This is a genomic window from Streptomyces sp. iso_384 (genome assembly GCF_056172905.1).
This window is the reverse complement of the sequence record NZ_JBWBTT010000001.1, coordinates 6,412,305-6,640,388: the sequence shown is the minus strand read 5'-3', so window position 1 is coordinate 6,640,388 and position 228,084 is coordinate 6,412,305. Positions and strand designations below refer to the sequence as shown.

199 protein-coding genes and 4 pseudogenes (2 of these 203 running past the window's edge) are annotated in these 228,084 nt (G+C 71.5%); 118 read left to right on the top strand and 85 right to left on the bottom strand.

Going from position 1 to position 228,084, the window contains the following annotated elements:
• Window positions 1–299, bottom strand: partial view of a TetR/AcrR family transcriptional regulator gene (locus AC0VY3_RS29660; protein ID WP_475550998.1) — the start only. The gene continues 511 nt to the left of window position 1, outside the view; only the first 299 of its 810 coding nucleotides appear in the window; the start codon lies at window positions 297–299; its stop codon lies off the left edge, out of view.
• Between the two features lie 81 nt (window positions 300–380).
• Between AC0VY3_RS29660 and AC0VY3_RS29655 the strand changes: the two genes are divergently transcribed.
• The gene (locus AC0VY3_RS29655; RefSeq protein ID WP_242741351.1) at window positions 381–1,238 is read left to right on the top strand and encodes a siderophore-interacting protein; all 858 of its coding nucleotides are present in this window, start codon (window positions 381–383) and stop codon (window positions 1,236–1,238) included.
• A gap of 4 nt (window positions 1,239–1,242) precedes the next feature.
• Here AC0VY3_RS29655 and AC0VY3_RS29650 read toward each other — a convergent pair whose 3' ends face one another.
• On the bottom strand, window positions 1,243–2,862 hold the full coding sequence (locus AC0VY3_RS29650) for an N-acyl-D-amino-acid deacylase family protein (protein WP_475550997.1): 1,620 nt from the start codon (window positions 2,860–2,862) through the stop codon (window positions 1,243–1,245).
• Between the two features lie 42 nt (window positions 2,863–2,904).
• On the bottom strand, window positions 2,905–4,227 hold the full coding sequence (locus tag AC0VY3_RS29645) for a type III PLP-dependent enzyme domain-containing protein (RefSeq protein ID WP_475550996.1): 1,323 nt from the start codon (window positions 4,225–4,227) through the stop codon (window positions 2,905–2,907).
• 133 nt (window positions 4,228–4,360) lie between these two features.
• On the opposite strand from AC0VY3_RS29645, the gene AC0VY3_RS29640 reads away from it, so the two are divergent.
• The 4 genes from AC0VY3_RS29640 (at window position 4,361) to AC0VY3_RS29625 (ending at window position 8,322) form a co-directional block, all read left to right on the top strand.
• Complete coding sequence (locus AC0VY3_RS29640) at window positions 4,361–5,518, top strand: sugar kinase (protein ID WP_475550995.1); 1,158 nt, start codon at window positions 4,361–4,363, stop codon at window positions 5,516–5,518.
• On the top strand, window positions 5,515–6,273 hold the full coding sequence (locus tag AC0VY3_RS29635; protein WP_007460289.1) for an IclR family transcriptional regulator: 759 nt from the start codon (window positions 5,515–5,517) through the stop codon (window positions 6,271–6,273). The genes AC0VY3_RS29640 and AC0VY3_RS29635 overlap by 4 nt, the downstream gene beginning before the upstream one ends.
• Window positions 6,274–6,279: 6 nt before the next feature.
• Window positions 6,280–6,690 carry a RidA family protein gene (locus AC0VY3_RS29630; protein ID WP_103509953.1) on the top strand — a complete coding sequence of 137 codons (411 nt, stop codon included), beginning with the start codon at window positions 6,280–6,282 and terminating at the stop codon, window positions 6,688–6,690.
• Window positions 6,691–6,846: 156 nt separating this feature from the next.
• Window positions 6,847–8,322 carry a GntP family permease gene (locus tag AC0VY3_RS29625; protein WP_103509954.1) on the top strand — a complete coding sequence of 492 codons (1,476 nt, stop codon included), beginning with the start codon at window positions 6,847–6,849 and terminating at the stop codon, window positions 8,320–8,322.
• 94 nt (window positions 8,323–8,416) lie between these two features.
• On the opposite strand, the gene AC0VY3_RS29620 is transcribed toward AC0VY3_RS29625, so the two are convergent.
• Together AC0VY3_RS29620 and AC0VY3_RS29615 are read right to left on the bottom strand one after the other, a co-directional pair.
• On the bottom strand, window positions 8,417–9,502 hold the full coding sequence (locus AC0VY3_RS29620; protein WP_103509955.1) for a class I SAM-dependent methyltransferase: 1,086 nt from the start codon (window positions 9,500–9,502) through the stop codon (window positions 8,417–8,419).
• A gap of 169 nt (window positions 9,503–9,671) precedes the next feature.
• Window positions 9,672–10,052, bottom strand: coding sequence for a type II toxin-antitoxin system VapC family toxin (locus AC0VY3_RS29615; RefSeq protein ID WP_475550994.1), 381 nt, complete (start codon window positions 10,050–10,052; stop codon window positions 9,672–9,674).
• A gap of 138 nt (window positions 10,053–10,190) precedes the next feature.
• On the opposite strand from AC0VY3_RS29615, the gene AC0VY3_RS29610 reads away from it, so the two are divergent.
• Window positions 10,191–11,492 carry an Nramp family divalent metal transporter gene (locus tag AC0VY3_RS29610; protein WP_242741347.1) on the top strand — a complete coding sequence of 434 codons (1,302 nt, stop codon included), beginning with the start codon at window positions 10,191–10,193 and terminating at the stop codon, window positions 11,490–11,492.
• 88 nt (window positions 11,493–11,580) lie between these two features.
• Here AC0VY3_RS29610 and AC0VY3_RS29605 read toward each other — a convergent pair whose 3' ends face one another.
• Window positions 11,581–13,311: a chitinase gene (locus AC0VY3_RS29605; RefSeq protein ID WP_475550993.1), complete on the bottom strand. Its 1,731-nt coding sequence runs from the start codon at window positions 13,309–13,311 to the stop codon at window positions 11,581–11,583.
• A gap of 701 nt (window positions 13,312–14,012) precedes the next feature.
• Between AC0VY3_RS29605 and AC0VY3_RS29600 the strand changes: the two genes are divergently transcribed.
• The 18 genes from AC0VY3_RS29600 (at window position 14,013) to AC0VY3_RS29515 (ending at window position 32,381) form a co-directional block, all read left to right on the top strand.
• A complete protein-coding gene (locus AC0VY3_RS29600; protein WP_181010923.1) occupies window positions 14,013–14,879 on the top strand; it encodes a hypothetical protein in 867 nt (288 codons plus the stop codon).
• A gap of 266 nt (window positions 14,880–15,145) precedes the next feature.
• Window positions 15,146–15,853, top strand: coding sequence for a Flp pilus assembly protein CpaB (gene cpaB / locus AC0VY3_RS29595; protein WP_103509959.1), 708 nt, complete (start codon window positions 15,146–15,148; stop codon window positions 15,851–15,853).
• A 7-nt stretch (window positions 15,854–15,860) separates the two neighbouring features.
• The gene (locus tag AC0VY3_RS29590; protein ID WP_103509960.1) at window positions 15,861–17,174 is read left to right on the top strand and encodes a CpaE/TadZ family protein; all 1,314 of its coding nucleotides are present in this window, start codon (window positions 15,861–15,863) and stop codon (window positions 17,172–17,174) included.
• A gap of 3 nt (window positions 17,175–17,177) precedes the next feature.
• Window positions 17,178–17,612 carry a TadE family protein gene (locus tag AC0VY3_RS29585; protein ID WP_103509961.1) on the top strand — a complete coding sequence of 145 codons (435 nt, stop codon included), beginning with the start codon at window positions 17,178–17,180 and terminating at the stop codon, window positions 17,610–17,612.
• Window positions 17,606–18,016, top strand: a complete 411-nt coding sequence (locus tag AC0VY3_RS29580; RefSeq protein ID WP_181010924.1) for a TadE/TadG family type IV pilus assembly protein — start codon at window positions 17,606–17,608, stop codon at window positions 18,014–18,016. Before AC0VY3_RS29585 ends, AC0VY3_RS29580 begins: the two co-directional genes overlap by 7 nt.
• A 58-nt stretch (window positions 18,017–18,074) precedes the next feature.
• A complete protein-coding gene (locus tag AC0VY3_RS29575) occupies window positions 18,075–19,412 on the top strand; it encodes a TadA family conjugal transfer-associated ATPase (RefSeq protein WP_103509962.1) in 1,338 nt (445 codons plus the stop codon).
• Between the two features lie 10 nt (window positions 19,413–19,422).
• Window positions 19,423–20,367, top strand: a complete 945-nt coding sequence (locus AC0VY3_RS29570; RefSeq protein WP_103509963.1) for a type II secretion system F family protein — start codon at window positions 19,423–19,425, stop codon at window positions 20,365–20,367.
• Window positions 20,368–20,388: 21 nt separating this feature from the next.
• A complete protein-coding gene (locus AC0VY3_RS29565) occupies window positions 20,389–21,276 on the top strand; it encodes a DUF5936 domain-containing protein (protein ID WP_103509964.1) in 888 nt (295 codons plus the stop codon).
• A gap of 83 nt (window positions 21,277–21,359) precedes the next feature.
• A complete protein-coding gene (locus AC0VY3_RS29560; protein ID WP_475550992.1) occupies window positions 21,360–22,799 on the top strand; it encodes a sensor histidine kinase in 1,440 nt (479 codons plus the stop codon).
• 26 nt (window positions 22,800–22,825) lie between these two features.
• Window positions 22,826–23,860, top strand: coding sequence for a response regulator (locus AC0VY3_RS29555; protein ID WP_475550991.1), 1,035 nt, complete (start codon window positions 22,826–22,828; stop codon window positions 23,858–23,860).
• 204 nt (window positions 23,861–24,064) lie between these two features.
• A complete protein-coding gene (locus tag AC0VY3_RS29550; protein ID WP_103509967.1) occupies window positions 24,065–24,295 on the top strand; it encodes a hypothetical protein in 231 nt (76 codons plus the stop codon).
• Window positions 24,295–24,903, top strand: coding sequence for a pilus assembly protein TadG-related protein (locus AC0VY3_RS29545; RefSeq protein ID WP_103509968.1), 609 nt, complete (start codon window positions 24,295–24,297; stop codon window positions 24,901–24,903). The genes AC0VY3_RS29550 and AC0VY3_RS29545 overlap by 1 nt, the downstream gene beginning before the upstream one ends.
• Before the next feature lie 29 nt (window positions 24,904–24,932).
• Complete coding sequence (locus AC0VY3_RS29540; RefSeq protein WP_475550990.1) at window positions 24,933–25,553, top strand: hypothetical protein; 621 nt, start codon at window positions 24,933–24,935, stop codon at window positions 25,551–25,553.
• Window positions 25,554–25,582: 29 nt separating this feature from the next.
• Window positions 25,583–26,203, top strand: a complete 621-nt coding sequence (locus tag AC0VY3_RS29535; RefSeq protein ID WP_475550989.1) for an OmpA family protein — start codon at window positions 25,583–25,585, stop codon at window positions 26,201–26,203.
• Window positions 26,204–26,353: 150 nt separating this feature from the next.
• Window positions 26,354–27,865 carry a DUF4246 domain-containing protein gene (locus tag AC0VY3_RS29530; RefSeq protein WP_475550988.1) on the top strand — a complete coding sequence of 504 codons (1,512 nt, stop codon included), beginning with the start codon at window positions 26,354–26,356 and terminating at the stop codon, window positions 27,863–27,865.
• A 191-nt stretch (window positions 27,866–28,056) separates the two neighbouring features.
• Entirely contained in the window at window positions 28,057–29,658 is a 1,602-nt protein-coding gene (locus AC0VY3_RS29525; RefSeq protein WP_475550987.1) for a hypothetical protein, read from the top strand.
• Window positions 29,659–29,893: 235 nt separating this feature from the next.
• Window positions 29,894–31,351, top strand: coding sequence for an amidase (locus AC0VY3_RS29520; RefSeq protein ID WP_475550986.1), 1,458 nt, complete (start codon window positions 29,894–29,896; stop codon window positions 31,349–31,351).
• Between the two features lie 97 nt (window positions 31,352–31,448).
• Window positions 31,449–32,381 (top strand): aldo/keto reductase, encoded by a 933-nt coding sequence (locus AC0VY3_RS29515; protein WP_103509974.1) that lies wholly within the window; start codon window positions 31,449–31,451, stop codon window positions 32,379–32,381.
• A 32-nt stretch (window positions 32,382–32,413) separates the two neighbouring features.
• On the opposite strand, the gene AC0VY3_RS29510 is transcribed toward AC0VY3_RS29515, so the two are convergent.
• The 4 genes from AC0VY3_RS29510 to AC0VY3_RS29495 all read right to left on the bottom strand — a co-directional run bounded on the left by AC0VY3_RS29510 (window position 32,414) and on the right by AC0VY3_RS29495 (window position 36,010).
• A complete protein-coding gene (locus AC0VY3_RS29510; protein ID WP_103509975.1) occupies window positions 32,414–33,124 on the bottom strand; it encodes a haloacid dehalogenase type II in 711 nt (236 codons plus the stop codon).
• Window positions 33,112–33,282, bottom strand: coding sequence for a hypothetical protein (locus AC0VY3_RS29505; protein ID WP_475550985.1), 171 nt, complete (start codon window positions 33,280–33,282; stop codon window positions 33,112–33,114). Before AC0VY3_RS29505 ends, AC0VY3_RS29510 begins: the two co-directional genes overlap by 13 nt.
• Before the next feature lie 12 nt (window positions 33,283–33,294).
• Complete coding sequence (locus AC0VY3_RS29500; protein WP_475551751.1) at window positions 33,295–33,864, bottom strand: hypothetical protein; 570 nt, start codon at window positions 33,862–33,864, stop codon at window positions 33,295–33,297.
• A gap of 124 nt (window positions 33,865–33,988) precedes the next feature.
• Window positions 33,989–36,010: a hypothetical protein gene (locus AC0VY3_RS29495; protein WP_475550984.1), complete on the bottom strand. Its 2,022-nt coding sequence runs from the start codon at window positions 36,008–36,010 to the stop codon at window positions 33,989–33,991.
• A 269-nt stretch (window positions 36,011–36,279) separates the two neighbouring features.
• Between AC0VY3_RS29495 and AC0VY3_RS29490 the strand changes: the two genes are divergently transcribed.
• Both AC0VY3_RS29490 and AC0VY3_RS29485 read left to right on the top strand, forming a co-directional pair.
• Window positions 36,280–36,873, top strand: coding sequence for a hypothetical protein (locus tag AC0VY3_RS29490; RefSeq protein WP_475550983.1), 594 nt, complete (start codon window positions 36,280–36,282; stop codon window positions 36,871–36,873).
• A 155-nt stretch (window positions 36,874–37,028) separates the two neighbouring features.
• Window positions 37,029–38,240: a glycosyltransferase family protein gene (locus tag AC0VY3_RS29485; RefSeq protein WP_103509979.1), complete on the top strand. Its 1,212-nt coding sequence runs from the start codon at window positions 37,029–37,031 to the stop codon at window positions 38,238–38,240.
• Between the two features lie 107 nt (window positions 38,241–38,347).
• Here the strand turns inward: AC0VY3_RS29485 and AC0VY3_RS29480 are convergent, their stop codons facing one another.
• Complete coding sequence (locus AC0VY3_RS29480) at window positions 38,348–38,764, bottom strand: DUF192 domain-containing protein (protein ID WP_103509998.1); 417 nt, start codon at window positions 38,762–38,764, stop codon at window positions 38,348–38,350.
• Window positions 38,765–38,889: 125 nt separating this feature from the next.
• Here AC0VY3_RS29480 and AC0VY3_RS29475 point away from each other — a divergent pair, with 125 nt between their 5' ends.
• The 3 genes from AC0VY3_RS29475 to AC0VY3_RS29465 all read left to right on the top strand — a co-directional run bounded on the left by AC0VY3_RS29475 (window position 38,890) and on the right by AC0VY3_RS29465 (window position 41,182).
• A complete protein-coding gene (locus tag AC0VY3_RS29475; RefSeq protein WP_475550982.1) occupies window positions 38,890–39,687 on the top strand; it encodes a prepilin peptidase in 798 nt (265 codons plus the stop codon).
• 59 nt (window positions 39,688–39,746) lie between these two features.
• A complete protein-coding gene (locus AC0VY3_RS29470) occupies window positions 39,747–40,598 on the top strand; it encodes a class I SAM-dependent methyltransferase (protein WP_475550981.1) in 852 nt (283 codons plus the stop codon).
• A 137-nt stretch (window positions 40,599–40,735) separates the two neighbouring features.
• Entirely contained in the window at window positions 40,736–41,182 is a 447-nt protein-coding gene (locus AC0VY3_RS29465) for a hypothetical protein (RefSeq protein WP_103509982.1), read from the top strand.
• A 71-nt stretch (window positions 41,183–41,253) separates the two neighbouring features.
• Here AC0VY3_RS29465 and AC0VY3_RS29460 read toward each other — a convergent pair whose 3' ends face one another.
• Entirely contained in the window at window positions 41,254–42,447 is a 1,194-nt protein-coding gene (locus tag AC0VY3_RS29460; protein ID WP_475550980.1) for a winged helix DNA-binding domain-containing protein, read from the bottom strand.
• Window positions 42,448–42,777: 330 nt separating this feature from the next.
• Window positions 42,778–43,827: an L-glyceraldehyde 3-phosphate reductase gene (gene mgrA, locus AC0VY3_RS29455; RefSeq protein ID WP_103509984.1), complete on the bottom strand. Its 1,050-nt coding sequence runs from the start codon at window positions 43,825–43,827 to the stop codon at window positions 42,778–42,780.
• Between the two features lie 262 nt (window positions 43,828–44,089).
• Between mgrA and AC0VY3_RS29450 the strand changes: the two genes are divergently transcribed.
• From AC0VY3_RS29450 to AC0VY3_RS29435, 4 genes are all read left to right on the top strand, one after another.
• Window positions 44,090–44,851 carry an isoprenyl transferase gene (locus tag AC0VY3_RS29450; RefSeq protein ID WP_103509985.1) on the top strand — a complete coding sequence of 254 codons (762 nt, stop codon included), beginning with the start codon at window positions 44,090–44,092 and terminating at the stop codon, window positions 44,849–44,851.
• 384 nt (window positions 44,852–45,235) lie between these two features.
• Window positions 45,236–46,558, top strand: a complete 1,323-nt coding sequence (locus AC0VY3_RS29445; protein ID WP_103509986.1) for a PhoH family protein — start codon at window positions 45,236–45,238, stop codon at window positions 46,556–46,558.
• Between the two features lie 389 nt (window positions 46,559–46,947).
• Window positions 46,948–47,661, top strand: coding sequence for an aggregation-promoting factor C-terminal-like domain-containing protein (locus AC0VY3_RS29440; protein WP_103509987.1), 714 nt, complete (start codon window positions 46,948–46,950; stop codon window positions 47,659–47,661).
• A 153-nt stretch (window positions 47,662–47,814) separates the two neighbouring features.
• On the top strand, window positions 47,815–49,218 hold the full coding sequence (locus AC0VY3_RS29435) for an AI-2E family transporter (RefSeq protein WP_475550979.1): 1,404 nt from the start codon (window positions 47,815–47,817) through the stop codon (window positions 49,216–49,218).
• Between the two features lie 85 nt (window positions 49,219–49,303).
• Here the strand turns inward: AC0VY3_RS29435 and AC0VY3_RS29430 are convergent, their stop codons facing one another.
• Window positions 49,304–49,840 carry an alkyl hydroperoxide reductase gene (locus AC0VY3_RS29430; RefSeq protein WP_030082625.1) on the bottom strand — a complete coding sequence of 179 codons (537 nt, stop codon included), beginning with the start codon at window positions 49,838–49,840 and terminating at the stop codon, window positions 49,304–49,306.
• A 12-nt stretch (window positions 49,841–49,852) separates the two neighbouring features.
• Window positions 49,853–50,407, bottom strand: coding sequence for a peroxiredoxin (locus AC0VY3_RS29425; protein WP_007452441.1), 555 nt, complete (start codon window positions 50,405–50,407; stop codon window positions 49,853–49,855).
• A 133-nt stretch (window positions 50,408–50,540) separates the two neighbouring features.
• Between AC0VY3_RS29425 and AC0VY3_RS29420 the strand changes: the two genes are divergently transcribed.
• The gene (locus AC0VY3_RS29420) at window positions 50,541–51,527 is read left to right on the top strand and encodes a hydrogen peroxide-inducible genes activator (RefSeq protein ID WP_475550978.1); all 987 of its coding nucleotides are present in this window, start codon (window positions 50,541–50,543) and stop codon (window positions 51,525–51,527) included.
• 65 nt (window positions 51,528–51,592) lie between these two features.
• Here AC0VY3_RS29420 and AC0VY3_RS29415 read toward each other — a convergent pair whose 3' ends face one another.
• The 5 genes from AC0VY3_RS29415 to AC0VY3_RS29395 form a co-directional block, all read right to left on the bottom strand.
• Window positions 51,593–53,992, bottom strand: coding sequence for an FtsX-like permease family protein (locus AC0VY3_RS29415; RefSeq protein ID WP_103509990.1), 2,400 nt, complete (start codon window positions 53,990–53,992; stop codon window positions 51,593–51,595).
• Window positions 53,989–54,675 (bottom strand): ABC transporter ATP-binding protein, encoded by a 687-nt coding sequence (locus AC0VY3_RS29410; protein ID WP_103509991.1) that lies wholly within the window; start codon window positions 54,673–54,675, stop codon window positions 53,989–53,991. The genes AC0VY3_RS29415 and AC0VY3_RS29410 overlap by 4 nt, the downstream gene beginning before the upstream one ends.
• Complete coding sequence (locus tag AC0VY3_RS29405; RefSeq protein ID WP_030630714.1) at window positions 54,672–55,196, bottom strand: PadR family transcriptional regulator; 525 nt, start codon at window positions 55,194–55,196, stop codon at window positions 54,672–54,674. The genes AC0VY3_RS29410 and AC0VY3_RS29405 overlap by 4 nt, the downstream gene beginning before the upstream one ends.
• A 111-nt stretch (window positions 55,197–55,307) precedes the next feature.
• A complete protein-coding gene (locus AC0VY3_RS29400; protein ID WP_103509993.1) occupies window positions 55,308–55,595 on the bottom strand; it encodes a type II toxin-antitoxin system antitoxin in 288 nt (95 codons plus the stop codon).
• On the bottom strand, window positions 55,592–56,563 hold the full coding sequence (locus AC0VY3_RS29395; RefSeq protein WP_475550977.1) for an SPFH domain-containing protein: 972 nt from the start codon (window positions 56,561–56,563) through the stop codon (window positions 55,592–55,594). The genes AC0VY3_RS29400 and AC0VY3_RS29395 overlap by 4 nt, the downstream gene beginning before the upstream one ends.
• Before the next feature lie 240 nt (window positions 56,564–56,803).
• Between AC0VY3_RS29395 and AC0VY3_RS29390 the strand changes: the two genes are divergently transcribed.
• A complete protein-coding gene (locus tag AC0VY3_RS29390; protein ID WP_475550976.1) occupies window positions 56,804–59,035 on the top strand; it encodes a transglycosylase domain-containing protein in 2,232 nt (743 codons plus the stop codon).
• 71 nt (window positions 59,036–59,106) lie between these two features.
• Here the strand turns inward: AC0VY3_RS29390 and AC0VY3_RS29385 are convergent, their stop codons facing one another.
• From AC0VY3_RS29385 to AC0VY3_RS29375, 3 genes are all read right to left on the bottom strand, one after another.
• Window positions 59,107–61,014 (bottom strand): SpoIIE family protein phosphatase, encoded by a 1,908-nt coding sequence (locus AC0VY3_RS29385; protein ID WP_475550975.1) that lies wholly within the window; start codon window positions 61,012–61,014, stop codon window positions 59,107–59,109.
• A 387-nt stretch (window positions 61,015–61,401) separates the two neighbouring features.
• On the bottom strand, window positions 61,402–62,088 hold the full coding sequence (fomD, locus tag AC0VY3_RS29380) for a cytidylyl-2-hydroxypropylphosphonate hydrolase (protein WP_475550974.1): 687 nt from the start codon (window positions 62,086–62,088) through the stop codon (window positions 61,402–61,404).
• 79 nt (window positions 62,089–62,167) lie between these two features.
• On the bottom strand, window positions 62,168–63,583 hold the full coding sequence (locus tag AC0VY3_RS29375) for a class II fumarate hydratase (RefSeq protein WP_475550973.1): 1,416 nt from the start codon (window positions 63,581–63,583) through the stop codon (window positions 62,168–62,170).
• A 106-nt stretch (window positions 63,584–63,689) separates the two neighbouring features.
• Here AC0VY3_RS29375 and AC0VY3_RS29370 point away from each other — a divergent pair, with 106 nt between their 5' ends.
• Window positions 63,690–65,243, top strand: a complete 1,554-nt coding sequence (locus AC0VY3_RS29370) for a ricin-type beta-trefoil lectin domain protein (protein ID WP_103508103.1) — start codon at window positions 63,690–63,692, stop codon at window positions 65,241–65,243.
• Window positions 65,244–65,291: 48 nt separating this feature from the next.
• On the opposite strand, the gene AC0VY3_RS29365 is transcribed toward AC0VY3_RS29370, so the two are convergent.
• Genes AC0VY3_RS29365 through AC0VY3_RS29335 form a run of 7 tightly spaced genes read right to left on the bottom strand, consistent with a single transcriptional unit; the run spans window position 65,292 to window position 81,219 of the window.
• A complete protein-coding gene (locus AC0VY3_RS29365) occupies window positions 65,292–67,931 on the bottom strand; it encodes an amino acid adenylation domain-containing protein (protein WP_475550972.1) in 2,640 nt (879 codons plus the stop codon).
• 37 nt (window positions 67,932–67,968) lie between these two features.
• Entirely contained in the window at window positions 67,969–68,820 is an 852-nt protein-coding gene (locus AC0VY3_RS29360) for a mycofactocin-coupled SDR family oxidoreductase (RefSeq protein WP_475551750.1), read from the bottom strand.
• 41 nt (window positions 68,821–68,861) lie between these two features.
• Window positions 68,862–69,605 carry a thioesterase II family protein gene (locus AC0VY3_RS29355; RefSeq protein WP_475550971.1) on the bottom strand — a complete coding sequence of 248 codons (744 nt, stop codon included), beginning with the start codon at window positions 69,603–69,605 and terminating at the stop codon, window positions 68,862–68,864.
• 38 nt (window positions 69,606–69,643) lie between these two features.
• Complete coding sequence (locus AC0VY3_RS29350) at window positions 69,644–70,945, bottom strand: M18 family aminopeptidase (protein WP_103508105.1); 1,302 nt, start codon at window positions 70,943–70,945, stop codon at window positions 69,644–69,646.
• Window positions 70,942–76,689: a MupA/Atu3671 family FMN-dependent luciferase-like monooxygenase gene (locus AC0VY3_RS29345; RefSeq protein ID WP_475550970.1), complete on the bottom strand. Its 5,748-nt coding sequence runs from the start codon at window positions 76,687–76,689 to the stop codon at window positions 70,942–70,944. The genes AC0VY3_RS29350 and AC0VY3_RS29345 overlap by 4 nt, the downstream gene beginning before the upstream one ends.
• Window positions 76,686–80,006: a type I polyketide synthase gene (locus AC0VY3_RS29340; protein ID WP_475550969.1), complete on the bottom strand. Its 3,321-nt coding sequence runs from the start codon at window positions 80,004–80,006 to the stop codon at window positions 76,686–76,688. Before AC0VY3_RS29340 ends, AC0VY3_RS29345 begins: the two co-directional genes overlap by 4 nt.
• Window positions 79,951–81,219, bottom strand: coding sequence for an MFS transporter (locus AC0VY3_RS29335; RefSeq protein WP_475550968.1), 1,269 nt, complete (start codon window positions 81,217–81,219; stop codon window positions 79,951–79,953). Before AC0VY3_RS29335 ends, AC0VY3_RS29340 begins: the two co-directional genes overlap by 56 nt.
• A gap of 220 nt (window positions 81,220–81,439) precedes the next feature.
• On the opposite strand from AC0VY3_RS29335, the gene AC0VY3_RS29330 reads away from it, so the two are divergent.
• Window positions 81,440–82,441: a LuxR C-terminal-related transcriptional regulator gene (locus AC0VY3_RS29330; RefSeq protein ID WP_103510000.1), complete on the top strand. Its 1,002-nt coding sequence runs from the start codon at window positions 81,440–81,442 to the stop codon at window positions 82,439–82,441.
• Window positions 82,442–82,499: 58 nt separating this feature from the next.
• On the opposite strand, the gene AC0VY3_RS29325 is transcribed toward AC0VY3_RS29330, so the two are convergent.
• Entirely contained in the window at window positions 82,500–84,170 is a 1,671-nt protein-coding gene (locus tag AC0VY3_RS29325; protein ID WP_103510001.1) for a fumarate hydratase, read from the bottom strand.
• A gap of 194 nt (window positions 84,171–84,364) precedes the next feature.
• Between AC0VY3_RS29325 and AC0VY3_RS29320 the strand changes: the two genes are divergently transcribed.
• Together AC0VY3_RS29320 and AC0VY3_RS29315 are read left to right on the top strand one after the other, a co-directional pair.
• On the top strand, window positions 84,365–85,060 hold the full coding sequence (locus AC0VY3_RS29320) for a DUF1707 SHOCT-like domain-containing protein (protein WP_103510002.1): 696 nt from the start codon (window positions 84,365–84,367) through the stop codon (window positions 85,058–85,060).
• 192 nt (window positions 85,061–85,252) lie between these two features.
• Window positions 85,253–85,624, top strand: a complete 372-nt coding sequence (locus tag AC0VY3_RS29315; protein ID WP_030580127.1) for a WhiB family transcriptional regulator — start codon at window positions 85,253–85,255, stop codon at window positions 85,622–85,624.
• A 92-nt stretch (window positions 85,625–85,716) separates the two neighbouring features.
• Here the strand turns inward: AC0VY3_RS29315 and glpX are convergent, their stop codons facing one another.
• The gene (glpX, locus tag AC0VY3_RS29310; protein WP_103510003.1) at window positions 85,717–86,748 is read right to left on the bottom strand and encodes a class II fructose-bisphosphatase; all 1,032 of its coding nucleotides are present in this window, start codon (window positions 86,746–86,748) and stop codon (window positions 85,717–85,719) included.
• A gap of 157 nt (window positions 86,749–86,905) precedes the next feature.
• Here glpX and AC0VY3_RS29305 point away from each other — a divergent pair, with 157 nt between their 5' ends.
• Window positions 86,906–87,454 carry a DUF4245 domain-containing protein gene (locus AC0VY3_RS29305; RefSeq protein ID WP_103510004.1) on the top strand — a complete coding sequence of 183 codons (549 nt, stop codon included), beginning with the start codon at window positions 86,906–86,908 and terminating at the stop codon, window positions 87,452–87,454.
• A gap of 121 nt (window positions 87,455–87,575) precedes the next feature.
• Here the strand turns inward: AC0VY3_RS29305 and AC0VY3_RS29300 are convergent, their stop codons facing one another.
• From AC0VY3_RS29300 to AC0VY3_RS29285, 4 genes are all read right to left on the bottom strand, one after another.
• Window positions 87,576–88,166: a malonic semialdehyde reductase gene (locus AC0VY3_RS29300; protein WP_103510005.1), complete on the bottom strand. Its 591-nt coding sequence runs from the start codon at window positions 88,164–88,166 to the stop codon at window positions 87,576–87,578.
• Between the two features lie 141 nt (window positions 88,167–88,307).
• Window positions 88,308–88,550, bottom strand: coding sequence for an exodeoxyribonuclease VII small subunit (locus AC0VY3_RS29295; protein WP_103510006.1), 243 nt, complete (start codon window positions 88,548–88,550; stop codon window positions 88,308–88,310).
• Window positions 88,551–88,612: 62 nt separating this feature from the next.
• A complete protein-coding gene (gene xseA, locus AC0VY3_RS29290) occupies window positions 88,613–89,842 on the bottom strand; it encodes an exodeoxyribonuclease VII large subunit (protein WP_242741303.1) in 1,230 nt (409 codons plus the stop codon).
• Window positions 89,843–89,971: 129 nt separating this feature from the next.
• Window positions 89,972–91,438 (bottom strand): APC family permease, encoded by a 1,467-nt coding sequence (locus tag AC0VY3_RS29285; RefSeq protein ID WP_258047222.1) that lies wholly within the window; start codon window positions 91,436–91,438, stop codon window positions 89,972–89,974.
• Between the two features lie 93 nt (window positions 91,439–91,531).
• Here AC0VY3_RS29285 and AC0VY3_RS29280 point away from each other — a divergent pair, with 93 nt between their 5' ends.
• Together AC0VY3_RS29280 and ppgK are read left to right on the top strand one after the other, a co-directional pair.
• A complete protein-coding gene (locus tag AC0VY3_RS29280) occupies window positions 91,532–92,572 on the top strand; it encodes a 4-hydroxy-3-methylbut-2-enyl diphosphate reductase (protein WP_374935500.1) in 1,041 nt (346 codons plus the stop codon).
• A gap of 38 nt (window positions 92,573–92,610) precedes the next feature.
• Window positions 92,611–93,363, top strand: coding sequence for a polyphosphate--glucose phosphotransferase (gene ppgK / locus AC0VY3_RS29275; protein ID WP_475550967.1), 753 nt, complete (start codon window positions 92,611–92,613; stop codon window positions 93,361–93,363).
• A gap of 40 nt (window positions 93,364–93,403) precedes the next feature.
• Here ppgK and AC0VY3_RS29270 read toward each other — a convergent pair whose 3' ends face one another.
• Window positions 93,404–93,988 carry a DUF6542 domain-containing protein gene (locus AC0VY3_RS29270; protein ID WP_475551749.1) on the bottom strand — a complete coding sequence of 195 codons (585 nt, stop codon included), beginning with the start codon at window positions 93,986–93,988 and terminating at the stop codon, window positions 93,404–93,406.
• Window positions 93,989–94,366: 378 nt separating this feature from the next.
• Here AC0VY3_RS29270 and ychF point away from each other — a divergent pair, with 378 nt between their 5' ends.
• Window positions 94,367–95,455: a redox-regulated ATPase YchF gene (ychF, locus tag AC0VY3_RS29265; RefSeq protein ID WP_475550966.1), complete on the top strand. Its 1,089-nt coding sequence runs from the start codon at window positions 94,367–94,369 to the stop codon at window positions 95,453–95,455.
• 691 nt (window positions 95,456–96,146) lie between these two features.
• Here the strand turns inward: ychF and AC0VY3_RS29260 are convergent.
• Window positions 96,147–96,758: a TetR/AcrR family transcriptional regulator gene (locus AC0VY3_RS29260; protein WP_475550965.1), complete on the bottom strand. Its 612-nt coding sequence runs from the start codon at window positions 96,756–96,758 to the stop codon at window positions 96,147–96,149.
• Between the two features lie 67 nt (window positions 96,759–96,825).
• Between AC0VY3_RS29260 and AC0VY3_RS29255 the strand changes: the two genes are divergently transcribed.
• The 5 genes and pseudogenes from AC0VY3_RS29255 to AC0VY3_RS29235 all read left to right on the top strand — a co-directional run bounded on the left by AC0VY3_RS29255 (window position 96,826) and on the right by AC0VY3_RS29235 (window position 101,780).
• Complete coding sequence (locus AC0VY3_RS29255) at window positions 96,826–98,283, top strand: DHA2 family efflux MFS transporter permease subunit (RefSeq protein WP_475550964.1); 1,458 nt, start codon at window positions 96,826–96,828, stop codon at window positions 98,281–98,283.
• On the top strand, window positions 98,283–99,017 hold the full coding sequence (locus AC0VY3_RS29250; protein ID WP_475550963.1) for an SGNH/GDSL hydrolase family protein: 735 nt from the start codon (window positions 98,283–98,285) through the stop codon (window positions 99,015–99,017). The genes AC0VY3_RS29255 and AC0VY3_RS29250 overlap by 1 nt, the downstream gene beginning before the upstream one ends.
• Before the next feature lie 182 nt (window positions 99,018–99,199).
• Window positions 99,200–99,735: pseudogene (locus tag AC0VY3_RS29245) on the top strand (dihydrofolate reductase family protein).
• A 428-nt stretch (window positions 99,736–100,163) separates the two neighbouring features.
• Complete coding sequence (locus AC0VY3_RS29240; RefSeq protein WP_475550962.1) at window positions 100,164–100,526, top strand: YciI family protein; 363 nt, start codon at window positions 100,164–100,166, stop codon at window positions 100,524–100,526.
• A gap of 59 nt (window positions 100,527–100,585) precedes the next feature.
• Window positions 100,586–101,780: pseudogene (locus AC0VY3_RS29235) on the top strand (RNA polymerase sigma factor).
• A gap of 24 nt (window positions 101,781–101,804) precedes the next feature.
• On the opposite strand, the gene AC0VY3_RS29230 reads toward AC0VY3_RS29235, so the two are convergent.
• Both AC0VY3_RS29230 and AC0VY3_RS29225 read right to left on the bottom strand, forming a co-directional pair.
• Complete coding sequence (locus AC0VY3_RS29230) at window positions 101,805–102,119, bottom strand: hypothetical protein (RefSeq protein WP_258047237.1); 315 nt, start codon at window positions 102,117–102,119, stop codon at window positions 101,805–101,807.
• Window positions 102,053–102,214 (bottom strand): annotated as a pseudogene (locus tag AC0VY3_RS29225) (CPCC family cysteine-rich protein); the annotation flags it as partial. The pseudogene AC0VY3_RS29225 and the gene AC0VY3_RS29230, both read right to left, overlap by 67 nt.
• Window positions 102,215–102,860: 646 nt before the next feature.
• On the opposite strand from AC0VY3_RS29225, the gene AC0VY3_RS29220 reads away from it, so the two are divergent.
• Window positions 102,861–104,747: a DNA/RNA helicase domain-containing protein gene (locus tag AC0VY3_RS29220; protein ID WP_475550961.1), complete on the top strand. Its 1,887-nt coding sequence runs from the start codon at window positions 102,861–102,863 to the stop codon at window positions 104,745–104,747.
• 194 nt (window positions 104,748–104,941) lie between these two features.
• Window positions 104,942–107,050 carry a DUF2075 domain-containing protein gene (locus AC0VY3_RS29215; RefSeq protein ID WP_475551748.1) on the top strand — a complete coding sequence of 703 codons (2,109 nt, stop codon included), beginning with the start codon at window positions 104,942–104,944 and terminating at the stop codon, window positions 107,048–107,050.
• 74 nt (window positions 107,051–107,124) lie between these two features.
• Here the strand turns inward: AC0VY3_RS29215 and AC0VY3_RS29210 are convergent, their stop codons facing one another.
• The gene (locus AC0VY3_RS29210; protein WP_261712524.1) at window positions 107,125–107,253 is read right to left on the bottom strand and encodes a DUF6408 family protein; all 129 of its coding nucleotides are present in this window, start codon (window positions 107,251–107,253) and stop codon (window positions 107,125–107,127) included.
• A gap of 351 nt (window positions 107,254–107,604) precedes the next feature.
• Window positions 107,605–108,566, bottom strand: a pseudogene (locus AC0VY3_RS29205) (IS5 family transposase).
• Here AC0VY3_RS29205 and AC0VY3_RS29200 point away from each other — a divergent pair.
• The gene (locus AC0VY3_RS29200) at window positions 108,555–109,184 is read left to right on the top strand and encodes a class I SAM-dependent methyltransferase (protein ID WP_475550960.1); all 630 of its coding nucleotides are present in this window, start codon (window positions 108,555–108,557) and stop codon (window positions 109,182–109,184) included. The pseudogene AC0VY3_RS29205 and the gene AC0VY3_RS29200 overlap by 12 nt on opposite strands.
• Before the next feature lie 104 nt (window positions 109,185–109,288).
• Here the strand turns inward: AC0VY3_RS29200 and AC0VY3_RS29195 are convergent, their stop codons facing one another.
• Both AC0VY3_RS29195 and AC0VY3_RS29190 read right to left on the bottom strand, forming a co-directional pair.
• Window positions 109,289–110,746 carry an NF041680 family putative transposase gene (locus AC0VY3_RS29195; RefSeq protein WP_475550959.1) on the bottom strand — a complete coding sequence of 486 codons (1,458 nt, stop codon included), beginning with the start codon at window positions 110,744–110,746 and terminating at the stop codon, window positions 109,289–109,291.
• A 140-nt stretch (window positions 110,747–110,886) separates the two neighbouring features.
• Window positions 110,887–111,651: an alpha/beta fold hydrolase gene (locus tag AC0VY3_RS29190; RefSeq protein ID WP_475550958.1), complete on the bottom strand. Its 765-nt coding sequence runs from the start codon at window positions 111,649–111,651 to the stop codon at window positions 110,887–110,889.
• A gap of 123 nt (window positions 111,652–111,774) precedes the next feature.
• Between AC0VY3_RS29190 and AC0VY3_RS29185 the strand changes: the two genes are divergently transcribed.
• On the top strand, window positions 111,775–112,125 hold the full coding sequence (locus tag AC0VY3_RS29185; RefSeq protein WP_103510080.1) for a 5-carboxymethyl-2-hydroxymuconate Delta-isomerase: 351 nt from the start codon (window positions 111,775–111,777) through the stop codon (window positions 112,123–112,125).
• Window positions 112,126–112,164: 39 nt separating this feature from the next.
• Here AC0VY3_RS29185 and AC0VY3_RS29180 read toward each other — a convergent pair whose 3' ends face one another.
• Window positions 112,165–112,977 (bottom strand): hypothetical protein, encoded by an 813-nt coding sequence (locus AC0VY3_RS29180; RefSeq protein ID WP_475550957.1) that lies wholly within the window; start codon window positions 112,975–112,977, stop codon window positions 112,165–112,167.
• A gap of 404 nt (window positions 112,978–113,381) precedes the next feature.
• On the opposite strand from AC0VY3_RS29180, the gene AC0VY3_RS29175 reads away from it, so the two are divergent.
• The 3 genes from AC0VY3_RS29175 (at window position 113,382) to AC0VY3_RS29165 (ending at window position 115,692) form a co-directional block, all read left to right on the top strand.
• A complete protein-coding gene (locus tag AC0VY3_RS29175; protein ID WP_475550956.1) occupies window positions 113,382–113,819 on the top strand; it encodes an NfeD family protein in 438 nt (145 codons plus the stop codon).
• Window positions 113,820–113,900: 81 nt separating this feature from the next.
• Window positions 113,901–114,992, top strand: a complete 1,092-nt coding sequence (locus tag AC0VY3_RS29170; protein ID WP_103510083.1) for an SPFH domain-containing protein — start codon at window positions 113,901–113,903, stop codon at window positions 114,990–114,992.
• A 103-nt stretch (window positions 114,993–115,095) separates the two neighbouring features.
• Window positions 115,096–115,692 (top strand): hypothetical protein, encoded by a 597-nt coding sequence (locus tag AC0VY3_RS29165; protein WP_475550955.1) that lies wholly within the window; start codon window positions 115,096–115,098, stop codon window positions 115,690–115,692.
• 337 nt (window positions 115,693–116,029) lie between these two features.
• Here AC0VY3_RS29165 and AC0VY3_RS29160 read toward each other — a convergent pair whose 3' ends face one another.
• From AC0VY3_RS29160 to AC0VY3_RS29150, 3 genes are all read right to left on the bottom strand, one after another.
• A complete protein-coding gene (locus AC0VY3_RS29160; RefSeq protein WP_475550954.1) occupies window positions 116,030–116,278 on the bottom strand; it encodes an SCO4226 family nickel-binding protein in 249 nt (82 codons plus the stop codon).
• A gap of 73 nt (window positions 116,279–116,351) precedes the next feature.
• A complete protein-coding gene (locus AC0VY3_RS29155; RefSeq protein ID WP_475550953.1) occupies window positions 116,352–119,090 on the bottom strand; it encodes a glycosyl hydrolase family 65 domain-containing protein in 2,739 nt (912 codons plus the stop codon).
• 237 nt (window positions 119,091–119,327) lie between these two features.
• The gene (locus AC0VY3_RS29150) at window positions 119,328–120,434 is read right to left on the bottom strand and encodes a threonine synthase (protein ID WP_475550952.1); all 1,107 of its coding nucleotides are present in this window, start codon (window positions 120,432–120,434) and stop codon (window positions 119,328–119,330) included.
• Between the two features lie 240 nt (window positions 120,435–120,674).
• Between AC0VY3_RS29150 and AC0VY3_RS29145 the strand changes: the two genes are divergently transcribed.
• Window positions 120,675–122,270, top strand: coding sequence for a S8 family peptidase (locus AC0VY3_RS29145; RefSeq protein WP_103510088.1), 1,596 nt, complete (start codon window positions 120,675–120,677; stop codon window positions 122,268–122,270).
• Between the two features lie 119 nt (window positions 122,271–122,389).
• Here the strand turns inward: AC0VY3_RS29145 and AC0VY3_RS29140 are convergent, their stop codons facing one another.
• On the bottom strand, window positions 122,390–123,805 hold the full coding sequence (locus tag AC0VY3_RS29140; RefSeq protein WP_475550951.1) for a glycoside hydrolase family 18 protein: 1,416 nt from the start codon (window positions 123,803–123,805) through the stop codon (window positions 122,390–122,392).
• A 284-nt stretch (window positions 123,806–124,089) separates the two neighbouring features.
• On the opposite strand from AC0VY3_RS29140, the gene AC0VY3_RS29135 reads away from it, so the two are divergent.
• The 5 genes from AC0VY3_RS29135 to AC0VY3_RS29115 all read left to right on the top strand — a co-directional run bounded on the left by AC0VY3_RS29135 (window position 124,090) and on the right by AC0VY3_RS29115 (window position 129,264).
• Window positions 124,090–124,842 carry a GntR family transcriptional regulator gene (locus AC0VY3_RS29135; RefSeq protein WP_103510090.1) on the top strand — a complete coding sequence of 251 codons (753 nt, stop codon included), beginning with the start codon at window positions 124,090–124,092 and terminating at the stop codon, window positions 124,840–124,842.
• 238 nt (window positions 124,843–125,080) lie between these two features.
• The gene (locus AC0VY3_RS29130; RefSeq protein WP_103510091.1) at window positions 125,081–125,281 is read left to right on the top strand and encodes a hypothetical protein; all 201 of its coding nucleotides are present in this window, start codon (window positions 125,081–125,083) and stop codon (window positions 125,279–125,281) included.
• Between the two features lie 187 nt (window positions 125,282–125,468).
• On the top strand, window positions 125,469–125,873 hold the full coding sequence (locus AC0VY3_RS29125; RefSeq protein WP_181010933.1) for an NUDIX hydrolase: 405 nt from the start codon (window positions 125,469–125,471) through the stop codon (window positions 125,871–125,873).
• A gap of 174 nt (window positions 125,874–126,047) precedes the next feature.
• On the top strand, window positions 126,048–126,491 hold the full coding sequence (locus tag AC0VY3_RS29120; protein WP_103510093.1) for an ATP-binding protein: 444 nt from the start codon (window positions 126,048–126,050) through the stop codon (window positions 126,489–126,491).
• 214 nt (window positions 126,492–126,705) lie between these two features.
• Window positions 126,706–129,264 (top strand): SpoIIE family protein phosphatase, encoded by a 2,559-nt coding sequence (locus AC0VY3_RS29115; RefSeq protein ID WP_475551747.1) that lies wholly within the window; start codon window positions 126,706–126,708, stop codon window positions 129,262–129,264.
• 20 nt (window positions 129,265–129,284) lie between these two features.
• Here the strand turns inward: AC0VY3_RS29115 and AC0VY3_RS29110 are convergent, their stop codons facing one another.
• Window positions 129,285–129,998, bottom strand: coding sequence for a PspA/IM30 family protein (locus tag AC0VY3_RS29110; protein WP_103510095.1), 714 nt, complete (start codon window positions 129,996–129,998; stop codon window positions 129,285–129,287).
• Between the two features lie 56 nt (window positions 129,999–130,054).
• Window positions 130,055–132,097: a TPM domain-containing protein gene (locus AC0VY3_RS29105; RefSeq protein ID WP_475551746.1), complete on the bottom strand. Its 2,043-nt coding sequence runs from the start codon at window positions 132,095–132,097 to the stop codon at window positions 130,055–130,057.
• Window positions 132,098–132,503: 406 nt separating this feature from the next.
• Between AC0VY3_RS29105 and AC0VY3_RS29100 the strand changes: the two genes are divergently transcribed.
• The 4 genes from AC0VY3_RS29100 (at window position 132,504) to AC0VY3_RS29085 (ending at window position 136,978) form a co-directional block, all read left to right on the top strand.
• Entirely contained in the window at window positions 132,504–134,021 is a 1,518-nt protein-coding gene (locus AC0VY3_RS29100; protein ID WP_475550950.1) for a glycosyltransferase, read from the top strand.
• Between the two features lie 7 nt (window positions 134,022–134,028).
• The gene (locus AC0VY3_RS29095) at window positions 134,029–135,555 is read left to right on the top strand and encodes a DUF6056 family protein (protein WP_475550949.1); all 1,527 of its coding nucleotides are present in this window, start codon (window positions 134,029–134,031) and stop codon (window positions 135,553–135,555) included.
• Window positions 135,556–135,735: 180 nt separating this feature from the next.
• Window positions 135,736–136,317, top strand: coding sequence for an SMI1/KNR4 family protein (locus tag AC0VY3_RS29090; RefSeq protein ID WP_103512079.1), 582 nt, complete (start codon window positions 135,736–135,738; stop codon window positions 136,315–136,317).
• A gap of 145 nt (window positions 136,318–136,462) precedes the next feature.
• Window positions 136,463–136,978, top strand: a complete 516-nt coding sequence (locus AC0VY3_RS29085) for an SMI1/KNR4 family protein (protein WP_146065955.1) — start codon at window positions 136,463–136,465, stop codon at window positions 136,976–136,978.
• Between the two features lie 325 nt (window positions 136,979–137,303).
• Here AC0VY3_RS29085 and AC0VY3_RS29080 read toward each other — a convergent pair whose 3' ends face one another.
• Window positions 137,304–138,332 carry a hypothetical protein gene (locus AC0VY3_RS29080; RefSeq protein ID WP_475550948.1) on the bottom strand — a complete coding sequence of 343 codons (1,029 nt, stop codon included), beginning with the start codon at window positions 138,330–138,332 and terminating at the stop codon, window positions 137,304–137,306.
• A gap of 76 nt (window positions 138,333–138,408) precedes the next feature.
• Here AC0VY3_RS29080 and AC0VY3_RS29075 point away from each other — a divergent pair, with 76 nt between their 5' ends.
• The 3 genes from AC0VY3_RS29075 (at window position 138,409) to AC0VY3_RS29065 (ending at window position 140,577) form a co-directional block, all read left to right on the top strand.
• On the top strand, window positions 138,409–138,852 hold the full coding sequence (locus tag AC0VY3_RS29075; protein WP_475550947.1) for a PaaI family thioesterase: 444 nt from the start codon (window positions 138,409–138,411) through the stop codon (window positions 138,850–138,852).
• 178 nt (window positions 138,853–139,030) lie between these two features.
• A complete protein-coding gene (locus tag AC0VY3_RS29070; RefSeq protein WP_103512082.1) occupies window positions 139,031–139,483 on the top strand; it encodes a hypothetical protein in 453 nt (150 codons plus the stop codon).
• An 83-nt stretch (window positions 139,484–139,566) separates the two neighbouring features.
• Window positions 139,567–140,577: a YdcF family protein gene (locus AC0VY3_RS29065; RefSeq protein WP_103512083.1), complete on the top strand. Its 1,011-nt coding sequence runs from the start codon at window positions 139,567–139,569 to the stop codon at window positions 140,575–140,577.
• A 98-nt stretch (window positions 140,578–140,675) separates the two neighbouring features.
• Here the strand turns inward: AC0VY3_RS29065 and AC0VY3_RS29060 are convergent, their stop codons facing one another.
• Window positions 140,676–141,446, bottom strand: coding sequence for a D-Ala-D-Ala carboxypeptidase family metallohydrolase (locus AC0VY3_RS29060; protein ID WP_475550946.1), 771 nt, complete (start codon window positions 141,444–141,446; stop codon window positions 140,676–140,678).
• A 128-nt stretch (window positions 141,447–141,574) separates the two neighbouring features.
• On the opposite strand from AC0VY3_RS29060, the gene AC0VY3_RS29055 reads away from it, so the two are divergent.
• Together AC0VY3_RS29055 and AC0VY3_RS29050 are read left to right on the top strand one after the other, a co-directional pair.
• Entirely contained in the window at window positions 141,575–142,108 is a 534-nt protein-coding gene (locus AC0VY3_RS29055) for a MepB family protein (RefSeq protein WP_242741281.1), read from the top strand.
• 65 nt (window positions 142,109–142,173) lie between these two features.
• A complete protein-coding gene (locus AC0VY3_RS29050) occupies window positions 142,174–142,608 on the top strand; it encodes a hypothetical protein (protein WP_103512086.1) in 435 nt (144 codons plus the stop codon).
• Here the strand turns inward: AC0VY3_RS29050 and AC0VY3_RS29045 are convergent.
• The 3 genes from AC0VY3_RS29045 to AC0VY3_RS29035 form a co-directional block, all read right to left on the bottom strand.
• Window positions 142,590–143,138: a GNAT family N-acetyltransferase gene (locus AC0VY3_RS29045; RefSeq protein WP_374935535.1), complete on the bottom strand. Its 549-nt coding sequence runs from the start codon at window positions 143,136–143,138 to the stop codon at window positions 142,590–142,592. The two genes, AC0VY3_RS29050 and AC0VY3_RS29045, sit on opposite strands and share 19 nt — an antisense overlap.
• 90 nt (window positions 143,139–143,228) lie before the next feature.
• On the bottom strand, window positions 143,229–143,447 hold the full coding sequence (locus tag AC0VY3_RS29040) for a DUF397 domain-containing protein (RefSeq protein ID WP_103512088.1): 219 nt from the start codon (window positions 143,445–143,447) through the stop codon (window positions 143,229–143,231).
• The gene (locus tag AC0VY3_RS29035; RefSeq protein WP_103512089.1) at window positions 143,444–144,283 is read right to left on the bottom strand and encodes a DUF5753 domain-containing protein; all 840 of its coding nucleotides are present in this window, start codon (window positions 144,281–144,283) and stop codon (window positions 143,444–143,446) included. Before AC0VY3_RS29035 ends, AC0VY3_RS29040 begins: the two co-directional genes overlap by 4 nt.
• A gap of 93 nt (window positions 144,284–144,376) precedes the next feature.
• Between AC0VY3_RS29035 and AC0VY3_RS29030 the strand changes: the two genes are divergently transcribed.
• From AC0VY3_RS29030 to AC0VY3_RS29005, 6 genes are all read left to right on the top strand, one after another.
• Window positions 144,377–144,637 (top strand): hypothetical protein, encoded by a 261-nt coding sequence (locus AC0VY3_RS29030; RefSeq protein ID WP_103512090.1) that lies wholly within the window; start codon window positions 144,377–144,379, stop codon window positions 144,635–144,637.
• 43 nt (window positions 144,638–144,680) lie between these two features.
• Entirely contained in the window at window positions 144,681–145,109 is a 429-nt protein-coding gene (locus tag AC0VY3_RS29025) for a hypothetical protein (protein WP_103512091.1), read from the top strand.
• Window positions 145,110–145,113: 4 nt separating this feature from the next.
• Window positions 145,114–145,605 carry a hypothetical protein gene (locus AC0VY3_RS29020; protein WP_103512092.1) on the top strand — a complete coding sequence of 164 codons (492 nt, stop codon included), beginning with the start codon at window positions 145,114–145,116 and terminating at the stop codon, window positions 145,603–145,605.
• A 24-nt stretch (window positions 145,606–145,629) separates the two neighbouring features.
• On the top strand, window positions 145,630–146,007 hold the full coding sequence (locus tag AC0VY3_RS29015; protein WP_475550945.1) for a hypothetical protein: 378 nt from the start codon (window positions 145,630–145,632) through the stop codon (window positions 146,005–146,007).
• Between the two features lie 64 nt (window positions 146,008–146,071).
• Window positions 146,072–147,349, top strand: a complete 1,278-nt coding sequence (locus AC0VY3_RS29010; RefSeq protein WP_475551745.1) for a low temperature requirement protein A — start codon at window positions 146,072–146,074, stop codon at window positions 147,347–147,349.
• A 170-nt stretch (window positions 147,350–147,519) separates the two neighbouring features.
• The gene (locus tag AC0VY3_RS29005) at window positions 147,520–147,744 is read left to right on the top strand and encodes a hypothetical protein (protein ID WP_103512095.1); all 225 of its coding nucleotides are present in this window, start codon (window positions 147,520–147,522) and stop codon (window positions 147,742–147,744) included.
• Here the strand turns inward: AC0VY3_RS29005 and AC0VY3_RS29000 are convergent.
• From AC0VY3_RS29000 to AC0VY3_RS28975, 6 genes are all read right to left on the bottom strand, one after another.
• Complete coding sequence (locus tag AC0VY3_RS29000) at window positions 147,738–148,304, bottom strand: hypothetical protein (protein WP_242741271.1); 567 nt, start codon at window positions 148,302–148,304, stop codon at window positions 147,738–147,740. The two genes, AC0VY3_RS29005 and AC0VY3_RS29000, sit on opposite strands and share 7 nt — an antisense overlap.
• A gap of 247 nt (window positions 148,305–148,551) precedes the next feature.
• Entirely contained in the window at window positions 148,552–150,015 is a 1,464-nt protein-coding gene (locus AC0VY3_RS28995; protein WP_475550944.1) for a glucoamylase family protein, read from the bottom strand.
• Window positions 150,016–150,229: 214 nt separating this feature from the next.
• Window positions 150,230–151,456 (bottom strand): glycoside hydrolase family 1 protein, encoded by a 1,227-nt coding sequence (locus AC0VY3_RS28990; RefSeq protein ID WP_475550943.1) that lies wholly within the window; start codon window positions 151,454–151,456, stop codon window positions 150,230–150,232.
• Window positions 151,457–151,555: 99 nt separating this feature from the next.
• The gene (locus tag AC0VY3_RS28985) at window positions 151,556–152,440 is read right to left on the bottom strand and encodes a carbohydrate ABC transporter permease (RefSeq protein ID WP_475550942.1); all 885 of its coding nucleotides are present in this window, start codon (window positions 152,438–152,440) and stop codon (window positions 151,556–151,558) included.
• A complete protein-coding gene (locus AC0VY3_RS28980; RefSeq protein ID WP_475550941.1) occupies window positions 152,437–153,420 on the bottom strand; it encodes a carbohydrate ABC transporter permease in 984 nt (327 codons plus the stop codon). Before AC0VY3_RS28980 ends, AC0VY3_RS28985 begins: the two co-directional genes overlap by 4 nt.
• A 2-nt stretch (window positions 153,421–153,422) precedes the next feature.
• Complete coding sequence (locus AC0VY3_RS28975) at window positions 153,423–154,667, bottom strand: sugar ABC transporter substrate-binding protein (protein WP_475550940.1); 1,245 nt, start codon at window positions 154,665–154,667, stop codon at window positions 153,423–153,425.
• A gap of 254 nt (window positions 154,668–154,921) precedes the next feature.
• Between AC0VY3_RS28975 and AC0VY3_RS28970 the strand changes: the two genes are divergently transcribed.
• Complete coding sequence (locus AC0VY3_RS28970) at window positions 154,922–155,935, top strand: acetylxylan esterase (protein ID WP_103512118.1); 1,014 nt, start codon at window positions 154,922–154,924, stop codon at window positions 155,933–155,935.
• 28 nt (window positions 155,936–155,963) lie between these two features.
• Here AC0VY3_RS28970 and AC0VY3_RS28965 read toward each other — a convergent pair whose 3' ends face one another.
• Entirely contained in the window at window positions 155,964–157,157 is a 1,194-nt protein-coding gene (locus AC0VY3_RS28965) for a PP2C family protein-serine/threonine phosphatase (protein ID WP_103512101.1), read from the bottom strand.
• Between the two features lie 162 nt (window positions 157,158–157,319).
• Complete coding sequence (locus AC0VY3_RS28960) at window positions 157,320–158,390, bottom strand: LacI family DNA-binding transcriptional regulator (protein WP_103512102.1); 1,071 nt, start codon at window positions 158,388–158,390, stop codon at window positions 157,320–157,322.
• 352 nt (window positions 158,391–158,742) lie between these two features.
• Here AC0VY3_RS28960 and AC0VY3_RS28955 point away from each other — a divergent pair, with 352 nt between their 5' ends.
• From AC0VY3_RS28955 to AC0VY3_RS28900, 12 genes are all read left to right on the top strand, one after another.
• Window positions 158,743–161,220 carry an ABC transporter family substrate-binding protein gene (locus AC0VY3_RS28955; RefSeq protein WP_475550939.1) on the top strand — a complete coding sequence of 826 codons (2,478 nt, stop codon included), beginning with the start codon at window positions 158,743–158,745 and terminating at the stop codon, window positions 161,218–161,220.
• A 419-nt stretch (window positions 161,221–161,639) separates the two neighbouring features.
• Complete coding sequence (gene typA / locus AC0VY3_RS28950; protein ID WP_103512104.1) at window positions 161,640–163,514, top strand: translational GTPase TypA; 1,875 nt, start codon at window positions 161,640–161,642, stop codon at window positions 163,512–163,514.
• A gap of 591 nt (window positions 163,515–164,105) precedes the next feature.
• The gene (locus AC0VY3_RS28945; RefSeq protein WP_103512105.1) at window positions 164,106–165,725 is read left to right on the top strand and encodes a peptide ABC transporter substrate-binding protein; all 1,620 of its coding nucleotides are present in this window, start codon (window positions 164,106–164,108) and stop codon (window positions 165,723–165,725) included.
• Between the two features lie 128 nt (window positions 165,726–165,853).
• Entirely contained in the window at window positions 165,854–166,783 is a 930-nt protein-coding gene (locus tag AC0VY3_RS28940; protein WP_103512106.1) for an ABC transporter permease, read from the top strand.
• Window positions 166,776–167,720, top strand: a complete 945-nt coding sequence (locus AC0VY3_RS28935; RefSeq protein ID WP_103512107.1) for an ABC transporter permease — start codon at window positions 166,776–166,778, stop codon at window positions 167,718–167,720. Before AC0VY3_RS28940 ends, AC0VY3_RS28935 begins: the two co-directional genes overlap by 8 nt.
• 11 nt (window positions 167,721–167,731) lie before the next feature.
• Entirely contained in the window at window positions 167,732–168,790 is a 1,059-nt protein-coding gene (locus AC0VY3_RS28930; protein ID WP_475550938.1) for an ABC transporter ATP-binding protein, read from the top strand.
• On the top strand, window positions 168,783–169,925 hold the full coding sequence (locus AC0VY3_RS28925; RefSeq protein WP_103512109.1) for an ABC transporter ATP-binding protein: 1,143 nt from the start codon (window positions 168,783–168,785) through the stop codon (window positions 169,923–169,925). The genes AC0VY3_RS28930 and AC0VY3_RS28925 overlap by 8 nt, the downstream gene beginning before the upstream one ends.
• A gap of 165 nt (window positions 169,926–170,090) precedes the next feature.
• Window positions 170,091–171,725 carry a peptide ABC transporter substrate-binding protein gene (locus AC0VY3_RS28920; RefSeq protein WP_103512110.1) on the top strand — a complete coding sequence of 545 codons (1,635 nt, stop codon included), beginning with the start codon at window positions 170,091–170,093 and terminating at the stop codon, window positions 171,723–171,725.
• A gap of 121 nt (window positions 171,726–171,846) precedes the next feature.
• The gene (locus AC0VY3_RS28915) at window positions 171,847–172,770 is read left to right on the top strand and encodes an ABC transporter permease (protein ID WP_030082826.1); all 924 of its coding nucleotides are present in this window, start codon (window positions 171,847–171,849) and stop codon (window positions 172,768–172,770) included.
• Window positions 172,763–173,740, top strand: a complete 978-nt coding sequence (locus AC0VY3_RS28910; protein ID WP_103512111.1) for an ABC transporter permease — start codon at window positions 172,763–172,765, stop codon at window positions 173,738–173,740. The genes AC0VY3_RS28915 and AC0VY3_RS28910 overlap by 8 nt, the downstream gene beginning before the upstream one ends.
• A gap of 13 nt (window positions 173,741–173,753) precedes the next feature.
• Entirely contained in the window at window positions 173,754–174,731 is a 978-nt protein-coding gene (locus AC0VY3_RS28905; RefSeq protein ID WP_103512112.1) for an ABC transporter ATP-binding protein, read from the top strand.
• The gene (locus AC0VY3_RS28900; RefSeq protein ID WP_475550937.1) at window positions 174,721–175,980 is read left to right on the top strand and encodes an ABC transporter ATP-binding protein; all 1,260 of its coding nucleotides are present in this window, start codon (window positions 174,721–174,723) and stop codon (window positions 175,978–175,980) included. The genes AC0VY3_RS28905 and AC0VY3_RS28900 overlap by 11 nt, the downstream gene beginning before the upstream one ends.
• A gap of 64 nt (window positions 175,981–176,044) precedes the next feature.
• On the opposite strand, the gene AC0VY3_RS28895 is transcribed toward AC0VY3_RS28900, so the two are convergent.
• Window positions 176,045–176,521 (bottom strand): DUF3515 family protein, encoded by a 477-nt coding sequence (locus AC0VY3_RS28895; protein WP_475550936.1) that lies wholly within the window; start codon window positions 176,519–176,521, stop codon window positions 176,045–176,047.
• A 419-nt stretch (window positions 176,522–176,940) separates the two neighbouring features.
• Here AC0VY3_RS28895 and AC0VY3_RS28890 point away from each other — a divergent pair, with 419 nt between their 5' ends.
• Window positions 176,941–177,975, top strand: coding sequence for a hypothetical protein (locus tag AC0VY3_RS28890; RefSeq protein ID WP_242741825.1), 1,035 nt, complete (start codon window positions 176,941–176,943; stop codon window positions 177,973–177,975).
• A 41-nt stretch (window positions 177,976–178,016) separates the two neighbouring features.
• Here AC0VY3_RS28890 and AC0VY3_RS28885 read toward each other — a convergent pair whose 3' ends face one another.
• Window positions 178,017–180,143 (bottom strand): S9 family peptidase, encoded by a 2,127-nt coding sequence (locus AC0VY3_RS28885; RefSeq protein WP_475550935.1) that lies wholly within the window; start codon window positions 180,141–180,143, stop codon window positions 178,017–178,019.
• Window positions 180,144–180,479: 336 nt separating this feature from the next.
• Here AC0VY3_RS28885 and AC0VY3_RS28880 point away from each other — a divergent pair, with 336 nt between their 5' ends.
• The 5 genes from AC0VY3_RS28880 to AC0VY3_RS28860 all read left to right on the top strand — a co-directional run bounded on the left by AC0VY3_RS28880 (window position 180,480) and on the right by AC0VY3_RS28860 (window position 185,794).
• On the top strand, window positions 180,480–180,674 hold the full coding sequence (locus tag AC0VY3_RS28880; RefSeq protein WP_010063247.1) for a hypothetical protein: 195 nt from the start codon (window positions 180,480–180,482) through the stop codon (window positions 180,672–180,674).
• A gap of 84 nt (window positions 180,675–180,758) precedes the next feature.
• Window positions 180,759–181,688 (top strand): N-acetyl-1-D-myo-inositol-2-amino-2-deoxy-alpha-D-glucopyranoside deacetylase, encoded by a 930-nt coding sequence (gene mshB, locus AC0VY3_RS28875; protein ID WP_103507341.1) that lies wholly within the window; start codon window positions 180,759–180,761, stop codon window positions 181,686–181,688.
• Window positions 181,685–182,164 carry a DUF6113 family protein gene (locus AC0VY3_RS28870; RefSeq protein WP_475550934.1) on the top strand — a complete coding sequence of 160 codons (480 nt, stop codon included), beginning with the start codon at window positions 181,685–181,687 and terminating at the stop codon, window positions 182,162–182,164. Before mshB ends, AC0VY3_RS28870 begins: the two co-directional genes overlap by 4 nt.
• Window positions 182,165–182,339: 175 nt before the next feature.
• A complete protein-coding gene (locus AC0VY3_RS28865; protein WP_475550933.1) occupies window positions 182,340–184,565 on the top strand; it encodes a peptidoglycan binding domain-containing protein in 2,226 nt (741 codons plus the stop codon).
• Window positions 184,566–185,290: 725 nt separating this feature from the next.
• The gene (locus tag AC0VY3_RS28860; protein ID WP_103507317.1) at window positions 185,291–185,794 is read left to right on the top strand and encodes a DUF4265 domain-containing protein; all 504 of its coding nucleotides are present in this window, start codon (window positions 185,291–185,293) and stop codon (window positions 185,792–185,794) included.
• A 35-nt stretch (window positions 185,795–185,829) separates the two neighbouring features.
• Here the strand turns inward: AC0VY3_RS28860 and AC0VY3_RS28855 are convergent, their stop codons facing one another.
• Both AC0VY3_RS28855 and AC0VY3_RS28850 read right to left on the bottom strand, forming a co-directional pair.
• A complete protein-coding gene (locus AC0VY3_RS28855; protein ID WP_103507313.1) occupies window positions 185,830–186,414 on the bottom strand; it encodes a sugar O-acetyltransferase in 585 nt (194 codons plus the stop codon).
• Window positions 186,411–187,691, bottom strand: a complete 1,281-nt coding sequence (locus tag AC0VY3_RS28850) for an MFS transporter (RefSeq protein ID WP_103507314.1) — start codon at window positions 187,689–187,691, stop codon at window positions 186,411–186,413. The genes AC0VY3_RS28855 and AC0VY3_RS28850 overlap by 4 nt, the downstream gene beginning before the upstream one ends.
• Before the next feature lie 158 nt (window positions 187,692–187,849).
• Between AC0VY3_RS28850 and AC0VY3_RS28845 the strand changes: the two genes are divergently transcribed.
• The 5 genes from AC0VY3_RS28845 (at window position 187,850) to AC0VY3_RS28825 (ending at window position 195,743) form a co-directional block, all read left to right on the top strand.
• Entirely contained in the window at window positions 187,850–188,827 is a 978-nt protein-coding gene (locus tag AC0VY3_RS28845) for an ArsR/SmtB family transcription factor (protein WP_475550932.1), read from the top strand.
• 271 nt (window positions 188,828–189,098) lie between these two features.
• Entirely contained in the window at window positions 189,099–191,828 is a 2,730-nt protein-coding gene (gene lanKC / locus AC0VY3_RS28840) for a class III lanthionine synthetase LanKC (RefSeq protein ID WP_475550931.1), read from the top strand.
• A gap of 44 nt (window positions 191,829–191,872) precedes the next feature.
• A complete protein-coding gene (locus tag AC0VY3_RS28835) occupies window positions 191,873–192,004 on the top strand; it encodes a SapB/AmfS family lanthipeptide (protein ID WP_003966507.1) in 132 nt (43 codons plus the stop codon).
• Window positions 192,005–192,084: 80 nt separating this feature from the next.
• Complete coding sequence (locus AC0VY3_RS28830) at window positions 192,085–193,839, top strand: ABC transporter ATP-binding protein (protein WP_475550930.1); 1,755 nt, start codon at window positions 192,085–192,087, stop codon at window positions 193,837–193,839.
• Entirely contained in the window at window positions 193,836–195,743 is a 1,908-nt protein-coding gene (locus tag AC0VY3_RS28825; protein WP_475550929.1) for an ATP-binding cassette domain-containing protein, read from the top strand. Before AC0VY3_RS28830 ends, AC0VY3_RS28825 begins: the two co-directional genes overlap by 4 nt.
• On the opposite strand, the gene AC0VY3_RS28820 is transcribed toward AC0VY3_RS28825, so the two are convergent.
• The 3 genes from AC0VY3_RS28820 to AC0VY3_RS28810 form a co-directional block, all read right to left on the bottom strand.
• Window positions 195,712–196,317, bottom strand: coding sequence for a response regulator transcription factor (locus AC0VY3_RS28820; protein WP_103507014.1), 606 nt, complete (start codon window positions 196,315–196,317; stop codon window positions 195,712–195,714). The two genes, AC0VY3_RS28825 and AC0VY3_RS28820, sit on opposite strands and share 32 nt — an antisense overlap.
• Window positions 196,318–196,585: 268 nt before the next feature.
• A complete protein-coding gene (locus AC0VY3_RS28815) occupies window positions 196,586–197,467 on the bottom strand; it encodes a transglutaminase-like and tetratricopeptide repeat-containing protein (RefSeq protein WP_103507015.1) in 882 nt (293 codons plus the stop codon).
• A gap of 94 nt (window positions 197,468–197,561) precedes the next feature.
• Window positions 197,562–198,557, bottom strand: coding sequence for a GNAT family N-acetyltransferase (locus AC0VY3_RS28810; RefSeq protein WP_103507016.1), 996 nt, complete (start codon window positions 198,555–198,557; stop codon window positions 197,562–197,564).
• A 117-nt stretch (window positions 198,558–198,674) separates the two neighbouring features.
• Here AC0VY3_RS28810 and fdxA point away from each other — a divergent pair, with 117 nt between their 5' ends.
• Both fdxA and dapC read left to right on the top strand, forming a co-directional pair.
• Window positions 198,675–198,995 carry a ferredoxin gene (gene fdxA, locus AC0VY3_RS28805; RefSeq protein WP_065490770.1) on the top strand — a complete coding sequence of 107 codons (321 nt, stop codon included), beginning with the start codon at window positions 198,675–198,677 and terminating at the stop codon, window positions 198,993–198,995.
• 111 nt (window positions 198,996–199,106) lie between these two features.
• Window positions 199,107–200,201 (top strand): succinyldiaminopimelate transaminase, encoded by a 1,095-nt coding sequence (dapC, locus tag AC0VY3_RS28800; RefSeq protein ID WP_103507017.1) that lies wholly within the window; start codon window positions 199,107–199,109, stop codon window positions 200,199–200,201.
• A 105-nt stretch (window positions 200,202–200,306) separates the two neighbouring features.
• On the opposite strand, the gene AC0VY3_RS28795 is transcribed toward dapC, so the two are convergent.
• Together AC0VY3_RS28795 and AC0VY3_RS28790 are read right to left on the bottom strand one after the other, a co-directional pair.
• The gene (locus tag AC0VY3_RS28795; protein ID WP_475550928.1) at window positions 200,307–200,789 is read right to left on the bottom strand and encodes an ATP-binding protein; all 483 of its coding nucleotides are present in this window, start codon (window positions 200,787–200,789) and stop codon (window positions 200,307–200,309) included.
• A gap of 291 nt (window positions 200,790–201,080) precedes the next feature.
• Window positions 201,081–202,010, bottom strand: a complete 930-nt coding sequence (locus AC0VY3_RS28790; protein WP_181011059.1) for a VldE C-terminal domain-containing protein — start codon at window positions 202,008–202,010, stop codon at window positions 201,081–201,083.
• A gap of 61 nt (window positions 202,011–202,071) precedes the next feature.
• On the opposite strand from AC0VY3_RS28790, the gene dapE reads away from it, so the two are divergent.
• Window positions 202,072–203,163 carry a succinyl-diaminopimelate desuccinylase gene (dapE, locus tag AC0VY3_RS28785; protein ID WP_242741244.1) on the top strand — a complete coding sequence of 364 codons (1,092 nt, stop codon included), beginning with the start codon at window positions 202,072–202,074 and terminating at the stop codon, window positions 203,161–203,163.
• Window positions 203,164–203,286: 123 nt separating this feature from the next.
• A complete protein-coding gene (locus AC0VY3_RS28780) occupies window positions 203,287–204,072 on the top strand; it encodes an LOG family protein (protein ID WP_103511794.1) in 786 nt (261 codons plus the stop codon).
• Between the two features lie 212 nt (window positions 204,073–204,284).
• On the opposite strand, the gene folP is transcribed toward AC0VY3_RS28780, so the two are convergent.
• Window positions 204,285–205,157: a dihydropteroate synthase gene (folP, locus tag AC0VY3_RS28775; RefSeq protein WP_103511795.1), complete on the bottom strand. Its 873-nt coding sequence runs from the start codon at window positions 205,155–205,157 to the stop codon at window positions 204,285–204,287.
• Window positions 205,158–205,273: 116 nt separating this feature from the next.
• Here folP and AC0VY3_RS28770 point away from each other — a divergent pair, with 116 nt between their 5' ends.
• Both AC0VY3_RS28770 and AC0VY3_RS28765 read left to right on the top strand, forming a co-directional pair.
• On the top strand, window positions 205,274–205,684 hold the full coding sequence (locus AC0VY3_RS28770; RefSeq protein WP_242741824.1) for a cell division protein DivIVA: 411 nt from the start codon (window positions 205,274–205,276) through the stop codon (window positions 205,682–205,684).
• The gene (locus AC0VY3_RS28765; RefSeq protein ID WP_103511797.1) at window positions 205,681–206,274 is read left to right on the top strand and encodes a DNA-3-methyladenine glycosylase I; all 594 of its coding nucleotides are present in this window, start codon (window positions 205,681–205,683) and stop codon (window positions 206,272–206,274) included. The genes AC0VY3_RS28770 and AC0VY3_RS28765 overlap by 4 nt, the downstream gene beginning before the upstream one ends.
• 7 nt (window positions 206,275–206,281) lie before the next feature.
• On the opposite strand, the gene chcB is transcribed toward AC0VY3_RS28765, so the two are convergent.
• A complete protein-coding gene (gene chcB, locus AC0VY3_RS28760; protein ID WP_103511798.1) occupies window positions 206,282–207,094 on the bottom strand; it encodes a 2-cyclohexenylcarbonyl CoA isomerase in 813 nt (270 codons plus the stop codon).
• A 316-nt stretch (window positions 207,095–207,410) separates the two neighbouring features.
• Between chcB and AC0VY3_RS28755 the strand changes: the two genes are divergently transcribed.
• On the top strand, window positions 207,411–207,578 hold the full coding sequence (locus tag AC0VY3_RS28755; protein WP_003966491.1) for a DUF3117 domain-containing protein: 168 nt from the start codon (window positions 207,411–207,413) through the stop codon (window positions 207,576–207,578).
• Between the two features lie 88 nt (window positions 207,579–207,666).
• On the opposite strand, the gene AC0VY3_RS28750 is transcribed toward AC0VY3_RS28755, so the two are convergent.
• Window positions 207,667–208,332, bottom strand: a complete 666-nt coding sequence (locus AC0VY3_RS28750; protein ID WP_103511799.1) for an O-methyltransferase — start codon at window positions 208,330–208,332, stop codon at window positions 207,667–207,669.
• A 178-nt stretch (window positions 208,333–208,510) separates the two neighbouring features.
• On the opposite strand from AC0VY3_RS28750, the gene sigE reads away from it, so the two are divergent.
• From sigE to AC0VY3_RS28725, 5 genes are all read left to right on the top strand, one after another.
• Window positions 208,511–209,272: an RNA polymerase sigma factor SigE gene (gene sigE / locus AC0VY3_RS28745; RefSeq protein WP_170994517.1), complete on the top strand. Its 762-nt coding sequence runs from the start codon at window positions 208,511–208,513 to the stop codon at window positions 209,270–209,272.
• Entirely contained in the window at window positions 209,269–210,330 is a 1,062-nt protein-coding gene (locus AC0VY3_RS28740) for an anti-sigma factor family protein (RefSeq protein ID WP_475550927.1), read from the top strand. Before sigE ends, AC0VY3_RS28740 begins: the two co-directional genes overlap by 4 nt.
• 89 nt (window positions 210,331–210,419) lie before the next feature.
• Window positions 210,420–212,252, top strand: coding sequence for a S1C family serine protease (locus tag AC0VY3_RS28735; protein ID WP_475550926.1), 1,833 nt, complete (start codon window positions 210,420–210,422; stop codon window positions 212,250–212,252).
• A 168-nt stretch (window positions 212,253–212,420) separates the two neighbouring features.
• Complete coding sequence (locus AC0VY3_RS28730) at window positions 212,421–212,921, top strand: sec-independent translocase (protein ID WP_103506900.1); 501 nt, start codon at window positions 212,421–212,423, stop codon at window positions 212,919–212,921.
• A gap of 137 nt (window positions 212,922–213,058) precedes the next feature.
• Complete coding sequence (locus AC0VY3_RS28725) at window positions 213,059–213,718, top strand: hypothetical protein (protein ID WP_103506901.1); 660 nt, start codon at window positions 213,059–213,061, stop codon at window positions 213,716–213,718.
• 223 nt (window positions 213,719–213,941) lie between these two features.
• Here AC0VY3_RS28725 and AC0VY3_RS28720 read toward each other — a convergent pair whose 3' ends face one another.
• Genes AC0VY3_RS28720 through AC0VY3_RS28710 form a run of 3 tightly spaced genes read right to left on the bottom strand, consistent with a single transcriptional unit; the run spans window position 213,942 to window position 216,955 of the window.
• Complete coding sequence (locus AC0VY3_RS28720; protein WP_030082902.1) at window positions 213,942–215,075, bottom strand: Mrp/NBP35 family ATP-binding protein; 1,134 nt, start codon at window positions 215,073–215,075, stop codon at window positions 213,942–213,944.
• 43 nt (window positions 215,076–215,118) lie between these two features.
• Window positions 215,119–215,679, bottom strand: coding sequence for a DUF1003 domain-containing protein (locus AC0VY3_RS28715; RefSeq protein ID WP_475550925.1), 561 nt, complete (start codon window positions 215,677–215,679; stop codon window positions 215,119–215,121).
• Entirely contained in the window at window positions 215,669–216,955 is a 1,287-nt protein-coding gene (locus tag AC0VY3_RS28710; RefSeq protein WP_103506903.1) for a magnesium transporter MgtE N-terminal domain-containing protein, read from the bottom strand. The genes AC0VY3_RS28715 and AC0VY3_RS28710 overlap by 11 nt, the downstream gene beginning before the upstream one ends.
• A gap of 223 nt (window positions 216,956–217,178) precedes the next feature.
• On the opposite strand from AC0VY3_RS28710, the gene AC0VY3_RS28705 reads away from it, so the two are divergent.
• Window positions 217,179–217,946, top strand: coding sequence for a hypothetical protein (locus AC0VY3_RS28705; RefSeq protein WP_103506904.1), 768 nt, complete (start codon window positions 217,179–217,181; stop codon window positions 217,944–217,946).
• Between the two features lie 106 nt (window positions 217,947–218,052).
• Here AC0VY3_RS28705 and AC0VY3_RS28700 read toward each other — a convergent pair whose 3' ends face one another.
• Both AC0VY3_RS28700 and AC0VY3_RS28695 read right to left on the bottom strand, forming a co-directional pair.
• Window positions 218,053–218,571 carry a hypothetical protein gene (locus AC0VY3_RS28700; RefSeq protein WP_475550924.1) on the bottom strand — a complete coding sequence of 173 codons (519 nt, stop codon included), beginning with the start codon at window positions 218,569–218,571 and terminating at the stop codon, window positions 218,053–218,055.
• 35 nt (window positions 218,572–218,606) lie between these two features.
• Window positions 218,607–219,734: a magnesium and cobalt transport protein CorA gene (locus AC0VY3_RS28695; protein ID WP_103506913.1), complete on the bottom strand. Its 1,128-nt coding sequence runs from the start codon at window positions 219,732–219,734 to the stop codon at window positions 218,607–218,609.
• Between the two features lie 465 nt (window positions 219,735–220,199).
• Between AC0VY3_RS28695 and AC0VY3_RS28690 the strand changes: the two genes are divergently transcribed.
• Complete coding sequence (locus AC0VY3_RS28690; RefSeq protein ID WP_103506906.1) at window positions 220,200–220,784, top strand: suppressor of fused domain protein; 585 nt, start codon at window positions 220,200–220,202, stop codon at window positions 220,782–220,784.
• 20 nt (window positions 220,785–220,804) lie between these two features.
• On the opposite strand, the gene AC0VY3_RS28685 is transcribed toward AC0VY3_RS28690, so the two are convergent.
• The gene (locus AC0VY3_RS28685; protein WP_475550923.1) at window positions 220,805–222,043 is read right to left on the bottom strand and encodes an MFS transporter; all 1,239 of its coding nucleotides are present in this window, start codon (window positions 222,041–222,043) and stop codon (window positions 220,805–220,807) included.
• A gap of 184 nt (window positions 222,044–222,227) precedes the next feature.
• Between AC0VY3_RS28685 and AC0VY3_RS28680 the strand changes: the two genes are divergently transcribed.
• The 3 genes from AC0VY3_RS28680 (at window position 222,228) to AC0VY3_RS28670 (ending at window position 224,620) form a co-directional block, all read left to right on the top strand.
• The gene (locus AC0VY3_RS28680) at window positions 222,228–222,905 is read left to right on the top strand and encodes a DUF6758 family protein (protein ID WP_103506908.1); all 678 of its coding nucleotides are present in this window, start codon (window positions 222,228–222,230) and stop codon (window positions 222,903–222,905) included.
• 100 nt (window positions 222,906–223,005) lie between these two features.
• Entirely contained in the window at window positions 223,006–223,872 is an 867-nt protein-coding gene (locus AC0VY3_RS28675) for a PHP domain-containing protein (RefSeq protein WP_475550922.1), read from the top strand.
• 142 nt (window positions 223,873–224,014) lie between these two features.
• Window positions 224,015–224,620: a MarC family protein gene (locus tag AC0VY3_RS28670; protein WP_030087329.1), complete on the top strand. Its 606-nt coding sequence runs from the start codon at window positions 224,015–224,017 to the stop codon at window positions 224,618–224,620.
• A gap of 91 nt (window positions 224,621–224,711) precedes the next feature.
• On the opposite strand, the gene AC0VY3_RS28665 is transcribed toward AC0VY3_RS28670, so the two are convergent.
• The gene (locus AC0VY3_RS28665; RefSeq protein WP_006127395.1) at window positions 224,712–224,864 is read right to left on the bottom strand and encodes a hypothetical protein; all 153 of its coding nucleotides are present in this window, start codon (window positions 224,862–224,864) and stop codon (window positions 224,712–224,714) included.
• A 207-nt stretch (window positions 224,865–225,071) separates the two neighbouring features.
• On the opposite strand from AC0VY3_RS28665, the gene AC0VY3_RS28660 reads away from it, so the two are divergent.
• Window positions 225,072–225,983, top strand: a complete 912-nt coding sequence (locus AC0VY3_RS28660; RefSeq protein WP_086779297.1) for an NYN domain-containing protein — start codon at window positions 225,072–225,074, stop codon at window positions 225,981–225,983.
• A gap of 4 nt (window positions 225,984–225,987) precedes the next feature.
• On the opposite strand, the gene AC0VY3_RS28655 is transcribed toward AC0VY3_RS28660, so the two are convergent.
• Window positions 225,988–226,848: an alpha/beta fold hydrolase gene (locus AC0VY3_RS28655; RefSeq protein WP_242741235.1), complete on the bottom strand. Its 861-nt coding sequence runs from the start codon at window positions 226,846–226,848 to the stop codon at window positions 225,988–225,990.
• 158 nt (window positions 226,849–227,006) lie between these two features.
• Window positions 227,007–228,084, bottom strand: partial view of a DEAD/DEAH box helicase gene (locus AC0VY3_RS28650; RefSeq protein ID WP_475550921.1) — the end only. 1,190 nt of this gene lie beyond the right edge of the window; only the last 1,078 of its 2,268 coding nucleotides appear in the window; its start codon lies beyond the right edge, outside the window; it ends in the stop codon at window positions 227,007–227,009.

Here is a 228,084-nt window from a genome sequence, read left to right as displayed (position 1 = left end):
GGGTAGGCGGCGGGGAGTTCGGCGTGGGCCGCGTCGTACATCAGGTCCAGCAGCTCGCTCTTGCCCGGGACGTGGGTGTACAGAGCCATCGCGGTCCGGCCCAACCGGTCGCCGACCGCCCGCATCGACAGGGCCCCCATGCCCTCCTCGTCCGCGACCGCGACGGCCGCCGCCACGATGGCGTCCACGCTCAGCCGGGGCTTGGGCCCGGGGCCACCGCGTGGCGATGCGGCGACTTCCGCGCGCCAGAGCAGGGAGAGGGAGCGGCGGGCGTCACCCTGCCCGGCAAAGACCACCACTTGCGACTCCTTACGCCATAAAGTAACTTCGGCCGGGCAATGCTTTACCGCGTAAAGATACCAGGGAAGGGGTGCGGCATCATGGGTCAGGCCATGCCGGTCAGCTACGTACGGGTCACCGGAGCGGAGCGGATCACCCCGCGCACCGTCAGGGTCGGCTTCACCGGGCAGGCGCTGCCGCGCCTGCTGGAGGACCGCCCCGACCAGCAGATGAAACTGTGCCTGCCGCGCGAGGGGCGGAGCGTGAAGGAGGGGCTGCTGCCGGAGCGGGACGCCGACGATCCGTACGGCATGCGCTGGTACGAGGCGTTCCTCGCGATTCCGGAGGCGGAGCGGCCCTGGCTGCGCGGCTTCACCGTCCGCTCCTACGACCGCGAACGCAATGTGATGGCCGTGGACTTCGTGCTGCACGGCGAGGACGGGCCCGCCTCCCGCTGGGGTGCGGCGGCCCGGGCCGGCGACGTCCTCGGCATGGTCGGCCCGTCCTCCCTCTACGCCCGCCCGCTGCCCGCCGCCCGGCGGATGCTCCTGGCCGGGGACGAGTCCGCGCTCCCGGCCATCGCCACCGTGCTGGAGGCGCTGCCCGCCGGGACCAAGGCTGTCGTGTACGCCGAGGTCGCGGACGCGGCGGAGGAGCGGGAGCTGCCGTCCGCCGCCGGAGGGGCCGAGGTCCGCTGGGTGCACCGGGACCGGGGGGCCTCGCTGGTGGACGCCGTACGGGGCGCCGGAGCGGACCTCGGCGGGGTGGACGCGGCCTGGGTGGCGGGCGAGGCGTCCGCCGTCCGGGCGCTCCGCCGCCACCTGGTCGAGGACCGTCGACTACCCAGGACCGCCGTCGAGTTCGGCGGATACTGGCGGCGCGCCCTCACCCAGGACGACGCCCCCACGGAGGAGGATCTCGCCTGGGCGGCCGAGCGCGCGGCGGACGCTGCCCCGTGAGCCCTCAGGCGGCCCCGGCGCCCCTGACCGCCTTGCCCGCCAGCACCGACGTCCGCCTGCCGTCCTCGATGACGAACCGGCCGTCGATCAGGACGTGCGGGATGCCCACCGGCAGCGTGCGCGGCTCCTCGAAAGTGGAGCCCGCCGCCACCGTGTCCGGATCGAACAGCACCAGGTCCGCGCGGTAGCCCTCGCGCACCAGACCCCGGTCCGCGAGCCGCAGCCGGCCGGCCGGGCGCGAGGTCAGATGGGCGACGCACTCCTCCAGTGACAGGATGCCCAACTCCCGTGCGTAGCGGCCCAGATACTGCGGGAACGTGCCGTACGCCCGGGGGTGCGGCTTGTCGCCCTGGAGGATGCCGTCGCTGCCGCCGGTGTGCACGGGGTGGCGCATGATCTGCTGGACGTTCTCCTCGTGGCCCACGTGCTGGAGGATCGTCGTGCCGAGCCGGTCCTCGGTGAGCAGCCGCTTCGCGGTCACCCAGGGCTCCTCGCCCCGCGCCGCCGCCGACTCCGCCACCGTACGGCCCACGTACTCCGCCAGGTGCGGCGCGCTCACGCCGCTGATCTCGATGGTGTCCCACTCGATCGGTACGCCGTGGCAGCCGTCCGAGCCCAGCACCTCCAGGTGGTGCCGGATCTTCTCCGCGCTCGAAGGGTCCGCGAGCCGGGTGAGGATCGACTCCGGTCCGCCCTCGCTCGCCCAACTCGGCAGCATCGCCACGAGGGTGGTGCAGCCGGGGGTGTACGGGTAGGTGTCGAGCGAGATGTCGGCCCCGGCGGCCAGCGCCCCGTCCAGGAGGGCCAGGAGATCGGGCGCCCTGCCCTTGTTCACGCCGAAGTTCATGGTGGCGTGGGCGAGATGAAGGGCGCAGCCGGCGTTGTGGGTCAGCTGCACCATCTCCTCGTACGCTTCGAGCGCGCCCGCTCCGTAACTGCGGTGGTGCGGGCAGTAGTAGCCGCTGTGGGAGGCCACCACCCGGCAGAGCCCGGTGAGTTCGGCGTCGTCCGCGTACATGCCGGGCGTGTAGGTCAGCCCGGACGACATGCCGACCGCGCCCTCCCGCATGCCCTGGTCCACCAGCTCCTTCATCCGGGTCAGTTCGGCGTCGGTGGCGGGACGGTCGTCCCAGCCCACCGCGTACATCCGGACCGTGCCCTGCGGGATGAGGTAGGCGGCGTTGACGGCGATGCCCTGGCCGCCGAAGTTGCGGTCGAGGCGGTCCAGATAGCCGCCGACCGTGCGCCAGTCGAAGTCGATGCCGGAGCCGTCGCCGTTCCAGCCGGTGATCGAGCGGCGGACCTCGGCGAGCGTACGGTCGTCGACGGGGGCGTACGACAACCCGTCCTGGCCGAGCACTTCGAGCGTGACGCCCTGCGCCGCCTTCGCACTGTGGTCCGGGTCGCGCAGCAGCGCCAGATCGCTGTGGGCGTGCATGTCGATGAAACCGGGGGCGAGCGCGAGGCCGGCCGCGTCCACCGTGCGGGTGGCGGTGGGGCGGGGGCCGGGGGAGCCCTCGGGGTGGATCTCGGCTATGCGGCCGCCGTCGACCGCCACATCGGCGCGGTAGCCGGGCTCGCCGGTGCCGTCGACGACCAGTGCGTCACGCAGGACCAGGTCCATGGGTCACCTTTCGGAGGGTGAAAGCCGTACGGCTCGGCGGCTCTAGAAGAACGTGCGGATGTAGTCGGTGACCGTGCCGTCCGCCGTGACCAGCGGGATCAGCTGCCACTTGTCGAAGCTGGTGCAGGGGTGTGAGAGGCCCATGCCGACCCAGTCGCCCACCTCCAGCTCCGCCCCGCCCTCCGTGCGCACCCAGGTGTGCTGGTCGGAGAGGCCGGTGACGGTGATCCCGGTGGCGGGCCGGACCGAGCCGTCCCGGCCGGAGCGGACCACCTGGGCCTCGGGCAGATCGAGGTCGTACGCCGCGTCCCGCTTGCCCGCGTTCAGGAACGCCTGCTCGCCGGAGGGGCGGGAGACGACCTGCGCCCAGAGCCGGAAGGCGGGCTGAAGGGCGCCCTCCTCGGGGACGCGGTTGAACGGGGTGAGGTGCTTGTAGTGCCCGTCGTCGTGCGAGACGTACGCGCCGGAGCGCAGCAACTTGAGCACGGGCAGGCTCAGTTCGGGGATCTCGGCGAAGACGTCCGCGACCGCGTCGAACCAGGCGCTGCCGCCGGCACTGATCACGATCTCCTCTGCGCCGGCGAACCTCTTCTCGCCGTCGAAGGCGGCCGCGAGCCCGATGAGCCGCCGCAGCCACGCCCGTACGCGCTCCGGGTCGGCGTCCGGCACCTCGCCCTCGTACCCGGCGACGCCCACCAGGCGCAGCGACCCGGCCGCCGCCACCGCGTCGGCCACCGCCGCGCAGTCGGCCTCCGTGCGGGCCCCGGTGCGCGCGCCCTCGCACGCGCCCAGCTCCACGACCACATCGACCGGGCGGGTGGCGCCCGCCGCGCCGAGGGCCTCCTCCATCAGCTCGACGCCGCGCACGGAGTCGACGTAACAGACGAAGCGGAACGACGGATCGGCCGTCATCTCGCCGGCCAGCCAGCGCAGGGCGACCGCGTCGACCAGCTCGTTGGCGAGGAAGATCCGTCCGATCCCGTACGCCCGGTAGACCCGCGCCTGGTGCGGCACGGCGGCCGTGATGCCCCACGCGCCGCGCTTCAGCTGGTCGGCGAAGAGCTGCGGCGCCATGGACGTCTTGCCGTGCGGGGCGAACGCGAGGCCGTGGCGTTCGGCGTACGTCTCCAGGAGGTCGAGGTTGTGGGCCACCGACTCGGCGGAGAGGGCGAGGACGGGGGTGGTGAACCCGCCGGTGAAGAGGTTGCGGCGCTCGGCGGCGAGGTCTTTGACGGTCAGGCCCTCCGCGTCCGGCGGCAGGGCCTTGAAGCGGTGGTCGACGCGTTCGTCGGCGAGGGAGGCCGTGAGGGACGCAGCTGAGGACGCGGAGGACGCGGTGCGGTCGGTGGGGCTTTCGGCTGCCAAGGGGAGCTCCTCGAAGTTCGTTGCAACATATGCAACACCCATTGCGTATATCGCTCAACGCTGTCTAACATCCGAGCCGATGCCCGGTCAATGGTGACCACCGGCCCGCACGCCGATCAGCGAGGAGCCCTCCGTGTCCGGACCCGCAGCAGGGACGGCCAGCGCCGCCACGACCACCGATGTCGTCTGTCTCGGTGAGTCCATGGTGACGTTCCTGCCCTCGCAGCCCGGCCGCCTCGCCGACGTGCCCTCGTTCGGGCGCGGGATCGGCGGAGCCGAGTCCAACGTGGCCTGCGCGCTCGCCGCCGCCGGGCACCGGGCGGCCTGGGTCGGCCGGGTGGGCGCGGACGGCTTCGGCGAGCATCTGGTCGAGACGATCGCGGGGTACGGGGTCGACACGTCGGCGGTCCGCCGGGATCCGGACCGGCCCACCGGCATCTACTTCCGTACGGCCACGGACCGGGGGACCGACACGCACGAGGTCGCGTACTACCGGGCCGGGTCGGCGGCGTCCGCGATGTCGCCGGCGAACGTGCCGTACGAGGAGCTGTTCGCGGGGCGGATCCTGCATCTGTCCGGGATCACGGCGGCGTTGTCGGCCGACTGCCTGGAGCTGCTGCGGGAGTTGACGGCTGCGCGGTCCGGGCGGCCGCTGGTGTCCTTCGACGTGAACCACCGGCCGCATCTGTGGCGGGGTGGCGACGCGGACGCCTCCGTGCTGCTGGAGCTGGCGCGCCGGTCCGACCTGGTGTTCGTCGGGGAGGACGAGGCGGAGGAAGCGTGGGGGATCGCGGGTGCGGAGGCGATCCGGGCGGCGGTGCCGGAGCCTTCCGTGCTGGTGGTGAAGCGGGGGAGTGCGGGCGCGACGGTGTTCGCCTCGGGGCGCCGCCCCGGACCCCGCTCCTCGAACGCCGGAGAGGCTGAGAACGCCCCGGACGCACGCTCCACGGAGGCCGGAGGGGCTGGAAGCGCTGGGGCTGAAGATGCCGACACCGTCACCCATGTCCCCGCCCTCCGTGTCGACGTCGTCGCCGCCGTCGGAGCCGGGGACGCCTTCGCCGCCGGGTTTCTCTCCGCCACCCTGCGCGGGCTGCCCGTCCGTGACCGTGTGCGGCACGGGCACCTCATGGCCGCCGCCGTTCTCACCGTCCCCGGCGACCTCACCGACCCGCCCGCCCGCGACCACGCCGACCGCCTCGCCGCCCTCGACGACGACGCCTGGGGGAGACTTCGTCTCGGCCCCGGCTGGACCGCAGCCGACCGGGCCCCCGAGGAGGTACGTACGCCATGAGTCAGACCGTCGACCGGGCACTGAGCATCCTTCCGCTGCTCGCCCAGGGACCCGCCGACCTCGGGCAGGTCGCCGAGCGGCTCGGCGTGCACAAGTCCACGGCGCTGCGCCTGCTGCGCACGCTCCACGAGCACGGCCTCGTCTACCGCCAGGAGGACCAGCGCTACCGCCTCGGCGCCCGGCTCTTCGCGCTGGCGCAGGAGGCCGTCGAGAACCTCGACGTACGCGAGATCGCCCACTCCCACCTGGTCGCGCTCAACGACCGGTGCGGGCACACCGTGCACCTCGCCGTGTACGAGGAGCAGGAAGTCCTCTACATCGACAAGGTCGAGAGCCGCTACCCGGTCCGGATGTACTCCCGGATCGGCAAGCCCGTCGCGATCACCGTCGCGGCCGTGGCCAAACTGCTGCTCGCCGACCTCACCGAGCCCGAACGGCGCGTCATCGCCGAGAAGCTCGACTACCCCATGTACACGTCCCGTTCGACGCCCAACGCCGCCGCCTTCCTCAAGGAGCTGGCCGTCGTGCGCGAACAGGGCTGGGCCACCGACCTCGGTGGCCACGAGGAGTCCATCAACTGCATCGGCGCCCCCATCCGCGGCGCGGACGGGCGGGTCGTCGCGGCCATGTCGGTGTCCGCACCCAATGTGGTCGTCACGGCAGAGGAACTCCTCACCCTGCTCCCGCTGGTCCGGCGCACCGCCGAGACCATCAGCCGGGAGTACTCCGGCACCACCCGACCCAAGAAAGCCTGATCAGCCATGACCGAGAAGACCGCCCTCACCCCCTCCACCCACACCACGCCGCCCGCGAAGTTCTCGCACGGTGTGAAGAAGGGGAACATCCTCCAGGTCGCCGGCCAGGTCGGCTTCCTCCCCGCCGTGGAGGGTCAGGCCCCGACCCCGGCCGGCCCCACCCTGCGCGAGCAGACCCTCCAGACCTTCGCCAACGTCAAGGCGATCCTGGAGGAAGGCGGAGCGAGCTGGGACGACGTGATGATGATGCGCGTCTACCTCACGGACGTGGACCACTTCGCGGAGATGAACGAGATCTACAACACCTACTTCGCCGAGCAGAACCTCAAGGAGGCCCCCTCGGCGCGGACGACGGTCTACGTCGGCCTGCCCAAGGGCCTGCTCATCGAGATCGACGCCCTCGCGGTGCTCAGCTGACGGTCCTCGCTCCCCCGACCGTCCGGTCCGCTCACCTCTGAATCCTTTGCTCCGCACGCAGAACCACTCCCGCAGTACGCCGTACGGCACGGCGCCCCGCTCGCCGGGGGCGCCGTGCCGCGCTCCCCCCTGCCCTCCAGCACCACCGGAGTCCCCATGCTGCTCGCCGCAACCCCCTCGCCGGCCGAGACACCACCGCACACCGGTGGTCTGCTCCTCCTGATCGACGGCACCGCCGGTCTGCTGACCGTCGCCGCCCTCGGCATCGCCCTCCTCCTCTTCCTGATCATCAAGGTCAGGCTCCAGCCGTTCGTCGCCCTGCTCGCGGTCTCCATAGCCGTCGGCCTCGGCGCCGGGCTCTCGGTCACCGAACTCTTCGGCACCGTGCAGAAATCCGCCGCCGTCTCGGTCATCGAGTCCGGCATGGGCGGCATCCTCGGCCACGTCGCGATCATCATCGGGCTCGGTACGATGCTCGGCGCGATCCTCGAAGTGTCTGGCGGGGCCGAGGTGTTGAGCGCCCGGCTGCTGAACGCCTTCGGCGAGAAGCGCGCCCCGCTGGCCATGGGGATGACGGGCCTCGTCTTCGGTATCCCGGTCTTCTTCGACGTCGGCATCTTCGTCCTCGCGCCGATCGTGTACGCCGCCGCCAAGCGCTCCGGCAAATCGATCCTGCTCTACGCGATGCCGCTGCTGGCGGGCCTGTCGATGACCCACGCGTTCCTGCCGCCGCACCCGGGACCGGTGGCCGCCGCCGGACTCTTCAACGTGTCGCTCGGCTGGGTCATCCTGATGGGCATCGTCGTCGGCATCCCGTCCGTCGTCGCCGCCTGGGTGTACGCCGCCTGGATCGGCAAGCGGATCTTCGTCGACGTACCGCAGGACATGGTGGAGGCCGCCGAGGAGGCCAAGGCCGCCGTCGCCGCCGAACAGCGCGCCGCCGGGGTCACCCCGCACGAGAAGCCGGTCCCGCTCGCCACGGTTCTCGCGATCATCGGCACCCCGCTCATCCTGATCCTCGCCGCGACGTTCTCCTCGATCGCCCTGGATCCCTCCACCCTGCGCTCGGTGATCGAGTTCTTCGGCAACCCGTTCGTCGCCCTGACGATCGCCCTGTTCCTCGCGTACTACCTGCTGGGCATCCGGCGCGGCTGGTCCCGCAAGTCCCTGGAGTCCGTCTCGACGTCCTCACTCAAGCCGGTCGGCAACATCCTGCTGGTGGTCGGCGCGGGCGGCATCTTCGGCGCGGTCCTCAAGGGCAGCGGCATCGCGGACGCGCTCGCCGACACCTTCAACGACGTCGGCCTGCCGGTCATCCTGCTCGCCTGGCTGATCTCGGTCGTCCTGCGCGTCGCCCAGGGCTCGGCCACCGTCGCGATCGTCACCACGGCCGGGATCGTGGTCCCGCTGGTCGAGGGCCAGGACCTCTCCCAGGCCCACCTCGCGCTGATCATCATGGCGATCTCGGCCGGCTCGATCTTCGCCTCGCACGTGAACGACGGCGGCTTCTGGATGGTGTCGAAGTACTTCGGCATCAGCGAGCGCGACACGTTGAAGTCCTGGACGGTCCTGGAGACGGTGCTCTCGGTCGCGGGCTTCGTGGTCGCGGCGCTGCTCAGCCTCGTGATCTAGCGGTACGGGGCGGCCTCGGCGTGGACCGCGCCGAGCCCGCCCACCGCGTTGGACCAGGTGCCGCGCGCCGCCCTGGAGCGCCCGGTCCCTGCCCTCAACTCCCCTTACGGGCCACGTAGTACACGTTCAGGATGTCGCCCTCCACCTCGCGCACGGCCACCTCCCCGAAGCCCGCCTCCTTCAGCATCCGCAGCGCGGTCTGCCTGCCCCACACCGTCCCCAGGCCCGCCCCGCCCTCGCTCAGCGAGGTCGTCATGCAGTAGAAGACCGAGAAGGCGTAGAGCGTGGGGCCCAGCGGGAGGTCCAGGTTCTCCTCCAGCTTGCTGGAGGCCGCGATGTCTCCCATCAGGAACACCCCGTCGTCCCGCAGCGCGCCGGCCACGGCCGCCAGGGTCTCCGCCGGACGGGCCAGGTCGTGGATCACGTCGAAGGCGGTGATCAGGTCGTACGAACCGGTCACCGCGGCCGCGTCCGCCAGCTCGAAGTGCGCGTTCCGCAGGCCCAGTCGCGCCGCCTCGGCCCGGGCCGAGGCGATACCGCCCTCCGACACGTCCACCCCGGTGAACCGGCTTGCCGGGAACGCCCGCGCCAGCAGACTGACCGCGTGCCCCTGCCCCGTACCGACGTCGAGCACGTCCAGACCGTCACCTGAGTCGAGCCGCTCCGGCAGGCCGGGCACCAGCGGAATGATCGCGTCGACCAGCGCCGCGTCGTACACCCGCGCCGTCTCCTCGGCCTGGAGCTCCTGGAACTTCGGGTACGAGGAGTAGGGCACCCCGCCCCCGTCCCGGAACGCCGTGACCACCTCGTCCTCGACCAGCCCGATCAGGGCGAGGTCCTGGAGGAAGGAGGCGAGGTTGTCGGGCCCGGCGGCGCGGCACAGCGATGCCGCGTGCTCGGGCGGCAGCCGGTACGTCCCGTCCGCCGGGTCGTACCCGACGATCCCGCCCACGGTCACCCCGCCGAGCCACTCGCGTACATAGCGCTCGTTCAGCCCGGCGGCCCGGGCGATCTCCTCGCTGGTCGACGGCGGCAACCGCGCCATCACGTCGAACAGCCGTGTCCGGTGACCGACGCTGCACAGGTACCCCAGGCAGGCATCGTTGAGCACCTCCGTCATCCGGCCGGCGAATTCCTCCTGCCGGGCCGGATCCGCAGTCCGCCGGATCGTGTGAGACATGGCGCACCTCCTTCGGAAGCCCGCAGCGCGCCGCCGGACGGAACCGCGCCCGCTCCGCCCCCGTGGCGCCCTCTCCGTCCCCGTAACCGCCGCTCGCTGCCGGCCGCTGGGCCCCGCGACACACGTTACGCCGCCCCGCGCGATATGCCCTGTGCTCCCGCCGCCCCGCTCAGGCGGCCATGACGGAGACGTCGTACTGCTGGATCCACTTGTCCCGGGTGATGATGGTCATCCCCTCGATCTGAGCCTGGGCGACCAGTATCCGGTCGAAGGGATCACGGTGCAGAGGAGGCGGCGTGCCTGCCCGCACCCCATGCCCCGCGGTGATCGGCAGCGTCGTGAACTGGCTGTCGCGCACGCGCTCCGGCAGGTCGTCCGGGCCGTCCAGCTTCCCCAGGGACTGCTTGACGGCGATCTCCCACGCGGAGACCGCGCTGAGGTGTACCGACGGCTCTGTGTCCAGGAGCTCTTTGGCCTGGTCGGAGAGCTCGCCGGAGTCCGCGAGCCACCAGAGGATCACCTGGGTGTCGAGCTGCCCTAGCTGCCTCACCAGAGCGCGGAGGGGTGGACTGGGTGCTGGACCAAGGGCACCTCGGGCCACCTGAGGCCACCTTGTGGCAGGCCCCGGCCCGCCCGGCCCCTGCACGCCCCCTTGTGCGGCCCCGCCGATTGCGCTTCCTTGATCGGCATGGCGGAGACAAGCGCAACCACAGGGACAGGGGAGCCGGCCTCCCGACCACGTAAGTCCAGCTGGAAGTACATCGGCCCCGGCATCGTCGTCGCGGCGACCGGGGTCGGGGCCGGCGATCTGGTCGCGACGCTCATCGCGGGCAGCAAGTTCGGATACACCCTGATGTGGGCGGCGGTGATCGGCTGCGCCGTCAAGATCTCGCTCGCCGAGGCGGCGGGCCGCTGGCATCTGGCGACCGGCCGCACGCTCTTCGACGGCTGGCGCAGCCTGGGTCCCTGGACCACGGTCTACTTCGCGGTCTACGTCGTGATCTGGGGCTTCATCTACGGGGCGACGGCCATGTCCTCCAGCGCCCTGCCCATCGTGGCGCTGTTCCCCGACGGGCCTGGGCTGAAGTTCTGGGCGATCGTCACCGGGCTGATCGGGCTGGGCTTCGTCTGGTTCAACCGGTACGCCGTCTTCGAGAAGGTCATGACGGTCCTGATCGGCATCATGTTCGTGGTGGTCGTGTACGTGGCCGCCCGCGTCGTGCCGGACGTCGGGGCGTCGTTCGCCGGGCTGCTGCCCGCGCTCCCGGACGGCTCGCTCCTCTACACCCTCGGGCTGATCGGCGGCGTCGGCGGCACGATCACCATGGCCGCCTACGGGTACTGGGTCAACGCCAAGGGCTGGGGCAACTCCTCCTGGATGAAGGTGATGCGGCTCGACAACCGGGTCGCCTACATCACCACCGGCGTCTTCGTCGTGGCGATGCTCATCGTCGGCGCAGAGCTGTTGCACGCCTCGCAGGTCGCCCTCACCTCCGGCGACCGTGGGCTGATCGACCTGGGCAAGGTGCTGGAGGACCGCTTCGGCGCGGGCACCGCCAAGCTCTTCCTGGTGGGCTTCTTCGCCACGTCGTTCTCGTCGCTGATCGGCGTCTGGCACGGCGTGAGCCTGATGTTCGCCGACTTCGTGGAGCGGTTCCGGGCCCCGGCTGCCGCGCGCGAGGAGGAGTCCGGTCCCGCCGTCACCGACCGCCAGCAGCGCTCGCTGCCCTTCCGCGCCTACCTCCTGTGGCTGACCTTCCCGCCGATGACCCTGCTCTGGCTGGACGAGCCCTTCGGCCTGGTCATCGCGTACGGGGTGCTCGGCGCGTTCTTCATGCCGTTCCTCGCCCTCACGCTGATCTGGCTGCTCAACTCCTCCCGTACGCCGAGGGAATGGCGCAACGGGTCCATCAGCAACGGGATGCTCGCCCTGGCCGGTCTGCTGTTCGTCGTGCTGTGCGTCCAGCAGGTGCGCGAACTGCCCTGGTGAGCGAGGCTTCCACAAACGCCGCAGCGCCGCCGGGGGAGCGGCGGCGCTGCAGGGTTCGGGTGGGTGCGCAGGCGTTACGCGCTACGGGTTACGGCAGGCTGCGGACGTGCGGGCCGACCGCCTTCGACCAGGCGAACCCGGCCGTCGCGTCCCAGTTCGTCGACCAGGTCATCGCGCCGCGCAGCGACGGGTAGGTCTTCGACGGCTTGAACGAACCGCAGTTGGTGCCCTTGGTCAGGCAGTCCAGCGCCGCGTTCACGATCGACGGGGCGACATAGCCGCTGCCCGCACCCCGGGTGGAGGCGGGGACGCCGATGCCGACCTGGGACGGGTCGAGGCCACCCTCCAGCTGGATGCAGGCGAGCGCGGTGAGGAAGTCCACCGAGCCCTGCGAGTAGACCTTGCCGTCGCATCCGAGCATCGAACCGCTGTTGTAGTACTGCATGTTGACGACGGTCAGGATGTCCTTGACGTTGAGCGCCGTCTTGAAGTACTCGCCCGACGTCGACTGCATGTCGATCGTCTGCGGGGCCATCGTGATGACCAGGCCGCTGCCCGCCTTCGCCGACAGCTGGCGCAGTGCCTTCGTCATGTAGGTGGCGTTGAGACCGTTCTCCAGGTCGATGTCGACCCCGTTGAAGCCGTAGTCCTGCATCAGCGCGTACACCGAGTTGGCGAACGCGGTGGCGGAGGCGTCGTTGTCGACCCGGACCGTGCCCAGCTCGCCGCCGATCGAGATGATGACGTTCTTGCCGGCCGCCTGCTTGGCCTTGATGTCGGAGCGGAACTGCGCCTCGGTGTAGCCGTTCAGCCCGGCGGTGTCCAGGTTGAAGGTGACCGCGCCCTGGGTCGGCGTGGCGTCCGCGAAGGAGACCGCGATGATGTCGTAGTCGGCCGGGACGTCGCTGAGCCTCTGGACGGCCGCGCCGTTGTTGAAGTTCTGCCAGTAACCGGTCACCGCGTGCTTCGGCACGGCGGGCCCGGGGCCGGGGCCCGTGCCCTCCTTGGCCGTACGGGCGCTGATGGCGGCCGACTTGACCGACTCGCCGGCCGCGTTGGTGGCGCTCACGGAGAACTGGTACGCGGTGTCGGCGGACAGGCCCGTGACGGTCGCCGAGGTGCCGGTGGAGGTGGTGGCCTTCGTGCCGTCGCGGTACACGGTGTATCCGGTGGCGCCGGAGACGGCGTTCCAGGACAGGGCGACGGAGGACGTGGTCGTGGCGCCCGCCGCGAGGCCGCCGGGGGCCGCCGGGATGACCGGTCCGGGATCCTCGCCGCCCCCGCCGTCGGGTCCGGTCACCTCGAAGTCGTCGGCGAAGTAGGCGGCCTGCCCGTACCAGCCGTGGGTGTAGACGGTCACCGAGGTGGTGTTCGCGCCGGTCGTGAAGCTGGTGGAGAGCTTGGTCCAGGCGGTGGAGCCCGGTGTCCAGGTGGAGACGTCGGTGGTTCCGGTGCCGCTCACACCGAGGTAGGCGTAGCTGCCCTGCACCCAGGAGCTGAGCGCGTACGTCGAGTTGGGCTTCACCTTGACCGACTGCGAACACCTGGCGTTGTCCTGGCCGGCCGGGGTTGCCTTCAGCGCGGACGTACCGCCGTGCACGGGCGTGGAGACGACGACGCCGCTGCCCCCGGAGCAGGTCCAGTTGGCGAGGCCCGACTCGAAGCCCGCGTTCTTGGCGTTGTTGACGTCGGCGGCCTGGGCGGTGCTGACGAGTCCGGTGACGGTCAGCGCGGCGGCCGCGACGACGGCCAGGGTGCCGCTGAGCACGGGCCGGGAGCGACGTCTTCTTCTGGGACTGCTGCCTGCGGAGCGTTCCACTGGTGCCTCCGGGGGGAGTTGGTGGTGCTGGCGGATCGTGCGGGTGTGCCGGGCGGACGAACGGACGAACGGACGGGAGAGCGAACGGGCGAACGAACGGCGGGCACCGGGCCGCACGGGCTGCACGGGGGTGGGCGGAGCGGGGATCCGTGACGCCACGGCGGTGGCCACCGCCGTGGCGCATAAGCTGGTCCAGACCAATCGAGTTGTCAAGACCTCTGGCGGCGAAAGGCCGTCGGCGAGGTGGTCGCGCGAGGGCTCCGGCACCCCCGTACGGGGGTGCCGGGCGGGGGATTCATGGAACGGAAGCGACCCCGTGACCGCACGCCGACCCTCGCACGGGTGATCTTGCGGGAGGTCTTCGGACGGTCACGGAAACGCCCTTACGAAAAGGCAGCCGGACGCCCCGGAATGCGGGTTGACGTGCACGAATGGATACATGATCGACAACAGGACGCGGGATTCGGTAACGCTGCGCAGTGAAAGGTGAGTTGGGTGGAATCGATTTCATCCCGTTTAGTACCCGGGCCTCATAGGAACGGTGTTCGCATGGTGGCGTACTGGTCTCCGATAACTGTTCTCTGCCTGGTGAGACGTGGCTAAAGTGCTGGGGCAGGAGCACGGAGCAGGTAGCGATTGCGGCCGACGTCCCCACGTCGGCCGGAGCCGAAACGGGGAAGAGCGTGCCGACCGCAATAGCAGTGACGAGCGCAGACCTGGTGCTGCCGCCCACCGACCAGCAGACGCCGACCGCCGCTCTGCTCCAGGCCCCCGAGGCCCAGGTGCTGGAGCTGGCCATCGGCGACATGCACCTGCTGCTCGAACAGCACGGGTACGTGATCGCCCTCTATCCCTCGGGCATCCGGCCCGAGCACGAGCGCCGCCTGCACTCCATCCGCTCGGTGCTGGAGAGCGACCGGATCGCCCTCGTCAAGGTGGACCTCCCGCCCCTTGGCGTGGCCGTACTGGTGCGCCAGCTACGACAGTTGTCCATCTGCGACTTCAGCCCAGGGGTGGTCGCCTCCGCCGCCCGGCTGCTCTCGCACTACATCTACGCGGGCGCGCTCCTCAACTCCGTCGCCCGGCTCGACCGGGTCCCGGTCAGCCTCAAGAGCCACGCCAAGTCCTGGGTCCCCGGTTCCCAGTTCGCCGTGCTCGCCGGCCCCGAGCCGCAGCTGATCAAGGTGGGCCCGGCCGTCGAACCGCCGGCCGGACCTGATTTCGGTACGCATCTTCTGGTGGCCAAAGGGAATCTGCACTCGGACTGGGTACAGGAGACCCTCGCGCCCGCCTGGAAGGTCCAGGCCATTCACGACACCACGGTCCCGGCCGACTCACCGCGCTGGTGGGGGACGGGAAAGCTGGTGGAGTTCGCGGCCCACCTCCCGGACCTCTCCGTGCTCTACCAGCTGGTTTCCTCCGTACGCCGGGAAAAGTGTCACTGGTGCGCCATGGAACTCATCGGCGACCGCTGCGCATTCTGTTCCGCACCACTCGCGGCTCCGGAGAACCGCACGCTTCCCGCCGGTGTCCTCCATCATGGGTCCGACGTTTCGCCGGGCCCCTAGGCCACCCGCTCCACCCCGCTCCTCCCCTGCCGCGACCGCCTCCGTTCCACCCGTCCCCGTACTCGCCCCGGCTTCCGCGCACGTACACCGTTCAGCGCCACCGCTCCCGCCCGCGGGCCGTCTCCTCCACGGCACCGCGCCGCCACACATGTAAGCGCGTAACCGCCCCACCGCACGGCCGCACCGCTCCGGTGTCGCACTGCTCCACCGACCCTTCTGTCCGCTGTCCGTCCCACGCATCCGATTCGAACGAGGTTGTCCGGACCATGAACTCCCGCCAGCGCCGCGGCGTGATACTCCTGCTCCTGTCGGTCCTGTGTGCCTTCGCGGCCTTCGCCGGCGTGCTCTCGGTGATCAGTGACGTCAACTCGAAGGTCGGACCCGAGGTGACGGCGTACCAGCTGAAGACCGACGTGGCTCCGTACACCGCCCTGAACAGCGGCCAGTTCGAGAAGATCAAGATGCCCAAACGCTGGCTCTCGGAGAACGCCGTGACCGACCTGCGGGAGGTCGAGTCGAAGATCGCGGTCACCGAACTCCGCGAAGGCTCGCTCCTCCAGTCGGACATGATGGTCCGCAAGCCCGAACTCCGCGCCGGTGAGCAGGAGATCGCCATCATGATCGACGCCTCCACCGGCGTCGCGGGCAAGATCACACCGGGCGCGACGGTCAACATCTACGCCACGTTCGCCGGCGAGCAGCAGGGCGACTCCGCCCAGTCCAAGGTCATCGTCGCCAACGCCAAGGTGCTGGACGTCGGCGAACTCACCGCCCTGGACCCGAGCGCGGACGACCGGGGCAGCCGGGCGACCGAGGCCGTGCCGATCACCTTCGCCCTGAACACGCTGGACACGCAGCGCGTCGCCTACGCCGAGTCGTTCGCGGAGCACGTGCGCCTCGCGCTCGTCGCCCCGGGCAGCGACGGCACCATCCGTCCCGGCGACCGGACCTACACGCTCGACAAGGACAAGTGAGGATCGGATGACCACCAGAATCCTCCCGGCCGTCGGCGATCTCGACGCGGCCCGCTCCGTCACCACCCTGCTCAGCCAGCTGCCCGACGCCGAACCGGCCACCCCCGTGGGCGATTCCACCCAGCTCATCGACACCCTGGCCCGCCTCGCGGGCGAGGCGCTCGACGAACTGCCGGAGGTGGTGCTGGTGCACGAGAGGATCGGCCCGGTACCGGCCCTGGAGTTGATCCGGGAGGTGTCGCTGCGGTTCCCCTCGGTCGGCGTCGTCATGATCACCGCGGACGCCAGCCCGAACCTCTTCGCCGACGCGATGGACTCCGGCGCTCGCGGCCTGGTCACCCTGCCGCTGAGCTACGAGGAACTGGCCAACCGCGTCCAGGCGGCCGCCCAGTGGTCCGCCGGCGTACGCCGCCACCTCACCTCCGGCAACGACGTCTTCACCGGCCCCGGCGGCACGGTGGTCACGGTCACCGGCGCCAAGGGCGGCGTCGGCGCGACCGTCACCGCCATCCAACTCGCGCTGGCCGCCCAGGCGTCCGGCAACACGGTGGCGCTGGTGGACATGGACCTCCAGACCGGGGACATCGCCTCGTTCCTCGACGTCCAGTTCCGCCGCTCCCTCGTCGACCTCGCCCTGATCACCGACATATCGCCCCGGGTGCTGTCCGACGCGGTGTTCTCCCACTCCACCGGCCTCGCCCTGCTGCTCGCCCCCGGCGAGGGCGAGCGCGGCGAGGAGGTCAGCGACCGCTCGGCCCGCCAGATCGTCAGCGCGCTCCGCACCCGCTACGAGATCGTCGTCATCGACTGCGGCGGCCAGATGAACGGGGCCAACGCGGCGGCCATCGAGATGGCGGACGTGGCCCTGCTGGTCACGACCCCCGACGTGGTCGCGGTGCGCGGTGCGAAACGCATCGTACGGATGTGGGAACGGCTCCAGATCCGCAAGGCCGAGGAGACCGTCACCCTCGTCAACCGCTTCACCCGCAACACCGAGATCCAGCCGCCGCTGATCCAGAAGATCACCGGCACCCGGGTCGCCTCGGCGGCGATCCCCGCCAACTTCAAGGAGCTCCAGGCGTCCATCGACTCCGGTCGCCTGCACGAACTGGACGCCAAGAGCACGGTCAAGCAGGCGCTCTGGGGCCTGGCCGGTGAGCTGGGCATCGTCAAGGAGAGCACGACGGCGAAGAAGAGCGGCAGCGCCCTGGTCAAACGGAACAGCGGCGCTCCGAAGAACGACCGGGGCTCGATCGGACGCCCGCGCCGCCGGCGCGACGGCTCCGGCCCGGGCCCCGGAGACTCCGAGGGGACACGTTGAGCGATGACCACCACAAGGACGGCACACAGCGGCATACGGGGGCGGATCACCGCCCTACGTGAGCGCGGGGACCGGGACCGCGGCCAGACGGCCGTCGAGTTCCTGGGCATGACCCCCTTCATCATCCTGATCATGCTCGTGCTCTGGGAGTGCGCCCTGATCGGCTACACCTTCAGCCTCGCGGGCAACGCGGCGGACGTGGGAGCGCGCAAGGGCAGCGGGGCGGAGTTCGCACCCAGGCTGGCGTGCGATGAGGGCGCACGGAAGGACCTGCCCGACGCCTGGGCGGAGAGCGCCGTCGTCACCTGCCGGGACGGCAGCAGCCTGTACGAGGCCACGGTGACGCTGAAGGTCCCGGTGCTGGTGCCGGGCCTGTTCGACCTCGACACGGAGATCAAGGGCACGGCCGGTTCGCCGATGGAGACGCAGTCATGGTGACGACACATCCGAACAGCGAGCACACCCGTTCCGCACGTGCGAGCACCGACCGGGGCCAGGTCGCCATGGAGTACCTCGGCTTCCTCCCCCTGCTGCTCCTCGTCGCGATGGCGGCCATCCAGCTGGGCCTGGCCGCGTACGCCGCCAACCAGGCGGGCACGGCCGCCCGCGCCGGAGCCCGTACGGAAGCCAGCGTGGACGCCCGGGGCAGCGGCGAGAGCAACGCCCGCGACGCCGTGAGCGACTGGGTGGAGGACGGCGGGTTCCGCTACCGCAAGAGCGGCGGCCAGGACGTCACGGTCACGGTCCGGGTCAAGGTGCCCTCCGTGGTGCCGGGTCTGAAGGGCTGGTGGGCCGAGCGCCGCACGACCATGCCCAACGAGAACTCCCGCTTCGGCTTCTGACCCGCCCCGCCCAGGACCACGCCCCCGACCCCGACGACCGACGAGGAGAGTTACGCAGATGAGCCTGCGGGCACGCATGACCGCTCCGGAGGAGCAGGGCGGGGCACGGGAGGACGGCCACCTGGTGGCCACCTACCGGGCCAAGCTGCTGGAGGAGATCGACCTCGCGGAGATGTCCTCGCTGGCCGCCGCCGACCGGCGGGCCCGGCTGGAACGCGTCCTCGGCCACATCATCAGCCGCGAGGGCCCGGTCCTGTCCACCGTGGAGCGCTCGCAGCTGATCCGCCGCGTCGTGGACGAGGCGCTCGGCCTCGGCATCCTGGAACCGCTCCTGGAGGACGCGTCCATCACCGAGATCATGGTCAACGGCCCCGACCAGATCTTCGTCGAGCGCAACGGCCGGGTCGAACAGCTCCCGATGCGCTTCGGCTCCCACGAGCAGCTGATGCAGACCATCGAGCGGATCGTGTCGACCGTCAACCGCCGCGTCGACGAGTCCAACCCGATGGTCGACGCCCGCCTGCCCAGCGGTGAACGTGTCAACGTGATCATCCCGCCGCTGTCGCTGACCGGCGCGACGCTCACCATCCGCCGCTTCCCGCGCTCCTTCACGCTCCAGGAGATGATCGGCTTCGGCTCGCTGGACGAACAGATGCTGGTGCTGCTCGCCGGCCTCGTCCAGGCCAAGCTCAACATCATCGTCTCGGGCGCCACCGGCACCGGCAAGACGACCCTCCTCAACGCGCTCTCCGGACTGATCCCGAACGCCGAGCGCATCGTCACCATCGAGGACTCCGCCGAACTCCAGCTCCAGCAGAGCCATGTGATCCGGCTGGAGTCCCGCCCGGCCAACGTCGAGGGCAAGGGCCAGATCACCATCCGCGACCTGGTCCGCAACTCGCTGCGTATGCGCCCCGACCGGATCGTCGTGGGTGAGGTCCGAGGCGGCGAGTCGCTCGACATGCTCCAGGCGATGTCCACCGGTCACGACGGCTCGCTGGCCACCGTGCACGCCAACAGCGCCGAGGACGCGCTGATGAGGCTCCAGACCCTCGCCTCGATGTCGGAGGTCGAGATCCCGTTCGAGGCGCTGCACGACCAGATCAACAGCGCCGTCGATGTGATCGTCCAGCTCACCCGGCACGCCGACGGAGCCAGGAAGATCACCGAGATCGCCGTGCTGGACAGCCACGGCCGCGACCCGTACCGCATCGTCACGGTCGCCCGCTTCAACGCCCGGCCGATGTCGGCGGACGGCCGGATCCACGGCGACTTCCAGTACCTCCCGCTGCCCCGGAGGCTCGCCGAGCGCCTCTACCTGGCCAGCCAGCCCATCCCGCAGGCGTTCGGCGTCGCCCAGTCCGCCGAACAGCTCGCCACCCGAGAGGCGAACTAGGTACCGAGCCATGGACAACGTCAACCTCCCCCTGGTCACCATCGGCGTCACGCTGCTGTGCTGCGTGCTCGGCGTGATGGGCCTGTACGCCTACTCAGGCGGCAAAGCCGACCGCGACGCCCTCGTCGAGCGGCTCTCCCACGTCGGCCAGATACCCGAGACGGGTCGCCCCCGCCGCTTCAAGGGCCTGGACCGCCGCCTGCGCGCCACCTCGCTGGGCCGCAAGCTGGAGCTGAAGCTCGCCGCGACCGGCATGGACATCACGCCCGGCGAGTTCTTCGTCTACGCGCTCGTCGCGACAGCGGGGCTCTGGATGATCGCCTCCTCCATGCTCGCGGCGTTCTTCGGCCCGGTCGCCGCGCTGATCGGCCTCTGGGGCACCAACGCGTTCCTCAACTGGCAGCGGGTCAAGCGCACGGAACGCTTCATCAACCAGCTCCCCGAGCTCTCCCGCATCCTCGCCAACGCCACCCAGGCGGGCCTGGCCCTGCGCACCTCGCTGTCGATGGCGGCGGAGGAACTGGAGGATCCGGCGGGGGAGGAACTGGCCCGGGTGGCACGGCGCTTGGCCGTCGGAGAACCTCTGGAGGACGCGCTCAGCGAACTGACGGACCGGCTGCCCTCCCGCGAACTGGTGGTCCTGGTCACGACGTTGGTGCTCTCCAACCGGGCCGGCGGTACGGTCGTCAGCTCGCTGCGCAACCTCACCGAGACGCTGGAGGAGCGCAAGGAGACCCGCCGCGAGGTCAAGACGCAGCTCTCCCAGGTCACCGTCACCGCGTACGCCGTACCCATCTTCGGCGTCGGCGCGATGCTGCTGATGAACGCGGTGATGCCGGGTGCGCTGGACCGGATGACGGGGGCGTTCATCGGCCAGGCGGCGGTGGTCGTGGCCATCGTGCTGTACGCCATCGGCTTCGTGGTCATCCGGCGCCTGTCCCGTATCGACGTCTGACGAGCTGGGAGAAGAACCGCCATGGACCTCTTGCTAGCCCTGGTCGTCGGCCTCGCCGTCTACGGGGCCATCCACGGCATCCGGATGTACCGGGCCGACGCCAAACTCCCCGGCGACCTCGCCGTGGCCCTGGAATCCGGCTCCTCCCGCACCAGCGCGGTCGGCTCCGGCATCGACCGGCTCGGCATCCGCTGGGCCCCCGCGGTCCTGCGGATGATGGGCCCCAAGGCCGTCAACAAGAAGCGCCGCCAGATCGACCTGGCGGGCAACCCCGGCGGCCTCACCATCGACCGTTACGCGGCCCGCCGCGCGGTCTACGGTGCGCTGGGCCTCCTGGGCGCGTTCTCCATGCTGCTGCGCGGTCAGCTGTTCCTCGCGCTCCTGATGGTCGCGTTCGGCCTGTTCTGGGTGGAGGCCGGGATCTGGTCGGCCATCCGGGTCCGCCGCGAGCACATCGAACGCACCCTGCCGGACTTCCTCGACGTCCTGGCCGTCGTCGTCTCCGCCGGGCTCGGCTTCCGGCAGGCGCTGGACCGGGTCGCGGAGAAGTACGAGGGCCCCTGGTCCGACGAACTGCGCATCACCCTGCGGCAGATGGACATGGGCGTCAGCCGCCGCCAGGCCTTCGACGAGCTGCGCAGGCGCAACGACTCCGAGCAGGTCGCCATGTTCGTCACCACGCTCCAGCAGGGCGAGGAGCTGGGCGCTCCGATCGTCGAGACGCTCATCCAGATCGCCAACGACATGCGCCGCACCGACGCCCAGAACGCCCGCCGCAAGGCGGCCAAGGCGGTCCCGAAGGCCACGTTCGCGGTGACTTCGTTCCTCCTTCCGGGCACGCTCGTTCTTCTCACCGTCGGATTCGTGTACGGAGCCGACGTCGACTTCGCGTTCCTCACGGGCGGATGACATGAACGACGGCCGTGATGGGGACGAGGGGAACGAAGGAGGACGCGGGGGCTTGCGGGACACGAGACGGAGGTGACAGGAACATGGCATACCAGCTCAGCGGCGTGCAGCCCGGACTGACCGCGGACCTGACCCGCGCGCACACCGTGACCCCGGCCCGCCCGGCCTTCGCCATCCAGGTCAACGCGCTCCAGGCGATGTGCCGCCAGGTCTTCGGCTTCCGCCTGGCGATGATCGCGATAGCGACCCCGTACGCCATCAGTCACACCGCGCCCGGCCTGCCCACCTGGTTCATCGGCTCGGCGATCCTGGTCACCTTCATGGGCTCGTACGTCCTGTTCCGCGACTGGGAGCGGTTCGGCCCGGTGCTGCTGCGTCACCCCTGGCTGCTGGCCGTCGACGTGTTCTTCGGTGCCCTGCTGCTGATCACGGCGACCCCCGAGTCGACCCTCGCGTACGTCACCGTCTGTACTCCGCTGCTGGCCGGCCTGATCCAGGGCTGGCGCGGCGCGGCGGTCTTCGCGGCCCTCCAGGTGGTCATCGTCTTCGGCGTGTACGCCAGCGTCCCGAAGCTGGAGGCGGGCGGGGCGACGGGGCTCCTCCTGCCCGGCTTCTGCGTGATCGCCGGGGCGGTCGGCGTCACCCTGCGCAATCTGCTCCTGCGCTTCGGCACGGCGACCCAGGCGCTCACCGAGACCCGGGCGCGGCTGGCGGTGACCGAGGCGGTGGAGGGCGAGCGCACCCGTCTGGCCCGCGAGATGCACGACTCGGTCGCCAAGACCCTGCACGGGCTCGCGCTGGCCGCCGACGGGCTGGCGTGCTCGGCGGACCGGATGGACCCGCCCACCGTGAAACTCCAGGCGGACCTGGTCGCCCGCGCCGCCCGCCGGGCCGCGGCTGAGTCCCGGGAACTGCTCAGCGACCTCCGCCGGGAACAGGGCCTGGAGGGCGGCGTCGACCTGGTCGCGGAACTGGCAGCCCAGGCGCAGGACTTCACCGCCCGCCACCCGGTCACGGCCACCTTCCGCCGCCTGTCCGAGGAGATCCCGGTGCCGCCGGTCCCGCAGGCGGTGGCCCGTCAGCTCCTCACCGTCGCCTCGGAGGCCATGGAGAACGCGAACCGCCACGCGGGCCCGACGTATCTGATCGTCCTCGCGGGCGTGAAGGGCGACAAGCTCCGCGTCAGCGTGTACGACGACGGGCGCGGCCTGCCCCCCGGCACGACGCTCGACACCCTCCGCCGGGCCGGCCACTTCGGCCTGGTCGGCATGGTGGAGCGGGCCGCCTCCATCGGCGCCCGCATCCGGATCGGCCGGGGGAAGGCGGAGAAGGGCACGGAGGTGCGGGTGGAGCTGCCGCTGGCGGCGCTGACGGCCATGGCCGCCGAGGGGAACGCCGCGCCGACTGCCGTGCCCGCGCAGTCAACTGAGCCCGCGTCCTCGCCGTCGCCGGCGCCTTCGTACTCGCCGCTGACCCCTGCACCTGCACCTGCACCTGAGAACGTCACGACCCCCCACCCGTAACCCCGACCATGAGAGGAGGTCGCAGCATGCCGGACGATGTCTCCCCCGCGGCGAACCGCTACGGGGCGGCGGCTCACCACCCAGCCCCTCAGTACCCGTCACCGCACACCCCGCTCACCCGGACCCCCGGACCTGCCGGACACCCGGGACCCCAGCACACTGCGATCCAGCCCCCGGCCGCGCCGACGTCGTACCCGCCGTTCGGCGAGACCGCCGCGTCCCCGTTCCCGCCCGCACCCACGGCCCCCGCACCGGCCCGGCTCCGGGTGGTGGTCGCGGACGACAACCCGGTGGTCCGGGCGGGCCTGGGCGTACTGCTCTCGGGCCGGGCCGACATCGAAGTCGTGGCAGAGGCGGCGGACGGCCGTGAGGCCTACGAGAAGACGCACCAGCACCGCCCCGACGTGGTCCTGCTCGACGTCCGGATGCCCGGCGTGGACGGCATCTCGGCCCTGCCGCACCTGGTCGGCCTCGCGCCCGTACTGATGCTGACGTACAGCCGCGAGAGCGAGATCGTCCACGAGGCACTGCGCCTCGGCGCGGGCGGCTACCTGGTGCACGGCGAGTTCACGGCGGACCAACTGGTCCAGGCGGTACGCGACACGAAGGACGGCCGCGCCCACTTCACCGCCACGGCGGCGGACGCCCTGCTGGCCCACATGCGCCAGGGGACGGCTCCGCAGCGGGGCCCCCTGCCCGAGGGTCTGGGCTCTGCGCTGACGACGCCGCCCGTGCCCGCGCACGTACCGCCACACCCCCTCGAAAACTCGGAAAGTCTTTCGCAACTGCAACCTTCTGTGGGACAGTCTTCTGTGTCCGGGGGGTCGGCACCCGCCCCCAACAGGCAGCAGTACAGGCTGAGTTCGCGGGAGGTGGAGGTCATGGACCTGATTGCGTCCGGGATGAGCAATCAGCAGATCGCCGCCACCTGCTTCATCAGTGAGAAGACGGTCAAGAACCACATCAACCGCATCTTCACGAAGCTCCACAGCGCCACGCGCAGTGAGGCCATCGCCCACTGGCTCGGCACCGCGCCCCGGAACCCCGGGCGGCAGCCATGACCGAGCGATCGCGCAACGAGAGGGCCCAGAAAACCTTTTGGGCCCGGGAATGGGCCCACGGGCCCTCTGGGCGAGCGATGATTCCCCCCTATGTTTCTCACGTCGCCAACGGCACCGGCCGGGAGGAAGCCGGTATCGAGGGCGACACCGCAGCAACGTGCGAGTCGGCCGGCAACCGGTCGGCCGAACCAGGAGGGGAACACCATGTCGGACATCACCCTGAAGACCGCCGTCCGCGTCAACGGCTGGGCCAACACCGCCGTCAGCAGCATCCAGAAGCGCTACGCGGCGAAGGACCGGGGGCAGACGGCGTTCGAGTACCTGGGCATCATTCTGGTGGTCGTGGCGATCATCGGCGCGATCGTGGCGACCGGCATCGGCGGCGCGATCTCGGCGCGCATCAGCGGACTGGTGGATTCCATCACGGCTCAGTGATGATCGGTCGTTCCCGCAACGACGGAGGGCAGGCCTTCCCCATCTACATCATGATGGTGGCGGGCCTGCTCTTCCTCGCGTTGGCCTTCTTCGCTGTCGGTAAAGCTTCGGCATTGCGCAACGGTTCTCAAGGGGCGGCCGACGCCGCCGCACTCGCCGCCGCGCAGAAAGCACGTGGCGACTTCGGGACGGGTTTCTACGCCTCGCTTCCCGGCAACACTCTGGACCTCTTCCTCCGCGCGCCTTTCGTTCCGCCCTGCTCCGAGGCGGAACGGCTGGCCGACGCCAATGAGGCCGACATGACGCTCTGCACTCCGGCCTACGGATACCTGCGTGACCGCATCACCGTAGGGGTCACAGGTCGTAACCCGGTGGACTCGTCAGTGATTCCGGGATCCCGGAGCAAGTTCGCCAAGGCCAAGGCAACCGCACTCATCGAGTTCCGCTGCCCCAATCCGAAGGCTGTGGACTTCAACAGTGACGGAGTCCAGGACCTCTTCATCTTCACGTGCCGAAACGGCAAGGTTCTCGAGATCGCACCGGGCAGCCCTCCACCGTGGGAGAGCGTGAGCAGGACCCTCTTTGATGTGCGGTTGGTCGACCAGTGACAGCGAACGATGAGTAGAGGAATCGGATCATGAGCATTCGGCACACCACGACGGGCAGAAGGGCTCTGGCGGTTGCCGCCTTGACAGCCGTCTTCGGCCTGGCTCTCACCGGCTGCGGTGACGACGGCGGCAGCGATGAGGCCAAGCAGGGCGGCGAGAACTCGGCGAAGCCCTCCGAGCCCGCCAGCCCGCCCACCGAGGAGAAGGGCGAGCAGCAGCCGGACACGGCTGCCGGTGAGAACGTGGACCCGAATGCCAAGCTGGCGGAGATCCGCGGCGATGGACTGGTGATGACCATTCACCAGGCGAAGCGAGACTCCGGCGGATTTATCACGCTTCAGGCGTCGATCAAGAATGAGGGCACGCAGTCGAAGAACACCACTGCGTGGGCAGGCACGGAGACGGCGCTGCTGGCGAAGAACCCCAACTCGGTCGCCGGTGCGACTCTTGTCGACAAGGTCGGCAAGAAGCGCTACTACATCCTGCGTGACACCGAGAATCGTTGCCTGTGCACGACCGGTATTCCGCCCCTGCTGGCCGGGAAGACCACATCCGTGTTCATGCAGTTCCCGGCACCGCCGGAGACGACGACAGAGGTCGACTTCACGCTGCCGACGTTCGCGACCACGTCGGTGAAGATCTCCGGGTGACGGCCGACATGACGCACACACGCACCCGAATGAGGCCAGCAGGTCTGTCGGCCGCCTCGGTCCTGGTCGTTGCGAGCCTCACGTTGTTCGGGGCTACGCCCGCCCTCGCCGATGACGGCCCCAGCGTTCCCCCGGGAACCGAGGCTCAGTCGGTCCCACCCGTGCAGGTGGACCCCAATGATCCCGACCTGAGGATGCCCGACGGCGGCACCCTCGGCCCGTCGAAGGTCCTCGACATCGTCCAGGTGGTCGAAGACCTCGGCGGCGAGGAACGCCGCGAGGACAGCAACGCCGACATCAAGTTCGCGCTCCAGGCCGAAGTCCTCTTCGGCAAGGACAGCGCGAAGCTCAGCTCGGCGGCCAACGCCCGTATCGCCGCCATCGCCGAGGAGATCAAGAAGCAGAACGCGACCAAGGTCCGCGTCTTCGGCTTCACCGACAACCTCGGCTCCTCGGCCCACGGCGACGTCCTGTCCAAGCAGCGCGCCGACGCCGTGCACGGGGTCCTGTCGAAGCAACTCGGCCCCACGATCACGTACGAGATCCGGGGCTACGGCGAGCAGTACCCGATCGCCAGCAACAGCAACGAAGAAGGCCGGAAGAAGAACCGTCGCGTGGAGGTGTCCTTCCCGCGCGGAGAGGGGTCCTGACTCCTTCTCCACGCACCGGTCAGCGCACCCGTACCCATACGCGCACCCGCATCCGCACCCGTCGTCGCTCCCTCAGCGACGGCGGGTGTGCTGTCAGTCCGCTGTCGTATTCTTCCCGCCACCACACGCCGACCGGGAAGACCCAGAGAATTGACCAGCCTGTCCGCTTTTCCGCTGCCCTTCCAGGTTTCCCGTTCCGTTTCGTTCGCGACCCCCCGAACGCTGCGGGAACTCCAGATGATGCGGTGCAGCGCGCACATCCGGGCGAAGCCGGGATGGTTCGACAAGATGCATGATGCCGACATCGTCGCCAGGTGGACGCAGGAAGCGATAGCCCAAGGGCTCACCGAGGCGCAGGTTCGTTACGTTCTCGCCGAACTCGTGCACTACGCCGCGCTACGGGACGAGCGGACCGGTGCGGAGGTGTCCGCCGTCGACGGGGTGTGGCAGTCGGACACGCTGATCGACGACGAGCTCGGATCCCGGCTGCGCACTGCGGTCCGGGTTCTGGAGGAGGTTCCCGAAGCGGAGCGGGACTGGCATCCGGGATCCGGCAACCAGGTGCTGGATCTGGTCCACCCCTCCCTCTTCTGCCTGGTACGGGAGGCGAGCGGCGCACCCGAGCGGGCTTGGCGGAACCCGACGGACCGCTACACCGCGTACGAGTTCTCCGAGAAGTTCCAGTGGCTGCCCACGGACGTCGACGTCAGCACCGAGGGCGATATCGCCTTCCGCTCGTACGTCAACAACGTCCACCCCGAGAAGCATTGCGAACTGGCCGCCGTGCTTCCGGAATTGTTCGCACGGGTGCGTCCTCTGCTGGAGAACGTACTCACCGATCTGCGCCACCCGCGGTCCCTCCGGATCGAGGCCGACCCCTTCGGGTGGTACGGCGACTCGGAGCCGGAGTGTCCGGACAGGTCCTCCTTCAGCGATGACGAGGCCTACGAGGAAGCTCTCGGCGCGTGGGAGACGGCCCAGGACGACTGGTGGGTCAACCGCAGTCCGGTCATTCCGGACGCCCCGGACTACACCCCGCCCGCGTTGCCCGACGATTCCGCCCGGGTCGACCTGCGCGGCCGCCGCCTCCAGGTCATCGTCAAGCTCGCCACCATTCACCTCACCCCGGAGAAGCCCGCATACGACGGCGGCTCCTGGCATGTCGAGGGAATGCTGAACGAGCGGATCGTCTCGACCGGCATCTACTACTGGGAGAGCGAGAACATCACCGAAAGCCGGCTGAGCTTCCGGGCGGCGCTCGACTACCCGCGCTACGAACAGAACGACGACAACGGTCTGCGTGAGGTCTACGGCCTGGAGGACGAAGACGCCCTGAACCAGACGCTGGGATCGGCAGCGACCCCGGCCGGCCGCTGCCTGGCGTTCCCGAACATCCTGCAGCATCGCGTCGGCTCGTTCCGGCTCGCGGATCCCACTCGCCCCGGACACCGCAAGATTCTCGCGTTCTTCCTGGTCGATCCGTCGGAAAAGATCGTCTCGACATCCGATGTGCCACCGCAGCAACCCTGGTCCGACACCTCGACCATGACGCTCGAACAGGCCAAGAAGTACCGCGAACAGCTGATGCACGAACGCAAGTTCTTCGTCGACGAGCACAACGAGCAGCTCTACGAGCGGGAGTTCTCCCTCTGCGAGCACTGACCATCCTCCTGCCTCCTGCCTCCTGCCTCCTGCCTCCTGCCTCCTGCCTCCTGCCTCCTGCCTCCTGGCCGCTCCCGCCCCTGCCACCAGGACATGGAAGCAAATCAGCCACATGCCCTCCGTGCCCGTCACCCGAACGGCCGACCGTCGTTTGCGTTGTGGGTTCATGCGGGTGCGGCGAGGAAGGTGTGATGGGTGTGGAGGCCCAGGCGACGAACGAACGGGTGGCGGGGCGCACCTGGACGGTGCGGCTGGATCCCGTCGGTCGCGGGCGGGCGGACGTACGTGTCTCGTGCAGTCGGCCGGCCTGCGCCGCGCAGGTGCTGCCCTCCGCCGCCGTAGGCCGTACGGCGGCGGTCGAGCACCTCAAGGCGCATCTGCGCGCCGGCCCGGCTCCCCGCCCCACGGCGTACTGCGCCTGCCGGGCCGAGGAGTGCCACACGCACATCCGGCCCGCCGGACCACGTGAGCGCCCCGCCCCCTGGCGGTGCGGGGGCGCGATCGTCCTGGCGGTCGTCACGGACCGGGAAGGGCGCTGGTGGCGGGTCATGGAGTGCTGCTCGCGCTGCGCGGCCGCCCACCCGACCGCGAAGGTCGTCGCCACCGCCCCGGTCCCCGGCCGGCCGGCCGCGGGCGACGCCTTCCGGGCCGACGGCGCCGCACCGGCCTCGGCCGCCGCACCCGTGCCACCCGTTTCCTCCGTCGGCCCGCACTTCTCGCACACCGCCTCCGGGGCCACCGCCTCGTACCCGGTGCCGGCTCCCAGGACCGCCAGGACCGCCAGGACCGCCAGGACCGCCCGGCCGACGCGGCAGCGCGGCCGGCGGGGGCGGATCGCTCAGCGCTTCGTCCCGCACGAGCTGCGGCCCATCGCCCTGCGGGACGAGCTCACCGAACTCGGTGAACTCTTCCGCGCCTACCAGCAGCGCGCCGAACCCGACCTGGCGGTGCTCGCCGACCTCCACGCCCGTAAGGCGAAGGCCTTCTTCGCCTGGGCCGAGGCCACCGGCGAGACGGCACTGCGTCTCGACGCCCAACGGGCCGAGCAGGCCGCCGCCACCGTCCGCCGTCAGCATCTGCATCGCATCGGCCAGGCTCCGGACGGTGAAGGGCCGGTCGTGGCACGGCTGCTGAACGCGTCCGCGCAGTGGGACCACGCACGGGCCGTCCTCGCGCAGGTGGCCGACCACGCCCCCCTGCCGGGTCCGGACGCACGCCTCCTGGTGGTGATGCTGACGCTGCGCACCGCGCAGTCCGGGGTCGGCAACCTCGTCGGGCAGGACCTCAAGGGGCTGCCCCTGCGCGAGCCCGAGCAGCTGGTGGGGCAGCTGGTGGAGAGCGGCTGGCTGAGCATCGCCGGGACCGTGGAGGAACTGATCGCCTCCCGCCCCGAGTGCCCCACCCGGATCAGCGTGCCGTCGCTGACGCCCGACGACAGCGACCCGGGCCCGTTCACGTTCGGCAAGAAGATGCGGCCCAGGCTCAGCGGATGGGCCCAGAGAGTCGTCGGCGAGAAGAAGCTCCGCAAGGCCAAGACCGAGGCCGAGGTACGGCTGCTCGCCCTGGCCCTGGCCACCGGGATCGACGCCGACGGCCGGCTGGGGGCCCAGGGCCGGGGCATCGAGCTGGAGGCCCTGGCCTCCTGGTGCGCCGTCGACCCCGGCGAGCTGCCGGAGCTGGTGGACCGGCTGACCGCGGCGGACTGGCTGGCGGAGGCGGTCGTCACCGACGCCCTCCTCACCGGCCGCCTCACCGAACGGGTCCTTCCCCTCACCTGCCCCCTGCCCCGGTGAGCCGGGAGTCGGTACGCGGGGTCGCCGCTGCCCCCTGCACCCTGCCGCTGTGAGCCGGCAAACGGCGCGCGGGGTCCTGCCCACCGCCGGGTGAGCCGGGAGTCGGTACGCGGGGTCCTGCCCGCTGCCCCGGTGAGCCGAGAAACCGTACGCGGGGCCCTGCCCACCGCCCGGTTGTCGCCGTTGCGCGCATCGGTACTTCCTGCCCTCTCGCGGGGGCGCATACGGTCGCCCCATGACGTGGAATTATCTGACGGCCGAAGAACTCGCGGCTGCCCTGCGTGCCGGCGAAGTGACCTCGGCAGAACTGACCGACGACGCGATCACCCGCATCGAGCGGGACGACAAGGCGGTCAACTCCGTCTGCGTGCCCGACTTCGACCGGGCCCGCGCCGCCGCCCGCGCCGCCGACCAGGCGCGTGCCCGCGGTGAGGACCGGCCGTTGCTCGGCATACCGGTGACGGTGAAGGAGTCCTACAACATCGCTGGCCTGCCCACGACCTGGGGCATGCCGCAGTACCGGAACCACCTGCCCGCCGAGGACGCGGTACAGGTGTCGCGGCTCAAGGACGCGGGTGCGGTGGTGCTCGGCAAGACCAATGTGCCGCTGGGGCTGCAGGACATCCAGAGCTTCAACGAGATCTACGGCACCACCAACAACCCCTGGGACCACAGCCGTACGTCGGGCGGGTCGTCCGGCGGATCGGCTGCGGCCCTGGCCTCCGGGTTCGGCGCGCTGTCCATCGGCTCCGATCTCGCCGGTTCACTGCGCACGCCCGCACACTTCTGCGGTGTCCACGCGCACAAGCCGAGCCTCGGGCTGGTGTCCGGCCGGGGCATGGTCCCGCCCGGCACACCCGCCCTGCCGTTCGACCACGACCTCGCCGTCGTCGGTCCGATGGCGCGCAGCGCACGCGACCTCGCACTGCTCCTCGATGTCATGGCCGGACCGGACCCGCTCACGTTCGGTGTGGCGCACGACCTGAGGCTGCCGCCCGCGCGCCACGAGCGGATCGGCGACTTCCGGGTCCTGGTCCTGGACGAGCATCCGTTCCTTCCGACCGGGGCCGCCGTGCGTGCGGGCGTGGGCCGGGTGGCGGACGCCCTTGCCGACGGCGGGGCGCGCGTCGAGCGGCACAGCGCGCTGCTGCCCGACCTGGCCGAATCCGCCACGCTCTACACCCAGTTGCTGTTCTCCGGCTCCGTCGCGAGCTTCCCCGTCGAGTCGTACGAGGAACTGCGGGACCGCGCCGCCGGGTTGAGCGCCGACGACCGGAGCCTCGACGCGGCGCGGCTGCGCGCCATGGTGTTCAGCCACCGGGACTGGATGGCCGCGAACACCCGCCGTGATCTGCACCGGCACGCCTGGCGGCAGTTCTTCGCCGACTTCGACGCCGTGGTGTGCCCCATCACGCCCACCCCCGCGTTCCCGCACGACCACCACCCGGATCCGATGGCCCGCCGGGTCGACACCGACGGCGTCGGGTTCGCCTACTTCGACCAGCTCGTCTGGGCCGGTCTGGCCACCCTGCCCGGCCTGCCCGCAACCGCTGTACCGGCGGGCCGGTCGCCCGAGGGGCTGCCGGTGGGCGTGCAGATCATCGGCCCGATGTTCGAGGACCGCACCCCGCTGCGGCTGGCCGAACTGCTGGAGCAGCGGATCGGTGGCTTCCAGGTGCCGGAGCGGAAGTAGGGCGCTGGTGCTCCGGCTCGCCGAGGCGTGCGGTTCGTGGCGGGAGGGGCCGACCACATCGTTGTCGGGACCGCCGCCGCTCGGAGATCATCTCGGCATGACATCAGAGACGATCACGGCGGCGGCATCCGGCACCTGGACCCTCGGCGACCTCGTGGTCAACCGCATCGGGTTCGGGACGATGCGGTTGCCGCAGCAGGGCGAAGCGTTCGACGTCGACGCGGTGCCGGGCGACCGCGACCGGGCGATACGGGTGCTGCGCCGCGCCCGCGAACTCGGCGTGAACCACATCGACACCGCCGCGTTCTACTTCTCGCGGCTCCGCTCCGCCAACGAGCTGATCAACAGCGCGCTGGCGCCCTACCCCGACGACCTCGTCATCACCACCAAGGTCGGACCCGGCCGCGACCCCTCGGGAGGGTGGCAGAACCACGCCACACCCGGGCAGTTGCGCGGGCAGGTCGAGGAGAACCTCCGCCAGCTCGGCCGCGATCACCTCGACGTGGTGAATCTGCGCATCGTGGGCACCGACTCGATCGCCGAGCGCTTCGGCGCGCTGGCCGAACTGCGCGAGGCCGGGCTGATCCGTCACCTCGGCGTCTCCAACGTCTGCCCCGCACAGCTCGCCGAAGCCCGCGCCATCGCACCGGTTGTCTGTGTGCAGAACAAGTACGGGCTCGGATCCCCGCCCGACCAGGACGCGTTCCTGCGGGACTGCGGTGAGCAGGGCATCGCCTTCGTGCCCTTCTACGCCATCGCGGGCGCCGGGCGCGAGGCGGGCGCCGCCCCGGACGCGGACGCCGGCACCGATGCGCTGCTCACCGTCGCCCGCGCGCACGGCGCGAGCACGGCGCAGGTCCGGCTGGCCTGGACGCTGCACCGCGGGCCCCATGTGCTCGCCATCCCCGGCACCGGAAACCCGGACCACCTCGCCGCCAACGTCGCCGCCGGAGCCCTGCGGCTGTCCGACGACGAACTCGCCGCCCTGGAAGCCCTCCACCGGGGCGGCGAGGCGGGCATGAAGCGATAGGCGATGGAGGAACCGACCGGCCCGGAGCGACCTCATACGCCCTGGGGGAGCTCCAGTTGCCGGGCCAGGTCCGCCAGGTCCTCCGCGCACAGGTCGAACCGGTCCGAGGGCGCGGGCGGGTCGCCGACCGGACGGGCCACATGGGCCGTGCGCAGGCCCAGCGCCTGTGCGCCCCGCAGGTCCCAGGCGTGGGCGGCGACCATCAGCAGGCGCTCCGGCGGCCGCCCGGCGACGGTGACGGCCAGCCGGTAGACCGCCGGGTCCGGCTTGTAGGCGCGGGCGTCCTCGGCGGAGAGGGCCTGGTGCCAGCGCAGTCCTGCGTGGGCGTTCAGTTCCAGCAGCGCCGTCCGGCTCGCGTTGGAGAGGCCGATCAGCGGGAAGCGTCCGGCGAGCCGGGCCAGCCCCGCCACGGTGTCGGGCCACGGCGGGAGGCGGCGGGCCGCACCGGCCAGTTCCGCCACGGCGGCCGGGTCCTCGACCCCGGCGGCCTCCGCCACGAGCCGGGCGGCCTCGCGGTCGAGGGCGTCGCTGGGGAGGTAGGGCCGTTCGCCGTCGAGGATCCGGCGCTGCTCGCGCTCGATGTGCCGCTGCCACAGCAGCAGAAGCCGGTCGGTCCCGGGGGCGTCCGGGGCCGGGCCGTGGGACGGGGCCAGGGCGCGGATGCCGGCGCGGAGTCCGGCGGGTTCGTCGACGAGCGTGCCGAGCACGTCGAACACGAGGGCGTCGATCTTCAGCTCTGCCACGGTGCGGTCTCCTCCAGAGGGTGGGCGGCAGAGCGAACAACACCGCGACAGCGGCCTTCCATGCCCTGCTCCACCATGACCGTGCCCTGCTTCACGGCGGCCGTGCCCTGCGACACCATCACCGTGCCCTGCTCCACCATGACCGTGCCCTGCTTCACCGCGACCGTGCGCTACTTCACCGTGATCGACCCCACGAACGCGTCCAGATCCTCCGCGTCGACCGCGTCCTTCACCGCGTTCAGGCGCACCACGAACGGCACGCCCTTCGAGTCCACGCCCGCGACCAGGACCCCGGTCATCGGAGTCCCCGCGTTCGGGGTGTCCTCCTGGCCGTCCGCCGTGAAGTCGTAGTCGATCCGGCGGGCGTCGCGCGCCTCGCCGGCGCTGTCCGGGCCCGCGAGGCGTACGTCCTCCGTGGCCTTGCGGGTGGAGCTCATCCCGATGCCCGCGCCCGCCGCCGCCGCTGCCCCGGCCGCGTCGTGCACGCCCGTGGCGAAGTCCAGCTGGACCGAGACCATACCGGTCCGGATGCCGTCCTCCTCCTTGAGCGCGACGGCCGCGTTGGCCTTGGCCCGCTCGCCCGCGGGCTGTTCCGCGTACCCCTCGTTCTTCGGGTAGCCGACGCGCAGGCTGCCGGTGTCCAGCGTGCCCCAGCCCTCGGGCACGGAGGCGGTGTCCTCGCCGCCGCCGCATCCGGCCAGCAGCACGGCCGCCGCGACGGCCACCGCGGCAGCCGTCACCCGCCGCCGGGCCTTCCGCGAGCCCCGCACGCCCTGAGCACCCCCTGTGTCCTGAGTGCTCCACGCCGTGCGTGCCGTCCGTGTCATCCGCGTTCCGGTACTCATCGTCCCTGTCACCGCCCGTTCAGTTCGCGCAGTAGCTGTACGGAAGATACGTGCGCCGGTCGCCCTGCGGGGCCCCGAGGAACTGCGCGTCTTCCAGCGACTCCTTCTTCTGCTCCGTGGAGACCGAGAAGCCGAGGCTCATCCCGAGGGAGATCTCGAAGCCGAACTCCTGGGCGTCGCTCTCACCGGTGTACCGCATGCTGCTGGACAGCCCGTCCTCGAACATCAGCTGCTGGAAGGGGTCGTTGCCCTCCGGGCGGTTCTCCATGCCGTGGTCGCCGAAGAGGTACTCGAACGGGGCGGTGTTGTTGCCCGAGCCGCCCAGCCACTGTTCGGCGACGGCCCGGTTCGCCTCGGTCGCCGCGTCCGTGTCCTTGCCGAAGACGATCGAGTTGGTCACCACGTCGATGCCGGTCTCGCCCGAGGAGTCGGAGGCGCTGCCCTTGCCGCCGCGCTTGTCCTGGCCGCTCTCGCCGTTGTCGCCGCCGACCTCCACCTTGCCGGAGGTCGAACCGCTCTCCACCGTCTGCGTCATGTCGATACGGACGATCCTGCCGGTCTTCTGGTCGCGGGTGACGGTGATCGCGCCGGTGCGGTTCTGCTTGGCGCCCACGGTCCCCTTGACCGGCCCGACGTTCCCGTCGGCCTTGCCCTCCAGTTCGAGCTTGGCGGTGTACGTGTACGACTCGTTGCCGTTCACGTCGTCCTTGGTGATCGTCACCTCGGGCGAGAACTTCGCCTTGCCGCCCAGTTTGGCGCCGAGTTCGTCCTCGTCGCCGCCCTTGACGGAGAGGCCGCCGTCCGCGTAGGCGTTGAGACCGACGGTCGAGTAGGAGATCTTCTTGTCGCCGATCTTCTTCTCGATGTCCTCCTTCTTCTCCGCCCACTTCATCGCGGAGTACCAGCCGCCGCCGTAGGCGCCGCTGTGTTTGGTGGAGGTCTCCCACATCTTCATTTCCTCGATGTCGTCCCGCATCTTCTGCGCCTCCTCCTCGCTGGAGAAGATCCAGGTGTCACCGTTGGTGATCTTGATGCCGCCGCCGATGTCGACATCCGCCTTGCCGAGGCTGCCGAGCTTCACACCCGGGGTGCCGGCGATGGCCCCGGCGGAGGCGGCGTCGGTGAACGTCATGGAGACGACCTTGTCGTTGCCGTCGACCTTCCCGTCACCGTTCACATCGGTGCTCGCCTGCGAGACCTTCTGCTGGAAGCCGTACTCCTCGCCCCACTCGAACCAGCCGATCTTGACCTTGCCGCCCGCCGTGTCCGAGATGGTGGAGATCTGGCACATCTTGGGCTCGTAGTCCGCGTCGGTCTTCGGCTTCGCCTCCGGGTCCTGGCCGCCGGAGGAACAGGAACCGCCGCCACCGGCCAGCGAGCTGATCGCGCACCGCAGCCGCTCCCCGATCTTCCCGCCGACCCCGGCCATCGCCATCGCGCCGATCAGCATGGTGACGAGGACGACGAGACCCAGGTACTCCATCGCGGTCGCGCCGCCGTCCCGCCAGTTGTACGAGTACCGGGGCGGCTCCGGCGTCCGGGTGGCGCGCTCCTCCAGCAGCCGGTCGACCGCCACCCCCGACGCCGCACCGGCCGCCAGCGAGACGGCCGGCATGAGGACGCCCTCGATGCCGACGACCTCCCCGGCGACGGCGAAGCCGTACACCAGGCCGGCCAGCGGTACGGCCAGGGCGGCGAGCAGATACAGGGTGCGGGAGGACTCGCGGTGCTCGTCCGGGAGGATCCGGGCGGCGGCCAGGACGGTCAGGAGCGTCACGAGGAGAGCGGGCAGGTGGATCAGCGCCAGCCGCCAGCCGAAGGACTCCAACCGCGCCTCGGTGCCCAGCAGTTCGACCAGGACCCGGCTCGTGACGAACCCGGCGGCGAGATAGACGAGCGCGCCCGTCACCCAACTGCGGGTCAACGCGAAGAAGCGGCCGCCCTGTCGGCCGTGGCGTGCGGACCCCGGCCCCGCGAGGCCGTGGCGCCCCGGCGGTATATGGCCCGCACTCCGGTCTCCCCAGCCCCCGCCACCGCTCACGGTGCACCTCTCCATCGACCCCGCGCGTGTTGCCCGACGGCTGAGAGCGTACGGCCGAAAAGCTGACCCCGCCCGGGTCCCCGGTCCCAAAGCCGGGCCCAAGTGCGGGCGGCGGATGCGGTGTTGCGACGGGGCATGGCGGCCGTTCCGCTTGGGGCCGGCCGTGGGCCCGTGGGCCCACGCCGCCCCGGTCGCCGCTCAGTACGCTCACTGGTGCCGGGGGTCGCCGACCACGACGCCGCGATGCAGAGCGATGGGGGTGGGTGTCCATGGGTGCCGGATTCTTCTACTCGTACCACCTGGGATGGACCCGGCTGGACGCCCGGACGCTGCTGGGCGACCTGGAGGCCGAGGGGCTCCGCGCGGCCCACCCGGTGACCGGCCGCACGGTGCTCGTCAGCCTCGACTCCGCCTCCCTGGGCGCGCGTTCGCCCGTCACCCGCGAGCAGTTGCTGTCCATCGCCGGACTCCAGCGGCTGCACGAGGTCGGCTTCCGGTTGTGGACCGGCACGGGCCTCGACCTCCTGGTGCGCATCCGGCGGGCCCGGGCCGGTGTCGTCGCCGTCGAGTTCTCCGTCGGTGAGCTGCCCGTGCCGGAACGGGAGCGTGCGGTGAGCGCCATCCGGCGGACGGTGGGACGGGCCTCGGTGCTGTGCATCGGCTTCGTCGTCGACCGCGGCGGCGAGACGGCCACCACCGACTGGGACGGCGTCGTCATCGAGGGCGCAGCACACCTCGACAGCTGGCCGGACACGGTCGCCGTACGGGACGAGACGGCGGCCCGGCACCCGCAGCTGGCGGTCATGGACGCGGTGGAGATGTCGCCGTGGAAGGTGTTCGGGAACGAGGTGCTCGGCGTCTGAGCGGTGCCGGTCGGCGGTGCCGGCCGGGCCGCCGTGGGACGCCGGCCGTGGTGCCGGGCGGTGTTCTCCGCCACGGGCGGTGCCCGCCCCCGCCCGTGGCGGAGAACGCGGGCCCGTGGCGGGAAACGTCCCCCGGCGACGTCATAATCGGCCGTATGTCCGATCACCAGCTCCGCACCCGGACGCCCGCCGGTCCGGCCCCGGGCCCCCGCACCCCCGGGTCCCGGGCCGCCGCCGCGTTCCGGGCCGCCGCGCCCGCGCTCGCGGTCTATGCCGCCGTGCGGGCCCTGGGGCTCCTGGCCTTCTGGGCGGCCGCCTCCGCCGCCGGGAAGAACCCGCTGGGGCCGCTCGGCGGACGCTGGGACTCCGTCTGGTACCAGCGCATCGCCGAGCACGGCTACCGCTACACCGTCACCCTCCCGGACGGCTCCGTCCACTCCGACCTGGCGTTCTTCCCGCTCCTCCCGGCCCTGGAACGCGCCCTCTCCGAGGTGACCCCGCTCACCCTCGGCGGCGCCGGCCTCCTGGTCGCCTGGACCGCCGGGCTGCTCGCCGCCTGGGGCATCTTCGCCGTCGGCGCCCAGCTGCGCGGACGGCGTACGGGCGTGGTGCTGGCCGCGCTCTGGGGCGTGTACCCGACGGCGTTCGTCCAGTCGATGGCGTACACGGAGACCCTGTTCACCGCCCTGGCCGCCTGGGCGCTGTACGCCGTCCTCAAGGGCCGCTGGATCGTCGCGGGCGCGCTGACCGTCCTGGCGGGCCTCACCCGGCCCACGGCGGCGGCACTCATCGCCGCCCTGGCGATCACCGCCGCCGTCACCCTCGTACGCGAGTACCGCGCGGGCGACGGCGACGGTGGCGGCATCGGTCCGGTCCTGCGCCGCAACGCCCGGATGATCGCCGGCGTGACGCTCGCACCGCTCGGCTGGCTGGCGTACGTGGTGTTCGTCGCCGTACGCGAAGGCAGCCCGTTCGCCTACTTCGACGTCCAGGCGCAGTGGGGCAACAACATCGACGGCGGCCGCGCGCTCGCCGCCTTCATCGCCGGGCTCCCGTGGCCCGCCGCCCTCGGCCTGTGCGCGGCGCTCGGGCTGCTCGGGTGGCTGGTGGTGCTCTGCGTACGGCAGCGGCAGCCGCTCCCGGTTCTCGTCTACGCCCTCACGATCGTCGTCATCTCGCTGATCGGCGCCGGATACTTCGGCTCCCGGCCGCGCCTGATGATGCCCGCGTTCCCGCTGCTGCTCCCGCCCGCCGTCGCCCTGCTGCGGCTGCGCACCACGGGACGTACGGCCGCCGTGCTCGCCGTCCTGGCCTGCGCGTCCGCCGGTTACGGAGCCTGGACCCTGCTGGGCGCGGGCCCGCCGTAAGCCCGGACCTGCCCGGGCGCGGGCCCGCCGTGAGGCCGCATCCTCCTGGCTAGGACCTGTCGTCGAACTGCCGCCTGCCGCGCCACCAACCTGTCCGAGCCGCACACCTAGCGGGTCTCCGGCGCGGTGGCCGGTGCCGCCCTCAGCTCCACCCGTACGCCGGGACGCATCCCCCACCGCTCCATCGCCCCGGCCTCCGCCTCCACCACATGCCGGGCCCGCAGCCGGGGCAGGCCGAGGCGGCCGGGCTTCATCGTGCGGACGGCCAGCACGGTGAACTTCCGGTCCAGGTACGCCACATCGATCGGGAACCGCATCCGGAAGGTGTGCACACTCCCGCACGGCGTGAGCATCATCGCCCCCTCGATCCCGTCCCGCCCGAGCAGCCCCCGGGTACGGGCCCGGTACGAGGCCGCTATCCGCAGCGGCACCACCCGGGCCCCCGCCGCCGCCCCCGGCCCGGCCCCGGCCCCGGAGTCCGTGCCGACCGTGAGCGTCCCGTCGCCATCGCGCCATGTCCTCATGGGCACCGACCGTAGCCCCGGCCGGACGCCGGTGGTTCCCGAACGCCCACGCCTGGGCCCTGAGAGGTCATTCCTGGGCCCCCGGGCCCAAGACCCCTGTTCCTGCCGCCCGTTAGGGTCGTCCCGTGGACGCCGTGCTGCTCGCCGTCGCCGCGGTCTGGGGTGCCGTCACCGGACTGCTGATCCCGCGTGCCGCCTACCGGTTCGCCGTCGAGCCGGAGGAGCCCTGGCGTACGGCGTGCCCCGCCGGCCATCCGCTCACCGGCCCGGCCCGCGGCTGGCTCGGCCCGGCCCGTTGCGCGCCCTGCGCCGCCCCGGGGACGCCCGCCGCACCCGAGGACGACTCCGCCGCCGAAACTCCCGCCCCGGGAGCACCGCCCGGCTACGCCCCCGGCGTCCTCGCCCCCCTGGTCACCGTGGCCGCCTGTGTCGCGCTCGCCGCCGCCACCGGGGTCAGGCCCGAACTCGTCGGGTGGCTGGCGCTGGCCCCGGTCGCCGTGCTCCTCGCCGTCGTCGACCGGCGGGTCCACCGGCTGCCCGACCCGCTGACCCTGCCGCTGGCGGCCGCGGCCGTCCTGCTCCTCGGCGGCGCCGCACTGCTTCCCGGACACGCCGGATCCTGGACCTCCGGCCTGCTGGGCGGCCTGGCCCTCGGCGGCTTCTACTTCCTGCTCTTCCTGATCAACCCGAACGGCATGGGCTTCGGCGATGTGAAGCTCGCCCTCGCCCTGGGCGTGGCCCTCGGCTGGTACGGCTGGACCGTGCTGTTCCTGGGCGGGTTCGCCGGGTTCCTCTTCGGGGCGGCGTACGGACTCGGCCTGGTGCTGCTGCGCCGGGCCGGGCGCAGGACGGGCATCCCGTTCGGCCCGTTCATGATCGCCGGGGCGCTGACCGGGCTGCTGCTGGGGGCGCTCGCGGTGTGAGAGGGGGGCTTGCCCGGAATCCGTTCGCGCGCCCCGCGACCGCCTGACACGATTCCCGTATGCCCGAACCATCCGCTCCCGCCCCTTCCGGCCGCCCCTCCGGCTCCGCCGACCCCTCCGGACCCTCCGGCACTTTTGCCTCCCCGGCCTCCCGCGACCGGTTCGAGACTCTCGTCGCCGAGGCCGACGCGGTCTCCGTGGACGGATGGGACTTCTCCTGGCTCGACGGCCGGGCCACCGAGGAACGCCCCTCCTGGGGGTACGCCCGCGCGATGGCCGAGCGGCTCGGCCGGGCCCACGCCGCGCTCGACCTCCAGACCGGGGGCGGCGAGGTGCTGGCCGCCGCGCCGAAGCTTCCGCCGGTCACCGTCGCCACGGAGGCCTGGCCGCCGAACGTCGCCCGCGCCACCGCCCTGCTGCACCCGCTCGGCGCGGTCGTCGTCGCCGACGCGGACGAACCTCCGCTGCCCTTCGGCGACGCCGCCTTCGACCTGGTGGTCAGCCGTCATCCGGTCACCACGTGGTGGGAGGAGATCGCGCGCGTCCTGACCCCCGGCGGCACGTACTTCTCGCAGCAGGTCGGCCCGGCCAGCGTCTTCGAACTCGTGGAGTACTTCCTCGGGCCGCAGCCGCCCGAGGTCCGCCGCGGCCGGCACCCGGAGGACGCGCGGGCCGCCGCGACGGCGGCCGGTCTCGACGTGGTGGACCTGCGCTCCGAGACCCTGCGCACCGAGTTCCGCGACATCGGCGCGGTGGTCTACTTCCTGCGCAAGGTGATCTGGATGGTGCCCGGATTCACCGTCGAGCGGTACCGGCCCCAACTGGCCGCGCTGCACCGGCAGATCGAGGAGGAAGGACCGTTCCGGGCCCGCACCGCGCGCTTCCTGATCGAGGCCCGCAAGCCCCGGTAGCGGCCGCCGGATCGCGGCCGGCCGGTCAACCGGCCTACCCCGTACGCCAGTTCAGCCTTGTCCCGGAGGCAACGGGATCGGGCGGGCCGCCGTCCTACTCATCGGGACGCACGCACAGCGAAGGAGTGGAAGCGCTCATGACCGTGGAGAGGGAAGACTGTGCGGGGCCGGCCGGGCGCGCGCGGCACGGCAACGCCGACTGGCTCACGGGGGCCAGGATCACCGCCGTCCTCGGGGTCTACTACCGGCCCGAGGGCCGGGCGGGCGAGCCGGAGGCCGTGGAGTTCGTCCTCGCGGAGGACCAGTCCGTCCTGCTGACCTGCGCCTCCGACCGGACGTTACGCGTCACCCCGGGCACCTGGCCGCGGCTGCCCGACTGGTGCGTACCGGCGAGCCGCTGGCAGCACGCCCCGCCCGCCCTCCTGCCGCCGGTGCCGTACGGGGGAGCGTGGACGGTGGTGGGCACCCAGGAGCTCAGGGACGCCGACGGGGAGGTGCTCCAGGCCGTGATCCGGTGCGAGGAAGGGGACTTCGTGGTGACCGCCGGGGACACGATGGCGGTCCGCTTCGACCCCCGCCCCTGACCCGCGCTGCCGCGCCCCGCCCCACGCCGGGCCCCTCCCGTACGCGCACGTCACCTGCCCGCATGCCTGCCCTACGCATGCGGCCCCACCGTCACCGGGCCGACCGTCAGGTCCGCCGTGCCCTCCATGATCGCGGCGACCCGCTCCACCTGCTCCTCCAGCGCCCGCAGCCGGGGCCTGGACAGGGGCTTCAGCGGCTCCACCGTCACCGCGATCCGGCGGCCCGAGCGGCGCTGGTGCCAGACGCCCGCCACCGTGCCGTCCACCAGCAGCACCGGGAAGTTCCCCGCCTGCCCGCCACCGAGGGCCCGTTCGTACGCCGCCCCCGGGAACAGCTTCTCGCGGGGCCACGAGGCGATGGCGAACGCGTCGAAGTACGGGAGCAGGCGCACGCCCCGTACCCGCTCCGCCGGGAAGTCCGTGTCGCCCGCGACCGCCCAGGCCGGGCCCTCGCCCGCGAACGCCACCTCCTCGATCGCCCCCGACGCCGCCAGCGCGGCGAACCCCTCGGCCGCCCAGGACCTCGGCGCGGCCAGCCAGCGGGCGAAGTGCGCGGGGGTGGCGGGCCCGTACGCGTACAGGTACCGCTCGATCAGGGCCGTCAGCGCCCCGGGGCCGGGCAGCGGAGTGCACCCGGGGTTGGTGTACGTCGCCTTCCGGCCCCGGTTCGGGGCGTAGGCGAGGGCGCCCCGGTGGCCCGCCAGGTGCAGGACCTGCCGCCAGCGCGGCCACATCGCCTGGAACCCGGGCATCACCAGGTCCCCGGCCCACGGCCCGGTCCGCGCGACGACCTCCTCGGAGAGCTCGTCGATGGTGAGCTCCGTCCCGGTCAGCGCCGCCGCGACGGCCGCGACGACCTGCTCCACCTGGTCCGGAGTCATGCGGGCGTCCTTGGCGAAGGGGCTCGTGCCCGTCGGTACGGCGGACAGCGCGCCGGTCCACAGGGGCAGATCCGCCGCGGGCAGCAGATGGACCGTGCCCCGCGGCCCGAACGTCTTGACCAGGCTCCGGTCGGTCCACAGAGCCGTACGGACGTCCGTACGGGTCGTTCCGTCCCTGCGCAGCCCCACGGACAGCTCGGCCGCCGACAGCACCTGGGCGTGCGCGCCGAGCATCGCGGCCACCGCCTCGCGGGGGGAGGCGAAGGGCGACGCACCGCCGGCTCCGTCCGGGTGGAGGTGCTGGCGGGCCAGCCTCCGGGCGTTCGCCCCGGCCCAGGTCACGGTCGTGGCCGGGGTCGCGGTCCCCCGGGGTCGTGTCGTCATGCCTCGAACCTAGAACCCCTGGAGGTCAGGATCTGTCCTCCACCCCGCCCGGCGGCGTCAAGGCGGCGGCGTCCGGCGACCCCTCGATACGAGGGCCGATATCGGGGGTCCGGCGCGCGTGTGTCCTGCTCGGAGCGCGGTCCGGTGAATCCGGAGAGTGATGGTGGAGTGGCGTGGCACGCGCCGGCACTTACGAAGGGTTATGGTGGAAACCCCCCCCTCGGGCCGGTCCGTATCCCCCCCCACGGACCGGCCCGTTTTTTGTGGGCCGGAGCCAGGCCCCGAGCCCGGGCCGAAGATCCCGCGGGCCGGAGCCCCGCTGAGCCGATGTCAGCTGCGGCCGGCCCAGATGTTCGTGCCCGCCGTGTCCACGGCGAAGACGTCGATCTCGTTCAGCTCCTCGGCGGTCAGCGCCGGACCCGCGAGGGCCGCCACGTTCTCCTCCAGCTGCTTGACGCTGGACGCGCCGATCAGCGCCGAGGTCATCCGGCTGTCGCGCAGCACCCACGCGATGGCGAGCTGGGCGAGCGACTGGCCGCGGCCCCGCGCGATGTCGTTGAGCCCGTTGAGCCGGCGGACCACCTCGTCGGAGAGCAGGCCCGGGTCGAGGGACTTGCCCTGGGTGGCGCGAGAGCCCTCCGGGATGCCCTGCAGATACTTGTTCGTGAGCAGGCCCTGGGCGAGCGGCACGAAGGAGATGCAGCCCATCCCGGCCGCCTCCAGGGTGTCGAGCAGCCCGTCGTCCTCGATCCAGCGGTTGATCATGGAGTACGACGGCTGGTGGATCAGCGCCGGTACACCCATCTCCTTGAGCAGCCCGGCCGCCTCGGCGGTCTGCTCCGCGTTGTACGAGGAGACGCCCACGTACAGCGCCTTGCCCTGCTGGACGGCGGACGCCAGGGCGCCCATCGTCTCCTCCAGCGGGGTGTGCGGGTCGAAGCGGTGCGAGTAGAAGACGTCGACGTAGTCCACGCCCATCCGCTTGAGGGAGGCGTCGAGCGAGGACAGCAGGTACTTCCGCGAGCCCCACTCGCCGTACGGGCCGGGGTGCATCAGATAACCGGCCTTGGTCGAAATGACCAGTTCGTCACGGTACGGTGCGAAATCCTGGGCGAAGAGCTTGCCGAAGTTCAGCTCGGCCGAACCGGGCGGCGGGCCGTAGTTGTTGGCCAGGTCGAAGTGGGTGACGCCGAGATCGAAGGCGCGGCGCAGGATCGCCCGCTGGGAGTCCAGCGCCCGGTCGTCGCCGAAGTTGTGCCACAGGCCCAGCGAGAGGGCGGGCAGCTTGAGGCCGCTGCGCCCGGTCCGGCGGTACTCCATGGAGTCGTAGCGCGTATCGGCGGCACGGTAATACAGGTCGGGGGAGAGGTAATCAGTCACGTTTCATTCCTTATCACGGAGTTGTGACAGACCGGGTTGGGCCCCCGTGACCCGATCGCAGTAATGTGGCCGCTTCGGGGAACGCCGATGTGCGGCGCGGCGAAGGCCCGCGCGGCCCGTGCCAGTGGTAGAGGTACGGCCGCCGAGGGATCGCGCGGGCGCCGCAGACCGTGCAGCGATCCCCTGTGGGGGGACGGCCCCCGGACCCCCGGCGACGGGGAGGGCGGGCCCGGGCCCGTACGGAACCGAGAGGGTGAACGCAGTGAACTTCCGCGACCTGGTGTACAGGCTCTACGCGCGCCGGGTGGAAGGCCGCCTGGACCACGACCAGGTGCCGAAGCACATCGGGGTCATCCTCGACGGCAACCGGCGGTGGGCCAAGGCCTCCGGCGGATCGGCCGTGCAGGGCCACCAGGCCGGTGCGGACAAGATCTCCGAGCTGCTCGGCTGGTGCGACGAGACCGATGTCGAGGTCGTCACCCTCTGGATGCTGTCCACGGACAACTTCGACCGGCCCGAGCACGAGCTGAAACCGCTGCTCGGCATCATCGAGAACACCGTGCGCAACCTCGCCGCGGACGGGCGCTGGCGCGTCCACCACGTCGGCACGCTCGACCTGCTTCCGGCCGAGACGCAGACGGTCCTCAAGGAGGCCGAGGAGTCGACGTCCGGTATCGACGGAATAATCGTCAATGTCGCAGTCGGCTACGGCGGCCGCCAGGAGATCGCGGACGCGGTCCGCTCGCTGCTCCTGGAGCACTCCGAGAAGGGCACCAGCTTCGAGGAGCTGGCCGAGGTCGTCTCCACCGACCTGATCTCCGAGCACCTCTACACCCGGGGCCAGCCCGACCCGGACCTGGTGATCCGGACCAGCGGCGAGCAGCGGCTGTCGGGCTTCATGCTCTGGCAGAGCGCCCATTCGGAGTACTACTTCTGCGAGGTCTTCTGGCCGGCCTTCCGCAAGGTCGACTTCCTTCGGGCGCTGCGCGACTACGCCGCCCGCCACCGCCGCTACGGCGCCTGAACGGCCCTGCCGCACCCGTACCGCCCGATGACTCCTCTATATAGGGGAGTCATCGCGTATATGAGGGGGCCATCGCGCGTCCACCGGGACTTCTCCACACCGTGTCATATGCGGCGGCATGGCTTCGCGCGATAAAGGGAATACCCCTGTCAGGTCGACGTCCGGTCATCAACCAGGCGGATGTCGTGTCCAAGTGAGCGGCGCCAAGACCGCTCGCCCGGGAGGCCCTTTGCACACGAAGGACCGTACACAGCGTGCGGCCGACGCGGAGGCCGTGGTCCGGCCCGCGCAGTGGGGCCCGATCCCGGTCCGTCCTCTCCCTTCGGGAAGCTCCGCGACCGTTCGTCGCACTCCCCGACCTCGTCCGAGGGGGTACGTCCTTCCGTGGTGACCAGTACTAAGCGCCGCATGCCCGACAGGCGCACCTACGTTCTCGACACCAGCGTCCTGCTGGCCGACCCCGGCGCCATGGCCCGCTTCGACGAGCACGAAGTCGTGCTGCCGATCGTGGTGGTCACGGAACTGGAGGCCAAACGGCACCATCCGGAGCTCGGCTACTTCGCCCGGCAGGCCCTGCGCCTGCTGGACGACTTCCGGGTCCGGTACGGCCGGCTGGACGCCCCGATCCCGCTCGGGGATCTGGGCGGGTCGCTCCGTGTCGAGCTCAACCACTCCGATCCCGGCGTCCTGCCCGCCGGCTACCGGTTGGGGGACAACGACTCACGGATCCTCGCGGTCGCACGCAACCTCCAGGCCGAGGGGTACGACGTCACGGTCGTCTCCAAGGACCTGCCGCTCCGCATCAAGGCCTCCTCCGTGGGCCTCCTCGCCGAGGAGTACCGCGCGGAGCTCGCCATCACGGACTCCGGCTGGACCGGCATGAGCGAACTGTCCCTCGCCGGGGAACAGATCGACCTGCTGTTCAGCGAGGAGACGCTGTACGTCCCCGAGGCCGCCGAGCTGCCCGTGCACACCGGACTGGTTCTCCAGTCCGAGCGCGGCAAGGCGCTCGGCCGGGTGACGGCCGAGGGCAATGTGCGGCTCGTGCGGGGCGACCGGGAGGCCTTCGGCATCCACGGGCGCAGCGCCGAGCAGCGGATCGCCCTCGACCTCCTCCTCGACAGCGACGTCGGCATCGTGTCGCTGGGCGGACGCGCGGGCACCGGCAAGTCGGCGCTGGCCCTCTGCGCGGGGCTGGAGGCGGTGCTGGAGCGTCGGCAGCACAAGAAGGTGATGGTCTTCCGCCCGCTGTACGCGGTCGGCGGCCAGGAGCTCGGCTATCTCCCCGGCAGCGAGGCCGAGAAGATGAGCCCCTGGGCGCAGGCGGTCTTCGACACACTCTCGGCGGTCGCCGGGCGCGAGGTCATCGAGGAGGTGCTCGGGCGCGGGATGCTGGAGGTCCTGCCGCTCACCCACATCCGCGGCCGCTCGCTGCACGACGCGTTCGTGATCGTCGACGAGGCGCAGTCGCTCGAACGGAACGTCCTGCTGACCGTGTTGTCCAGAATCGGGGCGAATTCGCGTGTCGTGCTCACTCACGACGTGGCCCAGCGGGACAACCTCCGGGTCGGCCGGTACGACGGAGTCGTCGCCGTCGTCGAGAAACTGAAGGGCCATCCGCTGTTCGCCCACGTCACGCTCACGCGGTCGGAGCGTTCGCAGATCGCCGCGCTGGTGACCGAAATGCTGGAGGAAGGCCACATCTGACCCGCATGCCCCATTGATGCCGCCCGGCGAGCCAAGGAGCTTAGCCGGGCGGCGTTGTGCTGCGCCGTCATTTCCGGAAAACCGGTGACCCAAACGGGGTGTGACCTTTCCCACGCAACACAGAATTGCCTCCTGGCGTCCCCGTCCGGCAGAGTCTTGCTTCCGTCAGGCCCCGCATACGGCACTTGGGCACCTCCAGAGGCGCCACGCACCACACAACTCAACACGAGACGCCCGTATGCCGCCCGCGAGCACCACGCGGCAGCCTCCTCACCGGGGTTGCCCATCGGGCCCGTGCCTCCCGTGACCCACGCAGTAGGGAGGCCAGCGCCAGGGGCACGAACGTGCTCGCGAGGTCACCTAAGCGGGCGATGCTGGAAGGACACCATGTGAGCCGGATCTCGGTCCGGGGGTTCGCCGTGGCATCTGCCACCGCGGTCACCACCGTAGGCGCCGTCGTAGGCGTTGCTGCGGGCGGCACTCCTGCCGCCGACGACAACAACTTCGAGGCGGCCGCAGCCGACACCACGCTGCTCGCAGACATCCCCGCGGGCCAGCAGGCCGCGGTCCAGACCGCTTCGCTGACGCAGCAGGCCGATGCCCAGGCATCCGCCGCCGACGCCGCCGCGAAGAAGTCGGCCGAGGAGTCGGCCCGCATCCAGGCCGCCAAGGACGCCAAGTCCAAGAAGCAGGCGGCCGAGGACCGGGTCGAGGCCGAGCGCAAGGCGGAACAGAAGAAGAAGGACGAGGCCGAGCGCGCCAGCCGTTCTTCCGTCCGCGACGCCTCCTCGTTCTCCGCGCAGGGCTCGTACAGCGTGGCCGAGGTCCAGGCGATGGCCCGTCAGATGGTCCCCGCGGACCAGTTCCAGTGCTTCAGCAACATCGTGAACCACGAGTCGACCTGGAACTATCGCGCGACCAACCCGTCCTCCGGGGCGTACGGTCTGATGCAGGCGCTTCCGGGCCACAAGATGTCGTCCGCCGGCGCCGACTGGCAGACCAACCCGGCCACCCAGATCAAGTGGGGTCTCAGCTACATGGACGGCCGTTACGGCAGCCCGTGCGGCGCCTGGTCCTTCTGGCAGGCCAACAACTGGTATTAGAGGGAGCGGGCGAAGTCCACGGACCGCCCTCTCAACCTCGCGAGGCCCCTCACCGTCCAGACGGTGGGGGGCCTCGCGCGTGTACGGTCGCCTCCCGGCGTGCGTTGAGCGCCGAGAGCGCTGGGTGGCGAAGATGGGGGAAGGAAAGCAAGCATGTCGAAACTGCCGGGCTGGCTGGGCCGCTTCGGTTCCGAACTGACGGAGCTGGGCGCGCGACTGGAGGAGCGGCGGGCGCGCGCTGCCGACGACGACCCCCTCGCGCCGCGAGGGGCCCCTGCCGTCGCCGAGGCCGACGACGACCCCGGGCAGGTGCCCGCGCCGCCCAGTTACGCCCCCTCGGTCGCCGCCAAGCCGGATCCGGTCGCGGCGATCCCGTGGGGGATGCGGGTCGCCGCCGAGGCCGGCTGGCGGCTCCTCGTCCTCGCGGGGACGCTCTGGGTGCTGATGCGGGTGATCAGCGCGGTCCAGCTCGTCGTGCTGGCCTTCGCCGCCGCGCTGCTCATCACCGCGATGCTCCAGCCGACCGTCGTCCGGCTCCGGCGGTTCGGGCTGCCGCACGGGCTCGCCACCGCCGTGACCGCCGTCCTCGGGTTCGTCATCATCGGCCTGGTCGGCTGGTTCGTGGTGTGGCAGGTGATGGAGAACCTCGACACGCTCTCCGACCGGGTCCGCGACGGCATCGACGAGTTGAAGCGCTGGGCGCTCGACAGCCCCTTCCATGTCACCGAGTCGCAGATCAACGACCTCGCCAAGAACCTCAACGACACCATCGGCACCAACACCGAGGAGATCACCTCCGCCGGGCTCCAGGGCGTCACCGTGATGGTGGAGTTCCTCACCGGGCTGCTGCTGGCGATGTTCTCCACGCTCTTCCTGCTCTACGACGGCAAGCGCATCTGGGAGTGGTCGCTCAAGCTGGTGCCCGCCGCCGCCCGCCCCGGGGTCGCCGGCGCGGGACCGCGCGCCTGGCGCACCCTGACCGCGTATGTGCGCGGCACGGTGCTCGTCGCCCTGATCGACGCGATCTTCATCGGCTTCGGCCTCTACGTCCTCAATGTGCCGCTCGCGGTGCCGCTGGCCGTCTTCATCTTCCTGTTCGCCTTCGTCCCGCTCGTCGGCGCCGTGGTCTCCGGAGCGCTCGCGGTGGTCGTCGCCCTGGTCACCGAGGGCGTGTGGACCGCGCTGTGGGCGCTGGTGGTGGTCCTGGCGGTGCAGCAGATCGAGGGCCACATCCTGCAGCCGTTCATCCTCGGCCGCGCGGTGCGGGTCCATCCGCTCGCGGTGGTCCTCGCGGTCGCGACCGGCGGGCTGGTCGCGGGCATCGGCGGCGCGGTGGTCGCCGTACCGCTGGTCGCCGTGATCAACACGGTGGTCGGCTATCTGCGCTCGTACGGTGAACCGGGCTCGCCGGGCGGGAGCGGCGGGCACCACGGGGCCACCGCCCTGTCGATGACCCCGGCGCACGCCGCGGCCGTCCCGGCGGCGCCACCGGCTTCACCCGGTCCGCAGGACGCGCCGGGCGAACGCCCGCAGGAGAACCGGCCGCCGCAGGAGTAGCGGAGCGGCACGGAACGCGAAAAGAAGAGCCCCGGGGACGGTCGGTCGTCCTCGGGGCTCTTCTCGTATCAGGGGTGGTGCGGTGTCACTGCTCGGCGAGGACGGCCTCGGCGTCGAGGGTCACACCGACCGCCTGGATCACCGAAGCGACCTTGACGGCTTCCTGAATGGTCTCACGGTCCACGCCGGCCTTGCGCAGCACCTGCTCGTGGGAGTCCAGGCACTGGCCGCAGCCATTGATCGCGGAGACGGCGAGCGACCACAGCTCGAAGTCGACCTTCTCCACGCCCGGGTTGCCGATGACGTTCATCCGCAGGCCCGCGCGGAGCGTGCCGTACTCCGGGTCCGACAGCAGGTGCCGGGTCCGGTAGAAGACGTTGTTCATCGCCATGACGGCGGCCGCCGACTTCGCCGCGGTGTACGCCTCGGCGGAGAGGTTGGCCTTCGCCTCGGGCTCCAGCTCGCGCAGCACCTTCGGCGAACGCGAGGCGATCGCGCAGGCCAGCACGGTGCCCCACAGCTGCTGCTGCGGGAGGTCGCTGTTGCCGATGACCGAGCCGAGGTTCAGCTTCAGGTCCTTGGCGAAGTCCGGTATGGCGGACTTCAGTTCGTCGAGAGCCATGTCGGTATCAGCTCACTCGCCCGAGAGGAGCGCGACCGGGTCGAGGGTGTTCTCGCCCTTGGTCCAGTTGCACGGGCACAGCTCGTCGGTCTGCAGGGCGTCGAGGACCCGCAGGACCTCCTTGGGGTTACGGCCCACGGAACCGGCGGTCACCATCGTGAACTGGATCTCGTTGTTCTGGTCGACGATGAAGACGGCGCGCTGGGCGAAGCCGTCCTCGCCCTCGATGCCGAGGTCACGCATGAGCTCGTGCTTCGAGTCGGCCAGCATCGGGAAGGGCAGGTCGGTCAGGTCCGGGTGGTCCTTGCGCCAGGCGTGGTGCACGAACTCGGAGTCACCGGAGAAGCCGAGGACCTGGGCGTCACGGTCGGCGAACTCCTCGTTGAGCTTGCCGAAGGCGGCGATCTCGGTGGGGCACACGAAGGTGAAGTCCTTCGGCCACGCGAAGACGATCTTCCACTTGCCCTCGTAGGTCTTGTGGTTGATCTGCTCGAACTCCTTGCCGCTCTCCAGCGAAACGCAGGCGGTCAGGTCGAACTCGGGGAACTTGTCACCGACAGTGAGCACGCGCTCTCCTTGCAACGTCTGGAATTCCCTTTTTGAGGGTCTTCCTGAGGGTTGGACGGGCTCCACCTTGGCACAGAGTGCATTGATCACGGAAATAGCTACACTCGGTCGAGATGATCGGAGGTGCCTATCAGTGGCGCAGGTAAAACAGGCCATACGACCCAAGCAGTCCGGTAAGTCGCCCGGCAAGCAGCCCAGTCTGTCGCAGCTGCGCGCCTTCGCGGCGGTGGCGGAGCATCTGCACTTCCGGGACGCGGCGGCAGCAATCGGGATGAGTCAGCCGGCACTCTCCGGAGCGGTGTCGGCCCTTGAGGAGGCACTGGGTGTCCAGCTCATCGAGCGTACGACGCGCAAGGTGCTGCTCTCGCCCGCGGGGGAGCGGCTCGCGGTGCGGGCCGGGGCGGTGCTGGAGGCCGTCGCCGCGCTGATGGAGGAGGCGGAGGCGGTCCGCGCCCCGTTCACCGGAGTCCTCCGGCTCGGCGTGATCCCGACCGTCGCCCCGTACCTCCTGCCCACCGTGCTCCGCCTCGTCCATGAGCGCTACCCGCAACTCGACCTCCAGGTCCACGAGGAGCAGACCTCCTCGCTGCTCGAAGGGCTCGCCGCCGGGCGTCTTGACCTGCTACTGCTCGCCGTGCCGCTCGGGGTGCCGGGCGTCACCGAGATGCCGCTCTTCGACGAGGACTTCGTGCTGGTCATGGAGCAGGACCACTGGCTCGGCGGCCGCGCGGACATCCCGCGCGACGCGCTGCGCGAACTGCCGCTGCTGCTCCTGGACGAGGGGCACTGCCTGCGCGACCAGGCCCTGGACATCTGCCGCGAGGCGGGCCGCACCCAGGGCGCCCCGGTCACCACGACCGCCGCCGGGCTCTCCACCCTGGTCCAGCTGGTCGCCGGCGGACTCGGCGTGACGCTGCTGCCCCGGACCGCCGTGACCGTGGAGACCGGCCGCAACGAGGCGCTGGCCACCGGGTACTTCGCGGACCCGGCGCCCACCCGGAGGGTCGCGCTGGCGATGCGGACCGGGTCGGCGCGGGGCGGCGAGTTCGAGGAGCTCGCCGCCGCGCTGCGCGAGGCGATGGAGCCGCTGCCGGTGCGGCCGGTTGCAAAGGGCGGCTGAGAACATGCGTACGGCCGGGGCTCCTGTTCCCAGGGGCCCCGGCCGTCACGCGCGTCGTGCGGGTGTCACTCGGTGCGCAGTCCGTCCGGGCGCATCATGCGCCACAGCGGCGGCAGCGACAGCAGCGTCACCAGCGCGATCAGCGCGCCGCCGACCCCGGCCATCGGCCAGAACAGCCACCAGTCGTCGACCCGCTTCTCGATCAGCCAGGTCAGCGCCCCGCCCAGCCCCAGGCCGCCCGCGACCGCCACCGCGAGACCGAGCACCACCGGCACGGCGGTCTGCCACAGCACCGACCAGCCGAGCGTGGAGCGCCGGGTGCCGAAGGCGACCAGCACCGACAGCAGCCGCCTGCGCTCGCGCAACTGCTCCAGCTGGGAGACCAGCATCGACGCGGCGATCAGCAGCAGCACCGCGGAGGCGCCCACCTGGAGCCCCGTCTGGATGCTCGCGTACTGACGGTCGCGCTCCACCGAGTCGAGGGTGACGAAGCGCATTCCGGGGTCGACCTTCGCCGCCGTGTTGCGCACGTACTCGGCGACGTCCGGCACGCTCCGGTCGACCCGGATCTGGACGCTGATCGTCGCGCCGGGCAGCTTGCCCGCGTCGACCGCGCCGGTGGTGGCCATGATCCCGTAGTGGGTCTCGCCCATCGGGTCCTTGCGGCCTTGCACGGTCGTGGAGTCCGCGGGCAGTGTCCACCGCATCGTTCTGTTCCCGGATTCGATCTCGACCTCCTTGCCCTTGCGGGCGGTCTCGTCGACCCAGGCGGTCATGTCCTTGTCGCCCGGCGGGTGGACGACGAAGGTGTCGCCGTCCTCGCAGGCGTCGATCCGGGCCAGCTCGCGCAGGGTGGCGCAGGTGCCGACGGTCAGCGAGGTGGTGGGCTGCACGTCCTCGTCGGCGTAGTCGCCGGGCTTGGACGCGTACGCCTCCACCGATCCGATGACCACGTCCACACCCTTGGTGGCGCGGAACCGCTCGATGGCCGATGTGGCCGCCTCGCCGGTGACGTCCTCGGAATACCCGGCGAACTGGGCCCGCGTGGGGTCCTGGCCGGTCATCCGGTTGAAGTCGGCGTTCATCGCGGCGAACATCATCTGCAGCGCGATCGCGCCCGCCACCGCCACCGTGACCCCGCTGACCGCACGGGACGCGGCCCCGCTGCTCAACTGGAGCCTGCGGGTAGCGAGCTGCCAGGGCACCGGGCCGCCGCGCAGCCGGTTCACGCACGCCTCGACCAGCCAGGGCAGCAGGAGGGCCAGCCCGACCAGCACCAGCACGGTGCCGGCCGCGATCCCGAACGGCTTCTCGGGCGCGTACTCGTACGCACTGATCCGGCCCGTGAAGCCGAGCACGGCCAGACCCGCGAGCGGCATCAGCAGCCGCCACCAGAGCCGGCGTCCCCGCTCGCGCCCCCGGCGTACGACGCCGAGCGGCTCGATCACCACCGAGCGCATCGCGACCAGCGTGACGAGGACGGCGGTCAGCGGCACGGCCACCACGATCAGCAGGGCCAGCCGGGGATCGGGGACGAGGTCGGCGGGGAACGCGCTGACGTCCCAGATCTCCACCGAGCCGACGAACTGCCGGCCCGTCAGGAAGAACGCCAGACCGATCAGCAGCCCGAGCACCGCACCGAACAGCGCCTCCCCGGCGGCGATCCGCCGGGTGGTCCGGATGTCCGCGCCGACCAGCCGCAGCGCTGCCAGCCGGCGGTCGCGGCGGTCGCCGCCGAAGCGCACGGCGGTGGCGATGAAGATCGCGACCGGCGCCAGCAGCACGACGCAGACCATCACGACGAGCACGATCAGCAGCGGCGGCAGAGGGGCGCCCTCGCGCCGGTCCCCGTACCCGGCGATGCGGTGGCCGCCACTGGCCGTCGTCAGGGTGTCGCTGCCCGCGTAGTAGAGGAGCTCGCCGGGGGAGCGCAGCCCGGCGTCCCCGATCGTGCCGGTGATCTCGTACGGCAGCCGCTCCCGCAGCAGTTCGTTGCCCGGCTCGGCGAGCAGTTCCCGCAGGGCGGGGGAGACCACCATCTCGTCCGCACCGGGGAAGCGGGCGACTCCCGGCGGGAGGACGGGCGTCGAACCGTCGGGCCGCATCAGATATCCCGCGACGGTCCGGTCGTGGTACTCGGTGGTCGTGTTGATCCGCAGCACCGAGCTGTCCGACGTCGTGGCGTTCGCGTCGGGCGAGTCGGAGATCCGCGTCTCGCTGCGGGCCTGCTCGCGTGCGTTCCGCTCGTCCAGCAGATGCGGTACGGAGGAGGCGAGCAGCAGCAGGGCGACGCCGAGGCCGACGCCGACGGCGGTCAGCAGCGTACGGATCCAGCCCTCGCGGCCGCCGGCGGCGGCGAACCGGATGCCGAGGCCGAGGTCCCGGAGGGTGGCCGCGCCGCGCGAGGGCGGCTTCGGGCTCTCCGGTGCGGCGGGCGGGGCCGTACGGGAATCGAGCAGGGTCATGCGGAGTGCTCCAGGTCGCGGGCCCGGCCGTCGCGCACGGTGACGTCACGGTCGGAGTAGGCGGCGACGCGGGCCTCGTGGGTCACCAGGACCACGGCGACGTTGGCGGACCGGGCGGCCTCGGTGAGCAGCTCCATCACCCGCTCGCCGTTGAGCGAGTCCAGCGCGCCGGTCGGCTCGTCCGCGAAGATCACCTTCGGCGAGGCGGCCAGCGCGCGGGCCACGGCGACCCGCTGGCCCTGTCCGCCGGAGACCTCGCCGGGGCGCTTGGAGCCGAGGTCGTCGACCTCCAGACGCTCCATCCACTCCGACGCGGTGCGCTCGGCGGCCTTGCGCTTCACGCCGTTGAGCCGCAGCGGCAGGGCGACGTTCTCCACACAGGTCAGCTCCGGGACGAGCTGGCCGAACTGGAAGACGAAGCCGAAGTCGCTGCGCCGCAGGGCGCTGCGCTCGGCGTCGGACATCGCGGACAGCTCGCGGCCCGCGTAGGTGATGGTGCCGGAGTCGGGCGTGATGATCCCGGCCAGACAGTGCAGCAGGGTCGACTTGCCGGAGCCGGACGGGCCCATCACGGCGACGACCTCGCCGGGGTGCACGGAGAACGACGCGCCGTCCAGGGCGGGTGTCGAACCGTAGGTCTTGCGCAGATCGTGCGCGGCGAGCAGGGAGCCTTCGGGAATCACGGAGCCACCACCTTGGCGAGCTGGTCGAGTCGGGCGGCGGTCAGTTCCAGCCAGCGCAGATCGGCTTCGAGATGGAACAGGGCGTGGTCGCAGATCAGCTGGTCGGCGAGGTCGCCCTTGCGCTTGCGGTCGGTCAGGATGCGCATCATCCGCAGATGCTCCGAGCGCTGCGAGTCCAGCAGATCGGCGGCGCTGCGATCGGTCAGGAGCGCCAGGACGACCTTGGTGTAGAGCGTCGACTGGAGGTAGGGCTCCGGCTTCTCGGGCTGTGCCAGCCACCGCGAGACATCGGTGATCCCGGCGTCGGTGATGGCGTACCGCTTGCGCTCGGGACCTCCTTCGCTCTCGACGCCGTCGACCTCGACGAGTCCGTTCTTCAGGAGCCGGGACATCGTCGAATAGACCTGGCCGTAGTGCAGCGGGCGGTCCTGGCCGAACTTCTCGTCGAAGGTCCGCTTCAGGTCGTAACCGTGTCGGGGGCCGGACTCCAGGAGCCCGAGGAGGGTGTGACCGATAGACATGAGAAGCACTGTACACGGTGTGTATACCTGCCGTGTATACGCGTCCGGAAAGCGACCCCGGCCCAGAGGGACGGGCCGGGGTCGCGGTGTCGGCGGTGCGGGGGAGGGGTGTTACAGAGTCTCCTGGGCGCCGGTTCCGGGCGGGGCCTCCGGCTCCTCCGGCGGCTGTCCGGGCGGCCGTCCCCGGCGGGCGATCGGCCGCGCCGCCCCCGGCAGCCGGCCCGCCTCCGCGAGCGCCCGCCGCAGCAGGAACTCGATCTGCGCGTTGGCGCTGCGCAGTTCGTCGGAGGCCCAGCGCGCGAGTGCGTCGTGCACCGCGGGGTCCAGCCGCAGCAGCATCTGCTTGCGCTGCTGCGACCGGGACGCCGGCGTCCGCCGGGGAGGCGTCTGGTCGGTCACTGGTAGAGCGTGCCCGTGTTGAGGACCGGCTGGGCGCTGCGGTCGCCGCACAGCACCACCATCAGATTGCTGACCATGGCCGCCTTCCGCTCGGAGTCCAGCTCCACGATGTCCTGCTCGGCGATCCGGTGCAGGGCCATCTCGACCATGCCCACCGCGCCCTCGACGATCTGCTGGCGGGCCGCGACGACCGCGCCGGCCTGCTGGCGCTGGAGCATGGCGGAGGCGATCTCGGGGGCGTACGCGAGATGGCTGAAGCGCGACTCGATGATCCGGACGCCCGCGGCCTGCACCCGGGCGGTCAGCTCGGCGGCCAGCTTCTCGGTGATCTCCTCCGCGTTGCCGCGCAGCGAGAGGCCGTCCTCCTCGTGGGCGTCGTACGGGTACTCGATGGCGATGTGCCGGACGGCGGCCTCGGTCTGGGTGGCGACGAACTCCAGGAAGTCGTCGACCTCGAAGAGCGCCTGGGCGGTGTCCTCGACCTTCCAGACGACGATCGCGGCCAGCTCGATCGGGTTGCCGTAGGCGTCGTTGACCTTGAGGACGGCGGTCTCGTGGTTGCGGACGCGGGTGGAGATCTTGCGGCTGGAGGTCAGCGGGTTGATCCAGCGGAGCCCGTCGGTGCGGATGGTGCCGACGTACCGGCCGAAGAGCTGGATCACCCGGGCCTCGCCCGGAGCGACCATCTTCACACCGCTCATGCAGAAGAACGAGGTGATCGCCAGGAGCACCCCGAGGATGATGAGCGTGACGCCGACCGAGCCCGCGCCGTCTCCGTTCAGCACCGCGCCGCCGATGACGAGGCCGATCCCCGCGAACACCCCGACCACCGTCAGGAGCAGTCCCAGGCCGCCCGGGATCGCGTGCGCGACGACCTCCCTGACCTGCGGTGCGGGCATGTCGGGAGCGTCGACGGAGAGGTCCGCCGCCGCGATGGCGGGGCGGTGGTCGTCGTGCTGTGCGGTCATGGGGTCCCCCGTTCGGCGCGGTATCGCACCGCGCTAGCAATGTGATTACACATTATCGGTTCTCGCAACCTTGTCCACCCCTGGGGAGTCGGTTCCTGTAGAGGCGGGTGCTGATTCTCACGTCCGTAAAAGGCCGGATCGCTTGTCTTTTGTCCCTGTCGTCGGTGTTAGCTGGCAGGTCTGAGCGAACAGAGGAAACCGAGCGAACCGGCCGAGCAGAGAAGCGGGAGCAACACACCAATGGGTCGAGCGGATGCGCGACGAGCCCAGGCGCAGGAGTCGCGCCGGGCCGCGAAGAGCGGCGGCATACGCAGACTCTTCACGTGGAAGAAGCTGCTGGGCACGTTCTTCGGGATCGTCCTGCTGGGCATGGGCGCCTTCGGCGCGCTCTACCTGTACGTCGACGTCCCCGCCGCCAACGCCATGGCGGAGCGGCAGAGCAACGTCTACAAGTACAGCGACGGCACGGTCCTCGCCCGGACCGGCAAGGGCGTCAACCGCCAGATCGTCGACCTGGCCGAGGTGCCGAAGAACGTTCAGCACGCCTTCGTCGCCGCCGAGAACAAGACCTTCTACAAGGACCAGGGCGTCGACCTCAAGGGCACCACCCGCGGTCTCCTCAACACCCTCAGCGGCAAGGGCAAGCAGGGTGGCTCGACCATCACCCAGCAGTACGTGAAGAACTTCTACCTGACGCAGGACGCCACCGTGAGCCGCAAGCTCAAGGAGCTGGTGATCTCGCTCAAGGTCGACCAGAAGAAGTCCAAGGACGAGATCCTCGCCGGGTACATCAACACCGCTTACTACGGACGCGGGGCCAGCGGCATCCAGGCCGCCGCCCAGGCCTACTACGGCATCGACGCCAAGGACCTGAACGTCTCCCAGGGCGCCTACCTCGCCTCCCTGCTCCAGGCCCCCAGCCAGTACGACTGGTCCACCGCCACCGACACCGGCAAGAAGCTGGTCAAGGAGCGCTGGGCCTACACGCTGCGGAACATGGTCGAGATGGGCTGGCTCACGGACGCCGAGCGCACCCAGCAGAAGTTCCCCTACCCGGACAAGCCCAAGGCCGCCCCGGGCATGGAGGGCCAGACCGGCTATCTCGTCGAGGCGGCCAACGAGGAGCTGGAGAAGCAGGGCGTCTCCGCCGCGGACCGTGAGGCCGGCGGCTGGACGTTCACGCTCACCATCGACAAGAAGCGCCAGAAGGCGCTGGAGAAGTCGGTGGACGACCAGCTGGAGTCCAAGCTCGACCGCGAGGGCAACAAGGTCGACGCCACCGTCCAGGCCGGCGCCACCTCCGTCGACCCGAAGACCGGCAAGGTCGTCGCCCTGTACGGCGGCGAGGACTACGTCAAGCACTACATCAGCAACGCCACCCGCCAGGACTACCAGCCCGCCTCCACCTTCAAGCCGCTGGTGCTCGCCTCCGCCCTGGAGAACGAGTCGAAGACCCAGGACGGCCGGCTGATCGGGCTCAACACCGTCTACGACGGCACCAGCAAGCGGCCCGTCGTCGGCAGCGACACCCCGTTCAACCCGCAGAACGAGGACGGCCGGGACTACGGGCCGATCTCCGTCCAGAAGGCCATGAACAGCTCGGTCAACTCCGTCTTCGCGCAGATGATCGTGGACGTGACGCCCGCCGCCACCAAGGAGACCGCGCTCGCCCTCGGCGTACCGGACAAGAACTTCCCCGAGCGCCCCGCCGTCTCGCTCGGCACCATGAACGCCTCGACCTGGGACATGGCGGGCGCGTACGCCACGCTCGACAACCACGGCCAGAAGGTCACCCCGCACATCCTCCAGTCCGCCGAGCACCGCGACCGCACGGTGAACCCCGAGAAGCCCAAGCGGGAGCAGGCCATCAGCCGCGCCTCGGCCGACACCGTGACCAAGGCGCTCACCGGGGTCGTCGACGCCGGGTCCGGCAGCGCGGCCAACACCTCCGCCTACGACGCGGCGGGCAAGACCGGCACCTCCGAGGACAACAAGTCGGCCTGGTTCGCCGGCTACACCCCGGAGCTGACCACGGTCGTGGCGCTCTTCGGCGAGGGCGACGGCGGCCGCAAGCAGGTCTCCCTGACCGGAACGGCCAACTCCGGCCGCGCCAGCGGCGGCGGCTTCCCGGCCCGCATCTGGGCCGACTACACCCTCGGCGCCCTCGGCGGCGGCTCCGGCAAGACGTTCGACCTCCAGGACGTGGAGCGCGGCGAGGCGCCCGCCCCGCCGACCCCGTCGGACACTCCGTCGGAAGACCCCACCCCGTCCGAGGACCCGACCCCGTCGGACACGCCTTCCGACACGCCGAGCGAGACGCCCAGCGAGACCCCGACCACGCCGGCCCCGCCCACCAGCAGCAGCCCGCCCGTCACCCCGCCCCCCACGAGCCCGGAGATCCCGCCGCAGCCCGGGGACGGCGACGGACAGCCGGGCGAACGGCCCGGCGGCAACGGACAGGCCGCACAGTGAGGGTCTGAGAGAACGAGCAGAGGGGCGGACCCGAAGACGGGTCCGCCCCTCTGCGTTCTCCGTCTCTCCGTCTACTGCGCCCGGGTCGCCATCTCGAACCAGACGACCTTGCCCGTCGAGAGGCGCGTCGCCCCCCACCGCCGGGCCAGCCGGTTGACCAGGAACAGCCCGCGGCCGCCCTCGTCCGTCTCCCGCGCCCGGCGCTGCCTCGGCAGCTGCGGCGAGTCGTCGCCGACCTCGCAGCGCAGGATGTCCGTCCGCAGCAGCCGCAGCGTCACCGGCCGCTCCGCATACCGCACGGCGTTGGTGACGACCTCGCTGACCAGCAGCTCCACCTCCTCGGCCAGATCGTCCAGACCCCAGCGGCTCAGCGCCCGCCGGGCCAGCCGGCGGGCCCGGCGCGGGGCCGCGTCCTCCGGTTCCAGATACCAGTACGCCACATCGCTCGGAGCGATCCCGTCGAAGCGGGCGGCCAGCAGCGCGATGTCGTCGTCCCGGTCACCCGGGCCGAGCATGTCCAGCACGTCGTCGCACAGGGCCTCCAGCGGCGGCGAGTGATCGTCACCGGTGAGCTGCGCGGTCGCCGCGAGGCGCTCCCGCAGCTGCTCGATGCCCGTCCACACGTCCCGCAGCCGTGACTCCACCAGACCGTCGGTGTAGAGGAGCAGCGTGGCACCGGCCGGGGCGTCCAGCTCGACCGCCTCGAAGTCGACGCCGCCCACCCCGATCGGGGCGCCCGGCGGCACCCGCAGCACCTCGGCCCGCCCGCCCAGATGCAGCAGCACGGGCGGCGGGTGTCCGGCGTTGGCGATGGTGATCCGGTGCGCGACCGGGTCGTACACCGCGTACAGGCAGGTCGCCATCCGGTCGCTGCCCAGCCGCTGCGCCTGCTCGTCCAGGTGGTGCAGCACCTCCTGCGGCGGCAGATCGAGCTGCGCCAGGGTCTGCGCCGTCGTCCGGAGCTGGCCCATGATCGCCGCCGAGGTCATGGAGTGGCCCATCACATCGCCGACGACCAGCGCGACCCGGCTGCCGGGCAGCGGGATCGCGTCGTACCAGTCGCCGCCGACCCGGGCCGTCTCGGCCGCCGGGAGATAGCGCGAGGCGAGCCGGACGCCGGTGGGCTGGGGCAGCGAGTCGGGCAGCATCGTGCGCTGCAGCTCGTCGGCGATATAGGCCTCGCGCCCGTACAGCACGGCCTTGTCGATGCCGAGCGCGGTGTGCGTCGCCAGCTGCGCCGCGACCAGCAGGTCGCTGGCCTCGAACGGGGAGCGCTCGGTGCCGCGTACGAAGACCGCCGCGCCGATGACCCGGCGGCGGCCGCGCAGCGGGGCCAGGATCGCCCGGTGCCCGGTGGGCACGGACCGGCCGGGGCCGAGCAGCTCCGGCAGCGCCGCCCGCGCCGCGGCGGAGTCGCCGAACACCGGCCGCACCCCGCGCAGCACCTCGGCCAGCGCACCGCCCGCCCGCACCTCGCACAGCTCGGCGGCGGGCATCAGATCGGCCTGCGGGTCCAGGACCAGCGGACGCAGCCGCTCCGTCTCGGAACCGGCCGCCTCGGCGCCCTCCTCGTCGCTGACGCGCAGCCGGTCGCTGCGCCGCAGCCGCAGGACGAACGGGCTCACCGGGCGCTCGTCGCCCACCGGCAGCGGGTCGCGGAGATAGACGAGGATCGCGTCGGAGAACGTCGGCACGCTGGCCCGGCACAGGCCGAGGACGATCTCGTCCAGGTCTATGCCCCGGGCGATCCGTCGGGTCGCCGCGCCGACGAAGCGCAGCCGGTCGCCCTCGCGGCGGGTGGCCGCCTGGGCGTCGGCGACGGCGGCCGCTCCAGGACCCGGGTTCGGCGCGGCGGCAGGAGCCGGTACCGCGGCAGCGGCGGCCGCGGCCGCGGCGTCCTGCTGCCGGGGCCGGGTGCGCTCCTGCTGCCGGGCCGCCAGCGGCTGCCGGCCTTCGTGGGAGGTGGGGTGCTCCGTCACGCGTGGGATTCCGTCCGTCCGGGCCGGTTGTATGAGGCAGTCACCTCGTGTTGGGGCGCTACTGTGCCCCGGCAAGCGCGGGAAGAACAACGGCTGTCACCGGATGCCCCCGATGAAGGGGCCGAAACCGAGCGCCGAGGAGATGGCCGACAGGCGATCCCTCCGGCGGCGGACGCGGCGAGCGGGCAGCGGACAGCGTGCACGTCTCCACCCCCTCGTAGTGGCTCCCGCGACCGAGCGGAACGTCCGGGTCCGTGGCCCGTCGCTCCGCACGACCGGTGTGATGACTTGTGGTCAGTTCCGGTGTGGTGCCCGCTGGTTGCGGCGATCAGCCCTCCGTGCGACCGGACCTGCCGACCGGACCGTCCGAAGGGTCTCTCCAGGGTCTCACGACGGCATCCGGGCAGGGGTGCGGTCCCAGTCATCCGGCAGCGGCGGCACCTGCCACCGCGGATCGGGCCGCCAGTGCTCCCAGCCGTCCCGGAACGGCGGCCCCCAGCCGGTGATCACCTCGACCGCGTCCAGACCAGCCCGCCGGACCCGTCGGGCGGTCTCCCGGTCCATCAGACCGACCTGCTGCGCCTGCGCGAACTCGTCCTCGTCGAGCCATTTCCAGCTCCGGTCGGGGTTCACGGAGATGTCGAGAAAGTGATCCTCGGAATCCACTCCTCCGGACCACCGGGTGAGGGGCTCCTCCAGGTTCACGTACCAGTTGCGGAACATCCAGCCCCGGTCCCAGAACAGCCACACCGACCACGGATCGCCCGGCCGGGCCAGCTTCAGCACCCCGGAGCCGAACCACGTCGAGCGGGCCGTGGTGCGCGGCGCGGTGTAGCGGGTGGCCAGCGGCTCGGCGTGCACCTGGGTGCCGTCGGCCAGCACCGGCCGCACGCATTCGGTGCCGGGCGCCATCCAGACGGCAAGCAGCTCGTCGGTGTCCTGGACGACGGTCACCGGACGGCAGATGTGCACGGGCGGGACGCCGGCCGTCCGGTGGGCCCGGCCGTTGTCGCGGTAGCGCCAGAGGATCCGGTCCCCCGGCGCCCAGCGTGCGTGATCTCCCGTACCTGTCATGGAGAGATCTTACGGAGCGCTCCCACCGGCCCGCTGCGACTCAGGTCACCCGGATCTCAGCAGGCGCCCCGCCCGGTGCTCACGGACGCGTCATCCTCAGCACGTCCAGCGCCTCGTCGAGCTGCTCCAGCGTCAGATCGCCGCGCTCCACATAGCCCGAGGCCAGGACTGTCTCGCGGATCGTGGTGCCGTCCTTCAGCGACTTCTTGGCGACCTTCGCCGCCTCCTCGTAGCCGATGTACTTGTTCAGCGGGGTCACCACGGACGGCGAGGACTCGGCGTAGGCGCGGGCCCGCTCCACGTCGGCGGTGATGCCGTCGACCGTACGGTCCGCGAGCAGCCGGGAGGCGTTGGCCAGCAGCCGCACGGACTCCAGCAGGTTCTTCGCGATGACCGGGAGCATCACGTTCAGCTCGAAGTTGCCGGCCGCGCCGGCCGTGGCGACGGTCGCGTCGTTGCCGGTGACCTGGGCCGCGACCATCAGGACCGCCTCGGGGATCACCGGGTTGACCTTGCCCGGCATGATCGACGAGCCGGGCTGGAGGTCGGGCAGCGCGATCTCGGCGAGACCGGTCCGCGGGCCCGAGGCCATCCACCGCAGATCGTTGGAGATCTTGGTCAGCGAGACGGCGATGGTCCGCAGCTGGCCGGAGGTCTCCACCAGACCGTCCCGAGCGCCCTGCGCCTCGAAGTGGTCGCGGGCCTCGGTCAGCGGCAGCCCGGTGGCCTCCGCGACCTCCGCGATCACGGCCGCGGAGAAGCCGGGCGGGGTGTTGATGCCGGTGCCCACCGCCGTACCGCCCAGGGGCAGTTCGGCGAGCCGGGGCAGCGAGGCGCGCAGCCGCTCCACGCCGTAGCGGATCTGCGCCGCGTAGCCGCCGAACTCCTGGCCGAGGGTGACCGGGGTGGCGTCCATCAGATGCGTACGGCCGGACTTCACGACGTCCGCGAATTCGGCTGATTTCCGCCCCAGGGAATCGGCCAGGTGATCGAGTGCCGGGATCAGATCGGCGGTCACGGCGGCGGTGGCCGCGATGTGGATGGAGGACGGGAAGACGTCGTTGGACGACTGCGAGGCGTTCACATGGTCGTTGGGGTGGACCTCGCGGCCGAGGTGCTCGGTGGCGAGGGTGGCGATCACCTCGTTGGTGTTCATGTTCGACGAGGTGCCCGACCCTGTCTGGAACACGTCGACCGGGAAGTGCTCGTCCCAGCGGCCCGACGCCACCTCGGCGGCGGCCTCCTGGATGGCGGCGGCGATGTCCGGATCCAGCACCTTCAGCTCGGCGTTGACCTTGGCGGCCGCGCCCTTGATCCGGGCCAGCGCCTCGATGTGCGCGCGCTCCAGCCGCTGCCCGCTGACGGGGAAGTTCTCCACCGCCCGCTGGGTCTGCGCGCGCCACTTGGCGTGCGCGGGAACCCGCACCTCACCCATCGAGTCGTGTTCGATCCGGAACCCGGCAGCGCTCGACGTGGCACCTGATGTGTCGCCCATGGTGTTTAAACCTCCTGAAAAAGATGAGCACGTGTCTTGTTCTACGTATTCCCAAGTCGCCTACCGGCCAGTAAATACCGGGGGTAACCACTTACCGGGAGGCGCAATGAGGCGCACCAGCACCAGACTTCGAGGGCTCCGAAGCCTTCGCCTGCTCCGCTGTACGGTCGCCGGCGCCGTCGCTCTCGCGGCAGCCGTCGGCACGATGGCCGCCGCCGGACCCGCGGGCGCGACGGAGTCGGGTACCAGCTCTATCGCATCCACCCCTCTCCCGCCCGCACTGGAAGCCGTCCGGGCCGCCGAGGCCACCCAGCTGTACGGGAGCCCCGCCGAGCGGCCGCTCGGCGACCGCAAGACCGGGCTGATCTCGCTCGGCGACAGCGAGATCTCCGGCGAGGGGGTCGGCACCTACGACCCCGGCACCAACGGGCCGGACAACTGGTGCCACCGCTCACCGGACGCCGCCATCCACCGCACGGGCATCGCGGCGGACGTCACGTACAACGTCTCGTGCTCCGGCGCCTATACCGGGAACATCAGAATCGGCGGGAACAAGCAGTACGCCGACGAGCTCGTGCAGAGCGACAGCCTCGCGATCAAGGCCCGCAACACCCGGATCAAGATGATCGTCCTGGTCGCCGGGGCCAACGACGACCTGCAGTTCGGCCCGGTCATGACCGACTGCGTGGTGCGCTACATCAGCCTCCAGGGCCCCTGCGAGCCGAAGTACGCGGGCGGCTGGCAGGCCCGGGTGGACGCCCTGGTCCCCAAGGTCGAGCAGACCGTCCGCGACCTGCGCACCGTCATGACGGACGCCGGGTACGCGAACGGCGACTACAAGCTCGTCCTGATGGGCTACCCGAGCCCGATCGGCCCGGACTTCCGCGACAACCCGAAGTTCCCGGGGAAGCTGATCTGCGGCGGACTCGGCTACGACTCCGACACCGTCTGGGGCCGCAACACCGCCGTGCCCGCCTTCCAGGTCGGCATGCGCAAGGCCGCCGCCGCCACCGGTGCCACCTACCTCGACAACTCGCGGCTCTTCCACGGCCACGAGGTCTGCACCGAGAGCGCCTGGGCCCGCGGCCTCTACATCGACCTGAGCAAGCCCGGCCTGCCCGACGAGAACTCGGTCCGGCAGTCCTTCCACCCCAACGCGGCCGGCCACCGGGCCTTCGCCACCTGCCTCACCCAGCTGTACGACTCCGGGCTGCGCGAGGCGAGCTGCGCCGACCCGGCGAGCACGGGGAACCCGGTGCTGACGGGCACGGCCTGGGACGATCTGTTCGCCCCGCTGAAGAACGAGGCGACCGGCTCCTGTGTGGACGTGCCCGCCTCGGTCACCCGTAACGGCACGGCCATCGGCGGCTGGGACTGCCACGGCGGGCGCAACCAGAACTGGTGGTACGACGCCGTTACGCAGACCGCCCGCACCGCGCTCAGCCACGACCGCTGCCTGGACGTGTCCGGCGCCAAGTACAACCCGGGCGCCACGCTCATCGTGTGGGACTGCTCGGGCGCGGCCAACCAGAAGTTCGTCCGGCAGGCGGGCACCATCCGCCCGGCCGCCGCGACCGGCCTGTGCCTGACGCTGGCGGGGGCCAAGGACCCGCTCAAGCTCCAGACGTGCGACGGCGGCGCGAACCAGCGCTTCGTGTAGGCACGGTGTACGAGGGGGCGGCCGGGCCGAACCCGGGCCGCCCCCTCGTCAGCTCTCCAGGGCCAGCGCTTCGGACAGCGCCCCCAGCGTCGGGGTCAGATACAGCTGGCGCAGCGGAACCGCGGGCAGCCCGCGCTCGCGGGCGAGCGTGCCGATCCGGATCGCGTACAGCGAATTGCCGCCCAGATCCCAGAAGTCGTCGTCCGGGCCGACCGCGTCGACGCCGAGCACATCACGCCAGATCGCGGCGAGCGCGGCGGCCGGACCGGCCTCGCGGGACGCCGCGTGCGGCGCTGAAGCCGGGGCAGGGGCGGGAGCCGACACCGGATCGCGCCGCGCCCCGGGTACGGGCAGCCGGGCCGGGTCCAGCTTTCCGTTCGCGGTGAGCGGGAGGGCCGGCAGGAAGGTCACCGTCGCGGGCACCATGTGCGCGGGCAGCAGCCGCGCCGCCCGCTCCCGTACGGGGCCGGGGTCCCCACCCGCCCCCGGGGCCGGAACGGCGTACGCGTCGATCCGCACGGCCGCCGCGTCCCCGTCCTCACCGCCGGTCACGGTGACCGCCGCCGCCGACACCGCCGGGTCCTCCAGCAGGACGTGCCGGATCTCGCCCGGCTCGATCCGGAAGCCCCGCACCTTCACCTGGTCGTCGATCCGGCCCAGGTGTTCCAGCGTTCCGTCGGCCAGCAGCCGCCCCAGATCGCCGCTGCGGTAGAGCCGCCGCCCCGCCGGGTCCAGCACGTCCGGGACGAAGCGTTCGGCGGTCAGGGCGGGCCGGTTCAGATAGCCGAGCGCCACCCCCGCCCCGCCCACATGGATCTCCCCGGGCGCCCCCGGCGGCACCGGCCGCCCGTACGCGTCCAGCACCCGGACCGACCAGCCGGGCAGTGCCCGCCCCACCGACCGGGATCCGGCGAGCGCCTCGCGGCGGGTCACCGTGGCCGCCGTGACATGGACGGTGGTCTCGGTGATCCCGTACATGTTGACCAGCCGGCAGCGGTCCTCCGGGTGCCGGTCGAACCAGTCCAGCAGCGGGCGGGCGTCCAGGGGTTCACCGCCCAGCACCACCAGCCGGATGCCCACAGCGTCCTGTGCGATCCGGTCGGCCGCCGCGAGCTGCGTGAACGCCGACGGGGTCTGGCTCAGCACGCTCACCCGCTCCCGCACCAGCAGGGCGTGGAAGTCCTCCGGCGAGCGTGTCGTCCAGTGGTCCACGACCACCAGCCGGCCGCCCGTCAGCAGCGCGCCCCAGATCTCCCACACCGAGAAGTCGAACGCCGCCGAGTGGAAGCACGTCCAGGTGTCGTCGGGCGAGAGCCCGAAGTCGTCGTGGACGGCGTCGACCAGGGCCGTGACATTGGCGTGCGGCACGACCACCCCTTTGGGGCGGCCGGTCGAGCCCGAGGTGTGGATGACGTAGGCCGGGGCGTCGGCCGCCTTCTGCCGCTCCACGGCCGGCCGGGGCGGGTGGCCGGTGAGGAGGGCCGCGTCCTCGACCGTCAGCCGGACCCCGGCGTCCCGTGCGGTGCGCTCGCGCCGGTCCGCCGGATGCTCCGGATCCAGCGGTACGTGGACCGCGTCCGCCTTCAGTACGGCGAGCATCGCCGCCACCAGGTCGGCCGAGCGGGGCAGGCAGAGGCCGACGAGATCGCCGGGGCGGACCCCGTGGGCGTACAGCCCGTCGGCCAACGCCTCGGCCCGGGCGTCGAGTTCGGCGTACGAGAGGGCGGCCTCTCCGGCGGTGAGCGCGGGCGCGTCCGGGCGGGCGGCGACCTGCGCGGCGAAGGCCTCGTCGATACGGAGCGGGGCCGGGGCCTTCGGTGTCGCCCCCAGGGCCAGTTGTTCCGCCGAATCGGCAGCGGTGAGGGAATTCAGGCGCTGCAGCGGGGTGTTGGGAGTGCTGTCCAGCAACTGCCACCGTACGTACTCCACGTGACGTGCCGGTACGGGGAGGGCGTCCGGACCGGTCGGCAGTGTGGCGGGCCCGGCCCCGGTGCCTGCCGTCAGCTCCAGCGCGGGTGGCTCCGCGCCCCCGGCCGGTGCGAGGAGCGGACCCCGGTCCTCGGCCGGGTCGACCGGCTCGGTGGCCAGCAGCTCCGCGACCGTACGGCCGGGTGACAGGTCCGCCGCGAACACCGCGTACCCGTCGAGCGCCCCCAGCGCGTACGGCGGCCGGTCCAGGGCCGGTACGGGGACGGCGACGCGCACCGAGGACGCGCCCGTGTACCGGCCGACGGTGACCGCGAGCGCCGAGGCGAGCCGCCGGGTCTCCTCGTCCAGGCGCAGGTCCGGGGCGAGCGGCCCGTCCAGCGGCGTCACCGTGTCCGCCGCGAGCTCGCCCCGCAGCACCCGGGCGACGAGCCGCAGCGAGCGGGCGTCCAGCGCGGACGCGTCGGCGGTCAGGACGAGGTCGGGGTCGGTGGCGGCGGCCTCTTCCCGTCGCTCGTCCGCGTACCGCAGCAGCACCGCGCGCAGCCGGTGGCCGGGGGCGACCGGGCGGCGGGCCTCGGCCGCGCGCCGCCGGGCGGCCGCGTCGGACCCAGCCGGGGCGGGCACCCGCTCCGACCACAGCCGGGGGTGGCGGCCCCCGGGCCACCAAAGCTCCGCGGCCGTCGCGAGGGCGGCGGCGAGCGCGGTGTCGGTGACGGTCGGCGGCACACTCACCGTCAGGGTGTGATGGGCAGGCGGCACGTACGCAACTCCTCGTACACGGAAGGGAAGACGGCTGTCAGCGGGCGGTGAACCCGCCGTCCACGGTGACCACGCTGCCGGTCACCTGCCGGGACGCGTCCGAGGCCAGCCAGAGCACCGCCTCCGCCACATCGCCCGGCTCCACCAGCGCGTTCATCGGCTGGTCCCGGACGAAGGCCGTCTCGTGCTCGGCGACCGGCACCTCCAGCGAGCGGGCGATCTCCGCCAGCATCCGGCCCTCCATCGCCTCGTCGTCCCGCACCGAGCCCGGACACACCGCGTTGACCCGGACCCTGCGCGGCGCGTAGTCCAGGGCCACCGCCTTGGTGAGGCCCACCAGACCGTGCTTGGCCGCGACGTACCCCGCGAAGTGCCGGTAGCCCACCAGACCCGCCGTCGAGGCGATGTTGACGATCGAACCGGACCCCTGAGCGACCATCCGGCCGCCCACCGCACGGATCGCCCGCCACGCACCGCCCAGGTCCACATCGATCATCAGCTGCCACTCGGCCTCGGTGATCTCGTGCGCGGGACGGCCCGAAGGGGCGGCGATCCCCGCGTTGTTGACCAGTACATCGATCCGGCCGAAGCGCTCCTCGGCCGCGTCCGCCACCGACTCCAGCGCCGCCAGGTCCCGGACGTCGGCCTGCCGCGTCAGTACGGCGGACCCGGCCTCCCGGCAGAGGCGCGCGGTGTGCGCGAGCTGCGAGGCCGAGCCGAGCGGATACGGCACCCCGGGCAGCTCGCCCGCCACATCCAGCAGCACCAGATCCGCACCCTCACCGGCGAGGGCCAGCGCACAGGCCCGGCCGAGACCGCGCGCCGCCCCTGTGACCAGCGCGGTCCGCCCGACGAGCTTCCCCCCGCCCCCCGCGCTCGCGCCGCTCACCGGATCCCTACCGTCCGCCACGGGGCCCGCGCCTTTGCCCGTCACCGGCTCCTCGCCGCGCGGACCTCGGCGGCCACCAGTTCCAGCAGCTCGCCCGGCCGCTCGGTGAGATACATGTGCCCGCCGGCCGGCTCGGCCACCGTCAGCTTCTCCGTCGTCGCCCGGCCCCACTCGGCCGCCTCCGCCGCCCCGACCAGGGTGTCCTCCCGCCCCCGGACCGAGATCACCGGCACGCCCAGCGGCCGGTCCGTGGACGGGGTGTACGACTCGTGGAGCCGGACGTCCGCCCGGAGCGTCGGCAGCAGCAGCTCCCGCATCTCCGGGTCCGCCAGCGCCGGGTGGTCGTACCCGGCGAACGCCCGGACCCGGGCGGCGAACTCCTCGTCCGGCAGCCCGTCCGCCCGGTCCGTGCGCGGAGTCCAGGGGCCGGGCGCGCCGCTGACGACGAGAGCGGCCGGCCGGATCGTCCCGCCGGCCCCGCCCGACTGCTCGATCCGGTGCGCCAGTTCGAACGCGAGCACCGCACCCATGCTGTGCCCGAACAGCACGACCGGGCCGCCGCCCCCGCCCTCCGCGCCCAGCGCCGCCGTCACCTGCGCGTACGCGTCGTCGACGGCCGGGGCCGCCGAGGTGTACGCCGGCTCGGGGAACCGCTTCTCACGGCCCGGCAGGGACACCGGGAGGATCCGCAGACCCTCCGGCGCCACCTTCTGCCAGGGCGTGAAGAAGGAGGGGCCCGCCCCGGCGAAGGGCAGGCAGATGAGGACGGTCTCTTCGTCGGCCACGGTCGTTCCTGTTCTCTTTCTCTGCTACCGGAGTTCGGTCAGTCCCCGACCATGATCGTGGTGAGGACCGCGGCGAGATAGCCCGGGTCGCGCACCCCGCACAGCTCGCGCGCCGAGTGCATGGAAAGACCCGGCACCCCGACGTCCACCGTGGTGACGCCGAGGCGGGCCGCCGTGAGCGGCCCGATCGACGTACCGCAGGGCATCGCGTTGTTGGAGACGAACGGCTGCCAGGGCGCCCCGGCCCGCTCGGCGGCCGCCGTGAACACCGCGATGCCGGTGGAGTCGGTGGCGTACCGCTGGTTGACGTTGACCTTGACCGTCGGGCCGTCGTTGGGCAGCGGGCGGTGGTCGGGGTCGTGCCGCTCGGAGTAGTTCGGGTGCACCGCGTGCGCCATGTCGGCGGAGACGCAGAACGCGCCCGCCAGCGCCCGCGACCAGTCCTCGTCGTTGCCGCCGCGCGCTGACACCGACCGCGACAGGATCCGCTCCAGCAGCGGGCTCTGCGCACCCGTCTCGGAACCGCTGCCGACCTCCTCGTGGTCGAAGGCGGCCAGCACCGGGACGAAGGACGGCTGCGTGGCCCCCGTCGCCGCGTCCACCAGCGCGGTCACGCCCGCGTGCACGGAGACCTGGTTGTCCAGCCGGGACGCCACGACGAACTCCCGGTCCACGCCCAGGTATCCGGGCGGCTGGATGTCGTGCAGCATCAGGTCCCAGCCGAGCACGTCCGCCGGGTCCTCCCCGGCGGCCGCCGCGACCCGGCGCAGCAGCTCGCCCTCCCGCGGTTCGCCCAGCGCCCAGATCGGCGCGATGTGGCGCTGCCGGTCCAGCGCCACGCCCTCGTTCACCGCACGGTCCAGGTGGATGGCCAACTGCGGTACCCGCAGCAGGGGTTCGTCGATCTGGACGAGGCGGCCGCGCGGGGTGCCGTCGGGGCCGCGCAGGGCGAGCCGGCCGGAGATGCCCAGATCGCGGTCGAGCCAGGTGTTCAGCGGAACCCCGCCGTAGATCTCCACCCCGATCTGCCGCCAGCCCGAAGCCCCGGTGTCCGGTGCGGGCTTGATCCGCAGGTTCGGCGAGTCGGTGTGGGTGCCGACGATCCGGAACGGGGTGTGGGCGGGCGCGCCCTCGGGGACGTACCAGGCGATCAGCGCCCCGGCACGGCTGACGAAGCAGCCGCCGGTCGCACCCGTCCAGTCGTCCGTGCCGCGCAGTTCGCGGAACCCGGCCTTCTCCAGACGCTGGGCCGCACTGGCCACCACATGGTAGGGGGAGGGGCTGGCGGCGATGAAGGCGAGCAGGTCGTCGGTGTGGCTGCGGTGGGGGGCCGGAGTCATACGGCGTCCGCCTTTCCGGTGTTCGGCAGTGACTGAGAGGGTGGCTCCGCGAGGAGTTCCCGCACCGGCCGGTCGGGCCGGGCGCAGAACTCCGCGAGCAGATCGGTGTACGACGCGAGAAGGTCGTGGGCGGTCGAGTGGTTCCACAGGTCGGTGGAGAATTCCAGGAACGTTCGATAACCCTTCGCGGCGTCACGTCGCGGCGCAAGCCCGAAGCACAGCTCGCTGCGGGAAAGCGGCGGTGCCAGATCGGCCACCTCGACCCGGAGCCCGGGTATCTCGATGTCCGTGTCGACGGAGTTCTGGAACGCCAGGACGTGCGGCACCCGGTCGGGGACGCTGACAGCGCCCGCGTCCCGCATCGCCTGCATGATGCGGGCGGTGGGCAGCACATGCGCCATGGCGCCGAGCGCACCCGTGCCCGTACGGACCGCCAGCTCCGCGCAACTCTCGTCAAGATTGGCTGAATCCAGTCGTACGCGGACCATCACCGCGGTGGACGTCATCGCCACGAGCGACTCCGAGGCGGTGCCCTCCCGGTTCGCGTACGGCACGCTCAGCAAGGTGTCCTCCTCGCCCGACAGCCGGGTCAGAAACACCCCGAGAGCCGCCGCCGCGACCGCGAACGGAGTGGTGCGCCGCTCGGCCGCCAGCTCCTCCACCGCCTTCCGCACCGCACCCGACGCGAGCCCGCGCACCGTGTCCCCGTGCCCGCTCAGCTTCTGCGGACGCGGCCGGTCGGTCGGTACGTGCACGGCGGACGGCACCCCGTCCAGATAGCGCGCGCAGAACGCGGCCCGCTCCGCCTCGGCCCCGGGATCGTGGTGCTCCCGCTGCCACCGGGCGTATCCGGGCGCCTGCATCGCCGGTTCGGGCAGACCGTGCGGGACGCCCGCGGCGGCCGCCGTGTACAGCGCCGCGATCTCCGCGAGCAGCACGGACAGCGACCAGCCGTCGGCGCACACGTGGTGCAGGACGAACATCAGCTCCCAGCGGTCCTCCTCGACCCGCAGCAGCCGCAGCCGGGGTCGCAGCGACCGGCCCAGGTCGAAGGGGGCCGCCGCGTCCGCCCGGCACAGGGCGTCCGCCCGGGGGCGCCGCTCGGCGGCCGGCAGCCCGGTCAGATCCTCCACCGGCAAGGGCACCGGCTCCGCCGCCAGCACCTCCTGCCACCACGGCCCGTCCGGCGCCCCCTCCTGCGTGAACCGGGTCCGCAGCGCGTCGTGCCGGGCGATCACCTCGGAGACGGCGGACCGCAGGGCCGCCGGATCCAGCGCCCCGGTGAACGTGATCCGCGTCGGTACGTTCCAGACGGCGGGGTCGGGCATGATGTGGTGCCCGGCGATCATCCGGGCCTGCTGGTCGCTGACGGGGGCGCGGTCGACGACGGCCGCTTCCGCCGCCAGGGGATCCTCGCCCGCCAGTTGCTCGGTCATGGCCCGCAGGGTGGCGTCGGCGAAGAAGTCCGCCAGCGGGTAGTCGACGCCGAGCGTGTCCCGGACCCGGTTCACGAGGCGGATCGCGGCGATCGAATTGCCTCCCAGGTCGAAGAAGTTGCCGTCGGCCGGAGCGTCGCGCACGTCGAGGACGGACTCCCAGACCTCTCGGAGGAGGGCGGCGGTGGTGGCGGCCCCGGGGGCCGCCGCGACCTGCTGATCCGTGCCCGGGTCCGCCTTCCGGTCCGCCGGCACGTCCGCCCGCGGGACCGTCAGTGCGTCCAGCTGTTCGTCCAGCTCCGCGAGGTACCCCTCCGCCGTCGCCGCGTCGAACAGGTCCGCGTCGTGGCGCAGCCGCAGCCGCAGGCCCCCGTCACGGCGCTGGGTGGCCATCAGCGCCAGCTCCAGCGGCGCCGACTCCGTTCCGGCCGCCACCTCCTCCGTACGCAGCCCGGGCAGTTCGATTCCGGCCAGCGCCGCGCGGTCCAGATCGACCGAAACCGTCACCAGCGGCCGCGGATTCCCCGGGTCCGGACGGACGGCGGCCAGCAGCGCGTCCAGGTCCACCCCGCTGTGCTCGTCCGCCGCGAACAGCGCCCGGCCGGTGTTCCGTACGGCCTGCGCCGGCGGGGTCTCGTCCGTGGCGGACAGCGGCAACGGCAGCAGCGCCACATGGAAGCCGACCGCGTCCGCCGTCTCCGGCCGTCGCCGCCCGAACGTCGTGCCCAGCAGGAACGCGTCCTGCCCCGACCGCCGTCGCAGCACCAGCTGCCAGGCCGTGCACAGCGTGGCGAACAGGGTCACCCCCTGCTCGCCGCTCCACTCCCGCAGCCTCTCCGTCCGCTCCCGGCCCACCGTCCGGGCCACCGCCCCGCCGCGCCCTGCCACCCGGCGGCCGCGCGGCCGGTCCGTCGGCAGGGCCGGCACCGGCGGGCCCTCGGCCAGCAGCTCGCGCCACCAGGTCAGGTCGGCCGGGTCGTACGCGGGCTCGGGGGCCCCGACGGTCGTCCCGGCGGGCCGCTCGAAGACCGGCGGGCGTCCGGCGCGGGCCGCCGTGTACAGCTCCCGGAGGTCACCGGCGACCAGCGCCGCCGAGTGGGCGTCCGTGATGATGTGGTGCATGCCGAGGACCAGGACATGGTCGTCCTCGGCCAGCCGGAGCAGCCGGGGGGTGAACAGCGGCCCCTCGGCCAGGTCGTAGGCCCGGCCGCTCTCCTCGGAGAGCAGCGCCCCGATCGCCCGGCCGGCGTCCTGCCCTCCGGCGTCGGTGACCGTCAGCGGGATCCGGAGCCCTTCCCGGACGACCTGGACGACGCCTGCCTCCACCTCGCCCCGGAAGACCGTACGGAGCCCCGCGTGCCGCTCGACCAGCCCGTCGACCGCCGCCCGCAGCGCCGGCACGTCCAGCGGCCCGCGCAGCCGTACGGCCTGGGTCTCGTTGTACGCCGCCGGGTTCGCCATCAACTGCGCGGCCAGCCACAGCCGCCGCTGCGCCGAGGTGGCGGGCGCGACGGTGTTCCGGTCCGGCGTGTCCGGGCTCGGCGTGCCCAGGTCCGGAGTGCCCAGGTCCCGGGCCTCCTGCTCCCGGGCCTGCCGCTCCAGGGCCTGCCGCTCCCGGGCCTCAGGCCCCCGCGCGTCCCGCTCCTGCGTCCGGCGGCGCAGCAGGTCCAGGTGTTCCAGCCCCGACCGCAGCCGCTCGCGGTCCATCCCGAAGTCGACCAGCGCGGCGATCTCGTCCACGCCCGCCCCGTGCAGCGCGTCGACGAACGGCGCGACGCTCGCGGGCGTACCGATCAGGGCCCGCTGGTCGCAGTAGCGGTCGTAGGCCCGGCGGAACAGATAGTCCAGGTCCTCCTCGCTCGCCGCCGCCACGTCCTCGCGCCGCTGCCCCGCGGCCGTGGCCGCCGAACGCATCAGCAGCGAGGACCGCAGGTAGCGCACCATCGGCTCCAGCGCCTCGGCCCGCGCGGTGGCGTGGTCGTCGCCGAGATACGTGTGCACCAGCACCGTCACCCGCCCGGCCGCCGGGTCGAGCCCGCACGACGCCCGCGTACGCCGGTAGTGCGCGATGTTCGCGGCCAGCTCGTCCACGCTCTGGCTCATGAGGTTGGTGACGACGCCGAGGCTGCGCCGGGCCGCGTCCTCGTACGACGCGCGCTGCCCGGAGGTGGCCAGGAAGAACGGCGGCTCCTCCTGCACCGGACGCGGGCGGATCCGGATCTCCGCCTCCGCGCCCTCGCCCGTGCGCCGCCGCACCGCCTCCCCGCGCCACAGCCGGCGCACGTCGTCGAGGTGGTCGAAGGCGATCCGCCGCCGGTCCGCGAAGCGGTCCGGGTGCAGGGCGAAGTCCCGGGCGTGCCAGCCGGTGGCGCAGCCGATGCCGACCCGGCCGCCGGAGAGGTTGTCGACCACCGACCACTCCTCGGCGACCCGCACCGGATCGTGCAGCGGAAGGACGACCGAGCCCGCGTTGATCCGGACACGTCCGGTCTCCCGGGCCACGGCGGCGGCGAGCACGGACGGGTTCGGGAAGATCCCGCCGAAGGAGTCGAAGTGCCGCTCGGGCAGCCAGAGCGAGGAGAAGCCGTGCTCGTCGGCGAAGCGCGCGGTCTCGAAGAGGGTGTCGTACGCCTCCGGAGTACCGGCCCCGGCCGCCCCGGACGCCTCGGCGGCCCCGGTGGACTCCGGGTAGTCACCGAAGAAGTAGAGGCCGAAGTCGGGTGCCGGACGCGCCGCTTCGGGCTGCCGCACGGACGCCGCAGGGCGGGTGGACCGAGGGAAGAAGCCGCCGTCGCGCAGCTCCCGCAGCGAGCCCTCCACCGCCTCCGCGACCCGGTTGACGTCCTCCTCCGTGTGGGCGGTGGAGAGATAGAAGCTGCGCCACTCCCATACGTACACACCGCGGAGTTGGAGGTGGTGGTAGAGCAACTCCAGGTCGGCGCGGTGCTTGAAGCGGAACATCGACCCGAAGTGGGTGAGTTCCAGCGGGAATTCCTCGTCGCGGAAGAAGGCGTTGAGCCGGTCCGCGAGCGCCTGCGTGCGGGCGTTCAGTCCGCTCTGGAGCCCGGGCCCCTGCTCGGCGAGGTGAGTGAGGACCGCGCGGGCCGCCGCCATCGACAGCGGGTGCTGCATGTACGTGCCGCCGATGAACGTGGTCTCGCGTGCGGGCCCGCCCGGCTCCCCGTACCGCCAGAACCCGCCGTCCACCCCGTCGAGCAGATCCGCCCGCCCCGCCACCGCGCCGATCGGGAAGCCGGAGCCGAGCGCCTTGCCGTACGTGGCGAGGTCCGGCACCACGCCGAAGTGCTCCTGCGCGCCCCGCTGATGGGGGCGGAGCCCGGTCAGCATCTCGTCGAAGAGCAGCACGATGCCCCGGCGGGCGGTGAGTTCACGCAGCGATCGCACGAACTCCACCGGCCGCAGGCCCGGGTTGCGGCACTGCACGGGCTCGACGAGCACGGCGGCGATCGTGTCCCCGAGGGCGTCGATCGTCTCCAGGGCCTCCGTGCTCCCGTACTCCAGCACGATCAGCTCCGCCACCGCGCTGTCCGGGATGCCCCGGGACACGGGCACGGCGTGCTGCCCCGGGCCGCCGGGGCGGCCGAGGACGGAGTCGATGTGCCCGTGGTACGAGCCCCGGAACATGACGACCTTGTCGCGCCCGGTCGCGGCCCGCGCCAGCCGGATCGCCGCCGAGTTCGCCTCCGTGCCGGACGAGGCGAAGGCGACCCGTTCCATGCCGGTCAGCGAGGCGAGCAGGGCCGCCGCCTCGCCGGTGTCGGGGGACCGGGGGCCGAAGCGCAGCCCGTCGGCGAGATGGCGGCGCACGGCCTCGGTGACGGGCTCCGCCTCATGGCCGAGGAGCAGCGCGCCGAAGCCCATGGTGATGTCGGTGTACGGGTTGCCGTCCACGTCGACCAGCCGGGAGCCGTGCGCGGAGCGGGCCGCGACCGGGTACAGCATCTCCTTGGTGGCGTCCCGGAACCCCACGACGGCCCGGCTGTCGGCGAGCACCGAACGGTGCTTCTGGGCCAGCCCCTTGGAGGTGCGGGTGCGCTCGGTGAACCGGCGGATCAGGGAGGCGGTGTGGGCCCGCTGCGCCGCGTCGGCCCCCGCCCCGGCCATTCCGCCCGCCGCGTCGACGACGAGACGGGGGCCGTGCGCGGTCTCGGCGGCGGCCGGTCCGGCCTTTTCCGCCGGGGCCCGGCCCCGGGCCTCGGCGAGCTGGTCGGTGAGCCTGCGGGACAGCTCCGCCGCTCTGGCCACGGCGTCGGCGGACGCACGCATGGTCGCGCTCGTCACGCTCATCGCGTCTCCGTCCCGGTGCGGGCGGTCAGCAGCGCGACGGCCTCGGAGAGCTGGGTGAGCATCGCGGCCTGGGTCTCGGCCAGTTGACGTATCTGCTCGGAGAGCGCGGCGACCTCGGCCCGGGTGGCGTACACGGGCTCGTCGGGCGCGGGCTCGGAGGCGGGCACGGGCACCGGGGTGACAGGCACGGACGTGGGCGGCGGTACGTCTGTGGCAGGCGCAGGCGCAGGCGCAGGCGCAGGCGCAGGCGCAGGCGCAGGCGCAGGAGCAGCCACCTGCTCCGCGCTTGCGGATATCGCGGGAGCCCTCCGCCCGGCTATCAGCTCGGCCGTCAGCCGGGGCGTGCCCGCCTCCTCCAGGATCTCCCGCATGCTGATCTCCGTGCCGAACTCGGCCTCCAACTGCCGTACCATCCCGATGAGCTGGAGCGAGTCCGCGCCGAGGCCGACGAAGGTGCGGTCGGCGGCCACCTCGTCGGGCCGGTGCCCGAGATGGCGCGCGGTCAGCTCCAGCACCCTGTCCAATACGGCCTGTTCGGTCATGCGGTCCTCCGTGAGCGGTGTACGCGGTGTGGGTGGCGCGACGGGCGCCGGGGGCATGTAGGGGGCCGGGCCCCTCCAGTGGGAGCGGCGCTGGAAGGGGTACGTGGGCAGCCGGACGCGCCGGCCGCCGCAGCCGTCGAGCAGCGCGGCCCAGTCCACCCCGGCCCCGGCGCAGTGCAGCGCGGCCACCGCCCGCTCCCACTGCCGTGTCGGTACGCAGACCGCGTCCGGCAGCGACCGGCGGACCATCCCCGTCAGCACGGCGGACGGGCCCAGCTCCAGCAGCGGCGCGGCTTTTGGCGAGGAGGATCCGTCCGGCGGGGGTTCGGTCGACGGCGGTCCGGCCAGCCGGTCCAGGACGGCGGCGAAGTCGGCCGTTCGGCGGGCCTGGGCGACCAGGTACGCGGCATCCGGCCGCCACCCGGCGGGGCGCACCGTGCCGTCGATGCCGTCGACGAACTCCGTGTGCAGCGGCCGGAGTTCCACCTTGTCGGCCAGCACCTGGAACTCCTCCAGCGCCGGGTCGAGCAGCGCCGTGTGGAACGCCCGGTCCACCGCCAGCGGCTCGTACGCCTCACCCCGGGCCGCCAGCAGGACCTTCGCCGCTTCCACCGCTCCCGGAGGGCCGCCCAGCACATGGTGGCCCGCGTCGTTGACCACGGCGAGCTCCAGCCCGGGGACGGCGGCCAGCAGCTCCCGCACCCGGCTCCGGGGGACGAAGGCGGAGACCATCGCGCCCGGGGCCGACCGCTCCTGCATCAGCCGCCCGCGCCCGCACACCAGCCGCATCGCGTCCTCGGTGTCCAGCCCCCCGGCCACGCACAGTGCCGCGTACGCGCCGACGCTGTGCCCGGCCACCCGGGCCGCGGTGATCCCGAGCCGTTCCCACATCCGGGCCTGGGCGATCTGGAGGGCGAACAGGGCGGGCTGGGCGAAGGCGGTGTCCCACCGCTCGGGCCCCTGCCCGCCGACGATCCGGTCCAGGAAGTCGTCCCGCCCGGTCTCCTCCGCGTACACCCGGGCGCAGGTCTCCAGCACCTCGGCCACCACCGGGAAACGCGCGGCGAGTTCCGCGCCCATGCCCGGACGCCCGCCGCCCTGGCCGCTGAACAGGAACGTCGGCCGCCGTACGGAACCGGCGACGCCGGTCGTGTACGCCTCGCCCGCCGGCGCCCCGGCCAGAAACGCGTCGAGCCCGGCCACCGGGTCCTCGGCCGTGACGACCAGCCGGTGCGGCAGCAGCCGCCGCCCGAGCGCGGCCGTGGTCAGCAGATCGGCGGGGGAGGGGCGGGCCCCGCCCGCCAGATGGTCCCGCAGGGCGACGGCGTACGCCCGCAGCGCGTCCCCGTCCGCGGCCGAGAGCGGCAGCAGCGCGGGCACGGGAGCCGCCGTCGGTGCGGCGGACACGGGCTCTGCCTCCGGCGCCTGTTCCAGGATCACATGGGCGTTCGTACCGCCCATGCCGATGGAGTGCACACCGGCTCGCCGCACCCCCGCCAGCGGCCAGGCCCGCTCCCGTACCGGCAGCAGGAACGGGCTGTCGTCCAGCGCCAGCGCTGGGTTGGGCCGGGAGTGGTTCACCAGCGGCGGGACCACCCCGTGCCGCAGCACCTCCACCGCCTTGATCAGTCCGGCGAGCCCCGCCGCGCTGTCCAGATGGCCGATGGCGGGCTTGGTCGAGCCGAGGGCGCAGAAGCCGGTCCGGTCGGTGTGCGCGCGGAACGCCTCGGTCAGGGCGGCGAACTCGATCGGGTCGCCCTTCAGCGTGCCCGTGCCGTGCGCCTCCACATAGCCGATCGACGCCGCGTCCACGTCCGCCGCGCGCAGCGCCCCGAGCACCGCGTCCCGCTGCCCGGCGACCCCGGGCGCGGCGAACCCCCCTTTGTCCGCGCCGTCGTTGGTGACCGCCGAGCCCAGGATCACCGCGTGCACGGTGTCGCCGTCGGCCAGCGCCCTCTCCAGCGGTTTGAGGAGGACGGCGGCCGCCCCGTTCCCGCCGACCGTGCCGTCCGCGCCCGCGTCGAACGCCCGGACCGTGCCGGTGGGCGAGAGCGTGGAGCCCTTCACCGGGACATGGCCGCTGACCTGTGGCAGATGCAGGGCGGCCGAGCCCACCAGCATCAGGTCCGCGTCCCCGGCGCGCAGCGCCTGGCAGGCCAGGTGGACCGAGACCAGGGCGCTGGAACAGGCCGTCGACACGGTGAGCGCCGGACCCGTCAGACCGAGCCGGAAGGCGGCCCGGGTGGCGGTGAAATCGGTGTAGTTGCCGACCTGGACCTGCTTGGCGGTCATCCAGTCGCCCGAGCCGGCCTCCGCCGCCAGGTTCGCTGCGAGATAGCTGTGCAGCGAGTAGAGGCGGTAGCCGGAGCTGCCGTACACCCCGATCCGTACGGAGCCGCCGTCACCGCCGCCCGCGCAGCGGTCCCCGCCACCCGCGTAGGCCTTCTCGCCGGCCGCGTAACCCCCGTCCTCCAGGGCGTGGAAGCAGCACTCCAGGAACAGCCGCTGCTGCGGATCGGTGAGTTCCGCCTCGCGCCCGCTCATCCCGAAGAACCCGGCGTCGAAGCCGTCCACCCCGGTCAGGAGCCCGCTCGCCCCGCCGAACCCCGGCCGCCCGTACTCCGCCGCCGGAATGCCAGCCGCGGCGAACTCGGCCCGGGTGAACCGGTGTACGCGCCCGGTCCCGGTCCGGATGTCGCGCCAGTACGCCTCGGGGGTGTCAGCCCCGGGAAACCTCAGCGCCGTCCCGATCAACGCGATCCGGTCGTCCCTCAACGGCTTCTTCCTTTCGCAGCCCCGCCCGCCCCGTACGCTCCGCCCGCCGCAGCCCCGCCACCCTCAGCAGGAACACCACGGCGACGACGATGGCGGCGCCGTGGGACCAGCCCACCACGGCCAGCGGGGAGAACCGGTCGAGGGCCGCCGCCACCAGGATCATGCCGACGCCGAAACCGAGGTTCTCGAAAGTGGCCGAAAGACCGAAGGCGTGACCACGCAAGGTGGCCGGAAGTGTTTGGAGATGCGAGGTGTACGCGACCTCGGTGAGACCGTCCGCGGCCCCCGCGATCAGCGCGATCACCGCCGTCACCGCCAGCGGGAACCCGGCGAACGCCGCGATGAACGCCGCCGACATCACCACCGTGCCGTAGCCGAATCCGAGCGCCCCCACGGAGCGTCCGGTGCGCTGCGCGTACCGCTGGATCACCTGCTGGGCGCCGATGTTGCCGAGTGCCCACACACACCAGAACGCACTGACGAACACCGCCGGATTCGACGCGTCCAGCGAGGTGGAGTAGATCGGCAGCGCCGCGTTGTGGGACGAGGAACCGAACGCGTCGACCCCGCGCAGGGCCACCATCAGGCCCAGGCCGGGCGCGGCGGCGAGCGCGAGGAAGGCCACGGGCCGCCACCGCGGCCCGCCCTTCCCACTCCTCTGTGCCTTCTCGCTCTTCCCGGCCTTCTCGGCGGCGGGCGCCCCGACCGCGCTCGCCGCCCCCTTGCCGCCCGCGATCGGCAGCAGGGCGACCGTGACCGCGCAGACCACGAACGTCGCCATGTCGAGCAGGAAGGCGGCGGTGTACCCGACGAGGGACACCACCACGCCCGCCGAGGCGAACCCCGCCACCATGGCCAGCGAACGGCCGGTGATCGAAAGGGAGTTGGCCCAGGCCCTGCGGTCCTCGCCGACCATCTCCGGGATCGAACTGCGCAACGCCACCATGAACAGCGTCCCGCACGCCCCGATCACCACCGAGACGGCCATCAGCGCCCCGGTCACCAGACTCTCCGGCGCCAGGATGAGCACCAGCATCACGGAGCCCTGTCCGACATTCGCCCACAGCATGATGCTTTTCGCGCTGAACCGGGCGAGCAGACCGCCCACGACCAGACCGGCGACGAATCCGGAGGCGAGCCGCACCGCCATGAACAGCCCCATGGCCAGCGCCCGGCCCGTCGTCTCGTAGACGAAGAGATTGAGCGCCACCATATTCAGGAATGTGCCATAGGAAGACACCGCGTATCCGGCGACGAGGAATCGAAAACGGCGCTCGGAGACCGCGGTGTCGCGGTCCTTCCCTCCACCGCCGCCCGCCCCGTTCGCCTTCGGCCCGTCCGCTTCGTCGATTCCTGATGTCACCCGCACATACTCGTCGAGCGCGGGCGCCGGGCGGAGTGCTGCCGATTGCACAAAGGTAATCTGCATCCTTGTGAAGGACGATCATTCCCCCTCACCGGTATGTGATTGCCGTAAATCACCCTCGGACCGGTCGATACCGGAACAACCCTGCGAGGCGGCGCTCGCGGCCTATCGCCGTGCGCTGACGGAGGGCAGCCTCCCGGCCGGTGCCGCGCCCCGCTGCCTGCGCTCCCTGCATCTGATGGTGGCCGACCAGGAGTCGCCCGGCGACCTCATCCCCGTACCGCCGGAGACCGCCTCGTTCGCCGCCCTCGCCCCGATCGAGGAGGCGATCGTCGAGCAGCGCCGCACCCTGCGCTCCGCCCGCGCCACCCTCGCCGCCTTCGAGGGCCTCTACGCCGAGATGCACCGGCAGGAACGACCCGCCCTCACCCGGCTTTCCGGCCAGGCCGTCATCAGCAAGGCCCTGGACGCCGGGGTCAGCGGCTGCCGCACCGAGGTCCGCACCGCCCATCCCGGCGGCGGCCGCCCGGCCCACATCCTTCAGGAGTCGCTCCCGCGCGACCTGGGCAACCTGCGCCGCGGCATCCGGCAGCGCACCCTCTACCAGCACACCGTCCGCTCGGACCGCACCACGCTCGCGTACATCGAGCAGGTGACCGCCGAGGGCGCCGAGATCAGGACGCTGCCCGAGGTCATGGACCGGTTCATCGTCTTCGACCGGGACCTCGCCTTCATCCCGTTCTCCGACGAACCCGACAGCGCCCTGCGAGTCCAGCACCCGTCCCTGGTCCGCTTCCTGGTCCGCCACTTCGACGAGGCGTGGTCCCGCGCGGTCCCGGTCCGCCCCGAACGCGCCCCGCTGCGCACCCCCGTCGTCACCTCCGACCTCCAGCGCGCCATCCTCCAGGCCGTCGTCAACGGCGAGACGGACGCCTCCATCGCCCGCCGGATCGGCATGAGCCGCCGCAGCGTCGCCGAGCACATGCGCAAGGTCTCCGAGCAGCTGGGCAGCAACAGCCGGGCGCAGCTGGGCTATCTGGTCGCGACATCGGGCCTGCTGGACGACTGAGGGACGCCGAAGGGGCCCGCCCGGACGGGCAAGCCCCCTCTGTCGTACGCGTTACGGATCAGGCCAGACCCGGGCCCCGCACCGGAATGCTGGTGAACGTCGGCGCCGGGGCGGGCTCGGTGAAGAAGTCGTTGCCCTTGTCGTCGACGACGATGAACGCGGGGAAGTCCTCGACCTCGATCCGCCAGACCGCCTCCATGCCGAGCTCCTCGTACTCGACGACCTCGACCTTCTTGATGCAGTCCTGCGCGAGCCGAGCCGCCGGGCCGCCGATCGAGCCGAGGTAGAAGCCGCCGTGCGCACCGCAGGCGTCGGTGACCTGTTTGCTGCGGTTGCCCTTCGCGAGCATCACCTTCGAGCCGCCCGCCGCCTGGAACTGCTCGACGTAGGAGTCCATCCGGCCGGCCGTCGTCGGGCCGAAGGAACCGGAGGCGTACCCCTCGGGCGTCTTCGCCGGGCCCGCGTAGTACACCGGGTGGTCCTTCAGGTACTGCGGCATCTCCTCGCCCGCGTCCAGCCGCTCCTTGATCTTGGCGTGCGCGATGTCACGGGCCACGACCAGCGGGCCGGTCAGCGACAGCCGGGTCTTGACCGGGTACTTCGTCAGCTCGGCCAGCACCTCGTCCATCGGCCGGTTCAGGTCGATCTCCACGACGTCCCCGCCGGCCTCGTCGAGGTGCTCGTCGGTGGTGTCCGGGAGGAAGCGCGCCGGGTCCTTCTCCAGCTGCTCCAGGAAGACGCCCTCGGCGGTGATCTTCGCGGTGGCCTGGCGGTCCGCCGAGCAGGACACGGCGATGGCGACGGGCAGCGAGGCGCCGTGCCGGGGGAGGCGCACCACGCGCACGTCGTGGCAGAAGTACTTGCCGCCGAACTGCGCGCCGATCCCGATCTTCTGCGTCAGCTCGAAGACCTTCTCCTCCAGCTCCTTGTCCCGGAAGCCGTGCCCGGTGGGGGAGCCCTCGGCGGGCAGCTCGTCGAGGTAGTGCGCGGAGGCGTACTTCGCGGTCTTCAGCGCGAACTCCGCCGACGTGCCGCCGACCACGATCGCCAGGTGGTACGGCGGGCAGGCCGCGGTCCCCAGCGAGCGGATCTTCTCCTCCAGGAACTTCATCATGGAGGCCTCGTTCAGGACGGCCTTCGTCTCCTGGTAGAGGAACGACTTGTTGGCCGAACCGCCGCCCTTCGCCATGAACAGGAACTTGTACGCGCCGCCGTCGGTGGCGTACAGCTCGATCTGGGCCGGGAGGTTGGAGCCGGTGTTCTTCTCGTCCCACATGGTCAGCGGGGCCATCTGCGAGTAGCGCAGGTTGAGCTTGGTGTACGCGTCGTAGATTCCGTGCGACAGGGCCTCCTCGTCACCGCCCTCGGTGAGCACGTTCTGCCCGCGCTTGCCCATGACGATCGCCGTGCCGGTGTCCTGGCACATCGGCAGCACGCCCGCGGCGGCGATGTTCGCGTTCTTCAGGAGGTCCAGTGCCACGAACTTGTCGTTGGAGGACGCCTCCGGGTCGTCGACGATCCGCCGCAGCTGCGCCAGGTGGGCCGGGCGCAGATAGTGCGAGATGTCGTGCATCGCCTCGGCGGCCAGCGTGCGCAGCGCCTCCGGGGCGACCTTGAGGAACGTACGCCCGTCGGCCTCGAAGGTGGAGACGCCCTCGGCGGTCACCAGACGGTACGGCGTGGTGTCCTCTCCCAGGGGGAGCAGATCGGAGTACGCAAACTCTGCCATGACGGCCATTCCTCACTCGGCGACGGCGGCTGACCTCCCTCGGGCAGCGCATCCACCAGGGTAGAGCGCCCCCTTCCGGAGGATCCTGTGAGGTAAGGCTCACCTGGACGTTCCGCCGCGGACGCCGCCGGAGGGCCGGGGCACGCCGGTGGGAGGGGTAGTCGCGATCTATCGCGTTTGGGTACGCTGGGCCGGTGGACCTAGAGAAGCAGCCCCAGCAGCCTGTCGCGCCGGCCGTCCCGCCGCCCGCCGAAGCCCTGGGCGGCGACGGCATCCGCGCCTCCGACGCCGACCGCGACCGGACCGCGGACATCCTGCGGGAAGCGATGGCCGAGGGCCGTCTGACGGCGGACGAGCACGCGGAGCGCATCGACCTGGTCTACCGGGCCAAGACCGTCGGCGAACTCCAGCCGCTGGTCCGGGACCTGCCCGTGTCCTCCGGCTCCACCGCCGAAAACCCGGGCCCGCGCCCGTACGGCTACGGCCCCGAGGCTCCGGAGGGTCCCGCGGACAATCTCGTCGCGGTCTTCAGCAGCTCTGTGCGCAAGGGGCGTTGGCGGGTCGGCGGACGGACGAACGCCTTCGCGCTCTTCGGCAGCGTGGAGATCGATCTGACGGAAGCGCTTTTCGGCCAACGCTTCACCGTCATCAATGCGACGTCCATCTTCGGCAGCGTCGAGGTCCGCGTCCCGGAGAACATCTCCCTGCGCGGCAACGGCACCGGTGTGTTCGGCGGTTTCGAGGTGAAGTCGCTCGAATCGACGGACCCGGAAGCGCCGGTCGTCGTGGTGAACGGCTATGCGGTCTTCGGGAGCGTGGAGGCGAAGCCGAAGCGCGGAAAGTTCGTCGCGGATCTCCAGCGGCGGCTGCGTAAACACCTGGGCCACTGAATCGGCCCCATATATACAGCAGGACTGACGATCTCCGGTAACCGGTAACCGGTAATCGGCCAGAATGCCGCGGGGGCGCATTGCGGTGCGTCGCGCGCCGGTGCCACTCAGTGCATAGGCGTACGCACAGCGGGTAGGGAGTGCTGCATCGTCTCTCGCTCGCGAAGCCGTAGCCGTCGTCAGGAGTAGACCGTGCTGCAACCGCCGCATCAGCCTCTGCAGGTCGCCGCCGTTCCGGCCCAGCGGACCCCCGCTCGGGAGGACGATGCGGGCCCCTGGCATTCCGAGGCGGCCTGCCGCCGTGACGAGGCGGGCCTGTTCTTCGCCCCGTCGAAGGAGCCGACCGCCGCCCGGCTGGCCCGCGAGGAGGCCGCCAAGCGGGTCTGCGCCCGGTGTCCGGTTATGGTGGAGTGCCGGGAGCACGCCCTGATGCAGCCCGAGCCGTACGGGGTGTGGGGCGGGCTCACCGCGGCGGAGCGCCGGGTGGCGCTGGCCCGGCGACGACGGCGGGACATCGAGCTCACGGCCGCGTCGACGGCCGAGCACATAGCCGCGGCGGGCTGAAGCGTCTACGCGGAGGGGGTGCGGGGAGCGTCGATGCACTCCCCGCACCCCCTCGGTGCGTCCGGCCTGCCCTGTGTGCGCCGGGACCTCGGCTACTTCGCGCGGTCGAAGTCGATGGCGCTGTAGGCGCGCAGCTTCGACAGCCGGTGGGTCGAGGAGATCGACCGGATCGTGCCGGACTTGGACCGCATCACGATCGACTCGGTGGTCGCCGTCTCCGCGCGGTACCGCACACCGCGCATCAGCTCACCGTCGGTGATCCCCGTCGCCACGAAGAACACGTTGTCGCCCCTGACCAGGTCGTCGGTCGACAGCACCCGGTCCAGGTCGTGGCCCGCGTCCAGCGCCTTCTGCCGCTCCGCCTCGTCCTTGGGCCAGAGCTTCCCCTGGATGACGCCGCCGAGGCACTTTATGGCGCAGGCCGAGATGATGCCCTCGGGCGTTCCGCCGATGCCCATCAGCAGGTCGACGCCGGTGCCCTCGCGGGCGGCCATGATCGAGCCCGCGACATCGCCGTCCGAGATGAACTTGATCCGCGCTCCGGTCTCCCGGATCTCCTTGACGATGCCCTCGTGCCGGGGCCGGTCGAGGATGACGACGGTGACGTCCTCGGGCGCGGAGTTCTTCGCCCGCGCCACCCGCCGGATGTTCACCGCCACGGGGGCGTTGATGTCGACGAAGTCCGCCGCCTCGGGCCCCGTGACCAGCTTGTCCATGTAGAAGACGGCCGACGGGTCGAACATCGCGCCGCGGTCGGCCGCCGCCAGCACGGCGATGGCGTTCGGCATGCCCTTGGCGTTGAGCGTGGTGCCGTCGATCGGGTCGACGGCGATGTCGACCTCGGCGCCGGTGCCGTCGCCGACCCGTTCGCCGTTGAACAGCATGGGGGCTTCGTCCTTCTCGCCCTCGCCGATGACGACGACGCCGTTCATCGAGACGGTCGAGACGAGGGTCCGCATGGCCTTCACGGCGGCGCCGTCGGCGCCGATCTTGTCGCCGCGGCCCACCCAGCGCCCGGCCGCCATGGCAGCGGCCTCGGTGACCCGGACCAACTCCAGGGCCAGGTTGCGGTCGGGGGCCTCCGGGGAGACCTCCAGTTGGGACGGCAGATGATGCTCGGACATCGGAGCGCACCTTTCTGTACGGCGACGACCGGATATGAGGGTGCTGTGACTCTATCGGTAGGTCGATAAAATGAGCAGAGCGGGTCACGCATGAGCGCCTTGGTGTCCCGGTCGTGACCGGTACCCTGCGGCCGGGCGGGTCAGGCCGCGTGCCACCATGGATGCCGTGGCAAGCAAGCGAGGCAAGCAGACAGTCCGGGACATGTTCCTGTCGACTTTGGTGATCGCCGCCTGCGCGGGGGTCATATACCTCTTCATCCCGAAGGACGAGCACGCCGACCCGATCAAGGCGGTCGACTTCACCGTGGAGCTGGCGACGGTACGCACCGCCGCCCCCTACCCGGTGGCCGCGCCGGAGGGCCTGCCGGAGAAGTGGAAGGCGACCTCCGTCCGGTACGACGAGGCCGAGGGCAAGTCCTGGCACCTGGGCTTTCTCGACGCGGACCGCAAGTACGTCGCGGTCGAGCAGTCCACCGCCGCCGCGCGCACGTACGTTCCCGAGGTCAGTCAGAAGGCCGAGAACACCGGGCGGACGGAGACGGTGGCGGGCCGGGAGTGGCAGATCTGGGAGGGCGAGAAGTACAACGCCCTCGTGCTGCCCGGGAAGGGCCACACCACGGTGGTGACCGGCTCGGCGCCGCAGGAGAGCCTGGTCGAGATGGCCGCCGCGCTGAAGACGACGCCGCCCGCGACACCGGCTTCCTGACGCGATGGCCGGCCGGCCTCCGGGCCCGGTAACCTGCCTCCTGGACACACATACGCGAAGGGGCCCCGGAACACGTGGTGTTCCGGGGCCCCTTCGCGTACGAGGGAGCGGCGCGGCCGGCTCAGACGGTGGTGACGACCTCGTCGAAGGAGAGGCGCGGGCTGCGCGGGAACCAGGCGTCCTCGCCCGGCTTGCCGATGTTGACGACCATCAGCGGGGTGTGGTCGCCGTCCAGGAACTCCTTCTGGATGCCCGCGGCGTCGTAGCCGGTCATCGGGCCGGCGGCCAGACCGGCGGCACGGATGCCGATGATGAAGTAGGCGGCCTGCAGCGCGGCGTTGAGGCCGGCGGCGGACTCGCGGGCCGGGCGCTCCGAGAAGAACATGTCCTTGGCCTGCGGGAAGTGCGGGAGCAGCGCAGGGAGCTCCTCGTGGAACTCGTTGTCGGCGGCCAGGATCGCGACGAGCGGGGCGGTGGCGGTCTTCGGGCGGTTGCCCTCGGCCATGTGCTGCACCAGGCGCTCGCGACCCTCGGCGGAGCGGACCAGGACGACGCGCAGCGGCGACTGGTTGAAGGCGGTCGGGCCGAACTTCACCAGGTCGTAGATCGCCTGGACCTGCTCTTCGGTCACCGGCTCGTCGGTGAAGGTGTTGGCGGTGCGGGCCTCACGGAAGAGGAGGTCCTGGGCGGCGGGGTCGAGAACGAGGGACATCTGGTGCAAACCTTCCGGACGAACACGGTGGGGAGAGTCCGAAGGTACGCCAGAGATAGGTTAACTTTCAACTAAACAGGGCGACGGGTGATCCATTGCACATCCATTGCGCAGTGCAGCTCCCTCGTGCGAGGACCCGGCTCAGCCCTCGTCGGTGCCCTCCGGGCGGGCCAGAGCCGCGTCCAGCCGGGCGCGGGCGCCCTCCAGCCAGCGCCGGCACACCTTCGCCAGCTCCTCGCCCCGCTCCCACAGGGCCAGCGACTCCTCCAGCGTCGTGCCGCCCGCCTCCAGCCGGCGCACGACCTCGATCAGCTCGTCGCGCGCCTGCTCGTACCCGAGCGTGCCCGTGGCGGCGGCAGTCGCCGCCGTACCGTCGTCCGTCATGTGATCCACCCTAAATGTGAGCTGTTACGTCATCGTGGGCACGGCCCCGGCCGCCGGCCGGCTCACCCGTCCCCGTCACGGTCCCGGTCCACCCGCACCGTGAACTCACCCTCCGCCACCCGCGCCCGCAGCGGCTCGCCGGGCGCACCGGCCTCCTCGGGGGAGCGCACCACATGCCCGTCGGGCCGCTGGAGCACCGCGTACCCCCGCTCCAGCGTGGCGGCGGGCGACAGCGAGACGACCCGGGCGAGCGTGTGCGACAGCTCGGAGTCGGCCCGGTCCAGCAGATGGCCCAGCACCCGCCGGCCGCGCCCGACCAGCGCCTCCACCTCCGCCTCGCGCTCGTCCACCAGCCGCTGCGGCCGCTCCATCGCCGGGCGGCCCAGCGCATGCGCGAGCCCCCGCTCCTCCCGGTCCAGCAGCCCCCGTACGGTCCGCAGCGCCCGGTCCCGCAGCTGCTGCACCCGCTCCAGCTCCTCGCCCACGTCCGGGACGACCTTCTTCGCCGCGTCCGTGGGCGTGGAGGCCCGCAGATCGGCGACCAGGTCCAGCAGCGGGGAGTCCGGCTCGTGGCCGATCGCGGAGACCACCGGCGTACGGCAGGCGGCCACGGTCCGGATCAGCTGCTCGTCGGAGAACGGCAGCAGATCCTCGACGCTGCCGCCGCCCCGGGCCACCACGATCACATCGACCTCGGCCAGCGCGTCCAGCTCCTCGACCGCCTGCACCACCTGGGCGACCGCGTTCACCCCCTGCACGGCGGTGTTACGGACCTCGAAGCGCACGGCGGGCCAGCGGCGGCGGGCGTTCTCCAGGACATCGCGCTCGGCTGCCGACGCCCGCCCGCAGACCAGCCCGATGAGCTGCGGCAGGAAGGGCAGCGGCTTCTTGCGGTCCAGGGCGAAGAGCCCTTCGGCGGCGAGCGACTTCTTCAGCTGCTCCAGCCGCACCAGCAGCTCGCCGATCCCGACCGGCCGTATGTCGGTGGCCCGCAGCGACAGCTGGCCCCGGGGCGCGTACCACTCGGGCTTCGCCAGCACGACGACGCGCGCGCCCTCCGTGACCACATCGGCGATCCGGTCGAAGACCTGCCGGAAGCAGGTCACGCTCACCGAGATGTCGTGGGACGGATCGCGCAGCGTCAGAAAGACGACCCCGGCCCCCGGCCGCCGCGACAGCTGGGTGATCTGCCCCTCGACCCAGATCGCGCCGAGCCGGTCGATCCACCCGCCGATGAGCCGGGACACCTCACCGACGGGCAGCGGCGCTTCCGCGGACGTGTTGAGAGCCATACGGGCGAGCGTATCGGCAGCCACCGACAAGGCACCCGCCCCGCGCACGGCGCGGCAGGCAACGCGCGGGACGGCGGCAACGGGCAGGACAGGCAGAGGACGCGCGGGACGACAGGGACCCCCGAGGGCTCACCGGCCCGGTCCGCCCGGACCCGCCGCCCCGCTCCGGCGGCCCGTCCCCTGCACCGCCAGCACCACGAGCCCCACCCCGAGCCAGCAGAGGCCCACCACCTGGGCGGACGTCGTCGCCTCCACGATGACCGCGATCAGGACGCCCGCGCCGACCACGGGCACGAGGACGTGCCGCCACCACACCGGCGGCCCCGCCATCCGGCGTACGACGAACCAGCCGATCACCGACGCGTGCAGCAGCACGAACGCCGTCAGCGCGCCGATGTCCACCACGGAGACCAGATGGTCCAGGCCGTCGTCGCGCCGGGCCGCCCACACGGCGGCCACCAGCGTCACGATCGCCGCGCCCAGGATCGCCACCCGCGGCACCCCCGAGCTCGGGTCGACCTTCGCGAGGAGGTGCGGCAGCCGCCGCTCCCGGGCCATCGCGAAGACCAGCCGCCCGGCCGCGGCCTGCCCCGCCAGCGCGGCGAACGCCGCCCCGATCGCCTTGCTCACCGCCACCAGATCGTGCAGCCAGGTCCCCACCGAGGCATCCACCGCGTCGTAGAACGCCGACCCCTGCGCCGCCGGGTCCGCCGCCAGCTCCGCCGAACTCACCGGCTCCAGCAGCGCCGCCAGGTACGACTGCGCCACGAACAGGACACCGGCCAGCACCAGGCAGAACAGCACCGCCCGCGCCACCTTCTGCGAGCCGCCCGTCACCTCCTCGGCGAACGAGGCGATGGCGTCGAAGCCCAGATAGGAGAGCACGGCGATCGACACGGCGCCCAGCACCGCCGCCATGGAGAACCCGGTGTCCCCGGTCAGCGGCGTCAGCCAGCCACGCTGCGCCCCGTCCCGTACGAGGACGACCACGGCCGAGACCACGAAGACCAGCAGCACCACGATCTCCATGGCCAGCACCGCGAAACCGACCCGGGCGGCCGCCCGTACGCCCCACAGATTGAGCAGCGTGGTGATCAGGACGGCGATCGCGGTCCACACCCACCGCGAGACCTCCGGGACCAGCGCGTTCATCGCGATCCCGGAGAAGAGGTAGGCGACGGCCGGGATCAGGAGGTAGTCGAGCATGGCCATCCACCCGGCGATGAACCCCGGCCCCTCCCCGAGCCCCTTGCGGGCATAGGTGAAGACCGAACCGGCGAACGGGGCGACCCGCACCATCTGGGCGTAGCTGAAGGCGGTGAAGGCCATCACCACCGTCGCCACCACATAGACCAGCGCGACCGCCCCGTCGGACTTCGCGTCCAGGGTGCCGAACACCCCGACGGGGGCCATCGGGGCGATGAAGAGGAGCCCGTAGACGACCAGATCCCGGAACCCCAGCGTCCGCCGCAGCTTCCCTTCTTCCGCACTGCTCCCCGAACCACCACCGGGCCCGCCACCCGTACCGCCACCGGTACCGCCGCCCGAACCACTGCCCTTACCGCTGCCCGAACCACTCTCCGACACCGACGCCATCGCCCCTCCATCACCGTCCGCCACGCTTCACACGCGCACCGCGACCAGTCTCCCGACCCGACGGTCCGCGCGCCCGTTCGGCACGGCCTTACGATGGGACGCATGACTGCAACGCCCAGCCCGTCACCCGCCGCCGCCCCGAGCGGAGGCGCTACGCGCCGCAGTAACACCCGCCGTGTCCTGCTCGCCGCACCCCGTGGCTACTGCGCGGGCGTGGACCGTGCCGTGATCGCCGTCGAGAAGGCCCTGGAGCAGTACGGGGCCCCGATCTACGTCCGCCACGAGATCGTGCACAACAAGTACGTCGTGCAGACCCTGGAGAAGAAGGGTGCGATCTTCGTGGACGTCACCGCGGAGGTGCCCGAGGGCTCCATCGTGATGTTCTCCGCGCACGGAGTCGCGCCCACCGTCCACGCGGAGGCCGCCGAGCGCAAGCTCGCCACCATCGACGCGACCTGCCCGCTGGTCACCAAGGTCCACAAGGAAGCCGTCCGGTACGCCAAGGAGGACTACGACATCCTCCTGATCGGCCATGAGGGTCACGAGGAGGTCATCGGCACCTCCGGCGAGGCCCCCGACCACATCCAGCTGGTCGACGGCCCCGAGGACGTGGCGAACGTCGAGGTCCGCGACGAGTCGAAGGTCGTCTGGCTCTCCCAGACCACCCTCTCCGTCGACGAGACGATGGAGACGGTGGGCGCGCTCAAGTCGAAGTTCCCCAACCTCCTCTCGCCGCCCAGCGACGACATCTGCTACGCCACGCAGAACCGCCAGATCGCGGTGAAGAAGCTGGCCGAGGAGGCCGAGCTGGTCATCGTGGTCGGCTCCAAGAACTCCTCGAACTCCATCCGCATGGTCGAGGTCGCCCTCGACGCCGGAGCCGACGCCGCGTACCTGGTCGACTTCGCGAGCGAGATCGACGAGGCGTGGCTGGAAGGCGTGTCCACGGTCGGCCTGACCTCCGGCGCCTCGGTCCCCGACGTCCTGGTCGACGGGGTCCTGGAGTGGCTCGCGGAGCGCGGTTACGAGGACGTGGAGACGGTCAAGACGGCCGACGAGTCGATCACCTTCTCGCTCCCCAAGGAGCTCCGCCGCGACCTGCGCGCCGAGGCCGCCGCCCTTTCCGCCGAGTAGTCGCGCAAGGGGCCCGGCCTGCCCGTACCGTGGGTTCCATGGAGATCTTCGGCGTGGATATCGGCGGATCAGGGATCAAGGGTGCTCCCGTGGACCTGGACCGCGGAGACCTGGCGCAGGAGCGCCACAAAGTGCTGACACCGCATCCGGCCACGCCCGAGGGCGTGGCCGACGGCGTTGCCGAGGTCGTAGGCCATTTCGCCTGGTCGGGCCCCGTCGGCATCACCTTCCCCGGGGTCGTCACGGACGGCATCACCCGCACCGCGGCCAATGTCGACAAGGGCTGGATCGACACGGACGCCCGCACCCTGCTGGGCGAGCGGATCGGTCAGCCCGTCACCATCCTGAACGACGCGGACGCGGCCGGGGTCGCCGAGATGACCTTCGGCGCGGGCAAGGGCCGTACGGGCACGGTCATCCTGCTGACGTTCGGTACGGGCATCGGCAGCGCGGTCTTCACCGACGGCCGCCTCGTCCCCAACACCGAGCTGGGCCACCTGGAGCTGCACGGCCACGACGCGGAGAAGCACGCCTCCACGAAGGCCAAGGAGGACGAGGACCTCAGCTGGCAGCACTGGGCGCACCGGGTCCAGAAGTATCTGCTGCACGTGGAGATGCTGTTCTCGCCCGAGCTGTTCATCATCGGCGGCGGAGTGAGCCGCAAGGCGGAGAAGTTCCTGCCGCTGATCGAGAAGGTCCGGGCCGAGATCGTCCCGGCCCAGCTCCAGAACAACGCGGGCATCGTGGGAGCGGCGATGGCGGCGGCGGGCACGGGGCACGGCAAGGGCTGAGCGGGTCGACCCGACAGGGCCGGGGCGGAGCCGACAGGCTTCAGGGCCGCTGAGGACGGCGGGCTGCGGCTGTCGTGCCCGCCCCGGCCCGTACGGGCTTCGCGGCCGAGGCCGTGGCCGCGGCCCGGGGCGCGCGCCCCGGGGCGGCACCACGCCCCAGGGACCCCTGGGATCCCTTGGCCCCCTGGGCCAGGACGTACCGCCGCCGGGCCCGCATCTGCCGCACCTTGCGTACGGAGGCGATGAGGCCCGCGATCAGCGTTCCGCCGTACAGCCAGCCGGCGTGGACCGCGAGGGCGGTGACCAGGCCCATGATCTGCCCGCCGAGCCCCTCGGACCCGCCGGCGATCGGGAACACCCCGACGGCGAAGGCGATGGGCACGCTGATCGGCGCGGTGACCAGATCGGCGGGCCGGACCCAGAGCGCGGTCAGCGCGCTGACGGGCAGGAAGAGCAGCCCGTAGACGAGCTCCGAACCGTCGAACAGCAGCCGGTCGACACAGGCCAGCACGAACATCGTGAGCGCGGCGAACAGCCCGGCCCCGATCCCGGTGAGCCGGGGGTTGGGGAGCCGCCGCAGCGCGAGGACCACGGGCGGCACGCTGCGCACCCGCACCCGGTACACGGCGGAACTCTCGCCGGGCATGCCATCCGGCGCGGGCGGGGCGGGCGCGGCCTGCGGGGGCTGCCTGCGCTGCGGGGGTCGTGTCCTGTGCTGCTCCACCTGCACAACGTAGGTCGCGGAGGGCGCGGAATCAGGCGTTGGACACGCGCTTTGGCCGACCTTGGGGTTGCGTTCGATGTCACACGGCCGAAAAGCCGCACGGTGCGGCCCGGTGGGAGCGGTCCGGTGTCGGTCTGCCCGGACCGGCGGGAGTCGGCCCGGGCAGGCCCGTAGACTGGAGAATCGGTCCACTCCGAGCCCCCGGCCCCCAACGGCCGAGCCGGCCCCGGAGGCCCCCTGCTCCCTGCCCTCCCCGCCTCACTCCAGGAAGTCGCCAAAGTGTCGCTCACGATCGGAATCGTCGGTCTGCCGAATGTCGGCAAGTCGACCCTGTTCAACGCCCTGACCAAGAACGACGTGCTGGCGGCCAACTACCCGTTCGCCACGATCGAGCCGAACGTCGGCGTGGTCGGCGTTCCGGACCCGCGGCTGAACAAGCTCGCTGAGATCTTCGGCTCCCAGCGGCTCCTCCCGGCGACGGTGGACTTCGTCGACATCGCCGGCATCGTCCGGGGTGCTTCGGAGGGCGAGGGCCTGGGCAACAAGTTCCTCGCGAACATCCGCGAGTCCGACGCGATCTGCCAGGTCATCCGCGCCTTCAAGGACGAGAACGTCGTGCACGTCGACGGCAAGGTCTCACCGAAGGACGACATCGAGACGATCAACACCGAGCTGATCCTCGCGGACCTCCAGTCCGTCGAGAAGGCCGTCCCGCGCCTGACGAAGGAGTCCCGCCTCCAGAAGGAGAAGGTCGCGGTCCTCGCCGCGGTCGAGGAGGCGAAGCAGATCCTGGAGACGGGCCAGACCCTGTTCGCCGCGGGCATCACGGCGGGCAGCGAAAAGGGCAAGCTCCTCCACGAGCTGCACCTCCTCACCACCAAGCCCTTCCTGTACGTCTTCAACGTCGACGAGGACGAACTGGTCGACGAGGACTTCAAGAACGAGCAGCGCGCCCTGGTCGCCCCCGCCGAGGCCATCTTCCTGAACGCCAAGATCGAGTCCGAGCTGATCGAACTCGACGACGACGAGGCCCTCGAACTGCTCCAGTCCATGGGCCAGGAAGAGCCCGGCCTCGCCACCCTCGGCCGCGTCGGCTTCGAGACCCTGGGCCTCCAGACCTACCTGACGGCAGGCCCGAAGGAAGCCCGCGCCTGGACCATCAAGAAGGGCGCCACGGCTCCCGAGGCGGCCGGTGTGATCCACACCGACTTCCAGAAGGGCTTCATCAAGGCGGAGATCGTCTCCTTCGACGACCTGGTGGAAACCGGCTCGGTCGCCGAGGCCCGGGCCAAGGGCAAGGCCCGCATGGAGGGCAAGGAGTACGTGATGCAGGACGGGGACGTGGTGGAGTTCCGCTTCAACGTGTAGCGGGTGACTTCTCACCACGTTGTTGATCTGGCGAACATGCAGGTCAGGAGGGGCTCGACTCTTCGGGGTCGGGCCCTTTGCGTTTCCCGTGCTGGTATAGCTGACCCCTCGTCACCTGTCGTCAACCCTGGTCACCCGTGCCGTGCTGGGATTGTGCTGGGGCGTGGATGTGAATCCCGTGCTGGGATGGTGCTGGGGTCGCTGCCCCTCGTCACCGGTCGTCGTCCCAGGTCATTTCCGCCGTGCTGGGACGATGCTGAGGTATGGCACCGCCCGTGCTGGGTTTCGGACGGGGATCTCCTTGGCGCGTGAGCAGAGCCTTCCGCGTTGTCGGCGCAGGCGCGATGCGGGCTGCTACTGGCCTGGCCTGGCCGGGCGTCACCGTGACCTTGTCGAATCGATGCGTGAGGCATCCTGTTCGCCAGGGCTGTCCGGCTCTCCGCACCCAGAACACCGACAGCGATGTAGCGGCGCAGGGAGCCGATGCGCCACAGCACGCCTCACCGGCCCGTGACCGCTCCGGGGGCACTTGCCTCCCTCGCCGTGCCAACCTGCGCCGCCTCCAGCGGTTCACACGAGAGGGCGCGCCACACTGCGCGAACTGCCGGACCGCTCACCGGGCGGTGGCACGCGATCGGGATGCCTGGCCGCGTGCAAGCGGGCCTGATCGCGAAGGGGTGGCTGCGGGCGGTCATTTCATCGGGGAGAAGCCGAGGATCGCGTGCATGCCGTGCAGTGCCCACCTCTCCGTCTCATCGTCGCCGTGGAGGAGCCGAGCCGGAGTGATGCCGGCGGCCAGGGACTCAAGGCCGTAGACGACCTGGGGCGCGTCCGTACCGGGCGGGAGGTCGCCGGCGGCGACGGCGACGTCGATGTCACGGCGGAGGGAATCCCGCCAGCGGGCGCGGCCCTCGGCGATCCGGTCGTGGACGAGGCCGGTGCGGGCGTCGTAGTCGTAGGTGACCTGGGTGAGCAGGCAGCCCCCGGGGTAGCCGGGATCGGCGGCGTAACGCACCCATGCGGCGCAGGCGGCCAACAGGCGTGGCAGCCCCGCGTCGAGGTGTCGCACTGGTTGCCAGACCTGGGTGCGGAAGTCCTCCAGGACCAGTTCCACCGTTTCCAGTTGCAGCTTCTCCTTGCTGCGGAACTGGCCGATCACACCCGCCTTGCTCATCCCCAGCCGGTCCGCGAGCCGACCGATGGTGACACTGTCCAGGCCCTCCATGGATGCGAGTTCGGAGGCTGCACGCAGTACCGATCGCCGGGTTTCGAGTGCTGCCTGAGCCGATGCGCGTCCTGTCATGCCCGGCAGTTTAGCAAACGACCGTACGGCATTGACGTACGAACGATCGTACTCTTAAATCCTCGCCATGACGCTTTCCGGCTCCCCTTCCGCCCCTCCTGCCGTCTCCACCCGCCGGGCCTCCCTCGCGCTGTCGCTCGCCTGCGCGGGCACGTTCTTGAGCTTCCTTGATGCCACCGTGACCAACCTGGCGGTGCCGCTGATCGCCGCCGACTTCGAAGCCTCGCTCACCACTGTCTCGTGGGTCGCCACCGCCTACCTGATCCCCTTCGCCGCCCTGCTCGCGCCGGCTGGACCGCTTGCCGATGCAGTCGGCCGGGCCCGCCTGTTCCTGATCGGCGTCGCCGTCTTCACGGTCTCCTCGCTGCTGATCGCCCTCGCTCCGACCCTGCCCGTACTGCTTGGTGCCCGCGGCCTCCAGGGCCTGGCGGCGGCGCTGCTGGTGCCCGCCTCGCTGGGCCTGGTCCTCGCGGAGATCCCCGCCGAACGCAGACGCGCCGCGATCGGCATGTGGAGCGCGGCGGGCGCCTTGGCCGCTGCCGCGGGACCCGCCCTCGGCGGCGTCATGGTCGAGGCGCTCGACTGGCGGGTGCTGTTCTGCCTCAACGTGCCGGTGGGCATCTGGGTGCTGGTCGCCGGACGCAAGCTCGTGACGGGCGAGTCCCGCACCGGCCATGGGCCGGACCTCGCGGGCGGCCTGCTGCTCGCCCTCAGCGTCGGCTCGGCGGTCTACGGCCTGACGCAGGGCCCTGACCGCGGCTGGTCCTCGGTACACGTCCTGGTCGCCGTCGGCGTCACTGTCCTCGCGGGCGTGGCGACCGTGCTGCGGGCGCTTCGGCATCAGCGGCCAGCGCTACGGCTCGACCTCTTCCGCAACCGGACGTTCGCCGTCGCGAGTGGCGTCTCCCTCGCGTACGGCACCGCGCTCTTCACCACGATGCTGCTCGGCGTGCTCTTCCTGACCGACGCCTGGGACTACTCCACGCTGGAGGCCGGCCTCGCCATGAGCCCGGCGGCACTCGTCACCGCCGTGGTCGGCATCGGAGTCAGCCGGCTCGCCGCCGCCCTGGCACCGCGCACGCTGGTGGCGGCGGGCTCGGCCCTGATCGCCGCCTCGACGGCCATCCTGGCTCTTCTGATCGACACCGAGCCGCATTTCTGGACGCTATGGCTCCCGACCGGAACGGTGATGGGAGTCGGCGTCGGCATGGCCACCGTCGGTATCTCCAGTGCTGCCGCCCTCTCCGCCCCGCCACAGCACTTCGCCGCCGCGACGGGCATGGTCATGGCAGCCCGCCAGGTCGGCGGCGCCCTCGGCATCGCCGCGACGGCCGTGATCATCGCGGAAGTCATGGGCGACGGCGCGGAACCGTACGCCGCCGTGTACTGGTTCGCCACCGCCGTCAACCTGGCCGCCGCCGTCGGCGGTCTCGCCCTGCGCGTCACAGCCCCGCCCCCGTCCAAGCCCGCGGCCTCGGCCTACCCGGCCCCGGCCGTCGCCCGAACCCTCGAAGGAGACCAGTGATGACCTCAAAGCCTGGCCGAGCCCCCGCCCAGGAACTGCCGGCCGACCTCCTCGACCTCACCGCCGAGTTGTCCGACCCGTACTGCATGGCCCCGGACGCCGCCGCCGGACTGCTCCGCGACCTCCCATGGAAGCGGCTGGCCGTGGTGGGCGACAGTGTCACCGCCGGAGTGATGGATCCCCTCCCCGGCTACCGCGACCGGTCCTTCGCCGACCGCTTCACCGACGCCCTCGCCGCCACCCGCCCCGGCCTCGCCGCGGTCAACCTGGCTACGCCCCACCTCCTGCTCGACGAGATCCGTGACCGGCAACTCGCCGCTGCCCTGCAGTTTCAGCCGGACGTGGTGATGGTGAGTGCGGGCGGCAACGACGCCTTCCGCAGCTTCGACCCGGAGACACTGCGGGCCGAGCTGAGCGCGTTCCTCATGCCTCTCGCCGAGAGCGGCGCCTTCGTCGTCACCATCGGCCTGTTCGACGTCGCCCGTTCGGGCCTCGTCCCGCCGGAACACGCCGACGGCATGGCCCGCCGCTTCGACGAACTCGACCGCATCACCGCCGGCCTGGCACGCGCAGTCGGTGGCATCCACGTCGACACCCACCACCATCCGCTGGCCGCCGACCCGGGCATCTATGCCGCCGATCGCATCCACGCCAACGCCCGCGGTCACGCAGTCGCCTTCGCCGCCATCGCGACCACCCTGTCGAAGCAGGCCCCGAACCGGGCGCCAGGCTGAACCTCCATCCGCCACCCGCGATGGGCCGCACACGCGGAGGCCCACCGCCGACCGTCGGCGAGCGCAAGAAGCGGCACATGAACTGCCATCCCGACCAGATCGCACCCTGGCGATGAGTTTTCCCGGCCCGGCCGGTCTACGGTTCGTCAGGTGATCAGAAAACGCGAAGCAGGAGGAGTGATATGAGCCAGCTGCTGCGGGTCCAGAACTTCACCGTCTCGAGCGACGGGTTCGGCGCCGGCGAGGGCCAGAGCCTGGAGAAGCCGTTCACTACGCCCGCAACATCGGCGCCGAGATCATGGGCCGCAACAAGTTCGGGCCGCAGCGCGGGCCCTGGCAGGACCACGAGTGGCAGGGCTGGTGGGGTGACGAACCCCCTTTCCACACGCCGGTGTTCGTCATGACGCACCACAAGCGCCCGTCGTTCACGCTCTCCGACACCACGTTCCACTTCGTCGACGGCGAGCCGACCGCGGTGCTCGCCCGGGCGAAGGAGGCAGCGCAGGGGCAGGACGTCCGGCTCGGCGGTGGTGCCACGGTCATCCGGCAGTTCCTCGATGCCGACCTCCTCGACACCTTGCATGTGGCGGTCGCGCCGACGAAGCTCGGCTCCGGGGCCCGGCTGTGGGAGTCCCCCGACGAACTGCTCGACCGGTTCCACCAGGACGTCGTGCCCAGCCCGAGCGGCGTGACGCACCACCTGTTCTGGCGCAAGTGAGACCGGACCAGCCGGTCGGCGCGAGCTCCGTCACCGGCGCCCGCGGCATGGCCGCAGCCCAGCGGCGTCCTAGCCCCGGTAATCGATGGCGCCGTCGATCTCCAGGCTCGCCAGGGCCGCGGCTGCCCATTCGCGGACGGGCGGGTTGTCGCTGTACAGCAGCCCGATGAGGGCGGGGCCGCAGCATGGTGTCGGCGTACGGGGCGATCTGCACAGGCGGGTACGCGCGAACGTGCTCCAGTGCGGTTGGCCTGTCCCTGCGCTGAGGGCGCCGGGGTAGTTTGATCGTTCGAGTGAGCCAGGCCGCTGCGTGCCTCCAGGAAATCCGAAGAATCTTTTTCTGTGCCGGATGTCGAGGAGGCGTGCCCGGCTCCGACTGAGGGGTGGAAGCGCGCCGAAGGGGTGCGCGGGACACAAGGGGACACCTGATGAAGTACGTCGCGATGATCTACGGCAACCAGGCCAAGTGGGAGTCCTTCCCGGCCGATGCCTGGCCCGAGGCGATCGCCAGGCAGGACGCGTTCAACAAGAAGTACCGCGACAGCGGTGAACTGCTCGGCGCCTACGGCCTGGCGGACGCGGCGAACGCGCAGCTGGTGCGCCGTAAGGACGGCGTGCCGGCGGTCACCGACGGGCCGTACCTGGAGACCAAGGAGTACCTCGCCAGCTTCTACCTGCTGGACTGCGAGTCCCTGGAGCGCGCGCAGGAGATCGCCGCTGACATGCCTTTTGCGGACACCGATCCGGTCGAGCTCTGGCCGGTCCTGCACGACGCCGCGACGGACCTGTGAGCGAGGAACCCGGCGTCGAGGACCTGCTGCGCGAGCTGGCGCCGCAGGTCCTCGGCGCGATGGTCCGCCGCTACGGCGTCTTCGACACCTGCGAGGACGCCGTCCAGGAGGCGCTGCTGGCAGCTGCCTTGCAATGGCCAGCCGAGGGACTGCCGGACAATCCCCGGGGATGGCTGGTCACCGTCGCCTCCCGCCGGCTGATCGACGAGGTGCGCAGCGAGCAGGCGCGTCGCCGACGCGAGGACCGTATCGCCCTCGCCACCCCCCAGGCCGAGTTGCTCAGCCGGCCCGCGGACGCCGAGGCGCACGCGGACCGGGACGACTCCTTGGCGCTGCTGTTCCTGTGCTGCCACCCGGCGTTGTCGGAGCCCAGCCGGATCGCCCTGACCCTTCGTGCGGTCGGGGGCCTGACCACCGCACAGATCGCCGCCGCCTTCCTGGTGCCCGAGACGACCATGGCCCAGCGCATCAGCCGCGCCAAACAGACCGTCAGGAACTCCGCGACGCCGCTGCGCCTGCCGCAGCCGGCCGACCGGACTGAACGGCTGGAGGCAGTGCTCCATGTGCTGTACCTGGTATTCAACGAGGGTTACACCGCCACCGACGGCGCCGACCTGACAGCGCTGGCCCTGTCGGCCGAAGCGATCCGCCTCACCCGGCTGCTGCGCCGCCTGTTGCCCGACCACGCCGAGACGGCCGGGCTGCTGGCCCTGATGCTGCTCACCGACGCACGCCGCGCCGCCCGCACCAGACCCGACGGATCCCTGGTGCCACTGGCCGAGCAGGACCGCACTCTCTGGGACCGCCGGCTGGTCACGGAGGGCGTCGAACTGATCAGCCGGACCCTGCCCAAGGGGCAGGTCGGCCCGTACCAGTTGCAGGCGGCGATTGCCGCCGTCCACGACGAGGCCGAGCACGTCGACGCCACCGACTGGCCGCAGATCCTCGCCCTGTACGACCTGCTGGAGCACCTAGCACCGAATCCGGTGGTCACCCTCAACCGCGCGGTCGCCGTCGCGATGGTCCACGGCCCCGCTGCCGGTCTCGACGTGCTGATGGCACTGGACTTTCGACCGGCGTACCGCACACCACCACCGCCTGCTCGCAGTCCGGGCCCACCTCCTGGAGCAGCTCGGCAACCTCGACGCGGCGGCCCACGCCTACCGCGAAGCGGCCCGGCGCACCAGCAGCACGCCGGAGCGACGTCACCTCACCTTCTGCGCGGCCCGCCTCGCCCCCGGCCGACAGGACTGACCAGCACCTGCAGAGCCGACGGACTCAAGCACCACAGCTGGGCACGTTCAGCTGTACCCTCCTGTGCACTTTCAGGTGTACGCCGACACCTGGGTCGGTCACCTTCCGGAAGACCTCGATGGCGGTCAGTTGCCCGAAGCCGCCGAGGGAGGGTAGTCCGCCGATGATGGCGGGGATGGCGTCGACACCGATCCAGATCAGTTCCGTGCGGGCTTCGTAGGACTCGTCCGTCTTGCCGTGGAGCTGTTGAACGAGGGCTTCGACGGGGGACGTCATGGTGTTGCCGTGCAGTTCCGCTGAGCCTCGATCCGGGAGACCTTGTTTCGCTTCGCCTGCCATGGTCGGCCAGTGGAACCGGACCCGTCATCCCCCCAGAAGCAGACGGGGCAGATCTCGCATGACCCGGGCATCGCGTCCAGCGCGCGGTGCCCGCAGCACGGGCAAGGCTAGGAGCCGCTCACTTGTGCAGTCTCGTCGCAGGTCCCGCCGGGCGGCCATGGAATTCTCTGCCTCGGGACTCCTGATCGGTCCGCAGCCAGTCCGCAGGACACCCGTGAACAGTAGTCGGGAGTCAACGCTGGCCAGCGAGGAATCCCAGGTCAGGGGCCTGCACAGCGCTCCGCCGCAGGTCAGGGCCAGCCCGCAGCCATTCCGCTTCAATGTGTAGCGGCTGAAGAATCATCACGTCGCTGATCTGGCAAACATGCAGGTCAGAGGGGCCCGGCTCTTCGGGGTCGGGCTCTTCGTTTTTCCCGTGCCGAGATAGTTGCCCCTTCGGCACCTGTCGTCGCCTCTGGTCATCCTTACCGTGCTGGAAGCCGACACGGCGTGGGCGCCATGTCGGCATAGAGCGGTCACCCAAGTCGGTTTGGCGACTCGAGATCGGCTACTCGCAGAATGCCCCGGGCCTCAAGGGCAACGTGCTGCCGCCGATGCGACCAGCGATACGACAGGTACTTCCGCCAGGTACCCTCAAACGCATCGTCAACGCGGCCCGACGGGCTTCCGCTCCACCCCGTGGAGTCTTGAAGGACATGCCCCCACCCGCACGAGCTATTTCGTGCTGCCCGGGGGAAGCCCTTGTTGTTCCGCGCGTCTGCGAAAACGGTTGCCTCCATGGCGCTCGACAGTTCGCTCTATCTGCACCTCACAGAGCAGTTCACCCACATGCACGGCTACCGACCCAATCCCTCGGAGGCGCGGTCCTGGGAGCGGAGCATCCCCGAGCTGACCGCCGCGCTCAATGACGCTGGACTCGGTGACGTGGAGGTCATGCTCGAGTACGCGCTCCCGATGAACAGCAAGCGAGCCGACGCGGTTCTCGCCGGGATCCACCCACGCACGGGCGACCCCTCCTATGTCGTGGTGGAACTCAAGCAGTGGAGCGATGTAGTCCCGGACGAGGACGACCCGGCCCTTTGCCACGTCGCTCCCTATACTCAGCCGGTCCTCAATCCCATTGAGCAGGTGCGCCGCTACTGCGAGTATCTCGTCAACTTCAACGGCGCTGTCGCCGACCACCCGGAGAGGGTCGGGGGCGTGGCTCTCCTGCACAACGCAACCGAGTTCGATGTGGCTGCACTGCGCGAGATCGAGTCCGACGAGTGGGGCCAGTTGTTCGCGGGTGACTCCCGCGGCGGGTTCATCGACTACGTTCGTACCCGGCTCAGCCCTGAGCACCCGGGCGCCGCAGCCGCTGACGCGCTGCTTGCGGGTAAGACGGTCCCCTCGAAGCAGCTGATGGCGGTCGCAGCACAGGAAGTCCGTGAGCGAGAGCAGTTCGTGCTTCTCGACGAACAGCAGGTCGCCTACCGCAGGGTCCTCAACGCGGTACGCAAGGCCCAGCAGTCCGACCACAAGGAGGTCGTGGTCATCACCGGTGGGCCTGGCACCGGCAAGAGCGTCATCGCGCTCTCCCTGCTCGGCGAATTGTACCGGCGAGGTATCCCGGCCCTGCATGCGACCGGGTCGCAGTCCTTCACCAAGACGATGCGCAAGGTCGCGGGTGCCAGGAAGCGTGAAGTGCAGGATCTTTTCAAGTACTTCAACAGCTTCATGACGACGGAGAAGAACAGTCTCGACGTCCTCGTCTGCGATGAGGCCCACCGTATCCGTGAGACATCCGCCAACCGATACACGCCGGCCGCCCGCCGGACCGGCAAGCAGCAGATCGACGAACTGATAGATGTGGCCAGAGTGCCCGTCTTTCTGCTCGATGAGCACCAAGTCGTGCGCCCGGGCGAGATGGGCACGGTGGACGACATTCGAGCCGCAGCGGCACGCAGGGGGCTGAACTGCCCCGTCATAAAACTGGAAAGCCAGTTCCGTTGCGGCGGAAGCGATGCCTACTTGCGCTGGGTGGTGCGGCTCCTGGGACTGGAGCCCGGCGGCCCGGTGGTGTGGGACCCGGATGACCGCATGCAACTCTTGTTGGCCGACAGCCCGGAAGAGATGGAAAGCTTCCTGGACGCCCGCCGCGGCCAGCGTCACAGTGCTCGGATGTCAGCCGGCTATTGCTGGCAATGGTCCCCGGAACCCAAGCCGGGACAGCCTCTTCCGGCAGACGTGAGCATCGGCGCCTGGGCGCGTCCCTGGAACCTGCGCGGCGACCGCTCTGTCTCTGGCGCTCCGCCGTCGGCCCTGTGGGCCACAGATCCGGCGGGCTTTGGTCAGATCGGTTGCGTCTACACCGCCCAGGGCTTCGAGTACGACTGGTCCGGCGTCATCATCGGCCCTGACCTGGTGTGGCGTGGCGATCGATGGGTGGCGGACCGTACGGCCTCCAAGGATCCGGTGTTCAAGCGGTCCACACCGGACGCCGATGTGGACCGGCTGATTCGCAACACGTACAAGGTGTTGCTGACCCGCGGAATGGTTGGCACCGTCGTCTACTCCACGGACCGGGAGACGCAGGAAAAGCTGCGAGAACTGGTGGGTGCCGGGCGGCGCGTGGTTGTCATGGCTTGAATGACCGCTCTGAACCCATAGCTTTTTCGCCAACTTGTCGTTGGCGCCCCAGGAGGCGGCGGGCGGAGTTCGCGTGCGCTGTCGCTCTCCCTAAGATCACTCGTACCAATTGCGGCCCGACGGGCTTCCTCTGCGTGAGGACACGCCCCCACCCGCACGAGTCACTCGTGCCCTGGGGGAACCATCTCGTGTCCATGCTCCTGTTGAGGCTGTCTGCGCAGGACCTGCTTACTCTGAACTCGAGGCGGCGAATGGTGCCGCATCTCGCCGCCAGATACCAGCACTTCCGAGGGCGTGACGTGTCCGATTCAGAACGGAAGGCGTGGGCCGAGAGCCTGGTTTTCTTGGCGGAAGATCTCGTTGAGGCGGAGCGCGGCAACGTCGAGATGGTTGTCGAGTGTGCGGCGACGGTCGACGTACCGAAGAAGGGGGAGCCGCCCCTCATCGACGTCGTGCTCGTGGGACGGCATCCGGAGACTCGTCTGCCGTCGTACCAACTCGTCGAGCTGAAGCGATGGTCATTGGTGACGAAGGTGGAAGCCGCCACCGCGAAGCTCGTGAGTGTGCCGGGATACAAAAACCCCAAGAAGCACCCTGCATTGCAGCTCAGGAACACATACCAATTGTTCACCGGAGACCAGGGACCACTGCATGGCATCACGGCCGAATGCGGCGGATTCGCGTATCTGCACAATGCCACCGACCATTCGGTTCGACCGTTGCTCGATACGCTGGCGCCGACTGGAGCGTATGAGCGTGTGTACACCCGCGACAGCCGCAACCTGCTTCTTGCTGACCTGCGACGGCATTTCGCGGAAGACGGCGCGGATTCCGAGGCCGAGCAGCTCCTGCGGTTCATGAAACTGCGAAACACGCCGCTTCTCGACGCGATGATCAGATCTCGCGGAGAGGACACGGTGTTCACTCTGCGCGGACAGCAGAAGAAAGTGGCGGCGAGCGTTCTGGAGCGAGCCGCCCTGGTTCTCGGCGAACCCGAGCAACCTGCTCCGCCGCCGGACGGTGGGCGGGCCGTGTTCATCGTGACGGGTGGTGCAGGTACTGGAAAGAGCGCCGTGGGTCTACAGCTCAGAGCGGATTTCGAGGCAGCCGGTCAGACAGTGAGGTACGCCAGCGGTAGCCGTGCCTTCAACGGGGCGCTCCAAGAGCAGGTGGGCTACACAGAAAAGGATTTCAAGGAGAGGTTCGCCTACTTCAGTTCCTTCGTGACTCCTCCGACCCCCCCCTTGGATGTCCTCATCTGCGACGAGGCGCATCGCTTGAGAGAGCGGACCATCGACATGTACCGCCGAGAGGAGAAGTCGGGAAAACAGCCGCAGGTGGACGATTTGCTCGATGCCTCTCGCCTCACAGTGTTCTTTCTCGACGAGAGCCAGTCCGTGCGACCCAAGGAAGTCGGAACGGTGAGTCTGATTGAGGAGGCCGCAAGAGCGCGGGGGATCACTCCACTCCGCTATGTGCTCAGGGAGGAATGGCGCTGCGGGGGCAGCGACGCCTACATCCGTTGGGTGCGGGCTGTCCTCGGCATCGAGGCGGGCACTACCGAGTGGACCCCCGACGGTCTGATGCATGTCGAAGTCGCGGACAGCCCGGAGGAACTCGAATACATCATCAGAGCCGAGGAGCAGGCAGGAGCCACGGCTCGTATGGTGGCCGGCTTCTGTTGGCCGTGGACCGAGCCGGTGGGGAAGGGGAGGGCCGGTCGTCTGGAGGCGGACGTGCGGATCGGTGACTGGCACCGACCGTGGAATGCCAAAGGCGACTCCTTCCGCGAGAACGGAGCGGTGCCCCCGTCCACGAAATGGGCAGTGCACCCGTTCGGCATCAACCAGATCGGCTGCGTCTACACGGCTCAGGGACTCGAGTGGGACTGGTGCGGGGTGATCCTCGGCGACGACATGGTGAGACGCGGCGACCGCTGGGTCTACCGCAAGGGGCAGTGGCGTGAGGATCCGGAAAGGAAGGTCAAACGTGTCAAGGTGCCTGGTTCCTTCGATATGAAGCTCCGCGAAGGGACGGGAACCGATGAAGAAAAAGAGGAGGAATTCGCACGATGCGTACGGCACGCGTACCACGTGCTCATGACGAGGGCGAGCCGGGCGACGGTGTTGTACTCCACGGATGAGGAGACACAGAAGTACCTCAAGAGCTGCGTGGGTGACGTGCAGATACACGGCCTGCGGCCCACGTGGGAAAATCTCCCTGCCGAGGCACGGATACCACATCTTCCCAGCCCGAAGAGGAAGGGAAACGACAGGCCTCCAGGGCAGGAACTGCTCTTTTGAAGGATCCTCGTCGTCTTGCGGAAGCCAGATGGACTGAAGAGTGGCGGGCTCGCCGGGCCCGCCACATGCCTGCCTCAGATGAGGTGGCGTGCTGCCACCGCCAGTGCCTCCCACACGAGGTTGGAGATCACGCTCGCGGCGACGCCGGCCAGGATCTCGCGGATCCAGGGACGACGCGCAGGCTTGTACTCGACCGGTTCCATAAAGCCCACTCCATGGTGTGAGTTCGGAATGGTAGGACCGCCCTACCGGGCATCCGCCCCATTCGTCACTCACGGCCAGTGAACTGGACCGTGGAATCCGCCTCGTACCCTCCGGGAAGGTGCGCAGCAGCAAAAGCCTATCTCACGGGGAGCGCCCTCTCGTCGGGACAACGGCCTCGCAGCCGAGTGGAGTTAGAGCTTGAAGAACGGCCCAGACGGTCTTCCCCACAAGCAGGGTGATCGCCCTCGGCTTCGACGGCCCCGCTGGCCGTAGTTGGCGTGCAGGCGGATCCGGTCGCCGGAGACGTGCGGGGATGTGCGGGGACGCTGCGTGGGCCGGTCGACGCCCGGCTAGAGCCTGTCTGACAAATGATCACCTGGCCGTTTCGCGGAGCCAGAGGATTAGGGAGGCGAGGACGACTCCCGCGCGGTAGCGGTCCGCGAGCTTGTCGAACCTGGTTGCGATCGCACGGAACTGCTTGAGGCGAGCGAAGCATCGTTCGACCACGTTGCGGTCGCGATAGATCTCCCTGTCAAAGGCGGGTGGCCGGCCACCGAAGCGCCCCTTGCGTCGGCGGTTGGCCACCTGGTCGCGGCGCTCGGGGATCGTGGCGGCGATGCCCCGACGCCTCAGCAGATGACGGATGGCCCTGCTGGAAAATGCCTTGTCACCTAGCACACGGTCCGGTGTCGTGCGCGGGCGGCCCGTGCCGACGCGCGGGGTGCGGACCCCGTCGAGGACGTCGGCGAACGCGGTGGCGTCGTTGACGTTTCCGGGTGTGAGCACGATCGACAGCGGCAGTCCCCGGCCGTCGACGGCAAGATGGACCTTGGTGGTCAGCCCGCCCCGGGACCGACCGAGTGCCTGATGCGCCTGCGAGCGGCCCGGATCTTCCGGTTCGTCCCTGTCTGCGTCCCCCTTTTACGGGCGCCCGCGGCGTGCTGATGCGCCCGGTTGATCGTGGAGTCAACGGCGACGATCCACTCCACCCGGCCCCCCCCGCGTCATCGTGGACCTGGACATGCTCCAGCAGCTTCGCCCACGTGCCATCGGCCTCCCAGCGGGCGAACCGCTCGTAGACGGTCTGCCACGGCCCATACCGCTCGGGCAGGTCGCGCCAAGGAGCCCCGGTCCGTAGCCGCCACAGCACTCCGTTGACCACCTGCCGGTGATCACGCCACGGACGGCCCCGTCCGTCCACCTGGGGCAAAAGGGGCTCTATCCGCCCCCATGCCGCATCCGTCAACTCACCTCGACCTGACGCAAGATCAATTATCAGACCGGCTATAGAGTCCTGCCCGTGGTGAATCATCAGGACGAGACCAGGACGGCCTACGACGGAGTCGTCGAGCTGTACGCATCGCTGTTCGCAAACCGGCTGGAGACACAGCCTTTCTCCCGGACCATGATCGGCACCTTCGCCGAACTGGTGCGCGCGACAGGCAACCCGCGGGCAGCGGACGTCGGGTGCGGGCCTGGACATCTGACAGCCATGCTGCACGAACTGGGCCTGGACGCCTTCGGACTCGACCTCGCCCCCGGCATGATCGACCACGCCCGGCAGGCCCATCCGGCGCTGCGCTTCCAGGAGGCGCGGATGGAATCCCTGCCGATCGAGGACGCCGCCCTCGGCGGCGTACTGGCCCACTACTCAATGATCCACACCACTCCGGGAGAACTACCGGAGCTGCTCGCCGAGCAGGCACGCGTCCTGGCGCCGGATGGCCTGCTCCTGGTCTCCTTCTTCGGGACCGACGAACAACAACCGGTCCGCTTCGACCACAAGGTGGCGCCTGCCTACAGCTGGCCGGCGGATCGCCTCGCCGAACTGCTGGCCGACGCCGGGCTCGTTCCCTTCGCCCGGTTGCTCCACGATCCAGCCTCCGAAAGGGGCTTTCTCGACGCCCATCTGCTGGCCCGCCGTTCGTAGGCCCTGCCCGGTAATCCCCGGACGGTCGGCGCACCTCCCGATTGCCAACTCGGCCGAACCTCGCTGATTGGACGGGAATTGTCAGACAGGCTCTAGCTTGATCTTTAACCTGTGCGGCGGGGGCGAGGAGTTGTTGACTTCTTGGTTCGTTGTTTCGCGGAGCCTGGTTTGCCGACTGTGTGCACGTCGTGGCGTGGGGTGGGTCGGGTGTTCTTGCTTCCAAGTGGCCGCCCTGGGCCGGGGCGGGAAGATTTGGGTACTTCGGCTGGGCAGGCGGCCTTCGGCCGGAGGTGCCGAAAGTCGCGGCGGACTCGTGCTGGGGTGAGCCTGTCGGGCGGGGACGGCTTCTCCCACGGCCGCCGGAGGTCGGCCGCCAGTGGGCGGGCGAGCCGGAGCTGGGTGAAGACGACGACGATCAGCCAGGTCCAGCGGTCGGCGGCCTCGGGGCTGCGGATCTTCGGGCAGGTCCAGCCCAAAGTCTGCTTGAACAGGCGGAAGGTGTGCTCGATGTCGAAGCGCCGCAGGAACGCCTGCCACAGACGGTCGACGTCGTCTGTGGTGGCGTCGGTGCCCGACCACCACAGCCAGACCGGCTTCGGTGTAGCGCCGCTGGGCAGGTGCTCGACCTGCAGGCGGATCACAGTGCCCTCGATGACCGGCAGGGCACCCAGCTCGGCGGTCCAGGCCGAGCGGTGGGTCAGTCTCGGATGGAGCCGGTCCCAGGAGCGGGCGGCGGCGGTGCCATAGAGACGGGTCTCGGTCACCGTCTGGGTGTCGGGTGTGTTCCAGGTGGCCGGGTCACCGAAGACGAATTCGCCTCCATGACGAGGTGGGCGGCCCCGGACACCCCTCTCGCGGGGCGGTGCCGCCCGGCGCAGGACACGGTCCGACCGCATCCGGCCCAGTACCTGCACCGGCAGATCCTTCAGCAGGAAGGCCAGGCGGGGCACGTCGTAGCCAGCATCCACCACGATCAAGATCTCTGGATCTCCGTCCTTCCACTGCCCGGCCCTGATCAGCCGTTCGATGAGCTCCCGCATCTGCCGGGCCGTGACGGTGGCGGCATCGTCACCCGGTGCCAGACGCAGCGCGTCCAGCGGCGCGGTCCAGGAGCTTCGACCTGATTCCAGTGCGCAGATCACCGAGTACGGCCAGCCGGGAACGGGAATGTGCTGGTTCTTGCCCCGGCCGTAGGTGTGGCACAGGATCCGCTGCGGTGAGGTGTGAGCGTTGGGCCGCAGCCAGCAGGTGAGGTCGGCGGCCAGGACCAGCCGGCCATCCGCTGATCGCGGCAGAGGCACCGCGGCCAGGGCCCGTCGCAGCCGGACGATATCGACCCGGCCTGCGGACAGGGCGTCGTAGAGCCCGCCGTGTCCACGACGGTGTTCGCCGACCAGCGACAGCTCCACCAGGGACCGGACCGGCCCATCGGCGCACAACACCGCGTCCGCGAGTTCGAACAACGCGTCCGCACGCCGGGTCAGACAGGAGTAGAACTCGCCCCGGAAGCGTGACACTCCCGCAAACGGATCCTGCCGGACAACATGATGCGCCAGACTCATCCCCACGGCCTTCGTGCTGAGCGTTGTGTGTTCCTTGGTCGGATCACATGCTCAGCCGAAGGCCCCCCGCACGTAGGGCAGTTACCGGTCCGAGTGATCAAGTACGAGGACACGTTCGGGCTCCGAGGTTAAAGATCAAGCTAGTCCGCCAGCGCCTTCGCTGTCGCGCGGGCGAATGCCTCCGGGTTGTCCAGCATGATGTTGTGCCCGCAGTCCGGGATCGGTGCCACCGTCACGCCTGCCGCCTCCAGCAGCTCCGCTCCGCGGAGCGGGCCGTCGTTCTCGGGCAGCACATAGGTGCGCGGGATCTTCAGTTCCTTGAGCTGCGTTCGCAGGGACGGATCGGTGTCGCGTACGAGGTGTACCGCGCTGCGGTGCAGCGCTTCCAGGCCGGCCAGGCGCATCGTGGACCACCAGTGGGCGCCGGCGGCGTCGCGTACCTCCTGCCAGCCGCCCGCCAGGAACTCCTCCTCCGTGAAGGCGGCGATGCCCGCGCTTCCCGGGCCCGGGGCGGGGACCAGCGGGTCGAGATTGGCGTCCACCAGGACGAGCCGGGAGACCAGGTGCGGGTGCCGGGTCGCCAGGACGACGGCCACCGAGCCGCCCATGCTGTGCGCGATCAGCTCGGCCCCCGCCGCGCCGGCCGCCTCCATCGCCGCGGCGAGCGCGTCGGCGTGTGCCTCCAGTGTGTAGGTGAAGTCGACCGGGCGGTCGCTGATGCCGAAGCCGAGCATGTCGATCAGCAGGGAGCGGCGCCCCGCCAGCAGAGGGTGGACCGCGCTCTCCGCGAAGTAGGCCGGTGATGTGGCGCCGAGCCCGTGCACATAGACGCGGGAAGGGGCCGCGCCCGGCAGTTCGACCCACCGAATCCGGTCACCACCGGGTGTCACACGCGCGCTGTGCACAGCCTTGACCTCCGTACTCGAAGCCCGTCGGAAAGCCGAGGCTACTCGCTGCGTGGTCGGCTACCGTTCGATCCGTACCGGTGCACCTTCCAACACAACCCGTTCTCCTAGGAGTTGCCTGCCATGCCGCAGATCACCGTCGACTACTCCGGCGCGCTCGCCGCGGCCTTCGACCGGCAGGCCTTCGCGCTCGCCCTGCACCCGCTCGTCGTCTCCACCGTCGACGCCCGGCTGGAGGCCTGCAAGACCCGCTTCCGCCGGGTCGAGGACTTCGTCGTCGGCGCCGAGACCGAGGGCCGCGCCGTGCTGCACATCGAGATAGGCCTGCTCCACGGCCGTACCGACGCGAACAAGATCCGCCTCGCGGACGCCGTACTCGCGCTGATCGCCGCGCACGTCAAGCCGGTCGACGGCGTCACCCTGCACTCCTCCGTCGAGATTCCCGACCTGGATGTGGCCTACCGATCGCGCTGACCCCACGGGTTTACTCACGGGTTGATCCCGCGCGCTCCGTCAGGTCGCCGGGCACCCGTGGCGAGCCGCCGAAGCGGTGGTGAACGCCGTCAGCAGCCTTCGTCCGTCCTCGCTGCGGACCGTGCGCCGCACGTCCTTCCCGGCCTCCTGCAGCGGCAGCTCCTCGAACTTGAAGTACGCCGTGTCCAGCGCCCCCTTGCACGGATGCGACCGCATGATCGCGCCCTTCACGCTGCCGGGGTAGCGCTTGTCCAGGTACATCTCCTGCTGGGCGGACGGGCCGTAGTACGCGGTCAGGCGGATGCTGTGGTTCTTGGTCGGCAGCTCCAGGGAGCACTCCTCGGTGAGCGCGCGGCCGGCCGGCATCTCCGAAGCCGTCGTGAGCCGTAGCCGGGCCGTGTCCCGCTCGCTGACGACTCCGCCGCAGGTGCCCTCCGCCCCCGCGACGGGGCGCTCCTGCCGTTCGGTGCGGTCCACGGTCGAGGGGCGCTTTCCCAGAGCGCCTTCGCACCCGAAGCGCTCTGCCGCGTTACGCGCCGACTCGGTGGTGAAGCGGGCCAGGGCGAGGGCCTGTTCGGCGGAGAGGTTCTTGATGTCCGTACCGGATACGTCGGCCAGGACGAGGAGGCCGTCGCCGGGCACAGACGCACAGTCGACGAGCACCGCGGCCTGCGGAAAGTAGCTCGGCCGGATGGAGCCGTTCCAGCCGTGTCCGATCGGTGCCGCCGAGGTCTCCTCCGCCGCGTGGCTGGAGCGGTGGGCCGCCGAGGGGCGGAGGGTCAGCTCGAGTCGTACGTCGCCGGATTCCTGGCCACGGACCTGTGCCGTACAGCGTTCGGTCTCGTAGTCCATCCATTGCCCGGTATTCCCGCGGAACTCTAGTTCCGCTCCACGGAAGAACTCCCCGGCTTCCTCTGCCGCCAGTGCCCCCCGGCAGGTGTCGGCCGGGTCCTGCCCCGCGCCGTGGCCCCATGGGCCGAAGTCCCAGATCAGCCCGCCCGCCGTGAGTGCGGCGACCACGCCACCCGCTACCGCACAGGGAAGCCATGCGCGCCGCCCCCGTATCCAACGCATTGAGTTCCGTTTCCCCCGATGTTCCGGCATTCCGGCGTTTCGGTGTTTCGGCGTTTCATCGTGCTCCAGGTATGCACCGGAGTGATCCACCCGCCCGATCGTAGATCGGGCGGGACAAACGGTTCCGTGCGGGGTCTGAAGGGGTAAGTAGGTGAATAAGTCCCCTTGGGGAGGCTGATGAGATGCCGTGGTTCGCATGGTTGCTCGCCGCCGCGGCGCTCGGCACCGCGGAGTTCTTCACTCTGACGCTGGTTTTCGGGTTGCTGGCCGGAGCGGCGCTGGTCACTGCCGTCGTGGCCGGTGTGGGCGTCGGGCTGCTCGGACAGCTCGTGGCGCTCGGTCTGGCATCGGCAGCGGGCCTCGCTCTCGTACGTCCTGCCGCCCTGCGGTACATGGACCGGACGCCCCTGACGCGCGAGGGCAGCGATGCGCTCGTAGGCAAGCGTGCCGAGGTCATGCAGGAGGTCACCGCGACCCATGGGCTGATCAAGCTCTCCGGTGAGGAATGGACCGCTCGCGCCCTCGACGAAAGCCATGTGATCCCGGTCGGAACGCTGGTGGACGTCATGGAGATCGAAGGCGCCACCGCGGTCGTGTATCCCCGCGAGCTCCTTCCGTGAACGGCGGAACACGTCTTCCGTGAGCGGCTGAGCACGTCTCCGTGAACGACCGAACACGTAGCGGGCAGCGAAGGAGGAAGCATGGATCCGGTGGTCATCCCGATTCTCGTGGCGGCGCTCGTCGTGGTTTTTCTCGTGGCCGCGACCGTGCGGATCGTTCCGCAGGCGCGCCGATACAACATCGAGCGGTTCGGCCGGTATCGCCGGACGCTGCAGCCAGGCCTGAATTTCGTCCTGCCGGTGGCGGACCGGGTCAACACCAAACTCGATGTGCGTGAGCAGGTGTATTCGTCCGACCCCAAGCCGGTGATCACCGAGGACAACCTCGTGGTCAACATCGACACCGTGCTCTACTACCAGATCACCGACCCGAGGGCGGCGGCCTACGAGGTCGCCGACTATCTGCACGCCATCGACCAGCTCACCGTGACCACCCTGCGTAACGTCATCGGCTCCATGGACCTGGAGGGGACGCTCACCTCGCGTGAGGAGATCAACGCCCGGCTCCGTGCCGTACTCGACGACGCCACCGGGAAGTGGGGCATCCGGGTCAACCGGGTCGAGATCAAGGCGATCGATCCGCCGAACACCATCAAAGAGGCGATGGAGAAGCAGATGCGGGCCGAGCGTGACAAGCGCGCGGCCATCCTGCACGCCGAGGGTGAGCGGCAGGCGAAGATCCTCACCGCGGAGGGCACGAAGCAGAAGGACATCCTGGAGGCACAGGGCACACAGCAGGCCATGATCCTGCGGGCCGACGGTGAGTCGAAGGCGGTGGAGCTCGTCTTCCAGGCCGTCCATCGCAACAACGCCGACGCGAAGGTGCTGGCCTACAAGTATCTGGAGACCCTGCCGCATCTGGCGCAGAGCGACAACAACACGTTCTGGGTCATCCCGGGTGAGCTGACCGAGGCGATCCGTACGGTCACCACCGCGTTCGGCGACCAGTCGTCGGCCGCGGGTCCGCCGGTGGCCGAGCGGCAGGACTCGGCCGCCGACGTCGCGGACAGCGACAAGGACAACGTCGGGGTTCCGGAGATCGAGCCGAACTCGACCCTCGCGTTGGATGCCGTCGCCGCAGCCGACGAGGCCGCGAAGCAGGCCGCCGCCGCGGTCAGCGACGCGAAGGCCGAGGCCGAGGCGGCGGGAGAGACGCGGCTGCCGGGGCGGTAGCCCCTCCGGCCCGGGTGAGGCCCGGGTGAGGCCTGGATGAGGCCTGGATGAGACCCGGATGCGCGGACCGTCGGTGGACGGCGGGTGAGTGGACAATGCACGCATGGATGTTGTCCGGATACTCGAAGCCGCGTTGCTGCTGGTGCCGGAGACCGTCGCCACCGACAACGAGGTGACCGCCTCCGATATCTGGGACCACCTCGCGCACGACGAGTGGGAGGTGGCACTCGACCTGCTCCAGGAGCTGGGTGACGCGTGGACCGCGCCCGTGGGCTTCTGGGATGAACTGGAGCGCGCGGCCGAGGCGTTGGGATTCGAGCGGAGCCGTGAGTGGTGCCGGTGGCGTGAGACGGAGACGCGGTCCGGTGTCATCCGGGCCGACCTCGCCCTCCTGCCCGCCGGCGAAGGGCCCCGGAGCACCCCGATTCCCGGTGGCGGGGTGCTGCGCCCGATGTGGGACACCGGCGAGCGGAAGGGCGGCGGTGTGCCCGCGCTGTACATCGCCCGGGTGTGGGTCGAGTTCGCGCGGGAGCCGGCGCCCGGAGCCCGGGCCCCGGTGCGTCTGCTGCCGCTGGATCCGGCGCGGTGGACGCACCTCGTGCCGGGTGACCGGATCACGCTGTACGAGACGGCCCTCCCCGGCGGCACGGCGACGATCCTGGAGGTGCGGCCTCCGAGGGGGCAGCCTCCCACCGGGTAGGCAGATCAGCCGCTCGGACAGACGGGCGGGACGGCCCGGCGGCGCCCGCCGTCGGCGCTCCGGCGCCGACCCGGTCACACGGTCCGACGGGCACCGCGTGCCTGTTAACGCTGCCGGTGGCACCGCGCACCTCGTCGCACCTTCAGCGGCACCGCGTGCCTGTTCACGCCGCCGACGGCACCGCGCGCTTCGTCGCATCTCCAGCGGCATCGCGTGCCTGTTTACGCTGCCGGTGGCACCGCGCACTTCGTCGCGCCTTCAGCGGCATCGCGTGCCTGTTTACGCTGCCGGTGGCACCGCGCACCTCGTCGCACCTTCAGCGGCACCGCGTGCCCGGTCACACCGCCAGCGGCACCGCGTGGATCTCGTCCGCCGCGTGGCCCGCGCGTTCGTGGATGCGCTGGACCGCTTCCGCCGAGGGGCCCGTGGACAGGCAGTAGACCGTGCCGGATTGCGGGTCGGCCCAGGCGCGCTCGAAGTGGACGCCCTCCTCCTTCTCGATCGCCGCGTCGGCCTCATGGGCTTCCTTCAACTGCGCGGACGTGATGCCCTTCATGCCTCGGTGGACATCCATGTACATGCCCATGACTCGTACACCTCCAGATGTTCGGTTGTCGCCCTCCTTCCATGCTCCACCCGATGCGGGGTTCGGGCGCGTCCTATCGCCCGCCCGCCTCCACCCGCAGCTCCGCCACCCCCGCCGGCTTCTCCGGGTCCTCCGAGCGGACCGTCACCCGTACCTTGCGGGCCGTGTCGCCCGCCAGGTACGGGCGCCAGAAGCGGCCGTCGACGGAGGTCTCCAACGTGTGGGAGGCGGGCGGTACGTCGCTCCAGACCGGGGTCACCGAGGTGAGCCGGAGGGGCCGGGCGCCCAGGTCCACCGTCAGGGATCCCGTCGCGCCGTCCGGGGACCAGGACGTCGCCGGGGCCCCGTCCACCGCCGCCTCCGCGTACAGGCCCGGGGTATCGGAGGTCGCCGTCACCGGGCGGCAGCGCGCCGCGTCGGCCGTCGGGGTCAGGTCGGGGCGGCGGGTGGGAAGCGTGAGGGACGAGGACAGCCGGCGCGGTCCCTCCGTCGTGTGGACCGTGAACGGGGCACCCGAGATCAGGCGGACCGTCGTCGTCCGGGGGCCGACCCCGACCTCGTACACCGCGTCCCGGTACCGCAGGCCCTTCAGCGTGACGCCCTCGTGCAGTTGCGGCGGCAGCGTCGGGGCCAGGCGGACGCCGTCCTCCCGGAGGCGCAGGCCCGTCAGTCCGTGCGTGAACACCTGGAGGAAGCCGCCCTTCCCGGTCAGGAAGTCCTCGGCCGGGAAGCCGGACAGCGGGTCCTCCGCCCCCGACTTCTCGCCGCGTGCCTCGGAGAACAGGTCGTACGGGCCCCGCACAAAGGGCCGTACCGCACGCTGGAGGTACGTGTACGTCGAGCAGCCCGGCTCACCGGTCTCCGCCGCGTCGATCGCGTGCACCGAGTCCGTCATCGCCGGGCCGTCCGGGTCGGTGCGCGCCGCGTAGTAGTCCAGGGTGGCCGCCGCGGCGCCCGGCTCCATCGGCCACTCCAGCGGGTACGTCAGCAGCACCGTGTCCGCCTGCTTGATCGTGGAGCCGTTGTAGCCCGCGTACTGGAGGAAGACCTTCTTCTCCGCGTCGTACGGGATACGGAGACGGTCCGCGACCCGGTTCCAGCCGGCGGGCGTGCTCTGGCCGAGGAGGCGGGCCGCGCGGGTCGCGTTGCGCAGGGCCGTGGCGGCGCCCGCGTTGGTGAAGACGCCGTCGTCGACGCCGTTGCTGTACTCGTCGGGGCCGGCCACGTTCCTGATCGAGTAGCTGCCGTCCGCGTTCGCCGTGGCGCGCGACTGCCAGAAGTCGGCGATGCCGCGCAGGAGCGGCCAGCCGCGTGCCGCCAGCCAGTCGCGGTCGCCGGTGGCGAGGTAGTACTGCCAGACGGCCAGCGACGCATCGCCCTGGAGGTGATTCTGGGTCAGGCAGTGCGGCGGGTCCACGCTGTGGCACTCGGAGTCCAGCCGGCCCCGGCTCGCGCTCGTCCAGGGGTAGAACAGGCCGTCGTGGCCCAGCTTCTCGGCGTTCGCGCGGGCCGCGTCCCGGGTGCGGTAGCGGTACTCGACGACCGAGCGCGCCAGCTCCGGGCGGGTGGCGAGCAGCCCCGGGAACATCCACGTCTCGGCGTCCCAGAACACCAGGCCCGCGTAGTTGTCGCTGGTCAGACCGGCCGGGGCGATGCTGTCGGAGGAGCCGCGCCGGGTGCTCGCCAGCAGTCCGTACTGGGCGGAGCGCAGCCGGCCCTGGAGTTCGCGGTCGCCGGGCACCAGCACGTCGGCGGACCAGGCCTCGCGCCAGGCTGCCTCGTTCGCCGCGAAGACCCGGTCCCAGCCGCGCCGTGCCGCCCGGTGCGCCGCCTCGCGGGCGTCCTCGGCCGGGGCGCGGGAGGTCAGGGCGGTGTCGACGCCGACGTACTTCTCGAAGGTGTACGTCCGGCCCGCGCGGACCGGGGTCTGCCTCGGGGACGTATGGGCGTCCGGCCGCAGCGTCTCGACCACGCCCGAGCCGCGCCGCATCGCCTGCGCCACGGCCCCCTCGATCCCGGTGCCGAGCGTGCGGAACGTGCCGTCCTCGCGCAGCGTGATCCGGCGCGCGCCCCGGCCGTCGAGCCGGCCGGTGACGGTCGCGGTGCCGCTCCAGCGCGGGGTCATCCGCAGGCGTACGGCTCCGGTGTGGACGTCGGAGCGGTCGGCCAGGACGTCGTAGGAGATGTCGGTCGCCCGGCCGTCCGCGGTCGTCCAGCGCAGCGAGGTGCGGACGAGGCCGCAGGAGAGGAAGACCGTCTGGCGGTAGTGCGAGATCCGGCCGGCCGGGGTGTCCGTGCCGAGGGTCTCCTTGCCGACGGCCACGTCGATGCCGGTCCAGCTCGGCAGCGCGGCGATCACCTCGCGGCCCTCGGTGACGGCCTCGTCCCGTGCGTAGAGCCCGGAGACGAACGCGCCGTCGTAGCGCGGTGTGTAGAGCGGCCAGCCGGTCTTCTCGCCGGTGGCCGCGTATCCGGCGCCGGTGGCGGGGACGCGGTGGCCGAGATAGCCGTTGCCGACGTACGGGTCGTAGCCGCCGGCCTCGCCGAAGCGGGTGGACGTCGGGGACCAGGAGGTCCCGGGCGCGCCCTGTCCGTCCGTCCGGCCGCAGGCGGGCACGGCCGGGGCCGGGGAAGCGGCCGGAGACGGGTGCGGGGACGCGGTCGGGCCCGGTGCGGGGGAGGCGGACGGGTGGGCCGGGCCCGGCAGCGGTACGGGGCCGGGGGACCCGTCCGCGCCGGCGGCGGGCGGCGGCGGTGCGATCAGGGCGGCCGCGACCAGGGGTGCGAGGACGGAGATACGCGAGAGGCTCACGGTACGAAGGTAGGGACGAGGCGGCCCGGCCGGCCGTCACGCCGCGCACACCTCGCCCACCCACCCCGCACCGGGCGTCCGCCGGACGGCCGGATGGAGCAGGACGGGCGGGAGGAGCGGGCTCGGCGTCCGCCGGGGGCGGAGTGCCGGGGCCTGCGGCCGTTGAGGGCGGGGTGCGGCCCTGGTCCGGAACGCGGGGCGGAGCCCGCTCCGGATTCCGTGCAGCCCCCGCCCGCCTCACCCCGCCATCCCCGTCTTCAACCCCGCCCCGCACAACGGCACCACCACGCTGCCCCCGTCGCCGCCCCCGTCCCGTACCGCCGCCCAGCACGCCACGCCCGTCGTCTCGACGTAGAAGCCGCGGGACGCCAGGTCCTGCTGGGCCTCGCGGATGTGGTCCTCCGGCACCGTCAGGAACGTGCCGCCCGAGGCCCGTACCGCTGCCAGGATCTGCCGGGCGCGCGGTGGGCGCGGGATCGCGATGCCTTCCGCGAGCGTGGGGGAGGGCGGCGTGGCCCGGTCCGCCGGGGGCAGGTCGTCCAGGCCCGCGTGGAAGGCGGCGGCCAGCGGGGAGACCGCCTCGGCCTGGACGGCGATCAGGCGGGGGCGGGTCTCGATCAGGCCCAGCGCGTGCAGTTCGGCGGTGGCCAGGGCCGCGCCCAGCAGCAGGGTGCCGTTGCCGACCGGGACGGCCAGGGCGTCCGGCAGCCGGCCGCCGAGGTCCTCCCAGAGCTCGTACACGTACGTCTTCGTGCCGTGCAGGAAGTACGGGTTGAAGACGTGCGAGGCGTAGAAGACCCCCGGTCCGTCCGCCGCCGCGCGGGCGGCCAGCGCGGTCGCCTCCCGGCCGCCGGGGACGGTCACCAGGTGCGCGCCGTGGGCCCGGATCTGCTCGGTCTTCTTGGCCGATGTGCCCTCGGGGACGTACACCGTGCACGCGAGCCCGGCCCGCGCGCAGTACGCGGCGACGGACGTGCCCGCGTTGCCGGTGCTGTCCGCCACCACCCGGTCCGGGCCCAGCCGCCGGGCCAGCTCCACCAGCAGCACCGCACCGCGGTCCTTGAAGGACAGCGTCGGCATCAGGTAGTCGAGCTTGGCCGAGACGGTGTCCGTGAGCGCGACGAGCGGGGTGCGGCCCTCGCCCAGGGAGATCGTCGGGGCGGCGAGCGGCAGGAATTCCTCGTAACGCCACAATGAATTGGCCCGCACGGAAAGCGCGTTCGGTGCGACGCCCCGCACGGGGGTGAAGTCGAGGTCCCAGGGGCCCCGGCAGACCGGGCAGCACCAGGTCAGGGCGGTGGTCTCGGACCGGGTCCCGTCCACCGGGCAGTGATAGCTCGTCATGTCCGCCAGCATGTCAGGCGTATGGCAGATGAATGGCGTGCGTATGGGATGCCCCAACGCACCCTTGTGAGTTCGCCATGGATCGGTCAATCTTTCGCTGGCAGCAGGGCATGCCGGTCGCCGGAGGACGCAGAAACCGGGGCGTTCCGATGGCTGATTTGTCATGCCCCTGTCGGGAGTCGTCCTGCGACTCCGGCACCACCCCCCACCAGAGCACCGCCTATGAGGAGGACCCCTCACATGTCAGTGACGCGTCACACCCCCCAGGCCCGTCGAAGACTCGCCACGGCGACCGTCATAGCCACCGCAGCCGCCGTCGCGCTCGCCACCGCCTCCGCCCTTCCGGCGAACGCGGCCGAGCGGGCACCCGAAGGCGTGATCGAGAACGCGGGCGCTCCGGGCGTCATCAGCAACAGCTACATCGTGACCCTGAAGGACTCGGCCGCGAAGTCCGACTCCGCCCAGGGCAAGGCCCTCGCGAAGAAGTACGGCGCGAGCATCGAGCGCACCTACCGCTCGGCCCTCAACGGCTACGCGGTCGAGGCCTCCGCCGCCGAGGCGAAGAAGTTCGCCGCCGACCCGGCCGTCGCCTCCGTCTCGCAGAACCGCACCTTCACGGTCGACGCCACCCAGACCAACCCGCCCTCCTGGGGTCTGGACCGCATCGACCAGAAGAACCTTCCGCTGGACCAGCGCTACACCTACCCGGACAAGGCGGGCGAGGGCGTCACCGCCTACGTCATCGACACCGGTGTACGGATCAGCCACAGCGACTTCGGCGGCCGGGCCTTCAACGGCTACGACGCCATCGACAACGACAACGTCGCGCAGGACGGCCACGGCCACGGCACGCACGTCGCCGGCACCGTCGCGGGCACGGCCCACGGCGTCGCCAAGAAGGCGAAGATCGTCGGCGTCCGCGTGCTGAACAACAGCGGCTCCGGCACCACCGCGCAGGTCGTCGCCGGCATCGACTGGGTGACGGCCAACGCCGTCAAGCCCGCCGTCGCCAACATGAGCCTCGGCGGTGGCGCGGACTCCGTGCTCGACGCCGCCGTGCAGCGGTCCATCGCCTCCGGCGTCACCTACGCCGTCGCTGCGGGCAACGAGTCGACCAACGCCTCCACGAAGTCCCCGGCGCGCGTCCCCGAGGCCATCACCGTGGGCTCGACGACCAACACCGACGCCCGCTCCAGCTTCTCCAACTACGGCTCCGTCGTGGACATCTTCGCGCCCGGTTCCTCGATCACCTCGACGTGGAACACCAGCGACAGCGCCACGAACACCATCTCCGGCACGTCGATGGCCAGCCCGCACGTGGCCGGCGGCGCCGCCCTCTACCTCGCCGAGAACCCGTCCTCGACGCCCGCGCAGGTCTCCGCCGGTCTCGTCGCGGCGGCCACCACCGGGGTCGTCGGCAACCCGGGCAGCGGTTCGCCCAACCGTCTCCTGAACGTGAACACGGGCACCACCAACCCGCCGGACCCGGACCCCAAGAAGTTCGAGAACACCACCGGGTACCCGATCAACGACAACGCGACCGTCGAGTCGCCCGTCACGGTCACCGGGATCACCGGCAACGCGCCTTCCGCGCTGAAGGTGCCGGTCAACATCTCGCACACCTACATCGGTGACCTGAAGATCGACCTGGTCGCACCGAACGGCACCGTCTTCAACCTGAAGGCGTACGGCTCCGGCGGCAGCGGCGACGACGTGGTCACCACGTACACCGTCAACGCCTCCTCCGTCGCCGCCAACGGCACCTGGAAGCTCCGGGTCAGCGACAACTGGACGTACGACACCGGCCGGATCAACAGCTGGGGCCTGCACTTCTGAGCCTGCGCCGCTGAACCTCCGAACGGCTGAGTCAAAGGTTCCGGGCAGCACGCACAGGCCGGGGCGGTCGCGTCATGCGGCCGCCCCGGCCCTGTCCGTCGGGCCGTCGGGCCGTCGGGTCAGCGGCGGTTGAGCCCGCGGTCGACCGCGGTGATCAGCTCGCCGTCCTCCGTGTCCCCGTCCAGCGACCAGAACATCGCCCCGCCGAGACCCTTGTCCCGGACGTACGCGGCCTTGGTGCGCAGGACCTGCGGGTCGTCGTACGTCCACAGCGTGGTGCCGTCGAACAGCCATGCGTGGCCGTTCTTCACATCACGGTGCACCTTGTACGTCCCCGAAGCGGCCAGTTGCTTGAGGACCTTGTAGTCCTCGTAGCCCGCCGCCCAGGTGGCCGGAGCCGGGGCCGTGGCCGGCTGGCCCATCCCCCTGCCACCGCCGCTCACTCCGGTCCAGCCCTGACCGTAGGTCGGCATGCCCACCACGAGCTTGTGCCGGGGCGCGCCGCGGCGGACCCAGTCGCGCACGGTCCGGTCGACGCTGAAGTCGTTCTTCGCGTACAGGGCCGACTGCTGGGCCGTCTTCTTCTCGCCGGAGACGTGGTAGTCGTAGCCCTGGATGTTGACGAAGTCGAAGTCCTTCATGAGGCGCTTCACATCGAAGCCCGCGTCGATCGCGGCCGGGTTGGCCGGTACGTACGCCGACAGGTCGTAGTGCTTGGGCTTCGGCTTGCCGTGCCCGTGGCCCTTGCCCTTGCTCTTCCCCGCCTTCTCCTCGGCCTTCGCCTCGCTCTTCGCGTGGGCGTCGAGCTGGGTGCGGAACTCGCGGATCAGCGCGGTGAAGTTCTTCTTGTCCTCCGGGCGGAAGACGGTGCCCTCGTTCGCCGCCGAGCCCGGCCACTCCCAGTCGACGTCGATGCCGTCGAAGAGGCCGGCCGCCGCGCCTTCGCCGCCGCGCGCCCCGTCCACCGGGAGGTTGCCCTTGATGTACAGGTCGACGCAGGAGGCGACGAGCGCCTTGCGGGAGGCCGCCGTGCGGACCGCGTCGGAGAAGTGGGTGGACCAGCTCCAGCCGCCGAGCGAGATCATGACCTTGAGGCCGGGGTGCTTGGCCTTCAGCTCGCGCAGCTGGTTGAAGCTGCCCGCGAGCGGCTGGGTGTCGGTGTCGGCGACGCCGTCCACCGATCCCGCCGCGTCGAACGGACGGGCGTAGTCGGCCCAGGCGTCGGCCTGGCCGGGGATGTTGCCGGTGAAGCACTTGCCCTCGGCGCTGACGTTGCCGAAGGCGTAGTTGATGTGGGTCAGCTTGGCCGCGGCCCCGCTGGTGTCCAGGTCCTTGACCTGGAAGTCGCGTCCGTAGACGCCCCATTGGGTGAAGTAGCCGATGCTCTTGTACGCGGGCCGGTGGTGGCCCTTGTCGCGGTCGCCGCCCTTGCTCCGGTCGTGGCCGGCGCTGGCCGTGGCCGCGGGCGCGACGCCCGCCAGCAGGGCCAGCGAGACGGCGGCGATGGTCATTCGGGACAGGCTTCTTCGGCGCATGAGGCTCGTTCCTGTGCGTGATCCGGTGCGTGGTCCGGTACGGAGAGAAAGCGGACGGAAAAGCGGGAGCCGTGCTGTGCACAGGAAGGTATTGGTCTGGACCAAAAATGGTCAAGAGTAAGGGAGTTGCCGGAGAACGGCCGGGAAGAATCTGGTATCCGGGCCCGAGGTATGCCTGGACCGCCACAAGATCATCACATTGGGTGAAACTCTGGCCCATGCTTGCGGTGCACAACCCACGGTTGTCAGGCTGTCGCAGACTGTCAACCTGTTGGGAGTGGCCTGTGACTTTCGGTGAGCAGCCCGCCTATCTGCGCGTGGCGAGCGATCTCAGGGAGAAGATCGTCAACGGCGCGCTGCCGCCCCATACCCGCCTGCCGTCGCAGGCCCGCATCCGGGAGGAGTACGGGGTCTCGGACACCGTCGCCCTGGAGGCGCGGAAGGTCCTGATGGCGGAGGGGCTGGTCGAAGGGCGTTCCGGCTCCGGCACCTATGTGCGCGAGCGTCCCGTCCCCCGCATGATCGCCCGCTCCGGCTACCGGCCGGACAAGGGGGCCAGTCCGTTCCGGCAGGAGCAGACGGCCGAGGGCGCGCGCGGGACCTGGGAGTCCCGCAGTGAACAGGAGGGGGCGAGCCCCGAGATCGCCGAGCGGCTGGGCATCGAGCCGGGCGAGCGGGTGATGCGCACGCATTACGTCTTCCGGGAGGCGGGTGAGCCGATCATGCTCTCCACCTCCTGGGAACCGCTCGCCGTCACCGGCCGTACGCCCGTGATGCTGCCGGAGGAGGGTCCGTTGGGCGGCTGCGGGGTGGTCGACCGGATGGCCGCGATCGATGTCGTCGTGGACAACGTCGCCGAGGAGGTCGGCGCGCGCCCGGGGCTGGCGGAGGAGCTCCTGGCGCTCGGCGGTGTGCCCGGCCATGTGGTCATCGTCATCGGGCGTACGTACTACGCCTCGGGCCGGGCCGTGGAGACGGCCGACGTGGTGGTGCCGGCCGACCGGTACCGGGTCGCCTATCACCTGCCGGTGCGGTGAGGTGAGGTGACGGCCCGTCGGGCCCCGGTGAAGAGTGTCTGCCGGGGCTGATGGGTGTGCTGATGGGTCATGAGGGGGCGCATTCGTCGGATGCGCCCCTTTCGTGATGGCCGGATGTGTATCTCTTTGTGTAAAGCCGCCTGCACTGAGTGAAGGTCAGGCGTACGCTCGGGCATATGCGTACTGCGGTTTCCTGGGGATCCTTAGAGACGTGCACGCCGGTGGGAAGAGGGGCGATATGCGGGGGAGCGACACGATGAGCGACAGCGGCGCCGTGCTCCCTTGGCAGGTGATACGGCAGGACGACGGCGGCAACCGCTATCGCGTGGGCAGGTACGCCACGCAGGCAGAGGCGCAGAAGGTCGCCGACGGCCTCGACGACCGCCACCGCCACCAGGTCTATCGGGTGGAGCGCGTGGGCCAGGGCAACAGGCCCTGAGGCGACGGACGGCCCCGTGGGGCCCCGGGAGGCGGGAACGCGCCTCCCGGAGCCCCGCGAGTCTCCTGGAGTGCCTGTGCGCCCGCGTGCGCCCTCGTCGCGCTTGTGCGCGTCCGCCGCCTCGGGCGGTAGGGTCCCGCCCGACCGGGGGTGCGGAAGCCGCCGGAGGCGCGGCGAGCGGGGCGGAGTGATGGCGGTGCTGATCGACACGGTGGCGTGGGTGCGGATCGAGGGCGGCAGGATCCTCTGCGCACGGCCCCGGGGCAAGGACGTCTTCTACATCCCGGGCGGCAAGCGCGAGGGTGCGGAGACCGATCTGCAGACCCTCCTGCGGGAGATCGAGGAGGAGCTGACGGTCGGCCTGATCCAGGAGACCGTCGTCCACGCCGGTACGTACGAGGCCCCCGTGGACGGCCGGCCCGACGCCGCCGTCGTACGGATGAGCTGCTACTACGGCGACTACCGCGGCACGCTCGCCGCGAGCAGCGAGATCGAGGAGATGGCCTGGTTCTCCTTCGCCGACCGGGCCCTGGTGCCGCCCGTGGACCAGCTGCTCTTCGACGACCTCAAGGCGGCGGGCGCGCTGACCTGATCACCTGGGCGCGCCTTTGGTGTCCCCGGTCCCGACCCGTCTGTGATCTTCTGTGCCCGTCTGCACTCATATGCACCAAACACCACGTTGTGCGGTAGTAAGTAACAAATGGTGGGTATGGGATTTTTAGTCCCCATTTGCTCATGTGGGTGCGCCCGTGGTCGTCCCTGGGAAGTGATCGGCGTGATCGAGACCGAAGGCGACTGCGCCGAGTGGTCCTTCCCGGCCGAACCAGGCTCCGTGCGCAGCGCCCGGCACGCCGTCCGGGGTGCTCTGGGCTCGTGGGGTCTCGACGCGGCGGTCGGTGATCTCGCGGTGCTGCTCGTCAGCGAACTCGTGACCAATTCCCTGCGGTACGCCTCCGGGCCCATCGGCGTACGGTTGGTCCGCTCGAACCCCGACGGGGACCTCCTGCTCGCCGACCGCCCTCCCGCCGCCCCCGGACTGCGGGTGGAAGTCTCCGATCCGCTTCCGGATCCACCCACCGAACGCAGTGCGGGACCCGACGACGAAGGGGGCCGGGGACTCCAGCTGGTGGCCTGTTCCGCACGTCGCTGGGGGACGCGTCGGGGAAAGAGCGGCAAGACCGTGTGGTTCGAGCTGGCTCTCCCTGGTTAGGAGAGTGGAGGGACGCACAGCGATCACCAGAGGTCGGGCAGAACCTGGCTGAAAGGGACTGAGACCTTGCTGTGATCGTGAACGCCGTGTCGGTCGGGCCCGTAGTGCTGAATACTGCGGGCAGGACCGGTCCGGTGTGTGAGCTGGAGGGGACGGTCGCGTGAGCGAAATACCTGGGACAACGGGCGATGTCGTCGGGACGGCCGGCGATGTCGTGTGGCAGAGCAGCCCGCCCGGCTCGATCTACGACTACATCAGAGTCGCCTCCTTCTCGATCGGCCCCGACGGCCTGATCGAGCAGTGGAGCAGCCGGGCCGCCGGTCTGTTCGGCATGACCTCGACCGAGGCGGTCGGCCGTGACCCGGTGGAAGCCTTCATGCCCTCCGAGCTGCGCTCGGACGGTCATCGGCGGGTCGGCGAGATCCTCGACGGCAAGGAGTGGACGGGTCTCGTCCCGTTCCGGATGCCGGGCGAGGGCGGGGCGCACGGCGTCGCCGAGGTCTATGTGATGCCGAGTCTGACGGGTCGTGGCGAGCGGGCCGCGCTCTGCATCGTCGTGGACGTCCGGGCGCTGCGGCGCATCGAGACGGACCTTGCCGCGTCACAGGCCATATTCGGCCAATCTCCTTTCGGTTTCGTGCTGTTCGGCACGGACTTCGCCGTCGTCCGGGCCAACCAGCGCTTCGCCACGGTCTTCGGCGGCGCGGCCGAGGACCACCGGGGCCGCACGGTGGATGACTATCTGCCGCGCGCCGAGGCCGACCGGCTGTCCGCCACCCTGAAGCGGGTCCTGGAGACCGGGGAGTCCGTCACCGACCTCCAGCTCGTCGGCACCGCCCCCGGCACCACCGACCGCCGCCACTGGTCCATGAACCTCTACCGGGTGCACAGCGGAGCCGGCCGCCCCGTCGGCGTCGCCGGCCTCGCCACCGACGTCACCCGCCGGCACATCGCCGCCCGCGAGGCCGCCAGCGCCCGCCGCAACCTCGCCCTCCTCAACGAGGCCAGCGCCCGCATCGGCAATTCGCTGGACCTGGAGACCACCGCCCGCGAACTCCTCGACGTGGCCGTCCCCGGCTTCTGCGACCTCGCCACCGTCGACCTCTACCAGGGGCTGCTCACCGGCGAGGAGGCCGCGCCCGGCAGTTGGGCGCCCGCGCACCGCGAGTCCGCCGGAGGCTCGGCGGAGCTGCGCCGGGTCGCCCACGCCAGCGCGGTCGCCGACGCCCTGCCCACCGCCGTGGCGGGCAGCGGGCCCCCCGGCCCGGACGACCTGCCGCCCGCGCTCGGCTCCGTCCACCGCTTCCCGTTCGGCTCGCCCTGCGCCATGGCGCTCCGCTCCGGCCGGGTCGAGGACGTCCCCGGCGACGAGATGGGCTTCGTGCAGTCGACGCTCGCCGTCCCGATGGTCGCGCACGACACCGTCGTCGGCCTCGTCCAGTTCTCCCGTACGAAGGGCAGCGAGCCCTTCGGCGAGCGCGACCGGGCCCTCGCCACCGAACTGGCCGCCCGCGCCGCCGTCTGTATCGACAACGCCCGCCTCTACCGCCGCGAGCACGAACGCGCCCTGATCCTCCAGCGCAGCCTGCTGCCCCCCGGCGACCCCGAGGCCGCCGGGCTCGACATCGCCTGCCGCTATCTGCCGGGCAACACCGCCACCGAGGTCGGCGGCGACTGGTTCGACGTGATCGAGCTGCCCGGCCACCGCACCGCCCTCGTCGTCGGCGACGTCATGGGCCGCGGCCTGCGCGCCGCCGTCGCCATGGGCGAACTGCGCACCGCCGTGAGGACCCTGGCCCTCCTCGACCTGGAGCCGGCCGAAGTGCTCTCCGCCCTCGACGAGGTCGCCCGCGGCCTCGGCTCCCCGGGCGGCGGCGAGCGCAGCGAAGGGCTCGGCGGAGCGCAGTGGCCCTCGCGCGCCGCGCAGAAGTCCCGCGAGGCCGACCTCTCCGAGGTGTATCTCGCGACCTGCGTGTACGCGGTCTACGACCCGGTCACCCGGCGCTGTACGTTCGCCAACGCCGGGCACATGCCCCCGGCCGTCGTCGAGCCCGGCCGGCCCGCCCGGCTCATCGACGTCCCCCCGGGCATGCCGCTGGGCGTCGGCGGCGAGCCGTTCGAGGAGGTCGAGGTCGAGCTGGCCGAGAACGCCCTGCTCACCCTCTACACCGACGGCCTGGTCGAGTCCCGGGACCAGCCGCTGGACGAGGGCCTGGAGGCGCTGCGGGAGGTGCTCACCGGTCCGCAGATGGAGCTGGAGGACGCCTGCGACCACGTCCTGAGCACCCTGGACACCCAGCACGGCGAGGACGACATCGCCCTGCTGATGGCCCGTATCCAAGGGCTGCCCACGGAGGCGGTGGGCGACTGGACGCTGCCGCGCGAACCCCGTTCGGTGGGCCGCGCCCGTGAGCTGGCCCGCACCCAGCTGCTCGCCTGGGACCTCGACGACCTGGTCGACACCACCGAACTCCTCGTCAGCGAACTGGTCACCAACGCCCTGCGCTACGGCGAGGGCGAGATCCGGCTCCGGCTGCTGCGCGACCGCACCCTGGTCTGCGAGGTGTGGGACGCCGGACTCGTCCAGCCGCGCCGCCGCCGCGCCCGCGACACCGACGAGGGCGGCCGCGGCCTCCAGCTGGTCGGCCTGCTCAGCGCCGCCTGGGGCTCGCGCCGCACCCCGCGCGGCAAGACCGTCTGGTTCGAACTGGCCCTGCCGGACGGCGCCCCGGCCGCCGAACTCTCCGTGGAGCAGCTCCTGAGCATGTACTGAACCCGGTGGCAGGAGAGCCGTTACGCGCCCGTCTTCAGGGCCGCCAGCCGGGCCTCGACCTCCGCGCTGGCGCCCAGGCTGTCCAGCTGCTCGAACTGGGCGTCCAAGGAGGAGGCGGCCAGCTCCTGTTTGCCCAGCGCCTTCGCCTCCTCGCGCCGTACCTTGTCCTCGAAGCGGCTCAGCTCGCTCGTCGGGTCGAGGACGTCGATGTTCTTCACCGCGTCCATCATCCGGTTCTGCGCCTGGGCGGACTTGGCGCGCGCCACCAGTTCGTCGCGCTTGGCCTTCAGCTCGGAGAGCTTGGCCTTCATCTGGTCGAGGCCCGTCTTCAGCTTGTCCACCACCTCGGACTGCGAGGCGATCGTCGGCTCGGCCGTCCTCGCCTCCTGCTCCGACTGGAGCTGACGGCCCAGCGCCACCTTGGCCAGGTTGTCGAACGTGTCGGCATCCGCCACCGACCCGGCCCCGCGCAGCTCGTCCGCCTTCCGGCTGGCCGCCAGCGCCTTCCCGCCCCACTCGGCCGCCGCCTCGACGTCCTCCTTGTGGTCCTGCTCCATCAGCCGGAGGTTGCCGATGGTCGACGCGACGGCCTGCTCGGCCTCCGCGATGTTGTTCGTGTAGTCCCGGATCAACTGGTCCAGCATCTTCTGCGGGTCCTCTGCCTGGTCCAGGAGGGCGTTGACGTTGGCCTTCGCGAGCTGGGTGACGCGGCCGAGGATGGTCTGCTTGGTCATGGGATCACTCCTTGGAAGTCGGGACGGTTCCGCCGTGGTCCTGCTCTGCCGGTCGTTCAGAAGCGGCCGCCACCGCCCCGGCGCCCCCGGGTGCCGCCTCCGCCGAAACTGCCGGGGCCGCCGCCGAAGCCGCCGGACCGGCCGCCTCCGCCGAACCCGCCGCCCATGTTCCCGCCCCGGCCACCGCCCCCGAACAGCCCGCCGAGGATGATGCCGCCGAGCACCGCCCCGCCCATGCCGCCGCCCCCGCCCCGCATACCGCCGGGGCCCTGCATGCCGCCGAAGCCCCGGACGTCCTGCTCCGCCAGGCTCAGCGCCTGCCGGGCCAGCGCGTCCGCCTGCTGCGCCTCAGCCAGCGCGCCCTGCGCGTCCGTGCCCGACAGCTCCCGGGCCCGCTCCCACCGCCGCTGCGCCTCCGCGAGCCGGGTGCGGGCCTGGCTGCCGACCGCACCCCGGTTGGTCGTGATGTAGTCGGCCGCCGCCCCGATCGCGGACCGGGCGGTGAGCATCGCCTGGTCGAGGAGGGTGCGGGCCTTCGCCGCGCCGCGCTCCTGGTCCCGGGCCCCAGCCAGCGCCTCGTCCAGGGCGGCGTCCGCCTCCTCCACCCGGCGCAGCGCGTCGATCGGGTCGTACGGTCCCGCCGCCGTCGCGCCCCGGACATCGGCGAGCACCGCCTCGGCGCGGGCGATCCGGCCGCGCAGATCGGCGGTCGACGCACCCTCGGCGGTCCCTCCGAGCAGCCCGCCCGCGTCCGCGAGGTCGGTCTCCGTCTCGGTGAGGGCGGCGGGCAGCCGGCGCGCGGCCTCGTCCAGCTCCGCAGCCCGCCGGTCCACCGAGTCCAGCAGCGTGCCCGCCTGGCCCACCGCGCCCTCGGCGGCCCGGATGTACACCGCGGCCCGGGAGTTCTCGCCGCCGTCGACCGCCGCACGGGCCTGTTCCACGGCCGAGGCGGCGAAGACGAGCCGGTCCCGCGCCTGCTCGACGTCGCCCGCGACGGGCGTGGCCGCGCCCTCCCCGTACCGCTCGCGCAGCCCGGCGACGCCCGACTCGGCCGAGGCGACCCGTCCGGCGAGCTCGCGGTGCGTGGCGTCCACGGTGGCCAGCGCCTCGGGCGCGGTACGTTCCAGGGCGCGCAGCCGGTCGAAGTCCTCGGAGACGGTGTCCAGACCCTCGTTCGCCGCCGCGCAGCGCGTGAGGATCTCCTCCAGCATCCGGCGGCGGGTCGCGTCGTCCTCGGGGAAGGCGTCGTCGAGCTGCTGGCGCAGCCGGAACGACCGCGTCAGCTCGTCCTTCGCCCGCGCCACCGCCTCGGTGAAGGGCTTCGCCGCCTCCTCGCCGAACTGGGCGGTCGCGAAGCCGAGTTCCTCCTCGCTGGTGCGTACCGCGTCATCGGTGTCCACCAGCACCTGCTTCGCCTGCGCGTCCAGCTCCGGCAGCGGCGTCGGCGGCTCCGGCGCACCGCCCGCCCCCGCGCCCCGGCCCCAGCCGGTGGCCGCCGGCGTGGTGCGGGTCGTGCTGCGCCGCTTGCGCCGGGCGTACGCGTAGGCGGCGACCGCGCCCGCGCCGCCGACGACGGCCACCGGCAGGATGAAGTCGCGGGCGCCGGTGGAGCCGGAGTCACCCGTTCCGGGGTCGGCCGGTCCCGGGGTGATCGCGGGTGCGGTCACGGGGCGCCCGGCCCGTACGGAGGCGTAGCCGTCCGCCGCGCCGATCGCGGCCCCCGCCCAGTCGTTCTCCCGCAGCGCGGGTTCGATCGCGGTACTCGCCACGTCCCGCAGCTGGGCGTCGGTGAGCGGGGAGCTCTCGTCGACGGTGTAGGCGTACTGCCGGTCGTGGGTGGCGACGGAGAGCAGCACATCGTCCTGGCCCAGACCGTTGCGGTCGGCGGTCTCGTCGCTCCAGGTCTGTCCGGACCGGCCGGAGAAATCGCGTACGTACACCACGAAGAGCTGGATGCGCTCGTCCTCGTACAACCGGTCGAGGGCGTCCTCCACCTGCTCCGTCCGGTCGCCCAGCGCGCCCACCCGGTCGGTGATCTGCCCGTCCCGCGACAGCTCGACCGGGTCGTCGGCGCGGGCGGGCGCGGCGGCGGGCAGCACCAGCCAGCACACGGCGGACAGCGCGGCGAGTAGGCCGGTGAGTAGACCGGCGGGCGGACCGGTGAGCCGGGCTCGGACGGGCCCGGCGCTCCGGGGCCGCGGCAATCGTGGAGATGTCACCTTTGCGAGGCTATGTGTGCTTTTTGGGCCCCGCGACCCGACGTTCTGCCGGTCGGCGTCGGCTGTTCGCATGAAAGGGCGCGCGAAAGAAGCCGCCCCGCGCGTGTGCGGAGAGGCGGTGGCCGCCGCCCGTCGTCAGATGGGGCGACGTGGCGCGTTCCGGGCCCGGCGCCGGAGGCCGGCGGCGCCGCGCCGGTCAGGCCCGTTCCCACGGGAGGTCCCGTCCCACGAGAGGCCCGGTCTCCTCGGAAGCGTCCATGAGAGGCCCGAAGTCCGGAGGTGGCGTGTGACTGGCCTTCAGCTGTCGGTCGTCGTGCCGTGCTTCGACGAGGCCGAGGTGATCGAGGCCTTCCACGCCGTGCTGGTCGGCGTCCTGGAACCCCTCGGCGACAGCTTCGAGATCTGTTACGTGGACGACGGCAGCCGGGACCGCACCCGGGTGCTGCTGAACGCCCTCGCCGCCCGCGACCCGCGTGTCCACTACACCGCCTTCAGCCGCAACTTCGGCAAGGAGGCCGCCATGCTCGCCGGACTCCGGATGTCGTGCGGGGCGGCCGTGGTGATCATGGACGCCGACCTCCAGCACCCGCCCGAGCTGATCCCCCGCATGCTGGAACTGCACCGGCACGGCTACGACCAGGTCATCCCGCGCCGCGACCGCACGGGCGAGGGCATGCTCCGCAGCACCCTCAGCCACACCTATTACGCTCTGGTCCGCCGCTGCATGGACGTGGAGCTCATCGACGGTTCGGGGGACTTCCGGCTGCTGTCGCGGCGGGCGGTGGAGAGCGTGCTGTCGCTGCCGGAGAGCAACCGCTTCTCCAAGGGAATCTTCTCCTGGATCGGCTTCGACACGGTCACCTTCCGCTACCGCAACAGCGAGCGGGTGGCCGGCCGCTCGAAATGGGGCAGCAGACGGCTGCTCAACTACGGCATCGACGGACTGCTCTCCTTCAACAACCGGCCGCTCCGCCTCGCGATCTACACCGGCTTCTGGGTCTTCGTCTCGGCCCTGGTCTACGCCCTGTGGACGATCGCGCGGGTGGTTCTGCACGGCGTGGACACCCCCGGTTACGCCACCCTCCTCACCGCCGTCGTCGCCCTCAGCGGCATCCAGCTGGTGACGCTCGGCGTCATCGGTGAGTACGTCGGCCGCATCTACCACGAGGCGAAGCACCGCCCGCCGTACGTGGTGCGGGAGACCGACGCGTCCTGCCGGGCGCTTCCGGGCGGCCCGCCGTCGCGTCCGCGGCTCACCGGCGGCCCGGCCGAACGCACGGCCACCGCCACCGCCCTGACCTCCGCCACCGCCGTGAGCGCGCCCAGCCGGTCCCGTACCGTCCGCCAGTTCGGCAGTTTCGTCCTCATCGGCTGCGTGAACACCGCCGTCTACCTCGGCGTCTACGCCTCCCTCAACCGCTGGATCCCCTACCTGACCGCCCATGTCATCGGCTACGCGGTCAGCATCGTGTGCTCGTTCCTGCTCAACTCCTACGTCACCTGCCGGACCCGGCCGACCTGGCACGCGTTCGTCCGCTATCCGCTCTCCAGCCTGGTCAACCTGGTGGCGTCCGGTGCGCTGCTCTACGGCGCGGTCAGCGGGCTCGGGATGGACAAGAACCTCGCCGCGCTGGCGGCCGGCGTCCTCGTCACGCCCGTCTCCTTCCTGCTGGCCCGGTGGGCGATCACCTCGGGCCAGGCCAGGCCGGCTTCCGTGCCGGAGGCCATGGAGGTCCCCGCCGAACCGCCGCCCGTCCGCCCGGAGCCCGCACCACTGCCCACCCGCTCGCGTCAGGACCGGTGAGGCCGCGATGTCCGACGACGCTCCCGTAACCGCCGACGCCGCCCCGGAGAACCTGCGGGGCGAGGACGCGACGGCGGCGGTACGTGCACGGCGGCAGCGCGCGGACCGCCCCTGGACCGCCCTCTGGGTGAGCGCCCTCGCGCTCCCGCCCCTCGCCCTGCTCGCCGCGGCCTCCTGGTTCGGCCGGTGGGTGAGGCCCGGCGCGGACGACTGGTGCTTCCTGCCCGTCGTACGGGACGACGGCGTCACCGGCCTCGTCGGGAAGTTCTACTTCGACGACAACGGGCGGGTCGCCAACGCGCTCCTGGTCGGCGCGTACGCGAAGTTCCAGATCGCGGGTCACCAGTGGTTTCCCCTGGTCAGCGGGGTCCTGGTGCTCGCGGTCCTCTGGACGGTGGCGGTACTGGCGCTGCGCAGGGCGGGCCTGCGCACCCCGCGCGGGCTGCCGCTGCTCCTCGCGGCGATGACCACGGCGCTCTTCCTGTTCGCCACGCCGAACACGTACAAGACGTTCTACTGGCCCGCCGCGTCCGTCTCGCACACGCTGCCGCCCGTCCTGGCCTGCGCCGCCCTGATCCCGCTCCTGCTCGCCCGCTCCCGCCGGGGCCGGATCCTGGCGCTCGTCGTCGCGGTGCTCGCGGCCGCCTTCCTCGCCACGCTCTCCGAGGAGACGGCGATCGTCGTGGTGACGGTGCTGTCGGCCGTGCTCCTCCTGTCCGGCCGGGTCGTGCCGGCGCCCGACCGGGGGTTCGTCCGCCGGTGGTGCGTGGCGGGCATCGCCGGGACGGCTGCCGGGGCCGTCGTCCTCATCACCTCACCCGGCTCCATGCGCCGCAGGGAGCGGTTCGGCGCGGAGACCACGTCCCTGCTCGCCTCCGACTCCCTGGCCGCCTCGCTGCGCGCGTTCGCCGAGATCACCGTCACCGTGGTCACCACCTGGCAGTACATCGGCGCGGTCGCGGCGGGCGTACTGCTGGGGCTGCTGTGCCGCCGGGCGGACGGGACCACACCCCGCCCGCCCGCGCACCGGTCGCTGCTGACCACCGCCGGGGTGCTGGTGCTGCTCGTCTCCGGCTACCTCTGCACGGTCATCGCCTACCCCGTGTTCGGCGACCGGCTGAGCGACGCGAGCGCCAACCGGCTGTGGAACGACTACCTCCTGCTGTACGTGATCCTCCTCGTCGGCGCGGGCACGCTGCTGGGCCTGGCCGTCCGCCGGCACACCCGCCGCACCGCCCCGGCGAAGGCGGTGTGCGCCGCGCTCTGCGTCCTGGTCTGCGTCGGCCCGGCCATCGCCCTGACCGACCTGGAGACCGCGATGCGGGCCCGCGCCGAGAAGTGGGACGCCCAGGACCGTCGGCTGCGCGAGGGCGCGGCGAACGGCGAACGGGTCCTGCCGTACGAGCGCCTGGTGATCAGTCAGATGCTGGAGCCGTTCAGCCAGGGCGGCAGCCGGTACTGGCCGGGCGGCTGCGTCGCCGACCTCTACGGCCTCGACCGGGTCACGGACGGGGCCGCAGGACGCAACCTCTGAAAAGCGGGACCGATGATCACATGGGCATCGGAGGAAACGCCTTCTGCACGCAGGCGCGAGGCGTCACCGCCGGAGGTGCCCCGGGGACTCGGTTCGACGATGAAGTTCAGAACATCATGTACGACGTGAATAGCGGTCGTTTTCGGAACCTCGGCAGCGTGGTTCCGGAAGGTATGTGAAATGACAGAGGGAATGACGAAACTGTCGAGCCTGATCGTCCCCTTTGAGGGAGGTGCCGGAGATGTGGTGGACTGGGCGACGGTTGAATCCGCCTACGGGACGGAGTTCCCCTCGGACTACAAGGAGTTCGTGCGTCTCTTCGGCCACGGAACCATCGAAGGGCGCATCGCCACCTTGATCCCGGTCGTGACCTCCGACCCGATGGTCAGACGGGTCGCCCCCCTGTCCGGCCCGATGAAGTCCGACCCGGGCTACCAGAGGTGGACCGAGCCCCGCGTAGAGGCTTGCGGGCTTGATCGGATCCTGGTGTGGGGGGAGACGGACAGCTCCGACGTGCTCGGCTGGATCACCGGCGGGCCCGATCCCGATGCCTGGCCCCTCGCCGTGTGGGCGCGAGGTGACGCGGCCTGGACCGCGTACAGCTGCGGAATGGTCGCATTCCTCGTCAGGTTGCTGCGGGGGGAATTCGTCCGATGCCCGATCAGCGACACGTCTCTCGTGGGTGTCCCGCACGCGCGCTTCCTGCACGACAGGGTGGAGGAGCGCCTCGCGAACGAGGGTGTCTACCCCTGGGACGACTGAGAGCCGCGTCAACCAACCTGTACGCCGGTGCCTCCAAGGACCCGGCGGCCTGCACCACGGAGCGTGTGACCGGCACGGTCGGCCGGGGGCGGTGGGCCGGGGTGCGTACGCTGTCTGCCAGATAGCCCGGCCATGGGAGTGATCCGTGGGCATGCAGGAAGTGGTCGGCCAGGTCGTGGCCGACCTGGTCAGGGAGTACTTCGCGGACTCGCCCGTGGGCGCGAGCCCCATCCCGGTGATCCGTCCGCCCGCCGAACCCGGGGCGCTGGTCGCGTTGGAGCGCCGCTCGGGACAGTCTTTCGAGGCGGGATACCGCGCGTTCCTGTCGCTCACGGACGGCTTGGAGGGCTTCTCGCTTCTTCTGCTCGGCTGTCGGGACTGGGAGTCCGGCGGCATGGGGGAGACCGGCGAGGCATTGCGGGAGGCGACCGTGGACAGCGAACCCGAGGACGTGGGGGTGGTCCCCGGGACGCCCCTGTTCCCCGTTGCGGTCAACGAGGACGGCAGTCAGGGCGTCTTCATGATCGACCTTGCGGGAGCCGAGGAGCGGTTCTGGCTGACCGGCGAGGGGGACAGCTTCTTCTTCAGGGAGTTCGCCGACGTGCTCGGCTTCCTCGCCGACGCGGGTTCCGGCGAACCGAGGGTGTCGCTTCTCCCGTAGCGCCCGCGGCCCCTGCGCCCGCTTCCTCCCGTCCCCGCCCCGCGGTGCGAGCAGGCTGGAGCGTCTCCCTCCTCGCGTTCGTACCGCGGGGCGGACCGCGCCAGTACCCGTAGATCATCTTGTACGCGACCTCGGGAGCGTGCGCGGAGATCCACGTGCGGGCACGCGCTCGGGGCGCCCGCGCCCCCGCCGGAGGGGGTGGGGAGTACGTGCGTACGGCGGGCCGGTGGGGATCCGGTCCGCGACTGCCGCCGTCGGTCGAGACCGTGACAGCGGGGGCGACGCTGTCGAGGAGTTCGGCAACGAGCACCCCACGCGCGGGAGTTCAGACGGGGGGGCGGTGGACGCGCGGGAGCCCCAGGTCCGGCAGATCGAGGTGGAAGCCGTGCCCGCGACCGCTCATGGTGCCGTCGTAGGAGAGGTCGGCCAAGCCGACGCCCAGCTGCCGCAGTTCCTCGACGAGCATGCGGGCGGCCGTCGCGGCGTGCTCGCGATCGTCCATGGCGTCGGGGAAGCGGCGTTGCCAGACCGGGCGGGAGAACTCCCAGCCGCTCCGGGTGAGCCGGGCGGGGTCGGCCGGGCCGGGGTGGTGCAGATATCCGGTGGCTTCGACGACGAGGGTCAGATCATGGCTCCAGCACTGGACGAAGCGCTGGGCGTCGTCGGCGGCTCCGAGGTGCAGGATGAACCTGCCGGGGAAGAACGGGGTGTCGTAGGTGAGCGACCGAAAGGTTTCGGACAGGCGCTTCTCCACTTCCTCCCAGGTGGTGGAGGGCGCACCCCCGGTGGCGGCGGAGGCCGGGGCGGGCGGCAGACCGGCGGGCTCGGCGGCGCGCCAGCGGCCGCGGGAGAAGCCGCGTCCGGCGGAATCGGCGCCCGTTTCGGGCGGCAGGAGTTCGAGGCTCACCTCGCCCTCGTCGTGCGAGTGCACGAGGAGACCGGCGCCGGGGCGTCGCCACAGCATCCACGGGCCGAAGTCGCCTCCCCACATCGTGGGCGGGCCGAGCTCCTCCTCCATGACCCACCAGGCGGCCCGGACAAGACCCGCGGCGGCGAACACGTCCTCGGAGGGCAGGTCGACGACGCGTACGTTCAGCTTGCGCACCTGCTCGGGCGTCGAGGCGTCGGAGATCACGGTGCCGTATCCGCCCCAGGGCCCCTTCCGGGGAGCGAATCTGCGCCAGACCTGGCCCGCGATCTCCTTGGGCTCCCGAAGCTCCCAGCCCAGCGCGGAGGTGGCCTGCTCGAACTCCGACAGGCTCCATGACCCCAGGCGGAGCGGGTCGACCTCTTTCACCAGCGCGCGGAAGCCGTCGGATTCGAGCCAACTGCCCCGGGGGATCGTGTTCTCCATCCGGCACACACTAGGTGACACCGGTGACAGCGATGACGCCGCGGACACCGACGACTCCGGAGAGATGAGGTGGCGCATGGAGGCGGAGAAGGCCTCGCAACTCGTTCTCGGACAGAAGGTGTTGGACGCCCAGCCCTTCAGCGTTCTGCTGGGGGCCCGGCTCACCGCCTTCGGCGACGGAGCGGCCGTCCTGGAGCTGGACGTACGCGACGAGCTGCGCCAGCAGAACGGGTTCGTGCACGGCGGCGTCCTCAGCTACGCGGCCGACAACGCCCTCACCTTCGCGGCGGGCGCGGCCGTCGGCCCGTCCGTCCTGACGGCCGGTTTCACCATCGACTATCTGCGGCCGGCACGGGGCGACGTGCTGCGCGCACGGGCCCAGGTGGTCCGTCCGGGCCGGACCCGGGTCGTCTGCCGCTGCGACCTGCTGATGGTGGACGCGGAAGGGGCGGAAACGCTCTGCGCGGTGGCCCAGGGGACGATCGCCGTCGCGGCGGGCCGGTGGCCGGCCGGCGGCTGAGGCGGTCGGCCGGCGGCCGGGAGGCATGGAGTACCGGCTCAGGGGTGCCCTCCGGGGCGCACTCCGGGATGTGCGACCAGAGGCGTACCCGTATATGTCTGGAAGTCTGACATTTCCTTTCGATACGCGCAGGAACATGGAGGAAAGGAATCTTCCTCGGCTCTGAACAGGAGAGAACATGCGTGGCGTTCTGATAGGCGTGGTGGCCGCGGTGGCGGTCCTCGGCGTGGCGGGTGCGGTGGCCGTGCCCGAGGCCAAGGAGTGGTACGACGGACGCCACGAGCAGACGTCCTCCTACGCCACGGGCAAGGACGCGAAGGCTGACCGCGAGTCCGTTCCCCGCTGGCTGCCGGACGACGCCTCGTCGGTCGAGTACGCCATGCGGACGACCGGAGGCGAGCGCCTGCTGAAGGCCACGCTCTCCGGCGACGGGCTGCCCGCGTCGTGCGAGCCGCTCGACGGCAAGAAGGCCGCGGATCCCGAGATCAGCGCCTCCTGGTTCCCTTCCGGCACGGCGGACCGCGCACAGGGCCGCTGCGGCTCCTATTACGTATCGCTGGAGGACCACACGCTGTACGCCTGGCAGACGGACAAGGACTGGGTCGAGGAGAACCGCCGGTCCGCGCAGTAGGGCATGGTCGCCCTTCCGGCTCCCGCAGGCTCCCGTTCCCCACCGTGCCGCGCATCGCGTGGCCGACGCACCCGAGGTTCTCGATGCTCGCATTCGTTCCGACGGCCGTGTTCCTGCTCTGGTTCTGCTGGGGCGTACGGCAGGACCGCCGCCAGTTCCGCAACGCGGTGCTGCTCGGCCTGACCGTGCTGAGCCTGTCGTTCGCCCTGCTGACACAGGTGGACCGGCTGCCGGACAACCTGGCCGTGCCGGTGTACGCGCTGGTCTTCCTCGTGCCCGTGCTCGCGGTCGTGGTCCTCGGCGGCTTCCTCGTGGTCAACGGCCTCACCATGGTCCGCAAGGAGGGCCGCCGCCCCGCCAACCTCCTCTCGGGCCTGGCCGGGATCGGCATCTTCGCCGTCCTGGCGCTCGTGGTCACCGCCGACTACCTCGGCGGCTCGCACGCGTACCGTTCCTTCATCCTGGCCGTCGTGCTGATCACCGGCTATGTCGCCTTCCTCTTCCTCTGCTTCCTCGCCTACGCCTTCCTGTACGGCCGCATCCGGGTGCGCGGCGACGTGGACTTCGTGGTGATGCTCGGATCGGGCCTCATCGGCGGCGAACGGGTGCCCCCGCTGCTCGCCTCCCGCCTGCGCTCCGGACTCCGTGTCCAGGAGCAGCAGGCGGCCCGGGGCGGACCGGCCCCGGTCCTGCTGGTCTCCGGCGGTCAGGGCCCGGACGAGAAGCTGCCGGAGGCCGAGGCGATGGGCCGCTGGCTGGTGGCCGAGGGCGCGGACCCGGACCTCGTCCTGGAGGAGAACCGTTCCCGTACGACGACGGAGAACCTGCGCTTCAGCCGGCGCCTGATGGAGGGGGCCGACGAGGGGTACGTCTGCGTCGTGGTGACCAACAACTTCCACGCGTTCCGCGCCGCGATGACCGCCCGCAAGGAGGGCGTGCGCGGCCAGGTGATCGGCTCGCCCACCGCCGCGTACTTCTGGCCGAGCGCGACGATCCGGGAGTTCGTCGCGGTGTTCTGGGAGCACCGGATCGTCAACGGCGCTCTGTGCGTCCTGCTGGCGGCGCTGGCCGCGGTGGTGGGGATGGGCTGGTAGCCCCGGTCCCGGCCCCGGCAGGAGGTACGGGTACGAGTACGGGGGCCTCCGGTCCGCTGACCGGAGGCCCCCGGGCGTGAGGGGAGCGCTGTGTGACGTCAGATGCCGCAGCTGGGCGCGGACCAGAAGCGGCCGCCGCCTCCGGCGACGTGGGTGTGGTCGTTGTGGCCCGGGTAGCCCGGGCCGAGGATCTCGGTGAAGCCGTGGTTGCGCGCGGCCTGGGCGAGGGCGCAGAAGCCCTGGGGTCCGGCGCCGAGGTCGGCCGCGTGCCCGTACATGTGCCGGCTGTTGGCGGCGCCGCCGACCGCGCTGTTGCAGGACACGCTGCGGAAGCCGCCGTTGACCGTGATCGGCCGGTCACCCATCGCGTGCCGCATGGCCTGGAGCTTCCACATGGTCACCAGGGCGTTGGCGCGCGCGGTGGCGGCGCTGACCCTGCCGCCGGACCAGTCGGAGTTGCAGCGGTTCAGCTCGGCGTAGGTGAAGTTGGCCGGGGTGCAGTCGTTGTCCTGGAGCTGGTAGATCTTGTTGAACGTCTGGGTGCCCGCGATGCCGTCGGCGGCCAGACCGTACGCGGCCTGGAAGCGCGTCACGGCCGCCTTGGTGGCCGGGCCGAACACTCCGTCGATGGCGATCTGGTTTCCGGTGCCCGGATAACCGGCGACCCGGATCTGGAGCTGCCGTACCGCTTCACCGCTGGAACCCTCCCGGAGCGTGCCGCCCCAGGTGTAACAGGCGTCGGCTGTACCGACGTTGCCGGAGGGCGCGGATTCGGTGGCGGCGGTTGCGGTGGCGGCGGTGGTGCCGCCGAGCGCGAGTGCCGCGCCCGCGAGGGTCGCGAGGAGGAATCCGATGGGGCGTGATCGCATGGGCTTGCACCTCATAGTCGTCAGGCTGTCCCTTGGGGATTCAGAGCCTCGGCCGCGCAAGCGGAATGTGTCAAGGTCATGTCAACATGTTGCCAAGGGTCCGGCCCGGAGATGGCAGGATTGCGCGGATGGTGACGAATGGGCTGTGGGCCGGGCTTCACGAGGATCTGTCGGCGGCGAAGGCCTCGGTGTACGACCCGGCCGGCTTCACGTGCTCGCAGCCGGCGCCGGAACCGGAGAGCGCCGATTACGCGGCTCACCGGTTCACGCTCGACGGCCGGTCGGTCGCCTTTCGCGTGGCCAGGACGACCCCCACCAAGGCCGGTCAGTTCGTCACCGTGTGGCAGCGCTCCGCCGAAGGCCCGATCCGCCCGTTCGACCTCGACGACGGTGTCGATCTCTTCGTCATCAGCAGCCGCGCCGACGGCCGCTTCGGGCAGTTCGTGTTCCCGTGCGACGTCCTGTGCGAGCGCGGCATCGTGTCCCGCGACGGTGAGGGCGGAAAGCGGGGCTTCCGCGTCTACCCGCCGGACGCGATCACGACCAGCCGCCAGGCGCGCGGTACGCAGGCGTGGCAGGTGAACTACTTCCTGGACATCGGCGAGGCCGGGCCCGCCGACAGGGCGCGCGCCCACGCCCTTTTCCGTGGTGGCCGTGCCTGATGAGGGTCACGGGCATCCTGGCCGTCCTGCCGGGCTGTGTGCGGGCGCTCCGGGATGATGCCTGAGTGAGCATCATCGTCAAGTTCTTCGTCGCGCCGGACGACACGTCGGCGGCACTGACACTCCGGACCGGACCGGGGGAGGCGTACGAGTCGCTCTCCTTGGGCAACTTCGATCCCGTGGGGGCGGTGGTCGAATGGCAGTCCCTGCTCACCGACCGCAGCTTCGAGGATGTTGCCGAAGCCGGTGAACCGCGTGTCGTCGCCGCCGAGGACGGCGGCGGATGTCTCGTCCTCGCGCTCTCGTCCGACCTGCTCACCGCACTCGCGGACGCTGAGCGGCCCACGCTGCGCGACGCCGCCGCCGCATGGGTTCAACTCCGTTCGGAGGAGGGCGAGATCATCGACGCGGACATCGCCGACGCGATCGTGAGCGACGTGGCCGTGCTCGCCGGGAGCGCCCGCCGTCAGGGCCGGGGCGTCTACTGCTGGATCGCGTAGGAGCTCGCGTCCGGAACCGGGCGGCCGAGTGTCCGCTGCATCAGCAAGGTGTCGACCCAGCGGTCGTGCTTGTAGCCGACGGCGGCCAGCCGGCCCGCGTCCGTGAAGCCGTAGCGGCGGTGCAGCGCGGCCGAGGCGTCCGTGCCCGCGTCGGCGATGACGGCGATCATCTGGCGTACGTGAGTCCCGGAACAGGCGGCCAGCAGGGCTTCCAACAGCGCTCCGCCCAGACCTCGACCCGTGCGGTCGGGGGCGAGGTAGATCGAGTTCTCCACGGTGTTCCGATAGGCGGGCTTGGGACGCCAAGGAGCCGCGTACGCGTAGCCCACGACCTCGCCGGACAGTTCGGCGACCAGGAACGGCAGGTTGCGGGCCGCGAGGTCGTCGAGGCGCTGGTGCCAGGCGGCTACCGGCGGAGGGTTCTCCTCGAAGGTGATCACGGTGTGGCGGACGTAGTACGTGTAGATCTCGGCGACGGCGCTCAGGTCGGCCGGGACGGCCGGGCGGATCACCGGCTCCATGACGGTCACACCGGGAGTGTAGGCCGGGCCCCGGACAGCGGGACGCCCCACCCTGCGGAGCACGGTGGGGCGTAGCCGGAGTGGTGGCAGTGGTGCGGGTCAGGCGGTGGTGTCGAAGCCCCCGGCCTTGACGCCCGCCACGAAGGAAGTGAACGCGGCGGCGCGGACGGTGAGGGCCGGACCGCCGGGGTTCTTGGAGTCGCGTACGGGGACGATGCCGGTGGTGGAGGCGGTGCGCGGGGCCCACTCGACGCACGAACCGCCGTTGTCGCTGTAGGAGGACTTGACCCACTGCTGGGTCGTGGTTTCGGTCGTCACGGGGTGCCCTTTCGATGCTGGTGGATCATGTCCACGGTATCTGTCTGGGACAGAGACACGGCCTGCAACTGATGGTAGGCCCTCACCATCGGGATGACAGAGCTGAGTTCACGGTCCAGATGCCCTTGCGTCTCGGACTCGACGTAGGAGACCGCGGACCGGTCCTGGAGCGTCAGCAGGTTCACCAGCCGATTGAAGGGCCGCTGCTCACCGACGCTGAACGGGGCGATCTGCAGCATGGTGTGGGACTGCGTGGCGAAGTCGACCAGATGCTGCAACTGGGCGTCCATCACGGCAGGGCTGCCGATCGGCCGGCGGATGCAGCTTTCATCCAGCACCGCGATCAGCATCGGCGGCACGGTGCGTAACAGAGCGCCTTGGCGTTCCACGAGTAACGAGACGCGCTGATCGGCCTGTTCGGTGGTGATGACACCCCGGTCGACCGCCCCGCGTGCCAGCGCCTCCGCGTACTCCCGGGTCTGCAACAGCCCCGGAATGACGCCCACCTCGAACAGCCGGATCTCCGCCGCCCGGCCCTCCAGCGCCACGTACTCCGGGAAGCCCTGCAACAGCACCCCGTGCTTGATCTTGCGCCACTCGCGCTCGAACGAATCAGCGGTTCCCGTAAAGCTCATCGCCACGTCAACGGCGATCGAGAACTTGCGAGTTGGGGACTTGTGACACAATTCCACGCCGGAAACGTGCCGCCCCGTGTAACCGATGCGCGCGCCGAGATCGTCCTGCTTCCAGCCCCGTGCTTCGCGCTCCCTACGCAGACGTGCTCCGTAGGCAGCCTCCGGGCCCCCGTCAGGGTTCACTTCCTTGCGGTTGACCAACGTATCCCCCAGATCCGAAACGTTGAAGACATCTCCACGCTAGGCCACGCTGAGTCGCCCCGGTAGTCGTTCGGCTACAGAGAGGAGCGAACGGTGTACGGCGAGAACGCCAGCCCGAATACGGAGTCGCCCCCACATGTCCCGTCCCTCGGGGCCCTGCTCGCGGACACCAGCCGTGGTGACCGCGTGGGGGAGTTCCAGGGCGTCGCCGGTCCGTACTGGTCCCTCCGGCCGGTCGGCGGCGGGCGCGAGTGGGAGGTCGAACCCCGTTACGTGCGGCCCGCGTTGCTCATGGAGCAGCTTCGGGCCCGTACCGCGCGGCTCAACGCCCGCAGCCGGGGAGAGGTGCTGTGAGGGCGGCCTTTACGGGCGGCGGCGGCAGTCGGGGGTGCGCCGCATGAGGAATCAGGACTACGTCGCGGCCGTCACGGTCAAGGCCGGCGGCCGGGCCCTCCGGCTCGGCGGTGTCGCGCTGCCGAACCGCCGGCTCGTCCTCCGCTGGCTCCGGCGGCAGGCCCTGCGGCTGGCGGACGGGCACGGGCGATACCTGCCCCCGGCCGCCCCGTGGCTCGGGGCGCGGGACGTCCGGCCGGTCGCCTTCCACGGCTCCGACGCCCCCGAGGCGCTCCGGGCGTGGGCGGGTGACCACGGCAGCCAGGACCACGCCATGAGCGCGCTGGAATCCGGCCGCCCCACCCTGCTCACCGTGGTCGACCCCTTCGTGGGGCTGCGCGTCACCCTCGGCGCGTGGCCCGTGGACCTGGTCGGGTGGGCGACGGAAGCCTCGGCGAACCACGCGGTCCCGCCCCGTACGGAAGGGGGATGACCGCATGCTGCAATGCACCGCCGTCACCCAAGTCCCGTACGCGGAAGCGCTGCTGGCGCTCGCCACCATGGAGGGCGGGCCCGCGCACCCGCCCGACATCGTGGAGCCGGAGGACTTCGTCCTGTGCGAGCTGGGCGACCACGACGAGTCGGCCGAGCACGCCGCGCACCTGTGGACGGCGGACACCCCGGACGACCGGGACCTGTGGTTCCTCTGGTCGGGGACCGGAGCCCACCGCGTCCACCGGCTCGACACGCTGCCCCTGTGCCCCGCCGTGCTCCGCGTGCTGGCGACCCGAGCGGTCACCACATGCGCCTACTTCGACCACCACCCCGGGCCGCACTCCTTCTCCGTGACCGACCCGCTCGGCGACCTCATCGCCGAACACGTACACAGCGAGGTCCGGCGACTCGTCTCCGAGAACGAGGTTCCCGGCACGCCCGATGCCTCTGACGCACCCGACGCACCTGACGTACCCGACACCGACGCGCCCTGACGGCGACCGGAGGATTCCCGCCCCATGGACCAGTGCACCGCCGTGACCCTGCTGCCGCCCCCGGAGTTCGTGATCCGGCTCGCCGCTCCCGGTGACCGTCGCCCGGAGGCCGGACACCTCCTCTGCGAACTGGCCGCCGAGCACGAAGGCGACCACGCGATGGCGCTATGGGACGACGACCCGCACCGCACCGCCGTCTGGGCCCGTTGGAGGGGCGAGCGGGCGACCCTGGCGGAGCTGGGCTGGTGCGGTGCGATCGACCCCCGGGGCGAGGACGCGTGCGGGCTGTTCGTCGACCACCCCTGTGCCCACGACTGGGGCATCGTCGATCCGACGCTCGCGGCGGTGGACGCCGTACTGGCGCGGGAGCACCCGCATCTCGCACCACGTGACGGCGTGTGATTCCCCGTCGCGGCGGCCCGGTGTCGGAATGATGGCACACATGCCAGAACATCCCGAAAGCGATATGAGCGACAAGAGCGGCAGGTCCGGCGCATCCGGCCGGTCGCGGTGGCGGCTCCTCCCGATGACCGGACGAGACCCCGAGGAGGACGGCCGGGCCGCCTCACCGCTGGAGCTCCTGTTCGACCTGACCTTCGTCGTCGCGGTCGGTACGGCGTCGTCACTGTTCGCGGAGCTCCTGGCCGAGGGGCACCTGGGGCAAGCGGTCACCGCGTTCGTCATGGCGATGTTCGCGATCAGCGTCGCCTGGATCAGCTTCAGCTGGTTCGCCTCGGCCTTCGCCACCGACGACTGGCTGTACCGGGTCCTGACGATGGTCCAGATGATCGGGGTCGTCGTCTTCTCGCTCGGCCTCCCGGCGATGTTCCACTCCGTCGACGAGGGCGGCCACATCGAACTGCGGGCGATGGTCGCGGGGTACGTCGTGATGCGGATCGCGATGGTGTTCCAGTGGGCGCGCGCCGCCCGGGAGGCCCCCGAGTTCCGGGGCGTGTGTCTGGCCAACATCCGCTGGACGGTGATCGCCCAGGTGGGGTGGGTCGTCCTGGCCTTCGTCGGACTGCCCGTCTACGTCGTGTTCCCGGCGTTCGTCGTCCTCGGCGTACTGGAACTGGCCCTGCCGGTCTTCGCCCAGGGCGCTGCGGGCGGCACACCGTGGCACCCGCACCACATGGCCGAGCGGTACGGCCTGTTCGCGATCATCGTGCTCGGGGAGAGCGTGGTCGGCACGGTCGCCTCGTCGGGCGACCTGCTCGGCGGGGCCGACGGCACGGCCTGGACCGGGAACGCGATCGCCGTCGTGGTCGCGGGGGTCGGCCTGACCTTCGGCATGTGGTGGGTCTACTTCATGACCCCGTTCGGCGAGGTCCTGGAGCGCCGCCGCAGCCGCGGCTACCTCTTCGGCTACGGCCACATCCCGCTGTTCATCGGCGTGGCCGGAGCCGGGGCCGGACTGCATGTGGCGGGCCTCTACCTGGAACACCACGCGGAGATCTCCAAGGCGACGGTCGTCCTCGCCCTGGCCCTCCCGGTGGCCCTCTATCTCCTGGTGGTCTACCTGTTGCACACCCTGCTGCTCTCGGCGGCCGACCGCTTCCACCTGCTCCTGATCGCTCTGACGCTGGCGGTCCTGCTGGCCGGGTGCCTGCTGGCCGTGACGGGAGCGCCGCTGGCGGTATGCCTGATCGTCGTGATGCTCGCGCCCTTCGTGACCGTGATCGGTTACGAGACGCTCGGGCACGAGCATCAGCGGCGCATGCTGAAGGGGATCGGGGCGGGGTAGGGCCCCCGCGGGGGAGGCCGGCGACTCAGGCGGACTTTCTTCCGGAGCCGCTGCGCAGGCTAGGGTCGATATCCGCCGCACCCGATCGTGACCACATCGGGCCACGCGGCTCAGGGGAAGAACCATGAGGAGAAGAATGCGGGGGCATCGACGTGTGCGCTGATTCAGGTGTGAGGAATGCGTCTCGACATGACGAAGTCAAAGGCCTGCCCAACTGGCTGACGTTCGTCGTTTCGGTCGGCGCCGCATTTGCGGGCGGTGAGTTCTTCGACTTTCCGTGGTGGCTGCGTCTGATCACGGTCGTGGCCGTCACCATCCTCATGCAGGGCGTCAACGAGATCGTCGTCCGCTCCCGTGCCAAGAAGAAGTGTCCCGAAGGGGACACGGGTCACTGACCCGCAGGGGGAGCGGGGGGCGGGGAGGTCGTTGAGCTGTCCGACGGCGTGCCGGCCGGATCGCTCAGCAGCAGGGTGATGCCGCACAGGCCGCCGAGCAGCCAGGCGATCAACATCCACGTCCCCGAGCCGAGGGCGAGCAGCGCGGCGAAGGCGACCAACGACGCCGTGACACCGGCGACCGCCGTGCGCCGCAGACCGCTGCCGGCGTCCCACTGACGGCGCAGGAAGCCGGACCGTCGCCAGTAGCTCCAGAGGGCGGCGCCGAGGATCACGGCTTCCACCGCGACGAAACCGGCCGGAACCGGCGGCAGGCTGACCGTTTCCGCCTCGCCGCGCCACAGGTCCAGGAGGCCGGTGACCAGGACGATCGGACCGATCAGGGCGAACACCCCCGCCACCAGGCGGAAGAAGCCGACGCCGATGACGGGTGCTCCGGACCCGCCGAACGGAGTGGCGGCGTGGGAGAACGCGGAGAATCGGTGTGCGGCTCCCCGGAAGTCTGTCGCGACGACCCAGCCCAGCGTTGTCGCGAACGTTCCCCAGGCCAACGAGAACATCGTGCCACCCACCCCCGGCATCTGTCCGGCAGATGTCTGTGCCGGATACGCCGTGAGGGTATAGGGGTGCAACCGGCCCCCGGTATGCCGACTTCCGGCAATGTACGGGCCCAGCCGGTTGCCGGGCCGGCCGCCAGGCTGCCCGTTCCCGGCGCCGCACGCCGAGCGCCGCACGCCGCACGCCGAGCGCCGAGCGCCCCACGCCGCACCGGAAAGACGGCCGCCCTCCCGGAGAGCCGCCGCTGCCTCAGATCGAGAACCGCTCCCGCTCCAGCAGCGGCCGCACCCGGGTCCGGAAACCTCCCGTGCGGAACGGGCGTTGCAGCAGACCCGGGCGCAGTTCCTGGGCGAGGGCGGCGGCGATCATGCCCTGGTCCAGGGCGAGCATGAAGTCGCTGACCCGGCCCGTGGACACGTTCACCGAGTCCCGGAAGCCGAGCCCGTCCTCGTACGCGCCGAAGTCCCGCTCCAGCGAACGGAGGTTGGCCACCGCCTCCCGGCGGGCGTACGGCAGGGCCAGGAAGGAGGCGTGCGGGGTGACCACGCCGTTGGTGAACGCCGAGGGCGGGGGCAGGGGTTCGCCGTCCGTGGTGTGGGTGCGGTCGGTGTTGGAGGCGTAGCCGTCGACCGCCATGCCGAGCGCGTCGACCCCGTACTCCTGGTAGCCGTCCTCGGGGACGTTGGCGGGGGAGAAGCCCCAGTAGCCGTACTCCGCCTCGCGCAGGCCGTGGTCGATCTGGCCCCGTACGTAACGCTGGTGCGTCACGCCCCACGCGCGCGGCGACCACTCCGGCTCCGGCACGAACAGCGGCACCATCAGCGCCTCGAACATCGAGCCGCCCCAGGTGGGGACCACCTTCCGGCCGCGGTGCGTGTAGTGGCCGTTCCATACGCGTACGCCGTCGACCGTGACGTACGCACCGCCCGGCTTCTGCTCCTGCTCGTGCTCCGGCAGCATCGTGCGCAGCAGATGCCAGTAGTGGTCGCCGGGCAGTGATCCGTCCGCGATGCCCAGGTAACTCGCCATGCGCGGCTCGGTGTTGAGCGCGCCGTAGTGGTGCGGGGTCGGCTCCTCCGTGTCCGTCCAGACGCCGCCGCGCAGCTGGCCGGGGCCCGCCACCGGGTCGGCCGGGTCGTACGGCGTGTAGAAGTACGACCAGTCGGCCGTGGCCAGGACGCGGTGGATGCGCGGGCGCAGCGAGGGCGCGGCGTCGGCGGCGATGCGCAGACCCGTCATCAGCCAGGCGTTGTCCACCGAGGACAGGAACGGACGCACCGGGTCGCCCGTGCCCGGCCACTGTGTGAGCACCGAACCGTCATGCGCGTCGTACCAGTTGAGCCAGAAGCCGTGGTGGCGCTCCAGCTTCTCGACCGCCGTGACCGTACGGGTCAGGGCACCGACCATCGTGCTCTCGCCGATCACCCCGAGGCCCGCGGCGGCCACCGTCGACCACAGGCCGCAGCCGATGTTGGTCGGGGAGGTCTGGGGCGACTGGGCGGGGGCTCCGGGGCCGCTGAGGTCGATCTTGTCGGTGACCAGGCCGAATGCGGTCGTCATCGCCTCGATCGAGCGGTACGTGTCGACGAACCAGTGCTTCAGAAGGCGGGGGTCGGCCGGGGCGGCGGAATGCGCGGCCGGGGCGGTTGCGGCTCCCAGCGACAGGGCCGCGGCCCCGGTCCCTGCGGCGGTGAGAAACGTGCGACGGTCCATCGGTCCGGCTCCTGTGGCAGAAGGGGGAGGGGGATGAGTCGTGGTCTCGGTCGTGCGGGGTGGAGCCAGGTGGTGCGGGGTGGGGCGGGGAATGGTGCTGTACGGGCGGCTCGGGAGCCGGCGGTCGTCAGGTTCCGCCGGCTCCCGGGCCGGAGGGAGCCGTCAGGCGGCTCCCCGTATCAGGGGCGTCCTCCGGTATCGGGGGGCGGCGGAATTACGCGGCCGTGCGCGGGAGTTCGCGCGTGCGGCCCAGCGAGCCCAGCCACTTCGCCGAGTCGCGCGGGGTGCGCTCGAAGGTCTCCCAGTCGATCGCGATCAGACCGAACGTGGCCTTGTACGTGCCCCACTCGTAGTTGTCCAGCGCGCTCCACGCCAGGTAGCCGCGGATGTCGAGGCCGTCCTCCAGCGCCGAGGCGACCTCGCTCAGAGCGCCCGTGTAGTAGTCGACCCGACGGCTGTCGTCGGCGGTCGCGATGCCGTTCTCCGTGACGATCAGCGGGACGTCCCCGACCACCTCGGCCGTGTGGCGCAGCGCCTCGCCGACCGCGCCCGGGTAGTACTCCCACGTCGTCAGCGTCCGCTCGACGTCGTCCGCCGCCGGGATCGGACCGTCCGGACCGATCCGCGTACGGGTGTAGGACTGCACGCCGATCCAGTCGTCGCCGCGCGCCGCCTCGATGAAGACGTCCTCGCGAGGGTGGCGGTAGGCGGCGGTGACGTCCTCCGCGCCGGGAAGGGCCTGGTAGACCTGGTTGGCGATGGTCCAGCCGACCTGGATGTCCGCGTCCAGGGCCCGGACCTCCTTCACCGCCGCGTGGTGGGCGGCGATGACGGCCGCGGTCGTCTCGTCGTCGGGGGTGGGCAGACCGGCGGGCGGGAAGCTGTTGTCGCCGCGCTTGGCCTGGCCCGCCATCACCGCGATCATGTTCGGCTCGTTGATCGTGCAGACGTGCCGTACGCCTTCGGAGATCACCGGCGCGCAGGCCGCGACGTACCGGGCGAACAGCTCCACCGCGCCCTCGGCCGTCCAGCCGCCGCGCGCCTCGAACCACTGCGGGACGGTGAAGTGGTGCAGGGTCACCATCGGGCGCAGACCGCGCTCGATCGCACCCTCCACCATCCGCCGGTAGTGGGCGAGTTCGGCGCGGGAGAAGTGGCCCTCGACCGGCTCGATGCGGGCCCACTCGATGGAGAAGCGGTAGTCCGTGAAGCCGAGCGAGGCCAGCAGGTCCATGTCCTCGGGCCAGCGGTGGTAGCTGTCGCAGGCGTCCAGGCTCGGCTCCGCGATGTGGGTGCCGGCGGCGTGCTCCTTGACCCACCAGTCGCTGTCGGTGTTGTTGCCCTCGATCTGGTGGGCGGCCGTGGAGGCGCCCCAGAGGAAGCCCTCGGGGAACGGTACGGAAGCCGTCGCCGGCAGGTTCGGGGCGGGGGGGTGCGTCATCGCGACTTGTCTTTCTGGTGGTGGTGTGGGGTGTGGCCGCGCCGGTCGTTGCGGGGTGGGGTCGGCGGCCTCGTTACGTGAAGTCGGGCGGCCCGGGGGCTACTTCATGCCCGCCGTGGCGATGCCCTGGGTGAAGTGCCGTTGCAGGGCGATGAAGACGATCAGCACCGGCAGCACGATCAGGAAGGCCCCGGCCATCAGCATCCCGTTGGAGCCGCCGGCCTTGTTGGGGTCGGTGGCGAAGGTCGCCAGGGCGACCGGGAGGGTGTACTTGTCGGGGTCGTTGGTCGCGATCAGCGGCCAGACGAAGTTGTTCCAGGAGCCCAGGAACGTGAAGATCGACAGGGTCGCGAGGGCGGGCTTCACCAGCGGCATCACGATCCGCCAGAAGATGTACCACTCGCTCGCGCCGTCCATCCGGGCCGCTTCCAGCAGCTCGTCCGGGATCGACTGCATGAACTGCCGCATCAGGAAGACCCCGAAGGCCCCGGCGGCGAACGGCAGTACCAGACCCGCGTAGCTGTCGATCAGCTGGAGCTTGCTCATCAGCACGAACAGCGGCAGCAGCATCAGGTTGCCGGGCACCATCAGCGCGCCGAGCACCAGGCCGAAGATCTTGTTGCGGCCGGCGAACTTCAGCTTCGCCAGGGCGTAGCCGAGCATCGAGCAGAACACCAGGTTCGAGACGGTCACCAGGACCGCCACGATCACCGAGTTCATGAAGTACAGCGGCAGGTCCAGCTTGTCGAGCAGCTGCCGGAAGTTGGTCAGGGTCCACTCGGTGGGGATCCACACGGGCGGGCTGGCCGACAGCTCGCTCTGCGTCTTGAAGGCGGAGAGCCCCATCCAGAGGAAGGGCGCCGACATGACCAGCAGGCCGAGCGAGAGAAGGACGTAGACCAGCGGTCGTGCGGTGCTCCGCTTTCCGGGGGACCGCTTGTCCAGGGTCTCGGCCGGTGCGTTGGGGCTGCTGGTGGCGCTCATTTCGTGTTGTCCTTCAGCAGTCGGAGCTGGAGCACCGTGATGCCCATGATCACCACGAAGAGGACGTACGCCATGGCGCTCGCGTAGCCCATGTGGAAGAAGTTGAACCCTTCGCGGTACATGTTCAGCGAGACCGTGAGGGTCGAGTCGGACGGGCCGCCCTGGGTCATAACGAACGGCTCCTCGAACACGTTGAGGTAGCCGATCGTCGTGATCACCGTGGCGTAGAGGACCGTCGGACGCAGGAGCGGGATCGTGACGGACCGGAACTCCTGCCAGACGCTCGCACCGTCCAGCTTCGCCGCCTCCCGCACCTCGGTGGGGATCGCCTGGAGGCCCGCGATGAACAGCACCATCACCGTGCCGACGTTCCGCCAGACCGCCATGACGATCAGCGAGGGCATCGCCAGCGTCTCGGAGCCGAGGAAGTCCGGTGCGGTCCAGCCCACTTCGGAGAAGAGGCCGGCGATCAGCCCGTCGCTCGGATCGAGCACGAACCGCCAGACGACGGCGACCGCGACGATGGTGGTGACCACCGGGGCGTAGAAGCCGACCTGGAAGAACGTCCGCGCCCGGTCGATGCCGTTGTTCAGCAGGACGGCGACGACCAGCCCGATCCCGATCGTCAGCGGCACGCCGACGACCACGAAGTAGCCCGTGTTGAAGAGGGACTTGAGGAACTTCTCGTCACCGAAGAGGTTGACGTAGTTCTCGAATCCGATGAACTCCGCCTCCCAAGGGCGCGTCACATTGCGCAGCCCGAAGTCGGTGAAGCTCATCGCCAGCGTGGCGAGGATCGGGAACGCCATGAAGACGGCGAACAGCACGAGGAACGGGGTGGAGAACAGCCAGCCCGCCGCGTTCTGCACGCCCAGCGTCCGCTTGCGGCGGCCGCCGCCCGGGGCGGGGGCGAGGGACGGGCCCGCCCCCGCCTTCGCGGGCCCGGCGGCCTTCTCGGTCGTGGTGGTCGAGGTGCCCATGGCTACTGCTTCACGAGGCCTTCGATCTCGGACTGCGCCGTCTTCAGCGCGTCCTCGGCGGAAGCCTTGCCCTGCGTCACCTTGGCGATGGCCTGGTCCACCTTGTCGGTGATCTCGGTCCAGTTGGCCAGGGACGGCGAGGACTTGGCGGTGTCCATCTGCTTCTTGAAGATCTGCAGGTCGGCGTCGTCGGCGAGGACGCCGGACTCCCACGCGGAGGTGTTGGCGGGCAGGTCCTTCGTCCGCTCGTACCAGTCGGACTGACCCTTCGTGTCGGTCAGGTACTGGATGAACTCGGTGGCCGCAGCCTTGTGTTCGCTGTCCTTGGAGACGACGAGCGAGGAACCGCCGGCCATGGAGGTGGAGGAGGCGTCCGCGGGCACGTTGGCGATGGCCCACTTGCCCTTGATCTGCGGCTGGCCCTCGTTGAGCAGCGTCACGTGCCAGGGGCCGCCGAAGAACATCGGGACCCGGCCGTTGCCGAAGTCCTTCACCACGTCGTAGCCGGGCTGCACGGACTTGTCGGACAGGCCCTTGTCGAAGTAACTGCCGTACTCCTTCAGCGCCTTGACCGCCTCCGGGCTGTCGATGACCGCCTCGCCGCGGTCGTTGACGATCTCGCCGCCCGCCGAGTACAGGAAGGAGTAGAAGTTCTGCACGGTGTCCAGGCCGCTGGGCTGGATGGACAGGCCCCACTTCGTGCCGGCCTTCTTCTGGTACGCGGCGGCCAGGTCCTGGAGCTCCTTCCAGTTCTCCGGAGCCTTGTCGACGCCCGCCTTCTCGGCGAGGTCCGTGCGGTAGTAGAGGACCCGGGTGTCGACGTACCACGGCACGCCGTAGGCGGTGCCGTCCACCTCGCCCTGCTCCCAGCCCGCCGGGAAGAAGTCCTTCTTGTCGAAGACCTTGCCGTCCACCGGCTCCAGCACGCCCAGCTCGGCGAACTCGCCCAGGTAGCTCCCGCCCATCTGCGCCACGTCGGGCAGGGTGCCCGCCGCCGCTGCCGAGACGAGCTTCTGGTGGGCGACGTCCCAGCCGATCGGGGTCACCTTGACGGTGATGTTCGGGTTGGCCTTCTCGTAGACCTCGGCCACGTCCGCGAGCTTCTCGCCCTCGGCTCCCATGGCCCACACGGTGAGCGTCTGCTTCTCGTCGGCCGCGACGTCGCCGCCGGAGGAGCCGCAGGCGGAAAGGGTCACGGCGAGCGCGAGCGCTATGCCGGCGGGAGCGGTTCTGGCGATGCGGGACATGGGAGGGCTCCTCCTTGAGCAATCCGGATGCTGCGCTATGTATGCGCTGCCTGTAAGCGCATACATCACTCTGCGCCAGTCGTTCGGGAATCCGCAAGAGGGTGCTGGGTCACACTCGTGCAACGTGCTCGACATCCCGGCGCCTTGTTGTTGAACCGTAAACGCACCGTTTGTGGAACAACAGGCGATGTGACCGATTCGTCGCTCGGGGGCCTGCGGGCCGCCGGGGCGTGGTCGGCGTCTACCCTCGCCGCATGGCCTCATCCGTCGCGTTCTCCCACGACTTCCCGTTCGACCCGGCCTACGGGTACGACGCGCCGGACACCCTGCTGGACATCCCGGCCCCGCCCGCCCCCGAGGGCTTCGACGCGTTCTGGCGGGAGCGGTACGCGCGGGCCCGCGCGGTCGACCCGCGGCCGGTCCTCGGCCCGGTGGAGGAGGAGCGCGACGGCGTGCGGATCCACCACGTCGCCTACACCTCCGTGGGCGGCGTCCGGCTCGGCGGCTGGCTCGCCCTGCCCGCCGAGGGGCCCGTACGGTACGGATTCGTCGTCGGGCACGGCTACGGCGGCCGCCAGGAGCCCGGCCGGGACCTTCCGGCGCCGCTGCCCGGGGCCGCCGCGATCCTGCCGTGCGTACGGGGCATGGGGGAGCGGGGCCGGGTCGACGGCATCCCGGACATGGCCGCCGAGCACGTCCTGCACGGCATCGGCTCCCGCGACACCTACGTCATCGGCGACTGCGCGGCCGACCTCTGGTGCGCCGCCTCCGCCCTGACGGAACTGGTGCCCGAGCTGGCCCGGGCCGGACTTCCGGGCGGGCCCCGCCTCGGCTACCTCGGCGAGAGCTTCGGCGGCGGGCTCGGGGCCCTCGCGCTGCCCTGGGACGACCGCTTCGGCGCGGCGCAGCTCACGGTCCCCACCTTCGGCAACCACCTGCTGCGCCTCACCCTGCCCTGCGCGGGCAGCGGCGAGTCGGTCCGGGCGCACCACCGCGACCACCCCGAGGTCACCGATGTCCTCGGCTACTTCGACGCGGCCACGGCGGCGACCCGGCTGACGCTGCCCACGCTGGTCGCGGCCGCCCTGTTCGACCCGTCCGTGCCGCCGCCGGGGCAGTTCGCCGTATACAACGCGCTGGCCGGCGAGCGCGAGCTCCAGGTGCTGACGGCGGGGCACTTCGCGTACCGGGGGATGACGGCCGAGGCGGCGGAGCTGGACGCGAACCGGACCCGGTTCTTCGGGAAGCGGCTGGGGGCGGTGGGCTGAGGGACCGGACCGCCGCCCCGGCGCGGGCTCAGGCCTCCGGCTCGCGGGGCCCGCTCCGGGGGCCGTGCCAGTCCAGGCACAGGACGGTGGCGTCGTCCTTGGGCGGCTGGCCGCCGTAGGCGTCGGCGACCGCGGTGACGATTGTGCGGACGGCTTCACGCGGGTGCTCGGCGGCGGTCCGGAGCAGTATCTCGGGCAGGTCGACCGACGCTGATTCGCGTTCCTGCACACCGTCGGTGTACAGCAGGAGGCGGTCGCCGGGGCGCAGGTCCAGGTCCTGGACCTCGTACGGACCCTGCGGCGGGAAGCCGAAAGGCATGTCGATCCGCGGAGTGATCACCTCGACCGAGTCGTCGCGCAGCCGGAGCGGCGCGGGGTGACCGGCATTGACGAGCTGGGCGTGGCTCCCGTCCAGGGCGATCCGCAGCAACTGCCCGGTGGCGAAGGTGGTGTTCCCGTGGTCGAGCAGAGCCTGATGCATCTGGCGGGCCTGTTCGGCGAGATCCACCCCGGCGCGGCGGGCGCCGCGCGAGGCGTTCACGACGAGGGTCGCGATGAGCGAGGCGTTGACGTCGTGGCCCATGGCGTCGGTGACGGACAGGTGAAGGTCGCTGTTGTCGAGGCTGTAGTCGTAGGTGTCCCCGGCGATGTCGGCTGCCGGGACCAGGGCCCCGGCGAGGGCGAACTCGGCCGCGTCGCAGGAAGCGGCGGACGGCAGGAGCTGGCGCTGGATCTCCGCCGCCAGGCTGACCGGCGTGGTGCGGTTGCCCCAGTGGTAGAGGTCGGTGAAGCGGCGGTCGGTGACGATGATGTAGGCCAGCGCGTGCGCGGCGTCCTCGACCTGTGCCAGTACGTCCTCGGTGACGGCGTCGAGGAACAGCTCCAGCACGCCGATGGCGTCACCGCGGTTGGTCACGGGGGCGAGGACGCGCTGTCCCTGCCCGTTCTGTTCCATCTGCACCAGCTTCTGGGAACGCAGCACCTTGTCGTAGATGCCGCTGCCCGCCAGCGGAACCTTTTCGGTCCGGTCCTCGCGGGAGACACCGGCCATGTCGTTGACCCGCAGCAGGCGGCTGCCGACGAGGTCCACGAAAAGGAACGACACGTATCGCGCGCCGAACCGGGTGCGCAGATCGCGCGCCACGACATCGAGCGAGTTCACCGGCGCGGCGTTCCTCGCGGCCGTCAGTACTGCGGCCAGTCCCGTTCTGTCGCTCACCACAGCCTCCTCGGGTAGGCAGTGCTTGTGCCCTCCCAGCCCCGAATCAGCGCCCCGTGTGAGAAACGCGGCCTATGTACCCGCACAAAAGCGCCCGAAGTACCCGAAGCCGCCGACTGCTCCGCGGGGCATCGGCCCTCCGTACGCCCCCGCCGGGAGCCCTTCTCAGCCGCAGCCGCAGCTGGCCCGCCGGGTCACCGAGACCGGCAGCTCCAGCGAGACCGGGGCGCGGCCCGGGTCGGCCAGGCGTTGCACCAGCAGCTCCACCGCCTGCTCGCCCAGCAGCCGGATCGGCTGCCGGACGGTCGTCAGGGGCGGGCGGACGATCCGGCTCAGCGGGATCCCGTCGAACCCGGTCACGGCGATGTCCTCGGGCACCCGCACCCCGCGCCGCTCCAGCGCCTGGAGCGCGCCGACCGCCATCTGGTCGTTGGCGAACAGCATCGCCTCCGGCCGCTCCACCCCCGTACCCTCCGACCGGTCCAGCAGGGTGTCCGCCGCCAGCGCGCCCTCGGCCTGCGTCATCATCCCGGCGCGCAGCTCCGGCCGGGAGGGCACCGGAAGACCCGCGTCCCGGCAGGCCTCCTGGAAGCCCCGGAACCGGGCCTGGGAGTCCGGTGAGTCCTCCCCGCCGCCGACGAACGCCAGCCTGCGCAGTCCGTGGTCCTCGATCAGGTGGCGGGTCAGTTCGCGCTCGCCCTCGGCGTTGGCCACCACGATGTGATCCAGGTGGTCGATCTCGCGCGGCCCGGCGAGCATCACCACCGGCAGCCGGCGCGATATCACTTCCAGGTCCTCGGTCGGCACGGTCCGGGCCAGTACGGCGAAGCCGTCGACCCGCCCCGCGACCTTCGCCACCAGGCTCTCCGGCCCGCCCTCCAGCGAGGCCGCGATCAGCAGGGCGTAGCCGTGCCGCCGGGCCGCCCGTTCCATGCCCCGGATGATCTGGTCGGAGTAGAGCATGACGGCCTGGTCGTCGTCCGCGTCGCTCGCGGCCGCGGCGGTCTCGGCGTCCTGGTCCGCGAAGTCCGGGAAGCACAGCCCGAGCACGCCGGTCGTCCGGCTGGCCAGGCCCCGGGCGCTGCCGCTCGGCACATATCCCAGCTCACGGGCCGCCTCCATGACCTTCTCGCGGGTCTGGACGCGTACGGAATCGGGGTTCCGGTAGACCCGGGAGACCGTGGCAATGGAGACGCCCGACCGCTCGGCGACGTCGTACACCGTGGGGGCGCTCACTCGACCGACCGTCCGTCCGCTTTTCTTCCGCGAGGCGATCACGAGGCTCGTGAAAGCGCATTCACCCTAAATCCTGGGCCGCGGGGGGAGCAAGGCCGTTCGATCCGGCGTGCCGGGGCTCACGTCCGCTCACACGCGGTCGCGGCCGGGGAGCGATCCGGGGGTGAGCGAAACGTACCTCCGGGCGGGTGAGCTTGCGCCTCCCGTCCGTCGTGTCTGCACCCCCTCGCACGCAGGGGCGTTTTCAGTGGGCGGAAGGAATCAGTGTGATCAACTGCAAATGCCACCACATACGCACTATCCGGTCCATTCCGGTACGGGGTGGTCCGGGCCGGCCCCGGAGGTAACAGCCATGTCCCACGTCGGCGTCCCGCGCGGGACGGTTCGAAAGCGCCGATCGCTCGCGCTCCTCACGACGGGGGTGCTCACGATCCCGGTGCTGGCGGGCTGCAGCTCCGGCAGCGAGGAGACCTCCCGGGGCGTGCCCCAGGACATCGCGCCCGCCGCCCGCGAGACGGTCGCCGACGGTTCGACGGTGAACTGGGCGGTCGACGCGCTGCCCGTCACCTTCAACGCCTTCCAGGCGGACGCGGACAGCGCCACCACCCGGATCACCGGAGCCCTGCTCCCGACCCTCTTCCCGATGGACAAAACGGGGCAGCCGAAGCTCAACCCGGACTACCTGGAGTCCGCGAAGGTCATCGAGCGCGAGCCGAAGCAGGTCGTGCTCTACAAGCTCAACCAGCAGGCCGTGTGGAGCGACGGCCGCGAGATCGGCGCCCCCGACTTCGTCGCCCAGTGGCGGGCGCTCAGCGGCAAGGACTCCGCGTTCTGGACCGCCCGCAACTCCGGTTACGAGCGGATCGAGAAGATCGAGCGGGGCGCGGACGACCTCCAGGTGCGGGTCACGTTCTCCAAGCCCTACGCGGACTGGCGCTCGCTGTTCTCGCCGCTCTACCCGAAGGAGATCACCGGCTCGCCGGACGCCTTCAACGACGGCGCGCGCACCACCCTCAAGAACACCGCCGGGCCCTTCGTCCTGCGCAGCGTCAGCAAGGCCAAGGGCGCCGTCACGCTGGCCCGCAACCCGCGCTGGTGGGGCGACAAGGCCAAGCTGGACACCCTCGTCTTCCGGGCGGTCGCCGCCAAGGACCGCACCCAGGCCCTCGCCGACGGCACGGTGGACGTCGCCGACATCGATGCCGCCACCGCCGACCGCATCACCCTCGCCCGCCGCGACCGGGGCAACAACGGCCAGCAGCCCGCCCACGGCCCGGGCTCCGAGATCACGCCCGCCGCGGCCCTGCGCTCCTGGGCCCTGGCGCACGGCTCCGACGAGGAGGCCGCCGAGATCGCGCAGGCCGCCCGGGAGAAGAACCGCAAGGCCGTCGTCGCGTACGCCTCCGAGCAGAAGGCCCTGCGCGACTTCGCCGTACGCAAGTCCCTGGAGCCCGCCTACACCCAGCTCGCGCTGAACGGCGAGTCCGGCCCGCTCGCCGACGACCGGGTCCGCCGGGCGGTGGCCCGCGCCCTGGACCGCCAGGAGCTGGCCCAGGCGGTGCTGGGGCCGCTCGGCCTTCCGGCGAAGCCGCTCGGCAGCCACCTCGCCCTCGCGGGCCAGCCCGGCTACAAGGACGGCAGCGGGGCGCTCGGCGACCAGAACACCAAGGAGGCCCAGGCCCTGCTGGCGGACGCCGGCTGGACCCGGGGCGGTGCGGCCCAGCTGCCGAAGGACACCAAGGCGGGCAGCGAGGCGGAGAAGAAGGGCGACAAGAGCGACAAGGACGCGAAGGAAGGCGCCGAGGCGGAGAAGGAGACCGCCGAGGACGCGAAGAAGGACGAGGACAAGGACGCGAAGACCGAGAAGACCGAGAAGGAGGAGAAGGAGAGCGAGAAGGAGGAGAAGGAGAGCAAGGAGGAGAAGGCCGACGAGGAGGCCGAGGACGAGAAGGGCGACAAGAAGGCCGGCCGGGCCTCCGAGGACAGCGCCGCCTCCCGCGACGAGGGCCTCTACATCGTCGGCGAGGACAACAAGCCCGGCGCCCAGGCCCCCGCCCACGCCTCCGCGACCGGCGCCTCGGGCCTCCACGTCATCGCCCCCGCCCGGACGGCCGCCGCCCAGAGCGCGGCCCTGCTCCGCCAGGCCGGTGTGCTCGGTGAGGACGGCACCGTGGCCGCCCAGGACAAGCAGCCCGGCGGCGCCGCCGGAGCGTACGCCCCCGTCGGCACCGCCGCCCCGGCGCCCGCCGCGGCCAAGGGGCAGCTCGGCAAGGACGGCAAGACGCTGACCCTGCGCTTCGTGCTCCCCTCCGGGCCGGGCTCCCAGTCGCTGCGCAGCGTCGGCGACAAGATCGCGGCGATGCTGGAGAAGATCGGCATCGGCACGGAGATCACCAAGGTGCCCGACGAGAGCTACTTCAAGGACCACATCGCCTCCGGCGAGTACGACCTGGCGCTCTACTCGTGGCCCGCCACCGCCTACCCGGCCACCGACGGGCGCCCGATCTACGCCAAGCCGGAGCCCGCCACCGACGGGTCGCTCCTCGTGGAGCAGAATTACACCCGGGTCGGCACCGACCACATCGACCAGCTCTTCGACCAGGCGGCCGCCGAGCTCGACGAGAAGGCCGCACGCGAGCTGATGAAGCAGGCGGACGCCCGGATCTGGGCCGCCGCCGGATCGATTCCGCTCTTCCAGCGCCCGCAGCTCGTCGCGGTCGACAAGAAGCTCGCGAACGTCGGGGCGTTCGGTTTCGCGGCCCCCCGGTATCAGGACATCGGGTTCAAGAAACGGCAAGCGGCAGGTTCCCCCGCAGACCGCAAGAAGTAGCGGGTAAATACCACACCCTCCCGCCGCCAAGCTCAGATGCACCTCAAAACCCTTGCCCGCCGGTTCCCCCGGCGGGCAGTGTGGTGTCTGCCCTGACCCGGGCCGTTCATCGCTTCACCGCTCCTCACCCCCCCCACATAGCTCCACCGCGGTCCCACCGCAGCTCTGCCCCCGTTCCGGCCACGTCGATGGCCCGGCGGCTCCCAAGGGCCTGGCACGGAGCCCCAGGCCCTTGACACCGGCTGAATATCGCCTGAATCACACGGGAAGACCGCCTCTGCGGAACCGCCCGGGAAGCCCGGCGGGCCCAGGGCCCGTACGATGGGACGAGCCGTGGCGTGCCGCCCGGCGGGCGTACGAGGACTCGAAGACCGACTGAGACGCCTGATCCCACGATCCGAGAGAAGCGCAAGCCACCCATGCCCACGCGCCACGACATCCGTAACGTAGCCATCGTCGCCCACGTCGACCACGGCAAGACCACGCTGGTCGACGCCATGCTCAAGCAGGCCGGAGCGTTCGCAGCCCACGCCGCCGAGCACCTCGACGACCGCATGATGGACTCGAACGACCTGGAGCGTGAGAAGGGCATCACGATCCTCGCCAAGAACACGGCGGTGAAGTACCACCCCAAGGACGGCGGGGACCCGATCACGATCAACATCATCGACACCCCCGGCCACGCCGACTTCGGCGGCGAGGTCGAGCGCGGTCTGTCGATGGTGGACGCGGTCGTGCTGCTCGTCGACGCCTCCGAGGGCCCGCTGCCCCAGACCCGCTTCGTGCTGCGCAAGGCGCTGGCCGCGAAGATGCCGGTCATCCTCTGCATCAACAAGACGGACCGTCCCGACTCCCGGATCGCCGAGGTCGTCGACGAGACGTACGACCTGTTCCTGGACCTGGACGCGGACGAGGACCAGATCGAGTTCCCGATCGTCTACGCCTGCGCCCGTGACGGCGTCGCCTCGCTGACCAAGCCCGAGGACGGCACCGTCCCGGCGGACAGCGAGAACCTGGAGCCGTTCTTCTCCACGATCCTGTCGCACGTCCCGGCCCCCGAGTTCGACGAGGACGCCCCGCTCCAGGCCCACGTCACCAACCTGGACGCCGACAACTTCCTCGGCCGTATCGCGCTCTGCCGCGTCGAGCAGGGCGAGCTGCGCAAGGGCCAGACCGTCACCTGGATCAAGCGTGACGGCACCATGTCCAACGTCCGCATCACCGAGCTGATGATGACCGAGGCGCTCACCCGCAAGCCCGCCGAGGTGGCGGGCCCCGGTGACATCTGCGCCGTCGCCGGATTCCCGGACATCATGATCGGCGAGACCCTGGCCGACCCCGAGAACCCGATCGCGCTCCCGCTGATCACGGTCGACGAGCCGGCCATCTCGATGACCATCGGCACCAACACCTCGCCGCTCGTCGGCAAGGGCGGCAAGGGCCACAAGGTCACCGCCCGCCAGGTGAAGGACCGCCTGGACCGCGAGCTGATCGGTAACGTCTCGCTCCGCGTCCTGGACACCGAGCGCCCCGACGCCTGGGAGGTCCAGGGCCGCGGTGAGCTCGCGCTCGCCATCCTGGTCGAGCAGATGCGCCGCGAGGGCTTCGAGCTGACCGTCGGCAAGCCCGAGGTCGTCACCAAGCAGATCGACGGCAAGACCCACGAGCCGATCGAGCGCATGACGATCGACTCGCCCGAGGAGCACCTCGGCGCCATCACGCAGCTCATGGCGACCCGCAAGGGCCGTATGGAGACCATGACGAACCACGGCTCCGGCTGGGTCCGCATGGAGTGGATCGTCCCGTCCCGCGGCCTCATCGGCTTCCGTACGGAGTTCCTGACGCAGACCCGCGGCACCGGCATCGCGCATTCCATCTTCGAGGGCCACGAGCCGTGGTTCGGCGACCTGCGCACCCGTCACAACGGCTCGCTGGTGGCGGACCGTTCGGGCTCCGTGACGCCGTTCGCGATGGTCAACCTCCAGGAGCGCGGTGTCATCTTCACCGAGGCCGGCACCGAGGTCTACGAGGGCATGATCGTCGGCGAGAACTCCCGCGCCGACGACATGGACGTGAACATCACCAAGGAGAAGAAGCTCACCAACATGCGTGCGGCCTCCGCGGACACCACGGAGAACGTGGTCCCGGCCCGCAAGCTGTCGCTGGAGCAGTCCCTGGAGTTCTGCCGCGAGGACGAGTGCATCGAGGTGACCCCGGAGACCGTGCGTATCCGCAAGGTCGTCCTGGACGCCAAGCAGCGTGGCCGCACGGCCTCGCGCGCCAAGCACGGCTGATACCCGGCCCCAACAGGCCCTGAGGACCGCCCGGACGCCCCTGTGGGCCTCCGGGCGGTCCTGTCTGCGTTCTCCGGGGACCGCCGGGCGCCCCGGAGCTCCCCGGGCCCCGGAGCCTCCGCCTCCCGGAGCCGTACGCTCCGTATGCGAAGACCCGCAGCGCCCTCCGAGCGCTCGTCGGACGGTCCGTCAGCACAGGCATTGACAGAAGGCCCGGCCCGCCACGGACACTGTGGTGGGCCGGGCCTCCGTCAATCGTTTTTCCTGACCGTGGTGTCCGGATATCGGGGGTCGCTCTCCGGAACATGTGTTAACAGTCCGTTTCGGGCGTGTCTGTCTGGGATCGCTTTGTCCGGATTTCGGGCACACGGGAGGGTCTGATGTTGTCAAACCGAGACCCTTTAAGTGTGGTTTACAGCCCGGCCGTACTCAATAGTTGGCTCCATTGAGCTCGGGTCAATGGGTCACGCACTGTGGGGAGTGCCGACTCACGAGCACACTCGGGGCACTGAACGATCACCGTCAGGGGTGTCGGTGAATCTCTCCAGTGCCCTTCTTGTAGTCAAAAGTGGACTCATGAGGAGGAAACCCATGCGCGGTGCCAAGAGCGCCAAGTGGGTCGCGGGAGCGGCCGTCATCGCCCTGGCCGCGACTGCCTGTGGCGGAAGCGACAGCAGCGACGAAGGCAAGAAGAACACGTCGGGCCAGCCCGCCGGTTACGTCTCGATCGACGTCGGTGAGCCCCAGAAGCCTCTGATGCCGGCCGACACGAACGAGAGCAACGGCTCCTACGTCATCCAGTCGCTGTTCACCCAGCTGCTGGACTTCGACGACAAGGGCGAGATCGTTCTCACGAACGCCGAGTCCGTCGAGACCGAGGACTCCAAGACGTGGACCGTCAAGCTCAAGGCCGGCTGGAAGTTCCACAACGGTGAGGCCGTGACCGCGCAGTCGTACATCGACGCGTGGAACTGGTACGCCAACGTCGAGAACAAGCAGCAGAACGCGTTCTGGTTCTCCGACATCAAGGGCTACGAGGACGTCCACCCCGAGAAGGGTGCGCCCAAGTCCAAGGAGATGTCCGGCCTGAAGGCCGTGGACGACACCACGTTCACGATCGAGCTGGCCAACAAGGTCCCGTACTTCAACTACAAGCTCGGTTACGCGACGTTCGCGCCGCTGCCCAAGGTCTTCTACGACGACCCGAAGGCGTTCGGCCAGAAGCCGATCGGCAACGGCCCGTACACGTTCGAGAAGTGGACCCACAAGAAGCTCATCCAGGTCAAGGCCTGGCCCGAGTACCAGGGCCCGAACAAGGCTGCCAACAAGGGCATCCAGTTCAAGAACTACTCGACCGTCGAGGCCGCGTACCAGGACGTCATCTCCGGCAACCTGGACATGATCCGTCAGGTCGGCCCGCGTGACCTCCCGAAGTACAAGACGGACCTCGGTGACGGCGCGATCGACCAGCCGTACGCGGCCATCCAGTCGCTGAACCCGGCGTTCTACTCGGACACGTTCAAGGACATCGACCCCAAGGTCCTCCAGGGTCTGTCCATGGCGATCGACCGTGACACCATCACGAAGACCGTCCTGAACGGCACGCGCATCCCGGCGACGAGCTTCACGCCGCCGCAGGTCAAGGGCAACCAGACCCTCGACTCGGACATCCTCAAGTTCAACCCGGCCAAGGCCAAGGAGCTCATCAAGGAGGGCGGCGGTGTTCCGGGGAACAAGTTCTCCATCCAGTACAACGCCGACGGTGGGCACAAGGAGTGGGTGACCGCGGTCTGCGAGTCCATCCGCAACGCCACCGGGGTCGACTGCGTGGGCGACGCCAAGCCGGACTTCCCGACCGACCTCGAAGCGCGTGACAACAACGAGGTCAAGGGCTTCTACCGCGGTGGCTGGGTGGCCGACTACCCCGTCAACGTGAACTTCCTCAAGGAGCTCTACCACTCCAAGGCGGAGTCGAACAACGGTCGGTTCGCCGACAAGGAGATCGACGAGCTGATGGCGAAGGGCGACAAGGCCGACTCCCTGGAGGAGTCCGTCGCCGCCTACCAGGAGGTCGAGAAGAAGCTGGTCGACAAGATGCCGGCCATCCCGCTCTGGTACTACGCCATCAACGGCGGCCACGGCAAGAACGTCGACAACGTCAAGGTCGACTTCCACGGTGACCTCGAACTGACCGGCGTCACCGTCAAGTAACGCCTGCGGGTCATTCCCCAACTGGCCGTCATCCGCCCGTGCTGCCCCTCAGCGCGGTCGGAGGCGCGGGGGTCGTCTCTGCGAAGAGACGGCCCCCGCGCCGCAGTTATCCCCACACGGAGGCACCCATGGGGCGCTATGTCGCACGACGACTGCTCCAGATGATCCCGGTCTTCATCGGATCGACCCTGCTGGTCTTCCTGATGATGTACGCACTGCCCGGCGACCCCGTCAGAGCGCTGGCCGGTGAGCAGCACGTAGACGCATCGCAGATCGCCGCCATGAAGGCGGACCTGGGCTTGGACAAGCCGATCTGGATGCAGTATTTGAAGTACCTGGGCGATCTGTTCCAGGGCGACCTCGGCACTCAGATCGGAACGCAGCGTCCGGTCGCCGAAGTCATTTCCGAGGCTTATCCGATCACCGTCAGACTGGCGATCTTCGCCTTCGTCTTCACGGTCGTCGCCGGGATCTCGCTCGGCATCATCGCGGGCCTGAAGGCCGAGTCCCTCCGGGACCGCGGCCTGCTCGGTCTGACGCTGGTGCTGATCTCCATGCCGTCCTTCGTGCTGGGCTTCCTCGTGCAGTACTTCTTCGCGTTCCAGATGGGCATCGCCAAGCCGAACGTGAGTCTCGAACCGACCAACGGCGAACTGATCATGCCGGCCATCGTGCTGGCGTCGCTGTCACTCGCTTATGTGGCCCGCCTCACCCGTACGTCGGTCGCCGAGAACCTGCGCGCCGACTACATGCGTACGGCTGTCGCCAAGGGCCTGCCGCGCCGCCGGATCATCGGCGTCCACCTGATGCGCAACTCGCTCATCCCGGTCGTCACCTTCCTCGGAACCGACATCGGCGCCCTGATGGGCGGCGCGATCGTGACCGAGGGCATCTTCAACATCAAGGGCGTCGGAAGCCTGGTGTTCGAGGCCCTCAAGAAGCGTGAGGGCGCCACCGTCGTCGGCGTCGTGACGCTGCTCGTCGTCGTCTATCTCGTCTGCAGCCTGCTCGTCGACCTGCTCTACGCGGTCCTGGACCCGAGGATCCGGTATGCCTGACACCACCGCACTCACCAAGAGCAGCGACGCCGTGGAAGCGCCCGTCCTGACCGATTCGGGTCCCGCACCCGGCAAGCCGCGCAGCCTCTGGTCGGATGCCTGGCACGACCTGCGCCGCAACCCGCTCTTCCTCATCTCGATGGTGCTGATCCTGCTGCTCGTCGTCATGGCGATCTTCCCGGGCCTGTTCACCAGCGCCTCGCCGAGGGACGCCAACCTGGCCGAGCACTACCTCCAGCACCCGAACTGGGGGCACTTCTTCGCCCCCGACTGGCTCGGCTACGACGGCCAGGGACGCTCCATCTACGCGCGTGTCGTCCACGGGGCCCGTGCCTCCATCACCGTCGGTGTCGTCGTGACCATCGCGGTCACCATCACCGGCCTGGCGATCGGCATGATCGCCGGCTACTTCGGCGGCTGGATCGACACGATCCTGTCCCGTGTCACCGACGTCTTCTTCGGTGTCCCCTTCATCGTCGGTGCCATGGTCATCCTGACCAGCTTCGAGCAGCGCTCGGTGTGGGTCGTGATCCTGTCCCTGGCCTTCCTCGGCTGGACCTCGATCGCCCGTGTCGCCCGTGGCTCGGTCATCACGATCAAGCAGGCCGACTACGTGGTCGCCGCCAGGGCGCTCGGCGCCTCCACCACCCGGATCCTGACGCGGCACATCCTGCCGAACGCCATCGCTCCGGTGATCGTGGTCGCCACCATCGCGCTCGGCGGCTACATCGCCGCGGAGGCCACCCTGTCGTTCCTCGGTATCGGCCTCGCCGAGCCGACGGTCTCGTGGGGCATCGACGTCTCCGCCGCGTCGGCCCAGCTGCGCAACGCCCCGTACGTTCTGATCATCCCCTCGGCGATGGTCTCGATCACGGTGCTGTCCTTCCTGATGTTCGGCGATGCGGTCCGCAACGCCCTCGACCCCAAGATGCGCTGAGGGAGGCGTTCGTGACCACCATCGACAAGACGGCTCACGTTCCCGCACCGCGGGAGTCCGTGAGTGGCGACGGTCCACTGCTCGACGTCCGTGACCTGCACGTGGAGTTCCACACCCGCGACGGTGTGGCCAAGGCGGTCAACGGTGTGAACTACACCGTCAGCGCCGGCGAGACGCTCGCGGTGCTCGGCGAGTCCGGTTCCGGCAAGTCCGTGACCGCGCAGACCATCATGGGCATCCTCGACATGCCGCCCGGGAAGATCACGCAGGGCGAGATCCTCTTCCGCGGCCAGGACATGCTGAAGATGTCCAACGAGGAGCGCCGGAAGATCCGCGGCCAGAAGATCGCGATGATCTTCCAGGACGCGCTGTCCTCGCTGAACCCTGTCCTCTCCGTCGGCTACCAGCTCGGCGAGATGTTCCGGGTGCACCAGGGCCTGTCCAGGAAGGCGGCCCGCGCCAAGTCCATCGAGCTGATGGACCAGGTCAAGATCCCGGCGGCGGCGGCCCGTATCTCGGACTTCCCGCACCAGTTCTCCGGCGGTATGCGCCAGCGCATCATGATCGCCATGGCGCTGGCCCTGGAGCCGGACCTGATCATCGCGGACGAGCCGACCACCGCGCTCGACGTGACGGTGCAGGCCCAGGTCATGGACCTGCTGGCCGAGCTCCAGCGCGAGTACAACATGGGTCTGATCCTGATCACCCACGACCTCGGCGTCGTCGCCGACGTCGCGGACAAGATCGCGGTGATGTACGCGGGCCGGATCGTGGAGACGGCCCCGGTCGGCGAGCTGTACAGCCGCCCGGCCCACCCGTACACCAAGGGGCTGCTGGACTCGATCCCGCGCCTGGACCAGAAGGGCCAGGAGCTCTACGCGATCAAGGGCCTGCCGCCCAACCTCACGCGTATCCCCGCGGGCTGTGCCTTCAGCCCGCGCTGCCCCAAGGCACAGGACATCTGCCGTACCGAGATTCCGCCGCTCGTCCCGGTGACCGAGCAGGACGGCCTCGAGCTGGTCGGCCGCGGCAGCGCGTGCCACTTCTGGAAGGAGACGATCCATGGCTGAGCTCAAGAAGGAGCCCGTGGACGCCACCCCGAACGTCTCCGACGTGGAGACCGCGGACGCCGCGACCGAGGCGGCGGCCGTGGCCGCCCTCGACAAGCCCGGCGGCCGGGGCGAGCCCATCCTCCAGGTGCGCAACCTCGTCAAGCACTTCCCGCTGACCCAGGGCATCCTGTTCAAGAAGAAGATCGGCGCCGTCAAGGCCGTCGACGGGATCTCCTTCGACCTGTACGCCGGTGAGACCCTGGGCATCGTGGGCGAGTCCGGCTGTGGCAAGTCCACGGTCGCCCGGCTTCTGATGACGCTGGAGCGGGCCACCGCCGGCGAGGTCTTCTACAAGGGCCAGGACATCACCAAGCTGTCCGGCCGGGCGCTGAAGGCGGTCCGCCGCAACATCCAGATGGTGTTCCAGGACCCGTACACCTCGCTGAACCCGCGGATGACGGTCGGCGACATCATCGGGGAGACCTTCGAGATCCACCCCGAGGTGGCCCCGAAGGGCGACCGGCGCCGCCGCGTCCAGGAGCTCCTGGACGTCGTGGGTCTGAACCCGGAGTACATCAACCGGTACCCGCACCAGTTCTCCGGCGGTCAGCGCCAGCGCATCGGCATCGCCCGCGGCCTCGCGCTCAACCCGGAGATCATCATCTGCGACGAGCCGGTCTCCGCGCTCGACGTGTCGGTGCAGGCCCAGGTCATCAACCTGATGGAGAAGCTCCAGGACGAGTTCAACCTGTCCTACCTCTTCATCGCGCACGACCTGTCCATCGTCCGGCACATCTCCGACCGGGTCGGCGTGATGTACCTCGGCAAGATGGCCGAGATCGGCACGGACACGCAGATCTACGACCACCCGACGCACCCCTACACCCAGGCGCTGCTGTCGGCGGTCCCGGTCCCGGACCCGGCGGCCCGTGAGGAGCGCGACCGGATCATCCTCACCGGTGACGTTCCGTCACCCGCGAACCCGCCCTCGGGCTGCCGCTTCCGCACCCGGTGCTGGAAGGCGGAGGAGCGCTGCGCGACGGAGGAGCCCCTGCTGGCGATACCCGAGCGCTTCGTCGCGGGCGCTACGCCCGCCACGCACGAGTCGGCGTGCCACTTCGCCGAGGAGCGGGACGTCGTGCACGCGGCGTGACCGTATCCGGTTCCTGAACGGCAGATGCCCGGTCCCCCTCGGGGGACCGGGCATCGTCGCGTCCGCCCCCGGCTCCTGCCCGTACGGGGTAAGCCCGCATGCGATACGTGGCGTTATGAGGTGATATGAGGCATTGAGCTACTCGATGACTCTAGGAGGCACTTCATGCGCGGAGCCACACAGGTCAGGTGGGCCGCATGTGCGGTGGCCGTCGCCCTGGCAGCGACGGCCTGCGGCGGCGGTGACGGTGACGGCGGCGGCAGCGGTGGCGCCGACGGCATCGTCAGCTCCTCCTGGGGAGACCCGCAGAACCCGCTGGAGCCCGCCAACACCAACGAGGTCCAGGGCGGCAAGGTCCTCGACATGGTCTTCCGCGGACTGATCCGCTACGACCCGAAGACCGGCGAGGCCCAGAACATGGTCGCCGAGTCGATCGACACGACGGACTCCCAGAACTTCACGATCAAGCTGAAGGACGGCTGGACCTTCTCCAACGGAGAGAAGGTCACCGCCAAGTCCTTCGTCGACGCCTGGAACTACGGCGCCGCGCTGAAGAACAACCAGAAGAACGCCTACTTCTTCCAGTACATCGAGGGCTACGACAAGGTCCACCCGGAGACCGGATCCGCCTCCGCCCAGACCCTGTCCGGCCTGAAGGTCGTCGACGACCTGACCTTCACCGCCAAGCTCACCCAGAAGTTCTCCCTGTGGCCCGACACCCTCGGCTACTCCGCCTTCGTCCCGCTGCCCAAGGCGTTCTACGACGACCACGACGCCTGGCTCTCCAAGCCCGTCGGGAACGGCCCGTACACCATCGAGTCGTACGCCAAGGGCTCCTCGATGAACCTGCGCAAGTGGGACGACTACCCGGGCGACGACAAGGCGAAGAACGGCGGCGTCGACCTCAAGGTCTTCACCGACAACAACACCGCCTACACCGACCTGACGGCGGGCAACCTCGACCTCGTCGACGACGTGCCCGCCTCCCAGCTCCGTAACGTCGAGGCGGACCTGGGCGACCGGTACATCAACACCCCCGCCGGCATCATCCAGACCCTGGCCTTCCCCTTCTACGAGGAGGAGTGGGACACCGACGACGCCCGCAAGGTCCGCCAGGGCCTGTCGATGGCGATCAACCGGCCGCAGATCACCGACCAGATCTTCCAGAAGACCCGCACCCCCGCGTCCGACTGGACCTCTCCGGTCCTCGGCGAGGACGGCGGCTTCAAGGAAGGGCTCTGCGGCAAGGAGTGCACGTACAACAAGGCCGAGGCCAAGAAGCTGATCGACGAGGGCGGCGGCATCCCCGGCGGCCAGCTGAAGATCTCGTACAACGCGGACACCGGCTCCCACAAGGAATGGGTCGACGCCGTCTGCAACAGCATCAACAACGTCATGGGCGACAACAAGGCCTGCGTCGGCGGCCCCGTCGGCACCTTCGCCGACTTCCGCGCCCAGGTCTCCACCCAGAAGCTCACCAGCGCCTGGCGCGCGGGCTGGCAGATGGACTACCCGCTGATCCAGAACTTCCTCCAGCCGCTCTACTACACCAACGCCCCGTCCAACGACGGCAAGTGGAGCAACGAGCAGTTCGACGACCTGGTCGACAAGGCCAACGCCGAGAGCGACAAGGCGAAGGCCGTCACCACCTTCCAGGACGCGGAGAAGATCCTCGTCACGGAGATGCCGGTCATCCCGCTCTGGTACCAGAACGGCAGCGCCGGCTACTCGGACCGGGTCGACAACGTCGCGCTGAACCCGTTCAGCGTCCCGGTCTACGAAGAGATCACCGTCAAGTGACGCGCTGAGCGACGCGGACGGCCGGGACGCCCGACACACCGGCGCCCCGGCCGTCCGCGCTCCTCGTGCCCGTCCGCGCTCCACCTGTCCGGTACTGCTCTCCCGACCCCCGGAGCCCCTCATGGGACGTTATGTGATCCGGCGGCTGCTGCAGATGATCCCCGTCTTCTTCGGCACCACGCTGTTGATCTTCCTCATGGTGAACGTGATGGGCGACCCCATCGCGGGTCTCTGCGGCGACCGCCAGTGCGATCCGGCCACCGCCGCCCAGCTGCGCTCCGAGTTCGGCCTCGACAAGCCGGTCTGGCAGCAATACCTCACGTACATGGGCAACGTCTTCACCGGCGACTTCGGCACCGCGTTCAACGGGCAGAAGGTCACCGAGCTGATGGCGACCGCCTTCCCCATCACGATCCGGCTCACGATCGTCGCGGTCGTCTTCGAGGTCGTCATCGGCATCAGCCTCGGCGTCGTCACCGGCCTGCGGCGCGGCCGCCCCGTCGACACCACCGTCCTCATCCTGACGCTGGTCGTCATCGCCGTCCCGACCTTCGTCACCGGCCTGCTGCTCCAGCTCCTCCTGGGCGTCAAGTGGGGCATCATCAAGCCCTCGGTCTCCGCCGACCCCACCTTCGACGAACTCCTCGTCCCCGGGCTGGTCCTCGCCTCGGTCTCGCTCGCCTACGTCACCCGGCTCACCCGGACCTCGATCGCCGAGAACGCCCGCGCCGACTACGTACGCACCGCCGTCGCCAAGGGCCTGCCCCGCCGCCGCGTCGTCGTACGGCACCTGCTGCGCAACTCGCTGATCCCCGTCGTCACCTTCATCGGCACCGACGTCGGCGCGCTGATGGGCGGGGCCATCGTCACCGAGCGGATCTTCAACATCCACGGCGTCGGCTACCAGCTCTACCAGGGCATCCTGCGGCAGAACTCACAGACCGTCGTCGGCTTCGTCACGATCCTCGTCCTCGTCTTCCTGGCCGCCAACCTGATCGTCGACCTCCTGTACGCCGTACTCGACCCGAGGATCCGCTATGCCTGAGCCGCAGACCCCGGACGAAGCGATCTCCCAGGCGGGCGCCGGAGGCGCGACGGACCTCGCCATGGAGGAGGGCACCAGCCTGGAGAAGACGCCGGGCGGCCCCGACGGCACCGGACCGGCCGGAAAGCCGCGCAGCCTCTGGTCGGACGCCTGGCGCGACCTGCGCCGCAACCCGGTCTTCATCATCTCCGCGCTGGTCATCCTCTTCCTGGTGATCATCTCGATCTGGCCCTCGCTCATCGCGAGCGGCGACCCCCTCCAGGCCGACCTGGACGACGCCCAGAAGGGCTCCGAACCAGGCCACCCCTTCGGCTTCGACCCGCAGGGCCGCGATGTGTACACCCGGGTCGTCTACGGCACCCGGACCTCGGTCACCGTCGGCGTCTGCGCCACCGTCGGCGTCGCGATCCTCGGCAGCGTCTTCGGCGGACTCGCGGGCTTCTTCGGCGGCTGGTGGGACGCCGTCCTCTCCCGCCTCACCGACGTCTTCTTCGGCATCCCCGTCGTCCTCGGCGGCCTGGTCTTCCTGTCCGTCGTCACCAGCTCCACCGTCTGGCCCGTCGTCGGCTTCATCGTCCTGCTCGGCTGGCCGCAGATCGCCCGCATCGCCCGCGGCTCGGTCATCACCGCCAAACAGAACGACTACGTCCAGGCGGCCCGCGCGCTGGGCGCCTCCAACTCCCGGATGATGCTGCGCCACATCGCCCCGAACGCCATCGCCCCGGTCATCGTCGTGGCGACCATCGCGCTCGGCACGTACATCTCGCTGGAGGCGACCCTCTCCTTCCTCGGCGTCGGACTGAAGGACCCGGCCGTCTCCTGGGGAATCGACATCTCCGCGGCCGCCAACTACATCCGCAACGCTCCGCACATGCTGCTCTGGCCCGCCGGAGCGCTGGCGGTCACCGTGCTCGCGTTCATCATGCTCGGCGACGCGGTGCGCGACGCCCTCGACCCCAAGCTGCGCTGAGGAGCCGGTTGCCATGTTGCTCGAAGTGCGCGATCTGCACGTGGAGTTCCACACCCGCGAAGGCGTCGCCAAGGCCGTCAACGGAGTCAACTACTCGGTGGCCGAGGGCGAGACGCTCGCCGTCCTCGGCGAATCCGGCTCCGGCAAGTCCGTCACCGCCCAGGCCGTCATGGGCATTCTCGACATGCCGCCCGGGAGGATCGCCGGCGGCGAGATCCTCTTCAAGGACCAGGACCTGCTGAAGCTCAAGCCGGAGGAGCGGCGCAAGATCCGCGGCCAGGAGATGGCCATGATCTTCCAGGACGCCCTGTCCTCGCTGAACCCGGTCCTCACCGTCGGCGAGCAGCTCGGCGAGATGTTCGTCGTGCACCGCGGCATGTCCCGCAAGGACGCCAGGGCCAAGTCGGTCGAGCTGATGGACCGGGTCCGCATCCCCGCCGCGAAGGAACGCGTCGGCCAGTACCCGCACCAGTTCTCCGGCGGTATGCGCCAGCGCATCATGATCGCCATGGCGATGGCCCTGGAACCGTCGCTGATCATCGCCGACGAACCGACCACCGCCCTCGACGTCACCGTCCAGGCCCAGGTCATGGACCTCCTCGCCGAGCTCCAGCGCGAGCTGAACATGGGCCTCATCCTGATCACCCACGACCTCGGCGTGGTCGCCGACGTCGCCGACAAGATCGCCGTGATGTACGCGGGCCGCATCGTCGAGACCGCCCCCGTCCACGAGATCTACAGGGCCCCGGCCCACCCGTACACCAAGGGCCTCCTCCAGTCGATCCCGCGCCTGGACCAGAAGGGCCAGGAGCTCTACGCGATCAAGGGCCTGCCGCCCAACCTCACGCGTATCCCGCCGGGCTGCGCCTTCAACCCCCGCTGCCCGATGGCCCAGGACGTGTGCCGCAGCGATGTGCCGCCGCTCTACGAGGTGGACGAGCAGCGCCGGAGCGCCTGCCACTTCTGGAAGGAGACGCTCGATGCACGCTGACCGCGACGAGAATGCGGGGACCGGCGCTGGCGCGGCCGGCTCCACGCTGCTCTCCAAGGCCCGCGAGGACGCCGTCACGCCGTACACGGAGGGCGACCCGATCCTCCAGGTCCGCGACCTGGCCAAGCACTACCCGCTCACCCAGGGCATCCTCTTCAAGCGGCAGATCGGCGCGGTCCGGGCCGTCGACGGCGTCGACTTCGACCTGTACGCGGGCGAGACGCTGGGCATCGTGGGGGAGTCGGGCTGCGGGAAGTCGACCGTCGCCAAGATGCTCGTCCACCTGGAACGCCCCACCGCCGGTGCGATCCGCTACAAGGGCGAGGACGTCTCCAAGCTGTCCGGCCGGGCCCTGAAGGCGGTGCGCCGCAACATCCAGATGGTGTTCCAGGACCCGTACACCTCGCTGAACCCGCGGATGACGGTCGGCGACATCATCGGCGAGCCGTACGAGATCCACCCCGAGGTCGCCCCGAAGGGCAGCCGCCGCCAGAAGGTGCAGGACCTGCTGGACGTCGTCGGCCTCAACCCGGAGTACATCAACCGCTATCCGCACCAGTTCTCCGGCGGCCAGCGCCAGCGCATCGGCATCGCCCGCGGCCTCGCGCTCAACCCGGAGATCATCGTCGCCGACGAACCCGTCTCCGCGCTCGACGTCTCCGTACAGGCCCAGGTCGTCAACCTGCTGGACCGGCTCCAGGCCGAGTTCAGCCTCAGCTTCGTCTTCATCGCCCACGACCTCTCGATCGTCCGGCACATCTCCGACCGGGTCGGCGTGATGTACCTCGGCCGGATCGTGGAGATCGGCTCCGACGCGGAGATCTACGACCACCCCACCCACCCGTACACCCAGGCGCTGCTCTCCGCCGTGCCCGTGCCGGACCCGACGGCCCGCGAGCACCGGGAACGGATCATCCTGCACGGCGACGTCCCCTCGCCCGCCAACATCCCCTCGGGCTGCCGCTTCCGCACCCGCTGCTGGAAGGCGCAGGAGCGGTGCGAACTGGAGGTCCCGCTGCTGGCGATCCCGGCGGAGTTCCGGCTCGCCGACACCCCGGCGCGTCACGACTCCGCGTGCCACTTCGCGGAGGAGAAGCATGTGGTGCCGACGGAGGCCGAGTCGGAGATCCCGGGGCCGGACCCCCTGGGCCCCTCGGGCACTCCGGGCGGGCCGGGCCCCGCGGGCTCCTCGGGCGGGCCGGGTGAGGCGCCGGAGTCCGGGGAGCCCGGGGGGTCTTCGCAGCGCTGAGCGGGGCCGAGGGCCGAGGGGCCGAGCGGGTGCGCCCGCTCGCGTCGCGCGGTGGGCCGGTCGGTCAGTTCGCGGTGCCGCAGGGCCCGTCGGCCTTGATCTCCTGCACGGCCGGGGCCAGGGCCGAGAGCACGGCCGAGGCGTCGATGCTCTCGTTGCGGATCCGGACCTGGACGCCGGGGTCGCGGCCGTGGGCGGCGAACATCCTGGCGGTCCGGTCGTCCGCCGGCTTCTGGGCGACCCAGCCCACCCCGCCCTCGTCGGTGCACTCGGCGCCGGCCTCGGGCCCGGGCATGCCGCAGTACAGGATGATGTCGCCGCCGGACCCCCAGGCGGCCGCGCCGGTCACCTCCGACGTCTCGATGTCGTATCCACCGAGCTCGCCGGGGAGCTTGCCGGTGAGCGTGCCGCACACCGGACTGCCGGCGAAGGGCGGCTTGGTGAGGTTGTAGCCGTCGCCGCTGCCGCAGCCGGCGAGGACAGCCGTACAGACGGTCAGAGCGGCCGTGAGGCGGGGCGCCCCACGTGTGTTGCTGGTCAACGTGTTCCCCCGTGCGGGTGATTTGTCGGTCGGTACGGAAAACTACCGTCCGGCGCCGCACCGGCCTCGCGGAGGACGCCTTCCGGGCCGTCCGCCGATCCGTTAACAGGCAGGCAACTCGGCCGACGTCACTCCGATATACGGACGCTCCATGCTGAACAACGTACGGCCGTGCGGGTGCCGTGGACCGGCCGGAGCGTCGTCTTGTCGCTCCGGCCGGTTGCCCGCCGCCTCCGTCCCGCCTCGCCCCGTGCTGCCCGCCGCCTCCGTCCCGCCTCGCCCCGTGCTGCCCGCCGCCTCCGTCCCGCCTCGCCCCGTCCTGCCCGGCGAGCGCACTTGTTCATCCGTTCGGGGCAATGGAGTATCGCCGGGTGACACTTACACGGGGAGCAAGAATCACCGGCGCCGTTCTCTGCGCGGTGCTGGCACTACTGACCATCGCCTGGATCGTGCGGGACATCCGGGCCGCCGACGGGCCGGGACCGGTCTGGGACTACTGGGCGGGCACCGCGGACCTCCGGGACGCGCTGCGGCCCACCACCTCGTCCACCAGCCTCGTCCTGCTGGTGGCCTACGTCGCCGCCGCCGTCGCGGCACTCCGGTCCGCCTCGGCCGCTTCGGTTCTGATCGTCACCGGCGTCGTCACTTTCGCGCTGCGGCTGCCCGGCGTCTGGATGGTCGCCGACGCCCCGGCCCCGGAGGAGCTGCGCGACCGGGCCCTGCTCACCACGTACGCCGTGCTCGCCGCGGCGATCGGCCTCATCGTCGCCGGGGCCGCAGGCCGGAGCCCCGTGCCGGAGGGCGAGCAGCGCCCCGCCGGACCCGGACGCGGCGCGGGGGTGGCGGCCTTCCTGCTCCTCGGCTTCCAGGCGGTGGTCTTCGCCGGCTGGGAGATCCGGCAGCCCTTCGTCTATCCGTCCGAGCTCTACCCCGCGTGGTTCATCGGCGGGAAGCCCCTGAACACCCCGCTGACCGAGGGCCCGCCCGGCTGGGTCGGCGGGGTGCTCATCCTGATGCTCCTGGTGGCGGCCGTCGGCGCGGTCGCCGGGGCGGCCCACGCACGACCGCTCGGCCTGATCGCGGGCGGGTTCATGCTCTCCTCCGGCGTCCTGGGCGTGGCGCGCATCGTCCACTACGAGATGTACGAGCAGTTCCTCGACATGGAATTCGAGGCGCAGCTGAACATGCTGAGCTCCGTCTTCTCGCTCGTCGTCGCGCCCATCGTGCTCATCGTCCTCGCCCTCAAGGGCAGCCCCAGGACCCCCGGCGGCTCCCCGGGCCCGTGGGGCGGCTCCGGCCCCTGGGGCGTCCAGCCTCCCGGCCACCCGCCCGCCGCAGGCCCCGGCGTGCCGCCCCAGGCCCCCGGTCATCCGCCCGCCCCCGCCCCCGGCTTCGGGCCTCCGCAGGGCGGCGGGTTCGGGCCGCCGCCCTCCTCCCCGCCGCCGCGCTGGTGAGCCGGTGACGGGGAGTCCGGGGCGGGCCGGGCGGGCGGGGCTCAGGCCCCGGTCAGCCCCAGCGACCGCTTGAGGAAGTCCACCTGGAGCAGGAGCAGGTTCTCCGCGACCTGCTCCTGCGGCGTCATGTGCGTCACCCCGCTCAGCGGCAGCACCTCGTGCGGCCGCCCGGCCGCCAGCAGCGCCGAGGACAGCCGCAGGGCGTGCGCGACCACCACGTTGTCGTCGGCCAGACCGTGCACGATCATCATCGGGCGGACCTCGGCGGCGGGCTCGGAGAGGCCGTCGTCGGTGAGCAGCGAGTTGTACGCGTACACCTCGGGCTGCCGCGCCGGGTCACCGAGATAGCGCTCGGTGTAGTGGGTGTCGTAGAGCCGCTGGTCCGTCACCGGGGCGCCCACGACCGCCGCGTGGAAGACGTCGGGCCGCCGCAGCACCGCGAGCCCCGCCAGATAGCCGCCGAAGGACCAGCCGCGGATCGCCACCCGGGAGAGGTCGAGCGGGAAGCGGTCCGCCAGCCCGTGCAACGCCTCGACCTGGTCCTCCATGGTCAGCACGAGGTTGTCCCGTACGGCCTTCTCCCAGGCGGGCGAACGGCCCGGCGCGCCCCGCCCGTCCGCCACGACCACCGCGAAACCCTGGTCCGCGAACCACTGCGAGGTCAGGTGCGCGTTGTGGGCGGCGACCACCCGTCGGCCGTGCGGACCGCCGTACGGGTCCATCAGGACCGGAAGGGGACCATCCGCCTCCTGGTAGTCCGAGGGGAGCAGTACGGCGCACGGAATCCGCCGTGCGCCCCCCTCGGTGAGGGTCACGCGGGCGGCGAGCACCGGTTCCTGGGCGAAGCTCGCGATCCGGGTCAGCCGCTTGCCGTCCCGCACCACCCACGCGGCGGCTCCGGGCTCCTCGGGAACGGCCGAGACCACCACCGAGAGACCGCCCGAACGGACCGCGGAGTGCACACCCACCCCTTCGGAAATCCGCTCGATTCCCAGCTCGTTCACCCGGTACACATGGATCTGCCCGATCTCCGGCTCGACCGCGTCCTCACCGGCCCCCGCCGAGACCAGGATGTCCGACTCGCCGATGTCCAGCACCGACTGGACGTGCAGCTGCGCCCCGGTGAGCAGCCGGTCGCCGACCGCCAGCACCCGCGCGCCGCCCTCGTCCACGATCCGCACCAGCCGCCCGTCCGGCGCCCACGCGGGCACCCCGGGGAAGAGATCCAGCCACACCGGGTCCTCGTCGACATGGACGATCCGGGTCGCACCGGTCTCCGGGTCCACCGCCAGATACTGCTGACTGCGCTGGTCACGGGCCTGCACCAGGAGCAGCGGGGCGCCCGCGGAGGACCAGTGCACCTGGGCCAGATACGGGAACGCGGCCCGGTCCCAGACCACTTCCGTCCGAGCCCCCGCCAGGTCCATGACGAAGAGCCGCACCTCGGCGTTGGGCGTGCCCGCCGCCGGATAGGCGACCTCGGCGGGCCGGCGCTCCGGGTTCGCCGGATCGGCGATGTACCACCGCTGTACGGGGCTGTCGTCGGCCCGCGCGACCAGCAGCCGGTCCGACTCCGGCGACCACCAGAAGCCGCGGTAGCGGTGCATCTCCTCGGCCGCGATGAACTCGGCCAGACCGTAGGTGACATGGGAGTCCTCCGGCTCGGCCAGTGCCCGGTCCTCCTCGCCGCCCGCCGTCACGACCCGCAGCGCGCCCTTGGCCACGTACGCGATGTGCCGGCCGTCGGGGGAGGGGCGCGGGTCGATCACCGGGCCCGGCACCGGCAGCGCCCGCGCGGTCCCGGCCCGCAGCTCGGCCACGTACACCTTTCCGGACAGGGCGAACGCCGCCAACTCCGCCGCCGCGTCCACCGCGTAGGAGACGATCCCCGAAGAACCCTCCCGGGTCCGTTCACGCCGGGCCCGCTCCTGCGCCGACAGCTTCTCCGCCGAACCGCCCAGCAGGACCTCGGGATCGGCGGCGACGCGCTCCTCGCCGGTCGCCGGGTCGTGCACCCAGAGCCGGTTGGTCCGGTCGGTTCCGGACGTGGACCGGAGGAAGATCACCCGTGTCTCGTCCGGTGAGACGGTGAAGGCGCGAGGTGCGCCGAGAGTGAAGCGCTGGGTCCGTGCTTGCTGGCGGGGAAAGGACAGCTTCTGCGAGGTCATGGCTCCGAACCTAGACCCTCCGGCAGTCGGGGGGTGGGTGAAGGAGCGGGGCTGGGTGCGTGCGGCTGCAAGGCGGAGGACCGAGGCATGGCGGAGCCGTGGTGATGGACGACAACGCGGCAGATGCGCGTGCCCGGCCCCGTGACGCCGCCCCCGATCGCCGGAGGGTCTCAGCCCCGAACTCGGCCGCGCGGCACGGTTCGTGCGCCCCTCGTGCTGCTGTGCCCCGATCAATGCGTTGGCACGGATAGTTATGATCCGTAGCGCTCGGTGGGTAGGAACCTGCTGACTCCGCGTGTGCTCCCGTTCCGACCGTACTGATGGAGGTGAACCGCCGTGGCGCTCTCGATTTCGGCGGTAGTGCTGCTGGCGATCATCGTCTTCCTGCTGATCCGGAAATCCGGACTGAAGGGAGGACACGCGGTGGTCTGCATGCTGCTCGGGTTCTACATCGCGAGCTCGTCCATCGCGCCGACCATCTCCGATCTGACGACCAACGTGGCGGGGATGATCAGCAGCATCAAGTTCTGACCCGGGCTGCGAGCGGCGGGCGGCGAACGGCGGGCGCAGGGGCGCGGGGGCACAGGGGGCCTCCGGGCTCGTAGGGTGGTCCCCATGAAGGACCTCCCCGCCCGCCGTCTGCTGCTCGTGCACGCGCACCCCGACGACGAGTCGATCAACAACGGCGCCACCATGGCCAGGTATGCGGCCGAGGGCGCCCACGTCACCCTGGTGACGTGCACGCTCGGCGAGGAGGGCGAGGTCATCCCGCCCTCGCCGGCTCGCCTCACCGCCGACCGGGACGACGTGCTCGGTCCCCACCGGGTCGGCGAGCTGGCCGCGGCGATGAAGGAGCTCGGCGTCGCCGACCACCGCTTCCTCGGCGGAGCGGGCCGCTACCGCGACTCCGGAATGATGGGCGCCGAGCAGAACGGCCGCCCCGGCTCCTTCTGGTCCACCCCGGTGGACGAGGCGGCGGCCCACCTCGTCGAGGTGATCCGCGAGATCCGCCCCCAGGTCCTGGTCACCTACGACCCGGACGGCGGCTACGGCCACCCCGACCACATCCAGGCCCACCGCGTCGCGATGCGCGCCGCCGACCTGGCCGCCGACCCGGCATACGGCTCCGGCGCACCGCACACCATCGCCAAGATCTACTGGAACCGGGTGGAGCGGACCGTGCTGGAGGCCGCCTTCGACCGCCTCCGCACCACCGCGCCGGACGCCTTCCCCGGCATCGCCGCCGTGGACGACGTCCCGGGCGTGACCGACGGGGAGCGGATCACCGCGGAGATCGACGGATCGGCGTACGCCGGGGCGAAGTCGGCGGCGATGCGCGCCCACGCCACCCAGATCGCGGTCGACGGCCGTTTCTTCGCCCTCTCCAACGGCCTCGGCCAGCCCCTGCTGACGTCCGAGTACTACCAACTGGTGCGGGGCGTACCGGGCGGGTCCGGGGGCGCGCGTGAGGACGACTTGTTCGCGGGCCTGCCGGACGCCACGGGCGCCGCAGGCTCCAGGGGAGCCGCTGGAGGCACCGCATGAGCGGGAACACCGGCAAGAAGGGCCGCGAGCGCGCGCAGTCCGCCCGCGCGTCGCTGCGCAACGCGCCGCCCCGGCCGCCCGAGCGGTCCACCGGCCTCCTCGCGCGTCCGAACCCGGTCCGGATCGCCGCCTACTTGGGCTTCGGCGTGCTCGGCGTGCTCGTCGCCATCGCCGGAACGCTCCTCCAAGCCGCCTGGTTCCCGGGCGGGTTGATCATCGCGCTGCTGGCCTGCGCGGGCCTCTTCCACGGCGGCCGGATCCTGGTGGGCACCCAGCTCGGTGCGCTCGCCCCGGCGGCCGGCTGGTTCGTCACGGTCTTCCTTCTGCTGAGCGGTACGCCGGAGGGCGACTACGTCTTCGGCGACGAACTCGGCCTGGCGCTCTTCGTCCTCGGCGGGACGGCCGCCGCTGTGATCTGCGCCACCACCTCCAAAGTGCCGCAATCAGCCATCCGCAGCGGCCGGTCCGGTACGTGAAGTGCCAAGTCCGGGTCCGTCGCGACCCCCACAGGTGTGATGCAGGGGTGGAGGTTTCCCCCGGTCGCGGAGTGTCCGACGGCGGCGGCCAGTATGGTGGTGCGCGCGCCGAGCCGTCCCCTGGCCTGCGGCATGGGGGAAGTACGGGCGGCGGAGCCAATCGGGAGAACCTGCTTTGAGTCGTGAAACTGACAGTTCGTCCTCCGGGCCCCAGGGGCGCGGCGGAGCCGCGTACCCGTCGGGTACGCCGCCGTACGGATCCCGCCAGTATCCGTCGCTGCACCCGTCGCAGGACGGCTCTGACGAGAACCCGGAATCCGTGGATCCGCCCCGGCCCGAGGAACCGAAGACCGAGACGACGCTGACGACGCGCATCCGGATCAACATCCCCGGGTCGCGTCCCATCCCGCCGGTCGTGATGCGTACGCCGATGGCGGAGAGCGACATCGCCGGCGGCCGTTCCGACGCGGAGCGCACCGGCGCCACCCCGCGCCCCGGCACGCCTCCGTCGGCACCCGCTGCCGGAGCCGGAAGCGGCTCGGGTCCCTCCGGCCGTTCCGTCCGTTCCTCCGCGGGCCCGGACGGTGGAGCGCCCGCGGACCGGTCCCGGGGCGGCGGTCCGGCCGCCGACCCGACGCCCGCGGAGAAGCCGGCCCGGGAGAAGAGCGGCAGCGACTGGTTCGCCCCGCGCAAGGCTCCGGCCGGCGGAGCGGGAGCAGCCGCTCAGGGCACCGGTGCGTCCGGCGGCCCCGGTGGCGCGCCCTCCGGCCCCGGCGGGCCCGGAAGCGCTCCGGGCGCGGGCGGCCCGGGAGCCGGTGGCCTCGGCGGTCCCGGTGGCCCTGGTGGTCCCGGAGCCGGAGGCCCAGGTGGTCCCGGTGGGGCATCCGGCGGTGACGCGGGCCGCCCGCGTCCCGACCTGCCGTACTTCTCGGACGCCCCGCAGTCCGGCGGCGCTCCGGGCGGCCCCGGCGGCAGCGCGCTCGACGCCTTCGGTGCCGATGCCCCCGGCCCCGGGGTGCGGACGCCCGGTCCGTCCGGCCCCACCACGGGACCGGTCACCGGCACCTCCTCGCTCACCCCGAACCTCGACGGTGTCCCCGGCCTCGGCGGCCCCGGCCCGATGGTCCCGGGCGTCCCCGGCGGCGTACCGCCCCGGATGTCCGACGACACCCGAGGCGTACCGCCCCGGATGTCCGACGACACCGCGATCCTCACGCCGCAGGCCCCGGCGCCCGAGCCCGGCCCCGGCGGCCATGTCTCGGGCGACACGCTGACCAGCGGCATCCCCGTGGTGCCCAGCGAGCCCCGCACCCCGTTCCCGGGCGGTCCCGGCACTCCCGGCGGCCCGGTGGCGGGCGGTCCCGGCGGTCCGGGCGGACCCGGTGTTCCCGCGCCCGGTCCCGCCGCCCCGCGTCCGGCCCAGCAGTCCGCGGCGGCCCCGGCCCCCGCGAAGAAGGGCCGCTCCAAGCTGGTCCTGCTCGGGGTGGCCGCGGTCGTGCTGCTCGGCATCGCGTACGGCGCGGGCCTCCTGCTGAACCACGCCGAGGTCCCCAAGGGCACCACGGTGCTCGGCGTCGACATCGGCGGCGGCACGAAGGAGGAGGCGGTCGCCAAGCTCGACGCCGCTCTCGGCGAGCGGGCCAAGAAGCCGCTCCAGCTGTCGGTGGACGGCAAGGAGGAGCAGCTCGACCCGGCAAAGGCCGGTCTCACCCTGGACAGCCAGGAGACCGTGCGCAGCGCGGCGGGCAGCGACTACAACCCCGTCTCGGTGATCGGTTCGCTGTTCGGCGGGGAGCGCCCCGCCGACCCGGTGATCCCGGTCGACGAGGAGAAGCTCGGTGTGGCGCTGACCGACCTGGCGGGCGTCTCCGGCTCCGCCAACGACGGCACCATCCGCTTCGAGCCGAACAAGGCCGTGGTGGTGCCGGGCAAGCCGGGCAAGACGCTGGACGCCGGCCAGTCCCTGATCTCGGTCCGGGACGCCTACCGCGCCCAGGTGCAGACCGGGCAGGAGCGGCTGGTCGAACTCCCCGTCACCACCAGCGAGCCCACCATCACCAAGGCCGAACTGGACCGGGCGATGAGGGAGTTCGCCGAGCCCGCGATGTCCGGTCTGATCACCATCAAGGCCGGTCCCAAGCAGATCCAGTTCGGCCCCGCCCGGTCGCTGCCGCAGATCCTCTCCATGAAGGCCGTGGACGGCCGGCTGGTCGACGTCTACGACAAGAAGGCGATCGACACGCTCCTGGACGGCGTCTTCGACGGCATCATGGCGGTCAAGGGCGACGGCAAGAAGCACCAGGTCGGCCCGGACGACGTGGCTCAGGCGATGAAGACCGCCCTGGCCGGGAAGACCCCGGCCGAGCGCACGGTCACCATCGACCTGACCGGCCAGGGCTGACGCCCCGGCAGCACACCCGCTCCACCCCTCCGCCCCCGCCCGGGAACGTCTCCGGCCGGGGGCGGAGTCGTCGGCGGCCACCTCACGTCCGCCTTCCAGGGCGCGGCCTGTCCGGCCTCAAGTCGATCGCCGACGGCGAACCGCCCGGCGGCTCGGCCCGTACGTTCGTCGACAACCGGGACACCGAGCGCAACGGCTCCACCCTCACCTACAAGGACGGCGCGGCCCACACCCCGGCCAACGTCCTCGTGCTCGCCTCGTCCTACGGCTCGCCGAACGTCTTCTCCGGCTGCACCTGGTCCGACAAGGACGCGGGCCCGCTCAACGGCGGCGCGGCGGACTGCGGTTCCGACGTCTGGACCTGCGTCCACGCCCAGCAGACGGTCGCCGGCACGGTCGCACCTGAGGCCCGCCGTCGGACAGCGGAGCGGGGCCCGGCGCTCACCAGCAGCCGGACCCCGTGGGAGGCATCGGGAGAGCGCTCTCTCGATGCGGTGATGTTTCCCTGGTGGACTTGTACGCGTCAAGAGGTGTGCATCAGGAGCCTCGGGAGTTGCCGCTGGATCCAACAACTGGCCGTGGGTGCGGCCACATTGACGGTTCCGGCGGGACGGGCGCGCTCCTTGGCTTCAGAAGCTGATGCCGTGCCTGGCCGTCGTGGTGGGCGTCGCCGCGGTCCTCGCGGTGGACAGGCGGGCGCGCCGCCCGCGGGGGACCATGGGGCCATGGGTTCCCCCGCCGGTCCGCAGCGCCCTCCTCGCGAAGCCGATCAGATCAAGGTCTGGTTCCGCTTCGTCCCGCGCGAGGACTGGCCGCCGTACGACACCGAGGGGTTGTGGGCGACGCGGCTCGGCCCGGACACCGCGCGGGTGGACAACGTGCCCTTCCTCCAGGACGGGGTCGCCGAGGGCGAGACCGTACGGTTCCGGACGGACGACGACGGGGTGCACTGGGCCGTCGGCCGGGTGGCGGAGTCGGGCAACTGCACGGTGCGGGTGCTGCCGGTGCCGGACGGTCCGCTCGGGCACGACGCACAGGCCGTGCACGAGCGGCTCGCCGGCTTCGGGCTCACGGGCGAGGTCTTCAGCGCCGCGTTCCCGCTGGTCGCCCTGACCGTGCCCGGCGGCGCGGACCTGCGCGGGGTCAAGGCGCTGCTGGCCCGGGGCCGGGACGAGGGCTGGTGGCACTTCGAGGTCTCGTGCGTCACGGACGCCTGGCGGGCGGCGTAGCGCACGGGGGCGCGGGTGCGTGGAGCGCCGGGGGGTTACGCCTCCGCCTCGCCGATCTTCCGGATCACCCGGGCCGGGTTGCCGACCGCCACCACGTTCGCGGGCAGGTCCTTCGTGACGACCGCCCCCGCGCCGACCACCGTGTTCTCGCCGATGGTCACCCCGGGGCAGACGATCACACCGCCGCCCAGCCACACGTTGTCGCCGATGGTGATCGGCTCGGCGGCCTCCCACTTGGCGCGGCGCGGCTCCGGTTCGACCGGGTGGGTCGGGGTGAGCAGCTGGACGTTCGGGCCCATCTGGACGTCCGCGCCGATGGTGATACGGGCGACGTCCAGGAGGACCGCGCCGAAGTTGATGAACGTCCGGGGGCCGATGGTGGTCTGGTATCCGTAGTCGACCCGCAGCGGCGGCCGTACCTCCACGCCCTCGCCCACCTCGCCGAGGAGTTCGGCCAGGACGGCGCGCCGGGCCTCGGGGTCGGCGGCCGACGCGGCGTTGTAGTGCTCGCTCAGGACGGCCGCGTGCAGCGCCTCCGCAGCCAGCTCGGGGTCGTCGGCGATGTACGGCTCGCCGGAGAGCATGGCTTCCTTCTGGCTGGGCCTGGCGTTGTCGCTCATGTGGTCTCTTCCGTGCGGGGCGTGCGGGATGTGCCGGACGTGAGGGGGTGCGGGGCGCTCGCGGTGAGCGAGCCATCGGCTCCAGCGGTCCGTCCCAGCAGTCTGCCCCCACCGCCACCGGATCGATCACGCAGCCCCGGCGCCAGCGCCAGCGTCACCGCCACCGAGAGCCCCGCGACTGCCGCCATACCCGTCGCGGGGGAGGTCAGCTGGGCGATGCCGCCCGCCACGGCCGCGCCCACCCCTTGCATCGCGAGCATGCCCGAGCTGCTCAGCCCGAGCGCCTGGCCGCTCAGCTCCTGCGGGGTGAGGGCGACGAGCCGTTCCTGGAGCAGCAGACTCGCGGCGAAGCCCACGCTCGCCAGGACCACCACCGCCAGTGCGAGAGGCAGCCCGGGCCGCAGGGCGAAGAGAAGATAGGGCGCGGCCAGCAGCAGCCGCAGCGGAGCCCCCAGCCTCGCCCGCCACCGTGCCGTGACGAACCGCCCGACCAGCGTGTCCCCGGCCAGCATCCCCAGGGCCCCGGCGGCGAAGAGGAGCCCGGCGTGCCCGGGCGCGTACGCCACGTACAGGGACTCGCAGCCGACGACGAGCCCGTTGGGCACCCACAGCGCCAGGAACACGTACCGGCGCGGCGTGGACGACCAGAGCAGCGCGTTCGTCCGGTGGGTCTCCCGGACCGAGGGGCGGCCGGCGGCCCGGGGCGGCCTGGCGGTCAGCCCGAACCGGGTCACGGCCGCCGCGACCGCGTACAGGGCCGCCCCGATCAGCAGGGTGCCGCGCGCCGAGAACACCGCCACCAGCAGCCCGCCCACCGCGAACCCGCAGATCTGCATCGCGCCGCCCGTCATGTTGAGCACGGAGCGGCCGAGCAGGAACCCCTCGCGCGGGACGATCTCGTTGAGCAGGCCGTACCGTACGCCGCCGCCCGGTGACGCGACCGCGCCCACCACCAGCAGGACCGCGAACGCGGCCCACAACGGCAGCCCGGGCGCGGCCTGGACGCAGGTGGCCCCCGCGGACAGCAGCGCCAGCGCGGTCAGCGCGGCGCGCGGCGGCAGCCGGTCCGCCGCCGACAGCAGGGTGAGCGCCCCGGCGACCTGGGCCAGCGACGGGCCGAACATCGCCAGCGCCGACAGCAGCGGTGAGCCGGTCCGCGCGTGGACGAGGGTGCCCAGCGCCAGGCCGGTCGCGGTCTGGGCGGCCGTCTGCACGGAGACGGCCGCGAAGAAGGGGGTGAACTCCGGGGTCCGGAACAGTTCGCGGTAGGTGCGCATGGTGCGGAGTCTGCGGAGGCCGCCGCCGGGGCCGTTACTGTTTCGCGCGGACGCGAAAGTGTGGGGCGGGGCGGCGGGGCTGAGGTCCGCTGGCCGGTGGGGCCGGTGGGGCTGGTCGAGGCGGGCGGCAGGCGGAGAACAACGGGGCGGTGGGGCGTGTGGGCTGGTGGCAGGTGGGTGCGGACACGCTCGCGAACAGCCGGTTCGTCGTCTCGCCGCTCGCGGAGACCGTCGCGAGCCTGATGGTCCTGGAGCGGGCCACCGCCGCGCACCCGGGGGAGCGCGCCTGGCTGGAGACCCATCTGCCCGCGTACCGCCGGCGGACCGCCGAGGAGCCGGTCTCCGCGCTGGTGATCCGCTCCGCCCTCGCGCCCCGCTGGACCGCCGACTTCCTCGTCCCCGCGCCCGACCCCGCCCCGCCCGGCCGGCCCCCGCCCTCCTTCGCCGAGGAGCTCGCGCGGATCCGGGCCACCCCGCCCGGCCGGGCCCGCGCCGAACTGGCCGAGACGCTGCGCGGGCCACTGCCCGCCGCGCTGGACCGGGACGACCTGGCCGAGCGCGCCGCCGACCTCGTGGAGTGGGTCTGGACGCACACCGTGCTGCCCGACTGGCCGAGGCGGCGGCGGATCCTGGAGGCCGATGTGATCGCCCGCGCCGCGCAGCTGGGGAGCGGCGGCTGGGCCGAGGCGCTGAACGGCATGCGTCCCGGCGTCCGTTGGCTGGGCGGCAGCCGGCTCCAGATCAACACCCACGACAACCCGCCCCGCGAACTGGGCGGCGCGCAGCTGCTGTTCATCCCCGTCACTCCGTACCGGTGCTGGGTCTGCTGGGACATTCCGTACCGGTACGGGCTGGTGTACCCGTGTTCCGGCGCGCTCGTCGAGACCGGACGCGGGCCCGCGCCCGCGGCCCTGGGCGCGCTGATCGGCCCGGCGCGGGCGGCCGTCCTGGTGCTGCTGGCCTCTCCGCTCAGTACGACGCAGCTCGTCGCGCTGACCGGCCAGGGGCTGGGCTCGGTCGGCCGCCATCTGCGGATCCTGCTGGACGCCGGGTTGGTGCGCCGCCGCAGGGCGGGCCGCTCCGTGCTCTATTTCCGTACGGAGGCGGGGGACGTGGTGGTGCGCGGAGCGGGCTGACGCCGCCGGTGCGCGGGGCGGGCCGAACGGACCGGTGCACGGAACCCGTTGACGGGCGCTGGAAGCGCCCCGCGCACGCCCCCGGCCGCTCCCGGGCGCGCACCCGTCCGCAGCTGGGCGATCATCACCGGCGCATCGGTGAGCGGTGTGCTCCGCATGCCCGGTGCGCATGTGCGCGCATGTACGAGTCGTGACAACAGTGACTATGGGCACCCCTCGTCGTTGTGACAACTTCTCTCTCGCCGCGAACGAACCGAGCGAGGGGATCTGCGTGAATCCGGAGTACGCCGCGTACTGCCAGGCGGACCGCCGCTTCTACGACGCACCCCACCGTTCCCTCGGACCGGACGGGGCCGTCGGTGAGGAGCGCTCGTTCTACCCGGCCGTCCGTGGCCCCGCCCCCGAGGGGTGGACCCGCTCCCGGCGCGGCGACTGGCTCGCGTACAGCCCCGACGGGCTGCGCCTGCCGCCACAGGGCTGGAAGATCCATGTCTCGGCCGCCCTCGACAACGCGTCCGGTGTGCTCGACCGGGTCATCGCCCACTGCCTGGAACACCGGCTGGCCTTCAAGTGCATACCCCACCCGGGGCTGCTGGCCCTGCGGAACGCCAAGTACGCGGACCGGGCGGGCAGCGGCAAGTTCATCACCGTCTACCCGCCGTCCGACGAGGCGTTCCCCGAGGTGTGCACCGCCCTGATGGGGCTCCTCGACGGCGAGCACGGCCCGTACATCCTGAGCGACCTGCGCTGCGGGAACGGTCCCGTGCACACCCGGTACGGGGCGTTCGCCGCACGCTTCTGCTCCGGCCCGGACGGGCGGCCCGTGCCCGCCGTCGCCGATCCGCAGGGCCGGCTCGTCCCCGACGACCGGGGCCCGGCCTTCCGCGTCCCCTCCTGGGTGACCCCGCCCGGCTTCCTGATGCCGCACCTGGAGGCCCGCGCCGCCGTGGGCCTCGCGGACCTCCCGTACACCGTGGAGAAGGCGCTGCACTTCTCCAACGGCGGCGGGGTCTACCTCGGCCGCGACACCCGCACCGGCGAGCAGGTCGTCCTCAAGGAGGCCCGTCCGTACGCCGGTCTGGCCGCCGACGGGGCGGACGCCGTGGCCCGGCTGGAGCGGGAGAGGACCGCGCTGGAGCAACTGGCCGGGCTGGACTGCGTACCGGCCGTCCGGGACGTGTTCGAGGTCGGCGACCATCACTTCCTGGTCCTCCAGTACATCCCGGGCACCACCCTCAACACCGTCTTCGCCCGCCGCTTCCCGCTCGCCCGGCAGCACCCGTCGGCCGAACTGCTCGCCGAACACGCTGACTGGGCCGAGGAGTTGTACGGGCAGGTCGAGCGCGCCGTCGAGGCCGTGCACGCCCGGGGCATCGTCATCAGCGATCTGCACATGAGCAACGTCATGGTCGACGAGGAGGCCTCGCGGATCGTCCTGCTCGACTTCGAGGCCGCCTCCCCGGCCGCCGAACGCCGCCGTCAGATCGTCGCCAACCCGGCCTTCGTCGCCCCGCCCGACCGGCGCGGCCCCGACATCGACCGCTATGCGCTCGCCTGTCTGCGGCTCGCCCTGTATCTGCCGCTCACCACGCTGTTCGGCATCGACCGAACGAAGGCCGCCGGGCTGGCGCGGGACATCGCCCGCGTCTTCCCGGTCACGGAGGAGGCGCTGCGGCCGGCGGTCGCGGAGATCCTGCGCGACCCGGGGGAGCCCGCCGCCAGGCCTTCGGCCAGTGCTTCCGATACCGGTTCTGTACCTGCTCCCGTACGTGCTCCCGGTTCCGGTTCCGGTGTCGTTCCCGGCCCCGGTGACTGGCCGCGCAGCCGTGACGCGATGGTCCGGGCCATCACCGCCTCCTGCACACCGGAGCGCGAGGACCGCTGTTTCCCCGGGGACATCGCCCAGTTCGCCACGGCCACCGGCGGCCAGTCCTTCGCGTACGGCGCGGCCGGCGTGCTCTACGCCCTCCACGAGACGGGCGCCCCGCCGTGCGGACCGGCCGAGGACTGGCTCCTGCGGCACGCCAAGGACCCGGCGTCCGGCAGCCCGCTCGGCTTCTACGACGGACTCACCGGCATCGCCTGGACCCTGCACCGGATCGGCCGCACCGCCGAGGCCGCCGACCTCCTCCGGATCATCCTCGACCAGCCGCTGGAGGGCCTCGCGCCCGGCCTCCACAACGGGTACGCGGGCATCGGCCTCGCCCTCGACGACCTGGCCCGCACCGCCCGCGCCGCCGACGCCCCGGCACTGTCCGCCGCCGCGGCCCGCTGCACCGCCCTCGCCGTCCGCGCGCTCGTCGACGGTCCGCCGTCGCCCCGCACCGGACTGCTGCACGGCGCGAGCGGCATCGCCCTGCTGCTGATACGCCGGTACGCGACCACCGGCGACGCCGCCCTGCTCGGCCTGGCGGCCACCGCCCTGCGCCGCGACGTGGAGCGGTGCCGGGCCGGGGACGACGGCGAACTCCTCGTCGTCGAGGGCAAGCGGCTGATGCCGTACCTCGGTTCGGGCAGCGCCGGCATCGCGGCCGTCATCGACGCCTACCTCGCCCACCGCCCGGACCCCGTGCTCGAAGCGGCGGGCCGCGCCCTCCTGCCGGCCGCGTGCTCCGCCTTCTACGTCCAGCCCGGGCTGCTCCGCGGCTCGGCCGGACTCCTGCTGCACCTCGCGGCCACCCCGCTGTGCGACGCGGCCGACCGGGCACGCGCGACCGCCCGCCACACCGAGCTGCTGGGCAGCCACGCCGTGGCGTACGGCGACGGACTCGCCTTCCCCGGCGAGCAGTTGATGCGGCTGTCGATGGACCTGGCCACCGGGACCGCGGGCGCGCTCCTCGCCCTGGGCGCCGCGTCCGGGCGGCCCACCGGACTGCCCTTCCTGCCCGCCGGACTTCCTGTCCCGCCCGCCGCTCCGGCGGCGCACCCCGGCCGCGCGAGCGGCCCCACGGACCGGCCCCGCCAGGGGTCGTCGGACCGGCCCCACCCGGGGTCGCTCTAGCACCACCGCCCAAGCACCACCAACCGTCCCCGAAAGGACACATCATGGCGCTTCTCGACCTCCAGGCGATGGACACCCCGGCCGAGGACTCCTTCGGCGAGCTCGCCACGGGCAGCCAGGTCTCGCTGCTGGTCTGTGAGTACAGCTCCCTCAGCGTGGTCCTCTGCACCCCGTGACCCGCTCCGGCCGGCCCACCGGTGATCCTCACCGGTGGGCCGGCCGGCCACGTGCCCGCAGGAACAGGAAAGGCGACCCCGTGCGGCAGCACCCTCGCCCGGGCACGGCGTCCGCCGCCGGCGCCCGGCGGCTCGCCCGGCTCCACCCGGCCGCCCTCCTCGGGCTCCTCCTCTGCTCCACCGGCGGGGCGCTCGCCGCCCTCGCCCTGCCCGCCGCCCTCGGCCACACCGTCGACCGGCTCGTCTCCGGCGGCCCCGTGCCCTGGTCCTGGCTGCTGCTCTGCGCCGCCCTGACCCTCGCCGAGACCGGGTTCGACGCGGCGGCCGCCGTGACCGGCACGACCACCACCGCCGAGCTCACCGCGTCCCTGCGCACCCGCACCGCCGCCCGGGTCCTGGCCGCCGAACCCCGCCGCGCCCTCGCCCTGCCCACCGGCGACCTCACCGCCCGGCTCACCGCCCGCACCGCCGACGCCGCCGCCGCGCCCGTCACCGCCGCCGGAGCCGTCCCGGGCGTCCTGCTCCCGCTCGGCGCGATCGTCGGGCTCCTCCTCATCGACGCCATGACGGCGGTCGCGCTGCTCCTGGGCGCACCCCTCCTCGTCGCGCTGCTGCGCACCTTCACCCGCCGGACCGCCGACGCCGGGGCCGACTACCAGCGCGCCCAGTCGCTCATCGCCCACCGGCTCACCGAGGCCCTGGAAGGCGCCGACACCATCCGCGCCGCCCGCACCGCCGCCCGCGAACACCGCCGCGTCCTGGAACCCCTGACCGCGCTCGCCGAACACGGCCGACGCACCTGGACGGTGTACGGGAGGGCCGTCGGCCGCAGCGGGCTCCTGCTGCCCCTGCTCATGCTGCTGGTCCTCGCGGTCGCCGGACTCCGGCTCGGCGCGGGCGCGATCGGCGTCGGCGACCTGGTCGCCGCGTCCCGCTACGCGAGCCTCGCCGTCGGCATCGGCGCGCTCACCGGTGCGCTCGGCTCCCTCGCCCGCAGCCGCGCCGCCGCCCGGAGCCTCGACCCCCTCCTCACCCTCGCCCCGCTGCCGCACCGCGGACTGGGCCCGGTGCCCGACGCCCCGGGGCACCTCGAACTCCGGGACGTCGGCGTCGAGCAGGACGGCGGCCCGCTGCTGACCGGCGTCCACCTCACCGTCCCCGGCGGCACGTCCCTCGCCGTCGTCGGGCGCTCCGGCTCCGGCAAGTCGCAGCTCGCCGCGGTCGCCGGGCGGCTGCTCGACCCGGACACCGGCAGCGTGCTGCTGGACGGCGTGCCGATGGACGCCATGGAACCGGCCCGGCTGCGCCGCGAGGTGGCGTACGCCTTCGCCCGCCCCGCCCTCCTCGGCACCACCGTCGAGGACACGATCGCGTACGGACCCGGGACCGCGTCGCCCGAAGCCGTGCGCGAAGCCGCCCGCGCGGCCCGCGCCGACGGGTTCGTCGCGCTGCTCCCGTACGGCTACGCGACCCCGGTCGCCGACGCCCCGCTCTCCGGCGGCGAACGCCAACGCCTCGGCCTGGCACGCGCGTTCGCGCACCCGGGCCGGCTGATGATCCTGGACGACGCGCTGTCCAGCCTCGACACCGTGACCGAGCACCACGTCCGGCGCGCCCTGGACGCCCGGGCCGGCCGCTGCACCCGGATCATCGTCGCCCACCGGCTCTCCTCGGCCGCGCGGGCGGACCGGGTCGCCTGGCTGGAGGACGGCCGGCTCCGCGCGACGGGCCGCCACGACGAGCTGTGGGCCGACCCGGACTACCGCGCGGTCTTCCGCGGCACCCCACCGGACGAGCACGCGGAGCGGGCCGGAGCGAAGGCGGAGACCCGATGACGGACGACGAGACACGCTCCGGACGTGCCACTCCACGCGAGCCGCACCCCCACCACGCCGCCCCGCACGACCCCCCGAGTGACGCCCCACTCCGCCGGGTCGTCCGCGAGGCGCGCCCCTTCCTGCGGGCGCGCACCGGCGTGATCCTGCGGCTGGCCGGCTGGTCCCTGCTGGAGTTCGCGCAGACCTTCCTCAGCGGGTACGGCACAGCCCGCGCGCTCGACGACGGCTTCCTCGCCGCCCGCCCGCTGACCGGTCTCCTCTGGCTGGCCGTCGCCGCCGTCGCCGTGCTGCCCGCCGTGCTCGCCGCACGCGGTGTGTTCGGGCGGCTCGCCGACCTGGTGGAGCCGCTGCGCGACGGGCTGGTCCGGCGCGCCGTGTCCCGGGCGATGTCCGGCGCCCTCGCCCACCCGTCCGGCGACGTCAGCACCCGGTCCCTCTCCCAGGTCACCCATCAGAGCGAGATCGCCCGCGACGGCTGGGCCGGCCTCGTCCTGACGCTGCGCTCGTTCGTGTTCACGGCCGCCGGGGCCGTCACCGGCCTGCTGGCCCTCTCGCCCGCCCTCCTCCTGATCGTGCTGCCCCCGCTCGCCCTCGGGGCCGCCCTGTTCCTCGGCACCCTGCCGCCGATGGCCGCCCGCCAGCGCGACTACCTCGCCGCCGACGAGGCGTACGCCGCCCACGCGGGCCGGCTCGCCGCCTCCGTACGCGACATCGCCGCCGCCGGAACCGCCGGGCTGACGGTGGCCGAGTCCCGGACCCTCGCCGGGGCCCAGCTCGCCGCCTCCCGCTCGCTGGCCCGCTGGTCGGCCGTCAGGGTGCTGGCCCTCGCCGTCTGCGGCCGGTTCCCTCCGCTCCTGCTGCTCCTGGCCGCGCCCTGGCTGCTGCGGAACGGGCTCACACCGGGCGCGCTGGTCGGCGCGCTGACCTACCTCACCCAGGCCCTCGCCCCCGCCGTCCAGGCGCTGATGACCATGCTGGGCACGGTCGGCGGCCGGCTCGTCGTGGTCCTGGACCGGTTCACGGACGCCCCGCCCCCGCCCGCCGATGACCCGCCGCCGCCCGCCCGGGCCGCCGCCCCGCCGCCGCGCGGCACCCCGGTCGCCGAACTCCACGAGGTCACCTTCGCGTACGGGCCCGGCGCCCTCCCCGTCCTGGACCGGCTCTCCCTGACGATCGGGGCGGGCGAGCACCTCGCGGTGGTCGGCCCGAGCGGCAGCGGCAAGTCGACCCTGGCCGCCGTCCTCGCCGGGACCGAGCGGCCGACCGGGGGAGCGGTGCGGTGGCGGGGGCGGCCGGCGCGCCCGGCCGACGCCACCTCCGTACGCGTCCTGCTGCCCCAACACGCCCATGTGTTCAGCGGCTCGCTGCGGGACAACCTCCGCTACCTCCGGCCCGGCGCCCGCGACCGGGAGATCGCGGCGATGGCGGACGCGCTCGGCCTGGACGCGCTGCTCTCCCGGCTCGGCTCGCTGGACGCGGTGCTCGAACCGGACCGGCTCTCGCAGGGCGAACGGCAGCTCGTCGCCCTGGGCCGGGCCTACCTCGCCGCCCCGCCGCTGCTGATCCTCGACGAGGCCACCAGCCGGCTCGACCCGGCCGCCGAGACCCGTGCCGAGCTGGCGTTCGCCGCGCTGCCGGGCGCGCTGGTCGTCGTCGCCCACCGGCTCAGCTCGGCCCAACGCGCCGAACGGACCCTGGTGATGGACGGCCCGCGCACCCGGTGCGGCACCCCCGCCGAACTCCTGCGCTCCAGCGCCCTCTACCGGGACCTGGCCGGCTTCTGGGACCGGGAGCAGCCGGAGGAACCGGAAGCGCCGAAAACGACGCACGGCACGAAACACGCCGAGGGGCACGGCCAGGGGCGCGGCATCAGATCCACCCCGCCTCCTTCGCCCGTCTGATCGCGTCCAGCCGATTGCGCGCCCCGGACTTCCGGATGGCGGCGGCCAGATAATTGCGGACCGTCCCGGGTGTCAGATGCAGTCGAGCGGCGATTCCGGCCACGGTGTCACCCCCTTCGGCCATCGAGAGCACGCTCAATTCCCGCGGGGACAACGGCATGTCGGCCACCTGCAGCAGGCTGAAGGCCAGCGACTCGTCGATATGCCGACCGCCGTCCGCCAGTTTGTGCATCACCTCGGACAGGTCGTCCACCGGGCGGTATTTGTCTATGTAGCCGAGCGCCCCCGCCTCGTACGCCCGCCGCAGCCCGCGCGGCCGGTCGCTGCGGGTGAGCACGGCGAGCGGACACGGCCCGCCGTGCGGTGCGGTCATCGTCCTCACCTCGTCCAGGACATCCAGTGCGCCCGGACAGTCGAGGTCGGTGAGGAGCACATCGGGCCCGGGCCCGCTCAGCGCGGCGCGTATCGCACCGTGTTCGGCGGTGCGGACCTCTATGCCCCGCCCCGTGCCGAGGAGCGAGGCCAGCGAAGCGCGCCACAACGGCACGGTGTGGACCAACAGCACGGTCGTCATCGATCTGCCCCCTGGTTTCTCTTCCGGCCCGCCGGACGCGGAATGCGACGGGCTGTACGCATCCGGTGACGGGTTTCCAGTTGAGCGCATGGGCATTCGCGTACGCGGACGAACGGGCCGAAAAGCGCGTCCGTTGGGCGCGGAAGGGGGCGGTCGGATGTAAATCGGGAGCGCACATCGCCCACGGACCCATCCGTCTCGCCACCACAAGGGTGTTCGGACGGCCGGTGCGGGGCGGAAGTCGCGGATGGCCCGCCGGAGGGCCGCGTCAGTTCAGCAGGGCGCGTGCGGCGTGGGCCTTGCGCCGGATGTTCTCGGCCGTCGTCGGCTCGATTCCGTCGAGGACTTCCGCATACTCCTCCATCTCCGCCGCCCCGCGCAGGAATTCACCGCGCTGGACGAGGAGCTGGGCATGCTCGTAGCGGAGCCTGGCCGGACGCGAGGGCAGCAGCAGCGACAGCTCCACCGCCCACAGGGCCACGTCCGTGCGCTCGGGCCGGGCCGCCGCCCACGCCCGTACGTTGTTCAGGATCCGCAGCACGATCTCCAGCGGCCGCGCGGGCACCGTCATCGACGGCTCCAGCGCGGTCCCGGTCGCCCCCGTGACCAGCAGCTCCGCGTCCTGCCCGGTCAGCGGCGCGCCCCCGGCGAACGGATCGGCCAGCACCGGGTGCTCCGGATCGCCGAAGCCGACGACGAAGTGGCCGGGCAGCGCCACCCCGTACACCGGAGCGCCCGCCCGCCTGGCGACCTCGATCCAGACGACCGACAGCAGGATCGGCAGGCCCCGGCGGCGGCGCAGCACCTGCTGGAGGAGCGAGGAGTCCAGCCGCTGGTAGTCCACCGACGAGCCGCCGAAGCCGCAGCGTTCGCCCAGCAGTTCGGCCAGCGCCGAGGCCCAGCCGGCGGGGGAGCGTGAGCCGTACGGCAGCAGCCCCGCCAGCCGGTCCAGCTCGATCTGCGCGGCGTCGATGCCGTACGGGTCGGGATCGGCTTCTCCCGGGACCACCGGGCGGACCTGGGCCGGGCCCACAGGTCCGGCCTCCGCGCCCAGCAGCAGACAGAGGAGAGCGAGGTCCGGACGCTCGGACCGGGCCTCCTCGGCGAACTGCCGCCGCCGCTCGGCCGTCCCGGAATCCAGCGCGCTCATATGCGGCCCATGCCCCTGCTCCTGTCGCCCACGTCGTTCCCGTGACCCGCGGCGTCCTTCCGATCCACGTCCCGGTGGCTCATCGCGTGGTTCCTCACGCCGAGCGGTAGTGGTGGTAGCGGTGGTGGGCCGCGAAGCCCATGCCGTCGTACAGCGCCCGCGCCCCTTCATTGTCCTCCTCCACCTGGAGCCAGGCCGCCGAGGCGCCCTCGTCCAGTGCCCGGCGCGCCAGCGCGGTCATCACCGTGGTTGCGAGCCCGCGCCGCCGCTGCTCCGGGTCGACCTCGACGGCCATGAAGCCGGCCCACCGCCCGTCCACGACACACCGCCCGATCGCGGCCGGCGCGCCGGACTCCCCGGGGACCGTGGCGAACCAGACCGAGGCGCCGCTGCCCAGCACCCGCAGCACCTGCGGACCGGGCGTCGAGAAGCGCTGGTAGCGGGCGAGCCAGGCCGTGTCCGGCTCGCGGCTCAGCCGGACCGCCGCGATGTCCGCGGCCACGTCGCCGACCGGCGCCAGCGCGGCGATCCGCACCTCCGCCGAGACCTCGCGCCGCCAGCCGTGCCGCTCCAGCTCCGCGCACAGGAGCTCCTGCGTGCCCTCGGCCCCGGTCGCCGTCTGGACGTACGCGGGCAGGCCCCGCTCCTCGTACCAGTCGCGGACCCGCGCCAGCGCCTCGCCGAGCGGCAGGCCCGGATCGCCGAGCGGCAGCGCGGAGTTGGCGCGCCGGGTGAAGCCCCCGGCGGCACGCAGCCGCCAGTCGCCCAGCGGTTCGCTCTCCACGGGCTGCCAGGCGCGCGCCGTGACGGCGGCCAGTTCCTCGAAGGAGGCGGCGGGGCCCCGACGGCGGGCCGGTGCGGCGGGCACGACCTTGCCCGCGACCAGTGCGGATTCCACGATGTGGACGGACTCCCCGCTCTTTCGTGTGATCGCGAGCACACCGTGGTCCCATGATGTGAGCACCCCGACCGTGTCGGTGAACTCCGTGCCCGCGCCGCCGCCGTCCGTCCGGCGCCGCACGGACACGCGTTTGCCCACGTCAGCGGGGGTGATGCGGACTTCCAGCCGTCCGCCGATGGTGAATTCCACAGCTCTCTCCGCCCCTCCTGTTCGGATCGTGCCCGAGAACGGAGATACTAGGGGCGGGCATCGACGACGCCGCGCTCCCGCGCGAGAGCCAACGCCCTACCGAGGAGGAACGACAGCGTGACCTACGTCATCGCGCAGCCTTGTGTCGACGTGAAGGACAAGGCCTGCATCGAAGAGTGCCCCGTCGACTGCATCTATGAGGGCCAGCGGTCCTTGTACATCCACCCGGACGAGTGTGTCGACTGCGGAGCCTGTGAGCCGGTCTGCCCGGTCGAGGCCATCTTCTACGAGGACGACACTCCCGAGGAGTGGAAGGACTACTACAAGGCGAACGTCGAGTTCTTCGACGACCTCGGCTCGCCGGGTGGTGCGTCCAAGCTCGGACTCATCGAGCGCGACCACGCGTTCGTCGCCGCACTGCCGCCGCAGAACCAGTAGGCGACGGCACCACGCGCGCGGCCCGGTCCCGTACGGCTTGTCACCGTGCGGGACCGAGGCGTTTTCCGTACGGCCGGGAACGGCCTGAGCAACCCGAGAAAGCAGAGCTCCGTGTCCGCACTCTCCTCCCGCCTGCCGGTCTTCCCCTGGGACAAGCTCGCGCCCTGCAAGTCGACGGCCCAGGCCCACCCGGACGGCATCGTGGACCTGTCCGTCGGCACCCCGGTCGACCCGGTCCCCGAGCTGATCCAGCGGGCCCTGGTCGCCGCGGCGGACAGCCCCGGGTATCCGACGGTGTGGGGGACCGAGGCCCTGCGCGACGCGCTCACCGGCTGGGTGGAGCGCCGGCTCGGCGCGGTCGGCGTGACCCACGCCAACGTGCTGCCGGTCGTCGGCTCCAAGGAGCTGGTGGCCTGGCTGCCGACGCAGCTCGGGCTCGGCGCCGGTGACAAGGTCGCCTACCCGCGGCTCGCCTACCCGACGTACGAGGTCGGAGCCCGGCTCTGCGGTGCGGAGCCCGTCGCCTACGACGACCCGACCGAGCTGGACCCCGCGGGGCTGAAGCTGCTCTGGCTGAACTCGCCGTCCAACCCGACCGGGAAGGTGCTGTCCCAGGACGAGCTGACCCGGATCGTCGCCTGGGCGCGCGAGCACGACGTCCTGGTCTTCAGCGACGAGTGCTACCTGGAGCTGGGCTGGGACGCCGAGCCGGTCTCGGTGCTCCACCCGGACGTCTGCGGCGGGCACTACGACGGCATCGTCGCCGTCCACTCGCTCTCCAAGCGCTCCAACCTGGCCGGTTACCGGGCCGCCTTCATCGCGGGCGACGCGGCCGTCCTCGGCGAACTGCTGCTGATCCGCAAGCACGGCGGGATGATGACGGCCGCCCCCGTCCAGGCCGCCACCGTCGCCGCCCTCGGCGACGACGTACACGTGTCCGAGCAGCGGGCCCGTTACGCGGACCGGCGCCTGGCCCTGCGCGCGGCCCTGGAGGCGCACGGCTTCCGGATCGAGCACAGCGAGGCGAGCCTCTACCTCTGGGCGACCCGCGACGAGCCGTGCTGGGACACCGTGGCGTACCTCGCGGAGCTGGGCATCCTGGTGGCGCCCGGCGACTTCTACGGTCCGGCGGGCGCGAGCTTCGTCCGGGTGGCGTTCACCGCGACCGACGAGCGGGTGGCGGCGGCGGTCAAGCGCCTGTCCTGACCCCGCCCGCCGCCGTGACGGCGGCACGACGCGCCGAGGGGCCTCGGGAGTGCGCACTCCCGAGGCCCCGAGGGCCTGTCGTCACCTTCCTGGTGCGGCGGCGGATCAGCCGCCGATCGGCAGACCACCCAGCGGCAGGCCGCCCTGGGTGAGGGAGTCGGTGGGCAGACCGCCACCGATGGCGTCCGTGGGCAGGCCGCCGCCGATCGCGTCGGTGGGCAGGCCGCCACCGGCGGCGTCGGCCACGCCGCCCACGGCCTGGCCCGCGTTGCCCGCGGTCTGGCCGGCAGTCTCCTGGGCGGCCGGGACGGCCACCGCGGCGGACTTGCCGACGGTCTGGCCCGCGGCCGGGAGCGCCGTGCCGACGAGCCGGCCACCGGTCTCACCGGCCGCCTGGGTGCCCTGCTGGGCGGCGCTGTCCACCGTGTTGCCGAGCCCGGCGCCGTCCAGCGCCGTCAGGCCGCCCAGGTCCGGGGTCGCCGGGAGATCTGCGGCGCTCGCGGCGCCGGCCGCACCGACCACGGGGGCTGCGCCTGCGGCGATCAGCAGCGCGGCACGAGCGATCCGACGGGTCAGGGGGAGGGACATGATGCTCCTTCAGCGGTTTGTGCACGAATCCGTCTGTCCGGTGATCGGACGCACTGATCAACCGCTTCGGGGGCGGGGAAGGTTGCGGTGGGCAAAGGTAAAGGCTGAGTAATGCGTCCGATAATCCGCAGCGGAAGAACCCGGGCAAACGATCCATACCGCCGGAGCCCGATGAACCGTCACTTCCCTTGCACGGCAAGGGAATCGGAGCGGGCCTGAGGGGCTTGGAGGAGCGGTGCGGAATGGGTCCCGGGGCGTGGCCCGCAGGGTCCGAACGGGTGACGAGCCGTACTACTGAACGACTCTGATCTTGACCGCGGACGTGCCCGTTTCGCTCCCCTTCGCGCGTTCCGTCCGCCAGCCCGTACCGGCGTCCCAGACCCGGTCCGCGTAGCTCACGCGCTCGATCCGCAGCGCCTCGGACTGCGCCACGGCCCAGTGCGCCAGCTCCCAGCCGCGCCGCGGCGAAGCCTTGTCCTCGGCCCGCGCCGAGGTCGCCGGAACGGGCACCGAGACGGTCGAGGCGGCGGACGCGCCCGCGGCCTTCGCGGCGGGCAGCACGTCCTTGCCGAAGGCCCGCACCAGCTCGGCCCGCACCTGCCCGGCATCCCCCGGACCGTCCGCCGTGGCCGTCGACGGGGTGCAGTTCAGCGAGGCCGGCCTGCGCCCGGTCAGCGCGGCGGCCAGCAGCGCGGCATCCGGCTCGTGCTTCGCGTACGCCTGCGGGAAACCGCTGCGCTGCACGCGCTGCGCGGCCACGGTCAGCGGCAGCCGCGAGTAGCCCGGGACCTCGGCGAGATGGTCGTAGAACTCACCGGCGGAGTAGACCGGGTCCATGAGCTGCTCGGGCGTGCCCCAGCCCTGCGACGGGCGCTGCTGGAACAGCCCCAGCGAGTCCCGGTCCCCGTAGTCGATGTTGCGGAGCGTGGACTCCTGGAGCGCGGTGGCCAGCGCGATCGTCACCGCCCGCTCGGGCATGCCCCGGGTGGTGCCGACCGCGGAGATCGTCGCCGCGTTCACCGCCTGGGCCAGGCTCATCTCGTACGTGTGCGACGTCCCGCCGTCCTCGTCGGTGGCCTCCACGACGCAGCGCGGCGGGTTCTTCGAGCCGGAGGAGGAGTACTGCACGGCCACGTAGCCGCCCAGGGCCGCGAGCACGGCGAAGGCGGCCGCGAATCGGAAGAGGCGGCTGCGACGGGCGGGGCTGGCTGTCCGGGGCACGGGCCCACCGTACTGGAGGGCCCGGTCCGGACCGATACCCCTGTCGCTTAGGGTCGGGCCCATGGCCGACAGCACACCTGACCCCGCCCTGGACCTCACCCTGGACGGACCGGCGCTCACCGCCCGGCTCGTCGACTTCCCCTCGGTCAGCGGGGAGGAGAAGGCCCTCGCCGACGCGATCGAATCGGCCCTGCGCGCCCTGCCCCACCTCACCGTCGACCGCCACGGCAACAACGTCGTGGCCCGGACGAACCTGGGCCGCGCCGAGCGCGTCGTCCTCGCCGGGCACATCGACACCGTGCCGATCGCCGACAACGTCCCCTCCCGCCTCGACGCGAACGGGATCCTCTGGGGCTGCGGGACCTCCGACATGAAGTCCGGTGTCGCCGTCCAGCTCCGGATCGCCGCGACGGTCCCCGAGCCCAACCGCGACCTGACCTTCATCTTCTACGACAACGAAGAGGTCGCCGCCCACCTCAACGGCCTCGGCCACATCGCCGAAGCGCACCCCGAGTGGCTCGCCGGAGACTTCGCGGTCCTCCTGGAGCCCTCCGACGGCGAGGTCGAGGGCGGCTGCCAGGGCACGCTCCGGGTCCACCTGCGGACGACGGGCGAGCGGGCCCACTCGGCGCGCAGCTGGATGGGGTCCAACGCCGTCCACGCGGCCGCCCCGATCCTGGCCGAGCTGGCGGCGTACGAGCCCCGCCGCCCGGTCATCGACGGCCTAGAGTACCACGAGGGGCTCAACGCGGTCGGCATCGAGGGCGGCGTCGCCACCAACGTCATCCCGGACGCCTGCACCGTCGTCGTCAACTACCGCTACGCCCCCGACCGCACCGAGGAGGAGGCGATCGCCCACGTCCGCGAGGTCTTCGCCGACTGCGGCGTGGCCGAGATCGTCATCGACGACCACTCCGGCGCCGCCATGCCCGGCCTCTCGCACCCGGCCGCCCAGGCGTTCATGACGGCCGTCGGCGGCACCGCCCGGCCCAAGTTCGGCTGGACCGACGTCTCCCGCTTCGGCGCACTCGGCGTCCCCGCGGTGAACTACGGCCCCGGCGACCCGATGTACGCCCACAAGCGCGACGAGCACGTGGCGGTCGAGAAGATCACCCACTGCGAGAGGCGCCTCCGCTCCTGGCTGACCGGCTGAGGCGCTGACCGGCTGACCGGTGGACGCCCCGCATTCCCCCGTACGTAACCTCCGCCGATCTACGCTGGCCGTACGCAGTACGACACGACCCAGCGCGACGCGGGTCGGTGGAGGGAGCGGAACATGGGCAACGCCGAGGACGCACGGATCCCCGAGGGTGCGGAGGTTCCCGAGGGAGCGGTCAGCCCCGAGGAACAGTGGCTGGGCCCGGTCCTGCGCCGCAGGGAGCAGGTCCAGCCCGGCACGACCGACCAGCGGCTGCTGGACTCCGAGGGCGACTCCGAGTGGGTGCACACCGACCCCTGGCGGGTGATGCGGATCCAGTCGGAGTTCGTCGAGGGCTTCGGCGCGCTCGCCGAACTGCCGAGCGCGATCAGCGTCTTCGGCTCGGCCCGCACCCCGGCCGGATCGCCGGAGTACGAGGCCGGGGTGGCGATCGGCAAGGCGCTGGTCGACGCCGGCTTCGCGGTGATCACCGGCGGCGGCCCGGGCGCGATGGAGGCCGCGAACCGGGGCGCCCGGGAGGCGAAGGGCGTCTCGGTAGGCCTGGGTATCGAGCTGCCCTTCGAGTCGGGTCTCAACCCGCACGTCGACATCGGGGTCAACTTCCGCTACTTCTTCGTCCGCAAGACGATGTTCGTGAAGTACGCCCAGGGCTTCGTGGTCCTGCCCGGCGGCCTCGGCACCCTGGACGAACTCTTCGAGGCCCTGACCCTCGTCCAGACCGGCAAGGTCACCCGCTTCCCGATCGTCCTGTTCGGCACCGCCTACTGGGGCGGCCTCGTCGACTGGCTCCGCGACACGGTGGTGGCCGGCGGCAAGGCCTCGGAGAAGGACCTGCTGCTCTTCCACGTGACGGACGACGTGGAGGAAGCGGTGATGCTGGTGACGAAGGAGGTCGGGCGGTAACCCCTTCAAGCCGCCCGGCTACCTTCAAGCCCGTCCGGCCGAATCCAGCCCGCCCGGCGTTCGAGGGCATCGTTGACCGGCACCTCCCGGACGGGCCCGCCACAATCAAGCCCGTCCGGCGATTGATGACATCTTTTCAGCCCCTCCGGCGCTTGAGGAGCGGGGCCCGGGGCAGCGCCCCAGGCCCCGCCCGCCGGGCAGACGGCCAGGAACTAGGCCAGCCCCCGCCGCGCCACGGCCGGCGCCCGATGCCCCGCGATCGACGCCACCATGTCCAGAACCTGCCGCGTTTCCGCCACCTCATGCACCCGATACACCCGCGCCCCCAGCCACGCCGAAACCGCCGTCGTCGCCAACGTGCCGACGACACGTTCCTTCACCGGCCGGTCCAGCGTCTCGCCCACGAAGTCCTTGTTGGACAGCGACACCAGCACCGGCCACCCGGTCTCCGCCATCTCCCCGAGCCGACGCGTCGCCTCCAGCGAGTGCCGGGTGTTCTTCCCGAAGTCATGACCCGGGTCGATCATGATCCCGTCCGCCCGCACCCCGAGCTCCACCGCCCGCTCGGCAAGCCCCACGGTCACCCGCAGGACGTCCGCCACGACGTCGTCGTACGCGATCCGGTGCGGCCGCGTCCGGGGCTCCGCGCCGCCCGCGTGCGTGCACACGAGCCCCGCCCCGTACCGCGCGGCGACCTCCGCCAGCTTCGGGTCCACCCCGCCCCACGCGTCGTTCAGCAGGTCCGCCCCGGCCTCGCAGACCGCCTCGCCCACGTCGTGCCGCCAGGTGTCGACGCTGATCACCACGTCCGGGTGGCGGCGGCGGACCTCGGCGACGAACCCGACCGTGCGGCGCGCCTCCTCCTCGGGGGTCACCTCCTCGCCGGGACCCGCCTTCACCCCGCCGATGTCGATGATCGCGGCGCCCTCGGCCACCGCCTGCTCGACCCGGGCGAGCGCCGGCTCGTCCCCGAACGTGGCGCCCTGGTCGTAGAAGGAGTCCGGGGTCCGGTTCACGATCGCCATGATCACCGGCTCGTGCGGCCCGAATTCCCGCCGCCCCAGCCTGAGTGCACCGCTTCGCATCCCGTCTTTCCTCCTCAGATAGCCCGCCTGCGACCCTAAGGCCTCCCGAGGTCGGCCCCGACTGTCCGTGCCGCATGGCACGATCGGAGCCGGACGAGGTTTCCGCCCCCGGGGAGATGCGCGTGTTCTGGTTCTTGCTGCTCACGATGGTCGTGGTCGTCACCGCGGTCACCCTCGCGGTGGTCGGCGGCGGTGGGAGCGCGGTGCTCCAGGACGTCCCGCCCGAGCGGTTCACCGACCCCCTGCCCACGAGCCGCCCGGTCGGCCGGGCGGACGTCGAGGCGCTGCGCCTGCCGATGGCCGCCCGCGGCTACCGCATGGCGGACGTCGACGAGGCCCTGTCCCGGCTCGGCGCCGAGCTGGCCGAGCGCGACGCCCGGATCGCGGAGCTGGAATCCACCCTGGCCGGGGCCCAGGCGGCCGCGGTGACGAGCGGCACCGACCTGTTCAAGCAGCCCGGCGACCGGCCCGCGGAGCCGGCAGACCGGGGCGAGGGCCCGGACCGCGCCGAGGAGGGCGGCCGATGAGCGCCGCACTGCCCGCCCCCGACGGCGGCCTGCGCTGCCCGTGGGGCCTGTCCACCGAGGACTACCTCGCCTACCACGACACCGAGTGGGGCCGGCCGGTCCACGGGGACGACGCCCTGTTCGAACGGCTCTGCCTGGAGGCCTTCCAGTCCGGGCTCTCCTGGCTCACGATCCTGCGCCGCCGCGCGACCTTCCGTACCGCGTTCGAGGGATTCCGGATCGGGGCGGTCGCGAAGTTCACCGACACCGACCGGGAGCGGCTCCTGGCCGACCCGGGAATCATCCGCAACAAGGCCAAGGTCGACGCGACCCTCGCCAACGCCAAGGTGCTCGCCGAGTGGCGGGCCGGGGAGCTGGACGAGCTGATCTGGTCCTACGCCCCCGACCCGGCCGGCCGTCCCGCCCCCCGCGCGCTGTCGGACGTCCCCGCGGTCACCCCGGAGTCCACCGCACTCGCCAAGGCGCTGAAGAAGCGCTCGATCCGCTTCGTCGGTCCCACCACCGCCTACGCGCTGATGCAGGCCTGCGGACTGGTCGACGACCACCTCGTGGACTGCGTGGCGCGCGGCGGCGGCAGCGCACCGGGCTGAGCCGCGGCTACTTCCCGAGGTAGACCGGCTTCTCCTTGGCGAGGAACGCCTCCACCGCGATGGTGTGGTCCTGCGACGCGCCCGCCCGGGTCTGGAGTTCGTCCTCCTTCTCCAGGGTCTCCGCGAGCGTGTGTCCGGCGCCGTACGCCATCGACTCCTTCAGCGCCGCGTACGCCACCGTGGGGCCGTCCGCGAGGGTGCGGGCCACCGCGGCCGCCTGCTCGGCCAGCTCGGCCGCCGGGACGACCCGGTTGACGATCCCCAGCTCCAGCGCGTCCTGCGCGGAGATCGACCGCGGGAAGAACAGCAGATCGGCGGCGCGGCTCTGCCCGATCAGCCGGGGCAGGGTCCAGGACACGCCCGAGTCCGCGGTGAGTGCGACGCCCGCGAACGAAGTGGTGAAGGAGGCGGTGTCCGCGACCACCCGGTAGTCCGCAGCCAGCGCGAAACCGAACCCCGCCCCGGCCGCGACGCCGTTCACCCCGGCGACCACCGGCTTGGCCATCTCCGTGATCGCCCGCACGATCGGGTTGTAGTGCTCCTGCACCGTGCTCAGCGCGTTCCCGCCGCCCGCCTCACGGGTGGCCGTGAGGGTGGCGACGTGCTCCTTGAGGTCCTGCCCGACACAGAAGGCGCGCCCGGTGGCCGTGAGCAGCACCGCCCGCACGCCCGCGTCCGCCGACGCCGCCCGCAGCGAGTCGCGCAGCGCGACCTTCGCCGCGGTGTTCATCGCGTTCATCGCGTCGGGCCGGTTGATCGTGATCGTCGCGAGCCCCTCGCTCACGTCGTACAGAACGGTGTTCGCCTGCTCGTCGGCCATTCCGGTGTCCCCTCGCTGTTCGGGCATCGTTGCTCCTTGCAGGCAAGCATGGCCGACGTGGACCGGGGCAGGGATGTGACCTGCGTCTAACAATTGGCCCTCACCTGGGGGTCCTGGGCGGCGCAGTATCGCAGCCGGATCGCCGAATTGGGTGGTTTTGCGAGAGCGCGTTGCGTAAGCGATGCAGACCGATGTTGGTCATCGGGGTCCTTGATGCGGGATAATGGCGAAGAAGCAATGTGTTCGATGCCGGTGAGGCAGCGCCTGTCATGGGGCCGCCGGTTGCGATGAGCTGGTTTCAGGAAGGGGAACGAGCATGGCGGCCATGAAGCCGCGGACGGGCGACGGCCCGCTCGAGGTGACAAAGGAGGGGCGGGGCATCGTCATGCGCGTTCCGCTCGAAGGCGGCGGTCGGCTTGTTGTCGAGCTGACTCCGGACGAGGCCGATGCCCTCGGCGACGCGCTGAAGAAGGTCGTCGGCTGACGCGGAACGCCCATCACCTTCACGACTGCCCGGCACGGTCTCCGTGCCGGGCAGTCGTGCGTTCGCCCGTCCGTGGTTCTCGCGCGGCTCAGCCGCGCCGGACCGCGCAGAGCAGTCCGTCGCCGACCGGCAGCAGGGTCGACATCAGCTCCTGGCTCTCGCGCACCGCCCGCAGCAGCTCGCGCAGCCGCAGCACCTCGGCCGGCTGGGCCGCGGAGTCGATGGTGCGGCCGTCCGCGAAGACGCCCTCGAAGCAGACCAGACCACCAGGACGCAGCAGGCGCAACGATTCAGCGAGCACATCGAGGCTCTCTAGGCGGTCGCCGTCGCAGAAGACGAGGTCGTAACCGCCGTCCGCGAGCCGGGGCAGGACGTCCAGGGCGCGGCCGGGGATGAAGCGGGCCCGGTTGGTGGCGAAGCCCGCCTCGCGGAACGCCTCCCGGGCGAACTGCTGACGCTCGGGCTCGGGGTCCACCGTGGTCAGGACCCCGTCCGGCCGCATTCCGTGCAGGAGATAGATGCCGGACACGCCCGTGCCCGTGCCGATCTCCGCCACCGCTTTGGCGTCCGCGGCGGCTGCCAGCAGGCGCAGCGCAGCGCCGGTGCCCGGTGACACCGGGCGAAGCCCCAGCTCGCGAGCCCGGTCCCGGGCCACGTGCAGTGCTTCGTCCTCGGCGACAAAGGCGTCGGCGAACGCCCAGCTCGTCTGCCGGTTGGCGGTAATGACCCTCTCCTGTCCCCGTAGTTGGCGCAACGGTGACTGTATCCGCTGGACCCGGGAACCCGCAGATGGGACCGGGCGTTGTGCAAGGAGTGGGGAAAGCGCAGTGACCAGGTCCGCGGATCGGACCGGCGAGCTGCGGCGAAGTCCCGGGTGACGCCCGGCCCCATCAGGGAAAAAGGCTTATCCGGAGCTAACGGGCGAGGTGGCTATGGTAGGGGCTCCACTGGACACCACCAGAGCCGATAGGGGAGGTGCGGCTGCGCCTGTGGACCGGGGAGGGGTGCTGAGGCGCCTGCTCAGGTCGGCCGGTGAGCCGAAATCCGTGACCAACATTGCTGACCGTTCTTCCGAAGACTCCGCACCGACCGCGACCTTCGCCTCTGATGCGGATTCTCAGGCGTGGACCCCACCCTCATGGGAAGAGATCGTCAGCACGCACAGCGGTCGCGTGTACCGCCTTGCCTACCGGCTGACGGGAAACCAGCACGACGCCGAGGACCTGACCCAGGAGGTCTTCGTCCGGGTGTTCCGCTCGCTGTCGACCTACACGCCCGGCACCTTCGAGGGCTGGCTGCACCGCATCACGACCAATCTCTTCCTGGACATGGTCCGGCGCAAGCAGCGCATCCGTTTCGACTCGCTCGGCGACGACGCGGCCGAGCGGCTGCCCAGCCGTGAGCCGTCCCCGCAGCAGGTCTTCAACGACACCCACTTCGACGCCGACGTGCAGCAGGCGCTGGACACCCTCGCGCCCGAATTCCGTGCGGCCGTGGTCCTCTGCGACATCGAGGGCCTCAGCTACGAGGAGATCGCCGCGACCCTCGGGGTGAAGCTCGGCACCGTCCGCAGCCGTATCCACCGCGGTCGCTCTCATCTGCGTAAGGCGCTCAAGCACCGTTCGCCCGAGGCCCGCGCCGAGCAGCGCTCCCTGGCGGACGCGGTCCTGGCGGGGGAGGGCGGACTGGCGTGAGCGGCACAGGACCCACCCCCGCGGAAGCGCACCTGGGGGACCGCCTCGCCGCGCTGGTCGACGGCGAGCTGAAACACGACGCCCGCGAGCGGGTCCTGGCCCACCTGGCGACCTGCGCCAAGTGCAAGGCCGAGGCCGATGCCCAGCGCCGCCTCAAGAGCGCCTTCGCCATGTCCGCCTCACCCTCGCCCTCCGAGGGGTTCCTGGCCCGCCTGCAGGGCCTTCCCGGGGGTCCTGGCGGCGACGACACCGGCTCCGGCGGTCCGTTCGGCGGCCGAGGCCCCTTCGCCGACGAGTTCTTCCCCGGGCTGCGGCCCTCCGCCGGCAGCACCCGCGCCGACACCGCGCCCTCTCCGCTGGACGGCTTCGGCTACCTCCCCGCCACCCACGGCTCCACCGCCGTGCTGCGCGGCGGTGGAGCTTCCGGTTCGGCCTTCCGCATACACGAGGTGGCCCGCGACGCGGACCGTTCGCCCTGGCGGGGACGGCGCTTCGCGTTCGCCGCGGCCAGCGCCGTCTCCCTCGCGGCCATCGCGCTGGGTGGCGCCCTGCCACTGGACTCCGGCCCCGAATCGCCCCTGCGCGCCGAGGGCACCGGGAACACCGTCACCCCGCTCGACGCCGAGACCCGCGCCGAGAGCGGTGCCACGGCGGTCAGCCGCCGGGGCGGCGGAGCCCTCGCGACGACCGGCGACGGCCCGGCGGCCGAGCGGCCCGTGTCCGGCACGGCCACGGCCGGGACGAACGGCATGCCTCCGTCGCTCACCGGGACGACCCCGGTGGTCCCGGCCGTCACTCCTCCGCCGAACCGGCAGGCGCCGCCGGCCGTTCCGCAGCTGTTCGGCGGCCCGGCCGCGGGCGTGCACCCCTTCACCCTTCCCGTGCTGAACGTGTCCGTGCCGCCGTTGATACGCCCGACGACGTCCGCGGCCCCGCTGCTGGCGGCGGCGCTCGGCGGCGGTGCGGTGCCGAAGTCCACGCCCTCCCCGGTCGTCCCGGGGCCGTCCCCGGGCTCGCCCACCAACGATCTGGCGAGCCCGCTTTCCCCCCGGCGCTGACCGGACCCTGCGCGGGGATTCGCAAACCTGGTTGAATTCCGGTGAGGGACGCCTCGGTGGGGCGTACAGAGGCCAGTTGCGGGGAGAGCATGGACGACGGGAAGCCCACCGGGCCGCAGGCGAAGTGGTGGAGCCGCCCCTCGGCGGCCGGCCCGGCCGCCGAGGACCGTACGCCGGCCGCGGAGGACCGCGAGCCGGTTGCCGAGGGTCGTGGTCCGGCCGTCGAGGACCATGAGCCGGCCGCCCAGAGCCCGGCCCCGGTTCCGGCGCAGCCTTCCGACAGCTCCGGGCGGCCGGACGAGCACGGCCAGGAGGTCCCGGGCCCCCGCCCGTCCGGGCAGCCGCTGCACGAGCCCGACGAGTACAGCACCCCGCCCTACGGCGGCCCCGGCCCCTGGGCGCCCGCCCCGCCGGTGCAGCGGCCGACCCCGGCCCACGGCACCGTCGTACCGCCGGGCGCCGGAGGACCGCCCCCGCAGTACGCCGCGACGAACGCCGCCGGCCCCCAGCCCCCCGCCCCGGCAGCCGCACCGCCCCCGCAGCCCGCACCTGCCGACGCCTTCGCACCCCCGCAGGGCGCCACGCCCGCCGACGGCTTCACGCCCCCGCACGCCCGGCCCGCCGACGCTTTCGCAGCCCCACAGCCCGCACCCGCCGACGCCTTCGCAGCCCCGCCGCCGCACCAGCACCCGGGTCCGGCGGCGCCCGGGCAGCAGCACACGCAGTGGCTCCAGTACGACCCGTGGAGCGCTCCGGGGCAGCCGCTGACCCGGCCCGGACCTCCCGAGGGCATGGAGCCCGGCGGCAGGAAGAAGCGCCGGGGCGGGGCGTTCATGGGGGTGCTCCTGCTGACCCTGGTCGCCGGCGGCATCGGCGGCGGCGTCGGCGCGTACATCGAGCGCAACGGCGGACTGACCACCGTCGAGCTGCCGCAGGCGACCCGCGACAGCGGCGACCGGGCCCCCGAGAGCGTCGCGGGCATCGCCGCCAGCGCCCTGCCCAGCGTGGTCACCCTGCACGTCAGCGGCACCGCCGAGTCCGGCACGGGCACCGGCTTCGTCCTCGACGGCCAGGGCCACATCCTCACCAACAACCACGTCGTCGCCCCGGCCGGGTCCAGCGGCGACATCACCGTGACGTTCAGCAGCGGCGAGACGGCCTCCGCCGAGCTCGTCGGCAAGGACAGCGGCTACGACCTCGCGGTCGTCCGGGTCCGCGGGGTCTCCGGCCTCAAGCCCCTGCCGCTCGGCAACTCCGACAACGTCCAGGTCGGCGACCCGGTGGTGGCCATCGGCGCCCCCTTCGACCTGTCCAACACGGTGACCTCGGGCATCATCAGCGCCAAGCAGCGGCCGATCACCGCGGGCGGCGAGAAGGGCGACGGCAGCGACATCAGTTACGTCGACGCCCTCCAGACCGACGCCCCGATCAACCCGGGCAACTCCGGCGGCCCCCTGGTCGACACCCAGGCCCATGTCATCGGTATCAACAGCGCCATCCGCGCCGCCGACAGCGGCCGGGGCCCCGAGGCGGGCGGCCAGTCCGGCTCCATCGGCCTCGGCTTCGCCATACCCATCAACCAGGGCAAGCGCGTCGCCGAGGAACTGATCAGCACCGGCAAGGCCACCCACCCGGTCATCGGCGTCACGCTGGACATGAAGTACACCGGCGACGGGGCCAAGGTCGGCACCAAGGGCGCCGACGGCACTCCCGCCGTCGCGAAGGACGGCCCCGCGGACAAGGCGGGCATCAGGTCCGGCGACGTCATCACCCAGGTCGAGGGCCAGCGGGTGCACAGCGGCGAGGAGCTGATCGTGAAGATCCGGGCCCACCGTCCGGGCGACGACCTCGACCTCAAGCTGACCCGCGGCGGCAAGGAGCGGACCGTGACCCTGAAGCTCGGCTCGGCGAGCGGCGGCTGATGCGGCTCCGGCAGCCGCCCGCGCCCGTGGTCGCACGGCCGCCCGCCCCGCGGCATCGCGAGGTACCGTCCGGACACCTTCGACAGGTACCTTTGAGCGGTCCGGGCAGCTGGGAGCCCCGGGCCGCGATCGCACGGAGAACACGCGGAGAACACGAGGAGCAGCAAGGTGTTCAATGACATAGGCGCACTGGAGCTGCTGACGCTCGGGGTGCTGGCCGTGCTGGTCTTCGGCCCCGACAAGCTGCCCAAGCTGATCCAGGACGTCACGCGCACCATCCGCAAGATCCGCGAGTTCTCGGACAGCGCCAAGGAAGACATCCGCTCCGAGCTCGGCCCGCAGTTCAAGGACTTCGAGTTCGAGGACCTCAACCCCAAGACGTTCGTCCGCAAGCAGCTCATGGACGGCAACGACGACCTGGGGCTCAAGGAGATCCGCGAGAGCTTCGACCTGCGCAAGGATCTCGCCGACGTCACCGACGCGGTCAACGGGCGTACCCCGGCCGCCTCCGATACCGCCAACAGTGCGGCGAACGGCTCGGCGGGCGCGTCGGCGGACGCTGCCACCACCAGCCTCACCAAGACCGGCGACACCGCTCCTGACCTGCTGAAGAAGACTCCGCCGCAGGCGCAGCCCGAGCGCCCGCCGTTCGACGCCGACGCCACCTGACGCGCCACCTGACCCCGGTCAATCCCGACTCGTCCGGAGGGTATGGCTATTCTCCATCTGTCCGGTTGCGAGGACGCCCAAGCCCGCGGGGGGCGGGCCGCTCCGGATCATGACTGATCGAGGAGGCGGCCGCGCAGATGGAGACGACGAGTCGGATTGATACGGACGGAGCACCGGGCACGGCCACGGCGGAGGAGGTGCCGGCGGCCCGGCGTACCGTCGACGGCTACCTGAAAGCGCCCTTTTCCTGGTACGGGCTGGACGAGGCCTTCACCGGCCCGCGCTGGCTGATGCAGGTCGGCACCGCGGCGGACGGCACGGTGCAGCACGGAGCGGTCGGGCACGGCGACGAGCCCTCCGTGAAGACGGACGGCTCCGCCGACAAGGAGCGGTTCGCCGCCGTGATCACGGTGGCCGCGAGCCCGGTGAGACGCAGCGGTGACGGTACGGGCGTGCTGGACGCCACCACCGTGTCCTCGGCGGCCTGGCTCGCGGGCTCCGGACTGCTGGCGTACACCTGGCCGCCGCAGATGGACCACTCCCTGCGCGACGACTGGCTGGACCAGCAGACCGAGACGGCGTTCACCCTCGCCGACGACCTCGGCAACGCGCCCTGGTCGACGCTCTCGCTGCCGGTGGACGGTGTCCCGGTGGAGTTCCACTACCGCGAGTCCGAGTTCGGCTGGGTGCTCGCCGGGTCGGCCCACGAGGGCGTGCACATCGGGGCGTACGGGCGGGGGATGAGCGCGTACGGTCTGGGCTTCGCGGTGATCAAGGACATCGCGACGTACGCGTAGGGCCGGGGGCGTCCGGCGGCCGCTTCGTCCTCGAACGCCGGACGGGCTGGATGCGCTCGGCCTGGTCCGTGTCGGCGGGAAGACGTCCTCAAGCGCCGGACGGGCCGGGCGGGTGTCCGGACGGGCTGAATGCGCTCGGTCTGAATGTGCTCGGCCGCGTCCGGCGCCGGGGCGGGAAAGACGCCCTCGAGCGCCGGACGGGCCGGGTGGGTCTCCGGGTGGGTCAGAACTTGTTGCGGGGGGTGATTCCCAGCGACATGCCCGACAGGCCGCGCTGACGGCCGCCCAGCTTCTGCGCGATCGAGCGCAGCGCGCTGCCGGCCGGGGAGTCCGGGTCGGACAGGACGACCGGCTTGCCCTCGTCGCCGCCCTCGCGCAGCCGTACGTCGATCGGGATCGAGCCGAGCACCGGCACCTCGGCGCCGACCGTGCGCGTCAGCCCCTCGGCGACGCGCGCGCCGCCGCCCGAGCCGAACACATCGACCATCTCGTCGCAGTGCGGGCACGGCATGCCCGACATGTTCTCCACCACGCCGACGATCTTCTGGTGGGTCTGCACGGCGATCGAGCCGGCCCGCTCGGCCACCTCGGCCGCCGCCTGCTGCGGGGTCGTGACGACCAGGATCTCGGCGCCCGGCACGAGCTGTGCCACCGAGATCGCGATGTCGCCGGTGCCCGGCGGCAGGTCCAGGAGCAGGACGTCCAGGTCGCCCCAGAACACATCGGCGAGGAACTGCTGCAGTGCTCGGTGCAGCATCGGACCGCGCCAGACCACGGGCGCGTTGCCCGGGGTGAACATGCCGATCGAGATGACCTTCACACCGTGTGCGGACGGCGGCATGATCATGTTCTCGACCTGGGTGGGCTTGCCGTCCGCGCCGAGCATCCGGGGCACGCTGTGCCCGTAGATGTCCGCGTCCACGACGCCGACCTTCAGCCCGTCGGCCGCCATCGCGGCGGCGAGGTTCACCGTCACCGAGGACTTGCCGACGCCGCCCTTGCCGGAGGCGACCGCGTAGACCCGGGTCAGCGAGCCGGGCTGGGCGAAGGGCACCTCACGCTCGGCGGTGCCGCCGCGCAGCGAGCTCGCCAGGTCCTTGCGCTGTTCGTCGCTCATGACGTCGAGGGTCACCTCGACCCGCGAGACGCCCTCGACCCGGGCGACCGCGTCGGTCACGTTCCGGGTGATCGTGTCGCGCATCGGACAACCGGAGACCGTGAGATACACCGTGACAGCGACTACACCGTCAGGATCGATCTCGACCGATTTCACCATGCCCAGCTCGGTGATCGGGCGGTGGATCTCCGGGTCGTTCACTGTCGACAGTGCCTCAAGCACCGCGTCTTCCGTAGCCATACCGACGATGTTACGGCGCTGGGCCCTACGGGCGGGTAGCCCGTCAACGGTCGCCTTCGTCACTCCGGGACGTGAGGAGGATCTGCCGGTCCTCCATGTCTCTCACCATGTCCTGGAGTTCCGAGCGGATCCAGTCGCGGGTGGCGACCTCGCCGAGGCCCATCCGCAGCGCCGCGATCTCCCGGCTGAGGAACTCGGTGTCGGCGATGGAGCGCTCGTTCTGCTTGCGGTCCTGCTCGTGGGTGACCCGGTCGCGGTCGTCCTGCCGGTTCTGCGCGAGCAGGATCAGCGGGGCCGCGTAGGAGGCCTGGAGCGAGAGCATCAGGGTCAGGAAGATGAACGGGTACTCGTCCCAGCGCAGATCCTTCGGCGCCCAGACGTTCCACGCCACCCAGACGATGATGATCAGCGTCATCCAGACGATGAACCGTCCGGTCCCCAGGAACCGCGCGATCCGCTCGGAGAACCGGCCGAACGCCTCCGGGTCGTACTCCGGCAGCAGCCGGCGCCGCGGCGACTTCGGCTGGTCGAGCCGGGTCCGCGGCGGGCGCACCAGGCCGGACGCGCCCGTCGACGCGGCCTTCGACCGCTCCTCACCGGCCATGCCGGATGCCCTCCTCGCCGTGGAAATCGGTCTCGCGCCAGTCCTCGGGCAGCAGGTGGTCCAGGACGTCGTCCACGGTCACCGCGCCCAGCAGCGAACCGCTCTCGTCCACGACGGGCGCCGAGACCAGGTTGTACGCGGCCAGATAGCTGGTCACCGTCGGGAGCGGGGTGTCCGGGGGCAGCGGCACCAGATCGCTGTCGACGATCGAGCTGACCAGCGTGAACGGCGGGTCGCGCAGCAGCCGCTGGAAGTGCACGGTGCCCAGGTACTTCCCGGTCGGCGTCTCGTCGGGCGAGCGGCACACGTACACCTGTGCGGCGAGCGCCGGCGACAGGTCCTGCTGACGGACCCGGGCGAGCGCGTCGGCCACCGTGGCGTCCGGGCGCAGCACGATCGGCTCGGTCGTCATCAGACCGCCCGCCGTGCGCTCCTCGTACGCCATCAGCCGGCGCACATCGGCGGCGTCGTCCGGCCGCATCAGGGTCAGCAGCCGCTCCTTGTCCTCCTCGGGCAGCTCGGAGAGCAGGTCGGCCGCGTCGTCCGGGTCCATCGCCTCCAGGACGTCGGCGGCCCGTTCCTCCTTGAGCTTGCCGAGGATCTCCACCTGGTCGTCCTCGGGCAGCTCCTCCAGGACGTCGGCGAGCCGGTCGTCGTCCAGCGCGGCGGCCACCTCGACCCGGCGCTTGGGGGAGAGGTGGTGCAGGGCGTTGGCCACATCGGCCGGGCGCAGCCGCTCGAACGTGGCGACCAGGTTCTCCGCGCCCTGCCCGTGCTCCTCCAGCGAGAAGCCGCTGACCGCCGACCACTCCACCGTCAGCGTCTCGCCCTTGCGGCGCAGCGCCCCGCCGCGCCCCTTGCGGACGAAGTACTTGTCGATCTCCCAGTCGCGGCGGGCTGGCAGCTGCTGGATGGCCACGTCCAGGACGGTGACCTCCTCACCTTCCTGGCCATGGCCATCCACCAGCCGCACCCGCCGGTCGAGGAACTCGCCGAGGACGAGCCGTTCGGTGGGCCGCTGTTCGAAGCGGCGCATGTTGACCACACCGGTGGTGATGACCTGGCCGGACTCCACGCCGGTCACCCGGGTCATCGGCAGAAAGATCCGCCGCCGGCTGACCACCTCGACGACCAGACCCAGGATGCGCGGCGGCCGTCCGCCGACCCGCAACATCGCCACCAGGTCCCGGACCCGGCCGACCTGGTCACCGTTCGGATCGAACACGGGTACCCCGGAGAGATGCGAGACGAAGACCCTGGGGGCTCCTGCCGCCATGCGCCGCCTCCTTCTCCGTGCTTCTCCGCGCTTCTTCGTGACCGGCCTCCGCGACCAGCGCGTTTCACCGTACGCGGACAGTCGTACGTCGGGATCAGGCTAGCCCGTGCCGCCGCACCGCGCCCCGACGGACCCGTCCGTACGGCTGGCCGCCGGAGGGCGCGCTCCGCACGGGTACGCTGCCGTCTGCCACCCCCGATCGCAGTTGAGAGGCAGTGCGCCCGTGACCTCTTTTGCCCCGGCCGTGCGGAACCATCGCCGGACCGCCCTCGCTCTGGTGCTGTGCGGAGGGCTCACCGTGGCCCTGGCCGCCTGCGGCACGGAGGAGGACCCGGACAAGGGGACCAACGGCGTCGCCAGACTCACCGCCGCCGAGATCGACAAGAAGGCCAGAGCGGCGGCCGACGCGGCCAGTGCCGTACGGCTGTCGGGCACGCTCGTCAGCAAGGGCGGCACCTACCGGCTGGAGATGAAGCTCAACGCACGGGGCGGCTTGGGCTCGGTGACCTCGAAGAAGCAGAGCTTCGCGCTGCTGCGGGTCGAGGACGAACTCTTCCTGAAGGCGCCCGCCGAGTTCTGGACCCACGAGGGCAGCGCCGATGCGGGCGGGTCCGCCGATGTGGCGGCCGCCGACAAGCTGGGCGGCAAGTACGTGAAGGTCCCCGAGGACGACCCCAGCTACCGCCAGCTGCGCGGCTTCACCGACAAGAAGGTGCTGCTCGACGGGCTCCTCGCGCTCCACGGCAAGGTCAACAAGGGCGGCCGTGACACGGTCGCCGGGCAGCGCACCATCCAGATCCTGGGCGGCAAGGGCGAGGGCGGGGCCTTCGACGTATCGCTGGAGGAGCAGCCGTATCCGGTGCGGGTGGCCCGGGGCGGCGGCGGGGGCACGGTCACCCTGGCCGACTGGGGCAAGGCCTTCCCGCTGGAGGCCCCGCAGGAGGACGACACCGTCGACTACGGCGGCCAGCTCCCCAAGTCCTCCGGCTGATCCGAAGCCCCGTCGTCCTCCGGCCGGTCCGAAGGCCGGATGTCCTCCGGCCGATCCGAAGGCCGGATGACCTCCGGCCGGTCCGAAGCTCCGGTCCGGATCCGGCTCAGCGCTTCCCGCGCCGCTTCAGCAGCAGCCGGGGGAGCGCGGCCGGGACGGGCCGGCGGGTGGTGGCCCCGGTCGGCAGCGGCACGGCCGCCAGCGAGGTGTCCGGCAGCGCGGCGCCGACCGTGTCGGGCGTCAGCCGCACCACCGTGCACCCGCTCGCCCACCGCTCCGTCAGCGACTCGGCGTCCGGCGCGTTCAGCCGCTTGCCCTTCAGCTCGGCGACCGCCGTCTCCCACTCCTCGGAGCGCGGCGGGAGGAAGGCCACGGTCGCGGTCCAGGCGACGATCCGGCCGCCCTTGTCCTTGCTCCGTACGGTCACCTCGGCGCGGCCGCCGTCGGCCAGCCCCTCGGGCAGCGGCTGCTCGCCGGGGCCGCCGCCGACCAGCAGCGCCGCACCCTCGTGCCAGATGTGCCACACGGCACGGGCCGGCCCGGTGCCCCGCACCCAGACGAGCCCGGACTTCTTCGTGGCCTCCTCGACGAGGGCCCTCTCCAGCAGGTCGGCGGCATCAGTCATGGGCGCGAGCTTACTCAGCGACCCGACGGGCGGGCTCAGAGCCAGCCGTTGCGCTTGAGGATGCGGTGGATGGAGAAACAGACCGCCCCGATGACGCCCAGCACGATCGGATAGCCGTACTTCCACTCCAGCTCGGGCATGTAGTCGAAGTTCATGCCGTAGACGCCGCAGATCATCGTCGGCACGGCGATGATCGCCGCCCAGGAGGTGATCTTGCGCATGTCCTCGTTCTGGGTGACGGTCGCCTGCGCCAGATTGGCCTGGAGGATCGAGTTCAGCAGTTCGTCGAAGCCGAGGACCTCCTCCTGGACCCGGGCGAGGTGGTCGGCGACATCGCGGAAGTACTTCTGGATGTCGGGGTCGATCAGCCGCATCGGGCGCTCGCTCAGCAGCTGCATGGGCCGCAGCAGTGGCGAGACGGCCCGCTTGAACTCCAGCACCTCCCGCTTGAGCTGGTAGATCCGGCCCGCGTCCGAACCGCGCGGGGTGCCCTTGGCCGGGGTGGAGAAGACATCGATCTCCACCTCGTCGATGTCGTCCTGCACCGCCTCGGCCACCGCGATGTACCCGTCGACCACATGGTCGGCGATGGCGTGCAGCACGGCGGAGGGGCCCTTGGCGAGCAGCTCCGGATCGTCCTGGAGGCGATGGCGCAGGGCGCGCAGGGAGCCCTGGCCGCCGTGCCGGACGGTGATGACGAAGTCCCGGCCGGTGAAGCACATCACCTCGCCGGTCTCCACGACCTCGCTGGTCGCGGTCAGTTCGGCGTGCTCCACGTAGTGGATCGTCTTGAAGACGGTGAACAGGGTGTCGTCGTAACGCTCCAGCTTGGGCCGCTGGTGGGCGTGGACGGCGTCCTCGACGGCCAGCGGGTGCAGCCCGAACTCCCGGGCGATGCCCGCGAATTCGGCCTCGGTCGGTTCGTGCAGACCGATCCAGGCGAAGCCGCCCTCCTCCCGTACCTGGAGCATCGCCTCGTGCGGCGTCGGGGTGGTGGGCGTCACCAGCCGGCGGCCGTCGTGGTAGACCGCGCAGTCGACGACGGCGGAGGAGGCGGACGGGTCGCGGGTGGTGTCGTACGCGCTGTACGGGGCGGTGTTCTTACGGAGGGACGGGCGCAGGGACGGGCGCACGGCGGCGCGCAGGTCACGGATCATCGACATGGCTGGCTCCTTCACGGAGGGCCGTCGGCGAGGGCGTGGAACAGCCCGGAATGGGGACGTGTGCTCACGTCCGCAAAGCGGGCTCCACCGCGCAGGCGCGATGACGGCGTTCGCTACAGACAGGCAAAATTCGCTACAGGCAGGCAGGAACGAAGGGCTCTTCCGTCGTGCGAACCGCTGTCGGGGAGTCGTCCGGACACGACGGCGATGTCGGCCCGGAACGACCGACGAGGCGTCGGATCAACGGGAGGTGCGAGGCGCGGAAGAGCGGTCGGTACTGCACGGTCGACTTGGATCCATAGCAGTCCCCACCTCCTCCGGCCGGTCCCCCGTGGGGGACGACGTGTCGTCGGGACGAAGAAGAGCGACGCTTCTGCGTGCTGTCCCGACCGGCGGCCAGGCTATCAGCCGCCCAAGGCCCAATCCCGTACTTTGCCCATTCCCTACGCGATCTATGCTCGCCGCATGGCAGAAATTCTCGCTCTGGTCGAGGCACGGCTCATCTCCGCCCTCGGGGAACCGGACGCCCGCGCCGATGTGACCTTCCTCGGCACGGACCGCATCGAGGTGCTGCGCTTCCTCGACGGCGACATCGTGCGCTACGCGACGCTCGGCATGTCCGGGCAGCCGATGGCCGACCCCACCTCCCCGCTCGCCGACCCGGTGAAGGGCCCCCGCGCCGAGCTGATCCTGTCCGTACGCGGCGGACTCGCCGACACCGACCAGGTGCTGCGCCCGCTCGCCGTGCTGGCCGCCTCCCCGCAGGTCGAGGGGCTGATCGTGGCCGCCGGCGCCTCGCTGGACCTGGGGGAGCCGCTGTGGACCGGTGCGCCGTTCACCTCGGTGCTGGTCGCGGAGTCCGGCGGTCTGGTGGAGGACCTGGAGCTGGACGAGCCGATGGACCCGGTGCGCTTCCTGCCGCTGTTGCCGATGACCCACAACGAGGCCGCCTGGAAGCGGGTGCGCGGGGCGCAGGAACTCCAGGAGCGGTGGCTGGCGCACGGTACGGACCTGCGCGACCCGCTGCGCACGTCCGTACCGCTGGACTGACCACCCGCCCTGAGGGGGCGTCAGTCGGCGAAGGCCGCCACCCCGTCCTCCTGTGCGTGGACCGGCGCCAGCTCCTCGGCCTCGTGGGTCAGCGCCGTACGCCGTACGCCCACGACGGCCGCTCCGGCGAGGGCGGCGAGCGCGGCCACCACGAACGGGATGTGGAGGTCGGTCCACTCCTCGATCTTCGGGGCGAGGAAGGGGGCGGCCGCCGCGGCGAACCAGCGGACGAAGTTGTATCCGGCGCTGGCCACCGGGCGCGGCGCGTCCGAGACCCCGAGGGCCAGCTCGGTGAAGACGGTGTTGTTCATGCCGATGAACGCGCCGGAGGCGATCGTGGCGACGATCGCCGTGCTGTGGCTGCCGTATCCGAGGACCAGCAGGTCGACGGCGAGCAGCACCAGCGAGGCCCCGAGCACCTTGAGCGAGCCGAAGCGGCGCTGGAGGCGCGGTGCGACGAGCACCGAGAAGACGGCCAGCAGCAGGCCCCAGGCGAAGAAGACCGCGCCGGACCGGTACGGGGTCATGTTCAGCACGAACGGGGTGAACGCCAGGATCGTGAAGAACGCGTAGTTGTAGAAGAACGCCGAGGCCGCGACCGAGGCCAGTCCGCCGTGACCGAGCGCCTTGACCGGGTCGAGCAGTGAGGTCTTGACGGCGGGCTTCGGCTGCTCCTTGAGGAACGCGGCGATGCAGAGGAAACCGATCGCCATCAGCGCCGCCGTGCCGAAGAACGGGTAGCGCCAGCTGGCGTCCCCGAGCAGTGCGCCCAGCAGCGGCCCGCACGCCATGCCGAGGCCGAGCGCCGACTCGTACAGCAGGATCGCCACCGCGCTGCCGCCCGCCGCCGCTCCGACGATCACCGCGAGGGCGGTGGAGACGAAGAGGGCGTTGCCCAGACCCCAGCCGGCCCGGAAGCCGACCAGTTCGGCGACGGAGGAGGAGGTGCCGGAGAGCGCGGCGAAGACGACGACGAGCGCGAGGCCGGCCAGCAGGGTCTTGCGGCCGCCGATGCGGCTGGAGACGAAGCCGGTGACCAGCATCGCGAACGCGGTGATCAGGAAGTACGAGGTGAACAGCAGCGACACCTGGCTCGCCGAGGCGTCGAGACCCTGGGCGATCGACGGCAGGATCGGGTCCACCAGGCCGATCCCCATGAAGGCCACCACCGAGGCGCCGGCCGTGGCCCAGACGGCCTTCGGCTGGCGCAGGATGCCGGCCCCTGTCGCCCCTTCGTCGAACGGATCCTCTTCCCGCATGGGCTCTCTCCTTCTCCTTGGGCCTCACAAGCTCCTTGGGCCTCACAAGGTCGATGTGTTATGCACAGAATAAGTTAGACGATCTAATAAATGCAAGCTACACCTATTCTTCCCGGTCAGGGCCACGCTCCGGACGGGTGATCGTCCTTGACGCGAGGACCGGCGGGGAGGACGGTTGGTCCTTATGAGGGGCGAACCCAGTTGCCCGAAGTGCGGTGGCCGGGTCAGGGCGCCCGGTCTCTTCGCCGACGCCTGGCAGTGCTCCGCGCACGGCCAGGTCCACCCGATGCAGCCGGTCATCCCGCCGAGCGTCGAAGGCCTCGGCGTCGTGGTGCACCGCGCGCAGGTCCCCGTCTGGATGCCCTGGCCGCTCCCCGTGGGCTGGCTGTTCACCGGCGTCGCCAGTGCGGGCGACGACCGCAGCGGCGGACGCGCGAGCGCCGTGGCCTGTTCCGGACCCGGTCCGCTGGGCGGGATGGGCGAACTGCTGCTCGTCGCCGAGGAGCTGGGCGTCGGACTCGGCGCCCGGTACGCCGGAATCGAGGGCCCGGACCCCGGCCGCCACCTGAACGTCGACTCCGCCCCCGACGCCAAGGTGCACGCCGCCGGCCGCCCCACCCCGCTCTGGCACGTCAAGAACGCCCCGGAGGACCGCGCCGTCTTCGCGGGCGAGGCGCGCGGGCTCTGGCTCTGGGCGATCCTGTGGCCCGAGCAGTCGGGGCTCCTGATGTACGACGAGCTGGTGCTGACCGATCTGCGGGACGCCGGGGGAGAGGTGGACCTGCTGCCCTGCGGCGCGCTCACCCCGCGCCTCCTCGCCGCCCCCCACGCACCGCCCCGGCAGGCGCCGGGCGAGCGGTAGATCACGTGGGACAGGGGGCTTTCGCGGCCTGAGGCCCGGTCTGCGACGGTTATCCTTGAGCGGTCCCCCCGTCCGCCCGCGAGCCCCGGAGTCCAGCGTCGTGCGCATCGATCTGCACACCCACTCCACCGCGTCGGACGGCACGGACACCCCCGCCGAGCTGGTCGCGAACGCCGCCGCCGCGGGCTTGGACGTCGTCGCGCTCACCGACCACGACACCGTGGGCGGCCACAGGCAGGCCGTCGACGCGCTGCCCGACGGGCTCACCCTCGTCACCGGCGCCGAACTCTCCTGCCGCGTCGACGGCGTGGGCATGCACCTGCTGGCGTACCTCTTCGACCCGGCCGACACCGAGCTGGAGCGCGCCCGGGAGCTCGTCCGCGACGACCGGGTGCCGCGCGCCCGGGAGATGGTCCGCAAGCTGCGCGCCCTCGACGTCCCCATCACCTGGGAGCAGGTCGCCCGCATCGCCGGGGACGGCTCGGTCGGCCGCCCGCACGTCGCCGCCGCCCTCGTCGAACTCGGCGTCGTACGCACCGTCTCCGACGCCTTCACGCCCGACTGGCTGGGCAACGGCGGCCGGGCGTACGCCGAGAAGCACGAGTTCGACCCCTTCGAGGCCGTCCGCCTGGTGAAGGCGGCCGGCGGGGTCACCGTCTTCGCCCACCCGGCCGCAGTGAAGCGCGGCGCCGTGGTCCCCGAGTCCACGATCGCCGCGCTCGCCGAGGCCGGCCTCGACGGCGTCGAGGTCGATCACATGGACCACGACGAGGCCGCCCGGGCCCGGCTGCGCGGTCTCGCCCGCGACCTGGGGCTGCTCACGACCGGCTCCAGCGACTACCACGGCAGCCGGAAGACCGTCGAACTCGGCGCGTGCACCACCGACCCCGAGATCTACGGCGAGATCACCCGGCGCGCCACGGGAGCCTTCCCGGTGCCGGGCGCCGGTGGAGCCGGCCGCCGCTAGCGTTTCCTCTTCTCCGCCGCACCTGTTTCCTTCTCCCCGCGCACCCCCGTGCGCGCCGCCGCCGTGCTCGACGCACCGCGACGGACGCTGCCCGGACCCGCGCCCCCTCCGTACCACCCGCTCTTCTCTCGCAAGGCTCACTGTGTTCGACGTCGCTGTCTTCGGATCCCTTTTTCTCACCCTGTTTGTGATCATGGACCCGCCCGGGATCACGCCGATCTTCCTCGCCCTCACCGCGGGACGCCCCGCCAAGGTGCAGCGCAAGATGGCGCTCCAGGCGGTCACGGTCGCGTTCGGCGTGATCGCCGTCTTCGGTCTGCTCGGTCAGCAGATCCTCGACTATCTGCATGTCTCCGTGCCCGCGCTGATGATCGCGGGCGGACTCCTGCTGCTGCTCATCGCGCTGGACCTGCTGACCGGCAAGACGGACGAGCCGACGCAGACCAAGGACGTCAACGTGGCGCTCGTACCGCTGGGCATGCCGCTGCTGGCCGGGCCCGGCGCGATCGTCTCGGTCATCCTCGCGGTGCAGCACGCCGACGGCGTGGGCGGTCAGCTCTCGGTCTGGTCCGCGATCGTCGCCATGCATGTGGTGCTCTGGCTGACCATGCGCTACTCGCTGGTCATCATCCGCGTGATCAAGGACGGCGGTGTGGTCCTGGTGACCCGGCTCGCCGGCATGATGCTCTCCGCCATCGCCGTCCAGCAGATCATCAACGGCGTCACCCAGGTCATCCAGAACGCCTGAGGCCTCCGAACGCTTCTGAGACCCCCGCGCACCACAGCGCCCCCGCACGGACGTTCCGTGCGGGGGCGCTTCGTCTTCACAACGTCAGGTGTTACGAGGCCGAACTGTCGGCCGGCCGGATGTAGATGCGCTGGCCCGTCGCCGCGGCCTGCTGCACGATCCGGTTGACGGAGGCGGCGTCCACGACGGTGCTGTCCACGGCGGTACCGTCGACGTCGTCGAGTCGCATGATCTCGAAGCGCATAGGGCTTCCCTTCGTCTGATCCTCCTGCTGGAGAACTACTGGCGCCGGTGGGGCGTCCCACCGGCAAGACTAGGAACGCGAGGCTTCCCTCGCGTTCCACGTGGGTTACAACGGCTTGCCCCTTGCAAACATTCCCTACGCTAAGGAAATTTTTTGGATGTCTAAGTACCCGTCGGTAGCCACGCCACCACAGACCATGAGGTTCGCATGAACGAGGCGGACCCGCAGCTCATCGGCGGAGCCGACCTCGGCGCCCGCCTGGACCGCACCAACGAGCTGCTCCAGCGCATGCTCATCGAGGTTTCCAAGACTCCGTCGACGCACGCCATCTTCGTGGACGCCGGATATGTGTACGCGGCGGCCGGGCTGCTCGTCACCGGCACCGAGGACCGGCGCTCCTTCGACCTCGACGCCGAAGGGCTGATCGAGGCCTTCATCGACAAGGCCCGCACGATCTTCGCGGACAGCAGGCTGCTGCGCGTCTACTGGTACGACGGCGCCCGGCGCCGCATCCACACCACCGAACAGCAGGCCATCGCCGAACTCCCCGACGTCAAGGTCCGGCTCGGCAACCTCAACGCCAACAACCAGCAGAAGGGCGTCGACTCGCTCATCCGCACCGACCTCGAATCCCTCGCCCGGCACCGCGCCATCAGCGACGCGGCGCTCGTCGGCGGCGACGAGGACCTGGTGTCGGCGGTGGAGGCCGCCCAGGGCTACGGGGCGCGCGTGCACCTCTGGGGCATCGAGGCGGCCGAAGGCCGCAACCAGGCCGAACCGCTGCTGTGGGAGGTCGACAGCCAGCGCACCTTCGACCTCGACTTCTGCCGCCCCTACGTCACCCGGCGGCCCGTCACCACGTACGAGGACGACACCCCGGCCCCCTCCCGCGAGGACGTCCGTTTCGTCGGCGCGCAGATCGCGGCCGCCTGGCTCGCCGCCCGGGGCCGCGCATCCCTCGCCGACCTGCTGCCGGGCCACCCCTATCTGCCGGGCTCCGTCGACCAGGACCTCCTGGTGGAGGCCGAACGCCTGCTCCAGCACTCGCTGCGCGGCCACGCGCATCTGCGGCGGGCGCTCCGCGACGGCTTCTGGCAGCACCTGCAGTCGCAGTACTGACCCGTCAGACGGCCGGCAGGCCGTCCCAGAACGCGGCCAGCGCCTTCGCGGTCTCCTGCGGGCGCGCGGTGTTGGGGGAGTGCTCGGCGCCGGCGATCGTGGTGCGGCGGGCGCCGAGACGCCGCGCCATGGAGTCGAACAGCTCCACCGGCCAGACGTCGTCGCGCTCCCCGGACAGCACATGGACGGGCAGCCCGACGGCGGCCAGCTCGTCCACCCGGTCCGGTTCGGCGGCCAGCTGCGCCCCGGTGGCGATCAACTGGGCCGGGTGGTGGGCCAGCCAGCGACGGCGCAGGTCCGCGCCGTCGCCGGTGTCCGCGTCCTGCGGCGGATCCAGCGCCTGCATCGCCTGCCACACCTCGTCCATGGACAGCACGGACAGCGCGTCGCTCAGCATCTTCACCTTGTCCCGCTGGGCCGCGACGACCTCGGCCGGACCCGAGGACATCAGCGTCAGCGACCGGAACGGGGCGGCGTCCAGCAGGACGGCTGCCCGGGCGATCTGACCGCCGAGCGAGTGCCCGAGCAGATGCAGCTCCCCGTCGCCGACCTCGTCCAGGGCCGCTGCCTGGGCCAGCACGTCACGGGCCAATTCGCCCTGGCCGTAAGCCTCCTGACGATCCGTGCCCTGCGACTCGTACTGCCCCCGGCCGTCCACGGCAACCACCCGGTAGCCCGCATCGGCCAACGGTTCCAGCAGCGCGATGAAGTCCTCCTTGCTGCCGGTGTAGCCGGGCAGCAGGAGGGCGGTGGCCCGCGCCGGGGTACGCGGTACGGCGTCCAGGACGGCGAAGTCGCCGCGCTCGGTACGCAGGACACGGGCGCGGGCGCAGGGCGGCGGGGCGAAGGTGGGCGGGCGGCTCATACGGCGAGGCTATCCCCGCCGCCCCTTTCCCGACGCCACCGGGCGGCCCTCCCGGCGTCATCGGCCGCCTCCTCCGACGCCACCGGACCGCGAAACGGCCCCGGCCCCCGCGTGTGCGGGGGCCGGGGCCGTCGGGTACTGCGGTGTCGCCGGAAGCGTCAGCTCTCGGTCGTCGTCACCGATGCCTTGCCCGCCGGGCGGGTGGCGCGGCGGCGGCGCGGCTTCGTCTCGGCGGCGGCCTCGCTCACCACGGCCTCGGCCTCGGAGACCACGGCGGCCTCCTGGGCGGTGGTCGAGGTGACGGCGCGCGTGGCACGGCGGCGGCGCGGCTTGGCCTCCGCCTCGGCGGCCGGGGCCTCGACGGCGGGCTGCTCGGCGGCGACCGCCTTCGCGGCGTCCTTCGCGGTGGACTTCTCGGTGACCTTCTCCGCGGTCTCCGCCTTCGCCCGGGACCGGGTCGCGCGGGGCGCCTTCGCCTTCGGCTCGACGGAAGCGGCCTCGGCCTTCGCCTTCGGCTCGACGGAAGCAGCCTCGGCCTTCGCCTTCGGCTCCGACTTCTTCGCCGTGGCGCGGGCCGGACGGCGACGCGTCTTCACCTCGGGCTCCGGCTCGGCGGCCGGGGCGATCTGGAAGTCGACCTCGTCGGCCGGCTTCACGATCCGGGCGCGGCGGCGCGGCTTGACGGCCTTCGGCTCGGCGACCGGCTCCGCGATGCCCGCGGCGACCGCCACGGTCTGGAACTCGGCCGGGGCCGGGGTGGCCGGGGCCTCGGCGACGGGCGCGGCCGTCTCCTCGGTCACCGGCTTCGCGACGGCACGGCTGCGACGGCGCCGCGGCTTGGTCTCCGCGACCGCCTCGGCCTCGGGCGCGGCCTCGGCCACGGGCGCGGCCTCGGTCACCGCGGCGGCCTCGGCCACCGGGGCGGGAACCACCGGGGCCTCGGCGACCGCCACGGCCGCCTCGACGACGGCCTCGGGGGCGCTGGCACGGGTACGGCGGCGACGGCGCGGCGTACGCGGTACCTCGGGAGCCTCGTCACCGGCCGGGGTGACCGGGGCGGCCTCCTTGGCGGGTGCGGGCACCGTCGCGACGGCCGTTTCCTCCGCAGCGGCTCCGCCACGGGTGCGGCGGCGCTGGCGCGGCGTACGGGTGCGCGGCTCGCGCTCCTCACGGGCGGGTGCCGGGGCGGCGGCCTTGCGGCCGCGGCCGCCGGTCTCGCCGAGGTCCTCGACCTCC

What these genes read in the sequence shown, in the direction of transcription:
- AC0VY3_RS29655 (WP_242741351.1), top strand. Translation starts at nt 381, where the DNA reads ATGGGTCAGGCCATGCCGGTCAGCTACGTACGGGTCACCGGAGCGGAG.
- AC0VY3_RS29650 (WP_475550997.1), bottom strand. Translation starts at nt 2,862, where the DNA reads ATGGACCTGGTCCTGCGTGACGCACTGGTCGTCGACGGCACCGGCGAG.
- AC0VY3_RS29635 (WP_007460289.1), top strand. Translation starts at nt 5,515, where the DNA reads ATGAGTCAGACCGTCGACCGGGCACTGAGCATCCTTCCGCTGCTCGCC.
- AC0VY3_RS29630 (WP_103509953.1), top strand. Translation starts at nt 6,280, where the DNA reads ATGACCGAGAAGACCGCCCTCACCCCCTCCACCCACACCACGCCGCCC.
- AC0VY3_RS29625 (WP_103509954.1), top strand. Translation starts at nt 6,847, where the DNA reads ATGCTGCTCGCCGCAACCCCCTCGCCGGCCGAGACACCACCGCACACC.
- AC0VY3_RS29620 (WP_103509955.1), bottom strand. Translation starts at nt 9,502, where the DNA reads ATGTCTCACACGATCCGGCGGACTGCGGATCCGGCCCGGCAGGAGGAA.
- AC0VY3_RS29610 (WP_242741347.1), top strand. Translation starts at nt 10,191, where the DNA reads ATGGCGGAGACAAGCGCAACCACAGGGACAGGGGAGCCGGCCTCCCGA.
- cpaB (WP_103509959.1), top strand. Translation starts at nt 15,146, where the DNA reads ATGAACTCCCGCCAGCGCCGCGGCGTGATACTCCTGCTCCTGTCGGTC.
- AC0VY3_RS29590 (WP_103509960.1), top strand. Translation starts at nt 15,861, where the DNA reads ATGACCACCAGAATCCTCCCGGCCGTCGGCGATCTCGACGCGGCCCGC.
- AC0VY3_RS29585 (WP_103509961.1), top strand. Translation starts at nt 17,178, where the DNA reads ATGACCACCACAAGGACGGCACACAGCGGCATACGGGGGCGGATCACC.
- AC0VY3_RS29580 (WP_181010924.1), top strand. Translation starts at nt 17,606, where the DNA reads ATGGTGACGACACATCCGAACAGCGAGCACACCCGTTCCGCACGTGCG.
- AC0VY3_RS29575 (WP_103509962.1), top strand. Translation starts at nt 18,075, where the DNA reads ATGAGCCTGCGGGCACGCATGACCGCTCCGGAGGAGCAGGGCGGGGCA.
- AC0VY3_RS29570 (WP_103509963.1), top strand. Translation starts at nt 19,423, where the DNA reads ATGGACAACGTCAACCTCCCCCTGGTCACCATCGGCGTCACGCTGCTG.
- AC0VY3_RS29565 (WP_103509964.1), top strand. Translation starts at nt 20,389, where the DNA reads ATGGACCTCTTGCTAGCCCTGGTCGTCGGCCTCGCCGTCTACGGGGCC.
- AC0VY3_RS29560 (WP_475550992.1), top strand. Translation starts at nt 21,360, where the DNA reads ATGGCATACCAGCTCAGCGGCGTGCAGCCCGGACTGACCGCGGACCTG.
- AC0VY3_RS29555 (WP_475550991.1), top strand. Translation starts at nt 22,826, where the DNA reads ATGCCGGACGATGTCTCCCCCGCGGCGAACCGCTACGGGGCGGCGGCT.
- AC0VY3_RS29550 (WP_103509967.1), top strand. Translation starts at nt 24,065, where the DNA reads ATGTCGGACATCACCCTGAAGACCGCCGTCCGCGTCAACGGCTGGGCC.
- AC0VY3_RS29545 (WP_103509968.1), top strand. Translation starts at nt 24,295, where the DNA reads ATGATCGGTCGTTCCCGCAACGACGGAGGGCAGGCCTTCCCCATCTAC.
- AC0VY3_RS29540 (WP_475550990.1), top strand. Translation starts at nt 24,933, where the DNA reads ATGAGCATTCGGCACACCACGACGGGCAGAAGGGCTCTGGCGGTTGCC.
- AC0VY3_RS29535 (WP_475550989.1), top strand. Translation starts at nt 25,583, where the DNA reads ATGAGGCCAGCAGGTCTGTCGGCCGCCTCGGTCCTGGTCGTTGCGAGC.
- AC0VY3_RS29525 (WP_475550987.1), top strand. Translation starts at nt 28,057, where the DNA reads ATGGGTGTGGAGGCCCAGGCGACGAACGAACGGGTGGCGGGGCGCACC.
- AC0VY3_RS29520 (WP_475550986.1), top strand. Translation starts at nt 29,894, where the DNA reads ATGACGTGGAATTATCTGACGGCCGAAGAACTCGCGGCTGCCCTGCGT.
- AC0VY3_RS29515 (WP_103509974.1), top strand. Translation starts at nt 31,449, where the DNA reads ATGACATCAGAGACGATCACGGCGGCGGCATCCGGCACCTGGACCCTC.
- AC0VY3_RS29490 (WP_475550983.1), top strand. Translation starts at nt 36,280, where the DNA reads ATGGGTGCCGGATTCTTCTACTCGTACCACCTGGGATGGACCCGGCTG.
- AC0VY3_RS29485 (WP_103509979.1), top strand. Translation starts at nt 37,029, where the DNA reads ATGTCCGATCACCAGCTCCGCACCCGGACGCCCGCCGGTCCGGCCCCG.
- AC0VY3_RS29480 (WP_103509998.1), bottom strand. Translation starts at nt 38,764, where the DNA reads ATGAGGACATGGCGCGATGGCGACGGGACGCTCACGGTCGGCACGGAC.
- AC0VY3_RS29470 (WP_475550981.1), top strand. Translation starts at nt 39,747, where the DNA reads ATGCCCGAACCATCCGCTCCCGCCCCTTCCGGCCGCCCCTCCGGCTCC.
- AC0VY3_RS29465 (WP_103509982.1), top strand. Translation starts at nt 40,736, where the DNA reads ATGACCGTGGAGAGGGAAGACTGTGCGGGGCCGGCCGGGCGCGCGCGG.
- AC0VY3_RS29460 (WP_475550980.1), bottom strand. Translation starts at nt 42,447, where the DNA reads ATGACGACACGACCCCGGGGGACCGCGACCCCGGCCACGACCGTGACC.
- AC0VY3_RS29435 (WP_475550979.1), top strand. Translation starts at nt 47,815, where the DNA reads ATGTCGAAACTGCCGGGCTGGCTGGGCCGCTTCGGTTCCGAACTGACG.
- AC0VY3_RS29430 (WP_030082625.1), bottom strand. Translation starts at nt 49,840, where the DNA reads ATGGCTCTCGACGAACTGAAGTCCGCCATACCGGACTTCGCCAAGGAC.
- AC0VY3_RS29415 (WP_103509990.1), bottom strand. Translation starts at nt 53,992, where the DNA reads ATGACCCTGCTCGATTCCCGTACGGCCCCGCCCGCCGCACCGGAGAGC.
- AC0VY3_RS29405 (WP_030630714.1), bottom strand. Translation starts at nt 55,196, where the DNA reads ATGTCTATCGGTCACACCCTCCTCGGGCTCCTGGAGTCCGGCCCCCGA.
- AC0VY3_RS29395 (WP_475550977.1), bottom strand. Translation starts at nt 56,563, where the DNA reads ATGACCGCACAGCACGACGACCACCGCCCCGCCATCGCGGCGGCGGAC.
- AC0VY3_RS29390 (WP_475550976.1), top strand. Translation starts at nt 56,804, where the DNA reads ATGGGTCGAGCGGATGCGCGACGAGCCCAGGCGCAGGAGTCGCGCCGG.
- fomD (WP_475550974.1), bottom strand. Translation starts at nt 62,088, where the DNA reads ATGACAGGTACGGGAGATCACGCACGCTGGGCGCCGGGGGACCGGATC.
- AC0VY3_RS29375 (WP_475550973.1), bottom strand. Translation starts at nt 63,583, where the DNA reads ATGGGCGACACATCAGGTGCCACGTCGAGCGCTGCCGGGTTCCGGATC.
- AC0VY3_RS29370 (WP_103508103.1), top strand. Translation starts at nt 63,690, where the DNA reads ATGAGGCGCACCAGCACCAGACTTCGAGGGCTCCGAAGCCTTCGCCTG.
- AC0VY3_RS29350 (WP_103508105.1), bottom strand. Translation starts at nt 70,945, where the DNA reads ATGACTCCGGCCCCCCACCGCAGCCACACCGACGACCTGCTCGCCTTC.
- AC0VY3_RS29345 (WP_475550970.1), bottom strand. Translation starts at nt 76,689, where the DNA reads ATGAGCGTGACGAGCGCGACCATGCGTGCGTCCGCCGACGCCGTGGCC.
- AC0VY3_RS29335 (WP_475550968.1), bottom strand. Translation starts at nt 81,219, where the DNA reads ATGGTGGCGCTCAATCTCTTCGTCTACGAGACGACGGGCCGGGCGCTG.
- AC0VY3_RS29325 (WP_103510001.1), bottom strand. Translation starts at nt 84,170, where the DNA reads ATGGCAGAGTTTGCGTACTCCGATCTGCTCCCCCTGGGAGAGGACACC.
- glpX (WP_103510003.1), bottom strand. Translation starts at nt 86,748, where the DNA reads ATGTCCGAGCATCATCTGCCGTCCCAACTGGAGGTCTCCCCGGAGGCC.
- AC0VY3_RS29305 (WP_103510004.1), top strand. Translation starts at nt 86,906, where the DNA reads ATGGATGCCGTGGCAAGCAAGCGAGGCAAGCAGACAGTCCGGGACATG.
- AC0VY3_RS29300 (WP_103510005.1), bottom strand. Translation starts at nt 88,166, where the DNA reads ATGTCCCTCGTTCTCGACCCCGCCGCCCAGGACCTCCTCTTCCGTGAG.
- AC0VY3_RS29295 (WP_103510006.1), bottom strand. Translation starts at nt 88,550, where the DNA reads ATGACGGACGACGGTACGGCGGCGACTGCCGCCGCCACGGGCACGCTC.
- xseA (WP_242741303.1), bottom strand. Translation starts at nt 89,842, where the DNA reads ATGGCTCTCAACACGTCCGCGGAAGCGCCGCTGCCCGTCGGTGAGGTG.
- AC0VY3_RS29285 (WP_258047222.1), bottom strand. Translation starts at nt 91,438, where the DNA reads ATGGCGTCGGTGTCGGAGAGTGGTTCGGGCAGCGGTAAGGGCAGTGGT.
- AC0VY3_RS29280 (WP_374935500.1), top strand. Translation starts at nt 91,532, where the DNA reads ATGGGACGCATGACTGCAACGCCCAGCCCGTCACCCGCCGCCGCCCCG.
- ppgK (WP_475550967.1), top strand. Translation starts at nt 92,611, where the DNA reads ATGGAGATCTTCGGCGTGGATATCGGCGGATCAGGGATCAAGGGTGCT.
- AC0VY3_RS29260 (WP_475550965.1), bottom strand. Translation starts at nt 96,758, where the DNA reads ATGACAGGACGCGCATCGGCTCAGGCAGCACTCGAAACCCGGCGATCG.
- AC0VY3_RS29255 (WP_475550964.1), top strand. Translation starts at nt 96,826, where the DNA reads ATGACGCTTTCCGGCTCCCCTTCCGCCCCTCCTGCCGTCTCCACCCGC.
- AC0VY3_RS29250 (WP_475550963.1), top strand. Translation starts at nt 98,283, where the DNA reads ATGACCTCAAAGCCTGGCCGAGCCCCCGCCCAGGAACTGCCGGCCGAC.
- AC0VY3_RS29240 (WP_475550962.1), top strand. Translation starts at nt 100,164, where the DNA reads ATGAAGTACGTCGCGATGATCTACGGCAACCAGGCCAAGTGGGAGTCC.
- AC0VY3_RS29230 (WP_258047237.1), bottom strand. Translation starts at nt 102,119, where the DNA reads ATGGCAGGCGAAGCGAAACAAGGTCTCCCGGATCGAGGCTCAGCGGAA.
- AC0VY3_RS29215 (WP_475551748.1), top strand. Translation starts at nt 104,942, where the DNA reads ATGCTCCTGTTGAGGCTGTCTGCGCAGGACCTGCTTACTCTGAACTCG.
- AC0VY3_RS29210 (WP_261712524.1), bottom strand. Translation starts at nt 107,253, where the DNA reads ATGGAACCGGTCGAGTACAAGCCTGCGCGTCGTCCCTGGATCCGCGAG.
- AC0VY3_RS29195 (WP_475550959.1), bottom strand. Translation starts at nt 110,746, where the DNA reads ATGAGTCTGGCGCATCATGTTGTCCGGCAGGATCCGTTTGCGGGAGTG.
- AC0VY3_RS29185 (WP_103510080.1), top strand. Translation starts at nt 111,775, where the DNA reads ATGCCGCAGATCACCGTCGACTACTCCGGCGCGCTCGCCGCGGCCTTC.
- AC0VY3_RS29180 (WP_475550957.1), bottom strand. Translation starts at nt 112,977, where the DNA reads ATGGACTACGAGACCGAACGCTGTACGGCACAGGTCCGTGGCCAGGAA.
- AC0VY3_RS29175 (WP_475550956.1), top strand. Translation starts at nt 113,382, where the DNA reads ATGCCGTGGTTCGCATGGTTGCTCGCCGCCGCGGCGCTCGGCACCGCG.
- AC0VY3_RS29170 (WP_103510083.1), top strand. Translation starts at nt 113,901, where the DNA reads ATGGATCCGGTGGTCATCCCGATTCTCGTGGCGGCGCTCGTCGTGGTT.
- AC0VY3_RS29165 (WP_475550955.1), top strand. Translation starts at nt 115,096, where the DNA reads ATGGATGTTGTCCGGATACTCGAAGCCGCGTTGCTGCTGGTGCCGGAG.
- AC0VY3_RS29160 (WP_475550954.1), bottom strand. Translation starts at nt 116,278, where the DNA reads ATGGGCATGTACATGGATGTCCACCGAGGCATGAAGGGCATCACGTCC.
- AC0VY3_RS29150 (WP_475550952.1), bottom strand. Translation starts at nt 120,434, where the DNA reads ATGACGAGCTATCACTGCCCGGTGGACGGGACCCGGTCCGAGACCACC.
- AC0VY3_RS29145 (WP_103510088.1), top strand. Translation starts at nt 120,675, where the DNA reads ATGTCAGTGACGCGTCACACCCCCCAGGCCCGTCGAAGACTCGCCACG.
- AC0VY3_RS29140 (WP_475550951.1), bottom strand. Translation starts at nt 123,805, where the DNA reads ATGCGCCGAAGAAGCCTGTCCCGAATGACCATCGCCGCCGTCTCGCTG.
- AC0VY3_RS29130 (WP_103510091.1), top strand. Translation starts at nt 125,081, where the DNA reads ATGCGGGGGAGCGACACGATGAGCGACAGCGGCGCCGTGCTCCCTTGG.
- AC0VY3_RS29110 (WP_103510095.1), bottom strand. Translation starts at nt 129,998, where the DNA reads ATGACCAAGCAGACCATCCTCGGCCGCGTCACCCAGCTCGCGAAGGCC.
- AC0VY3_RS29095 (WP_475550949.1), top strand. Translation starts at nt 134,029, where the DNA reads ATGTCCGACGACGCTCCCGTAACCGCCGACGCCGCCCCGGAGAACCTG.
- AC0VY3_RS29090 (WP_103512079.1), top strand. Translation starts at nt 135,736, where the DNA reads ATGACAGAGGGAATGACGAAACTGTCGAGCCTGATCGTCCCCTTTGAG.
- AC0VY3_RS29080 (WP_475550948.1), bottom strand. Translation starts at nt 138,332, where the DNA reads ATGGAGAACACGATCCCCCGGGGCAGTTGGCTCGAATCCGACGGCTTC.
- AC0VY3_RS29075 (WP_475550947.1), top strand. Translation starts at nt 138,409, where the DNA reads ATGGAGGCGGAGAAGGCCTCGCAACTCGTTCTCGGACAGAAGGTGTTG.
- AC0VY3_RS29070 (WP_103512082.1), top strand. Translation starts at nt 139,031, where the DNA reads ATGCGTGGCGTTCTGATAGGCGTGGTGGCCGCGGTGGCGGTCCTCGGC.
- AC0VY3_RS29065 (WP_103512083.1), top strand. Translation starts at nt 139,567, where the DNA reads ATGCTCGCATTCGTTCCGACGGCCGTGTTCCTGCTCTGGTTCTGCTGG.
- AC0VY3_RS29060 (WP_475550946.1), bottom strand. Translation starts at nt 141,446, where the DNA reads ATGCGATCACGCCCCATCGGATTCCTCCTCGCGACCCTCGCGGGCGCG.
- AC0VY3_RS29055 (WP_242741281.1), top strand. Translation starts at nt 141,575, where the DNA reads ATGGTGACGAATGGGCTGTGGGCCGGGCTTCACGAGGATCTGTCGGCG.
- AC0VY3_RS29025 (WP_103512091.1), top strand. Translation starts at nt 144,681, where the DNA reads ATGAGGAATCAGGACTACGTCGCGGCCGTCACGGTCAAGGCCGGCGGC.
- AC0VY3_RS29020 (WP_103512092.1), top strand. Translation starts at nt 145,114, where the DNA reads ATGCTGCAATGCACCGCCGTCACCCAAGTCCCGTACGCGGAAGCGCTG.
- AC0VY3_RS29015 (WP_475550945.1), top strand. Translation starts at nt 145,630, where the DNA reads ATGGACCAGTGCACCGCCGTGACCCTGCTGCCGCCCCCGGAGTTCGTG.
- AC0VY3_RS29010 (WP_475551745.1), top strand. Translation starts at nt 146,072, where the DNA reads ATGAGCGACAAGAGCGGCAGGTCCGGCGCATCCGGCCGGTCGCGGTGG.
- AC0VY3_RS29000 (WP_242741271.1), bottom strand. Translation starts at nt 148,304, where the DNA reads ATGTTCTCGTTGGCCTGGGGAACGTTCGCGACAACGCTGGGCTGGGTC.
- AC0VY3_RS28995 (WP_475550944.1), bottom strand. Translation starts at nt 150,015, where the DNA reads ATGGACCGTCGCACGTTTCTCACCGCCGCAGGGACCGGGGCCGCGGCC.
- AC0VY3_RS28990 (WP_475550943.1), bottom strand. Translation starts at nt 151,456, where the DNA reads ATGACGCACCCCCCCGCCCCGAACCTGCCGGCGACGGCTTCCGTACCG.
- AC0VY3_RS28985 (WP_475550942.1), bottom strand. Translation starts at nt 152,440, where the DNA reads ATGAGCGCCACCAGCAGCCCCAACGCACCGGCCGAGACCCTGGACAAG.
- AC0VY3_RS28980 (WP_475550941.1), bottom strand. Translation starts at nt 153,420, where the DNA reads ATGGGCACCTCGACCACCACGACCGAGAAGGCCGCCGGGCCCGCGAAG.
- AC0VY3_RS28975 (WP_475550940.1), bottom strand. Translation starts at nt 154,667, where the DNA reads ATGTCCCGCATCGCCAGAACCGCTCCCGCCGGCATAGCGCTCGCGCTC.
- AC0VY3_RS28970 (WP_103512118.1), top strand. Translation starts at nt 154,922, where the DNA reads ATGGCCTCATCCGTCGCGTTCTCCCACGACTTCCCGTTCGACCCGGCC.
- AC0VY3_RS28955 (WP_475550939.1), top strand. Translation starts at nt 158,743, where the DNA reads ATGTCCCACGTCGGCGTCCCGCGCGGGACGGTTCGAAAGCGCCGATCG.
- typA (WP_103512104.1), top strand. Translation starts at nt 161,640, where the DNA reads ATGCCCACGCGCCACGACATCCGTAACGTAGCCATCGTCGCCCACGTC.
- AC0VY3_RS28945 (WP_103512105.1), top strand. Translation starts at nt 164,106, where the DNA reads ATGCGCGGTGCCAAGAGCGCCAAGTGGGTCGCGGGAGCGGCCGTCATC.
- AC0VY3_RS28940 (WP_103512106.1), top strand. Translation starts at nt 165,854, where the DNA reads ATGGGGCGCTATGTCGCACGACGACTGCTCCAGATGATCCCGGTCTTC.
- AC0VY3_RS28935 (WP_103512107.1), top strand. Translation starts at nt 166,776, where the DNA reads ATGCCTGACACCACCGCACTCACCAAGAGCAGCGACGCCGTGGAAGCG.
- AC0VY3_RS28925 (WP_103512109.1), top strand. Translation starts at nt 168,783, where the DNA reads ATGGCTGAGCTCAAGAAGGAGCCCGTGGACGCCACCCCGAACGTCTCC.
- AC0VY3_RS28920 (WP_103512110.1), top strand. Translation starts at nt 170,091, where the DNA reads ATGCGCGGAGCCACACAGGTCAGGTGGGCCGCATGTGCGGTGGCCGTC.
- AC0VY3_RS28915 (WP_030082826.1), top strand. Translation starts at nt 171,847, where the DNA reads ATGGGACGTTATGTGATCCGGCGGCTGCTGCAGATGATCCCCGTCTTC.
- AC0VY3_RS28910 (WP_103512111.1), top strand. Translation starts at nt 172,763, where the DNA reads ATGCCTGAGCCGCAGACCCCGGACGAAGCGATCTCCCAGGCGGGCGCC.
- AC0VY3_RS28905 (WP_103512112.1), top strand. Translation starts at nt 173,754, where the DNA reads ATGTTGCTCGAAGTGCGCGATCTGCACGTGGAGTTCCACACCCGCGAA.
- AC0VY3_RS28900 (WP_475550937.1), top strand. Translation starts at nt 174,721, where the DNA reads ATGCACGCTGACCGCGACGAGAATGCGGGGACCGGCGCTGGCGCGGCC.
- AC0VY3_RS28885 (WP_475550935.1), bottom strand. Translation starts at nt 180,143, where the DNA reads ATGACCTCGCAGAAGCTGTCCTTTCCCCGCCAGCAAGCACGGACCCAG.
- mshB (WP_103507341.1), top strand. Translation starts at nt 180,759, where the DNA reads ATGAAGGACCTCCCCGCCCGCCGTCTGCTGCTCGTGCACGCGCACCCC.
- AC0VY3_RS28870 (WP_475550934.1), top strand. Translation starts at nt 181,685, where the DNA reads ATGAGCGGGAACACCGGCAAGAAGGGCCGCGAGCGCGCGCAGTCCGCC.
- AC0VY3_RS28860 (WP_103507317.1), top strand. Translation starts at nt 185,291, where the DNA reads ATGGGTTCCCCCGCCGGTCCGCAGCGCCCTCCTCGCGAAGCCGATCAG.
- AC0VY3_RS28855 (WP_103507313.1), bottom strand. Translation starts at nt 186,414, where the DNA reads ATGAGCGACAACGCCAGGCCCAGCCAGAAGGAAGCCATGCTCTCCGGC.
- AC0VY3_RS28850 (WP_103507314.1), bottom strand. Translation starts at nt 187,691, where the DNA reads ATGCGCACCTACCGCGAACTGTTCCGGACCCCGGAGTTCACCCCCTTC.
- AC0VY3_RS28835 (WP_003966507.1), top strand. Translation starts at nt 191,873, where the DNA reads ATGGCGCTTCTCGACCTCCAGGCGATGGACACCCCGGCCGAGGACTCC.
- AC0VY3_RS28825 (WP_475550929.1), top strand. Translation starts at nt 193,836, where the DNA reads ATGACGGACGACGAGACACGCTCCGGACGTGCCACTCCACGCGAGCCG.
- AC0VY3_RS28820 (WP_103507014.1), bottom strand. Translation starts at nt 196,317, where the DNA reads ATGACGACCGTGCTGTTGGTCCACACCGTGCCGTTGTGGCGCGCTTCG.
- AC0VY3_RS28815 (WP_103507015.1), bottom strand. Translation starts at nt 197,467, where the DNA reads ATGAGCGCGCTGGATTCCGGGACGGCCGAGCGGCGGCGGCAGTTCGCC.
- AC0VY3_RS28795 (WP_475550928.1), bottom strand. Translation starts at nt 200,789, where the DNA reads ATGTCCCTCCCCCTGACCCGTCGGATCGCTCGTGCCGCGCTGCTGATC.
- dapE (WP_242741244.1), top strand. Translation starts at nt 202,072, where the DNA reads ATGGCCGACAGCACACCTGACCCCGCCCTGGACCTCACCCTGGACGGA.
- AC0VY3_RS28780 (WP_103511794.1), top strand. Translation starts at nt 203,287, where the DNA reads ATGGGCAACGCCGAGGACGCACGGATCCCCGAGGGTGCGGAGGTTCCC.
- folP (WP_103511795.1), bottom strand. Translation starts at nt 205,157, where the DNA reads ATGCGAAGCGGTGCACTCAGGCTGGGGCGGCGGGAATTCGGGCCGCAC.
- AC0VY3_RS28770 (WP_242741824.1), top strand. Translation starts at nt 205,274, where the DNA reads ATGCGCGTGTTCTGGTTCTTGCTGCTCACGATGGTCGTGGTCGTCACC.
- AC0VY3_RS28765 (WP_103511797.1), top strand. Translation starts at nt 205,681, where the DNA reads ATGAGCGCCGCACTGCCCGCCCCCGACGGCGGCCTGCGCTGCCCGTGG.
- chcB (WP_103511798.1), bottom strand. Translation starts at nt 207,094, where the DNA reads ATGGCCGACGAGCAGGCGAACACCGTTCTGTACGACGTGAGCGAGGGG.
- AC0VY3_RS28755 (WP_003966491.1), top strand. Translation starts at nt 207,411, where the DNA reads ATGGCGGCCATGAAGCCGCGGACGGGCGACGGCCCGCTCGAGGTGACA.
- sigE (WP_170994517.1), top strand. Translation starts at nt 208,511, where the DNA reads ATGGTAGGGGCTCCACTGGACACCACCAGAGCCGATAGGGGAGGTGCG.
- AC0VY3_RS28735 (WP_475550926.1), top strand. Translation starts at nt 210,420, where the DNA reads ATGGACGACGGGAAGCCCACCGGGCCGCAGGCGAAGTGGTGGAGCCGC.
- AC0VY3_RS28725 (WP_103506901.1), top strand. Translation starts at nt 213,059, where the DNA reads ATGGAGACGACGAGTCGGATTGATACGGACGGAGCACCGGGCACGGCC.
- AC0VY3_RS28720 (WP_030082902.1), bottom strand. Translation starts at nt 215,075, where the DNA reads ATGGCTACGGAAGACGCGGTGCTTGAGGCACTGTCGACAGTGAACGAC.
- AC0VY3_RS28715 (WP_475550925.1), bottom strand. Translation starts at nt 215,679, where the DNA reads ATGGCCGGTGAGGAGCGGTCGAAGGCCGCGTCGACGGGCGCGTCCGGC.
- AC0VY3_RS28710 (WP_103506903.1), bottom strand. Translation starts at nt 216,955, where the DNA reads ATGGCGGCAGGAGCCCCCAGGGTCTTCGTCTCGCATCTCTCCGGGGTA.
- AC0VY3_RS28700 (WP_475550924.1), bottom strand. Translation starts at nt 218,571, where the DNA reads ATGACTGATGCCGCCGACCTGCTGGAGAGGGCCCTCGTCGAGGAGGCC.
- AC0VY3_RS28695 (WP_103506913.1), bottom strand. Translation starts at nt 219,734, where the DNA reads ATGTCGATGATCCGTGACCTGCGCGCCGCCGTGCGCCCGTCCCTGCGC.
- AC0VY3_RS28690 (WP_103506906.1), top strand. Translation starts at nt 220,200, where the DNA reads ATGGCAGAAATTCTCGCTCTGGTCGAGGCACGGCTCATCTCCGCCCTC.
- AC0VY3_RS28685 (WP_475550923.1), bottom strand. Translation starts at nt 222,043, where the DNA reads ATGCGGGAAGAGGATCCGTTCGACGAAGGGGCGACAGGGGCCGGCATC.
- AC0VY3_RS28680 (WP_103506908.1), top strand. Translation starts at nt 222,228, where the DNA reads ATGAGGGGCGAACCCAGTTGCCCGAAGTGCGGTGGCCGGGTCAGGGCG.
- AC0VY3_RS28665 (WP_006127395.1), bottom strand. Translation starts at nt 224,864, where the DNA reads ATGCGCTTCGAGATCATGCGACTCGACGACGTCGACGGTACCGCCGTG.
- AC0VY3_RS28660 (WP_086779297.1), top strand. Translation starts at nt 225,072, where the DNA reads ATGAACGAGGCGGACCCGCAGCTCATCGGCGGAGCCGACCTCGGCGCC.
- AC0VY3_RS28655 (WP_242741235.1), bottom strand. Translation starts at nt 226,848, where the DNA reads ATGAGCCGCCCGCCCACCTTCGCCCCGCCGCCCTGCGCCCGCGCCCGT.